The sequence below is a fragment of the Pseudomonas sp. GL-R-26 genome, assembly GCF_019947365.1.
Classification (GTDB): Bacteria; Pseudomonadota; Gammaproteobacteria; order Pseudomonadales; family Pseudomonadaceae; genus Aquipseudomonas.
The window spans coordinates 1-230,686 of the sequence record NZ_JAGYGI010000004.1 but is presented as its reverse complement, the minus strand read 5'-3'; the positions used below and the strand labels follow the sequence as shown (position 1 = coordinate 230,686).

At 60.1% G+C, this 230,686-nt stretch carries 204 protein-coding genes, 2 tRNA genes, 1 other RNA gene, 5 pseudogenes and 1 riboswitch; of the genes and pseudogenes, 112 read left to right on the top strand and 100 right to left on the bottom strand.

The window, feature by feature from the left end:
- Positions 1-37 precede the first annotated feature (37 nt).
- On the top strand, positions 38-682 hold the full coding sequence (gene can, locus KGA96_RS07055) for a carbonate dehydratase (protein ID WP_008046121.1): 645 nt from the start codon (positions 38-40) through the stop codon (positions 680-682).
- A 9-nt stretch (positions 683-691) separates the two neighbouring features.
- On the opposite strand, the gene KGA96_RS07050 is transcribed toward can, so the two are convergent.
- The 3 genes from KGA96_RS07050 to KGA96_RS07040 form a co-directional block, all read right to left on the bottom strand.
- Positions 692-1,213, bottom strand: a complete 522-nt coding sequence (locus KGA96_RS07050) for an SET domain-containing protein (protein WP_046043790.1) — start codon at positions 1,211-1,213, stop codon at positions 692-694.
- Between the two features lie 145 nt (positions 1,214-1,358).
- On the bottom strand, positions 1,359-2,531 hold the full coding sequence (locus KGA96_RS07045; RefSeq protein ID WP_223466679.1) for a hypothetical protein: 1,173 nt from the start codon (positions 2,529-2,531) through the stop codon (positions 1,359-1,361).
- A gap of 94 nt (positions 2,532-2,625) precedes the next feature.
- On the bottom strand, positions 2,626-4,044 hold the full coding sequence (locus KGA96_RS07040) for a short-chain fatty acid transporter (RefSeq protein ID WP_046043792.1): 1,419 nt from the start codon (positions 4,042-4,044) through the stop codon (positions 2,626-2,628).
- A gap of 201 nt (positions 4,045-4,245) precedes the next feature.
- On the opposite strand from KGA96_RS07040, the gene KGA96_RS07035 reads away from it, so the two are divergent.
- The 3 genes and pseudogenes from KGA96_RS07035 (at position 4,246) to KGA96_RS29850 (ending at position 6,994) form a co-directional block, all read left to right on the top strand.
- On the top strand, positions 4,246-5,559 hold the full coding sequence (locus tag KGA96_RS07035; RefSeq protein ID WP_223466680.1) for an MFS transporter: 1,314 nt from the start codon (positions 4,246-4,248) through the stop codon (positions 5,557-5,559).
- Between the two features lie 118 nt (positions 5,560-5,677).
- A pseudogene (locus KGA96_RS29855) lies at positions 5,678-6,406 on the top strand (PAS domain-containing protein); the annotation flags it as partial.
- Entirely contained in the window at positions 6,386-6,994 is a 609-nt protein-coding gene (locus KGA96_RS29850) for a methyl-accepting chemotaxis protein (protein ID WP_411741583.1), read from the top strand. The pseudogene KGA96_RS29855 and the gene KGA96_RS29850, both read left to right, overlap by 21 nt.
- A 99-nt stretch (positions 6,995-7,093) precedes the next feature.
- On the opposite strand, the gene KGA96_RS07020 is transcribed toward KGA96_RS29850, so the two are convergent.
- Complete coding sequence (locus KGA96_RS07020) at positions 7,094-7,441, bottom strand: DUF6124 family protein (RefSeq protein ID WP_046043796.1); 348 nt, start codon at positions 7,439-7,441, stop codon at positions 7,094-7,096.
- A gap of 594 nt (positions 7,442-8,035) precedes the next feature.
- On the opposite strand from KGA96_RS07020, the gene KGA96_RS07015 reads away from it, so the two are divergent.
- From KGA96_RS07015 to KGA96_RS07000, 4 genes are all read left to right on the top strand, one after another.
- Positions 8,036-10,789 (top strand): type VI secretion system Vgr family protein, encoded by a 2,754-nt coding sequence (locus tag KGA96_RS07015; protein WP_223512071.1) that lies wholly within the window; start codon positions 8,036-8,038, stop codon positions 10,787-10,789.
- Entirely contained in the window at positions 10,786-12,690 is a 1,905-nt protein-coding gene (locus tag KGA96_RS07010; protein ID WP_223512069.1) for a phospholipase D-like domain-containing protein, read from the top strand. Before KGA96_RS07015 ends, KGA96_RS07010 begins: the two co-directional genes overlap by 4 nt.
- Entirely contained in the window at positions 12,690-13,970 is a 1,281-nt protein-coding gene (locus tag KGA96_RS07005; protein ID WP_223512067.1) for a sel1 repeat family protein, read from the top strand. The genes KGA96_RS07010 and KGA96_RS07005 overlap by 1 nt, the downstream gene beginning before the upstream one ends.
- A 90-nt stretch (positions 13,971-14,060) precedes the next feature.
- Positions 14,061-14,660: a flavin reductase family protein gene (locus tag KGA96_RS07000; protein WP_046041842.1), complete on the top strand. Its 600-nt coding sequence runs from the start codon at positions 14,061-14,063 to the stop codon at positions 14,658-14,660.
- A gap of 12 nt (positions 14,661-14,672) precedes the next feature.
- Here KGA96_RS07000 and KGA96_RS06995 read toward each other — a convergent pair whose 3' ends face one another.
- Together KGA96_RS06995 and KGA96_RS06990 are read right to left on the bottom strand one after the other, a co-directional pair.
- Entirely contained in the window at positions 14,673-15,041 is a 369-nt protein-coding gene (locus tag KGA96_RS06995) for a cupin domain-containing protein (RefSeq protein WP_046041843.1), read from the bottom strand.
- 76 nt (positions 15,042-15,117) lie between these two features.
- Positions 15,118-15,927: an AraC family transcriptional regulator gene (locus tag KGA96_RS06990; RefSeq protein WP_046042015.1), complete on the bottom strand. Its 810-nt coding sequence runs from the start codon at positions 15,925-15,927 to the stop codon at positions 15,118-15,120.
- Positions 15,928-16,092: 165 nt separating this feature from the next.
- Here KGA96_RS06990 and ddlA point away from each other — a divergent pair, with 165 nt between their 5' ends.
- Entirely contained in the window at positions 16,093-17,187 is a 1,095-nt protein-coding gene (gene ddlA / locus KGA96_RS06985) for a D-alanine--D-alanine ligase (RefSeq protein ID WP_046041844.1), read from the top strand.
- A gap of 75 nt (positions 17,188-17,262) precedes the next feature.
- On the opposite strand, the gene ggt is transcribed toward ddlA, so the two are convergent.
- The gene (gene ggt, locus KGA96_RS06980; protein WP_223512065.1) at positions 17,263-19,095 is read right to left on the bottom strand and encodes a gamma-glutamyltransferase; all 1,833 of its coding nucleotides are present in this window, start codon (positions 19,093-19,095) and stop codon (positions 17,263-17,265) included.
- A 166-nt stretch (positions 19,096-19,261) separates the two neighbouring features.
- Between ggt and KGA96_RS06975 the strand changes: the two genes are divergently transcribed.
- Positions 19,262-20,371: a DUF2817 domain-containing protein gene (locus tag KGA96_RS06975; protein WP_046041846.1), complete on the top strand. Its 1,110-nt coding sequence runs from the start codon at positions 19,262-19,264 to the stop codon at positions 20,369-20,371.
- Between the two features lie 55 nt (positions 20,372-20,426).
- Here the strand turns inward: KGA96_RS06975 and KGA96_RS06970 are convergent, their stop codons facing one another.
- Positions 20,427-21,545 (bottom strand): succinylglutamate desuccinylase/aspartoacylase family protein, encoded by a 1,119-nt coding sequence (locus KGA96_RS06970; RefSeq protein ID WP_046041847.1) that lies wholly within the window; start codon positions 21,543-21,545, stop codon positions 20,427-20,429.
- Between the two features lie 276 nt (positions 21,546-21,821).
- On the opposite strand from KGA96_RS06970, the gene KGA96_RS06965 reads away from it, so the two are divergent.
- Genes KGA96_RS06965 through KGA96_RS06935 form a run of 7 tightly spaced genes read left to right on the top strand, consistent with a single transcriptional unit; the run spans position 21,822 to position 29,404 of the window.
- Positions 21,822-23,423, top strand: coding sequence for a 5-guanidino-2-oxopentanoate decarboxylase (locus tag KGA96_RS06965; RefSeq protein ID WP_046041848.1), 1,602 nt, complete (start codon positions 21,822-21,824; stop codon positions 23,421-23,423).
- Between the two features lie 19 nt (positions 23,424-23,442).
- Entirely contained in the window at positions 23,443-25,026 is a 1,584-nt protein-coding gene (locus KGA96_RS06960; RefSeq protein ID WP_046041849.1) for a peptidase M20, read from the top strand.
- Between the two features lie 50 nt (positions 25,027-25,076).
- Positions 25,077-25,892: an ABC transporter ATP-binding protein gene (locus KGA96_RS06955; protein ID WP_404942362.1), complete on the top strand. Its 816-nt coding sequence runs from the start codon at positions 25,077-25,079 to the stop codon at positions 25,890-25,892.
- A 54-nt stretch (positions 25,893-25,946) separates the two neighbouring features.
- A complete protein-coding gene (locus tag KGA96_RS06950) occupies positions 25,947-26,723 on the top strand; it encodes a transporter substrate-binding domain-containing protein (RefSeq protein WP_223465970.1) in 777 nt (258 codons plus the stop codon).
- A gap of 36 nt (positions 26,724-26,759) precedes the next feature.
- Positions 26,760-27,473: an ABC transporter permease gene (locus KGA96_RS06945; protein ID WP_046041851.1), complete on the top strand. Its 714-nt coding sequence runs from the start codon at positions 26,760-26,762 to the stop codon at positions 27,471-27,473.
- Positions 27,474-27,486: 13 nt separating this feature from the next.
- Complete coding sequence (locus KGA96_RS06940) at positions 27,487-28,176, top strand: ABC transporter permease (RefSeq protein WP_046041852.1); 690 nt, start codon at positions 27,487-27,489, stop codon at positions 28,174-28,176.
- A 49-nt stretch (positions 28,177-28,225) separates the two neighbouring features.
- Positions 28,226-29,404: a pyridoxal phosphate-dependent aminotransferase gene (locus KGA96_RS06935; protein ID WP_223465969.1), complete on the top strand. Its 1,179-nt coding sequence runs from the start codon at positions 28,226-28,228 to the stop codon at positions 29,402-29,404.
- Positions 29,405-29,573: 169 nt separating this feature from the next.
- Here KGA96_RS06935 and KGA96_RS06930 read toward each other — a convergent pair.
- From KGA96_RS06930 to KGA96_RS06905, 6 genes are all read right to left on the bottom strand, one after another.
- Positions 29,574-29,650: transfer RNA gene (locus tag KGA96_RS06930), tRNA-Met, on the bottom strand.
- An 87-nt stretch (positions 29,651-29,737) separates the two neighbouring features.
- Entirely contained in the window at positions 29,738-31,192 is a 1,455-nt protein-coding gene (locus KGA96_RS06925; RefSeq protein ID WP_046041854.1) for an amidase, read from the bottom strand.
- Positions 31,193-31,252: 60 nt separating this feature from the next.
- Positions 31,253-32,299: an extracellular solute-binding protein gene (locus tag KGA96_RS06920; protein ID WP_223465968.1), complete on the bottom strand. Its 1,047-nt coding sequence runs from the start codon at positions 32,297-32,299 to the stop codon at positions 31,253-31,255.
- 27 nt (positions 32,300-32,326) lie between these two features.
- The gene (locus KGA96_RS06915) at positions 32,327-33,133 is read right to left on the bottom strand and encodes an ABC transporter permease (RefSeq protein WP_046041856.1); all 807 of its coding nucleotides are present in this window, start codon (positions 33,131-33,133) and stop codon (positions 32,327-32,329) included.
- A complete protein-coding gene (locus tag KGA96_RS06910) occupies positions 33,133-34,053 on the bottom strand; it encodes an ABC transporter permease (protein WP_046041857.1) in 921 nt (306 codons plus the stop codon). Before KGA96_RS06910 ends, KGA96_RS06915 begins: the two co-directional genes overlap by 1 nt.
- A 15-nt stretch (positions 34,054-34,068) precedes the next feature.
- Entirely contained in the window at positions 34,069-35,187 is a 1,119-nt protein-coding gene (locus KGA96_RS06905) for an ABC transporter ATP-binding protein (RefSeq protein ID WP_223465966.1), read from the bottom strand.
- Between the two features lie 228 nt (positions 35,188-35,415).
- On the opposite strand from KGA96_RS06905, the gene KGA96_RS06900 reads away from it, so the two are divergent.
- Entirely contained in the window at positions 35,416-36,321 is a 906-nt protein-coding gene (locus tag KGA96_RS06900) for a LysR substrate-binding domain-containing protein (protein WP_223465964.1), read from the top strand.
- Positions 36,322-36,336: 15 nt separating this feature from the next.
- Here KGA96_RS06900 and KGA96_RS06895 read toward each other — a convergent pair whose 3' ends face one another.
- Positions 36,337-38,394, bottom strand: coding sequence for a methyl-accepting chemotaxis protein (locus tag KGA96_RS06895; RefSeq protein WP_046041860.1), 2,058 nt, complete (start codon positions 38,392-38,394; stop codon positions 36,337-36,339).
- A gap of 334 nt (positions 38,395-38,728) precedes the next feature.
- Here KGA96_RS06895 and KGA96_RS06890 point away from each other — a divergent pair, with 334 nt between their 5' ends.
- Entirely contained in the window at positions 38,729-39,946 is a 1,218-nt protein-coding gene (locus KGA96_RS06890) for an MFS transporter (protein WP_046041861.1), read from the top strand.
- A gap of 188 nt (positions 39,947-40,134) precedes the next feature.
- Here the strand turns inward: KGA96_RS06890 and ychF are convergent, their stop codons facing one another.
- From ychF to KGA96_RS06850, 8 genes are all read right to left on the bottom strand, one after another.
- Positions 40,135-41,235, bottom strand: coding sequence for a redox-regulated ATPase YchF (gene ychF / locus KGA96_RS06885; protein ID WP_046041862.1), 1,101 nt, complete (start codon positions 41,233-41,235; stop codon positions 40,135-40,137).
- A 22-nt stretch (positions 41,236-41,257) separates the two neighbouring features.
- On the bottom strand, positions 41,258-41,842 hold the full coding sequence (pth, locus tag KGA96_RS06880) for an aminoacyl-tRNA hydrolase (protein ID WP_046030136.1): 585 nt from the start codon (positions 41,840-41,842) through the stop codon (positions 41,258-41,260).
- 169 nt (positions 41,843-42,011) lie between these two features.
- Positions 42,012-42,611: a 50S ribosomal protein L25/general stress protein Ctc gene (locus KGA96_RS06875; protein WP_046041863.1), complete on the bottom strand. Its 600-nt coding sequence runs from the start codon at positions 42,609-42,611 to the stop codon at positions 42,012-42,014.
- A 142-nt stretch (positions 42,612-42,753) separates the two neighbouring features.
- Complete coding sequence (locus KGA96_RS06870; protein ID WP_003208392.1) at positions 42,754-43,695, bottom strand: ribose-phosphate pyrophosphokinase; 942 nt, start codon at positions 43,693-43,695, stop codon at positions 42,754-42,756.
- 46 nt (positions 43,696-43,741) lie between these two features.
- A tRNA-Gln gene (locus tag KGA96_RS06865) sits at positions 43,742-43,816 on the bottom strand.
- Between the two features lie 36 nt (positions 43,817-43,852).
- Complete coding sequence (ispE, locus tag KGA96_RS06860) at positions 43,853-44,704, bottom strand: 4-(cytidine 5'-diphospho)-2-C-methyl-D-erythritol kinase (protein ID WP_046041864.1); 852 nt, start codon at positions 44,702-44,704, stop codon at positions 43,853-43,855.
- Position 44,705: 1 nt separating this feature from the next.
- Positions 44,706-45,323 (bottom strand): lipoprotein insertase outer membrane protein LolB, encoded by a 618-nt coding sequence (gene lolB, locus KGA96_RS06855; RefSeq protein WP_223512063.1) that lies wholly within the window; start codon positions 45,321-45,323, stop codon positions 44,706-44,708.
- A 4-nt stretch (positions 45,324-45,327) separates the two neighbouring features.
- On the bottom strand, positions 45,328-47,052 hold the full coding sequence (locus tag KGA96_RS06850; protein ID WP_046041866.1) for a tetratricopeptide repeat protein: 1,725 nt from the start codon (positions 47,050-47,052) through the stop codon (positions 45,328-45,330).
- 233 nt (positions 47,053-47,285) lie between these two features.
- On the opposite strand from KGA96_RS06850, the gene hemA reads away from it, so the two are divergent.
- The 6 genes from hemA (at position 47,286) to KGA96_RS06820 (ending at position 52,660) form a co-directional block, all read left to right on the top strand.
- Positions 47,286-48,575 carry a glutamyl-tRNA reductase gene (gene hemA, locus KGA96_RS06845; protein ID WP_046041867.1) on the top strand — a complete coding sequence of 430 codons (1,290 nt, stop codon included), beginning with the start codon at positions 47,286-47,288 and terminating at the stop codon, positions 48,573-48,575.
- The gene (gene prfA, locus KGA96_RS06840; RefSeq protein WP_046041868.1) at positions 48,572-49,654 is read left to right on the top strand and encodes a peptide chain release factor 1; all 1,083 of its coding nucleotides are present in this window, start codon (positions 48,572-48,574) and stop codon (positions 49,652-49,654) included. Before hemA ends, prfA begins: the two co-directional genes overlap by 4 nt.
- Entirely contained in the window at positions 49,655-50,485 is an 831-nt protein-coding gene (prmC, locus tag KGA96_RS06835; protein ID WP_046041869.1) for a peptide chain release factor N(5)-glutamine methyltransferase, read from the top strand.
- On the top strand, positions 50,479-51,234 hold the full coding sequence (locus KGA96_RS06830; RefSeq protein WP_046041870.1) for a molybdopterin-synthase adenylyltransferase MoeB: 756 nt from the start codon (positions 50,479-50,481) through the stop codon (positions 51,232-51,234). The genes prmC and KGA96_RS06830 overlap by 7 nt, the downstream gene beginning before the upstream one ends.
- On the top strand, positions 51,227-52,018 hold the full coding sequence (murI, locus tag KGA96_RS06825) for a glutamate racemase (protein WP_046041871.1): 792 nt from the start codon (positions 51,227-51,229) through the stop codon (positions 52,016-52,018). Before KGA96_RS06830 ends, murI begins: the two co-directional genes overlap by 8 nt.
- A 123-nt stretch (positions 52,019-52,141) precedes the next feature.
- Positions 52,142-52,660 carry an acyloxyacyl hydrolase gene (locus KGA96_RS06820; RefSeq protein ID WP_046041872.1) on the top strand — a complete coding sequence of 173 codons (519 nt, stop codon included), beginning with the start codon at positions 52,142-52,144 and terminating at the stop codon, positions 52,658-52,660.
- 143 nt (positions 52,661-52,803) lie between these two features.
- Here KGA96_RS06820 and KGA96_RS06815 read toward each other — a convergent pair whose 3' ends face one another.
- The 7 genes and pseudogenes from KGA96_RS06815 to KGA96_RS06785 all read right to left on the bottom strand — a co-directional run bounded on the left by KGA96_RS06815 (position 52,804) and on the right by KGA96_RS06785 (position 58,220).
- On the bottom strand, positions 52,804-53,109 hold the full coding sequence (locus KGA96_RS06815; protein ID WP_007981864.1) for a YkgJ family cysteine cluster protein: 306 nt from the start codon (positions 53,107-53,109) through the stop codon (positions 52,804-52,806).
- Positions 53,110-53,208: 99 nt separating this feature from the next.
- Positions 53,209-53,991, bottom strand: coding sequence for an SDR family NAD(P)-dependent oxidoreductase (locus KGA96_RS06810; protein ID WP_046041873.1), 783 nt, complete (start codon positions 53,989-53,991; stop codon positions 53,209-53,211).
- Positions 53,988-54,086: pseudogene (locus KGA96_RS06805) on the bottom strand (nuclear transport factor 2 family protein); the annotation flags it as partial. The pseudogene KGA96_RS06805 and the gene KGA96_RS06810, both read right to left, overlap by 4 nt.
- Positions 54,087-54,088: 2 nt before the next feature.
- A complete protein-coding gene (gene phrB, locus KGA96_RS06800; RefSeq protein ID WP_046042017.1) occupies positions 54,089-55,531 on the bottom strand; it encodes a deoxyribodipyrimidine photo-lyase in 1,443 nt (480 codons plus the stop codon).
- A 21-nt stretch (positions 55,532-55,552) separates the two neighbouring features.
- Positions 55,553-56,494 (bottom strand): MerR family transcriptional regulator, encoded by a 942-nt coding sequence (locus KGA96_RS06795; RefSeq protein WP_046041874.1) that lies wholly within the window; start codon positions 56,492-56,494, stop codon positions 55,553-55,555.
- Positions 56,494-57,036: pseudogene (locus KGA96_RS06790) on the bottom strand (YbgA family protein); the annotation flags it as partial. The pseudogene KGA96_RS06790 and the gene KGA96_RS06795, both read right to left, overlap by 1 nt.
- A gap of 197 nt (positions 57,037-57,233) precedes the next feature.
- On the bottom strand, positions 57,234-58,220 hold the full coding sequence (locus KGA96_RS06785; RefSeq protein ID WP_223512053.1) for an NAD(P)/FAD-dependent oxidoreductase: 987 nt from the start codon (positions 58,218-58,220) through the stop codon (positions 57,234-57,236).
- 196 nt (positions 58,221-58,416) lie between these two features.
- On the opposite strand from KGA96_RS06785, the gene KGA96_RS06780 reads away from it, so the two are divergent.
- Both KGA96_RS06780 and hemH read left to right on the top strand, forming a co-directional pair.
- A complete protein-coding gene (locus tag KGA96_RS06780) occupies positions 58,417-59,319 on the top strand; it encodes a TIGR01777 family oxidoreductase (RefSeq protein ID WP_223465960.1) in 903 nt (300 codons plus the stop codon).
- A 13-nt stretch (positions 59,320-59,332) separates the two neighbouring features.
- Entirely contained in the window at positions 59,333-60,355 is a 1,023-nt protein-coding gene (gene hemH / locus KGA96_RS06775; RefSeq protein ID WP_046041877.1) for a ferrochelatase, read from the top strand.
- A gap of 103 nt (positions 60,356-60,458) precedes the next feature.
- On the opposite strand, the gene KGA96_RS06770 is transcribed toward hemH, so the two are convergent.
- Positions 60,459-61,733: a uracil-xanthine permease family protein gene (locus KGA96_RS06770; protein WP_046041878.1), complete on the bottom strand. Its 1,275-nt coding sequence runs from the start codon at positions 61,731-61,733 to the stop codon at positions 60,459-60,461.
- A 2-nt stretch (positions 61,734-61,735) separates the two neighbouring features.
- Entirely contained in the window at positions 61,736-62,374 is a 639-nt protein-coding gene (gene upp / locus KGA96_RS06765; protein WP_046041879.1) for a uracil phosphoribosyltransferase, read from the bottom strand.
- Positions 62,375-62,549: 175 nt separating this feature from the next.
- Between upp and KGA96_RS06760 the strand changes: the two genes are divergently transcribed.
- The 4 genes from KGA96_RS06760 to KGA96_RS06745 all read left to right on the top strand — a co-directional run bounded on the left by KGA96_RS06760 (position 62,550) and on the right by KGA96_RS06745 (position 64,591).
- Positions 62,550-63,107, top strand: coding sequence for a hypoxanthine-guanine phosphoribosyltransferase (locus KGA96_RS06760; RefSeq protein ID WP_046041880.1), 558 nt, complete (start codon positions 62,550-62,552; stop codon positions 63,105-63,107).
- 3 nt (positions 63,108-63,110) lie between these two features.
- Positions 63,111-63,584 carry a WbuC family cupin fold metalloprotein gene (locus KGA96_RS06755; RefSeq protein WP_046041881.1) on the top strand — a complete coding sequence of 158 codons (474 nt, stop codon included), beginning with the start codon at positions 63,111-63,113 and terminating at the stop codon, positions 63,582-63,584.
- Positions 63,585-63,754: 170 nt separating this feature from the next.
- Positions 63,755-64,240, top strand: coding sequence for a hypothetical protein (locus tag KGA96_RS06750; protein WP_046041882.1), 486 nt, complete (start codon positions 63,755-63,757; stop codon positions 64,238-64,240).
- Positions 64,241-64,303: 63 nt separating this feature from the next.
- On the top strand, positions 64,304-64,591 hold the full coding sequence (locus tag KGA96_RS06745; protein WP_046041883.1) for a PA4642 family protein: 288 nt from the start codon (positions 64,304-64,306) through the stop codon (positions 64,589-64,591).
- Positions 64,592-64,683: 92 nt separating this feature from the next.
- Here KGA96_RS06745 and mqo read toward each other — a convergent pair whose 3' ends face one another.
- On the bottom strand, positions 64,684-66,192 hold the full coding sequence (gene mqo, locus KGA96_RS06740; RefSeq protein ID WP_046041884.1) for a malate dehydrogenase (quinone): 1,509 nt from the start codon (positions 66,190-66,192) through the stop codon (positions 64,684-64,686).
- A 737-nt stretch (positions 66,193-66,929) separates the two neighbouring features.
- Positions 66,930-67,169 (bottom strand): hypothetical protein, encoded by a 240-nt coding sequence (locus tag KGA96_RS06735; RefSeq protein ID WP_046041885.1) that lies wholly within the window; start codon positions 67,167-67,169, stop codon positions 66,930-66,932.
- A gap of 205 nt (positions 67,170-67,374) precedes the next feature.
- On the opposite strand from KGA96_RS06735, the gene KGA96_RS06730 reads away from it, so the two are divergent.
- Entirely contained in the window at positions 67,375-67,959 is a 585-nt protein-coding gene (locus KGA96_RS06730) for a YajG family lipoprotein (protein ID WP_046041886.1), read from the top strand.
- A 102-nt stretch (positions 67,960-68,061) separates the two neighbouring features.
- Here the strand turns inward: KGA96_RS06730 and KGA96_RS06725 are convergent, their stop codons facing one another.
- Positions 68,062-68,268 (bottom strand): hypothetical protein, encoded by a 207-nt coding sequence (locus tag KGA96_RS06725; protein WP_033052291.1) that lies wholly within the window; start codon positions 68,266-68,268, stop codon positions 68,062-68,064.
- Between the two features lie 190 nt (positions 68,269-68,458).
- Here KGA96_RS06725 and KGA96_RS06720 point away from each other — a divergent pair, with 190 nt between their 5' ends.
- A complete protein-coding gene (locus KGA96_RS06720; RefSeq protein WP_046041887.1) occupies positions 68,459-68,737 on the top strand; it encodes a hypothetical protein in 279 nt (92 codons plus the stop codon).
- Positions 68,738-68,880: 143 nt separating this feature from the next.
- On the opposite strand, the gene KGA96_RS06715 is transcribed toward KGA96_RS06720, so the two are convergent.
- Positions 68,881-70,047, bottom strand: a complete 1,167-nt coding sequence (locus tag KGA96_RS06715) for a 1-acyl-sn-glycerol-3-phosphate acyltransferase (RefSeq protein WP_046041888.1) — start codon at positions 70,045-70,047, stop codon at positions 68,881-68,883.
- A gap of 139 nt (positions 70,048-70,186) precedes the next feature.
- Here KGA96_RS06715 and KGA96_RS06710 point away from each other — a divergent pair, with 139 nt between their 5' ends.
- Genes KGA96_RS06710 through KGA96_RS06700 form a run of 3 tightly spaced genes read left to right on the top strand, consistent with a single transcriptional unit; the run spans position 70,187 to position 71,298 of the window.
- Positions 70,187-70,369 carry a CPXCG motif-containing cysteine-rich protein gene (locus tag KGA96_RS06710; RefSeq protein WP_046041889.1) on the top strand — a complete coding sequence of 61 codons (183 nt, stop codon included), beginning with the start codon at positions 70,187-70,189 and terminating at the stop codon, positions 70,367-70,369.
- Between the two features lie 9 nt (positions 70,370-70,378).
- A complete protein-coding gene (locus KGA96_RS06705; RefSeq protein ID WP_008045983.1) occupies positions 70,379-70,639 on the top strand; it encodes a putative signal transducing protein in 261 nt (86 codons plus the stop codon).
- A gap of 35 nt (positions 70,640-70,674) precedes the next feature.
- Positions 70,675-71,298, top strand: coding sequence for an SOS response-associated peptidase (locus KGA96_RS06700; protein ID WP_046041890.1), 624 nt, complete (start codon positions 70,675-70,677; stop codon positions 71,296-71,298).
- A 58-nt stretch (positions 71,299-71,356) separates the two neighbouring features.
- Here the strand turns inward: KGA96_RS06700 and KGA96_RS29845 are convergent, their stop codons facing one another.
- A complete protein-coding gene (locus KGA96_RS29845) occupies positions 71,357-72,100 on the bottom strand; it encodes a methyl-accepting chemotaxis protein (RefSeq protein ID WP_411741538.1) in 744 nt (247 codons plus the stop codon).
- Between the two features lie 111 nt (positions 72,101-72,211).
- Positions 72,212-72,409 (bottom strand): annotated as a pseudogene (locus KGA96_RS29840) (HAMP domain-containing protein); the annotation flags it as partial.
- A 1,360-nt stretch (positions 72,410-73,769) separates the two neighbouring features.
- Here KGA96_RS29840 and KGA96_RS06690 point away from each other — a divergent pair.
- On the top strand, positions 73,770-74,588 hold the full coding sequence (locus KGA96_RS06690; RefSeq protein ID WP_046041892.1) for a M48 family metallopeptidase: 819 nt from the start codon (positions 73,770-73,772) through the stop codon (positions 74,586-74,588).
- A gap of 184 nt (positions 74,589-74,772) precedes the next feature.
- Here KGA96_RS06690 and KGA96_RS06685 read toward each other — a convergent pair whose 3' ends face one another.
- The 3 genes from KGA96_RS06685 to KGA96_RS06675 form a co-directional block, all read right to left on the bottom strand.
- Positions 74,773-75,357 (bottom strand): TMEM165/GDT1 family protein, encoded by a 585-nt coding sequence (locus tag KGA96_RS06685; protein ID WP_008016665.1) that lies wholly within the window; start codon positions 75,355-75,357, stop codon positions 74,773-74,775.
- Positions 75,358-75,447: 90 nt separating this feature from the next.
- Positions 75,448-75,570: riboswitch (yybP-ykoY riboswitch) on the bottom strand.
- 52 nt (positions 75,571-75,622) lie between these two features.
- On the bottom strand, positions 75,623-76,621 hold the full coding sequence (locus KGA96_RS06680; protein ID WP_008045980.1) for a class I SAM-dependent methyltransferase: 999 nt from the start codon (positions 76,619-76,621) through the stop codon (positions 75,623-75,625).
- 34 nt (positions 76,622-76,655) lie between these two features.
- Positions 76,656-77,621, bottom strand: coding sequence for a 2-hydroxyacid dehydrogenase (locus KGA96_RS06675; protein ID WP_046041893.1), 966 nt, complete (start codon positions 77,619-77,621; stop codon positions 76,656-76,658).
- A 91-nt stretch (positions 77,622-77,712) separates the two neighbouring features.
- Between KGA96_RS06675 and KGA96_RS06670 the strand changes: the two genes are divergently transcribed.
- The 7 genes from KGA96_RS06670 (at position 77,713) to KGA96_RS06640 (ending at position 88,298) form a co-directional block, all read left to right on the top strand.
- Positions 77,713-78,342, top strand: coding sequence for a LysE family translocator (locus KGA96_RS06670; RefSeq protein ID WP_046041894.1), 630 nt, complete (start codon positions 77,713-77,715; stop codon positions 78,340-78,342).
- 161 nt (positions 78,343-78,503) lie between these two features.
- On the top strand, positions 78,504-80,186 hold the full coding sequence (locus tag KGA96_RS06665) for a fatty acid--CoA ligase (RefSeq protein ID WP_046041895.1): 1,683 nt from the start codon (positions 78,504-78,506) through the stop codon (positions 80,184-80,186).
- Between the two features lie 338 nt (positions 80,187-80,524).
- Positions 80,525-82,420, top strand: a complete 1,896-nt coding sequence (locus KGA96_RS06660; RefSeq protein WP_223512051.1) for a DUF1302 domain-containing protein — start codon at positions 80,525-80,527, stop codon at positions 82,418-82,420.
- 28 nt (positions 82,421-82,448) lie between these two features.
- A complete protein-coding gene (locus KGA96_RS06655; RefSeq protein ID WP_046041897.1) occupies positions 82,449-83,813 on the top strand; it encodes a DUF1329 domain-containing protein in 1,365 nt (454 codons plus the stop codon).
- Between the two features lie 174 nt (positions 83,814-83,987).
- Positions 83,988-86,726 (top strand): LuxR C-terminal-related transcriptional regulator, encoded by a 2,739-nt coding sequence (locus KGA96_RS06650; protein WP_046041898.1) that lies wholly within the window; start codon positions 83,988-83,990, stop codon positions 86,724-86,726.
- An 86-nt stretch (positions 86,727-86,812) separates the two neighbouring features.
- A complete protein-coding gene (locus tag KGA96_RS06645; RefSeq protein WP_046041899.1) occupies positions 86,813-87,454 on the top strand; it encodes an MBL fold metallo-hydrolase in 642 nt (213 codons plus the stop codon).
- A 103-nt stretch (positions 87,455-87,557) separates the two neighbouring features.
- The gene (locus KGA96_RS06640) at positions 87,558-88,298 is read left to right on the top strand and encodes an OmpA family protein (RefSeq protein ID WP_046041900.1); all 741 of its coding nucleotides are present in this window, start codon (positions 87,558-87,560) and stop codon (positions 88,296-88,298) included.
- Between the two features lie 268 nt (positions 88,299-88,566).
- Here the strand turns inward: KGA96_RS06640 and KGA96_RS06635 are convergent, their stop codons facing one another.
- Positions 88,567-89,001 carry a YhcB family protein gene (locus tag KGA96_RS06635; protein WP_046041901.1) on the bottom strand — a complete coding sequence of 145 codons (435 nt, stop codon included), beginning with the start codon at positions 88,999-89,001 and terminating at the stop codon, positions 88,567-88,569.
- 144 nt (positions 89,002-89,145) lie between these two features.
- Between KGA96_RS06635 and KGA96_RS06630 the strand changes: the two genes are divergently transcribed.
- The 3 genes from KGA96_RS06630 to zapE all read left to right on the top strand — a co-directional run bounded on the left by KGA96_RS06630 (position 89,146) and on the right by zapE (position 92,340).
- A complete protein-coding gene (locus KGA96_RS06630; protein WP_046041902.1) occupies positions 89,146-89,775 on the top strand; it encodes an alpha/beta hydrolase in 630 nt (209 codons plus the stop codon).
- 24 nt (positions 89,776-89,799) lie between these two features.
- Positions 89,800-91,155 carry a tryptophan--tRNA ligase gene (locus KGA96_RS06625; RefSeq protein ID WP_046041903.1) on the top strand — a complete coding sequence of 452 codons (1,356 nt, stop codon included), beginning with the start codon at positions 89,800-89,802 and terminating at the stop codon, positions 91,153-91,155.
- 90 nt (positions 91,156-91,245) lie between these two features.
- Positions 91,246-92,340 carry a cell division protein ZapE gene (zapE, locus tag KGA96_RS06620; RefSeq protein ID WP_046041904.1) on the top strand — a complete coding sequence of 365 codons (1,095 nt, stop codon included), beginning with the start codon at positions 91,246-91,248 and terminating at the stop codon, positions 92,338-92,340.
- 90 nt (positions 92,341-92,430) lie between these two features.
- On the opposite strand, the gene KGA96_RS06615 is transcribed toward zapE, so the two are convergent.
- From KGA96_RS06615 to KGA96_RS06595, 5 genes are all read right to left on the bottom strand, one after another.
- A complete protein-coding gene (locus KGA96_RS06615; RefSeq protein WP_046041905.1) occupies positions 92,431-93,414 on the bottom strand; it encodes an asparaginase in 984 nt (327 codons plus the stop codon).
- Between the two features lie 77 nt (positions 93,415-93,491).
- Positions 93,492-94,685, bottom strand: coding sequence for a membrane protein (locus KGA96_RS06610; protein WP_046041906.1), 1,194 nt, complete (start codon positions 94,683-94,685; stop codon positions 93,492-93,494).
- 16 nt (positions 94,686-94,701) lie between these two features.
- The gene (locus tag KGA96_RS06605) at positions 94,702-95,589 is read right to left on the bottom strand and encodes a nitrilase family protein (RefSeq protein ID WP_046041907.1); all 888 of its coding nucleotides are present in this window, start codon (positions 95,587-95,589) and stop codon (positions 94,702-94,704) included.
- A 207-nt stretch (positions 95,590-95,796) separates the two neighbouring features.
- The gene (locus KGA96_RS06600; protein ID WP_046041908.1) at positions 95,797-97,743 is read right to left on the bottom strand and encodes a flavin monoamine oxidase family protein; all 1,947 of its coding nucleotides are present in this window, start codon (positions 97,741-97,743) and stop codon (positions 95,797-95,799) included.
- Between the two features lie 207 nt (positions 97,744-97,950).
- Complete coding sequence (locus KGA96_RS06595; protein ID WP_172435333.1) at positions 97,951-98,871, bottom strand: GlxA family transcriptional regulator; 921 nt, start codon at positions 98,869-98,871, stop codon at positions 97,951-97,953.
- Positions 98,872-99,092: 221 nt separating this feature from the next.
- Here KGA96_RS06595 and KGA96_RS06590 point away from each other — a divergent pair, with 221 nt between their 5' ends.
- Positions 99,093-100,229, top strand: coding sequence for an acyl-CoA dehydrogenase family protein (locus KGA96_RS06590; protein ID WP_046041911.1), 1,137 nt, complete (start codon positions 99,093-99,095; stop codon positions 100,227-100,229).
- A gap of 123 nt (positions 100,230-100,352) precedes the next feature.
- Here the strand turns inward: KGA96_RS06590 and KGA96_RS06585 are convergent, their stop codons facing one another.
- Positions 100,353-101,393: an NADP(H)-dependent aldo-keto reductase gene (locus KGA96_RS06585; RefSeq protein ID WP_046041912.1), complete on the bottom strand. Its 1,041-nt coding sequence runs from the start codon at positions 101,391-101,393 to the stop codon at positions 100,353-100,355.
- A 245-nt stretch (positions 101,394-101,638) separates the two neighbouring features.
- Here KGA96_RS06585 and rplM point away from each other — a divergent pair, with 245 nt between their 5' ends.
- The 7 genes from rplM (at position 101,639) to KGA96_RS06550 (ending at position 106,528) form a co-directional block, all read left to right on the top strand.
- On the top strand, positions 101,639-102,067 hold the full coding sequence (rplM, locus tag KGA96_RS06580; RefSeq protein WP_007917032.1) for a 50S ribosomal protein L13: 429 nt from the start codon (positions 101,639-101,641) through the stop codon (positions 102,065-102,067).
- A gap of 14 nt (positions 102,068-102,081) precedes the next feature.
- Positions 102,082-102,474 (top strand): 30S ribosomal protein S9, encoded by a 393-nt coding sequence (gene rpsI, locus KGA96_RS06575; protein ID WP_003228056.1) that lies wholly within the window; start codon positions 102,082-102,084, stop codon positions 102,472-102,474.
- A 269-nt stretch (positions 102,475-102,743) separates the two neighbouring features.
- Entirely contained in the window at positions 102,744-103,337 is a 594-nt protein-coding gene (gene petA, locus KGA96_RS06570; RefSeq protein ID WP_046041913.1) for a ubiquinol-cytochrome c reductase iron-sulfur subunit, read from the top strand.
- The gene (locus tag KGA96_RS06565; protein ID WP_008016686.1) at positions 103,337-104,548 is read left to right on the top strand and encodes a cytochrome b; all 1,212 of its coding nucleotides are present in this window, start codon (positions 103,337-103,339) and stop codon (positions 104,546-104,548) included. Before petA ends, KGA96_RS06565 begins: the two co-directional genes overlap by 1 nt.
- Entirely contained in the window at positions 104,548-105,330 is a 783-nt protein-coding gene (locus tag KGA96_RS06560; RefSeq protein ID WP_046041914.1) for a cytochrome c1, read from the top strand. Before KGA96_RS06565 ends, KGA96_RS06560 begins: the two co-directional genes overlap by 1 nt.
- 150 nt (positions 105,331-105,480) lie before the next feature.
- The gene (locus KGA96_RS06555) at positions 105,481-106,098 is read left to right on the top strand and encodes a glutathione S-transferase N-terminal domain-containing protein (protein WP_007939828.1); all 618 of its coding nucleotides are present in this window, start codon (positions 105,481-105,483) and stop codon (positions 106,096-106,098) included.
- A 16-nt stretch (positions 106,099-106,114) separates the two neighbouring features.
- A complete protein-coding gene (locus KGA96_RS06550) occupies positions 106,115-106,528 on the top strand; it encodes a ClpXP protease specificity-enhancing factor (protein WP_007998247.1) in 414 nt (137 codons plus the stop codon).
- Between the two features lie 51 nt (positions 106,529-106,579).
- Here the strand turns inward: KGA96_RS06550 and KGA96_RS06545 are convergent, their stop codons facing one another.
- The 4 genes from KGA96_RS06545 to KGA96_RS06530 all read right to left on the bottom strand — a co-directional run bounded on the left by KGA96_RS06545 (position 106,580) and on the right by KGA96_RS06530 (position 110,026).
- Positions 106,580-107,158: a BON domain-containing protein gene (locus KGA96_RS06545; RefSeq protein WP_046041915.1), complete on the bottom strand. Its 579-nt coding sequence runs from the start codon at positions 107,156-107,158 to the stop codon at positions 106,580-106,582.
- Positions 107,155-107,748 carry a phosphoheptose isomerase gene (locus KGA96_RS06540; protein ID WP_028624534.1) on the bottom strand — a complete coding sequence of 198 codons (594 nt, stop codon included), beginning with the start codon at positions 107,746-107,748 and terminating at the stop codon, positions 107,155-107,157. Before KGA96_RS06540 ends, KGA96_RS06545 begins: the two co-directional genes overlap by 4 nt.
- 104 nt (positions 107,749-107,852) lie before the next feature.
- Positions 107,853-108,215, bottom strand: a complete 363-nt coding sequence (locus KGA96_RS06535; RefSeq protein ID WP_046041917.1) for a YraN family protein — start codon at positions 108,213-108,215, stop codon at positions 107,853-107,855.
- A complete protein-coding gene (locus KGA96_RS06530) occupies positions 108,215-110,026 on the bottom strand; it encodes a penicillin-binding protein activator (protein ID WP_046041918.1) in 1,812 nt (603 codons plus the stop codon). The genes KGA96_RS06535 and KGA96_RS06530 overlap by 1 nt, the downstream gene beginning before the upstream one ends.
- A gap of 177 nt (positions 110,027-110,203) precedes the next feature.
- On the opposite strand from KGA96_RS06530, the gene rsmI reads away from it, so the two are divergent.
- The 18 genes from rsmI (at position 110,204) to lpxC (ending at position 129,820) form a co-directional block, all read left to right on the top strand.
- Positions 110,204-111,109 carry a 16S rRNA (cytidine(1402)-2'-O)-methyltransferase gene (rsmI, locus tag KGA96_RS06525; RefSeq protein WP_162130270.1) on the top strand — a complete coding sequence of 302 codons (906 nt, stop codon included), beginning with the start codon at positions 110,204-110,206 and terminating at the stop codon, positions 111,107-111,109.
- A 75-nt stretch (positions 111,110-111,184) separates the two neighbouring features.
- Positions 111,185-111,538, top strand: an RNA gene (gene rnpB, locus KGA96_RS06520) — RNase P RNA component class A.
- A 448-nt stretch (positions 111,539-111,986) separates the two neighbouring features.
- Entirely contained in the window at positions 111,987-112,442 is a 456-nt protein-coding gene (gene mraZ / locus KGA96_RS06515) for a division/cell wall cluster transcriptional repressor MraZ (RefSeq protein WP_007917012.1), read from the top strand.
- Complete coding sequence (rsmH, locus tag KGA96_RS06510) at positions 112,439-113,386, top strand: 16S rRNA (cytosine(1402)-N(4))-methyltransferase RsmH (protein WP_007972589.1); 948 nt, start codon at positions 112,439-112,441, stop codon at positions 113,384-113,386. The genes mraZ and rsmH overlap by 4 nt, the downstream gene beginning before the upstream one ends.
- Positions 113,383-113,676, top strand: coding sequence for a cell division protein FtsL (ftsL, locus tag KGA96_RS06505; protein ID WP_046041919.1), 294 nt, complete (start codon positions 113,383-113,385; stop codon positions 113,674-113,676). Before rsmH ends, ftsL begins: the two co-directional genes overlap by 4 nt.
- Positions 113,676-115,415, top strand: a complete 1,740-nt coding sequence (locus KGA96_RS06500) for a peptidoglycan D,D-transpeptidase FtsI family protein (protein WP_185754813.1) — start codon at positions 113,676-113,678, stop codon at positions 115,413-115,415. The genes ftsL and KGA96_RS06500 overlap by 1 nt, the downstream gene beginning before the upstream one ends.
- Positions 115,415-116,878, top strand: coding sequence for a UDP-N-acetylmuramoyl-L-alanyl-D-glutamate--2,6-diaminopimelate ligase (locus tag KGA96_RS06495; protein ID WP_046041922.1), 1,464 nt, complete (start codon positions 115,415-115,417; stop codon positions 116,876-116,878). The genes KGA96_RS06500 and KGA96_RS06495 overlap by 1 nt, the downstream gene beginning before the upstream one ends.
- Positions 116,871-118,238, top strand: coding sequence for a UDP-N-acetylmuramoyl-tripeptide--D-alanyl-D-alanine ligase (locus KGA96_RS06490; RefSeq protein WP_046041923.1), 1,368 nt, complete (start codon positions 116,871-116,873; stop codon positions 118,236-118,238). The genes KGA96_RS06495 and KGA96_RS06490 overlap by 8 nt, the downstream gene beginning before the upstream one ends.
- Positions 118,238-119,320, top strand: a complete 1,083-nt coding sequence (gene mraY / locus KGA96_RS06485; RefSeq protein WP_016773275.1) for a phospho-N-acetylmuramoyl-pentapeptide-transferase — start codon at positions 118,238-118,240, stop codon at positions 119,318-119,320. Before KGA96_RS06490 ends, mraY begins: the two co-directional genes overlap by 1 nt.
- Positions 119,321-119,326: 6 nt before the next feature.
- Positions 119,327-120,673, top strand: a complete 1,347-nt coding sequence (murD, locus tag KGA96_RS06480) for a UDP-N-acetylmuramoyl-L-alanine--D-glutamate ligase (protein WP_046041924.1) — start codon at positions 119,327-119,329, stop codon at positions 120,671-120,673.
- Entirely contained in the window at positions 120,670-121,887 is a 1,218-nt protein-coding gene (ftsW, locus tag KGA96_RS06475; RefSeq protein ID WP_046041925.1) for a putative lipid II flippase FtsW, read from the top strand. Before murD ends, ftsW begins: the two co-directional genes overlap by 4 nt.
- Positions 121,877-122,947, top strand: coding sequence for an undecaprenyldiphospho-muramoylpentapeptide beta-N-acetylglucosaminyltransferase (gene murG, locus KGA96_RS06470; protein ID WP_046041926.1), 1,071 nt, complete (start codon positions 121,877-121,879; stop codon positions 122,945-122,947). Before ftsW ends, murG begins: the two co-directional genes overlap by 11 nt.
- The gene (gene murC, locus KGA96_RS06465) at positions 122,940-124,400 is read left to right on the top strand and encodes a UDP-N-acetylmuramate--L-alanine ligase (RefSeq protein WP_046041927.1); all 1,461 of its coding nucleotides are present in this window, start codon (positions 122,940-122,942) and stop codon (positions 124,398-124,400) included. The genes murG and murC overlap by 8 nt, the downstream gene beginning before the upstream one ends.
- Complete coding sequence (locus KGA96_RS06460) at positions 124,397-125,380, top strand: D-alanine--D-alanine ligase (protein ID WP_046041929.1); 984 nt, start codon at positions 124,397-124,399, stop codon at positions 125,378-125,380. Before murC ends, KGA96_RS06460 begins: the two co-directional genes overlap by 4 nt.
- Positions 125,381-125,384: 4 nt before the next feature.
- Positions 125,385-126,254, top strand: a complete 870-nt coding sequence (locus KGA96_RS06455; protein WP_046041930.1) for a cell division protein FtsQ/DivIB — start codon at positions 125,385-125,387, stop codon at positions 126,252-126,254.
- 15 nt (positions 126,255-126,269) lie between these two features.
- Positions 126,270-127,529, top strand: a complete 1,260-nt coding sequence (gene ftsA, locus KGA96_RS06450; RefSeq protein ID WP_007972611.1) for a cell division protein FtsA — start codon at positions 126,270-126,272, stop codon at positions 127,527-127,529.
- 73 nt (positions 127,530-127,602) lie between these two features.
- On the top strand, positions 127,603-128,796 hold the full coding sequence (gene ftsZ / locus KGA96_RS06445) for a cell division protein FtsZ (protein WP_046041931.1): 1,194 nt from the start codon (positions 127,603-127,605) through the stop codon (positions 128,794-128,796).
- A 112-nt stretch (positions 128,797-128,908) separates the two neighbouring features.
- Entirely contained in the window at positions 128,909-129,820 is a 912-nt protein-coding gene (gene lpxC / locus KGA96_RS06440) for a UDP-3-O-acyl-N-acetylglucosamine deacetylase (RefSeq protein ID WP_007916984.1), read from the top strand.
- Positions 129,821-129,993: 173 nt separating this feature from the next.
- On the opposite strand, the gene KGA96_RS06435 is transcribed toward lpxC, so the two are convergent.
- The 7 genes from KGA96_RS06435 to KGA96_RS06405 form a co-directional block, all read right to left on the bottom strand.
- The gene (locus KGA96_RS06435) at positions 129,994-131,496 is read right to left on the bottom strand and encodes a sensor domain-containing diguanylate cyclase (RefSeq protein ID WP_046041932.1); all 1,503 of its coding nucleotides are present in this window, start codon (positions 131,494-131,496) and stop codon (positions 129,994-129,996) included.
- A gap of 247 nt (positions 131,497-131,743) precedes the next feature.
- Positions 131,744-131,968: a hypothetical protein gene (locus tag KGA96_RS06430; protein WP_046041933.1), complete on the bottom strand. Its 225-nt coding sequence runs from the start codon at positions 131,966-131,968 to the stop codon at positions 131,744-131,746.
- A 280-nt stretch (positions 131,969-132,248) separates the two neighbouring features.
- Positions 132,249-133,613, bottom strand: coding sequence for a heavy metal sensor histidine kinase (locus KGA96_RS06425; protein WP_046041934.1), 1,365 nt, complete (start codon positions 133,611-133,613; stop codon positions 132,249-132,251).
- The gene (locus KGA96_RS06420; protein ID WP_046041935.1) at positions 133,603-134,280 is read right to left on the bottom strand and encodes a heavy metal response regulator transcription factor; all 678 of its coding nucleotides are present in this window, start codon (positions 134,278-134,280) and stop codon (positions 133,603-133,605) included. Before KGA96_RS06420 ends, KGA96_RS06425 begins: the two co-directional genes overlap by 11 nt.
- Before the next feature lie 9 nt (positions 134,281-134,289).
- A complete protein-coding gene (locus KGA96_RS06415) occupies positions 134,290-137,391 on the bottom strand; it encodes a multidrug efflux RND transporter permease subunit (RefSeq protein WP_046041936.1) in 3,102 nt (1,033 codons plus the stop codon).
- Positions 137,388-138,548 (bottom strand): efflux RND transporter periplasmic adaptor subunit, encoded by a 1,161-nt coding sequence (locus KGA96_RS06410; protein WP_046041937.1) that lies wholly within the window; start codon positions 138,546-138,548, stop codon positions 137,388-137,390. Before KGA96_RS06410 ends, KGA96_RS06415 begins: the two co-directional genes overlap by 4 nt.
- A gap of 588 nt (positions 138,549-139,136) precedes the next feature.
- Complete coding sequence (locus KGA96_RS06405; protein WP_046041939.1) at positions 139,137-140,105, bottom strand: LysR family transcriptional regulator; 969 nt, start codon at positions 140,103-140,105, stop codon at positions 139,137-139,139.
- A gap of 190 nt (positions 140,106-140,295) precedes the next feature.
- Here KGA96_RS06405 and KGA96_RS06400 point away from each other — a divergent pair, with 190 nt between their 5' ends.
- The 4 genes from KGA96_RS06400 to KGA96_RS06385 all read left to right on the top strand — a co-directional run bounded on the left by KGA96_RS06400 (position 140,296) and on the right by KGA96_RS06385 (position 145,220).
- Positions 140,296-141,795 carry an efflux transporter outer membrane subunit gene (locus KGA96_RS06400; RefSeq protein WP_223512047.1) on the top strand — a complete coding sequence of 500 codons (1,500 nt, stop codon included), beginning with the start codon at positions 140,296-140,298 and terminating at the stop codon, positions 141,793-141,795.
- A gap of 139 nt (positions 141,796-141,934) precedes the next feature.
- The gene (locus tag KGA96_RS06395; RefSeq protein WP_223465445.1) at positions 141,935-144,127 is read left to right on the top strand and encodes an FUSC family protein; all 2,193 of its coding nucleotides are present in this window, start codon (positions 141,935-141,937) and stop codon (positions 144,125-144,127) included.
- On the top strand, positions 144,117-144,317 hold the full coding sequence (locus KGA96_RS06390) for a DUF1656 domain-containing protein (RefSeq protein ID WP_007896379.1): 201 nt from the start codon (positions 144,117-144,119) through the stop codon (positions 144,315-144,317). The genes KGA96_RS06395 and KGA96_RS06390 overlap by 11 nt, the downstream gene beginning before the upstream one ends.
- Positions 144,318-144,356: 39 nt before the next feature.
- Positions 144,357-145,220 (top strand): HlyD family secretion protein, encoded by an 864-nt coding sequence (locus KGA96_RS06385; protein WP_046041943.1) that lies wholly within the window; start codon positions 144,357-144,359, stop codon positions 145,218-145,220.
- A gap of 9 nt (positions 145,221-145,229) precedes the next feature.
- Here the strand turns inward: KGA96_RS06385 and KGA96_RS06380 are convergent, their stop codons facing one another.
- The 16 genes from KGA96_RS06380 to yaaA all read right to left on the bottom strand — a co-directional run bounded on the left by KGA96_RS06380 (position 145,230) and on the right by yaaA (position 165,434).
- Positions 145,230-145,628, bottom strand: a complete 399-nt coding sequence (locus tag KGA96_RS06380; RefSeq protein WP_223512045.1) for a DUF4440 domain-containing protein — start codon at positions 145,626-145,628, stop codon at positions 145,230-145,232.
- Between the two features lie 47 nt (positions 145,629-145,675).
- On the bottom strand, positions 145,676-146,500 hold the full coding sequence (locus KGA96_RS06375) for an SDR family oxidoreductase (protein ID WP_223512043.1): 825 nt from the start codon (positions 146,498-146,500) through the stop codon (positions 145,676-145,678).
- Between the two features lie 33 nt (positions 146,501-146,533).
- A complete protein-coding gene (locus KGA96_RS06370; protein WP_223465444.1) occupies positions 146,534-146,998 on the bottom strand; it encodes a multidrug transporter in 465 nt (154 codons plus the stop codon).
- Positions 146,999-147,286: 288 nt separating this feature from the next.
- Positions 147,287-148,738 carry a mannose-1-phosphate guanylyltransferase/mannose-6-phosphate isomerase gene (locus KGA96_RS06365; protein WP_046041946.1) on the bottom strand — a complete coding sequence of 484 codons (1,452 nt, stop codon included), beginning with the start codon at positions 148,736-148,738 and terminating at the stop codon, positions 147,287-147,289.
- 125 nt (positions 148,739-148,863) lie between these two features.
- Positions 148,864-149,520: an alginate O-acetyltransferase AlgF gene (locus tag KGA96_RS06360; RefSeq protein WP_046041947.1), complete on the bottom strand. Its 657-nt coding sequence runs from the start codon at positions 149,518-149,520 to the stop codon at positions 148,864-148,866.
- Positions 149,521-149,534: 14 nt separating this feature from the next.
- Positions 149,535-150,707: an alginate O-acetyltransferase gene (locus KGA96_RS06355; RefSeq protein ID WP_046041948.1), complete on the bottom strand. Its 1,173-nt coding sequence runs from the start codon at positions 150,705-150,707 to the stop codon at positions 149,535-149,537.
- Between the two features lie 11 nt (positions 150,708-150,718).
- Positions 150,719-152,284 (bottom strand): MBOAT family O-acyltransferase, encoded by a 1,566-nt coding sequence (locus tag KGA96_RS06350; RefSeq protein ID WP_046041949.1) that lies wholly within the window; start codon positions 152,282-152,284, stop codon positions 150,719-150,721.
- Positions 152,285-152,531: 247 nt separating this feature from the next.
- Positions 152,532-153,656: a mannuronate-specific alginate lyase gene (locus KGA96_RS06345; protein WP_046041950.1), complete on the bottom strand. Its 1,125-nt coding sequence runs from the start codon at positions 153,654-153,656 to the stop codon at positions 152,532-152,534.
- An 8-nt stretch (positions 153,657-153,664) separates the two neighbouring features.
- Complete coding sequence (locus KGA96_RS06340; protein WP_046041951.1) at positions 153,665-155,113, bottom strand: alginate O-acetyltransferase; 1,449 nt, start codon at positions 155,111-155,113, stop codon at positions 153,665-153,667.
- Positions 155,114-155,123: 10 nt separating this feature from the next.
- On the bottom strand, positions 155,124-156,698 hold the full coding sequence (gene algG, locus KGA96_RS06335; protein WP_046041952.1) for a mannuronan 5-epimerase AlgG: 1,575 nt from the start codon (positions 156,696-156,698) through the stop codon (positions 155,124-155,126).
- Between the two features lie 26 nt (positions 156,699-156,724).
- Positions 156,725-158,215, bottom strand: coding sequence for an alginate export family protein (locus KGA96_RS06330; RefSeq protein ID WP_046041954.1), 1,491 nt, complete (start codon positions 158,213-158,215; stop codon positions 156,725-156,727).
- Complete coding sequence (gene algK, locus KGA96_RS06325) at positions 158,212-159,714, bottom strand: alginate biosynthesis TPR repeat lipoprotein AlgK (RefSeq protein WP_080925337.1); 1,503 nt, start codon at positions 159,712-159,714, stop codon at positions 158,212-158,214. Before algK ends, KGA96_RS06330 begins: the two co-directional genes overlap by 4 nt.
- A gap of 15 nt (positions 159,715-159,729) precedes the next feature.
- Complete coding sequence (locus tag KGA96_RS06320; RefSeq protein ID WP_046041956.1) at positions 159,730-160,899, bottom strand: alginate biosynthesis protein Alg44; 1,170 nt, start codon at positions 160,897-160,899, stop codon at positions 159,730-159,732.
- 35 nt (positions 160,900-160,934) lie between these two features.
- Complete coding sequence (gene alg8 / locus KGA96_RS06315) at positions 160,935-162,416, bottom strand: mannuronan synthase (protein WP_046041957.1); 1,482 nt, start codon at positions 162,414-162,416, stop codon at positions 160,935-160,937.
- 95 nt (positions 162,417-162,511) lie between these two features.
- The gene (locus KGA96_RS06310; RefSeq protein WP_046041959.1) at positions 162,512-163,828 is read right to left on the bottom strand and encodes a nucleotide sugar dehydrogenase; all 1,317 of its coding nucleotides are present in this window, start codon (positions 163,826-163,828) and stop codon (positions 162,512-162,514) included.
- An 826-nt stretch (positions 163,829-164,654) separates the two neighbouring features.
- Positions 164,655-165,434, bottom strand: coding sequence for a peroxide stress protein YaaA (yaaA, locus tag KGA96_RS06305; RefSeq protein ID WP_046041961.1), 780 nt, complete (start codon positions 165,432-165,434; stop codon positions 164,655-164,657).
- Between the two features lie 324 nt (positions 165,435-165,758).
- Between yaaA and KGA96_RS06300 the strand changes: the two genes are divergently transcribed.
- Positions 165,759-166,883 (top strand): polysaccharide deacetylase family protein, encoded by a 1,125-nt coding sequence (locus KGA96_RS06300; RefSeq protein WP_223512041.1) that lies wholly within the window; start codon positions 165,759-165,761, stop codon positions 166,881-166,883.
- A 336-nt stretch (positions 166,884-167,219) separates the two neighbouring features.
- Positions 167,220-168,614, top strand: coding sequence for a PhoH family protein (locus tag KGA96_RS06295; protein ID WP_223512039.1), 1,395 nt, complete (start codon positions 167,220-167,222; stop codon positions 168,612-168,614).
- A 131-nt stretch (positions 168,615-168,745) separates the two neighbouring features.
- Here KGA96_RS06295 and KGA96_RS06290 read toward each other — a convergent pair whose 3' ends face one another.
- Positions 168,746-169,189, bottom strand: coding sequence for an HIT family protein (locus KGA96_RS06290; protein WP_046041966.1), 444 nt, complete (start codon positions 169,187-169,189; stop codon positions 168,746-168,748).
- A gap of 596 nt (positions 169,190-169,785) precedes the next feature.
- Here KGA96_RS06290 and moaC point away from each other — a divergent pair.
- From moaC to KGA96_RS06270, 4 genes are all read left to right on the top strand, one after another.
- Entirely contained in the window at positions 169,786-170,259 is a 474-nt protein-coding gene (gene moaC, locus KGA96_RS06285) for a cyclic pyranopterin monophosphate synthase MoaC (protein ID WP_056726185.1), read from the top strand.
- A complete protein-coding gene (moaD, locus tag KGA96_RS06280) occupies positions 170,256-170,498 on the top strand; it encodes a molybdopterin converting factor subunit 1 (RefSeq protein WP_223465437.1) in 243 nt (80 codons plus the stop codon). Before moaC ends, moaD begins: the two co-directional genes overlap by 4 nt.
- A gap of 3 nt (positions 170,499-170,501) precedes the next feature.
- Positions 170,502-170,954, top strand: coding sequence for a molybdopterin synthase catalytic subunit MoaE (moaE, locus tag KGA96_RS06275; RefSeq protein ID WP_223465436.1), 453 nt, complete (start codon positions 170,502-170,504; stop codon positions 170,952-170,954).
- A 287-nt stretch (positions 170,955-171,241) separates the two neighbouring features.
- Complete coding sequence (locus KGA96_RS06270; protein ID WP_046041969.1) at positions 171,242-172,018, top strand: ABC transporter substrate-binding protein; 777 nt, start codon at positions 171,242-171,244, stop codon at positions 172,016-172,018.
- Positions 172,019-172,131: 113 nt separating this feature from the next.
- Here KGA96_RS06270 and KGA96_RS06265 read toward each other — a convergent pair whose 3' ends face one another.
- The 5 genes from KGA96_RS06265 to KGA96_RS06245 all read right to left on the bottom strand — a co-directional run bounded on the left by KGA96_RS06265 (position 172,132) and on the right by KGA96_RS06245 (position 177,365).
- The gene (locus KGA96_RS06265) at positions 172,132-172,773 is read right to left on the bottom strand and encodes a transcriptional regulator (RefSeq protein ID WP_046041970.1); all 642 of its coding nucleotides are present in this window, start codon (positions 172,771-172,773) and stop codon (positions 172,132-172,134) included.
- A gap of 90 nt (positions 172,774-172,863) precedes the next feature.
- Positions 172,864-173,991 (bottom strand): NAD(P)/FAD-dependent oxidoreductase, encoded by a 1,128-nt coding sequence (locus tag KGA96_RS06260; RefSeq protein WP_046041971.1) that lies wholly within the window; start codon positions 173,989-173,991, stop codon positions 172,864-172,866.
- Positions 173,992-174,051: 60 nt separating this feature from the next.
- Entirely contained in the window at positions 174,052-174,996 is a 945-nt protein-coding gene (locus KGA96_RS06255) for an ornithine cyclodeaminase family protein (protein ID WP_046041972.1), read from the bottom strand.
- 123 nt (positions 174,997-175,119) lie between these two features.
- The gene (rhlB, locus tag KGA96_RS06250) at positions 175,120-176,610 is read right to left on the bottom strand and encodes an ATP-dependent RNA helicase RhlB (protein WP_223465434.1); all 1,491 of its coding nucleotides are present in this window, start codon (positions 176,608-176,610) and stop codon (positions 175,120-175,122) included.
- A 98-nt stretch (positions 176,611-176,708) separates the two neighbouring features.
- Complete coding sequence (locus KGA96_RS06245) at positions 176,709-177,365, bottom strand: alpha/beta hydrolase (protein ID WP_223512035.1); 657 nt, start codon at positions 177,363-177,365, stop codon at positions 176,709-176,711.
- Positions 177,366-177,832: 467 nt separating this feature from the next.
- Here KGA96_RS06245 and KGA96_RS06240 point away from each other — a divergent pair, with 467 nt between their 5' ends.
- The 9 genes from KGA96_RS06240 to KGA96_RS06200 all read left to right on the top strand — a co-directional run bounded on the left by KGA96_RS06240 (position 177,833) and on the right by KGA96_RS06200 (position 186,205).
- Positions 177,833-178,864 (top strand): amino acid ABC transporter substrate-binding protein, encoded by a 1,032-nt coding sequence (locus KGA96_RS06240; RefSeq protein ID WP_046041975.1) that lies wholly within the window; start codon positions 177,833-177,835, stop codon positions 178,862-178,864.
- Positions 178,865-178,929: 65 nt separating this feature from the next.
- A complete protein-coding gene (locus KGA96_RS06235; protein ID WP_046041976.1) occupies positions 178,930-180,111 on the top strand; it encodes an amino acid ABC transporter permease in 1,182 nt (393 codons plus the stop codon).
- Between the two features lie 10 nt (positions 180,112-180,121).
- A complete protein-coding gene (locus KGA96_RS06230; RefSeq protein ID WP_046041977.1) occupies positions 180,122-181,219 on the top strand; it encodes an amino acid ABC transporter permease in 1,098 nt (365 codons plus the stop codon).
- Positions 181,220-181,249: 30 nt separating this feature from the next.
- Positions 181,250-182,014, top strand: coding sequence for an amino acid ABC transporter ATP-binding protein (locus KGA96_RS06225; protein ID WP_046041978.1), 765 nt, complete (start codon positions 181,250-181,252; stop codon positions 182,012-182,014).
- Between the two features lie 279 nt (positions 182,015-182,293).
- On the top strand, positions 182,294-182,953 hold the full coding sequence (locus tag KGA96_RS06220; protein ID WP_046041979.1) for a FadR/GntR family transcriptional regulator: 660 nt from the start codon (positions 182,294-182,296) through the stop codon (positions 182,951-182,953).
- Complete coding sequence (locus tag KGA96_RS06215; protein ID WP_223512033.1) at positions 182,943-184,247, top strand: CynX/NimT family MFS transporter; 1,305 nt, start codon at positions 182,943-182,945, stop codon at positions 184,245-184,247. The genes KGA96_RS06220 and KGA96_RS06215 overlap by 11 nt, the downstream gene beginning before the upstream one ends.
- A 111-nt stretch (positions 184,248-184,358) precedes the next feature.
- Positions 184,359-184,829, top strand: a complete 471-nt coding sequence (locus tag KGA96_RS06210; RefSeq protein ID WP_056726172.1) for a nuclear transport factor 2 family protein — start codon at positions 184,359-184,361, stop codon at positions 184,827-184,829.
- Positions 184,830-184,869: 40 nt separating this feature from the next.
- Entirely contained in the window at positions 184,870-185,181 is a 312-nt protein-coding gene (locus tag KGA96_RS06205) for a GIY-YIG nuclease family protein (protein WP_223465431.1), read from the top strand.
- A gap of 88 nt (positions 185,182-185,269) precedes the next feature.
- Complete coding sequence (locus tag KGA96_RS06200) at positions 185,270-186,205, top strand: glutathione S-transferase family protein (protein WP_046041983.1); 936 nt, start codon at positions 185,270-185,272, stop codon at positions 186,203-186,205.
- Positions 186,206-186,380: 175 nt separating this feature from the next.
- Here KGA96_RS06200 and KGA96_RS06195 read toward each other — a convergent pair whose 3' ends face one another.
- Entirely contained in the window at positions 186,381-186,731 is a 351-nt protein-coding gene (locus KGA96_RS06195) for a glutaredoxin family protein (protein ID WP_046041984.1), read from the bottom strand.
- A complete protein-coding gene (gene yejK, locus KGA96_RS06190; protein ID WP_008018580.1) occupies positions 186,731-187,735 on the bottom strand; it encodes a nucleoid-associated protein YejK in 1,005 nt (334 codons plus the stop codon). The genes KGA96_RS06195 and yejK overlap by 1 nt, the downstream gene beginning before the upstream one ends.
- 396 nt (positions 187,736-188,131) lie before the next feature.
- On the opposite strand from yejK, the gene KGA96_RS06185 reads away from it, so the two are divergent.
- On the top strand, positions 188,132-188,413 hold the full coding sequence (locus KGA96_RS06185) for an HU family DNA-binding protein (RefSeq protein WP_007905514.1): 282 nt from the start codon (positions 188,132-188,134) through the stop codon (positions 188,411-188,413).
- 72 nt (positions 188,414-188,485) lie between these two features.
- Here the strand turns inward: KGA96_RS06185 and rlmF are convergent, their stop codons facing one another.
- The 5 genes from rlmF to KGA96_RS06160 all read right to left on the bottom strand — a co-directional run bounded on the left by rlmF (position 188,486) and on the right by KGA96_RS06160 (position 196,528).
- On the bottom strand, positions 188,486-189,514 hold the full coding sequence (gene rlmF, locus KGA96_RS06180) for a 23S rRNA (adenine(1618)-N(6))-methyltransferase RlmF (protein WP_046041985.1): 1,029 nt from the start codon (positions 189,512-189,514) through the stop codon (positions 188,486-188,488).
- 157 nt (positions 189,515-189,671) lie between these two features.
- On the bottom strand, positions 189,672-192,518 hold the full coding sequence (locus tag KGA96_RS06175) for a valine--tRNA ligase (protein WP_046041986.1): 2,847 nt from the start codon (positions 192,516-192,518) through the stop codon (positions 189,672-189,674).
- A 241-nt stretch (positions 192,519-192,759) separates the two neighbouring features.
- Positions 192,760-194,076 (bottom strand): MFS transporter, encoded by a 1,317-nt coding sequence (locus tag KGA96_RS06170; protein WP_046041987.1) that lies wholly within the window; start codon positions 194,074-194,076, stop codon positions 192,760-192,762.
- A 394-nt stretch (positions 194,077-194,470) separates the two neighbouring features.
- Complete coding sequence (locus KGA96_RS06165; protein ID WP_046041988.1) at positions 194,471-195,703, bottom strand: transporter associated domain-containing protein; 1,233 nt, start codon at positions 195,701-195,703, stop codon at positions 194,471-194,473.
- Between the two features lie 12 nt (positions 195,704-195,715).
- Positions 195,716-196,528: an inner membrane protein YpjD gene (locus tag KGA96_RS06160; protein WP_046041989.1), complete on the bottom strand. Its 813-nt coding sequence runs from the start codon at positions 196,526-196,528 to the stop codon at positions 195,716-195,718.
- A 210-nt stretch (positions 196,529-196,738) separates the two neighbouring features.
- On the opposite strand from KGA96_RS06160, the gene ffh reads away from it, so the two are divergent.
- From ffh to rplS, 5 genes are all read left to right on the top strand, one after another.
- Complete coding sequence (gene ffh / locus KGA96_RS06155) at positions 196,739-198,115, top strand: signal recognition particle protein (RefSeq protein WP_046041990.1); 1,377 nt, start codon at positions 196,739-196,741, stop codon at positions 198,113-198,115.
- Positions 198,116-198,523: 408 nt separating this feature from the next.
- Complete coding sequence (gene rpsP, locus KGA96_RS06150; RefSeq protein WP_007972721.1) at positions 198,524-198,775, top strand: 30S ribosomal protein S16; 252 nt, start codon at positions 198,524-198,526, stop codon at positions 198,773-198,775.
- Between the two features lie 5 nt (positions 198,776-198,780).
- Positions 198,781-199,317, top strand: coding sequence for a ribosome maturation factor RimM (gene rimM / locus KGA96_RS06145; RefSeq protein ID WP_046041991.1), 537 nt, complete (start codon positions 198,781-198,783; stop codon positions 199,315-199,317).
- A 2-nt stretch (positions 199,318-199,319) separates the two neighbouring features.
- A complete protein-coding gene (gene trmD, locus KGA96_RS06140; protein ID WP_007897583.1) occupies positions 199,320-200,072 on the top strand; it encodes a tRNA (guanosine(37)-N1)-methyltransferase TrmD in 753 nt (250 codons plus the stop codon).
- Positions 200,073-200,117: 45 nt separating this feature from the next.
- Entirely contained in the window at positions 200,118-200,468 is a 351-nt protein-coding gene (gene rplS / locus KGA96_RS06135; protein ID WP_003175895.1) for a 50S ribosomal protein L19, read from the top strand.
- A 111-nt stretch (positions 200,469-200,579) separates the two neighbouring features.
- Here the strand turns inward: rplS and KGA96_RS06130 are convergent, their stop codons facing one another.
- Positions 200,580-202,388 (bottom strand): cation:proton antiporter, encoded by a 1,809-nt coding sequence (locus tag KGA96_RS06130; protein ID WP_046041992.1) that lies wholly within the window; start codon positions 202,386-202,388, stop codon positions 200,580-200,582.
- A 107-nt stretch (positions 202,389-202,495) separates the two neighbouring features.
- Here KGA96_RS06130 and xerD point away from each other — a divergent pair, with 107 nt between their 5' ends.
- The 6 genes from xerD to KGA96_RS06100 all read left to right on the top strand — a co-directional run bounded on the left by xerD (position 202,496) and on the right by KGA96_RS06100 (position 209,255).
- Positions 202,496-203,392 (top strand): site-specific tyrosine recombinase XerD, encoded by an 897-nt coding sequence (gene xerD, locus KGA96_RS06125; RefSeq protein WP_046041993.1) that lies wholly within the window; start codon positions 202,496-202,498, stop codon positions 203,390-203,392.
- Between the two features lie 255 nt (positions 203,393-203,647).
- On the top strand, positions 203,648-204,379 hold the full coding sequence (gene dsbC, locus KGA96_RS06120) for a bifunctional protein-disulfide isomerase/oxidoreductase DsbC (RefSeq protein WP_007990033.1): 732 nt from the start codon (positions 203,648-203,650) through the stop codon (positions 204,377-204,379).
- Positions 204,380-204,512: 133 nt separating this feature from the next.
- A complete protein-coding gene (locus KGA96_RS06115; RefSeq protein WP_046041994.1) occupies positions 204,513-205,817 on the top strand; it encodes a homoserine dehydrogenase in 1,305 nt (434 codons plus the stop codon).
- Between the two features lie 104 nt (positions 205,818-205,921).
- Complete coding sequence (gene thrC, locus KGA96_RS06110; RefSeq protein ID WP_046041995.1) at positions 205,922-207,331, top strand: threonine synthase; 1,410 nt, start codon at positions 205,922-205,924, stop codon at positions 207,329-207,331.
- 119 nt (positions 207,332-207,450) lie between these two features.
- The gene (locus KGA96_RS06105; RefSeq protein ID WP_046041996.1) at positions 207,451-208,806 is read left to right on the top strand and encodes a transporter substrate-binding domain-containing protein; all 1,356 of its coding nucleotides are present in this window, start codon (positions 207,451-207,453) and stop codon (positions 208,804-208,806) included.
- 161 nt (positions 208,807-208,967) lie between these two features.
- Positions 208,968-209,255 (top strand): DUF3509 domain-containing protein, encoded by a 288-nt coding sequence (locus KGA96_RS06100; RefSeq protein WP_046041997.1) that lies wholly within the window; start codon positions 208,968-208,970, stop codon positions 209,253-209,255.
- 169 nt (positions 209,256-209,424) lie between these two features.
- Here KGA96_RS06100 and KGA96_RS06095 read toward each other — a convergent pair whose 3' ends face one another.
- The gene (locus tag KGA96_RS06095; RefSeq protein WP_046041998.1) at positions 209,425-210,393 is read right to left on the bottom strand and encodes a TIGR02285 family protein; all 969 of its coding nucleotides are present in this window, start codon (positions 210,391-210,393) and stop codon (positions 209,425-209,427) included.
- On the bottom strand, positions 210,347-211,546 hold the full coding sequence (locus KGA96_RS06090) for a CaiB/BaiF CoA transferase family protein (protein WP_046042000.1): 1,200 nt from the start codon (positions 211,544-211,546) through the stop codon (positions 210,347-210,349). Before KGA96_RS06090 ends, KGA96_RS06095 begins: the two co-directional genes overlap by 47 nt.
- Before the next feature lie 147 nt (positions 211,547-211,693).
- Here KGA96_RS06090 and KGA96_RS06085 point away from each other — a divergent pair, with 147 nt between their 5' ends.
- The 3 genes from KGA96_RS06085 (at position 211,694) to KGA96_RS06075 (ending at position 215,467) form a co-directional block, all read left to right on the top strand.
- Positions 211,694-212,236 carry a YaeQ family protein gene (locus KGA96_RS06085; RefSeq protein WP_007971297.1) on the top strand — a complete coding sequence of 181 codons (543 nt, stop codon included), beginning with the start codon at positions 211,694-211,696 and terminating at the stop codon, positions 212,234-212,236.
- Between the two features lie 66 nt (positions 212,237-212,302).
- The gene (gene recJ, locus KGA96_RS06080) at positions 212,303-214,012 is read left to right on the top strand and encodes a single-stranded-DNA-specific exonuclease RecJ (protein WP_046042001.1); all 1,710 of its coding nucleotides are present in this window, start codon (positions 212,303-212,305) and stop codon (positions 214,010-214,012) included.
- A 348-nt stretch (positions 214,013-214,360) separates the two neighbouring features.
- The gene (locus KGA96_RS06075) at positions 214,361-215,467 is read left to right on the top strand and encodes an NADH:flavin oxidoreductase/NADH oxidase (protein WP_046042003.1); all 1,107 of its coding nucleotides are present in this window, start codon (positions 214,361-214,363) and stop codon (positions 215,465-215,467) included.
- 67 nt (positions 215,468-215,534) lie between these two features.
- Here KGA96_RS06075 and glpD read toward each other — a convergent pair whose 3' ends face one another.
- The 4 genes from glpD to KGA96_RS06055 form a co-directional block, all read right to left on the bottom strand.
- Positions 215,535-217,073 carry a glycerol-3-phosphate dehydrogenase gene (glpD, locus tag KGA96_RS06070; protein ID WP_046042019.1) on the bottom strand — a complete coding sequence of 513 codons (1,539 nt, stop codon included), beginning with the start codon at positions 217,071-217,073 and terminating at the stop codon, positions 215,535-215,537.
- Positions 217,074-217,408: 335 nt separating this feature from the next.
- The gene (locus KGA96_RS06065; RefSeq protein WP_046042004.1) at positions 217,409-218,164 is read right to left on the bottom strand and encodes a DeoR/GlpR family transcriptional regulator; all 756 of its coding nucleotides are present in this window, start codon (positions 218,162-218,164) and stop codon (positions 217,409-217,411) included.
- Between the two features lie 253 nt (positions 218,165-218,417).
- Complete coding sequence (gene glpK / locus KGA96_RS06060; protein WP_046042005.1) at positions 218,418-219,923, bottom strand: glycerol kinase GlpK; 1,506 nt, start codon at positions 219,921-219,923, stop codon at positions 218,418-218,420.
- Positions 219,924-219,997: 74 nt separating this feature from the next.
- Positions 219,998-220,849, bottom strand: coding sequence for an MIP/aquaporin family protein (locus tag KGA96_RS06055; protein ID WP_046042006.1), 852 nt, complete (start codon positions 220,847-220,849; stop codon positions 219,998-220,000).
- A gap of 348 nt (positions 220,850-221,197) precedes the next feature.
- On the opposite strand from KGA96_RS06055, the gene ybaK reads away from it, so the two are divergent.
- Together ybaK and KGA96_RS06045 are read left to right on the top strand one after the other, a co-directional pair.
- Positions 221,198-221,668 (top strand): Cys-tRNA(Pro) deacylase, encoded by a 471-nt coding sequence (gene ybaK, locus KGA96_RS06050; RefSeq protein WP_008053514.1) that lies wholly within the window; start codon positions 221,198-221,200, stop codon positions 221,666-221,668.
- 106 nt (positions 221,669-221,774) lie between these two features.
- Positions 221,775-222,557, top strand: coding sequence for a PhzF family phenazine biosynthesis protein (locus tag KGA96_RS06045; RefSeq protein ID WP_046042007.1), 783 nt, complete (start codon positions 221,775-221,777; stop codon positions 222,555-222,557).
- A gap of 114 nt (positions 222,558-222,671) precedes the next feature.
- Here the strand turns inward: KGA96_RS06045 and KGA96_RS06040 are convergent, their stop codons facing one another.
- Both KGA96_RS06040 and argF read right to left on the bottom strand, forming a co-directional pair.
- Positions 222,672-223,781: an ABC transporter ATP-binding protein gene (locus KGA96_RS06040; protein WP_046042008.1), complete on the bottom strand. Its 1,110-nt coding sequence runs from the start codon at positions 223,779-223,781 to the stop codon at positions 222,672-222,674.
- Entirely contained in the window at positions 223,778-224,698 is a 921-nt protein-coding gene (gene argF / locus KGA96_RS06035; RefSeq protein WP_046042010.1) for an ornithine carbamoyltransferase, read from the bottom strand. Before argF ends, KGA96_RS06040 begins: the two co-directional genes overlap by 4 nt.
- Positions 224,699-225,272: 574 nt before the next feature.
- Here argF and KGA96_RS06030 point away from each other — a divergent pair.
- Together KGA96_RS06030 and grxD are read left to right on the top strand one after the other, a co-directional pair.
- Positions 225,273-227,381 carry a molybdopterin oxidoreductase family protein gene (locus KGA96_RS06030; protein ID WP_046042011.1) on the top strand — a complete coding sequence of 703 codons (2,109 nt, stop codon included), beginning with the start codon at positions 225,273-225,275 and terminating at the stop codon, positions 227,379-227,381.
- A 97-nt stretch (positions 227,382-227,478) separates the two neighbouring features.
- The gene (gene grxD / locus KGA96_RS06025) at positions 227,479-227,820 is read left to right on the top strand and encodes a Grx4 family monothiol glutaredoxin (RefSeq protein WP_046042012.1); all 342 of its coding nucleotides are present in this window, start codon (positions 227,479-227,481) and stop codon (positions 227,818-227,820) included.
- Positions 227,821-228,604: 784 nt separating this feature from the next.
- On the opposite strand, the gene bfr is transcribed toward grxD, so the two are convergent.
- Together bfr and KGA96_RS06015 are read right to left on the bottom strand one after the other, a co-directional pair.
- Positions 228,605-229,081, bottom strand: coding sequence for a bacterioferritin (bfr, locus tag KGA96_RS06020; RefSeq protein ID WP_008053519.1), 477 nt, complete (start codon positions 229,079-229,081; stop codon positions 228,605-228,607).
- Positions 229,082-229,279: 198 nt separating this feature from the next.
- Positions 229,280-229,498: a bacterioferritin-associated ferredoxin gene (locus KGA96_RS06015; protein ID WP_080925403.1), complete on the bottom strand. Its 219-nt coding sequence runs from the start codon at positions 229,496-229,498 to the stop codon at positions 229,280-229,282.
- A 311-nt stretch (positions 229,499-229,809) separates the two neighbouring features.
- Here KGA96_RS06015 and KGA96_RS06010 point away from each other — a divergent pair, with 311 nt between their 5' ends.
- On the top strand, positions 229,810-230,412 hold the full coding sequence (locus tag KGA96_RS06010; protein WP_007985868.1) for a peroxiredoxin: 603 nt from the start codon (positions 229,810-229,812) through the stop codon (positions 230,410-230,412).
- Positions 230,413-230,473: 61 nt separating this feature from the next.
- Here KGA96_RS06010 and KGA96_RS06005 read toward each other — a convergent pair.
- A pseudogene (locus tag KGA96_RS06005) lies at positions 230,474-230,686 on the bottom strand (IS4 family transposase); the annotation flags it as partial.

Sequence of the window (230,686 nt, the reverse complement as noted above, 5' to 3'; positions counted from 1 at the left end):
CAGTCAAAGCTGCGCATCATTCTTGAGGCTTCAAAGCATGAACGAATTACAAGATCTGATTGATAACAACGAGCGTTGGGCCGCTGCGATCAAGGAGGAAGATCCTGACTTCTTCGCCAAGCTGGCTCGCCAACAGACCCCTGAGTTCCTGTGGATCGGTTGTTCCGACGCCCGGGTGCCGGCCAACGAGATCGTCGGCATGCTGCCGGGCGATCTGTTCGTACACCGTAATGTGGCCAACGTCGTGCTGCACACCGACCTCAACTGCCTGTCGGTGATTCAGTACGCGGTCGATGTACTCAAGGTTAAGCACATTCTGGTCACCGGCCATTATGGCTGCGGCGGTGTGCGCGCTTCGATGCAGGATCGACAATTCGGCCTGATCGACGGCTGGCTGCGTTCGATTCGCGATCTCTATTATGAAAAACGCGAAGAACTGGCCAAATACGCCACCGAAGAGGAGCGCGTCGACCGCCTCTGCGAACTCAACGTGATCCAGCAGGTGGCCAACGTCGGTCACACCAGCATTGTGCAAAACGCCTGGCACCGCGGGCAGAGCCTGTCGATCCACGGCTGCATCTACGGCATCAAGGATGGCCGCTGGAAGAGCCTGAATGCGACTATCAGCGGTTTCGAGCAACTGCCTCCGCAGTACCGCCTGCGTCCGTTCGAGCCTCTGTGAAACCCTTCGTTACAGACTTCGCCGACGCCACTGCTGCAAAAACAGCTGGCCGTCGGCGTTCGGCTCTTCATCGTAGCCGGTAATCCAGCCACGGCACTCGTATGAGCCGCACTGGCAGGCGAACTGGCGTTGCAGTTTGTCTTCGCTGGCGGCGAAGTCCATGGTCAGCCAGTCACCCTTGTTGATGTCCTTCAGCGTCCATAACCACAACTCACTCAAGTCCAGAAAGACATTGGGGTCGCAGGAGTGTCGCAACAGTCCGCAGAAGCGCGGGTCGTAGACGTGCACACCCGGGGCGAGCTGGCGGGTATGCCGGCAGCGATAGGGCAGCAAGTGCCCCGACGCCCGGCAGAGACGAGTGATTCGCGGGAATTCGCGCCGCGCGGCAATAGCCGTGGCTTCGCCCTTGGCGTTTTCAATGATTTCGAAGTCGGCCAGGGAAGGAAATCCCAGGTGAACGGGCAGCTCCGAAAAGGGGTAAACACCTTGCGGCGGTTGTGGGCGTTTTCGTTGAGAGGCGTGAGCTTTCATAACGATCCCTGTCTGCTGGGTGCTGCGACTTCCTTGCGTCGACGGTCCTGTCGGCACAGCAGCACATGGGTTCAGCCCAAGCCTCTCGCAGTTACTACAGACGGTCTACTGTCATAAGTGACAGATTAGGCCGCCATTCATCGGGTTAAAACGGCGGAGCAGGTTTCGCCGTGGCTGGCGCCGGGGTCTTGAGCTGTTTGAGCTGTGACACGATCGAAGCTGTCGCGCATTTACCCACAGCCTGTTGGGGCGACAGGTTGCGGATCGAGGTATAGAACAGCTCACAGGTTTTTTCTTTCTGGGCCACTTGCCAGGTTTGCCGGCAGGTATTGAGCTCAAGGTCTGGATTGCTGTCCGGTTGGCGGCCCATGGTGGCCTGCCAGCACGCAGCACTCAAATCCTGGCCCATGACTTTCAGGCCTGCCGCATCGGCCTTGGCCTGGGCGTCACTGCCGGTGTAGCTTGCCGGATCGGCGGCATACCAAATGTAGCTCGGGTGGTTGGAGCCCAACACGGGGACCTTCACGCCGTTGTCCGGGGAGATCTGGACCAGGCTCAACACGTTCACCGTCTGCCCGTATTGCTCTTTGATCCAGTTACGCACCGGTGTACCGAAGGCGACTATGGGCAGGGCTGCGCCGCTGGCGTTCAGGCTGATTTCCTTGACCATGGTGGTCTGGTAATCCTTGAAGTAGCCGTAGACGCCTTCGAGGTCCTTGCCCGCGTTGGACGGCGCGGCAATCGGGGCGATGTCGATGATTGTCTGGTAGCCCGGCGTCTGCCCGGCCGGGATGCCGTTGGCGGTCAGCAGCGTGGCCCAGCGATCCGTGGTGGCGGACTTCAGGTAATCCTGGGCCTGGGTCAGCGAATAGTCTGGCGGGAAGTGCAGCAGTTCGACGCTTTTGCGGTTTTCCAGGGCCATGCCCAGCGGTAGGAACAGATACCAGCTGTACGCCCACTTGCCATCGGCATTCAGTTTGCTGGCGCCGTTGTAGGCCAGGTCTCCGGCGTCGAGTATCGCGGCCAAGGGCTTTTCATAGCCGTTGGGCACGCCGATTATTTCTGCGTGGAGCTGACCGTTGTCGGTCTTGACCAGAACCTTCGCCTCGCTGTAGCCATCACGCTGCACGCTTTGGGTCAGGTAATGCTCGACGGTTTGCTCAAGCGTCCAGTTGCGAAAGCAGATCACGTTACAGTTGTTGGGGTAGGCGAAGAGGCGGGTAACGCGTTCGGTCGTGCCCAGCTTCAAATTGACATCGGCGTGGGCGGTGGTGCTCAGGGTGAGGGCTGCGAGGGTGAGTGCCGCGAGTTTGAACATGCTCAGATCCTTTTCAGCGTATTAAGACCAGCAGTTACTGAAACAGACAGGGCGGAACAAAAAGGGCCGATATCAATACCGGCCCTTTTTATGGTTACGGCATGACCGGCGGCAAATACGCCAGCGTCGTCCCCAGTGCCCATAACAACACTAGCACCAGCGGCGTGTGCACCAGCAACTGCACGAACGAGAAGCCGATCAGGTCTCGCGCCTTCAACCCCAGCACGCCCAACAACGGCAGCATGTAGAACGGGTTGATCAGGTTCGGCAAGGCTTCGGCGGCGTTGTAGATCTGTACCGCCCAGCCCAGGTGATAGTTCAGGTCATTGGCCACCTGCATCACGTACGGCGCCTCGATGATCCACTTGCCGCCACCGGACGGTATGAAGAAGCCGAGGATCGCCGAGTACACGCCCATCAACAGGGCATAGGTGTCGTGGGAGGCGATGCTGACGAAAAAGGTCGAGATGTGGTGTGCCAGGGTCTGCGCATCGGCGCCCTTGACCGTGGTCATCAGCGCGGCGATCGAGCCGTACAGCGGGAACTGGATCAACACACCGGTGGTGGTCGGCACTGCGCGGGACACGGCGTCCAGAAAGCTGCGCGGACGCCAGTGCAGCAGGGCGCCGAGCATGATGAACAGGAAGTTGTAGGTGTTCAGCCCGGAAATCGCACTGATTGCCGGTTTGGTCGAGAACTCGTGGAACAGCCAGCCACCGGCCAGCAGCACCAGCAGGATCATCAGCAGCGGGCTGTATTCCAGCCATTCGCCGGGACGGGTGCGCGGTTGCAGCGGCGGCAGGTTGAAACTCGGATCGACGCCGCAGGCCTTGGCGTCACGTGCCGAGTTCGGGCCTGGCGCGGTGGCGTAGGCGATGATCAGCGAAATCACGATCAACGCCAGCAGCATGGCACCGGACTGCCAGAGGAAAATCGTCTGCGTGAACGGAATCACCCCGGTGATCGACAGAATCGATGGCGGCAGGCTGGCCGGATTGGCCTGCAATTGTGCGGCCGATGACGACAGGCCCAAGGCCCACACCGCGCCCAGCCCCAGATAGGCGGCAGCACCAGCAGCGCGGTAGTCCATCTTCAGATCGGTACGACGGGCAAGGGCGCGCACCAGCAAACCACCGAACACCAGGGACAGGCCCCAGTTCAGCAACGACGCGACCATCGAGATCAGCGCGACCCAGGCCACGGCGGAGCGGCCGTTTTTCGGCAGTTTGGCCAGACGGTCAATCAGCTTCACCGCTGGCGGCGAACTGGCGACCACATAACCGCCGATCACCACGAAGGCCATCTGCATGGTGAAGGGGATCAGGCTCCAGAAGCCATCACCAAAGGCCATCGCGGCGTCGGTGGGCTTTGCACCCATTGCGATGGTGGCCAGGGCCACGATAATCACCGCCAGGGCAGCAAACACCCAGGAGTCGGGAAACCAGCGTTCGGCAAAACTTGAGCAGCGCAGGGCAAAGCGGGCGGAGCGACTATCTTCGATATCAGCGGCCACGGGGGGTACCTCGGATTTTTATGTTTGTTGTGGTCTTCGGGGCAGTAACCGCCCGTCTGGACAGACGCCAACATTAATTCAAGCCGAGGATTTTTGCGGGGCTGTTTCGTGGCTATGGGACTTTGGTCTAACGGGTTGTCCGTCGGTGCATTTGCGTAGACCATGGGCGCCTTGGTTTTTGCCTGTGCCAGAGTTCTTTTCATGACTGCCAACACCGATTCGCGCCCGACGCCGTTCAACCGCTCGGACTACAAGACCCTGGGGCTCGCCGCTCTTGGCGGGGCGCTGGAAATCTACGATTTCATCATCTTCGTGTTTTTTGCCCTGACCCTCAGCCAGTTGTTCTTCCCGCCGGAAATGCCCGAGTGGCTGCGCCTGCTGCAAAGCTTCGGGATCTTCGTCACCGGTTACCTGGCGCGACCGTTGGGCGGCATCCTGATGGCGCATTTCGCCGACCGTCTGGGGCGCAAGAAAGTCTTCAGCCTGAGCATCCTGATGATGGCGTTGCCTTGCCTGCTGATCGGGATCATGCCGACCTACGCGCAAATCGGCTATTTCGCCCCCTTGCTGCTGTTGGCTCTGCGCATTCTCCAGGGCGCGGCGGTGGGCGGTGAGGTGCCCAGTGCCTGGGTGTTCGTCGCCGAGCACGCACCCATCGCCCATCGCGGCTATGCCCTGGGTTTCTTGCAGGCGGGGCTGACATTCGGTTATTTGATCGGCGCATTGACCGCCACCTTCCTGGCACAGGCGTTCACTGCGGCGGAAATCCTCGATTACGCCTGGCGTTACCCCTTCCTGCTGGGCGGCGTGTTTGGCGTGATTGGCGTCTGGCTGCGTCGCTGGCTCAGCGAAACCCCGGTGTTCACGGCCATGCAGGCGCAACGCGAGGCGGCCGGCGAACTGCCGCTGCGCACGGTCTTGCGCGAGCATCGCCTGGCCATTTTGCCGGCGATGATTCTTACCTGTGTGCTGACCTCGGCCGTGGTGGTGTTCGTGGTCATCACCCCGACCATGATGCAGAAAACCTTTGGCATGAGCGCCAGCCATACCTTCGCCTTGAGCGCACTGGGCATCGTGTTCTTGAACATCGGCTGCGTGCTCGCCGGGCTGCTGGTCGATCGCATCGGCGCCTGGCGCACGGTGATGCTCTATAGCCTGCTGCTGCCGCTGGGCATCGGCGTGCTGTATGCCAGCCTGATCATGGGCGGCGACTGGATCGGTTTGGCCTACGCCGTGGCAGGGTTGTCCTGCGGGGTGGTCGGCGCGGTGCCATCGGTGATGGTCAGCCTGTTTCCGGCGCGGATTCGCGTCTCGGGCATCTCGTTCACCTACAACATTGCCTACGCCGCATGGGCGAGTGTCACGCCGCTGTTGTTGATCGGCCTGATGCCGTGGAGTCCATGGATCTGCGTGATGTTCAGTGCGGTGATGGGGGTGGTGGGCGTGGGCAGCGCGGCTTATTTCGGTACACGGATGCCGAGAATCGCAGGCTGTTCCACTGCTGGCGCGCATTGATTGTGCGCATCACGACTATTTTTTGTAGGACAAGCCCGGAACACGCTTAAGTAAATGTTTCCAAGGCCGATGGTTAGGCTGCATATCGCTTTCTACCCATGTCCATCGGTGCTTTCCCATGTTCAATAAACGCTTGAAGCAGGAGCTGTCGGCTCTTCGTGAAGAACTCTCCAGCCTTCAGCAAGTGAAGGAAAGTCTGGAAAGCGAGATGCTGGTGCTGACCCTCGACAGCGATGGACGGGTTCAGTCGGTCAATCAGAACTTCCTTGGCGAAATGCATTACAAGAGCGGCGATCTGATTGGCCGACACATCGACGACCTGGTCCCGGACCACGTGAAATCCGATGAATTCCAGCAGCGTTTCAAGAGCGCGCTGACCCGTGGCGAGCACTTCGCCGGCGCAGTGCGCCTGTTGCGCGGTACCGGCCAGGAAGCGTGGTTGCGTTCGATCCTGCAACCGGTGCGCTCGGCAGATGGGCGGATCAGGCATTTTTCGATTTTCTCCAGCGACCTTACCCGCACCATCGAGGCCTCCCGCGAACACGAGAACCTGATCGGCGCGCTGGTGCGCTCTACAGCGGTGATCGAATTCGACCTCAATGGCAACGTGCTGACCGCCAACGACCGCTTCCTCAGTGGCATGGCTTACAGCCTGGCGCAGATCAAAGGCAAGCATCACCGCACCTTCTGCCTGCCGGAGGAGTACAACAGTGCCGAGTACCAGGACTTCTGGCGTCGCCTGAACGCGGGCGAGTACGTAGCCGACCGTTTCAAACGTGTCGACAGCCATGGTCGTACGGTCTGGCTGGAGGCGTCCTACAACCCGGTGGCCGATGCCAACAACAAGCTCTACAAGGTGGTGAAGTTCGCCACGGTGATTACCGATCAGGTCAATCAGGAACAAGCCGTCGCCGAGGCCGCCAACATTGCCTACAGCACCTCGCAGCAAACCGACCAAAGCGCCCAGCGCGGTAACGCCGTGGTGACCCAGGCCGTGGACGTGATGCGCGACCTGGCCAGGCATATGCAAACCGCTGGTGATGGCATCGAAGCCCTGAACGAGCAATCGCTGGTGATCGGTACCATTGTCAAAACCATCAGCGGCATTGCCGAGCAGACCAACCTGCTGGCGCTCAACGCGGCCATCGAAGCGGCCCGTGCGGGCGAGCAGGGGCGGGGCTTCGCCGTGGTGGCGGATGAGGTTCGGCAACTGGCTTCGCGCACCAGCCAGGCCACCGACGAAATCGTCCTCGTGGTGCGGCAGAACCAGGACATGGCGCGCAACGCCGTGGCCCTGATGACCGACGGCAAGCTTCAGGCCGAACAGGGCCTGGCGCTGGCGGCGGAAGCGGGCACGGTGATCGTCGAGATCCAGGACGGCGCGCAGAAAGTGGTCAATGCGGTGGGGCAGTTTGCCAATCAGTTGTCCAACTAGTGTCTAATCGTTAAGAGATCGCAGCAGCAACTCCTACAGGATGTACGTCAATCCAATGTAGGAGCTGCCGCAGACTGCGATCTTTTGATCTTTTGATTTCTATTCGGGCGGATCAATCCGATACAGCGCCCGGTTCACCGCCAGTTCCCCCAGCATGATGACTTGGGCAATCCCCAGCAGGGTATTGCGACTTGTCCCCTCCGTACGATCCGCCAGATCCATGGTCATGACATTGGCCGATGCCAGTGACTCGCAGGCATGAGTGAGTAGGGTTTCGGCATGGAGGTCCGTGTTGACGATAAACATGGTGCAGAGCTTGCGTGGGGTGGCGCGGATGTCAGCGGCTGAGGGGATACGTTCGGACGGCTCGTGAAGTGTATTTGAATCGAGGGTTTCTGAAGACGTTTCCGGATCGGTTTCCGGGGGGTTAGGTGTCGGTTTGAACATAGATGAAACTCCATATGGGATTGATGGAGTCATCACCCTCGCTACCAAACGAAAGGTGGTGACCATGCGAAGGTTGGTAGACCGGCCCATATGGCAAACCCGGCGCACCCGAGGGTGCCCTGCGCATGGTCGCCATTGATACAAGTGCCGTAGAAAAGCACCTGGAAATGGTGACGCTATACGCCATATGAGGACGGGCTACCAAACCCGATCGCTGTTTTTTTTCAGCGACCAGCAAACGATAAAACCCAGCCCCAAGGCGTACAAGCCGGCGGATTCTGGAGTATGTGTAGGCAACGACGCAAGGCGCTGTGGCTTTCACGAAGTAACCTTGAGGGCTTTTAAACACGCAGGGTTTGCGCTCTGGAGTAGCGTTCGACCCGAACGGTTTAACCCTGTCAAAAAGCAGCCGCGGCACTGGGCGCCGACAAGATAGCGAACGGTCCTACAGGTTAGTGGTGTTAACACTCGGACGCATCCTACGAGTGCGCCGGAAGCATCCTATATCAACCTTTTTTTCCTTCCTGAAAGCTGTCGAGCGCTTGAACGGGGATGGAAATGAAGCCTCCCCCAATGTCCCAGGGAGGTCCGTACTTGAACACCATTCTGCCCGTCTTCTTCGACCACAACCGCCACACACTCAAGATCGACCAGCTCGACACCCACCTCGACGTCCTCGCCTTCGAGGGCCATGAGTACCTTAGCCAACCCTACCTCTACCGCATCGAATTCACCGCCAGCGACCTCGACATCGGCGCGGAAAAATTCATCGGCCAGTTCGCTGAGTTCAGCCTGTACGACGCACCGTCCAACGTGCCCGTGTTCGACTGGGAAGTGCCCAAGCCACCCACACCGATGCGCACGCTGTACGGCCGCATCACCGGCTGCCAGCGCCTGTCCGGCTCAATCGACGAAGCCCGCTACGAAGTCACCCTGCAACCGCGCCTGGCCCTGCTCGATCGCGGCCAGCAAACGCGGATCTATCAGCACCAGTCCGTGCCAGACATCGTCAAAAGCATTCTGCGCGACCGCCACGGTCTGGACACCGGGCACTTTCGCTTCAACCTCAAGCGCGAGTACCCGCAGCGCGAGCAGGTGATGCAGTACCAGGAAAGCGACCTGGCTTTCATCAGCCGGATCCTGGCCGAGGTCGGCATCTGGTACCGCTGCATCCAGCACGAAGAGCTCGCCTTCGACGTCGTCGAGTTCTGCGACGACCAGCGCTGCTACCAGTTCGACGTCGAGCTGCCGCTGCACTCGCCCTCGGGCTTCAGCAACAGCGAGCAGGACAGCGTCTGGGCCCTGCAAACCCGCCATCGGGTGGTGGAACAGCACGTCAGCGTACGCGCCTATCACCCCGACGACAGCCGCGCCTGGCTCGACGGCGAGGTCGACCAGACCCTCGGCGAGCCCACCACTCACGGCGTGGCCACGACCCGTGGCGTCGCCGATAACACCTACGGCGACGCCTACCACTACGCCGAACCCTACCGCGTGCTCGGCAAGTCCCACCTGCGCGACGAAGACCTGCAAAGCGAAAGCGGCTTTTTCTATGCGCGCCTGCGCCACGAACGCTACCTCAACAACCAGACCCACCTGAGCGGCACCAGCAGCAGCGCCACCCTGGCCCCGGGTCAGGTCCTGACCATCAGCGGCGACGCCCCCAAGGCCTTCGCCTCCCGCGTGGTGATCACAAAGATCACCACCCGCGCCGCCCGCGACCGCAGCCTGACCTGCGATTTCGAAGCCATGCCCTACGCGTTGCGCCTGTGCTTTCGCCCAGAAGTACCGCCCAAACCACAAATCGCCGGCACCCTGCCGGCACGCATCACCCACCCCCAGAGCAACCCCCTGTACACCGAAATCGACCTGCAAGGGCGCTACCGGGTCAAGTTCCTCTTCGACCGCGACACCTGGCCCGCCGGCCGCGAAAGCAAATGGCTACGCCAGGCCCGCGCCTACGCCGGCGACACCTACGGCCTGCACCTGCCGCTGATCGCCGGCACCGAAGTGGCGATCGCCTTCGAACAGGGCGACCCTGACCGCCCCTACATCGCCCACGCCCTGCACGACGACCAGCACCCCGACCTGGTGACCCAGCGCAACGACCACCGCAACGTGCTGCGTACGCCGGCCAATAACAAGTTGCGCCTGGATGACACGCGGGGGCAGGAGCACATCAAGCTCAGTACCGAGTATGGCGGCAAGAGCCAGTTGAATCTGGGGCATCTGGTGGATGGCCAGCGGAAGAAGCGGGGGGAAGGCTTTGAGCTGCGTACGGATGATTGGGGCGCCATAAGAGGCGGCAAAGGCGTGTTCATCAGTGCCGACGCGCAGGCCAAGGCGCAGGGGCCGGTGCTGAACATGGCGGATGCCGTCGACCGCCTGCAACAGGCCGACGAACAGTTGCAACAGCTCTCCACTGACGCGCAGACCGCTAAAGCCGAACCGGCGGACGTGGCTGCGCAACTCAACCTGCTGCGTCAAGACTTGGAAGAGCTCAAATCCCAGGTCCTGCTGCTCAGCGCCCCGCAAGGCATCGCCCTCACCAGCGGAAAACACCTGCAACTGGCGGCCAAGGACAACCTGATGCTCAACGCCGGCGGCGCAGCCGACCTCAGCGTGGTCAAGCGCCTGTTCGTCGGCGTGGGCCAAGGCCTGAGCCTGTTCGTGCGCAAGCTCGGCATCAAGCTGATCGCCAATCAGGGCCCGGTGAGTGTGCAGGCGCAAAACGATCGTCTGGAGCTGATTGCACGGCACGGTCTGGACATCACCAGCACCGAGGACGAAATCCACATCACCGCGAAGAAAAAAATCGTCCTCAACGGCGGCGGTAGTTACCTCAGCCTGGATGAGTGCTGCATCGAATCGGGTACGGCGGGGGATCACAAGGTCAAGTCGGCGCATTTCGAGTACAGCGGCCCGGCGAGCATGAAAGCCACGCATCCGGATTACCCGCAAAGCCTGTCCAAACAGACGCTGCGATTCAACGTATCGCAAGCCCCCAACGCCAACCACCAAGTCTGGGCAGGCATGCCCTACACGCTGTACGCCGACGGTGCCGAGCTCAAGCAAGGTGTGCTGGACGCTTCCGGGCAACTACTGATCGATCATCAGGTGGTGACACGGGGCTACCGATTGGTCATGGCCAACGGTGTGACTTACCAGATCCCGGTGCCAACCGACTACCGCAACGCCGGACAGGCGGAACTCGCCAATCGCGGCCTGCACAACCATCCCTCGCAAGCCCACGCCGAGTTGAGTCAACCCACATCGCACACGGATCACCGAGGCCTGTATGTCACGGTGATGGAAGGAGCCAGTGATCAGGAAGGGAAAACACCATGAGCCAATACGAAATCGTGACGCCGGTCGCACTCCAGCACACCCAAGAGGTGACCTGTACCCCGCCATGGTATGTGCGCAATACCGAATACCCTCCCGCCAAGGCGACTTATCAACCATTGATCAATGGGGAAGAAACATTCCGGGCCGTGCACCTGGCCATTTCAAAGGCCAAGGCAACAGTCGACATCATCTGCTGGGGCTTTCAGCCGTCGATGTATTTCATCCGCGATGGAATATCCCCGCGTATCGGTGAATTGCTCATGGCCATGGCTCGCGAAGGTGTCAAAGTGCGGATACTGGGGTGGGAAATGCCGTTTAACAGCGCGGGTTTTGCCGACGAAGCCAATCTACCCGGTAAAGGCCCGTACCGGATATACGACCGGGCGATGCAACCCTCCACGGCTGAGCAATATGCTTATGACCGCCAGTGGTTTGCCAACTGTTCGCTAGCCGACAACATGGCCGCTGCGCATCTGGCGGCTCGCAACACGCCAGTGTTCGTCAGTCGCGGTTTCAGCGTGTTTGAAAGGGCCGAAATAGCCCATCAGGCGATGTACAAAAGTCTCGACCCGCAGGTCAGCGCCACTACGCAATTCATCCTGACTGCGACAGCGACCCATCATCAAAAAACCGTTCTTGTCGATTATGAACTGCCGGACCGTGCCATCGGTTTCGTCATGGGTCACAACATGCTCGACGAGTACTGGGACACCAACGACCATCTGGCAGTGAACCGTGACAAGGACACCAAACCCGCCCCCAACAAGGGCCCGCGTGGCGATACCCCACGTCAGGATATTTCCAGCCAGGTCAGCGGGCCGATCCTGGAACACCTGCACCACAACTTCGCCAGCGCCTGGCGCAAGGAAACCGGCGAAAACTTGCTCGACCTGCGCCAAGCCAAAGAGATCGGGCCGCAGTTGCAATGCTCTCCGGACGCCACCCGACAGATCGCGCAGATCCTGCGCACCCAAGCCCAGGAGGGCAAACGGGACATCGAACAGCTCTACCTGCAAGCCGTCAACAACGCGACCCAGTTCATCTACATCGAAAACCAGTATTTCCGCTGGCCGCCACTGGCCGAATTGATCAAGGCCGTCGCCGCCGGCCAGACCAAGGCCGGGCGCGACCCCGCCGTACATGGCCCCTTGCACCTGTTTGTGATCACCAACGCAAGCAAGGGCGGCATAGGCTCCGGCACCGTGAACACCCAGCGCATGCTGGAAAGCCTCGGGCATGGTCATACCATGCCAAAAATCACCGAGCTACGGCGCACCGAACAGGCAAAAGCGCAGGCTGCCGCACTGGAAACCAGCTTTGGCGAACGCCTGGAGCGTCAGGCGTTGCTCATGCTGACGGGCCTTACCGACGCGATGGGAGGAACCGATCTCAGCGATAAAGCCAGGGAAGCTCAACGGGACAGTGCTTCGGACAACAAGTGGCGGCAGGCGGTGCTCAGTGATGAAATCAGGGCAATTGAGCGAGATGCTTTCGTTCGTCCTCCGGAGTTACCCGGTCTGAAAGTCCACGTGTGCTCGCTGGTCGCCCCCGATTCGCCGGCGGGTAAGGAATGGATGCCGGTGTACATCCACTCCAAGCTAATGATCGTCGACGATGTGTTCACCACTCACGGCTCGGCCAACATCAACACCCGCAGCATGCAGGTGGATAGCGAACTGAATATTGCGCATGAGTGGGCGAGTGTGACGCAGGGGTTGCGGCGGCGGTTGTGGGAGATGCATACGAATGGAGTGGGCGCGCAGGATGATCCGGAGGAAGCATTCGAAGCTTGGCAGTGGATCATCGACGACAACAAAGATTTTCAGGAAGACAAGGATGTGCCTTGTGCCCCCCTCGTGGAGTTCCACTACGGCGAATCCGACCTGTCGGACCTCGACTGATGCGCCGGGTCTTGTTGCTTTCATATCTGCTGCTGGTCGCTTGCGATACCAGCAGTTCTATTTCTACTTCGACCAAGGAGACGCCCTTGAACCCGTCAACTGGAATCAAGGCCAAGCTGGCTTTCACCTGTGTCCACGAGCAGATCCCTGCGGCCTCCGCCGAGGCCGATATGCTGTTCCAATACGCGCGCTGGTTGCAAAAGAACAATCAACTCAAACAGGACAAGACTGTTGATGCAGAGATCGAGCGCTTGTACCGCATCGCCAGTGAGAACGGCCATTACAAAGCCAATATCAACCTGCAGAACGGTGCCATGCGCGGTACTTTCAAACTCCGTGGGAAAGAGCATTTGCGCATGAGTGAGCAACTAATCGACGCGGGAGTGGCAACAGGATACTACTTTGTTGGCATCTTTCTGCAGCACGGCGCAGCCGGGCTGCAGAAAGATCACGAAATAGCGTTGCGTTACTATCGCAAAGCCGCTGATGAAGGTAATGCACTGGCTCAAGCCTATATCGCAGACAAGTTGGCGCCGATCGACGTCGCCCCGGACGTTGCCCGGCAGATGCGCCGTTGCGCAGCAGAACAAGGTCATGGTAAATCAGCCCTCGCCCTAGGGGTCCACTTTAAGAACAAAGGAAAGTACCAAGAAGCGCTTGAGCTCTTCCAGATGGGCGTTGTAGCTGGTAACGACGGCGCTGCCGGCCGATTGGAAAAAGGCTTCCGTGACCCTAAGCCAGATAATCGCTTGCACTACCTCGGTCAACAGGAAGACCTCGAACGCGCCGATCGCTACGAAAAAATCTGGAAAATCCTCTCGGGCTACTCCTACGCCAATCCCAAAGTCCCCGAGATCAACGAAATCGTCCCACTGCCACCCGCGCCGTTGCCATCCTGGGACGGCAAACTCAAATGGCTCGAAGAACGCCTGGCCAATGTCCCCCCTGAAAAACCCAGCGAAGCGCTGATCAACCAACTGGCCAAAGCCAAGCTTCTGGATCCGGCCACTGGACAGGGGCTACCGGGATCGCCTGCATTTAGCCAATCTCATTTGTCGGCACCGAACTGCCATAGCGGCCAAGCCTGTCCGGTAAGTGGATACTGGAAGGTGGGCTGGCTTCCCCGCCACCACTCAGTAGACAGGAGCGTCGCTCGGTATTTCGAACAGGGCGAGATCTTGCCGACACAACTGGTCCAGCGCTACCAGATGCGCATTTGGCCCTTTTCCGACAGGATCACACGACACGAACAAGCGGTTGAATGGTACCTGCTCGGGTGATGGACCACTTTGAAGGAGCGACCGCAGGCTGCGATATTTTCATTTGGGATGTCGTTACAATCGGCTCTTTTCCCCCTGGAGCAGACTTCCATGAGCGTTTCCCACCGCCGTCCGGTTCCCTTGTCCAAGGCCTATCGTCTGCTCAATCATGGCCCGACCGTGCTGGTCAGCGCAGCCCACGGTGGTCAGCGCAATATCATGGCGGCAGCCTGGGCCATGCCGCTGGATTTCGAACCACCGAAAATTGCCGTGGTGCTGGACAAGTCCACCTGGACTCGCCAGTTGCTGGAGGCCTCGGGCACTTTTGTGCTGAACGTTCCTTGCGCCGCCCAGGTCGACATTGTGCAGACCGTCGGTTCGACCTCCGGCCTGGAATTGACCCAGGGTCAGGGGCGCGACAAGTTTGAGACCTACGACTTGCAGACGTTCACCGGCGAGTCGGTTGATGCGCCGATGCTCGAAGGCTGCGTGGCCTGGCTGGAATGTCGCCTGCTGCCCGAGCCGAACAACCACCAGCAGTACGATCTGTTCCTGGCCGAAGTGATTGCCGCCCAGGCTGACGAACGTGTGTTCAGCGAAGGGCGCTGGCACTTCGAAGGGCAAGATGCCTTGCGCACTTTGCACCACGTGGCGGGCGGGCACTTCCTGACCATTGGTGAGCCGGTGGACGGCAAGACCTTGCAGGCTTGAGCCGGTCAGCGCTCAAATCCACACATCATTCTCGGCCGTGCGCTCACCACCTTCGCTGCCGGTGTTGAGCACGCCCTTGGGTTCAATCAGCAGGAGTTTTACCTCCTGCTCGGCACAGGGTTTGTGCTCGACGCCTTTGGGCACCACGTACATTTCCCCTGCGTTCACCAGCACGTGGCCATCGCGAAAATCGATGCGCAACCGGCCTTCGAGCACGATGAAGGTTTCGTCGGTATCGAGGTGGTCGTGCCAGATAAAATCCCCCAGCAACTTCACCACCTTGAACTGGTAGTCGTTCATTTCGGCGATGACCCGGGGCGACCAGTGGGAATCGATCCGGCTGATTTTTTCAGCGAAGTTCAGGCTTTCGTAAGCGTTCATGTAACAGCTCTCATGGAGGTTGGTGAACCCACGATAGCCAGCGACTCAACGCGCTTCTTGTACGATTGTGCGTGGCTCAACGGCGCTGCATGTTCATCCAGCGGGCCGGTGACAGGCCGTAGGTCTTGCTGAATTGCCGCGTCATGTGGCTCTGGTCGGTGAAACCTGCGATCAGCGCGGCGCTGACCAGGCTCTGACCCTGGATCAGCAGCGCACGGACCATGTCCAGGCGGCGCATGGTCAGGTAGCGGTAGGGGCTGGTGCCGAACAACAAGCGGAAATCCCGGGACAGGCTCCAGCGATCCCGACCACTGTGCTGTGCCAGTTCCTCCAGGGTCACGGTGCGATCCAGGGCGCTATGGATGTATTCCCGCGCCCGCTGCGCGGCCACGTAATCGAACCCCGAGCGTTTGCCCGGTGCACCGGAAACCGCGCTCATGGCTTGTGCCAGATCGAACAGCGCGTCCTGTTCCTTCAGTGGATCGAGCGGGCAATCCAGGCTGTGCAGCAAAGCGCCCGTGGCGGCGAACAGGCGGGGATCGTTCGACAACCCGGTCTTGATGAACGGCAGCGCTTGCCCGCCGAGCATCTGCTGGATCAGCGCCGGTTCGATGTACATCATCCGGTACTGGAAACCGGACTCGGTCCCGGCCTCGCCATCGTGGGCTTCGTCCGGGTGCAGCACGATCGTTGCGCCCGGCAGGCTGTGACGCCAGCCGCCGCGATACTGAAAGCTCTGCACCCCGGCCAGGGTGTGGCCGATGGCATAGGTGTCGTGGCGGTGAAGGTCGTAGCCATGGCCGGCAAAAAACGCCTCGAAACGCTGCAGCCCGCCGACATCGGGCGCGCGAAGGAACCAGTCATTGCGAGGCGGACGCTTGGCCATGGTGATGATCGTCTTGAGCTTGATGCACAACACGGTAACCCAGCCGGCGGTTCCCTGTCTTCTGATCGGAAGGCGGCTTATCGGCTAGAAAACCAAGAGCAAATACTGCACCGTGGGGCGCATTCGCTACAGGTTGTTTTTTATTTGTCAGGATGAGGCCAGGTCATGAGCAAATTGCGTGTGGGGATCATTTTCGGGGGCCGTTCGGCCGAGCATGAGGTGTCGTTGCAGTCGGCGAAAAACATCGTCGATGCGCTGGATCGTTCACGCTTCGAGCCGGTACTGATCGGCATCGACAAACAAGGCCATTGGCACCTCAACGACCCTTCCAGCTTTTTGCTGAACCAGGAAAACCCGGCGCTGATCGCGCTCAACCAGTCCAACCGCGAACTGGCCGTGGTGCCGGGCAAAGCCACTCAGCAACTGGTGGAAACCTCCAGCCAGGAAATGCTCGGTCACGTCGATGTGATCTTCCCGATTGTCCACGGCACCCTCGGTGAAGACGGTTGCCTGCAAGGCTTGCTGCGCATGGCCGATCTGCCGTTTGTCGGCTCCGATGTGCTCGGCTCGGCCGTGTGCATGGACAAGGACATCAGCAAGCGCCTGCTGCGCGATGCCGGCCTGGCCGTGACGCCGTTCGTGACATTGACCCGCGCCACGGCGGCGCGCACCGGGTTTGCCGAGGTGCGGGGCAAGTTGGGTTTGCCGCTGTTCGTCAAACCGGCGAATCAGGGCTCTTCCGTGGGCGTGAGCAAGGTCACCGACGAGGCTGAGTACAGTGCTGCGGTGGAACTGGCCTTGAGTTTCGATACCAAGGTGTTGATCGAATCTGCCGTCAGCGGCCGCGAGATTGAATGCGCGGTGCTCGGCAATGAAGACGCCATCGCCAGTGGCTGCGGCGAGATCGTGGTACGCAGCGGGTTCTACTCCTACGACAGCAAGTACATCGACGACACGGCTGCTGAAGTGGTGGTACCGGCCAATATCAGCGTCGAGGCCAGCGAACGCATTCGCGCCCTGGCCGTCGAGGCATTTCAGGTGCTGGGCTGCTCCGGCCTGGCCCGCGTCGACGTGTTCCTGACCGACAGCGGCGAAGTGCTGATCAACGAAATCAACTCGCTGCCCGGCTTCACCCGCATCAGCATGTACCCGAAGCTGTGGCAGGCCACCGGCATGACCTACAGCGAACTGGTGACGCGACTGATCGAACTGGCGCTGGAAAAACACCAGGTTCGGCAGGGGTTGAAGATCAGTCGATAAGCGCTGCTGATTTTCGCTTGTGTACATAAAAAGGGCCTACCCACCGGTAAGCCCTTTCTCATCCACGCGTACGACTCAATCCCCCAACGCTTGCCCCTCACGCCGTGGATCGGCCCCGCCTGTCAGCGATGCTTTCCCTTGGGCGTCCTTGACCCGGACAATCGCCTGGGTCCCGCTGGTCATGTCGATCTCGCTCACGCTGTGCCCTTTGTCTTTCAGCGCCTGAATCAGCGTCGGGCTGAACTGCCCCTGTTCCAGTTCGGTCGGGCCGTTGCGGCTGCCGAAGTTGGGCAGGTTGATGGCCGCCTGGGCATCGAGGTTCCAGTCGAGCAGGCCGATGGTGGACTTGGCCACGTATTCGATGATTTGCGAGCCGCCGGGGGAACCGACGGTGGCGAGGAATTCGCCGCTCTGGCGGTCGAAGATCAGGGTCGGGGCCATGGAGGAGCGCGGGCGTTTGCCAGGCTCGACGCGGTTGGCGACTTTTTGCCCGTTTTCCTCGGGGATGAACGAGAAGTCGGTCATCTCGTTGTTGAGCATGAAACCCTGAACCATGATGTGCGAGCCGAACGCCGATTCGATGGTGGTGGTCATCGACACGGCACCGCCGGTGTCATCGACGGCCACCACTTGCGAGGTGGAAATCCGCAGCGGCGAACGATCCGGCGCATAGGCCACCCGGATGCCCGGCGGCGTGCCGGGTTTGGCCGTGCCCATGCTGCGTTCGCCAATCAGGGCGGCGCGGCTGGCGAGGTAGGTCCGGTCGACCAGGCCCTTGACCGGCACGGGTACGAAGTCTGTATCGGCGACGTACTGAGCTCGGTCGGCGTAGGCCAGGCGTTCGGCTTCAGAGATCAGGTGCACGGCTTGCGGGTCGGGTTCGATGCCGGCCGGGGCCGTGGTCTTGACCGGTTTCAGCGGCACCAGCGCCAAGCGTTTATCGCGGGTCTCCAGGGCTTGCAGCGTGCCGAGGATCTGCGCCACGGCGATCCCGCCCGACGACGGCGGCGGCATGCCGCAGACTTGCCAGCGCTTGTAGTCGGTGCACAGTGGCGCGCGCTCCTTGGCCTGGTAGTTGGCGAGATCGCTCACGGACAGGCTGCCGGGGTTCGCGTGACCCTGCACCTTGGCTGCGATTTCCTCGGCGACCGGGCCTTTGTACAGGGCATCCGGGCCTTCATGGGCGATGCGTTTGAACACGGCGGCCAGTGCCGGGTTCTTCAAGCTTGTGCCGACGGCTTTTGGGCTGCCATCGGCATTACGGAAGTAAGCCATCATTTCCGCTGAGCGCGGCATGGACGAATCTGCGGCGATCAACTGGTGCAGGCGTGGCGAAATGGCGAAGCCTTGTTCGGCGAGCCGGATGGCTGGTTCTAACAGCTGCGCCCAGGGCAGGCGTCCGTGTTTTTGATGGGCCAGTTCCAGGGCGCGCAATACACCGGGCGTGCCCACCGAGCGGCCGCCAATCTGCGCCTGGGTGAACCCCATCGGTTGTCCATTGGCTTGCAGGAAAAGCTTCTCGGTGGCGCCGGCCGGGGCGGTTTCACGCCCGTCGTAGGTGCGCACGGCCTTGCCATCCCAAAGTACGATCAATGCGCCGCCACCGATGCCCGAAGACTGTGGCTCGACCAGCGTCAGCACCGCTTGCATCGCAATCGCCGCGTCGATGGCCGAGCCGCCCCGGCGCAGCATCTCCCGCCCGGCTTCGGCCGCCAGCGGGTTGGCTGCCGCAGCCATGTATTTGTCGGCGTGTTGAGTTTTAAGGTCGGTGCGGAAACCGGAAGCGCTTTCCGGTGCGAGTGGCAGCGTCGGCACTGAAGCGTTGTTGCACGCGGTAAGGGTCAAGGCGCTGGCGAGCAGAACCAGGGCTGGCAGGCGATAGCGGCGCAAAGGGAAGGTTGAGAACACGTGGGGTACTCCGTCCGTTGGATCTACGATCAGCCGACTTTATCGGCCGACCGGTAGGGACGCAAACCGGGTCCTGCGGCACCGACGTTTTTGTCCTTCATCAATGGCGGGATTTTCTGTAGGGTCATTGCTAACAGGCAGGCCGGAAAACCAACAAGAGGCAGACATGCAAACCGAGTTCCCCACCCAGTCCAGCTATCGCACCCAGCGTGAACAGTTCCTGGCCGCAGCCACCACGGCGGGCGCAACGCTGACGGAGTATCCACACCCGCTCAAAGGACCCTTCGGCGAGCCCCTGAGTACCGATGTGGCGGTGCTGGGGGATCCGGGCGCCAAACGGCTGCTGATCGCGTTGAGCGGCACTCACGGGGTCGAAGGCTTCTATGGTTCGGGCTGCCAGATCAAATGGCTGCAGGAGTTGGGCAAGCGCTCCCTGCCAGCGGACGTCGCCGTGGTCATGATCCATGCCATCAACCCTTGGGGCATGGCGTGGTTGCGCCGGGTCAACGAAGACAACATCGACCTGAACCGCAATCACCTGGATTTCCAGCGACCGCTGCCAGACAACCAGGCCTACAACGCCCTGCATGAAATCTATGCCTGCCCGCAGTTGCACGGTCCGCAGCGTGATCGTGCCGATGCCTTGCTCGACGAGCAGATTCGCCTGCACGGCTGGCCGGCAGTCATGTCGATTGTCGAGGGCGGTCAGCATGCTCATCCCGACGGCCTGTTTTTCGGCGGGCTGGCGCCGAGCTGGTCGAACCGCACGCTGCACAAAATCGTGCAAAAGCACGTGGCCCATGCCGAGGTCGCCATGTGTTTCGACCTGCACACGGGCGCTGGCGAGTACGGTCATCCGATGTTGTTGACCATCACCGAGTCCGCCTATCCGGCACTGGCGGATGCGCAGGCGATTTATGGCCCGTGGCTCTACAGCCTGCAAACCGGTGCCGACACCGTCAGCGAAACCGGCGTGGCGGCAACGGCCACCGGCTACACCTCGCAAGCGCTGATCAATGCGTTGCCGCAGGTTCGCTTGATGCCGTTTGTCATTGAGTGCGGGACTTACCCGGGGCCGGACGTTCACCGTCATCTGCGCGATGACCACTGGCTGCATCTGCACGGCAACCCGAATGACGTAACAGGGCGCGAGATCAAGCTGAGTCTGCTCGAGCAGTTCTATCCCGCCGACAGCGATTGGCAGGCGATGGTCTGGCTGCGCACCTGGCAGATCTGGGAGCGGGCGCTGTCGGCATTACCGACGGTTCGCAACTGACACCCCTCAGTGGCTCGATGGCCGCGGTTCAGGCTTGCCTGTGACCGCGGCACCATCACGCCGAAACCATTACACCGCCTTCGAGTGCCGTAGCCCCGGCCACTTTGCACAATTCGACCCCCGCTGCCGCAAATCGAATCGCACTGCGCATGTACATCACGCCACGGGTGGAACTGCATACAACCTGCGTAGCGCCAGTGATGGGGTCTATGACGTGCACCACCGGCTCATCACGCTCGATCCACGCGCCGGGTTTGTGCAGGAACACCACGAGCCCGGCGCAGGGGGCGCGCAAGGTCAGTGAGCCATCGAAGGGTGTCGCGGGCTGGAGCAGGGCAGGCATCGGCGGAGGTGTGCCGGCGAGGATGCCCCGGTGTTGCAGGAAGGCGTAGAGCGCGGCGGCATCGACGCGGGCCAATGCATGATCGACATCCGCTTCACCGCGTAACTCGACGGTAGCGGCGACGCAGCCGGAAGGGATCGGAAAGCGTCCGGCAAACGCTTCGGCCAGGCGCCACCAGGGTTGACCGCAAGCCTCGTCAAACGAACCGGCGCCCGTACCGCTCGCCAGCAGGCTGGCCTGTGCGCCGATGTAGCGTGCCAGCGGTTCGATCTGCGACCAACAGGGCGTTTCTCCATACAAGTGAACCACGGCCTGGGCATCGCAATGCAGGTCGAGGACGAAATCGGCGTCGTGGGCCAGCAGCAATTGTGCCTGGCGCATCGAGTCGATCTCGCTGGTCGGGCGAATCTGTTTCAAGGCGCTGGCCATGGCGCGCCGAATGATCTGCCGATTTTCATCGGCATCCCCGGTCAGTTCATGGGCCAACCGATCTTTGATTGTCTCGGCCAAATCAGGATAACGGCGATTGAAATTCTCACCGCTGTTGAAATCGAAACGTCCCATCGCGTCGTGCATCAAGGTCTGTTCGAGGCCAATCGGATTGGCGATGGGGACCAGCACGATCTCCCCGAGGATCTGTCCGCGAGCCTCGGCACCGTCGAGCATTTCACGCAGATGATGCAGCGCCAGCATGCCGGGCAATTCGTCGGCGTGCAGGCTGGCTTGCAGATAAACCTTGCCGGCGCGTCCGGGCTGGCCGTAATGGAAGCTGATCAGGTGCCGCTGGGTACAGGGGTTGCGGGTCAACAGGGGCTGATGCTCGACGCGCATAAAGCGTTCCTTGAGACAGAGGGGGCAAGTGCCGAGGGTTCCATCTTTATGAAAATGAGTGGCCCCAACAATCGAATAATTTGCCCGTCACTGGTGAGCAAAATGATCCTTTGACCGGCAGTGATACGCCCAAATGCTCAACAAGATCGTTCAATAAAATTTGACAGTGAGGCAAATTTATTTCGATTGATGTAATCGTTTCGTCACCAATACTAGGGCCCTCGGTTCAGGTCTCTGTGAGCCTGGCATTCCCAATAAGAATAAAGAGGTGCTCGCATGACCAGTTGTGCCCAGGCGCTCGTCCGGTTACTTGAAGGCTACGGCGTGGAGTCGGTGTTCGGCATTCCCGGTGTGCACACGGTCGAGCTTTATCGCGGGCTGCACGGCAGTTCTTTGCGCCACATCAGCCCGCGTCACGAACAGGGTGCAGGGTTCATGGCGGACGGCTACGCCCGGGCCAGCGGCAAGCCCGGCGTGTGCTTCATCATTACCGGCCCCGGCATGACAAACATCCTCACCGCCATGGGCCAGGCCTACGCCGACTCGGTGCCGATGCTGGTGATTTCCACCACCAGCCGCCGCGAACATCAACGCCTGGGCCATGGCTACCTGCATGAAATGCCCGACCAGCGTGCAGTGGTCGCCGGGGTCTGCGCCTTTAGCCATACCTTGCAGCGCCCCGAGGAATTGCCGGAAGTGCTTGCCCGCGCCTTCGCGCTGTTCGGCTGTGCCCGCCCGCGTCCAGTGCACATCGAAATTCCGTTGGACGTGCTGGAAATGCCAGCCGACAACCTCGACCTGCGCCCACGTACCTTGCCGCAAGCCCCGGCGCCGGCGGCCGCGAATATTGCGGCGGCGGTGAAGCTGCTGGCGGCGGCGCGCAAGCCGTTGATCCTCGCCGGTGGCGGCGCCCGAGGCGCAGGCCGGCTGGTGCAGGCGCTAGCGGAAAAGTTGCAGGCGCCGGTCGCCCTGACCACCAATGCTCGTGGCCTGCTGGCGCCGGAGCACCCGCTGTTGCTCGACGGGGTGCAGTCGTCGGCGCATGGCCGTGCACTGTTTGCCGAAGCTGACGTGGTATTGGCGGTCGGTACCGAATTGGGGGAAACCGATTACGACTTCTTCGGTCTCGGCCCGCTGTCACTCAATGCGCCGCTGATTCGCCTGGACATCGATCCCTTGCAGATCCTGGGGGCGGCACGCGCCGACGTGGGCCTGCTGGGCGATGCCGGGCAAGGGCTGCAAGCGCTCCTGGCGGCAGTGCCTGAAGCTTGCGCCAGCGACTGGGCCTATCAGCGTGTGGCACAGGTCAACGCTGCCGAACGGTCCGGCTGGAGCAGCAAGCAGAACGTCATGCAGCAGATGCTCGACACCCTGCGCGACAGTCTGCCCGCGCCGATCGTGGTCGGCGATTCGACCCAGCCGGTGTATCAGGGCGCGCTGGGTTATCGCGCCCCGCAAGCCAACAGCTGGTTCAACGCCGGCACAGGCTTTGGCACCTTGGGTTACGGCTTGCCGGCGGCCATCGGCGCCAAGCTCGCCGCGCGCGATCGTCCCGTAGTAGCGGTGGTCGGCGATGGTGGCGTGCAGTTCTCCAGTGCCGAACTGATCGCTGCCCGTGAAGCGGAGTTGGGGGTGATCGTGGTGCTGTGGAACAACCACTGTTATGCCGAAATCCGCGACTACATGACCAACCGCGATATTCCCCCATTGGGCGTGGACATCCTGCCACCGGACTTTGCCGCGTTGGCCAAGTCCTGCCACGTCGCCCACATCGCCATAAGCAGCCTTGAGCAGTTGCGCGAGGTACTTGCCAGCCAGGCCCACACCCGTCAGCCGATTCTGCTGGAGCTGGACGCCGCCGCTTTCCTGTCTGCCTGAGTCGTTAGGAGTGAACCACATGGAATTACAGAAAAGATTTGCCCTGAAGTGGGTCGACCAGCATCGTCAGCAGTTATCGGATTGGCACCAGATCATCTGGCACTACGCGGAGCCTGCGTTTCGCGAGTACAAGTCCTGTGCCTGGTATGTGGATCTGTTGCGCAAGGAAGGTTTCACCGTCGAAGAAAACAGCGGCGGCATGCCTACCGCGTTTTGCGCAACCTTCAGTAATGGCCAGGGACCGGTGCTGGCGACCTACGCCGAATACGATGCGGTCCCCGGTAACTGCCAGGCCGCTACCACCCGCAAGATGCCCCGCGAAGGCCTGTCGCGATTTGCCCCGGGCCACACCGATCCGCACTCTGCGCTGGGTATCAGTGCATTGGGCGGGGTGCTCGCGGCGAAGGCGGCGATGCTTGAGTTCGGCATCGAGGGCACCATTCGTTTCTTTGGTGAGCCGGCGGAAAAGCTCCGTGCGTCCAAACCTGTACACGCGGCCAAGGGTTACTACGACAACCTGGATGCGGCCATCAGTTTTCACCCCACCTACATGTTGCCGCTGAACAACACCACCACCTGGGATACCCATTGCGGCATTGCTTACGCCTACATCTACAGCTTCACCTGCGAAGACCCGGAAAACTGGATTGCCGCCGACCGCTATAGTCCGATCCCGCAGAATCACCTGGCTGCCCGGGCACCGGGCGCCAACGATGCGCTGATGCACTTCTACAACCTCAACGAAAGCCTGCGCCGTTCGACCCTGCCGTTCACCGGTTTGTGGAGTTACAACGAGGCCATCCTGACGGCCGGGCAGGCCACCGCCGACAATCTGCCACCGCACCTGTCACAGATCCAGTACCTGCTGCGTTGTGATTCGATCGAGCAGGCCGAAACCATTTCCCAGGTGATGGATAACAACGCCGCCGCTGCGGCGATGGCCACCGGTTGCCAGTGGAAAAAGACCTGGGTCTGCAAGTCCCGTGGCGGTCTGCCCAACCATGTGCTGGCGCGGGCGACCTACAGCAACCTGGCCGCCGTCGGCGCACCGCAATGGGGGGCTGAAGCCTGCGAGATTGCCCGTGAGATCCAGAGCAATCTCGGCCTGGTACCGATGGCGGAACCCTTCCTGCCGGCCACCGAACAACTGATCGACCCGCAGGAGTGCGAGCGGCAGATGCGCCTGCAAATGCCGGCATGGCAGAAGTACCTGACTTCCGACGACTACCCCGAATACACCTGGCATTGCCCGACCGTGCGTCTGCTGGTGGCCCGCCCGATGCTCAGCGCGCCCGCCGGCCACGTGTACCCGGATTGGGTCTCCAATGCCTTGGGCGGCATACCGCAGACCATCGATCCGATGATCGAAGTGGCGGCGAAAACCATTGCCAACACCTTGCTCGACCTGTTCTGCAACGACGATTTGCTCAAGGCTGCCAAAGCCGAGTTCGACCAGCGCACCGGCGGTGGCATCGGCGGTGAGCGCTGGCAGGCGCCGCTGTTGCCGGCCGACTTTCAAGCCCCCCATCGCTTCCGCTGGCCGGAGTACATACGCACCGTGCGTGGCGAAGAGTGGTGGATCCCGGCGCGCGACGACGAATAGTCGTGGCGTTGCCCGGCCTGCCTGAACAATCAGAATTCGAGGATCCAGACGTGCAAGCACTCACCCACGTGAATATCCCCCAGCCACACACTGACACCGCGGTCGTCGCCATCGATGACCTGCACAAGAGCTATGCCGATCACCACGTGCTCAAGGGCATTTCGATGCGCGCCAAAGAGGGCGAAGTGGTCTCGCTTATCGGTTCAAGTGGTTCGGGCAAAAGTACTTTGCTGCGTTGCATCAACCTGCTGGAAATCCCCTGCAGCGGCAGCCTGAGAATCAACGGCGAAGAAGTGCGGTTGAAGACGGGGCGCGGTGGCGTCGCGCAGATCGCCGATCCGCGTCAGGTCGAGCGTCTGCGCACGCGTTTGAGCATGGTGTTCCAGAGTTTCAACCTGTGGCCCCATCGCACCGTGCTGGAAAACGTTATCGAAGCGCCGGTGTACGTACTCGGCGAGGACCGCAAGGAAGCCACGGCGCATGCCGAACACCTGCTGGAAAAAGTCGGCCTGATCGACAAGCGAAACGTGTATCCCTCGTTTCTGTCCGGTGGCCAGCAACAGCGCGTAGCGATTGCCCGCGCTCTGGCCATGCGCCCGCAAGTGATGCTGTTCGATGAGCCGACCTCGGCCTTGGACCCTGAGCTGGTGGGCGAAGTGTTGCGGGTGATTCAGGGCATCGCTGAAGAAGGGCGGACGATGATTCTGGTCACCCACGAAATGGCCTTTGCGCGGGATGTATCGAGCAAGGTCATCTATCTGCATCAAGGCCGGATCGAAGAAGAGGGCACGCCGCAGCAGGTATTGCTCGATCCACGCAGTGAGCGTTGCCGGCAATTCGTAATGGCCCAGGACAACCGCGGATAACCCGCAGTGATGTTTTCACCTCGATAACTACAAACTGAAAAGAGGCATCAAAACATGAAGAAAACTCTGTTGATCACCCTGCAAGCCTGCCTGCTGGCCGGCATCGCCAGTACCTCGTTCGCTGCTGAAAAACTGGTGTTTGGTATCGCCCTGGAACCTTACCCGCCGTTCTCCTTCAAGAGCGGCAAGGGCGAGTGGAGTGGCTTTGAACCGGAGATGATCACCGCGGTGTGCGAGCGCATGAAGGCCGATTGCAGCCTTAACGAAATGTCCTGGGACGGCCTGATTCCGGCACTGAAGTCGCAACAGGTGGACGTGGTGCTCAACTCGTTGTCGATCACTCCAGAACGTCAGCAAGTGATCGATTTCACCCAGCCGTACTTCTTCACCCGCGCACTGTGGATCGGTGATCGCAGCATGGAACTCGAACCGACCCCGGCCGGCCTCAAGGGCAAGATCATTGGTGTGCAGGGTTCGACCACCCACGCCGCGTTCGTCAAGAAGTACTACGGCGAAACCTCCACCATCCGTTATTACAACGACCAGGACGACATCCTCGCGGACCTGCGCAGTGGTCGCGTCGACATCATGCTGGCTGACCAGTTGGTGGTTGAGCCGATGCTGGACAACCCCGACAACTCGATGCTCGCCAGCAAGGGCGTAGCGCCGCTTGACCCGCTGTTTGGCGACGGTGTGGGCGCGGGTGTGCGCAAAGGCAACGATGCCCTGCGCGAGCGTTTGAATGTGGCGCTGCAATCGCTGCGTGCCGATGGCAGCTACGAAAAGATCCGTGAGCGCTACTTCAAGTCTGATATCTCGGCCCTTGAGTAATCAGCTTCTTCAGGCAAACCCAACACAGGTGTGCTCATGACACTTTCTGATATTTCCCGGCTGTTCTTCAGCGATGGCTGGCTCCAGGCCCTGGCCCAGGGGATGGTCAAGACCTTGGGGATTTCCCTGGGGGCTTTTGTCCTGGGGCTGGCCATCGGCCTGGTCGTGGCCATGGCCAAGCTCAAGGGCCCGCGCTGGTTGGTCGTTTGCGCCAATTGCTACACCACGCTCTACCGCGCGGTGCCGGAGTTGCTGCTGATCCTGCTGCTCTACTACGCTGGTGCCGATCTGATCAACCTGACGCTGGCCGCATTCGGCCAGCCGAGCGTCGAGATCAACGGGTTCATGGCTGCCGTGGTGGTGCTGGGCATTGTGCAGGGTGCCTATTCGGGGGAAATCATTCGCGGTGCGATCGAGTCCATCCCCCACGGTCAGATAGAAGCGGCGCGCGCCTACGGTATCTCCCACAGCTTGCTGGTGAGGAGGGTGATTCTGCCGTGCATGCTGCCCTTCGCGATTGCCGGGTTATCCAACCTGTGGCTGGTGCTGGTCAAGGAAAGCGCCTTGATCAGCGTGGTGGGTTACAGCGAGTTGCTGACAGCCGGCCGCCAGGCAGCGGCATCGACCAAGCATTATTTGCTGTTTTACCTCGCCGTGGCTGCGTTCTATTACCTGATCACGCTGGTTTCCAGCTCGGTCTTCCGGCGGGTCGAAGTGCGCTTCGAACGCTGGATGCCACGGCACGCATAAGGGGAGGGCGAGCATGGACTTTCATTGGCTGGGCAATTTTTATCAGGAATTGGTCAAGGGCGCCGGACTGACCCTGCAGCTGTTGCTGATCTCCGGGGTTATCGGCTTTTTCATGGCGGTGCTTGTGGCGCTGGGGCGTTTGTCGAAGAACCGCTTCCTGTCCAACGGACTGCGCTTTTACACCAGCGTGCTGCGGGGGACGCCATTGCTGGTGCAGATCTACGTGTTGTACTACGGCGTGGGCAGTGTTTTTGCGACCTTCCCGTTGATTCGCGGCAGTATGTTCTGGCCGTATTTGCGAGAAGGCTTCTGGTACGTGGCGTTCGCGTTGACCTTGAGCGTTTCCGCGTACGTCGGTGAAGTGTTGCGCGGTGGCTTGCGCGCGGTACCGCGTGGCGAACTGGAAGCCGCGCGGGCCTATGGCATGCGTCCCTGGCTGGTGTTGCGCCGGGTGTGGATGCCGCGCGCCTTGCAGATGCTGCGTCCGACATTGGCCGGGGAAAGCGTGATGCTGCTCAAGGCCACGGCGCTGGCCTCGACCGTGGCGGTCACCGACCTGCTGGGGGCGGCAAACCTGGTGCGTTCGCAAACATTACGTGTCTATGAGCCGCTGCTGGTGGTGGCGGTGATCTACATCATCCTGGCGATTGTCATTGAGCAAGGTTTTGCCCGGATAGGCAAAACGCCGCAACGTCAGGCCTGACTTCAAAGTCGATGGACACATCGGCCCAAGGGCTCAAAAGGAGTTTCATATGAAATATTCGTCCATGGTCAAACGCATCAGCGGCGAAACCGTCACCGCCTGGGACATTCACTACGCGGCCTGTGATGCACAGGCTCGCGGTGAAGATGCGATCGTGTTGAGCATCGGCGATCCGGATTTCGCCACTGCCGATGAGATATGCGCGGCGGCGGTTCAGGCAATCAATGAGGGCGACACCCACTACACCCACGTGATCGGGCGCCCGGCCCTGCGCGAAGCGATTGCCGCCAAGCAGTCGGCATTGCTCGGCCGGCCGGTGTCCGCCGACAACGTGGCACTGGTGGCCGGCGCACAGAACGGTTTGTATGCCACGGCCATGTGCCTGTTCGAACAAGGCGATGAAGTGCTGGTGCCGGAACCCATGTACCTGACGTACGCGGCGAGCATCCAGGCATCAGGTGCATGCCTGGTGCCGATTGCCCAGCCGGCCGAAGAAGACTTCCGCCTGACCCTGGCCGCGCTGGAAGCGGTGGTGACCGACAAGACCCGTGGCATTGCCCTGGCCACGCCGAACAATCCCACCGGCAATGTCTACACCCGCGAGGAGCTGGAGGCCGTTGCACTGATTGCCCAACGCCACAACCTGTGGGTCATCAGCGACGAGGTTTATGGTCAGCTGACCTATGACCGTCCGCACCAGAGCGTGGCCACCCTTGAGGGCATGGCCGAGCGCACCGTCATTTTGAACAGTCTGTCCAAATCCCACGCCATGACCGGTTGGCGAGTCGGCTGGGTGGTGGGGCCGCAAGAGCTGATCGGCCACCTCGATAACTTGTTGCTGTGCATGCTCTACGGCTTGCCGGGGTTCATTCAGGCCGCTGCGCTCAAGGCGCTGGAACTGGATGAGCAAGTGGTCGGGGAAGGGCGGGCTCTTTACCGCCGGCGCCGGGACCTGGTGGTCGAAGGTTTGCGCCATGTGCCGCTGCTCAAGTGCAAGGTGCCTGAGGCGGGCATGTTCATGCTGGTGGATGTGCGTGAGACGGGCTTGTCGAGCACGGACTTTGCCTGGCAACTGTTCCGTGAAACCGGTGTTGCCGTACTCGATGCCAGCGCTTTTGGCGCCAGCACCGCCGGCTTCGTACGCATCTCGTTCACGGTATCCGACGCAGCGCTCAGTGATGCCTGCGGTCGAATCGCAGGCTTCATCGAGCGCCTTCGCGGGCAATGACGTTTCTGCTGCCACGGGGGGTAGGGGACCTGCCCCTGACTGTCTTGGCAGCCTTCGAAATCCGATGCGATAACTTCAATACTGCGGTGCAGGAATTCCTGTCACCGCAGTGCACTTTTCTCGAGGCATAAAAAAACGGCTTACCTTGCGGTAAGCCGTTTTTAGTACTTGGTGGCTACACAGGGACTTGAACCCCGGACCCCAGCATTATGAATGCTATGCTCTAACCAACTGAGCTATGTAGCCAAGTGGCGCGCATTATTCACCGGTAACGGGGATGCGTCAAGCATAAATCTAAAATATTTCTCTGCGCTTTCAACCGTTTATCAAAATCTATCCTCTGAGCAGTGGCGAAGGGCAGCGCTGGAACCAGCGGCTGGCCTGTTCGTACGCGTGCGCCAGTTGCAGGACAGCGAAGTCGGCCTGGTGTCTGCCGATGATCTGCAGGCCCATGGGCAGGCCGCTGGCGTTGAAGCCAACCTGTACGTTGGCCACCGGGCAGCCGGACAAGGTGCCGGGAATCACCACCTCCATCCAGCGGTGATAGGTGTCCATGGTCACGCCTTCGATGACGGCGGGCCACGGTTGGGTTTTATCGAACGGGAACACCTGGGCGCTGGGCAACAGCAGGTAGTCGTATTTTTCGAATAGCCTGGAGATCGCCCGATACCAGTCGCTGCGCGTCACCGAGGCGGCAAACACATCGGTGGCCGAGAGTTTCAGGCCGTTTTCGACTTCCCAGCAGGCTTCCGGTTTCAACAGCGCACGTTTTTGCGGGTCGGCATAGGTCGCGCCCAACGAGCCGGCGACCATCCAGTGGCGCAACGTCCGCCAACTGCTCCAAAGCCTCTCTGGCGCGAATTCGGACTGAACCGGTTCAATGTGGCAACCCAGGCTTTCGAAGTCGGCAAAGGCCTTCTCGCACAGCGAGAGGATGCCTTGCTCCATTGGCAGGTAGCCGCTGAAGTCGCCGAGCCAGCCCAGACGCGTGCCTTTGAAGTCTCGATCCAGTGGTGCCGCAAAGGCGCTACCGGGCTCGGCAATGGACAGTGGCGCCCGCGCATCGGCCCCGGCCTGCACCGACAACAGCAACGCTGCATCGCGCACGCTGCGAGCCATGGGGCCTTCGTAGCCGAGTTGGTCGATAAACAGATCGGCACTGTCATCGAATGGCACGCGGCCCTGGGACGGACGGAAACCGAAGATGTTGTTGAAGGCCGCCGGGTTGCGCAGCGAGCCCATCATGTCGCTGCCGTCGGCCACCGGCACCAGGTGCATGGCCAGCGCCGCCGCCGCGCCGCCGCTGCTGCCGCCAGCGGTCTTGCTCGGGTCGTAGGCGCAACCGGTCGCGCCGAACAGCGGGTTATAGCTTTGCGAGCCGAGGCCGAATTCCGGGGTGTTGCTCTTGCCGATGATGATCGCGCCCGCGGCCTTGATCCGCTCGACCATGATGCCGTCGCGCTCGGGGATGAAGTCCTTGTACAGCGGCGAACCCAGGGTGGTGCGGATGCCGCGGGTCAGGGACAAGTCCTTGATGGCGTGGGGCAGGCCGTGCATCCAGCCACGGTATTGACCTTTCGCCAGTTCGGCGTCGCGGATATCGGCCTGGGCCAGCAGGCCTTCTGGCGCTTGCAGGCTCACCAGCGCATTGACCTGCGGGTTGAAGCGTTCGATATGGGCAAGATAAGTCTGCATCACTTCCCGGCAGGAAACCTGGCGCAGGCGGATGCGGTCGGCGAGCTCGTGGGCCTGCAACAGGACCAGTTCGCTGATGTTATTAGAGTTCATTGCAAGCGGCCTTTCAGACGGCTGGAAAAACGCCCCGCCATCGCGTCGGGGCGGTAGAGATCAACGCATCAGGTTGGTCCAGAGACGATCGGCAAGGCGGATCGCGCCTTCGCCGCAGGTCTTGCTGAACACCACGTTGGTGCCTTCGGGAATGTGCAGTTCCGGGGCGTCTTTCAGGCCCGCGTCGAGGAACGGTTCCACCCCCTTGATCGGGCTCTGGTGCTTGAGGAAGTTCTGGGTCATCGCCGCGTTTTCAGGCTGGCTGAGGAACGCGATGAAGGCCTTGGCGTTCGTCGGGTTCTTGCTGCCGGCCGGAATGACCATGTTGTCGACCCAGGCCAGCACACCTTCTTTCGGGTACAGGTATTTCAGGCTCGGTTTCATCTCCCGGGCGCGCATCGACGAGCCGCCCCAGAAGGTCGACATGTCGATTTCACCCGAGGCGAGGTTTTCGCGGATCGAGCCGGCCTTGGAGCTGTAGGTCTTGACGAAGGGTTTCTGCGCCTTGAGCAGGGTCAGAATCTGCTGCATCTGCTTCGGGTCTTCGCTGCACAGCGGAATGTTCAGGTACAGGCTGGCCATGTCCACCACGTCGCTGACCGAGTCGAACATGTTGATCCGCCCTTGCAGCTCGGCCGGTGGCTCGTAAAGCACCTTGAGGCTGTCGGTGGGGTCCTTGTAGCGCTCGGTGTTGAGCACCACGCTGGTGGTGCCCCAGATGAACGGCACGGAATAGGCGCCTTCCGGGTCCCAGGTGGGTTTTTTCAGGTTGTCGACGACGCTGGCGTAGTAGGGCTCGTTGACCGGGTCGAAACGCTCCAGCAGTTTTTCCTTGATCAGGATCGGCACGAACTGGTGCGACGGGATTGCCACGTCATAACCGGCCCCGCCCTGTTTCAATTTGGCCAGCAGGGTTTCGTTGGAATCGTAGGAGTCGACGGTGACTTCGATGCCGGTCTGCTTCTGGAACTTGGCGAGAATCTCCGGCGAAAAGTAACCGCTCCAGCTCACCACGTTGAGTTTTTCCGCGGCCTGAACGCTGCCGACCATAGTCAGCGGTAAAGTCAGGAACAACGAAGTGCCGATGCTTGCAATCAACTTGCTCATGCTATTTCCCCACGGTACGTAGAAGGTTCAGGTTTTCTTTTTGCCCAGCAGATAAGAGAGCGTGACGAACAGCACCGAGACGCCCAGGATCAGGGTCGAGACGGCGTTGACGTCCGGTGTCACGCCCATGCGTAACAGGCCGAAGATGAAGATCGGCAAGGTGGTGGTGCCGGCCTGGGAGACCATCATCGAGATCACGAAGTTATCCAGCGACACGATGAAGGCCAGCATCAGCCCGGAGAAAATCCCCGGCATCAGCAGTGGCAGGGTGACCTTGCGGAAGGTCCGCCACGGGCCGGCATACAGGTCGGCCGAGGCTTGTTCCAGGGACAGGTCCATGTCGTTCAGGCGTGCCCGAATCGGCAGAAAGGCGAACGGGATACAGAACACCGTATGGGCGATGATCAGGTTGCCGTAGCCCAAGGACAGACCGATGGTGGAGAACAACGCCAGGGTGGCGACGCCGACCACGATTTCCGGCAGCACCAGGGGCAACATGATCGCGCCCATGGACAGTTGCAGGCCCTTGAACTTCGCACCCCGTGACGTGCCGAGGGCAGCGAGGGTGGCGATGGCCGTGGCGACCATGCTGGCGCACACCGCGATCAACAGGCTGTTGCCGGCCGCCTGGCGCAGGGCCTGGTTGGCGAAGGCCGCGCGATACCAGTCGAGGCTGAAGCCGGTCCACACCGTGGCCGACTGGTTGGCGTTGAACGAGAACGCCACCAGCACCACGATCGGCGCGTAGAGGTACAGGTAGAACAGGAAACTGAAACCGCCGAAGCCCGGGAAATCCTGCACGCCCAGCGTGTTGCGTTTGAACAGGCCGATCATCACGCACCTCCTTTGGCGATGCGCTGGCGTTCTGCACGCAGGGCATAAACCGTCAGTACCAACATCACCGCCGCCATCAACACCAGCGACAGGGCCGCGCCGAATGGCCAGTTACGCGCATCGCTGAACTGGCGGAAGATCAGGTTGCCGAGCATCATCCGCGTGCCGCCGCCGAGCAGTTCCGGGGCGATCATCGCGCCCAGGCAAGGCACGAAGGTGAGGATGGCGCCGGCGAGAATTCCCGGCTTGGCGATGGGTAATACCACCCTGCGCAAGGTTCTAACGCGCCCGGCGTAGAGGTCCTGAGCGGCCTCGAGCAGGCGGATGTCCATTTTTTCCAGGGTGGCGTAGATCGGCAGCACGACGAAGGGCGCGTAGGTATAAACCAGCCCCAGCAGCACCGCACCGTCGGTGTAGAGCAGTTGCAGCGGCTGGTCGATGACCCCGAGGCCCATCAGGCTGTTGTTGATCACCCCGGTGTTGCGCAGCAGCAGAATCCACGCATAGGTGCGGATCAGCAGGTTGGCCCAGAACGGCACGGTGATCAGGAAGATCAGCAAGCCGCGACGATGGGCCGGTTGCATGGCCAGCCATACCGCCACCGGAAAACCGATCAGCAAAGTGATGAGCGTGGTCAGCCCGGCGATGCCGATCGAGCGCAAGGCAATGATCAGGTAGGAGTCGGCGAAGGCCAGGCTGTCGTCCAGTTGTCGCTCGAACAGCAGCGAGGTGTAGGCGTCACTGCTGAACACCTTGTTCACCCCGCCGTAGGGGTTGGCCTCCATCAGCGAGTAACCGATGACGATCAGGATCGGCACGATCAGGAACAGGCCGATGGCGATCAGCGCGGGGCTGACACCGAGAAAGCTCTGGAAGGCCCGCCGACGTTCCAGGGTGTTGGCAATCGGTAAAGCGTGCATGGCAATTCCTCGTGCTCAATCGTGCAGGACGCTGGCGCTGCCCTGGTCGAACAACAGACCGGTCTGGCTGCCGACGGCGAAGCGTTTGCTCTGGTCGACGCAGTTGGGGGTGCGCACGGTGAGGCGTGAACCGTCGCTCAGGCTGACCTGATATTGCAGGTCGGTACCGAGGTAGATCTGCGCTTCGATCCGGCACGGCAGAGCGTTTTCAGTGGTGGCTGGCACCAGATGCAGACGCTCGGGGCGCACGGACAACGCAACGTTGGCACCGACCCGCACATCACTGCATGGCTGTGCAGGCAGCGGATGACCAGCCGGGCCGGCGAACCAGGCCAGACCGTCTTCGACACGGGTGACCGTACCTTCGATGAAGTTGGTCTCACCGATGAAGTCCGCCACGAAGCGATTGCGCGGGCGTTCGTAGATGTCCTCCGGGCGGCCGACCTGTTGCACTTCGCCTTCGGACAACACGGCGATGCGGTCGGACATGGTCAGGGCTTCTTCCTGGTCATGGGTGACGAAGATGAAGGTGATGCCGGTGCGGGCCTGAATGGTTTTCAGCTCTTCGCGCATGGCCTGGCGCAGCTTGAGGTCCAGCGCCGAGAGCGGTTCGTCGAGCAGCAAGACCTTGGGGTGCGGCGCCAGTGCACGAGCCAGGGCGACACGCTGTTGCTGACCGCCGGACAATTGCGCCGGCTTGCGGTTGGCAAATCGCTCCATCTGCACCAGGGCGAGCATCTCGCGCACTCGTTCGGCCATTTGCGTTTTGTTCAGGACTTTGCCCATCGGGTGGGACTCAAGACCAAAGGCCAGGTTCTCGGCGATGGTCATGTGCGGGAACAGCGCGTAATGCTGGAACACCGTGTTGACCGGGCGCTGGAAGGGCGGGCGGTCGGCGATGTTTTCGCCGTAGAGCAGAATCTCGCCTTCGGTAGGAAACTCGAACCCGGCGATCATCCGCAGGAGCGTGGTTTTGCCGCAGCCCGACGGGCCGAGAAGGGTGAAGAATTCGTTGTCGCGAATGTCCAGGTCGATGCTTTTGAGCGCCACCGGGCCAGTCTTTGGATCACCGTAGACTTTGCGCACTGAGCGGATGGACACCGCCAGCGTTTGCAGCGAATGCAGGGCATTCATGCGTTACCTCCGATTCCCCCATCGCCTGCGCACCTGCTGAAAACAGCTGTGTCGTCGGGCCATGGATATTATTTTTTTGGGCAGGATCGAGATTGCGTTCGGGTGTTGTAACCAGCTGTTTTTTTGTTCTGCTGTGGATCGATTATCAGCGAGGGGTTGCGGGGGCGAAACTTCAATTTTAACATAGGGGTTGTTAAAAAATTTAACAGCAGAAGGCGCCCGGAAACCATGCCTGACCACCGTTTGCCGCCGCTCAACGCGGTGCGTGCCTTTGATGCCGCGGCCCGGTTGGGCAGCTATGTCGAAGCCTCCAAAGCCCTGCACGTGACCCAGCCGGCCATCGGCCGTCACGTGAAGTTGCTGGAAGACTGGCTGGGCATCCAACTGTTCGAGCGCACCTCTCGCGGGGTCAACCTGACGGTGGCGGGGGAGAAGTACCACCGCAAGATCACCGCCGCCTTGCAGCTGATCATCGAGGCCGGAAAAGAGGCGCAGCCAAAACACGCCGAACGCTGGCTGCGCATCATGGTGGTGCCGGGGTTTGCCAAGCGTTGGCTGATGCCGCGCATCGAGACCATGCGTCATCTGCGCCCGGGCTTGAAGTTCGCCATCGAACCCAATTCAACTTTCACTGAAGTGGATGGCAAAAGCGCTGACCTGGGCATCGTCTACGGGGTGGACGGCCAATATGCCCACTCGCGCACCAGCCTGATTTGTCCTCGGGTGTTTCCGATCTGTTCCCCCGATTATCTGGCCAGCGTCGAGCCCATCGACAGCCCCGCGGACCTGGTGAAACACAACCTGATCCACGTCGATGACGGCGAGTGGTGGAACCTGTGGTTCGCCGCCAACGACCTCGACATCCACCTCAATTCGGACATGCTCTACGTCAACAACGACCACGCGCTGTCGGTGGCCGAGAGCGGGCAGGGCATTGCGCTGGCCAACGAAGTGCTGGTGCGCGAAGAACTCCATAGCGGCAAGCTGGTGCGGGTGGTGGACGCGCAAGTGAAGCTGGAAAGCTATCGGGTGCTGACGCCGTCCGCCGAGCTCTCGGCGGACGTGGCGTGGTTTATCGACTGGCTCAAGAGCGAACTGGAGCAGGACTTCCCGGAGGCGGTGATCCGCGCCTGAGAAGTCCTGGCTGACTCAACTCAAGCGGAAGCGCCCGGTGTTGTCGCTGAGGGCCTTGCTGCCGTGGCTCAGGGTGTCCGCTGCCTGGTTCACCGCGCGGGCGCCTTCGAGCAAACGCACCGCCGCTTGATCGACTTGCTGGATGTTGCCGCTGACCTCGTCGGCGGTACTGGCCTGTTCCTCCACCGCCGTGGCGATTTGCGCCAGGGTATCGGTGACGCTCTGCACTGCACTGGCGATTTCCCCGAGCCGTTCGCCGAGGCCGGTGACCGCTTGCGCATCGGACTCTGCCTGACTGCACGCGGCTTGCATCAGGCTGACGGCCTCATTCACTGTGTTGCGCAGGCTGTCGACCGTGCCAGCAATCTGTGCGGTCGACGATTGCGTGCGTTGCGACAGGCTGCGCACTTCATCGGCCACCACCGCGAAGCCACGCCCTTGCTCGCCCGCCCGGGCCGCCTCGATGGCGGCGTTGAGGGCCAACAGGTTGGTCTGCTCGGCGACGCCGCGAATGGTGTCGACCACCAGTTGAATCTGCTGTCCCTGCTCGCTTACCCGGCCCAGCGCCGCAGCAGTGTCGTTCAGGCGTTGATTGAGTTGCTGGATGCTCGCGGTAGTGCGCTGGCTGTCACGGCTGCTGTCGGCGGCAATGCGCCGGGTGTGCTGGGCGCTGCCGGACGCCTGTTCGCAACTGTGGGCCACCCCTTTGGAGGTGGCGGCCAGTTGCGTCGCCGCTGCGGCAATCTGGCTGATCTGCAACTGCTGGGCTTCGACTTCGCCCAGGGCGTCGCTGGAATGATGGTTGAGGGTTTGTACCGCGTTGCTCAGTTGCAGGGTTTCATGATCCACCCCTTGCAGGCTGGTGCGCAGTTGCACCACGGCGACGTTCAGCGCGGTGCTGATGACTGCCAGTTCGTCTCGACCCTGAACCGGCACCTGCAGGCTCAGATTTCCATCGCGCAAGGCCTCGGCCAGTAGCGTGATGCCGCTGGCGCTGCGGCGGATCGAGGCCTGCAAACAGATGAACAGATACAGCGCGGCCAACAGCAGGCAGCCCAACACGGCGGCCACCACAATGAACTGGCGGATCGCCGAGCCGTGGTAGTAATCCAGGCGTTGATCCAGCGACACCAGCGACTGCTGGCGCAACGAGGCGAGGTCGGAGAGCAGGGCATCGAGACTGCGTTCGAAGTCCTCCGGCTTGAGGTTGATGCTGCCGCCGAACACGCCGTCATCCAGCACCTTCAGGCCCGCATCGAGGCGCTTGAGGCTGTCGTGGTATTGCCCGGCCCAGGTTTGCAGGGCGCTGGGCAAGCGCGCTTCGAGCAGGCCAGCCGTTTTCACAAGCTGCTCTCGCGCATCGCCGATGCGACTGCGCAGGTCGCGCAGTTGCAGGCGGCTTTGCAGGGTGAACTGCCCGGACACCACCGAGGCCTGGCCCACCGCCGCCAGACGACCGACCCGTTCGATCAGGTCCGGCGCATGCTGGGTGGAGATCTGCGTCAGCAAGTAGGTTTCCAACCACGGTGCCAGCGTCAGGCGATTGTCCATGGCGATCTGCTCGCGCAAGGCTTGCAGGGCGCTCAAGGCGTTGGTGAAGCGATCGTAGCCATCGGGCCACCAGCCGACATTGCTCAGGCTTTTTGAATCGAGGCCATCGAGAGCGGTTTGCAGGGCCTGATAACGCGACAGGGTTTCGCCCTCGTCGCTTTCTTTTTGCAGGGCATTGCCCAACTCGGCAGTGGCCTGGCTGACGGCGGGCTGAACCGCATCGAAGGCGGCCATCGCGGCGAGGGTGGCCGGCGTCGGCTGGCGATTGGTTTCCGTGGCGCGCCATCGGGCGGCGCGATCACGCTGGGCGGCGAGCAGGTCATCCAGCGCATCAAGCGCAAGCAGTTGCCGCACCCCGGCGCGTTCGCCGGAGATCAGGCTGAGTTTGTCGCGATAGTCCTGGCCGATCATCCACAGGCTGCCGGCCAGCGGCAGGATAAACAGCAGAAACAACAGCTGGAATTTACGTGCGAAGCCAAAGCGCCCCAGCAGCCCGATCCCCGGTGATAAAAAAGCCTGCATGCCCCAAGACTCCTCTGGACACCACGCACTATTGGCGTGCGCCGGAGGTTGTTGCACCCCCGACTCGTGCCCTCTAAAAAGGCCTCGAAAGTTCACCCTTGTCCGCTCTGTAGGCCGACTCTGTAGCGAAACTTCCCATTGTCGGTCTCCTTTGTAAGGAAGCCGCGTTCAAGCTGACAAGGAAGGCAAGATTCAGACCATGGCTTTGCGCCATCAAGGTTGTGGCGATGAAAAAACCAAGTCGTTAGCAGGCTAAGGGGATGGCGTTGCTGCACTGAAAAATGGCACATTGACGCACCTGCACGTTTGTACCTCCTGTTGTCTGGAAATTCCCATGGCTATCAGCAACGCCCAGACCGGCTCAGTGCCGGCTTCCACTACGCCCCAAAGCAGTCCCCTGGTGATGCGCATCATCGGCGCGGTGGCGCTGGCGCATTTGATCAACGACCTGATCCAGTCGGTGCTGCCGTCGATCTATCCGATGCTCAAGGCCAACTATGGCCTGACCTTCACCCAGGTCGGCCTGATCACCCTGACGTTCCAGTTGACGGCCTCGCTGCTGCAGCCGTGGGTCGGCTACTACACCGACCGCCATCCCAAGCCGTGGTTGTTGCCGGCGGGGACGGTCTGCACCCTGGTCGGGATTCTGATGATGTCGGTGGTCGCCAGTTTCCCGCTAATCCTGCTGGCGGCGGGCTTGATCGGCATCGGTTCATCGACCTTCCACCCGGAAGCGTCCCGCGTGGCGCGACTGGCCTCGGGCGGTCGCTTCGGGCTGGCGCAATCGACCTTCCAGGTCGGCGGTAACGCAGGCTCGGCGTTCGGCCCGTTGCTGGCGGCGGCAATCATCATTCCCTACGGTCAGGGACACGTGGCGTGGTTCGGCCTGTTCGCGGTGTTTGCGCTGTTCGTGCTTTACCGGATCAGCCGCTGGTACGCCAACCACTTGAACCTGTTCAAGCTCAAGCAAGGCCAGGCGGCGACTCACGGCCTGTCCAAGAGCCGAGTGACCAGCGCGCTGGTGGTACTCGGGTTGCTGGTGTTCTCCAAGTATTTCTACATGTCGAGCCTCACCAGCTACTTCACCTTCTACCTGATCGAGAAGTTCGACCTGTCGGTGGCCAGTTCGCAGTTGCACCTGTTCCTGTTTCTGGGCGCGGTCGCGGCGGGGACATTCTTCGGCGGGCCGATCGGCGACAAGATCGGGCGCAAGGCGGTGATCTGGTTCTCGATCCTCGGCGTTGCACCCTTCACATTGCTGCTGCCCCATGTCGACCTGTTCTGGACCAGCATCCTCAGCGTCATCATCGGCTTCATCCTCGCCTCGGCGTTCTCGGCCATCGTGGTGTATGCCCAGGAACTGGTGCCGGGCAATGTCGGGATGATCGCCGGGGTGTTCTTCGGCCTGATGTTCGGCTTCGGCGGGATTGGCGCAGCGTTGCTCGGGCATCTGGCGGACATTCACGGCATCGAGTACGTGTACTACCTGTGTTCGTTCTTGCCGTTGTTCGGGGTGTTGGCGATCTTCCTGCCGCGAACCAAAAAGGCCTGATCCAACACATTTCCCAATGTAGGAGTGAGCCTGCTCGCGATGACGGTGTGTCAGTTAGCGATTCTGTCGACTGACAGACCGTCATCGCGAGCAGGCTCACTCCTACAGGGAATTGGTGGTGGGGCGGGTGATTGTTTCAGGCACAAAAAAGCCGCGTATCAAACGCGGCTTTTTCTTGGGCGTGAGGCTTACACGTTGAAGCGGAAGTGCATCACGTCGCCGTCTTTGACGATGTAGTCCTTGCCTTCCAGGCGCCATTTACCGGCTTCCTTGGTACCGGCTTCGCCCTTGTACTGGATGAAGTCGTTGTAGGCGATCACTTCGGCGCGGATGAAGCCTTTTTCGAAGTCGGTGTGGATCACGCCAGCGGCTTGTGGTGCGGTGGCACCGACGCGGACGGTCCAGGCGCGGACTTCTTCGACACCGGCGGTGAAGTAGGTCTGCAGGTGCAGCATTTCGTAGCCAGCGCGGATCACGCGGTTCAGGCCAGGCTCTTCGAGGCCCAGGGCTTCGAGGAACATGTCTTTCTCTTCGCCGTCATCCAGCTCGGCAATTTCCGCTTCGATCTTGTTGCACACAGGAACAACCACGGCGCCTTCTTCTTCGGCGATGGCGCGTACTACGTCCAGGTGCGGGTTGTTTTCGAACCCGTCTTCAGCGACGTTGGCAATGTACATGACCGGCTTGGTGGTCAGCAGGTGGAAGCCCTTGATCACTGCTTTTTCGTCGGCGCCCATGTTCTTCATCAGGCTGCGTGCGGGCTTGCCTTCGGTGAAGTGGGCGATCAGTTGCTCCAGCAGGCCTTTCTGGACCACTGCGTCCTTGTCACCGCCCTTGGCGTTACGCGCGACTTTCTGCAGTTGCTTCTCGCAGCTGTCGAGGTCGGCGAAGATCAGTTCCAGCTCGATGATTTCGATGTCGCGTTTCGGATCGACGCTGTTGGAAACGTGAATCACGTTCTCGTCTTCGAAGCAGCGGACCACGTGGGCGATGGCATCGGTTTCACGGATGTTGGCCAGGAACTTGTTACCCAGGCCTTCACCTTTCGACGCACCGGCTACCAGGCCCGCGATGTCGACGAATTCCATGGTGGTCGGCAGGATGCGCTTTGGATTGACGATGACTGCCAAGGCATCCAGGCGCGGATCGGGCATCGGCACGATACCGCTGTTGGGTTCGATGGTGCAGAAGGGGAAGTTCTCGGCCGCGATCCCGGATTTGGTCAGGGCGTTGAACAGGGTGGACTTGCCGACGTTAGGCAGGCCGACGATGCCGCAATTGAATCCCATGGTGTTTCCCCTCGGATAAGAGTCAGGCCTTCTGGCTGTGCAGGTTTTTCATCGCGCGGTTCCATTCCCCGGCGAGGATATCCGGCAGCACGCCGAGGGCAAAGTCGATGCTGGCATCGAGTTTTTCCTGTTCGGCGCGTGGCGCACGACCCAGGACGAAATTTGAAACCATACTGGCAACGCCCGGGTGGCCAATGCCAAGCCGCAAGCGATGAAAGGTATTCTGATTGCCCAGTTGCGCAATGATGTCGCGTAACCCGTTGTGACCGCCATGGCCGCCGCCCTGCTTGAGCTTGGCAACACCGGGTGGCAGGTCGAGTTCGTCGTGCGCCACGAGGATTTCTTCAGGCTTGATGCGGAAGAAACCGGCGAGTGCCGCTACGGCCTGGCCGCTGCGGTTCATGTACGTGGTGGGAATCAGCAGACGAACATCCTGACCCTGATGCGAATAGCGCCCGGTCAGGCCGAAATACTTGCGGTCCGCCACAAGGTTCACGCCTTGTGCGTTCGCGATGCGCTCAACAAAAAGGGCCCCTGCGTTATGCCGGGTCTGCTCGTATTCAGCGCCTGGATTTCCCAGGCCAACGATCAGTTTGATGGCAGTCACGATAGGGGCCCTTCCTTGGAGTGGTGGATAACATCGCCGCAATCAGGGAGAGCGGCGAAAGTGGACGAAAATTGCTCATTTACCATGATGTAAACTCCGCGTTCTCGCCCGCTTTCTCGCTATGCTCTAGTCCGCGATGTTTCCGGTCACTCCGGCGTACAGAGTAAAATTACTCTGCAGCGCCTTCTGCAGCTTCTGGAGCAACACGTGGAGCGTGGACGTTGGCAACAGCCTTGTCATCGCCGTGTGCCAGGGCCACGAACTCAACGCCTTTAGGAGCTTTGAGGTTCGACAGGTGAATGATCGAACCGACTTCGGCGTTAGCCAGGTCGACTTCGATGAACTCAGGCAGATCTTTCGGCAGGCAGGAAACTTCGATCTCGGCAACAACGTGCGAGATTTCGCCGCCTTTCTTGGTCGGTGCTTCTTCGTTGATGAAGTGCACTGGAACGATAGCGGTCAGTTTCTGGCCAGCTACTACGCGTACGAAGTCAGCGTGCATCACGTGGCCTTTGGCCGGGTGACGCTGCAGGGCTTTGATCACGACGTTCTGCTTGGTGCCACCAACGTTCAGCTCGATGATGTGGCTGTAAGCCGCTTCGTTTTCGAGCAGTTTGGCAACTTCTTTGGCCAGCATGCTGATGGATTCAGGGGCTTTTTCGCCACCGTAAACTACAGCTGGAACCAGGCTCGCGAGACGACGCAGGCGGCGGCTCGCACCTTTCCCCAGGTCGGAACGCACTTCAGCATTCAGGGTAAATTCGTTCATGTTGTATCTCCAAAATAACCACATTCGCCCCAGCGTTTGCGACCAGCGCTAAAGGCGATATGGGCAAAAAAGCCCCGCCCCGACAGGAATGCCGGGGCGGGGCGCTTTTCGTCAACGAGACATTTCGAGAAGGGCAGGGCCCTTAGCGGAACATCGCGCTGATCGATTCTTCATTGCTGATGCGGCGAACCGCCTCGGCAACTACCGGCGCGATATCCAGTTGACGGATACGCGAGCAGGCTTGTGCAGCAGCGGACAACGGGATGGTGTTAGTCACCACCAGTTCGTCCAGCATGGAATTTTCGATGTTTTCGATCGCCCGACCGGACAGCACAGGGTGTGTGCAGTAGGCGAAAACCTTGGCAGCGCCATGCTCTTTCAAGGCCTTGGCCGCGTGGCACAGGGTGCCGGCGGTATCGACCATGTCATCGACCAGAATACAGGTACGCCCTTCGACATCACCGATGATATGCATCACTTCAGAGTGATTGGCTTTCTCACGGCGTTTGTCGATGATCCCGAGATCCACGCCCAGGGATTTGGCAACGGCACGTGCACGCACGACGCCGCCAATGTCCGGGGACACGATCATCAGGTTTTCGAAGCGCTGATCTTCGATGTCATCCACCAGAACGGGGGAGCCGTAGATGTTATCTACCGGAATATCGAAGAAACCCTGGATTTGGTCAGCATGCAGATCAACCGTGAGAACACGGTCGATGCCGACTACGGTAAGCATGTCAGCCACGACTTTCGCGCTGATAGCCACACGTGCGGAACGCGGACGGCGATCCTGACGGGCATAACCAAAGTAAGGAATAACAGCAGTGATACGAGTAGCCGAGGAGCGGCGGAAGGCGTCAGCCATCACTACCAGTTCCATCAGGTTATCGTTGGTCGGAGCGCAAGTCGGCTGAATAATGAAGACGTCTTTACCGCGAACGTTTTCATTGATCTCGGCTGTAATTTCGCCGTCGGAGAATTTACCGACAGAGATGTCACCGAGAGGGATATGCAGCTGACGTACAACACGCCGAGCCAGATCGGGGTTAGCGTTCCCCGTAAAGACCATCATCTTGGACACGCGCAGTACCTGAAGGCTGAGGGTAACCTGGATGAGTATAGGAAAATGGCAGGGGCGGCTGGATTCGAACCAACGCATGGCAGGATCAAAACCTGCTGCCTTACCGCTTGGCGACGCCCCTGTATCTGTTGCAACGATTACCCAGTAATCGGTTCCTTTAGAGCAGACTTTGCAGCTTGCGATGCAACATCGAAATGTTGCTTCCTTTTGCTACAAACCCTGTAAGGGTCTCTGTAAGAAGGGCCGAGACTTTATCAGCTTCAGCTTTGCTTGGGAAGCCCCCAAACACACAACTTCCAGTTCCGGTGAGTTTTGCTTCGGTAAATTTACCTAACAAATTCAAAGCGTTACGTACCTCTGGATAACGCCTTGTTACCACCGGCAAGCAGTCATTACGACTGTTTCCCTTGGGAACGGGGCGCACTTTAATGGGAGGAGTGTTACGTGTCAACAACGGATCTGAAAAAATTTCTGCCGTACTAACAGAGACTTGCGGCACCAGCACCAGATACCACGGTTCTTCCGGGTCGACAGGGGTCAGTTTCTCCCCCACGCCCTCGGCGAAAGCCGCGTGGCCACGTACGAAAACCGGGACGTCGGCGCCCAGCGTCAACCCCAGCCCGGCCAGGCGATCTTCATCCCAGCCCAATTGCCACAGATGATTCAAACCAAGCAATGTTGTTGCTGCATTCGAACTTCCGCCACCGATGCCGCCGCCCATGGGCAGGATTTTTTCGATCCAGATGTCGACACCCAGCGAGCAAGCGGATTGCTCCTGAAGTTTTCTGGCGGCCTTGACGATCAGGTTGCTGTCGTGGGGAACGCCCGGGAACTCAGTGTGCAGTCGGATGACACCGTCATCGCGCAGGGCATAGGTGATTTCGTCGCCGTAATCGAGAAATTGAAACATCGTCTGCAGTTCGTGGTAGCCGTCTTCACGGCGCCCCAGGATGTGCAGCATCAAATTGAGTTTGGCTGGCGAAGGCAGCGTCAGGCGATTGTCCGGCATGTCATTGCCCCAGTTTGCGCGGTTGCCAGACCTTGATCACCAGCGTGACATCAAGGTCGGTGCCGCTGAGCTTGATGCGCTCGGGCAACCAGTAACCGTTTTGCTGGGTGTAGGCGGTGTAGTCGACCTTCCAGCCATCCTGTTCCAGGCTGGCCAGGCGGCTGTCGCCGTCCAGGGTCAGGCGACTTTTGCTGCCGGGAGCCGGGAGGCCGCGCACCCACCAGGCCAGGTTGGACACCGGCAATTTCCAGCCCAGCTGTTCTTCGAGCAGCACTTCCGGGTTCGGCGCGTCGTAGCGTCCCTGGTTGGCGACTTCCAGCGACACCTTGCCCGGGCGTCCGGTCAGGCGAGCCGCGCCGCGGCCCAGTGGTCCGGACAGGCGAATATCGTAGTAATCCTGGCGCTGCAACCAGAACAGCGTGCCGCTGCCCGAGTCTTTCGGTGCGCGAATGCCGATCTTGCCGTCGATCTGCCAGCCATCGAGGCTGGTCAGTTGTTCTTTGTGCTCGCGCCATTGGGCAGGGTCGCCGTGCCCCTCGACCGATTCGCGGGGACCCAGGCCAGTACAACCGGCGAGCAGGGTGATGAAACTGAAAACGATGAAATGGCGCAAAAACATAATCTTAAAGAGTCTCTGATCCGGTCAGGCGTTTGATGGTGCCGCGCAGGGTCGGGCTGTCGGGTTGTTCCTTGAGGAACTTGCCCCAGACTTGTTTCGCTTCGCGCTGTTTGCCGTTGGCCCACAGGACTTCGCCCAAGTGAGCGGCGACTTCCTGGTCTGGGAAGCGTTCCAGGGCCTGGCGCAGCAGGCGCTCGGCTTCGTCGAGATTGCCCATGCGGTAATTCACCCAGCCAAGGCTGTCGAGTACCGCCGGGTCTTCCGGACTGATCCGGTGCGCCTGTTCGATCAGGGCCTTGGCTTCGGCGTAGCGCGTAGTGCGGTCGGACAGGGTGTAGCCGAGGGCGTTCAACGCCATGGCATTGTCCGGGTCACGCTTGATGATCGTGCGCAGGTCTTTTTCCATCTGCGCCAGGTCATTGCGTTTTTCCGCCTGCATGGCGCGGGTGTAGAGCAGGTTCAAATCGTCCGGATATTGCTGCAAGGCTTGTTGCAGAACGTTCCAGGCCTTGTCGCCCTGATTGTTGGCGGACAGGGTTTCGGCTTCGATCAGGTACAACTGGATCGCGTAATCCGGCTGCTCGTCGCGCTCTGCCGCCAGTTTGCGTTGGGCTTCGGCGGTCTTGCCGTTGTCGATCAGGATGTCGGCCTGACGCAGTTGCGCCGGCAGGTAGTCGCTGCCCGGGCCAACCTTGGCGTATTCGATCAGCGCGCCTTGCGGGTCGTTTTGTTCTTCGGCGATGCGGCCGAGGTTCAGGTGTGCCGAGTCGACATGGCTTTCCCGGGCGATCAGGTCTTCAAGATAACCCTTGGCCTCGTTCCAGGCCTTGGCTTCCAGGCAGACCAGTGCCAGGGAGTAACGCAGTTCGTCGTCTTCCGGGTATTGCTGGACCAGGCTCGAGAACTCGGCCTTGGCGTCGTCCATGCGGTCCTGTTCAACCAGCATGCGCGCGTAAGTCAGGCGCAGGCGCTTGTCATCCGGGTATTTCTTGATGCTTTTTTGCAGCAGCGGCAAGGCCTCGTCACCGCGATGGAGGGTTTGCAGCAGGCGTGCGCGCAGCAGGATCGGTGCGATTTCGCCGTCGTCCGGCGGATTGTCTTCCAGCAGCTTCAACGCGCCTTTGGCGTCGCCGTCCTGCTGCATCAGCAAAGCCTTGCCGAAAATCAGCTGGCTGTTGTCCGGATGACGCTGCAACAAACGGTCGAAGCTTTTCATCAAACCGTTGCGGGTGTCCTGGTCGGTGTCGGCCGCGGACAGCGCAAGGAAGTCGAAATGGGTGTCGCCCTTGCCTTGCAGGACTTTCTCCATATAGACCATGGAATCGTCATAACGCCCGGCACGTGCCAGTTGCACGGCGGCGGCGCGTTGCGCTTCGAGGTCGTCGGGGGCGTTCCTGGCCCAGATCAGCGCGGTATCCAGGGCTGCCTGGTCGGCGCCCAGATATTCGGCGATGCGAAATGCCCGCTCGGAGATGCCCGGATCCTGGGTGTTGATGGCCTGGGTCACATAGTTGTCCAGGGCAATGTCGAAACGATTGCGCTGGCCAGCCAGTTCGGCGCTCAACAGGCTGAAGATGGTTTCCTCGCTGAATGAGCTGTAGACCTTGGGCTTTTCAGGGGCCGGGGTGCTGTCTTCAGCCGGCGGCGTACCGTCCGACGATACGGGTGCCAAGGCTTGGCAGCCGCTGAGGAAGACAAGAGCGAGAAGCAACGCGGAAGATCTATTCATATAGGAGGAGGACGACTAACCTGCGGTCGGATCATCATGACACAAGCTTTCGGCCAAACATAACCGGCCCGGCAATTTACCTGCCAACCCGATAGAAGACTCTGGGCGATCCTTTAAACGAGAACCGCTCGCAACGTCGGCGTCGTCTACCGGCGCGATAGATATCGAGTAGTTGTTCTGATTCCGTCGAAGTAGGACAATTGTCGGCTTCACGTCACAATCAGCGACTTTGAATGGCCTTCCTTGCACTCGGTATTAACCACAAGACTGCTTCAGTAGACGTCCGCGAGCGCGTGGCTTTTACCCCTGAACAGCTGGTTGAGGCCTTGCAGCAGCTCTGCCGACTCACCGACAGCCGCGAAGCTGCGATCCTCTCCACCTGCAATCGCAGTGAACTCTATATAGAACAGGATCATCTGTCGGCGGACGTCGTGCTGCGCTGGCTGGCCGAATATCATCATTTGAGCTACGACGAGCTGCGCGAAAGCGCCTATGTGCATGAAGATGATGCGGCAGTTCGTCACATGATGCGGGTCGCTTCCGGGCTCGACTCGCTGGTGTTGGGCGAGCCGCAGATTCTCGGCCAGATGAAATCGGCCTATGCCGTGGCCCGCGAGGCCGGCACCATCGGGCCGTTGCTCGGGCGGCTGTTCCAGGCCACGTTCAATGCGGCCAAGCAGGTGCGCACCGACACGGCCATCGGCGAAAACCCTGTGTCGGTGGCGTTTGCCGCGGTGAGCCTGGCCAAGCAGATTTTCAGCGACCTGCAACGCAGCCAGGCCTTGTTGATCGGCGCCGGCGAGACCATCACCCTGGTCGCCCGCCATCTGCATGACCTGGGTGTAAAACGCATTGTGGTCGCCAACCGCACCCTGGAGCGCGCGAGCATTCTGGCCGAGCAGTTCGGCGCCCATGCGGTGTTGCTGTCGGATATTCCGGCAGAGCTGGTGCGCAGCGATATCGTCATCAGTTCCACCGCCAGCCAGTTGCCGATCCTGGGCAAGGGTGCGGTGGAAAGCGCCTTGAAACTGCGCAAGCACAAACCGATCTTCATGGTGGATATCGCTGTTCCCCGCGACATCGAGCCAGAAGTCGGTGAACTGGACGACGTTTACCTCTATAGCGTCGACGATCTCCACGAAGTGGTCGCCGAGAACCTCAAGAGCCGTCAGGGCGCAGCCCAGGCCGCCGAAGAGATGGTCTCGATCGGCGCCGAAGACTTTATGGTCCGCCTGCGCGAGTTGGCAGCGGTGGACGTGCTCAAGGCCTATCGTCAACAGAGCGAACGCCTGCGCGACGAAGAATTGCAAAAGGCCCAGCGCATGCTGGCCAACGGCACCAGTGCCGAAGAGGTGCTGGTGCAACTGGCCCGCGGGCTGACCAACAAACTGTTGCACGCACCGAGCGTGCAGTTGAAAAAGCTCTCTGCCGAAGGTCGCCTGGATGCGCTGGCGATGGCCCAGGAACTCTTTGCCCTCGGTGAGGGCTCATCGGATAGCTTTTCGGATAAAAAACCGCAATGAAAGCGTCACTGCTCAATAAGCTGGATATTCTCCAGGACCGTTTCGAGGAATTGACTGCCCTGCTGGGCGACGGCGAGGTCATTTCCGATCAGAACAAGTTCCGCACCTATTCCAAGGAGTACGCGGAAGTTGAGCCGATCGTGGGCGCCTATAAAGCACTGCTGAAAGTGCAGGACGACCTCGAAGGCGCCCAGGCACTGCTCAAGGACAGCGACCCGGACATGCGTGAAATGGCCGTGGAAGAAGTCCGCGAGGCCAAGGAGCGCCTGATCACGCTCGAAGCCGACCTGCAGCGCATGCTGCTGCCCAAGGACCCGAACGACGGGCGCAACGTGTTCCTCGAAATCCGTGCCGGTACCGGCGGCGACGAGGCGGCGATTTTCTCCGGCGACCTGTTCCGCATGTATTCGCGTTACGCCGAGCGTCGTGGCTGGCGGGTGGAAATCCTCTCGGAAAACGAGGGTGAGCACGGCGGCTATAAAGAGGTGATTGCCCGGGTCGAAGGCGACAACGTCTACGGCAAGCTGAAATTCGAATCCGGTGCGCACCGCGTGCAACGGGTTCCGGCGACCGAATCCCAGGGCCGCATCCACACGTCGGCCTGCACCGTGGCGGTATTGCCCGAGCCGGACGAACAGGAAGTCATCGAGATCAACCCGGCCGACCTGCGCGTCGATACCTATCGCTCCTCCGGCGCCGGTGGCCAGCACGTCAACAAGACCGACTCGGCAATCCGTATCACGCACTTGCCGTCCGGCATTGTCGTCGAGTGCCAGGAAGAACGTTCGCAGCACAAGAACCGCGCCCGAGCGATGTCCTGGTTGTCGGCCAAGCTGAACGATCAGCAGACCTCCGCCGCAGCCAACGCCATCGCCAGCGAACGCAAGTTGCTGGTCGGCTCCGGCGACCGTTCCGAGCGCATCCGCACCTATAATTTTGCCCAGGGCCGGGTCACCGACCACCGGGTCAACCTGACCTTGTATTCCCTCGACGAGATCCTCGCCGGTGGTGTCGAGGCGGTGATCGAGCCGTTGCTGGCCGAGTACCAGGCCGATCAACTGGCAGCGATAGGTGAGTAAATGACGATCATTGCCAGTTTGTTGCGCGCCGCCGATTTGCCCGACTCGCCGACGGCGCGTCTGGATGCCGAATTGCTGCTGGCGGCTGCGTTGGGCAAGTCCCGCAGTTTCCTGCACACCTGGCCGGAGCGCATAGTGCCGAGCGAAGCGGTGCTGACGTTCGCCGAATATTTGCAGCGCCGCCGCAGTGGTGAGCCGGTGGCCTATATTCTCGGCCAGCAGGGTTTCTGGAAGCTGGACCTGGAAGTGGCACCGCACACGCTGATACCGCGCCCCGACACCGAGTTGCTGGTGGAAGCCGCGCTGGAGCTGTTGCCGGCCACACCGGCCAAGGTACTCGACCTCGGCACCGGCAGCGGCGCGATTGCCCTGGCCCTCGCCAGCGAACGTCCGGCGTGGAATGTCACCGCTGTGGATCGTGTCCTGGAAGCCGTGGCCCTGGCCGAACGCAATCGCCAGCGCCTGCACCTGGGCAACGCCACCGTGCTGAGCAGCCATTGGTTCAGCGCCCTGGAAGGTCAGCGTTTTCAACTGATCATCAGCAATCCGCCCTACATCGCAGCGGCCGATCCGCATCTGGTCGAGGGTGATGTGCGCTTCGAACCGGCCAGCGCCCTGGTGGCGGGTGTCGACGGGCTCGACGATCTGCGCCTGATCGTCGCCCAGGCACCGGACCATCTGGATGCCGGTGGCTGGCTGATGCTCGAACACGGCTATGATCAGGCCGAGGCGGTCCGCGATTTGCTGCTGACCCGGGGTTTTGAAGAAGTCCACAGCCGCACCGATCTGGGCGGTCACCAACGCATCAGTCTGGGGCGCCTGCCGTGCTGAATGATCAGGAATTGCTGCGCTACAGTCGGCAGATTCTGCTGCAACACATCGATATCGACGGCCAGTTGCGGCTCAAGGAAAGCCGCGTATTGATCGTCGGTCTTGGTGGCCTTGGCGCGCCAGTGGCGCTGTATCTGGCAGCCGCCGGTGTTGGCGAGTTGCACCTGGCGGATTTCGATACGGTCGACTTGACCAACCTGCAGCGCCAGATCATTCACGACACCGACAGTGTCGGCATGACCAAGGTCGATTCGGCAATCAAGCGCCTGAGCGCGATCAATCCCGAGATCCAGTTGATCGCTCATCGTGCGGCGCTGGATGAAGATTCGCTGGCCGCCGTGGTGGCCGGGGTGGATCTGGTCCTCGATTGTTCTGACAATTTTTCCACCCGTGAAGCGGTCAACGCCGCTTGCGTAACCGCCGGCAAACCGCTGGTCAGCGGTGCGGCGATTCGCCTCGAAGGGCAACTGTCGGTGTTCGATCCGCGTCGGCCGGAGAGTCCGTGCTACCACTGTTTATACGGGCACGGCAGTGAAGCCGAATTGACCTGCAGCGAGGCCGGCGTGGTCGGACCGCTGGTGGGGCTGGTCGGCAGTCTGCAAGCGCTTGAAGCGTTGAAGTTGCTGGCCGGATTTGGCGAGCCGCTGGTGGGGCGCCTGCTGTTGATCGATGCCTTGGGTACACGCTTCCGTGAATTGCGGGTCAAGCGCGATCCGGGTTGCAGTGTCTGTGGGTCGAAACATGCGTGAAGCGCCGATTGGCGTGTTCGACTCCGGTGTCGGCGGGCTCTCGGTACTGGCCGAGATCCAGCGTTTGTTGCCCAATGAGTCTCTGCTGTACGTCGCCGACTGCGGGAATGTTCCCTATGGTGAGAAAACCCCGCAGTTTATCCAACAGCGTTGCAGCGTGATGGCTGAATTCTTTCGGCAGCAGGGCGCCAAGGCTTTGGTGCTGGCGTGCAACACGGCGACGGTGGCCGGCGTCGCCGACTTGCGTCGCGACTATCCCGAATGGCCCATCGTCGGCATGGAGCCGGCAGTCAAACCGGCCGCCGCCGCAACCCGTTCCGGCGTGGTGGGGGTGCTGGCCACTACCGGCACCTTGCAGAGCGCCAAGTTCGCCGCATTGCTCGACCGCTTCGCCACGGACGTGAAAGTCATTACCCAGCCCTGTCCAGGGCTTGTGGAGCTGATTGAAAACGGCGACCTGCGCAGCCCCGAGCTGCGTCAGCTGTTGGCCGGGTATGTCGAGCCATTGCTGGCTGCCGGCGCCGACACCCTGATTCTCGGCTGCACCCATTACCCCTTTCTCAAGCCGATGCTGCGGCAGATGATCCCCGAGGACATCAGCCTGATCGACACCGGCGCCGCCGTCGCGCGGCAACTTCAGCGTCTGCTGGCCGAAGGCGAGCTGCTCGCCGAGGGACCGGCCCGTGAGGCGCAGTTCTGGACCAGCGCCGATCCGCTTCATTTCAGAAATATCTTGCCGATACTGTGGAATACCTCTGGCGTTGTGCGAAGCTTCAACAGGTAGAAGGCTGTCCGGGGGGAATACGAAGAGTCGGGTGAACTTCTGATAAATCGCTGACTTCTATAGTTTTTGCAGGGCTTTGCAACAAAAAAACCATACGAAATCGTTCGCAAAAGGATGTTTCTAGTGAAGCGACTATTCTGCTTGGCCGCGATTGCGGCCGCACTAATGGGGCACACTTTTACCGCGCAGGCGGCAGGTGTGGAGTTCGCGGTTGGTCAGACCAGCGATTCGACCATGACGTATCGACTGGGCATGCAATTCGATTGGGACCAGAGCTGGTGGCAGAGTGACGTTGGCCGTGTGACCGGTTACTGGAGCGGTGCCTACACCTATTGGGAGGGCGACAAGACCTCGAGCAATAACAGCCTGTCGTTCTCTCCGGTGTTCGTTTACGAATTTGCCGGTCAGAACGTCAAACCGTACGTTGAAGCAGGCATTGGCGTGGCGGTGTTTTCCAATACCCGACTCGAAGACAACAACATCGGCAGTGCCTTCCAGTTTGAAGACCGGTTCGGTTTTGGCCTGCGCTTCAATGGTGGCCACGAAGTCGGGGTCCGCGCGACGCACTATTCCAACGCCGGGCTCGCCAGTTCCAACGACGGTGTAGAAAGCTACTCGCTGCATTACACCTTGCCGTTGTAAGCACCACGGTTTCAGCGGGTTGCAAATCCCCTGTGGGAGCGAGCTTGCTCGCGATGACGATATTTCATTCAACATCAATGTTGAATCTGAAATCGCTATCGCGAGCAAGCTCGCTCCCACAGGGGGACACGTTGTTTTCCAGTTCAGCGATACGCCGTCGAAATCCCCTGGCGTTCGTCGATGCACTCCGGTGCGCCCATCTCGAACTCCCGGCAGATCAACGGGCGTTTTTCGTAGATGGTGCACATCATCGTGTTGCGATCCAGCGCGGCACACCAGCCGTCGTCCAGGCGCAGCATCACTTCCCCGCCCCAGTCATCGGTATCGATGAACCGTTCAGGCACGCCCGTATCGGTGATCAGCATGACTTCGAGCTGGCAGCAGCAGGCTGCGCAGGTCGAGCAGGTGACCGCGGGTTCCGCGATTTGCGTATGGGGGATGGTTTTCATGGTGCGCAGTGTAAGGCAGTCACCGGGTGCTGTGTGAAAGGTCTGACGGACGCTCAAGTATCGAAACGTCCGGGATACCGCCGCCGATGATGACGACTTTCAGGGTTGATCCTTGATCGGCGGCTGGCTGCGCACCATGCGTTTGCCTATCTCCAGTTTCACTTGGTCCGGCCGTTTGGAGAGCGGCCAGAGGGCGGCCATGAACGCTGCCGGGAAAGCGATTTCCAGCGGTCGGTCCTTGAGTTTTTCGAAGATGTGCCGCGCGGCTTTCTCCACCGGCCAACTCAAGGCCATGGGGGAGTCGTTTTTCGTCGTCAGCGGAGTCTCGACAAACCCGGGGCTGATCACCGTGAGTTCTATACCTTCATGCGCCAGGTCGATGCGCAGGGATTCGAACAGGTAACGCAGCCCGGCCTTCGAGGTGCCGTAGGCTTCTGCCTTGGGCAGCGGCAGGTAAGTCACCGTACTGGCCATGGCTACCATATGCGGTGCGGTGCCGGCCCGCAGCAAAGGCAGTGCGGCGTCGATGCAAAAGCTGCTGGCCAACAGGTTAGTGCGCACCACATGTTCGACAATCGACGCATCGAACTGCTTGGCATCCACGTACTCGCAGGTGCCGGCGTTGAGTATCACGGTGTCCAGCGAGCCCCAGTCCTCGGCAATCTGCTCGCCGATCTCGCGTACGGTCTGGCTGTTGGTCAGGTCTCCGGCGACCACCAGCACCTGCCCCGGGTAACGTAGCGACAAGTTTTTCAGTGGTGCCACGGTGCGTGAACTGACGGCCAGGTGCGCACCGGTTTTCAGGATTTCTTCGGCCAGGGCGGCGCCGATGCCACTGCTTGCGCCTGTCAGCCAGTATCGTCGTGCGAGTGTACGACTCATCCCAATCTCCTTTTCAGCCGGGCAATTGCCCGGCCCAATACGGGTAAATGTTCATAATGCAAAGACCCGGCATCGAAGTCATCCCGGTGGCGGTAACTCATGACCCAACCGCGGCGTATTGCCGCGAGGGCAGGTTTTTGAATGCCGTCAACGCACGTGTACGGGAAGTACTCAGGTCGACGATCGGTGAGGGGTAATCCACAACACCGAAAAGACCGCCGAGATTGGCGGGGTTGTGCACGTTTTTTTTATTCAACCCGGCCAGTTCCGGAAGCCATTGCTTGATGAACACGCCTTCGGGGTCGAATTTTTCCGACTGGCTCAACGGGTTGAAAATCCGGAAGTAAGGCGCCGAGTCGGTGCCGGTGGAGGAACTCCACTGCCAGCCACCATTGTTCGCTGCCAAGTCGCCATCGATCAGGTGACGCATGAAAAAACGTTCGCCTTCGCGCCAGTCGATCAGCAAGTTTTTGCTCAGGAACATCGCCACCACCATGCGCAGGCGGTTGTGCATCCAGCCAGTTGCCAGTAGTTGGCGCATGGCGGCGTCGATGATTGGCAAGCCGGTACGAGCCTGTTGCCAGGCGGCCAGTTCTTCGGGGGCGTTGCGCCAGGCCAGAGCTTCGGTTTCCGGACGAAATGCGCGGTGCCAGGAAACCCGTGGGTAGCCCACCAGGATGTGTTTATAGAACTCTCGCCACAGCAGTTCGTTGATCCAGGTAACGGCGCCGCTCTTGCCGCTTTCGAATTCGCCTTGATTGCTGTTCAAGGCCGCGTGCAGGCATTGGCGCACAGAAATCACCCCGGCGGCCAGATAGGCCGAGAGCTGGCTGGTGCCGGGCTTCGCCGGGAAATCCCGTTCGCTTTGATAGTGCTCGATCTGCGCAACGCTAAAGCTGTCGAGGCGATGCCGGGCTTCCGCTTCGCCCGCCGGCCACAGGTTGCGCAGGTTGTCAGCAGGTGTTGCGAAGCCGTCGACGCTCAAGGGGATCGGATCGCTGGCAATGTTCAGCGGCGCTTGTTTGTGCGGCGCGCGGACCAGGCTGGGCAGCGAGTGGTGCAGTCGTTCGTAGCAGACTTTGCGGAATTGGCTGAAGACCTGAAAGTAAGTGCCGGTGCGGGTCAGTACGCTCCCTGGCTTGAACAACAATTGATCGAGGTAGCGGCGAACTTCGATGCCTTCGGCCTGTAGCGTCCGGGCGACCGCTGCATCGCGACGGGATTCGTGGATGCCGTACTCTTCGTTGAGATACAGCGCGTCGACCTGCCACTGTCGGCACAGGTTCAGCAATACGCTGGGTGCGTCATCCCAGCGCGATGCCTGGCGGATCAGCAGGGGAATGTTCAGTTGACCCAGTTCGCGGCTCAACTCGCGCAGGTTACGCAACCAGAAGTCCACTTTGCAGGGCGCATCGTCGTGTTCCAGCCATTGTTCCGGACTCAGCAGATACACCGCCACGCAGGGGCCGCGAGCCGCTGCGGCCGAGAGGGCGGTGTTGTCATGTAGGCGCAAGTCACTGCGCAGCCAGATCAATTGCATTTTGGTATCCGCGCTATTCATTTAAATCAGCCCGTGCTGAACGAGTGCCTGATGTGCCGACAACGGATCTTCGGCCAGGTACAGATCAGCGATCTCGGCAGTACTTGCGGACAACTCGGTGTGGTGGATGCATACCGTTGGTCCGGCAATCATTTTTGGGCAACTGACGCCTTTGAAAAGTTTCGGCAGCTGCGCCGGATTCAGGGCTTTGCTTGAGTACAGCAGAACCCCACGGGGCTGCAGAAATTCGACCGCCAATGCCAGTTCTCCGACAGGCAGCGGCCAGTCGAAGACCTCCACCGGGCAATCCGCGCTGCTGATCAGCCAGGCCGTTAGCCAAAGGTGCGGCTCCATGGGCAGGTCCGAGTGGTTGACCAGCAGCAGCGGCGCGGTGCGCAACTGACGATTATTATGGTAGATGCGCGCACCGAACTTGCTGCGTAGCCAGGCACAAAAAAAGCCCCGCTCCATCTGCGCCCCGAACTGGCCTTGCCAGCGTTGCTCCAGAGTAGCCAGCAAGGGCATCAGCAATTGCTCGCACAGGGTTCGCGGCGGATACAGCGCCATCGCCTGATTGACGCTGTCATCCAGGGCACGTTCCTGCAATCCGCTGACCGCCTGCAACAACGTTTGCAGCAAGACGTGCCAATCGTTGTCGACGGACTCGCTGAAGGCTTGCGGCGTGTCGAGCAATGGCTTGACCTGGCTGACGGCAACGCCACGGTTGAGCCAAGTGAGGATGGTCTGGATGCGTTGTACGTGGTCGGCCGAGAACAACCGATGGCCCTTGGGTGTGCGTTGCGGCACGATCAGGCCGTAGCGCCGCTCCCAGGCGCGCAAGGTCACGGCATTGACGCCGGTTTGCCGCGCCACTTCACGGATCGGCAGCCAGCCTTCGTCCAGCGCCTTTTTAAGGTCATCGCCGAGGTCTTCGCGGGCACTGGTGTCGAGTGCTTTTTTCATCAGATGGCGTTTCGCAGGCTGAGGTTTTCCGGGTGCGGTTGCAGGTAAACCTGCTGTGCGATGTACGGATCGGGGTGTTGGCGAAAGTGATGTTTGAGCAGCGTCAGCGGCACCACCAGCGGCACGATGCCCAGGCGGTACTGGCTGATCACGTGCTGCACTTCCTGCTTGTCTTCGTGGCTGATGGCCTGTTTCAGGTAGCCACTGAGGTGTTGCAGGACGTTGGTATGGGTGCGGCGGGTGGCGCACTTTTTCAGGGCCACCATCAGTTCACTGAAGTAGCGCGGGCCAAGTTCCTTCGGATCGGTATGACCCATGATCCCCAGCAGATTGCCGAGCACTTTGTACTGCTCCGGGTTGTGGGCCATCAGCAGGTATTTGTAGCGCGAGTGAAAGTCCGTGAGACCGCGCCGGGTCAGGCCTTCCTGGCGTAGCTGCTGCCAGGCGCTGTAGGCGAACACGCGGGTGAGGAAGTTTTCCCGCAGCACCGGATCATTGAGCCGGCTGTCTTCTTCCACTGGCAAGTCCGGGTGCAGCAGGCAGGCGTTGATGGCGATTTTCTGTTTGGCGGGGGCATGGGACATCGGAGCACCTCGAATCTGAACCTGTGCAGACGGTCGAGTCTGTACAAGATAACTTCATCATAGATTCGAAGTTGTACAAGTCAAACATTGTGTATAAGTTTTGTGGCGGGCTGCTGTCCAGGACGACAGCAGCGATTTGTTCGGATTGATGCTCTTTACTGCAGGTGCTCATGCAAGCGGCGGGCGGCTTCCTGACCGCTGAGCCAGGCTCCTTCGACGCGTCCGGACAGGCACCAGTCGCCACAGGCGTACAGCCCCAGGTCGGCATCGGCCAGGGTGCCCCATTCGTGACTGCTGGCGGGGCGGGCGTAAAGCCAGCGGTGGGCGAGGCTGAAGCTCGGCGCGGGCATGGAATCGTGCAGCAGTTCGGCAAAGGCGCCGTGCAACTGTTCGATCACCGCTTCCTTGGACAAGTCGATGTGCTGGCGACTCCAGGCGCTGGTGGCGTGCAGCACCCAAGTGTCGAGGGTGTTGTCACGTCCGGGTTTGCTGCGGTTGCGGGCCAGCCAGTCGAGGGGGCTGTCCTGCACGAAGCAGCCTTCCATGGGCGTTTCCAGCGGCGTTTCGAAGGCCAGGGCTATGGTCCAGGTCGGGTCCATTTTCACCCCGGCGGCGGCTCCGGCGAGTTTCGGCGCTGATGCCAGCAGAGCCGTGGCCTGGGGGGCCGGCGTGGCGATGACCACGTGGCTGAACGGTCCGTGGGTGAAGCCCTCGGCGTCCTGCAGGTGCCAGTGTTCTTCACCGCGATAAACTTCGGTGATCCGGCAGGCGAAATGCACTTCGAGGTCGCCGAGCAGCGCGCGGGTGATGGCACTCATGCGGGGCGTGCCGACCCAGCGGGTCTGTTCGTCCGGCGACAGGTTGAGTTGGCCGCCATGGTAGGTGTACAGCTGCGGCGTCCACTCGGCGACCCAGCCTTTGGCCTGCCAGCGCTGAACTTCGTTGACAAAACGCCGGTCGCGGGCAGTGAAATACTGCGTGCCCATGTCCAGAGCCCCCGCATCGCTGCGCTTGCTCGACATGCGCCCGCCGCTGCCACGACTTTTATCGAACAGTTGAACCACATGCCCGAGGTCAGTCAGGGCTTGGGCGGCGGAGAGTCCGGCAATGCCGGTGCCGATGATTGCGATAGGTACAGTCATAGGGGCCTCGTTTACCTTTCTGTACAGACTACGCCGGGGTTCAAACCTGTACAATATTGTTTTTTGGTATAACTTTTAGCGCTCTCGATCTGACAGCTTGGCCTATTGTTAAACATAGCGCCTGTTCGATACCAAAGATCCCTGCTTATAAAAATAGACTAATGGACAAGGTAAAACGCCACGCGAGGGAGAAGTCATGCACATATTGCTGACCGGCGGTACTGGTTTGATAGGACGTCAGCTCTGTCGGCACTGGTTGGGCCAGGGACATCGCCTGACAGTCTGGAGTCGCAAGCCTGAAAAAGTCGCGAAAATATGTGGTGCCCAAGTGCGTGGAGTTGCCCGGCTGGAGGATCTGGGGCAGGAGCAGATCGATGCGATCGTCAATCTGGCCGGAGCGCCGATTGCCGACCGGCCTTGGACGCACAAGCGTAAAGCCTTGTTGTGGAGCAGCCGCATCACCCTCACCGAAACCTTGCTGGCGTGGCTCGAAAATCGCGAGCAGAAACCACGGGTATTGATTTCCGGTTCGGCTGTCGGCTGGTATGGCGACGGTGGCGAGCGCGAACTGACCGAGGACTCGGGGCCGGTCAGCGAAGATTTCGCCAGCCAGTTGTGCATTGCCTGGGAAGAGACTGCACTGCGGGCTGAAACGCTGGGCATTCGCGTCATCCTCATTCGAACCGGGTTGGTGCTGTCGGCGGAGGGCGGCTTTTTGTCGCGGCTGTTACTGCCGTTCAAACTGGGCCTGGGTGGGCCGATCGGCAACGGCCGGCAGTGGATGCCATGGATTCATATCGACGATCAAATCGCCCTGATTGATTTTCTTCTGCATCGCAACGAGGCCGGCGGTCCCTATAATGCGTGCGCGCCCAAACCGGTGCGCAATCGCGAGTTTGCCAAGGCGTTGGGCGGCGTGTTGAATCGCCCGGCGTTCATGCCGATGCCGGCCTTCGCATTGAAGGTGGGGCTGGGCGAGTTGTCGCTGTTGCTGCTGGGCGGCCAGCGCGCCACTCCCGTGCGTTTGTTACAGGCTGGTTTCACTTTTAAGTTCATGGATTTGCGCGCGGCTCTGGACGATCTGTCCGGTCGCCTTTGAAATAGGACGTTGCATGACCGATCACGCGTTGCTTCTGGTCAACCTGGGCTCACCTGCTTCCACCTCGGTGGCGGATGTGCGCAGCTACCTCAATCAATTTCTGATGGACCCGTACGTGATCGACCTGCCATGGCCGGTTCGGCGTCTGCTGGTGTCGCTGATCCTGATCAAGCGTCCCGAGCAGTCGGCCCATGCTTATGCCTCGATCTGGTGGAACGAGGGCTCGCCGCTGGTGGTGCTCAGTCGTCGCCTGCAACAAGCGATGACCCGTCAATGGCAGCACGGCCCGGTCGAATTGGCGATGCGTTACGGCGAGCCGTCGATTGAATCGACTCTGGTTCGGATGGTTGCGGCGGGGCACAAGCGAATCACCCTGGCGCCGCTGTATCCACAGTTCGCCGACAGCACCACGACTACGGTCATCGAAGAGGCCAAGCGCGTGGTGCGCGAGAAAAACCTCGATGTACAGTTGTCGGTGCTCCAGCCTTTCTACGACCAGCCGGAATACCTCGATGCGCTGGTGGTCACGACCCGGCCGCATTTGCAGCAGGACTTCGATCACTTGCTGATGAGTTTTCATGGGTTGCCGGAACGGCATCTGAAGAAGCTCAACCCCGGTCACAGCTTCGAGGGTGGCGGTGATTGCTGCGCCGGGGCGCCACCGGAGGTGGTCGCCACCTGTTATCGCGGCCAGTGCCTGCGTACGGCGGCAGAGTTTGCCAAACGCATGGGGTTGCCGGAGGGCAAGTGGTCGGTGTCGTTCCAGTCGCGTCTGGGGCGCGCCAAATGGATCGAACCCTACACCGAGGCGCGCCTGGATGAATTGGCCAAAAGCGGGGTGAAAAAGGTTCTGGTGATGTGCCCGGCGTTCGTTGCCGATTGCATCGAGACCCTGGAAGAGATCGGTGATCGCGGCAAGGAGCAATTCCGCGCAGCGGGGGGCGAGGACCTGGTGCTGGTGCCGTGCCTCAACGATGATCCGCATTGGGCGCGGGCGTTGAGTGCGTTGTGCGAGCGCGCGCCGTTGGCGCTTTAAAAGCTTCGCGAGCAGGCTCGCTCCCACAGGGAAATGCATTCCAATTTGTGGGAGCGAGCTTGCTCGCGATAGCTATCTGGCAGACTACAAACATCTCAAGCTGTTAGATCAGCGGCTCATCCGCCTTCTTGTGCTTCCAGCTGTCATTGCCCGGCAGAATCAGGTTCAAGCCAATCGCCACCACCGCGCACAGCGCGATGCCCTTGAGGCCGAAATCGTCCGGCCCGGTACCGGTACCGATCAGCACGCCGCCGATCCCGAACACCAGGGTCACCGAAACAATCACCAGATTGCGCGCCTCGCCCAGATCGATCTTGTGGCGGATCAGCGTGTTCATCCCCACCGCCGCGATCGAACCGAACAACAGGCACAGAATCCCGCCCATCACCGGCACCGGAATGCTTTGCAACAGTGCGCCGAACTTGCCGATGAACGCCAGGCTGATGGCGAAGATCGCCGCCCAGGTCATGATTTTCGGGTTGTAGTTCTTGGTCAGCATGACTGCGCCGGTCACCTCGGCGTAGGTGGTGTTGGGCGGACCGCCGAACAGACCGGCCGCCGTGGTGGCGATGCCGTCGCCGAGCAGGGTGCGGTGCAGGCCGGGCTTCTTCAGGTAATCGCGACCGGTCACGCTACCTACGGCAATCACGCCGCCGATGTGTTCGATGGCCGGGGCCAGGGCTACCGGAACGATGAACAGAATCGCCTGCCAGTTGAATTCCGGTGCGGTGAAGTGCGGGATGGCGAACCACGGTGCCGCCGCAATCTTCGCGGTATCGACCACGCCGAAGTAGAACGCCATGCCGAAGCCCACCAGCACGCCGGAGATGATCGGCACCAGGCGGAAGATGCCCTTGCCGAATACCGCGACGATCAGCGTGGTCAGCAACGCGGGCATCGAGATCATCATCGCCGTCTGGTAATGAATCAATTCGCTGCCGTCGCCGGCCTTGCCCATGGCCATGTTGGCGGCAATCGGTGCCATGGCCAGGCCGATCGAAATGATCACCGGCCCGATCACCACCGGCGGCAGCAGGCGGTCGATGAAGCCTGTGCCTTTGATCTTCACGGCCAGGCCGAGGAAGGTGTAGACGAAACCTGCCGCCATCACGCCGCCCATGGTCGCAGCCAGGCCGAACTGACCCTTGGCGAGAATGATCGGGGTGATGAAGGCAAAGCTCGATGCCAGGAACACCGGCACCTGACGCCCGGTGACGATCTGGAACAGGATCGTCCCCAGGCCGGCCGTGAACAGCGCCACGTTCGGGTCGAGGCCGGTAATCAGCGGCATCAACACCAGGGCGCCGAAGGCCACGAACAGCATCTGTGCACCCGACAGCACCGTGCGCCAGAGCGGATCGTTGAACTCTTGCTGCATGGTCACGCGTCCTTCTGCTTGGTGCCGAAGATCTTGTCACCGGCATCGCCCAGCCCTGGGATGATGTAACCGTGTTCGTTCAGTTTTTGATCAATGGAAGCGGTGTAGATGATCACGTCCGGGTGAGCTTTCTCTACGGCGGCGATGCCTTCCGGCGCGGCAACCAGCACCATGGCTCGGATGTCGCGGCAGCCGGCCTTTTTCAGCAGGTCGATGGTGGCAACCATCGAGCCGCCGGTGGCGAGCATCGGGTCGATGATCATGGCCAGGCGTTCGTCGATTTCCGGCACCAGCTTCTCGAGGTAGGTGTGGGCTTCGAGAGTTTCTTCGTTACGGGCCACGCCCACGGCGCTGACTTTGGCGCCCGGGATCAGGCTTAGCACGCCTTCGAGCATGCCGATGCCGGCACGCAGGATTGGCACGACAGTAATCTTCTTGCCAGCGATTTTCTCGACCGACACAGTGCCGCACCAGCCTTCGATATCGTAGGATTCCAGCGGCAGGTCTTTGGTGGCTTCATAGGTCAGCAAGGCGCCGACTTCCTGAGCGAGCTCACGGAAATTCTTGGTGCTGATGTCTGCGCGGCGCATCAGGCCAAGTTTATGACGGATCAGCGGGTGGCGGATCTCATGGATGGGCATGGGGAAAGGCTCCGGCGGCGGGCAAAAAAACCGGCCTAGATTAATCTATCCGAGGGTGTTGTCCTATAGACATACAGTACGTTAGTCCACAAACGCTTGATCTGGCCGTGCGGGATGCGTACCTTTGCCCGCTTTTCCGAATCCGTCCCTCCCCCTCAAACCCCTGGAGAGCGCCATGTCCGCTGATCTCGAGCATATCCGTCAAATCATGCGAGAGGCTGACTGCCTGTACACCGAAGCTGAAGTCGAGGCGGCCATCGCCCGCGTCGGTGCACAAATCAACGAACAAATGGCCGACAGCAACCCGGTGGTGTTCTGCGTGATGAACGGCGGGCTGATTTTCTCCGGCAAGCTGCTGACCTATCTGAACTTCCCGCTGGAAGCGTCCTACCTGCACGCCACCCGCTATCGCAACGAAACCAGCGGGGGCGACCTGTTCTGGAAAGCCAAGCCGGAAGTTTCCTTCATCGACCGTGACGTGCTGATCATCGACGACATCCTCGATGAAGGTCACACCCTGGGCGCGATCATCGATTTCTGTAAACACGCCGGTGCCCGTAAAGTGCACACTGCCGTGCTGATCGACAAAGACCACGACCGCAAGGCCCGTCCGGACCTGAAGGCCGATTTCGTCGGTCTGCCGTGCATCGACCGCTACATCTTCGGTTACGGTATGGACTACAAAGGCTACTGGCGTAATGCCAACGGGATTTTCGCCGTTAAAGGAATGTAAGACATGGATACGCCTCGCTTTCTGGATCAGACCTTGTTCGCCGAACTGGCCGGGAAAGCCGCGACTAATCCTCGTGGGCGCCAGCATTACAACTTCCATCAGATGGAAGACGCTTGCCATCGCATGGCGGTGGGGTTGCAGCCGTCCACGTATATCCCGCCTCACCGGCATCTGGGCGACAACAAGGCCGAAACCCTGTTGGTCCTCAAGGGGCGGCTGGGCGTGTTGATCTTTGACGAGGTCGGTACGGTGCTGAGCAAGACCGTGCTGCAGGCCGGTGGCGACTGTGTTGGCGTGGACCTGCCAAGCGGTGTGTTCCACGGTTTGGTGGTGCTGGAGGCCGACAGCCTGATGTTCGAATGCAAGGCCGGTCCTTACCGTCCGGTCGGTGAGGGTGAGCTGGCGCATTGGGCACCGCGCGAAGGCGAGCCCGGCGTTGCCGAGTATCAGGCCTGGATGCGCGCGCAGTTCGACTGATCCTTAACCTGTGGGAGCGAGCTTGCTCGCAATGGCTATGTCACTGACACATTGATGCTGGATGTGCCGACGTCATCGCGAACAAGCTCGCTCCCACAGTGGTTTCTGTGCACTTGAACCACTTCCTTCAGCCCATGGTAAAGTGCCCGGCCCCGACTCCGGAGCCTGCCATGAGCCCTTTTATCCGCAGCTGCGCCGCCCTGTTGCTGGTCCTCAGCCTGCCATTGGCCGCCGCGCCGGCGCCCATGCACAGTCAATTTCTGCCGCCGGACGATCTAACGCTGCGCGATGCTGACCCCGAACAGCAGCAACTGATGCAGGTCACCGATTATTCGGTGGTGGTCGGCGCTCAGCGTCAGTCCAATCAACAGCCGATTCCGGTCACTTCGCCGCTGATGATTCGGCTCAAGGGCAAATCCCTGAACAAGGGCGCCACCATCAGTCAGGTGCTGGTCAACTTCGATGGTGAAAGCAAAAGCCTGAAAAAACCGGTTTACGACGAGTCGAGCAAGACCCTGACCCTCTATTACCCGCTGGCGCAATACCGGGTGGTGATCGACTTGTTGCGCAACGACACGGTGTATTGCCAGTTTCTCAGCTACGCCAATGGCCATGTCTGGGCCGATCTGCACACCGGCAGCACTCGTCCGCGTTGAGCCTTGAGCCCGCGCAGGGGTAAACTGCCCGCCCCGTGAAATGTCTGCGAGCTGGAGTCGGCAATGCGTAAAGATAAAAAACAAGTGATTGGTGACGAGATCGGCGATGAGCAGATCAAGTTGTTCCTCGATTTCGAACCGGTCGACGCGACTTCTCCGTCCCTGCACAAGCTGGTCAAGGCCTACCGTGGCCTGCGCATCGACGATTTCGCGCGTTTCCTGACGTTCTTCGTCGAAGCGGGTTACGACGTGAATGGCAAGGATGAGCACGGCAACGACTTCGTTGCCCTGATCAAGGATCAGCGCAACGCGCCGGACTACATCGAGTTGATCGAAAAAGCTCGCGGCTGATTCCTCAGGCACATCGCCACGAATCAGGTTTGCCCGGACATAAAAAAACGCCCCGCTCTCAGTGAGAACGGGGCGTTTTTCATAAGGCCGAATCAAGCGTAGCTTTCGGTCTCGCTGCTGGCTTCAACCAGTTCCAGGGCAACGTTGTTCTGCGTGTTGATCTTGCGATACAGCGCAGCGTCGGTTTCCAGGACCTTTTCACGGGCCGGGAAAATTTCGGCCAGTTTGGTAGCCCATTCGCCCTTGGTTTTGCCCGGGAAGCATTTTTCGATCAGCTCAAGCATGATCGAAACAGTCACCGAGGCACCTGGCGAAGCGCCGAGCAGTGCTGCCAGGGAACCGTCCTTGGCTGCGACCAGTTCGGTGCCGAATTGCAGGATGCCGCCTTTTTTCGGGTCTTTCTTGATGATCTGCACCCGTTGGCCGGCCACTTCCAGGCGCCAGTCTTCAGCTTTCGCCTCAGGGTAGAAGCGACGCAGGGACTCCAGGCGCTGCTCCATCGACTGCATCACTTCGCTGACCAGGTACTTGGTCAGGTCCATGTTGTTTTTTGCCACGGACAGCATCGGCCCGATGTTGCCGGCGCGAACCGACATCGGCAGGTCCATGAAGGAGCCGTGCTTGAGGAACTTGGTGGTGAAGCCGGCATAAGGTCCGAACAGCAGGGACTTCTTGCCTTCGACTACACGGGTGTCCAGGTGCGGCACGGACATTGGCGGCGAGCCTACGGCAGCCTGGCTGTAGACCTTGGCCTGGTGGTGCTTGACCACTTCCGGGTTATCGCAACGCAGCCATTGGCCGCTGATCGGGAAACCGCCGAAGCCTTTGCTCTCTTCGATGCCCGAAGCCTGCAGCAACGGCAGTGCCGCACCGCCAGCGCCGAGGAAGACGAACTTGGCGTCGACTTCACGGGTGTTGCCGCTGTTGACGTCCTTGATGCTGACAGTCCAGCCGCCGTTGCTGCGCTTGAGGCCGGTCACGCGCTTGCAGTACTTGACCTGGGCATCGGGTGCGCTGGTCAGGTGCTTGAGCAACTGGTTGGTCAGGGCGCCGAAGTTTACGTCGGTGCCATTGATCACGCGGGTCGCGGCGAGGTTTTCGCCAGGATCGCGGCCAGGCATCATCAGCGGCATCCACTCGGCCATTTTGGCCTTGTCTTCGGTGTATTCCATGTCCGAGAAGGCGTGGTGCTTGCTCAGCACCTTGAAGCGTTCCTTGAGGAAGGACACGCCGCTGTCGCCCTGCACGAAGCTCAGGTGTGGCACCGGGCTGATAAACGATTTGCACGAGCCGAACGTGCCTTTTTTGGTCAGGTACGACCAGAATTGCTTCGACACCTCGAACTGGGTGTTGATGTGCACGGCTTTCTTGATGTCGACGGCGCCATCGGCGGCCTGCGGCGTGTAGTTGAGCTCACACAGCCCGGCGTGACCGGTACCGGCGTTGTTCCACGGGTTGGAACTCTCCGCGGCACCGGAATCCATCAGCTCGACGACTTCCAGCTTGATCGCGGGGTCGAGCTCTTTGAGCAGTACTGCAAGGGTGGCACTCATGATGCCGGCCCCAACCAGTACTACGTCGACTGCTTCGTTATGCGCCATTTAACGCGTCTCCAAAATCTGCAGCACCAAATTGTCGGCATGGCTGCCAGGAGTGACGGGGCGTGTCAGTGTTGCCCCAGGTACCCATGGCAGGATCGCCATGTCCGAATCTTCGCAATTTATCGCAACTTCGACGGACGCTACCTGCCGGGCCTATGAGCCATATGAACTCATTTCAGCGCGCGGGAGGCAATTCGACTTATGGTCGATACATCCGTTTGTGCAACCAAATCCGTAGCGGACAGGCTTCAGGCTCCGGTGTTCGAGGAATACTCGGTCCTGTGTCGTTGGGCTGTTGTAGACGCTAATGGTGCATGTTCAGACGCAAAACTATTCATTTGCTCGCCACACTCTTGTGAAGTTGTGAAAACCCGTTTTTTTCACGCTCTTTTGAAGACGTGAACCTCAAAAAGGGCTGTCCCAGCCTGGCACCGTGCCCGGATGGATTGCCGCCATGGGATACAGGGCAGGCAAAACGGGCAAACAGCTCAGTGACCGAGCGTAATGACAGCTCTGCAGATTCGCGAAAAGTGGAGGTTTTGCTCAACAAAACAGCAAGCGCGCCAGCTTCACTCGATCTGTGTGGGCGGCTCTCTGTGGGCAGTGCGGGGTGTCAATACAAGCGCATTGACGATGCTGCGAGGCCCGATCAGGAGACGTCCTTATAATCGGGGGGAGATTGTATCTAAGAAACGCAGGGAAATGGTCGTGTTTAATGACTTTTATTAGGTGTTTGGTCAGGTCGTCATCAGTTGCTGTGCACGCGAGCGTGGCTGTTGCTGCTGCGAAACGACGCGGGTGCCGGCAGGCAGCGGCTGATTCAGCCAGTTCAGGCGGATCTCTTCGATTTCAACCCAGCCATCGCCCATGGGCTGGAGACTGCACTGCTTGAAGGCCTGGCAGTGGCCGTTGCGGTCGAGCAGGGCGAAGCAGCGATGCAGTGGGCGTGGCGCGAACAGCGAAATCAAATGGCGCATGATGATTACCGTATTAGGTGACTAACGCCAACATAGCGCACGGGTGATGACGCGCAAGTGTCTGAGTAGTGACATCTTGGTGACAGGAAACCGCTCTCAAATAGGATGGTCAGACATTTCAGTTATCACTGTCAGGTGCTGGTTCCCGGCAGTGGCGCACCGCTATACTGCCGGCCTGTTTGTGCCTGATTCTGGAGAGAAGAGCATGTTGCAACGCCTGTTGTTCGGTTTGATCACTGTGACCAGTTTGACTCTGGTTGGCTGCGCCAACAGCCCGCAACAACTGAGCCCGGAACCCAAGCTGACCACTCAACTGGCCCCGGTCGGCCATGGTCAGCCCGTCGTGGTGCGTGTAGTGGACGGTCGCCCGTCGCCGACGCTGGGCACCCGTGGTGGCCTGTATCCGGAAACCAGCGCAATCACCGTGCAGAGCGCGCAGATCCTGCCGAAGCTGCAGGCCCAGGCTGAAGCCGCCGTGCGTCTGCTGGGCTTTACCCCGACGAACAACGCCATGAATGCACCGCAACTGACCGTGACCCTGACGGAGTTGAAGTACCAGTCGCCCAAGGAAGGCATGTACGTGACCGAAGCCACCATCGGTGCGACCTTCCGCTCGGATGTGCAGAACGCCAACCGTCGCTACAGCGGCCGTTATGGTTCGTCCCTGGACCAGCGCTTCGGTATGGCGCCGAACCAGGAAACCAACACCAAGCTGGTCAGCGATGTGCTCAGTGATGCGTTGACCCGCCTGTTCAAGGACCCGACCGTGGGTCAGATTCTCGGCGAGTAACCTTCGCTGGATGTGAAAAAGCCCGGTGCCAGTGATGGTCCCGGGCTTTTTCATGGCTGCGTTTTTTATGGATGTACACCGGCCCACAGGGGATCAGGGGTGTCAGGCAGCTTGCGAGTAAAAGTCCAGCACGCTCACGCCCGTCAGTAAATCCGCCTCCGGCAAATCCGCATGCTGGTGGCCACCGAGTGCGCAATACACCAGCCAATGGCGATCCTGAACGTTGAAGGCGAGGCTGCCGACGAGGGCTTGTTGTTCTTCGCTGGGGGTGATGAGGTAAAGACGATCCTGGTTTTCGGCGTGGAGCATGACGAGGTCCCTGTCGGTTTCGAGGCGCGAATGATCGCCGATACAGATGACGAAGCCGTGACTCAGGACAGCCATTGATCAACTGCTTCGTTATTTGTCGGAAACAGAGGGCAGGCGCGCAGGCTTTCGGTAGAATCCGCGCCGCGGTCGCCGGTCTGGCACCTGCCACCTGTTTTACTTGAGGTTTGTGATGTCGCTGCACTTGATGACGCTGTTTTTCGCCCATCCCGCCAGATTGATCAATTTGCTGGCCTTGCTCTTTGCCTTCCCGGGCGGCTGGTTGCTGCACGCCACCCGTCGTCGCGAACTGCGCGCGATGGCCAGTTTGCAGGCGCAGCGCCAGAGCAGCCCCAACGTAGAGCCCACGCTGGACTGGGCGACCTTGCGCATGAACCGGTTTTTCTACATCTTCGGTTTTGCCTGCATGGGGATGGCGTTGCTGGTGTCGTGGATCAGCACTCAGGTTTGAATCTGAAGTAAACCCTGTGGCGAGGGGGCATGCCCCCGTTGGGCTGCGAAGCGGCCCCAAGAAGCTTGCGACTGCTACGCAGCCGAACGGGGGCAAGCCCCCTCGCCACAAAAAGCGCCGTTTTCACATCTGGCCGAAACCGCTTACAGCGGCAACCCTGCCTTCACCCGGTACTGATTGCGCACCGGCGTCGCATATTGCAGCACCAGGAATGGACGATGCTCTTCAGGGCAGGCATCCAGGCGGCGTTGCCATTCTTCCCGGGCCTTGGCCAGCTCCGCGGCCGGGAACACTTCGGCCGCTTTCGGCACCTGCAACTGCGAATCGGCGTCTTTCCACTGCGCGTAAGCCAGGTAGTGCACCGGGAACAGGCGGTATCCGCTGAGGATTTGCCTGTCCATCTCGACCGCCAATTGCTTGGTGTCTTCGAACAGTTCGGTGATCGGCGCGGCAAAGTTCACGTGCACCCGGCCCTTGTAGCCGGTGATGCCCTTGGCGATGCTCACGTCATCCTCGCCCGGCACCTTGGTGTAGCTGCCGGTGGTGGCGCGGATGTAAAGCTCGCGGGCCTTGGCCTGATCGCATGGGTCGTACTCGTAGCTGATCGACACCGGGGTCAGGTTCAGCGACTGAATGACTTCGCCGAACGGCTCGTCCTTGCGGCTCATGTGGAACATCTTGAGGATCGCCGATTCGGTACGATCGTCACCGTCCTTGGCGCGGCCTTCGGCCTGGGCGATCCAGATCGAGGCGCAATCGTTGCGGATCGAATGGTTGATGTACGCCGACAACAGTTGATAAGTCGCCATTTTCTCCCGGCGTCCGCTGATCGAGCGGTGCACGATGAAGCTCTTGTTCAGGCGCATCAGGTCGCTGACGAAAGGCTTTTGCAGCAGGTTGTCGCCAATGGCGATACGCGGGGTCGGCAGGCCTGCGTGGTACACGGCATAGTTGACGAAGGCCGGGTCCATCACAATGTCGCGGTGGTTGGCGATGAACAGGTAGGCGCTGCCGGACTTGAATTGCTCCACCCCGGTATAGGTAACACCGTCGGTGGCGCGCTCGATGGTATGGTCGACGTAATGCTCGACTTTGTCCTGTAACGTGGCCACGGAGGTAATGCCGGCAAACTCACGGCGCAGCCGATGGGCTATAAGAGGTTTGAGTGCCCAGCCTAAAGCGCCGGCGAAACGCGGGAAGCGAAAGTGGGTGAGGATATCTAGAAACGCCTTGTCGCCGAGCAGTCGTGCCAGCACTGCCGGGACTTCACTGTCGTCGTAAGGTCGGATGGCATCGAATTCGCCCATCATGCTCTCTTGTTAGAAACGGCTAGGGTAAGTAAAGGTTTTGATCGAAAACCGGCGGGGCACGGTCTGAAAAAGTAGCCAGACAAAAATAGCCCTGCAAATAGACCGGCGATTATACGCACAAGTCACCTGGGAGACCGCGATGCTGGAAACTACGCAATATGAATGTCCGTATTGTGGTGAGGAAGTCGAGACGACGCTGGATTTGTCCGGTGGCGATCAGACCTATATTGAAGACTGCCAGGTGTGCTGCCGGCCGATAACCTTCGTGTTGCAGGTTCATGATGAGGAATGGCATCTCGAAGTGTTCAGCGAAAACGAGTGAGGAGCGTGTATGCAGCGCATCTACGATCCGGAAAACCTGATGGAAGGCGAGTTGCTGCAAGGCATGCTCGCCAGCGAGGGTATCGAGGCGCATCTGGTGGGCCGTGATTTGCTCGGAGGCAGCGGCGAGTTGCCGATCTATGGCCTGCTCGGGCTGTCGGTCGAGAACGATCAGGCTGCTTACGCCCGCGAGCTGATCACCGCGTACAATGCCGCGCTGCCGCTGTCCGGCGATGAACCGGACAGCTTTCCCGGCACGCTGGTCTGTTAGGCTGGCGTTCGTTTGATCAAGAGCCGTGTTGCCCCATGTGTGGACGTTATGCCCTGTTTCGCTGGAACCCCGCCTTCGCGGCGCTGCCTGGTTTTCCCGCCGACCAGCAGGCGCAGTGGAACATTTCCCCCAATGATTCGGTGTTGATGCTGCGGGCCGAGCCTGACGGCCAGCGCACGCTGGCTCGTGCCCGCTGGGGCCTGACGCCCCCCTGGCTGACCGATCTGTCTCGCACCCCGGCCCACGCCCGCGCCGAAACCGTTGCCGAACAGCCAATGTTTCGCCAGGCCTTGCGCGAGCGCCGCTGCCTGTTGCCGGCCAATGGTTTCTACGAATGGCGCGGTACGACGCGCAAGCGCCCGTACTGGCTGACGCCGGGGGAGGGCTCGTCATTATTTTTTGCGGCGATCTGGGAGGCGTATCCGGTGCAGGAGCAGGTGTGGCTGAGTACCGCCGTGATTACCCAGCCGGCGGCGAGCCAGCGGCGGCCGTTGATTCTTGATGAGGCGGGGCAGGCCGCGTGGCTGGATCCCGAGACGCCGTTGCATGCTTTGCAAGCCTTGCTGGCCAGCGAGCCTGCCGCATTGCGCGAACGGGTCCTGGCCAACATGGTGAATGATCCGAAGCTCAATGGGCCGGAGTGCCTCACTCCGGGTTGAGTTATTGGGTGGCTGAACCGGCCCCATCGCGAGCAAGCTCGCGAAGAGGGCCTGAAGGTCAAACCCTGAACTGATTGATCAAGCGTCGCTGCTGCTCGGCCAGCTTGGTCAAGTCCGCACTGGCCGCACTCGACTCATCCGCACCACCGGCCACTTCGTTGGCCACTTGGCCGATGTTGATCACGTTGCGGTTGATGTCGTCCGCCACTGCACTTTGCTCTTCAGCCGCGCTGGCAATCTGGGTGTTCATGTCGTTGATCACCGACACCGCTTGAGTAATGGTTTCCAGCGCTTCGGCAGCCTTGGCCGCGTGCTGCACGCTTTCGTCCGTGCGGTTCTGGCTGTCTTCCATGACCCGCACCACGTCCCGCGTGCCTTGTTGCAGCTGCTGAATCATGGCCTGGATTTCTTCGGTGGCCTTTTGCGTCTTCTGCGCCAGGTTACGCACCTCGTCGGCCACCACGGCAAAACCTCGGCCCTGTTCACCAGCGCGGGCGGCTTCGATGGCCGCGTTCAGGGCCAGCAGGTTGGTCTGCTCGGCGATCCCGCGAATGGCAGTGAGGATGGCGTTGATGTTTTCGCTGTCCTTGGCCAGGGTTTGCACCACGCCGACAGCCCGGCCGATTTCCACGGCGAGGGCGCCAATCGAGTTCGAGGTGTCGCGCACGATCTGCATGCCCTGGCTCGCGGCTTGGTCGGCATGGCTGGCGGCTTGTGCGGCCTGGGTCGCATTGCGCGCCACGTCCTGGGCGGTGGCGGTCATTTCCTGCACGGCGGTGGCCACCTGATCGATCTCGGCCATCTGCTTGTGCACACCGGTGTTGGTGCGGATGGCGATGTCGGCGGTGTGTTCCGACGAATCGCTGACGCTCTGCACCGACGTCACCACCTGGGTGATCATCGCCTGCAACTTGGCCAGGAAAGTATTGAAACCCTTGGCGATCGAGCCCAGTTCATCGGCACGGTCGCTGCTCAGGCGTCGGGTCAGGTCACCTTCGCCCTGGGCGATATCGTCGAGCATGGCCACCATCTGCTTGAGCGGGCGGGCGATGCCGTGGCCCACCAGCCAGATCACCAGCAAGCCGATACCGGCAATCACCAGGCCGACCATCGCCATGCCGAAGGTGTCGGATTTGCGCTGTGCGTCCAGGTCGGCCTGGAGTTTTTGCAGGTCGGCCATGACCGCATTCAGCGGCAATTGCAGCATCAGGGTCCAGCGGGCATCGGTCTGGCCGATGCCGAACGGCAGGTACAACTCGATCCGGCCCTGGGCCTTGTCGACGGTGTAGGTAACTTCGCCGCGCTTGAGATTGGCCATGTTGGCGATCTGTTTGCTGTCGAGGATGTCGCTGACCTTCTCGCCGAATTTGCCCGGATCCTTGGTGTAGGCAACGATCCGGCCATTGCCGCCGATCAGGGCCATTTCCCCGGCGCCGCTGTAGAGTTTCTGGTTGGCGCCCAGGAGCATTTCCTGGATGAAGTTCACCGACAGGTCGGCGCCGACGATGCCCTGGAAAGCGCCGTTGAGCATGATCGGTTCAATGAAGGAGGCGAGCATGACGATTTTATCGCCGACCTTATAAGGCGCCGGATCGATCACGCAGGATTTTTTGGTTTCTTTCGAGCACAGGTAGTACTCGCTGGCGCGCACGCCGGTGGACAGGGTCTTCTGGTCGTCGACGTCCACCAGTTTGTCCAGGCCCAGGGTGCCGTCGTCGTTGCGGAACCACCAGGGCAGGAAACGCCCGTTGGCGGCGTCGATGCCGACTACCTGGGTGCCGACGTAGGCCGCGTCGTTGTGATCCAGTGCGTCTTTTTCCCAGCCGATGTAAGTGCCGAGGATCTTCGGGTTCTTGACCACGTTTTCCTTGATCAGGCCGATAAGTTGCTCGCGGCTGAGGCTCAGTGCCGGCTGGCCGTCGGCCCTCGGTGTGCCGATCAGGGCGTTCACTCGCACCAGTCCGCCGGCAATCAGCAGCGGTGCTTCGAGTTCGCGCTGGATCTGGCTGACCTGGGTTTGCGCCAGGGACGTCAGGCGCTGTTCGATGACTTGCTCGAATTGGGCCTGGGTCCGCTCCTGGACCATGTCTTGGGTCCGGGCGCCGGAGAACAGCGCGTACACCACCAGCGCTGCCACGACACTAAGGACAATGGCGCCGGCAAGGGCCGCCACGGAAAACTGGATCGACTTGAATTTCATGGGGGCTCCGCACGGGAAAGGACGTCTGCGGAGCTGTATCGGCAGGGTGTCGGGCGGGCATGAGCGTGGGCAGTTGAAATGACTGTTTTTGCATGCCGGATGTCGTAATTGAATCAATGCGCGTGTGATGAATTGCGGGTTGTCGCTGTATGTGAATTTTTTTCTACGGCGATGAGAGATTTGTCCGAATTGTGCGTCTTACATCCATTGTATCTGGCGTCGATACATTTCCACGCCTAGGATACGCGGCATGTTTTCTGGGAGTTTTTTGATGAACAAGATTTTGGTTGTCAGCGCACTGAGCACAGCGCTGCTGCTCACCGGTTGTCAGTCGGTCAATACCACCAGCGGCGGTGCCGTGGGCATTGAACGCAAGCAGTACATGTTCAGCATGTTGTCCTCGCAAGAGGTCGACCAGATGTACGCTCAGTCCTATCAGAAGACCGTGGGCGAAGCGTCCAGCAAAGGTGTGCTGGACAAAACCAGCGCTGAAGCCAGACGGGTTCAGGCGATTGCCGACCGGCTGATTGCCCAGGCGCCGACGTTTCGTCCGGACGCGGCCCAGTGGAAGTGGGAAGTCAACCTGATCAAGAGCGATGAGCTCAACGCCAACTGCGGCCCTGGCGGCAAGATCATCTTTTACACCGGGTTGATCGACACCCTGAAGCTGACCGACGATGAAATCGCCGCGATCATGGGCCATGAAATCGCCCACGCCCTGCGCGAGCACGGTCGTGAAGCGATGTCCAAGGCTTACGGCATCGAAATGGCCAAGCAGGGCGCCGGTGCCTTGTTAGGATTGGGGCAGGACACCATGGCCCTGGCCGATACCGTGGCCAACTACGGCATGACCTTGCCCAACAGCCGCGCCAATGAAAACGAGGCGGACCTGATTGGCCTGGAACTGGCCGCCCGCGCCGGTTACAACCCGAATGCCGCGATCACCCTGTGGAACAAGATGAGCAAGGTCTCGGATGGTGCGCCACCGGAGTTCATGAGTACTCACCCGGCGTCGTCGAGCCGTATTGCGGCGTTGCAGGCGGCGATTCCGAAAGTCATGCCGCTTTACGAGCAAGCCAAGAAGTCCTGATTGAGTTCAACAAAAGATGAGACTCCTCGGCTTTTGTGGCGAGGGAGCTTGCTCCCGCTCGGCTGCGGAGCAGTCGTAGATCCTGATTACGCGTCGAATCTGACAAAACGCGATCATCTGGTTTGGGGCTGCTATGCAGCCCAGCGGGAGCAAGCTCCCTCGCCACAATGACTGCCTTACCCCGTCAAACCCACCCGCTGCTCTGCATCGCCTTGTACACCGCGACAATCGCCAGGATGAAGAACGCCGACGCCGCCAGTCGACGGATCAGGGTCAATGGCAATTTGTCCGCGGCAAAGTTACCGGCCAATACCACGGGCACGTTGGCAATCAGCATGCCGAGGGTGGTACCGATGATCACCAGCCAAAGCTCTGGATACTGGGCTGCGAGCATTACTGTCGCGATCTGCGTCTTGTCGCCGATTTCCGCCAGGAAGAACGCGATAAGCGTGGTCAGGAACGGCCCGAACTTGCGGGCGGTGCTGGCCTCGTCGTCATCCATCTTGTCCGGGACCAGGGTCCACAGCGCCGTGGCGGCGAAGCTCGCGGCGAGGATCCAGTGCAGCATCGTATCCGAGAAGAAACTCCCGACCCAGGCACCGACTGCACCGGCGGCCGCGTGGTTGGCCAGGGTCGCGGCGACGATACCGGCGATGATCGGCCAGGGCTTGCGGAAACGGGCAGCGAGAATGAGCGCGAGCAGTTGCGTCTTGTCGCCGATTTCGGCCAAGGCAACGATTGCGGTAGGTACGAGTAGTGAATCCAGCATCAGGGGTTTTCCTAAGGGGCGGGTCGACACGGCTATGACACGTACAGCCTTCCCGCCCCGGGTAAGGTGTTCGTGTCATAGGTCTTGTCAAACCCTGCGATCCATCTGATATGGATGCTTGGGTCGCATGCGCCATGGTCTGAGGACCAAGTATGTTGACGCATGCCGGACGAGCGTGGCGCTCGTGGGAGACTACTCCCCTAGGACGGAGCGGATTCTGCCTTTGCAAAACCCATTCGGCAAGCCTTCTTTTTCAAAAAAAGTTTCAGCCGCGCTTTGCCCGGTAGATTCTGAAACCCTGTCCTTCGGCCTTGATTGCACACACGCCCAGGTGCTCTTCGATCAGCGGTTGATACTTCAGGAAACTGTTCGCTACCAAGCGCAGTTCGCCACCGTTTTTCAGATGTTTGGCTGCTTTTCGCAGCAAGTTCTCCGTTGCGAAATAGTCGGTGTGTACGCCGACATGGAACGGCGGATTGCTCAGGATCGCACTCAAACCCATCGGCGCGGCATCGATTCCGTCACCGGTAATCACCTCGGCTTCCAGACCATTGGCAGCCAGGGTCAGGCGACTGCTGGCAGCGGCAAAGGCATCCACATCCAGCAACGTGACCTGGTTGTGTGGGTAACGACGTTTCACTGCCGCCCCCAGAACCCCTGCGCCGCAACCGAAATCGAGCAAGTGACCGCTGGGCAGTTTGTCCAGATGCTCCAGCAGCAGCGCGCTGCCACGATCCAGGCGACCATGGCTGAACACCCCTGGCAGGCTGATGACCTTCAACGGGCCTTCGGCCAGCGGCAGTTCGTAGGTCTGCGCCAGGCTTTCCAGCGGTTTGGCTTCAGGTGCGTTGGCCACGGTGACGAGCCAGAGCTGGCAGTGGCGCGCGCTGTCGAGTTTACGCGGCTTGCCGAACGGGTTGAGCTGTTTGGCGGCACCTTCGATGCCGCTTTTTTTCTCGCCGACCAGGTACAGCTCACGGCCGGCCAGCCGTGAGGCGAGGGCGTTGAGGATGTAGTCGGTCAGGTCCTTGGCCTTGGGCAGAAAGACCACCGCTGTATCGAACTCACGCTCTGGCGCATTCACGCCAAAATGGCTGCGCTCGGCGAAGCGGGCGTCCAGCGCGGCCTGATCGCCGGCGTGCCAGCACCAGCCATGAGCTTCGGGCAAACGGCCCAGCAAGTCGTCGGCGGGCAAACCGGCCAACAACACCGAACCCTGGAATAACTCGGCCTGACGAAGCAGTACTTCACTGCGCGGATCCATAACTGCTCCCGTGGAAAAAAAGTGCCGCAGTTTATCAACTGACGACCCGCAGCGCCTTACCGCTGAAGTATCCCAGTGCGTTTTCGCTCACTTGGCCAACGATTCTCTGGCGCGCTTCGCGGCTGCCCCATGCGTTGTGCGGGGTGACGATCAGGCGTGGGATGTCGTGGGCCAGCAGCGGATTGCCGTTGACGGGAGGCTCGACGCTCAGCACGTCAGTGGCGGCGCCCCCCAGATGCCCGTTGCGCAAGGCGTCGGCCAGCGCCTGTTCATCAATCAACCCACCGCGAGCGGTGTTGACCACGAACGCGCCGGGTTTCATCGAGGCCAGTTCACGGGCGCCGATGAAGTGGCGAGTGTGCTCGTTGAGCGGGCAGTGCAGAGTCAGCGCATCGACCTGTGGCAACAGTTCATTCAGTGGCAGGCGGTCCGGGCGGGCAGGGCGTCCGGGAATTTGCCCCAGCACAACGCGCATACCGAAGGCTTCAGCCAACCGTGCGACCGCGCCGCCCAATTCGCCATGTCCCAGCAGGCCAAGGGTTTTGCCTTCGAGTTCGACGATCGGGTAATCCAGCAAACAGAACTGTTTGGCCTGCTGCCAGCGGCCTTCGCCGACGGCTTTTTGATAATCGGCCAGGCGCGTGGCCAGGTTGAGCAGCAGCATGATCGTGTGCTGCGCCACCGACGGTGTGCCGTAACCCTGGCAGTTGCACACGGTAATCCCGTGGGTGCGGGCGGCGGCGAGATCGACGTTGTTGGTGCCGGTGGCGGTGATCAGGATCAGCTTGAGATCAGGGCTGGCGGCCATGGCGGCGGCATCGATGACAATTTTGTTGCTGATTGCGACGGTGGCACCCTTGAGGTGTTCGATGACTTGATCGGGCAAGGTCTGGGCGAACAGCTGCAAATCGCTGAAACAACTGCGCAGCGGGTCGAGGTCAAGATCGCCGAGGTCCAGGGACGGGTGGTCGAGGAATACGGCGCGGCGAGTGTTCGTCATCAACTGTACCTTTTGTGCAATGAACTGAAGGCGTAATCTGCCGAGCCTACCAGATGAAATAAATAGTTACGCTTGGCCTGAAGGAGCCCCCATGTATTGGACAGAGTTCTTGACCGTTGCCCTGATTCACCTGCTGGCCGTGGCCAGTCCCGGCCCGGACTTTGCCGTGGTGGTGCGCGAGAGTGTTACCCACGGTCGCCGCGCTGGCACCTGGACCGCGCTGGGTGTGGGTACGGCGATTTTCCTGCACGTGGGTTACTCGCTGTTGGGTATCGGCCTGATCGTGTCCCAGTCGATCGTGCTGTTCAATGCCTTGAAATGGGCCGCTGCCGCTTACCTGCTGTACATCGGTTACAAGGCGCTGCGCGCGCAACCGGCCAAGCCTGTGGCGGACGATCTGCACAAGGAAGCCGGCGAGCGCACCGCCCGTGGTGCTTTCACTTCGGGTTTCGTCACCAACGGCCTCAACCCGAAAGCCACGCTGTTCTTCCTCTCGCTATTCACTGTGGTGATCAACCCGCACACGCCGCTGGCCGTGCAGGCCGGTTACGGGGTTTACCTGGCGGCAGCGACAGCGGGCTGGTTCTGCCTGGTGGCGATGTTGTTCAGCCAGCAGCGCGTACGCGCCGGTTTCGCCCGCATGGGCCACTGGTTCGACCGGACCATGGGCGCGGTGCTGATTGCGATTGGCGTGAAGCTGGCTTTTACCGAGATGCATTGATTCCGTAGTTACAACAGATCGAGAATCCTTGCGGGTGGTGGCGCAACGCTATCATTTGCAGGGTTCTGCAAATCATTCCTTTGGCTGATTTGGCTGGCGTTCAAGGGCACTACAGTGCGTACTTTCAGTCACGACCGTGCAGTCAGATTAAAGGGATTATTATGTTGCAGACTCGCGTTATCCCCCCGGCCGAAGGCGCTTATCAGTACCCGCTGTTGATCAAGCGGCTGCTGATGTCCGGTGCCCGTTATGAGAAAACCCGCGAGATCATCTACCGCGACAAGTTGCGCTATAGCTACCCGACCCTGATCGAACGGGTGGCCCGCCTGGCCAACGTATTGACAGCTGCCGGGGTCAAGCCCGGGGATGCCGTGGGTGTGATGGACTGGGACAGCCATCGTTACCTGGAATGCATGTTCGCCATCCCGATGATCGGCGCGGTGATCCATACCATCAACGTGCGCCTGTCGCCGGAACAGATCCTCTACACCATGAATCACGCCGAGGACCGCTTTGTGCTGGTCAACAGCGAGTTCGTCGGTCTCTACAAGGCCATCGAAGGGCATCTGACCACGGTCGACAAAACCCTGCTGCTGACTGACCTGCCGGAAAAAACCGCGGACCTGCCGAACCTCGTCGGTGAATACGAACAACTGCTGGCCGCAGCGAGCCCGCAGTACGACTTCCAGGATTTCGACGAAAACTCGGTCGCGACCACGTTCTATACCACCGGTACCACCGGCAACCCCAAGGGCGTGTACTTCACCCATCGGCAACTGGTGCTGCACACCATGGGCGTATCGACCATCATGGGCGCGATCGATAGCGTGCGCCTGCTGGGCACCAACGACGTGTACATGCCGATCACCCCGATGTTCCACGTGCACGCCTGGGGCTTGCCGTATGTGGCGACCATGCTCGGGCTCAAACAGGTGTATCCCGGCCGCTATGACCCGGAGTACCTGGTGGAGTTGTGGCGCAAGGAGAAGGTCACGTTCTCCCATTGCGTACCGACCATTTTGCAGATGGTCCTCAATGCCAAGGCCGCGCAGAACGTCGACTTCGGCGGCTGGAAAATCGTCATCGGCGGCAGCGCCCTGAACCGCACGTTGTACGAGGCGGCCAAGGCCAAAGGCATTCAGTTGACCGCCGCCTACGGCATGTCGGAAACCGGGCCACTGGTTTCGTGCGCACACTTGAACGATGAGCTGATGGCCGGTACCGAAGACGAACGCACCACTTACCGGATCAAGGCCGGCGTGCCGGGGCCACTGGTGGAGGCGGCGATCGTCGACACCGAGGGCAACTTCCTGCCCGCCGACGGCGAGACCCAGGGCGAGCTGGTGTTACGCGCACCGTGGCTGACCGAGGGTTATTTCAACGAGCCGCAGAAGGGGGCCGAGCTCTGGGCTGGAGGCTGGCTGCACACCGGTGACGTGGCGACCCTGGACAGCATGGGCGTGATCGACATTCGTGACCGGATCAAAGACGTGATCAAGACCGGTGGCGAGTGGATCTCCTCCCTGGACCTGGAAGACCTGATCAGCCGTCATGCGGCGGTACGTGAAGTAGCAGTGGTGGGGATCCCCGATCCGCAGTGGGGCGAGCGGCCGTTTGCCCTGCTGGTGCTGCGTGAGGGTCACGCAATCGGGGCGCGGGAACTCAAGGAACACCTCAAGCCGTTTGTGGAGCTGGGACACTTGAGCAAGTGGGCGATTCCGAGCCAGATTGCCCTTGTTACTGAAATTCCCAAGACCAGCGTCGGCAAGCTCGACAAGAAGCGCATTCGTGTTGACATCAGCGAATGGCAAGCCACCAACAGCACCTTCCTCTCGACGCTTTAAGCGTCTCCCGGCGTGCCCGAAAGGGCACGCCAGCCCCACCAAGCAAGCGCTTGGCTTGTCAAATCGAATTTTTCAGCCATCCTTGCCGTGCCGACGGGTGTCGGACTGGCGAAAGGACTGTTCCAGAGTGGCTGGCAACTGCAAATCACACTTTAGAGGGATCAAGCGCTACTACCTGCTGGCTATAGTCCGCTCAAGGATTTTTAAGAACGGGGCAACCGCACGAACCGGGGCGATGCAACTTTGGAATGACTTTGGGATGCCATGGCTCCCGGTTATCCACAGCGTTTTTAGAAGTGCTCTTGCCATAAAAATAAAATGCACATGGAGTAGCGTCGATGACATCAGTAAACCAGTTCTGGCGCCGGGCGAAACTGCCCCTGGCTGTCAGTCTTGCCTCTACGCTCGCCGGGCCAGCATTCGGCGTCAGTTTCAACGTCGGTGAAATCGAAGGTCAGTTCGACTCATCCCTGTCGGTTGGTGCCAGCTGGTCTACCGAGCAGCCGAACAAGAACCTCATTGGTGTCAACAACGGCGGCAAGGGTCTGTCCCAGACTTCTGATGACGGTCACCTGAACTTCAAGAGCGGAGAAACCTTCTCGAAGATCTTCAAGGGCATCCATGACCTTGAACTGAAATACGGCGATACCGGTGTTTTCGTCCGTGGCAAATACTGGTACGACTTTGAACTGAAGGACGAAAGCCGTCCGTTCAAGGACATCAGCGACGAGGGCCGCAAGGAAGGCGCCAAGTCCGCCGGCGGCCAGATCCTCGACGCCTTCGTCTACCACAACTACTCCATTGCCGATCAACCAGGCTCCGTGCGTCTGGGCAAGCAGGTCGTGAGCTGGGGTGAAAGTACCTTCATCGGTGGTGGCATCAACTCGATCAACCCGATCGACGTGTCCGCGTTCCGTCGTCCGGGTGCCGAGATCAAGGAAGGCCTGATCCCGGTCAACATGTTCTATGTGTCCCAGAGCCTGACCGAAAACCTCTCGGCCGAAGCGTTCTATCAAATTGAATGGGACCAGACTGTCGTTGACAACTGCGGCACGTTCTTCTCCCAGCCGGACATCGTTGCCGACGGTTGCAACGACAACCTGCGCGTGCTGGCCAAGCGCTCGCAGATTCCGGCCGCTGCCCTGGGGCCTTTGGCCGCCAACGGCGTCGACGTCAACGAAGAGGGGGTTCTGGTGCGCCGTGGCGGCGATCGTGATGCCCGAGACGGCGGCCAGTGGGGCGCGTCCTTCAAGTATATGTTCGATCCGCTGGACACCGAGTTCGGCGCCTACTTCATGAACTACCACAGCCGTGCGCCGATCTTCAGCGCCACCGGTGCACCGCAGTCGGTTTACAACACGGCATTGGGACTCCAGCAACTGGGTGGCCAGATTGCTCGACTGGCGCCATTGCTGGTGGCGGGTAATTCGCAATACTTCATCGAATACCCGGAAGACATTCGCCTGTATGGTTTGAGCTTCTCCACCACTCTGCCTACTGGTACGGCGTGGAGCGGTGAGATCAGCTACCGTCCGAACGCTCCGGTGCAGCTGAACTCCACTGACATCCTGTTCGCCGGTGTCCGTCCATTAGGCGGCGCTCTGAGCAACGCTTCACTGCTCAACGGTGTGCCTGGCCAGGACTTGCACGGGTATAACCGCAAGGAAATCACCCAGTTCCAGACCACCCTGACGCACTTCTTCGATCAGGTCATGGGCGCCAGCCGCCTGACCCTGGTGGGAGAAGTGGGCGTGACCCACGTCGGCGGGCTGGAAAGCTCCTCCGATGTCCGTTATGGCCGTGACCCGGTCTACGGTCCAGGTGAGTTGCCTGCCACCGGCGGCCAGAATACCTGCGTGGCGCTCAACAACAGCACTATCGGCGGGGCCGGCCCAGGCACTCCGACCAACAACCTCAGCCGCAACTGCACCGACGAAGGCTTCACCACCCCCACTTCGTGGGGCTACCGCGGTCGTGCCATCTGGGAATACAACGACGTGTTTGCTGGTGTGAACCTCAAGCCGAACGTTGCCTGGTCCCATGACGTGAGCGGTTACTCCCCTGGCCCTGGCGGCAACTTCGAGGAAGGCCGCAAAGCGGTGAGCCTGGGTGTCGACGCCGAGTACCAGAACACCTATACCGCGAGCCTGGCTTACACCAACTTCTTCGACGGCAAGTACACCACCGTGGATGATCGCGACTTCGTTGCGCTCAGCCTCGGCGTGAACTTCTAAGCACAGTATTTTCAGGACGAACACATAAATGAAAATAACAAAGAGTCTGTTCCAAGCCGGTGTTCTGGGCCTTTCGCTGCTGGCGACCAGCGTCATCGCAGCGGTTCCCCAGGCCGAGGCCGACAAACTGGGCAAGAGCCTGACCCCGATGGGCGCCGAAATGGCGGGTAACGCCGACGGTTCGATCCCCGCCTGGAAGCCGATGGCGAAGAACGCCGGTACGGTCGACAGCAAAGGTTTCCTGTCCAATCCGTTCGCCAGCGAAAAACCGCTGTTCACCATCACGGCGCAGAACGTCGACCAGTACAAGGAAAAGCTCGCCCCGGGCCAGTACGCGATGTTCAAGCGCTACCCGGAAACCTACAAGATGCCGGTCTATCCGTCCCATCGCGGTGCCACCGTGCCGGATGACGTGTTCGCCGCCATCAAGCGCAACGCCACCAACACCAACCTGGTGTCCGGCGGCAACGGCCTGGAAAACTTCGAAACAGCCGTGCCGTTCCCGATTCCGAAAAGCGGCGTGGAAGTCATCTGGAACCACATCACCCGCTATCGCGGGGGCAGCGTGACCCGCCTGGTGACCCAGGCCACGCCGCAGCCGAACGGCTCGTTCAGCCTGGTGTACTTCCAGGACCAGTTCGTGTTCCGCGACAAGATGAAGGACTACGACCCGAAAAACCCGGGCAACATCCTGTTCTACTTCAAGCAGAAAGTGACCGCTCCGGCTCGTCTGGCCGGTGGTGTGCTGCTGGTTCACGAAACCCTCGACCAGGTCAAGGAACCGCGCTCGGCGTGGGTCTACAACGCCGGTCAGCGTCGTGTGCGTCGTGCGCCACAAGTGTCCTATGACGGCCCGGGTACCGCGGCCGATGGTCTGCGTACCTCCGATAACCTGGACATGTTCAACGGTGCACCGGATCGTTACGACTGGAAGCTCGAAGGCAAGAAAGAGATGTACATCGCCTCCGACGCCTACAAGCTCGACGACCCGAGCCTCAAGTACACCGACATCATCAAGGCCGGTCACATCAACCAGGATCTGGCGCGTTACGAGCTGCGCCGGGTGTGGCATGTGGTAGCCACCTTGAAGGAGGGGCAGCGTCACATCTACGCCAAGCGTGACTTCTACATCGACGAAGATACCTGGCAAGCAGCGGTCATCGACCATTACGACGGTCGTGGCCAACTGTGGCGTGTAGGTGAGGCCCATGCCGAGAACTACTACGACAAGCAAGTGCCGTGGTATGCCCTCGAAGCCCTGTATGACCTGCAATCGGGTCGTTACCTGGCGCTGGGCATGAAGAACGAAGAGAAGTCGGCCTATGACTTCGGCTTCCAGGCCACCACCAGCGACTTCACTCCGGCCGCCCTGCGTCAGGACGGTGTTCGCTAAGGTGAACTGAGTAGAAGCCGCACCCTCTGAAAACGCCCCGACTGGTTCGGGGCTTTTTTTTGCTTGTAGACTTTTTGTAGCCATTTGTAGCAATTACCTTCATTCCCTATCCGTTTACGGCTAGTCTGCGGACATCTGCAACGCCGCCACCCGCAATTCAAACAAGAGCCGGCTATGACTGATTTGTCTACACCCCCAGGTTCTGCAAACGTTGCTGTCGCGACACTCGACGGGCGCTTCTTCCGCCCGCCGTTGCCCGACGGCCATGTGCTGCGTCCACGTTTGTGCGAGCGCCTGAGTGCCGGGCTCGGTGGCAGGTTGCTGCTGGTCAGCGCACCGGCAGGGTTCGGCAAGAGTTCGTTGGCGGTAGAGTTTTGTCAGGGGTTGCCGGCGCACTGGCAAAGCCTCTGGCTGGGCTTGAGCCCGCGAGACAGTGACCCGGGGCGTTTTCTCGAGCGCCTGCTGGAAGGCCTCCAGGACTACTTCCCGCACTTGGGCAGACAATCCCTCGGGCTGTTGAAAATGCGCCAGCGCCATCAGCCTTTCGCATTCGAAGAATGGCTGGACGGCCTGCTCGACGAGTTGGCCGAACACCTGTCCACCGCGACGCCATTGCTGCTGGTGCTGGATGATTACCATCTGGCCCAGGGGCCAGTGCTGGATCGTTGCCTGCAATTTTTCCTCAACCATCTTCCCGATGGCTTGCTGGTGATGGTCACCAGTCGCCAGCGTCCCGATTGGCATCTGGCGCGGCTACGGCTGTCGCGGCAATTGCTTGAGTTACATGAACAGGATCTGCGCCTGACCCACGACGAAGCGTTGAGCCTACTCGACCGACACAGCAGTTCCCTGCGCGGAGAGGCACTGGAAAACCTGATCCAGCGCAGCGAAGGTTGGGTCGCAGGGTTACGTTTCTGGCTGCTGGCCGCCTCGGAGGCGGGCACCGATGGCGCACTGCCGCAATCGTTGCACGGCGGGGAAGGGCTGATCCGCGATTACCTGCTCGAAGAAGTCATCGATTGCCTGCCCGCCGAGGTCCAGTCGTTCCTCTATGACACGGCGCCCCAGGAACGTTTTTGCAGCGAACTGTGCGACGCCGTTCGCGACGCCCATGACAGCGGGGAAATCCTGCGCTTCCTGCTCGCCCACCAAGTGTTCCTGGTGCCACTGGATGAACATGGCCACTGGTATCGTTACCACCACCTGTTTTCCGATCTGTTGCGCACGCGCCCGACTTCCCAGTCGATGGTGCCGGCCGCCAGCCTGCACCTGCGTGCCTGCCGCTGGTTCAATGCCCAGGGCCTGCTCGATGAGGCCGTGGAGCAGGCCTTGCGTGCCGGTCACCTGGATGTCGCGGCCAACCTGGTGCAGAACCTCTCCGAAGAGCAACTGCTGGCCGAGCAGAACGTCGGCATGTTGCTGCGCTGGAAAATGGACTTGCCTGACAGCTTGCTGATCAGCACACCGCGACTGATCGTGCTGTATAGCTGGGCGCTGGGGATGGCATGCCAACTGGATGCCGCGGAAGAACTGGCCAGCCATTTGAGCCGTTTCCTGCCCGCTCCGTCGGCCACCGCCCAGAAGTCGATGCTGGCCCAATGGCTGGCGTTGAGCGGCATCATTGCCCGTGGGCGCGGCAACCGCGAACTGACGCTGCGGTACTGCGGCGAAGCGTTGGAAAGTCTTCCGTCCAAGCGTTACGGACAACGCCTGATGTGCCTCTCGACCCTGTCTAACCTGGCCATTGCCGACGGTGATTTGTGGCGGGCGCGGGGATTGAACCGCGAATCGCTGGAGCTGGCGCAACGGGTCGGCAACCCCTTGTTCGAAGCACTGGCACATTACGACCGCGCCCGGGTGCTGCAAGCGCGCGGGGAAATCTGTCGGGCGCTGGAAGAGGTCCGTCAGGGAATGCAGCGCCTGCAGAGCTTGCCTGCGCAACGGCTGTATGCGGTTCGAGCCCGGCTGACCTTGTACGAAGGCTTTTTGCTGGCCCTGCGCATGCAGCCACAAGCGGCGCGGGTGCGATTGCAGGCCGGTTTGAGCGAGGCGCGTGCCTGCCGTGACATCAGCGTGCTGATCGGCCACTGCGTGATTGCCAGGCTGGAAGGCAGTAGCGGCGAATTCGCCAAAGCCTTTGCCGAACTTGCCGAAGCCGAACGGCTAATGCACATCTGGGATGTGCCACCGATCTACTACCTGGCCATGATCACCCTGGTCAAATGTGAACTCTGGCTAGCCCAGGGGCGCACCGATCTGGCCGAAGCCTGGCTGGCGCGCCTGGGGCAGACCTATAACGGCGAAAACGGGGCGGCACCACCGGAATTCCACCCGCAATTGCCGCTGCATATCGAATTGCAACAAGCACTGCTCGACGTCATCCAGGGCCAACCGATGCTGGCCGAAGGGCGTTTGAATGCGCTGCTCGAACATGGTCAGCAAAGCGGTCGGCAGATGCTCAGTGCCATGGCGCTGACCCAGAAAGTGGCGTTGTTGCTGGGCAGCGGACGGGAGCCGGAAGCACGCAAGGCGCTGGCCCAGGCGCTGGACGCCGCCGGCGGAGGGGTACTGCAACCCTTTGAGGGCTTGCTTGCCGAGCACCCGGACTGGCTGCGTGGGCAGCTTCAAAACTGTCCGCCAACCCCCGTCTCCCTGAGCCTCAGTGAAAAACTGCCGGCACTGGCTGCCCGTCCCGGGCTGGAGTCCTGCGCGGTCGCGGAACAGCTCAGCACCCGGGAAATGGCAGTCCTGCGATTGATCGCCCAGGGCTGTTCGAACCAGGAAATCAGCGATCAGCTGTTTATTTCCCTGCACACGGTCAAGACCCACGCCAGCCACATCAATAGCAAGCTTGGAGTCGAGAGGCGTACGCAGGCGGTGGCGCGAGCCAAGGAATTGGGGGTGCTGGGTTAAGGATTTTTCACGTTACACATCGCGGCCATTGGCTGGATACTCAATTGTGCGAAAATCGTTCGTCCCCGTTTATCGAGCAGGCTCCGATGTCCCAGCACCCCGCCCTCATCCGCGAAACCTTCCCCGTCGGTCCTTTGCAGTGCAACTGCACGATCATCGGCGATCCGGTAACGAAAAAGGCCATCGTCGTCGATCCGGGTGGCAATCATGAGTTGATCCTGGCGCGTCTCGACGCCCTTGGGCTGAAAGTGGTCAGCATCATTCACACCCACGCGCACCTCGATCATTTCCTGGCTTCCGGCCAACTCAAGGAGAAAACCGGCGCGACCCTGCATTTGCACAAGGAAGACCAGTTCCTGTGGGACAACCTGGAAATGCAGTGCCAGATGTTCGGTGTTCCCTATACCCCGGTGCCGTCCCCGGATCGCTGGCTGGCCGATGATGAAGAGCTGGCCTGCGGCTGTGGCGTGGCGCTGCACACGCCAGGTCATACGCCGGGCTCCATGAGCTTCTGGTTTTCCGAGGCCAAGCTGCTGATTGCCGGTGATACGCTGTTTCGTCGTGGCGTCGGACGCACGGATTTGTGGGGCGGCGACCAGGCGACCATCGTGCGCTCGATCAAGCAGCGGCTGTATACCCTCGACGAAGACGCGACCGTGGTGACCGGGCATGGTCCGGATACCCGCCTGGGCGACGAAATGCGCGAGAACCCCTTTGTTCGGGGCTGATTTGTAACATTCGGAATTTTTACCCGTTAACGTGATCCAACGCCCGCAAAGGCTGATGCCTTGGTCCGTTGCACCACAGAATGCAAAAAAGTAGGAGCTTTACATGTTCACCACGCGTCGTTTGATTATTCTCGCTACGGCTGTGGCCGTTTTGTCCGGTTGTGCTTCGCCTAACCCATACGGCGGTCAGGGCCAGGCTCAGGGCCAGACGGATAGCGGCTCCGAAGGCATGAGCAAGACCGCTAAATACGGTGGCTTGGGCGCTCTGGCCGGTGCGCTGGCTGGTGCTGCGATCAACCACGATAACCGTGGCAAGGGCGCATTGATCGGTGCAGCAGTGGTTGGTGCTTCCGCCGCCGGCTACGGCTACTACGCCGATCAGCAAGAGAAAAAGCTGCGCGCCAGCATGGCCAACACCGGTGTTGAAGTGCAGCGCCAGGGCGACCAGATCAAGCTGATCATGCCGGGCAACATCACATTCGCTACCGATTCGGCGAACATTGCCCCAGGTTTCTACCAGCCGCTGAACAACCTGGCGGGCTCGCTGAAAGAGTTCAACCAGAACCAGATCGAGATTGTCGGCTATACCGACAGCACTGGCAGCCGCCAGCACAACATGGACCTGTCCCAGCGTCGTGCCCAGAGCGTGGCAACCTACCTGACCTCGCAAGGTGTCAGCGGTGCCAACCTGAGCGCTCGCGGTGCCGGCCCGGATGGCCCGGTTGCCAGTAACGCTGACGTCAATGGCCGTGCGCAGAACCGCCGTGTAGAGGTCAACCTCAAGGCGATTCCTGGCCAGCAGTATGGTGGTCAGCAGCAAGGTCAGGTTCAGCAGTACCCTTGATCGTCTGATTGAACCCCAGGTGTAAAAAGTCCGCTCGATCCTAACCAGATCAGGCGGGCTTTTTTGTACCGTCAGTTCTGGCCCCATCGCGAGCAGGCTCGCTCCCACAGGGGATCTTCTTTGGTCGTAGAGGTTGTGTCCGCTGAAGATCAATTGTGGGAGCGAGCCTGCTCGCGAATAGGCCAGTACAGTCAACGAAGAACGCAGAAACAAAAAAGCCCCCGGACAAGTGAATGTCCGGGGGCTTTTTGCTACGCGCGAAAGCTGATTACTTCTTCAGGCCGTAGTGCTCATCGAGCATGCCAGGCGAGTTCGGGGATTTGGGAGCGTAGTCGCGTGGCGGCTCCTGATCGCGCGGTGGCGTCAGGCGCTCACGAGGTGCCTGCGCCGCGTCGGCGTGCAGGGAGGCCAGCAGGCGTTGGCGAGTCTGTTCGTCCAGGGCCAGGCGGTTGGCGCCCTCGGCGAGATGGTCCTGCACTTCCTGATAGCTCTGAGTCAGTTTCTTGACCAGTGTCGCGGTGCTGTTGAAGTGGGTCACCACCTCGTTCTGATAACTGTCGAAACGTTCCTGAATATCGTCCAGCTGACGCTGCGTGCGGCTGGGCGCGGCGTTCGGAGCAACGCGAGCGATCAGGAACCCAATGGCGACACCCACAACCAGGGCAAGAGTCGGTAACAACCAAACTAAGAGCGAGTGTTCCACGAGTCCTTCCTCTATAAACGGCTTTGCTTTACGTTAACGGCTCGAACCTGCGCTGTATACCGCGATTCACTCGCAATAGACAGCCACAGACAATTTGCTAGACGAGTCGACCCGATTCGAGGTCACGGAGTTCCTTCCTTGCTTATGCGTGAAACCCCTGTAGTGATTGATGGCCCGGTGGGTCAACTGGAAGCACTGTACCTGGACAATGAGCAGCTGCGTGGCCTGGCGCTCATCTGCCATCCGAACCCGGTGCAGGGCGGCACCATGCTCAACAAAGTGGTCTCGACCCTGCAGCGCACCGCGCGTGATGCCGGTTTGATTACTTTGCGCTTCAACTACCGTGGAGTCGGCGCCAGCGAAGGCACCCACGACATGGGTACCGGTGAAGTCGATGATGCCCAGGCTGTGGCCGAGTGGTTCCGGGCCAAACACCCGGAATTGCCGCTGACCCTGTTCGGTTTCTCCTTCGGTGGATTTGTTGCAGCAAGTCTCGGTGGACGTCTGGAAGCGAAGGGCGAACAGCTCAAGCACCTGTTCATGGTCGCGCCGGCGGTCATGCGCCTGGGCGATCAGGATCAGCTGCCGCAACAGGGCGAACTGACCCTGATCCAGCCGGAAACCGACGAAGTGATCGATCCGCAGCTGGTTTACGAATGGTCCGACAAGCTTGAACGTCCCCATGAGCTGCTGAAAGTGGCAGAATGCGGGCACTTTTTTCATGGCAAGCTGACCGATCTCAAGGATCTGATCCTGCCGCGTCTCTCGAATTGATTGCAGTCTGACAAGCGATTACCCATGACGACTCGTACCCGTATCCTCACCGGCATCACCACCACCGGCACGCCGCACCTGGGCAACTACGCTGGCGCCATCCGCCCGGCGATCGTCGCCAGCCGCGACAGCAATGCCGATTCGTTCTACTTCCTGGCCGACTACCATGCCCTGATCAAGTGCGATGACCCGCTGCGCATCCAGCGCTCGCGTCTGGAAATCGCCGCGACCTGGCTGGCCGGTGGCCTGGATGTCGACCGCGTGACCTTCTACCGCCAGTCCGACATCCCGGAAATCCCTGAGCTGACCTGGCTGCTGACCTGCGTTGCCGCCAAGGGCCTGCTCAATCGCGCCCATGCCTACAAGGCTTCGGTGGATAAGAACGTCGAGACCGGTGAAGACCCGGACGCCGGCATCACCATGGGCCTGTACAGCTACCCGGTACTGATGGCCGCGGACATCCTGATGTTCAATGCGCACAAGGTGCCGGTCGGTCGTGACCAGATCCAGCACGTGGAAATGGCGCGGGACATCGGTCAACGCTTCAACCATCTGTTTGGCCAGGGCAAAGAGTTCTTCACCATGCCCGAGGCGTTGATCGAAGAGAGCGTCGCCACGTTGCCGGGCCTGGATGGCCGCAAGATGTCGAAGAGCTACGACAACACCATCCCACTGTTCAGCAGCGCCAAAGAGATGAAGGACGCGATTTCGCGGATCGTCACCGACTCCCGCGCGCCGGGCGAAGCCAAGGATCCGGATAACTCGCACCTGTTCACCCTGTTCCAGGCGTTCGCCACCCCGGCGCAAGCCGACGAGTTCCGCAGCGAACTCTTGCAGGGCCTGGGTTGGGGCGAGGCGAAGAATCGTCTGTTCCAGCTGCTGGACAGCGAACTGGGCGAATCCCGCGAGCGTTATAACCAGCTGATCGAGCGTCCGGCGGATCTGGAAGACATCCTGCAGCACGGCGCGAAAAAGGCCCGTTCGGTAGCGACGCCGTTCCTCAACGAACTGCGTGAGGCGGTGGGCCTGCGCTCCTTCGTTGCCCAGACCCAAGTGGCGGCGACCACCAAGAAGAAAGCCGTGAAGGCTGCGCGTTTTGTCAGCTTCCGTGAAGACGACGGCAGTTTCCGCTTCCGTCTGCTGGCGGCCGATGGCGAACAACTGCTGCTGTCGCGCAACTTCGCCGACGGTAAAACCGCGGGGCAGGTGACCAAGCAACTGCAAGCGGGCCAGGATCTGGACGTGCGCAGTGAAGGCCTGGGCTTCAGCGTCTGGCTGGAAGGCGATTGCGTTGCCGACAGCCCGGCCTTTGCCGACAGCGCCGTGCGTGACGCTGCCATCGAAGCCTTGCGCATCGCCCTGACGCCGGTTCAGGAATAAACAACGGTTCGGCCCGACCAAGGGCCGATTGCCATTCCTCGGGGCCGTCGCTACAGTGTCGGCCCGTTTTTGTTGCCTTGCTAACGAATTATGACGCCCCTAGAACGATATCAAGCTGATCTGAAACGCCCGGAATTCTTCCATGACGCCGCACAGGAAACTGCCGTGCGTCATTTGCAGCGCCTTTACGACGACCTGGTCGCGGCCGAGCAAAACAAGCCGGGCCTGCTGGGCAAGTTGTTTGGCAAGAAGGATCAGACCCCGGTCAAGGGCCTGTATTTCTGGGGCGGCGTAGGTCGCGGCAAGACTTACCTGGTGGACACCTTCTTCGAAGCGCTGCCCTTCAAGGAAAAGTCCCGTACGCACTTCCACCGCTTCATGAAGCGCGTGCACGAAGAGATGAAGACCCTGAGCGGCGAGAAAAACCCGCTGACCATCATCGCCAAGCGTTTCGCCACCGAAGCCCGGGTCATCTGCTTCGATGAATTCTTCGTTTCCGACATCACCGACGCCATGATCCTTGGCACCCTGATGGAAGAACTGTTCAAGAACGGCGTGACCCTGGTCGCGACGTCGAACATCGTGCCGGACGGCCTGTACAAGGACGGCCTGCAACGCGCGCGCTTCCTGCCGGCCATTGCGCTGATCAAGCAGAATACCGAGATCGTCAACGTCGACAGCGGCGTGGACTATCGTCTGCGTCACCTCGAACAAGCCGAGCTGTTCCACTATCCGCTCGACGAGGCCGCCAACGAAAGCCTGCGCAAGAGCTTCCGGGCGCTGACGCCGGAATGCACGGCGGCGGTCGAAAATGACGTGCTGATGATCGAAAACCGTGAAATTCGTGCCGTGCGCACCTGCGATGACGTGGCCTGGTTCAACTTCCGCGAACTGTGTGACGGTCCACGCAGCCAGAACGATTACATCGAGCTGGGCAAGATCTTCCACGCCGTGCTGCTCAGCGATGTCGAGCAGATGAGCGTCACCACCGACGACATCGCTCGACGCTTCATCAACATGGTCGACGAGTTCTACGACCGTAACGTGAAGCTGATCATTTCTGCTGAAGTCGAGCTTAAAGACCTGTACACAGGTGGCCGCCTGAACTTCGAGTTCCAGCGAACCCTCAGCCGACTGCTGGAAATGCAATCCCACGAATTCCTGGCCCGGGCGCACAAGCCGTAGGACGATTCGGAAAATAAAAAAGGCCTGCACCTGCAGGCCTTTTTTGTCAGCGCAAATCCTCCGCCCACAGGTTTGTACATTGTTTTGAAGTCAAATGTCCTCGTTGAGATACTGCGCAAGCTCGTGCTGCCGTTGGCAACCAAGCAGCAGCCAAAGCAGAATTCTGGCTTTTCGCGGACATAGAAAACCCGCCATCGATGCGCCCTTGCGGATCAAGTCCATTTCACCACCGCCAAAACCGTAAGAGGCTCGTGCAGTGGAGCCGGAACCGGTTCGGGTCGCAATGATCACGGGGATTCGTTTGGCAATATGCTCAATCATTGTCGCCCAGCGCTGCGAGATGTGGCCGGCGCCGAAACCGCCGATCACCAGCCCGTCGTAATCGAGTGCGAGAATATTTTCCAGTAACAGGGTGTCGGCCGAAAGTGAGGCCTCAAGCAGCGCAACTTTCTGTGTGGTCTGTTGCGGCAACGGTAACACCGTGCGCGGTCCCGGCGGGCGCAGGTAGCGAACACGGTCTTCCAACAGTAGGCCCGCGGGCCCCACGACCGGAGAGGAAAACGCCTGCAATGCCAGCGAATCGGTTTTGCGTACGCTGCACGCTTGATGAATCTGTCCGTTCATCACGACCTGGACACCGCGCTGTCGGCTGTTCTGCACCAAGGCAACGCGACATGCATCCAGCAGATTGGCCGGTCCATCGGCACCTGGCTGCGCTGCGGAACGCATGGCACCGGTCAGCACCAAGGGGGTGTCGTAGGGCCACAGGTAATCCAAAAACACCGCGGCTTCTTCGAGAGTGTCGGTGCCCTGGGTTATCACGACCCCGACAGCGCCCTGTTTGACCTGAAACTCAGCCCAGGACAATACGTTCAGCAAATACTCGAAATCCAGGGACGCACTGGGCAGCAGGCCGAGGGTTTCGACGGTGACTCCGGCCAGTGTCGTCAGTTCCGGTATGGAAGTCAGCAGGGCTTCGCCGCTAACGGTCGGGATGACGCCTTCACCGGCATTGCTCGCTTGCATGCTTACCGTACCGCCAAGTGCCGCGATGGACAGTTTGGGCAGGTCCATGGGAAACCTCGCTTGTTTGTAATGAAAAGTGGCTGTATCCGCTTTTGAGGCCGCGATACAGCCGAATGGCTGGGGCATTAATCAGCGATCAGAAAGCCGATCAGCGGCACGATCAGCAGTGTGCTGATGGCCATCGACAGTACGTTGGCGATGTAGGCGTGCATGTCGACCGGTAATTTCCTGGCAATCACACAGGCCAGCGGTGGTGCGAGCAATGCCCCCAGCAGTGCACTTGAGACGATAATCTGCCAGCTGCCGCCATAGGCCAGGATCGCCGCGGGCACCACTGAAACCAGCGGGATGTAAGTGGGATACCAGCCGCGCAACATCCATTGTTGACGCCAGATCAGCACGCCGATGGCCGAGGCCAATGCCTGCGCGCCGATGATGTGCAGCAACAGGCCCGATCCGTACGCGGGGCTTGAAGGGTTCAAGCTGTACGCCAGCAATGCACCCAGTATCAGTCCAAGGCTGGCCAGCTCATTGCCGAAGAACGGTGCTTCGGAAAAGTCCGCCAGAATCCGGCGCAGGCTCCAGATGACGCCATAGTCGGGCGCGTTGGCGGGGGCGATCGAGGCGGGTGGCGCTTCCGACGAGCTGGATTTCACCAGGTTCGGCCAATAGCGGCAGAACAGAAACGCCAGGATGCTGGCAACCGCCATGCCCAGCACATTGCCAATCACTGAAGGCAAGGCCAGCGGTTGGCACACGTAGTTGACGATCAGCAGGCACATCGGTGTGACGAGTACGGCGCCCATGAGTGCGCCGTTGATCGTGACCCTCCAGCCTCCGCCAAACATCAGCACCATCGCCGCTGGCAGCGAGACGAATGCTACGAATGTGGGTTGCCAGGTTGTGCCTGTCACCGTCCAGCCCCACAGCAGATTGCTCAGCAGCAGCCCGAGCAACGAACTGGTGACCAGCCAGGGCCAAAGTCCCGTTCCATAGGAGATGGCAAACCCTTGCCAGGATTTCCCCGTTCGATTCGCCCAGTAAGCCAGATAAGCGCCCGCCAGCAGGCCGATCGAGGCGAACTCGTGCTTGTAGAAAGCCACCTCGCTGATGTCACCTAACACCCAACGCAACCAGGCACTCGGTTCGGGTAGCAGCGATACCATGTCGCCGTACCCGGGCCAATGCGCTCCCCAGAAAGTCCGGTTGCTGAAAGAAAGCCAGACGATCAGCAGTGTCGCGCCGATCATTAGCAGGACGACGGCTGTATCAATCGGTGATTTGCGCGATGGTTGGTTTTTGTCGGTTGTAACTTCCATGCGATAGGCCTCCTGATCAACGTGGGAGGCAAGGGTGTTGGGTGTAGCCGAGCATCTGATCGTAAAGATCGGCTCGGCGATCGCGATGCAGATCGTTCAGGTTGTTCCAGATGGGCGCACTGCGGGAGCTGGTCAGGTCGACATCGGCAAACAGGATTTCCTGCCTGTCTGCCGAAGCCACGGCGCCAATCGGCCAGCCGTTGGTTCCGGCAATCAACGAGCAACCCAGGTAGCGCGCGCCGCGCTCCTCGCCGATCCGGCTGGCGGCAGCGATAAACACGTTGTTGACGTGGGCGGCGGTCATCGTCAGATACGACGCCATGCACTTACCGGCATCGTCGAACAGCGGCGGCGGTGTCCAGACCCAGTTGTTCAGGCTGCAAATGATGTCTGCGCCTTGCTGGGCGAGGATCCGTGGCACCTCCGGGAACCAGATGTCCCAGCAGATCAACAGCCCGATGCGGCCGATCGGTGTGTCGAAAACCGGGAAACCCAGGTCGCCGGGGGTGAACCAGAGCTTCTCCAGATTCCACAAATGGGCTTTGCGGTACTTGCCGATAAAACCGTCTGGTCCCACCAGAACGCCGGTGTTGAAGAGTCGCATGCCGTCGCGTTCGGCCAGACCGGCCACGAGGTAAACGTTGTGTTCTCGGGCGAAGTCGATCCAGCACTGCACGCTTGGCCCGTCGGGAACCGCTTCGGCATGGGCGAAGGCATCCTGTCGATTGCTGAAGAAATAGCCGGTATTGGAGAGCTCGGGCAGAACGATGAGATTCGCACCGCCGTTTACCGCTTCAAGCGCCAATTCCAGGCTGCGACGCAGATTACCTACACATTTCTCGATGCCGACTTGTGGATCGAATTGCACGACTGCTACACGAGCAGGGCTTGTTGGCTCAGTCATTCCGTCGTTCCTCTTTTTATTGTTTTTCAAGCTGTTAAATGGCGTGTGTATAAGAGGGGAATCAGGAATGGGGTGTAAGTCAGCTACTTCCGTTTAGGTCGTAGTCCTTGTCCTAAAGTGGATCAGAGTGATGTTTGATGGCAGTGGGTAGCCGGTGCGAGAGGTAGAGCCATGTATTGCGTGCATGGCTCTGGAACGGGGATGTGATCAGATTTTGAGTTGGTAGTGCGGGTAGTCGCTCAAGGAAAATCCGCCATTGAAGATCGCGGCGGTTTTGTTGCAGATATGAATCACTGCATCGACAGCACCGCGAAAACATGGCTCCGTCCAACCGGCATCGACTGAAAATGACTCGCCGGACAAATATAAGCCTGATAAATGAGCAAGGTCCCGGTTGTACTTCATCAGGCCGACGGCATCGTAGTAGGTGCCCGGTCGGTAAAGCTTGGCACAGCCCAGAGCATTTTTATCAGTGATCCAACGCTGAACCACCGCCTGATCAATGCCGATGTAGGGAGAGATTTTTTCCTGGACGTTGGCAGAGTTCATGAGTATGCGATCCAGCTCTTCGGCGCATTTTGATACCAACTCCTTATCGCTGAATGAGGCGAGCTTGGTTGCGTCATCTTCCCAGGTATAACTCAGCAGGATGCAGTCGTAGCTGTAATTGTCGTTGTAGCGGTAGGTATAGACATCATGGATAAAACTGTCGGTTACGATGGCTTGCGGGATGTTTTTGTTTTTCGAGAGAAATGATTTTTTCAGCGGTGCAAACACTTTGCAGCTTGTTTCCCAGTGTGCGGTTTTGTAGGCGTTAATCGTCTCGAAAGGCAGCATCTCCCGGGTGAAATTTTCGAGCTTGATTCGAGTTTCAATCAGCCAGGAGGGTAGTGTCATGATGACCGAGTCAAAGTCATCAAATTGCTCCTGGATTTGCTCGGGTTGACTGTGTTTCCAGTTGTAATAGACGCGTATTTTTTGATTGGTCAGCTTTTCCAGTTTTGTGACGGATGAGTCGGTGAGAAGCCCATTGCTTCTTTCGAGGCAATGTTCGTAGATGGATTTTCCGGTTTCGTCGGTTTTCACAAACAGCAGGCATTCGTCCAAAGCGGCGAGGCCGATGTAGCGGGGCCTGTCGAAACTCTGCCCCATTGAGTCAAAAACGGTTTCGCTATTCAGGTAGGGCGAATCCAGTGGATCGCCGTTTGAGTCCACTCGACCATGGATCAGTTGCAATTGGCTGCTGAAACCGAAAATCGCGGTACGCAGAGGGTAGAGGCAGCAGACGTCGTAAAAAGCTCCCCAGCTACCGTCACCTATACCTATCGCGTAAAAAATTGCGGACTCTTGCGCAGACATTCCCATTCCGCCGAAATCCCCGGGTGAGCGGCCATCCCAAGCTTCCAGTGCTGGCATACTGACCAGGTCGCGGAACGAGACACTCTCGTATTTTTCAACGATAGAAGCCCATATGGCTTCCCATTCCTGGCTCGCATAAAGCTCAGCAACGTGGCGGGTCATACGATCGGCAAAGGCTTTCCACTTGGAATAAACCTTTTGCAATTCATCGCCGGGAGGCGGGGTGACGCCGTCTGCGTTTTTCCATATCAACATTTGCGGCGCCGATCCGCCGCCCATGCTGCCCTCCCGGAGATAGATGCCTGTCGAGTTAACCCATTGGCTACCGGGGTTGGCGAAGTCTGAAAAAGCCAATTCAAATTGATTGGCGTAGTAAGCCATCAGCGACCGACCTTCTGTCGGTGGCTCATCCGCCCGGTTGAAGAAGGGCATGCGCATGGCGCCCATTTCAAATGGTGTATGGCTTGCTGCCGAGTTTTGGCTACCGGGAACGGTCAGATGCCTGCCGCCGATGCGTCTGGATTGTTCGATGAGAGTGATATGGGTAAAGCCGCAGCGATAGAGTTCTCTGGCGGCGGTCAGGCCTGTGACGCCGGCGCCGATGATGCAGATTTTATGTTGCGGGTCAGTAGCCCTGGCGATGCCGTTTTCCTGTTCTACCAGTGCACGATAGTCAAAGCACAAGTCCGGTGGATTGGGAAAGCGAGCTGCCCATTTGTTTTCAGCCGAGCGCTTTGTTCGGGCGGCCTCCTTGGCGATGTATGAAGGGTAGTTGTAGCTTGATCCGATAGTCATGGTTGATCTTCCCTGATGGTGTTTGCAGGGAAGATTTTGAAGTTTTTTGAGGGGCTGCGTCTGTGGGCGGGGTTGGGTTCTCCGGCGCTCTGTATTCTGCTTTTTGTGTCGGAAAATTCACCGCGAAAGAACTGCGTGGCCGGCGCAAGATTCTATGTGGAAGCGAGCAGGCTCGCTTCCACATGGGATTTGTTCGAGGCCTGAGGCCTACGCCGCCTGCTGAAACTGCTGCCGATACTGGTTCGGTGACAACTCCGTGTGCTGGCGGAACAGTCGTGCGAAGAAGCTCGCATCGTCATAGCCAACTTCATAGCTGATGGTCTTGATGCTCTTGCGGCTGCCGGACAGCAAGCCCTTGGCAGTTTCGATGCGCAGGCGTTGCAGGTAATGCAATGGCTTGTCGCCGGTGGCGGTCTGGAAGCGGCGCATGAAGTTGCGGATGCTCATGCCGTGCTCGCGGGCGACGTCCTCGAAACGAAACTTGTCGGCGAAGTGTTCTTCGAGCCAGTGCTGGATCTGCAGGATGATCACGTCCTGGTGCAGCTTCTGCCCGCCGAATCCAATCCGTCCCGGTGAATAGCTGCGCTGCACTTCATAGAGGATGTCCCGGGCCACGGCCTGGGACACGTTGGCGCCGCAGAAGCGCTCGATCAGGTAAATGTACAGGTCGCATGCCGAGGTGGTGCCGCCGGCGCAGTACAGGTTATCGGCGTCGGTCAGGTGCTTGTCCTGATTGAGCTGGACCTGGGGGAAGCGTTCGGCGAAGGCATTGAAGAAGCGCCAGTAGGTGGTCGCTTCCTTGCCATTGAGCAGCCCGGCTTCGGCCAGCCAGAAAACACCGGTGGCCTCGCCGCACAGTACGGCGCCGCGGGCATGTTGCTGGCGCAGCCAGGGCAGGACTTGCGGATAACGTTTGCAGAGGCTGTCGAAATCGTCCCAGAACGCGGGAAGAATGATGATGTCGGCGTTTTCCAGCCCGCCATCCACCGGGATCATCACATCGCTGAAGGTGTTGACCGGTTTGCCGTCGGGGCTGACCAGGCGGGTTTCGAACGCCGGTGTCAGGCCCTGGCCCAGCTGTTTGCCGTAGCGCAGGCTGGCGAGGTGGAAGAAATCCTTGGCTTGCATGAGGGTGGAAGCGAAAACCCGGTCGATGGCCAGGATGCTGACGCGCCGCAGGGGCGTGGAGGCTTGGTTAGACATAATTCAACTTTATTTTTATAGGGGGAAGTGGTCACCAGACGGCTGGATCGTCTTATTTTTTGTCGGATGTGTCCAGTGTCCTGTATCGGAAGCGAGGCATAGTCTCTGAAGGTCAACTCCTTCTAAAAACAAAGAAAAGGTGCCGCATGATCCCCAGAACCCTGTTCAGTTCCGAGCACGAGCTTTTCCGTGACAGCGTGCGGACGTTCCTCGAAAAAGAGGCGGTGCCGTTCCATGGGCAATGGGAAAAACAGGGCTATATCGACCGCAAGCTGTGGAACAAGGCGGGGGAGGCGGGGATGCTGTGTTCGCACCTGCCGGAAGAGTACGGCGGCCTGGGGGCGGACTTTCTCTACAGTGCGGTGGTGATCGAAGAAGTGGGGCGACTGGGCCTGACCGGCATCGGTTTTTCCCTGCACTCGGACATCGTGGCGCCGTACATCCTGCATTACGGCAGTGAAGCGCTGAAGCATAAATACCTGCCGAAACTGGTGTCCGGCGAGATGGTTACCGCAATCGCCATGACTGAGCCGGGCGCCGGTTCCGATCTGCAAGGGGTGAAAACCACGGCCGTGCTCGATGGCGATGAGTACGTGATCAACGGCTCCAAGACATTCATCACCAACGGCTACCTGGCCGATCTGGTGATCGTCGTCGCCAAGACCGATCCGAAGGCCGGCGCGAAGGGCACCAGTCTGTTTCTGGTGGAAGCCAATACGCCGGGCTTCGACAAGGGCAAGCGCCTGGAGAAAGTCGGGATGAAAGCCCAGGACACCTCGGAGCTGTTCTTCCAGGACGTGCGTGTGCCCAAGGAAAACCTGCTGGGGCAGGCTGGGATGGGCTTTGCCTACCTGATGCAGGAGTTGCCCCAGGAGCGCCTCACGGTGGCCATTGGCGGGCTGGCTTCAGCGGAAGCGGCGCTGCAATGGACGCTGGACTACACCCGCGAGCGCAAGGCGTTCGGCAAGTCGATCGCGGATTTCCAGAACACCCGGTTCAAACTGGCGGAGATGGCCACGGAAATCCAGATCGGCCGCGTCTTCGTCGACCGCTGCCTGGAACTGCACCTGCAAGGCAAGCTCGATGTGCCGACGGCGGCGATGGCCAAGTACTGGGGCACCGACCTGCAATGCAAGGTGCTCGACGAGTGCGTGCAGTTGCACGGTGGCTACGGGTTTATGTGGGAGTACCCGATCGCGCGGGCGTGGGCGGATGCGCGGGTGCAGCGGATCTATGCCGGCACCAATGAAATCATGAAGGAGATCATTGCGCGGTCGCTTTGAATTTGCGGTGACTGGGCGGACGCTTTCGCGAGCAAGCCCGCTCTTACATTTAATCGAGCTCTCCCAGGGGAATGCGGTCGAATGTGGGAGCGGGCTTGCTCGCGAATGCTGTTTATCTATCGATCAAGGCGCCGGATTCGGGTGATCCTTGTGAATCGCCTCGATCCCTTCCAGCACTTCCTCCGACAGCTTCAAGTCGAAACTGGCGATGTTGCTCTCCAGTTGCTCCATCGTCGTCGCACCAATGATGTTGCTGGTCACGAATGGCTGCTGCGTCACGAACGCCAAGGCCATTTGTGCTGGGTCCAGGCCGTGCTCGCGAGCAAGGGCCACATAACGGCTGCAGGCCGCTTCCGACTGCGGGTTGAAATAGCGGCTGAAGCGGCTGTAGAGGCTCAGGCGACCTTTTGGCGGGCGGGCGCCACCTTCGTACTTGCCCGACAGGAAACCGAACGCCAGCGGCGAATAGGCGAGCAGGCCGCACTGTTCGCGGATGGCGATTTCTGCAAGGCCGACTTCGAAGCTGCGGTTGAGCAGGTTGTACGGGTTCTGGATCGACACGGCGCGTGGCCAGCCTCGGGCTTCGGCCAGGGCCAGGAAGCGCATGGTGCCCCATGGCGTCTCGTTGGACAGGCCGATGTGGCGGATCTTGCCGGCGCGAACCTGCTCGTCCAGCGCTTCGAGGGTGTCTTCGAGCGGGGTCAGGTTGGCTTCGATCTTGTGCTTGTAGCCCAGTTGTCCGAAAAAGTTGGTGCTGCGCTCCGGCCAGTGCAATTGGTACAGGTCGATGTAATCGGTCTGCAGGCGCTGGAGGCTGGCGTCCACCGCTTCGCTGATGTGCTGGCGGTTGTGGCGCAGGTTTTTATCGCGGATGTAGTCGATGGTGTTGCCGGGGCCGGCGATCTTGCTGGCCAGGATCCAGTCGGCGCGGTCACCGCGGCTTTTGAAGTAATTGCCTATATAGCGTTCGGTGGTGGCGTAGGTTTCGGCCTTGGGTGGCACCGGGTACATCTCGGCGGTGTCGATGAAGTTGATCCCTGCGCTCTTGGCCCGTTCAATCTGGGCGAAGGCGTCTGCCTCGCTGTTTTGCTCGCCCCAGGTCATGGTTCCGAGGCAGAGGGCACTCACGTTCAGATTGGTCCGGCCTAGCTGGCGATAGTCCATCGGGTGCTCCTTGGGCAAAACAATCATAAAAGCAGGTTGAATTATTTTTCGCAATCTGCATAATTGCGCACCTCTTTCTGCAGTGGAAGTGATGCGCCGCCGCCGAAGAATCTTGCCGTTGAACGGACGCGCCGACCCGAGCCCCCGAAAGCGTCTGTATCCGGCTGCCTTTGACTTGTCAAAGTACGCACTATTCAGTAAGATCCGCCGTCTAATTTACAGGGCGGCCCCTGAGGCTATAAAGAATGAAGACTTTTACTGCTAAACCGGAAACAGTAAAGCGCGACTGGTTTGTCGTCGACGCTGCTGGTCAGACCCTGGGTCGTCTGGCCACCGAAATCGCGAGCCGTCTGCGTGGCAAGCACAAGCCTGAGTACACTCCTCACGTTGACACCGGCGACTACATCGTCGTAATCAATGCTGAGCAGATCCGTGTTACCGGTGCTAAAACCACTGACAAAATGTACTACTCCCACTCCGGTTTCCCGGGCGGCATCAAGTCGATCAACTTTGAAAAGCTGATCGCCAAGGCCCCTGAGCGCGTGATCGAGACCGCGGTCAAAGGCATGCTGCCTAAGAACCCGCTGGGTCGCGACATGTACCGTAAGCTGAAAGTCTATGCGGGCGCTGCACACCCACATACTGCTCAGCAGCCCCAAGAACTGAAGTTTTAACGGAATAGTACATTATGTCGGCGACTCAAAATTACGGCACTGGCCGTCGCAAGACCGCAACCGCACGCGTTTTCCTGCGTCCGGGTACTGGTAACATCTCCATCAACAACCGTTCGCTGGATAATTTCTTCGGCCGCGAAACTGCCCGCATGGTAGTTCGTCAGCCGCTGGAATTGACTGAGACTGTCGAGAAGTTCGACATCTACGTCACCGTGATCGGCGGTGGTGTGAGTGGTCAGGCTGGCGCAATCCGCCACGGCATCACTCGTGCTCTGATGGACTACGACGAGACTCTGCGCAGCGCCCTGCGTAAAGCCGGCTTCGTAACCCGCGATGCTCGTGAAGTTGAACGTAAGAAAGTCGGTCTGCGTAAAGCGCGTAAGCGTCCGCAGTACTCGAAGCGTTAATTCGCTTTCACGTTCAAAAAAAGAACGCCCAGTTTCCTCACGGAGCTGGGCGTTTTTTTATGTCTGCGATTTATCAAAGAATTGCGCTGTGACAACTTGCCACATCCGCAGACGCCCTATACTACAAGGCTTGGGGGTGATGGGCTCCGGTAATTACCTTGTCAGAATTGGGGCTTTTCATTACCATTCGGCAAAATTTTTATAAGTACATAGTTTTACTTAGTAGATGCCTGATTTAACAGGCCACAAAGCTGATGGGAGAGGACTGAATGAGCAATGACGGCGTGAATGCAGGCCGGCGTCGCTTCTTGGTAGCAGCCACATCCGTGGTGGGTGCTGCAGGAGCGGTGGGGGCTGCGGTCCCGTTCGTGGGGTCATGGTTTCCCAGTGCCAAGGCGAAAGCCGCAGGTGCACCGGTGAAAGTGAATGTCAGCAAAATCGAGCCAGGCCAGCAGATGATTGCTGAGTGGCGCGGCCAGCCGGTGTTCATCGTCCGCCGTACACAGGAAATCCTGGGGAATCTGAAGAAGATCGAGGGCCAGCTCGCTGACCCGACCTCCAAGAACTCGACACAACCGACTTACGTTGATCCGGAAACCCGTTCGATCAAACCCGAGGTCCTGCTGCTGATCGGTATCTGCACGCACCTGGGTTGCTCGCCGACCTTCCGTCCCGAAGTGGCACCTGCGGATCTGGGTAAAGACTGGGTAGGCGGCTATTTCTGCCCTTGTCACGGTTCCCACTACGATCTGGCCGGTCGCGTCTACAAGTCGCAGCCTGCGCCTTTGAACCTGCCAGTTCCCCCGCATTCCTATGAGACCGATGAAATCATTATCATTGGCGTCGATACGGAGAAAGCGTGATGAGCAAGTTCATGGATTGGGTTGATGCACGCTTTCCCGCCACCAAGATGTGGGAAGACCATCTCAGCAAGTATTACGCTCCGAAGAACTTCAACTTCTTCTACTTCTTTGGCTCCCTGGCGCTGCTCGTTCTGGTCAACCAGATCGTCACCGGTGTCTGGCTGACCATGAGCTACAACCCGTCGGCGGAAGAGGCTTTCGCTTCCGTCGAATACATCATGCGTGACGTCGAGTACGGCTCGATCCTGCGTCTGCTGCACTCCACCGGCGCTTCGGCGTTCTTCATCGTGGTCTATCTGCACATGTTCCGTGGCCTGCTCTACGGTTCGTACCAGAAGCCGCGTGAGCTGGTGTGGGTCTTCGGCATGCTGATCTACCTTGCGCTGATGGCCGAAGCCTTCATGGGCTACCTGCTGCCATGGGGCCAGATGTCCTACTGGGGTGCCCAGGTGATCATCTCGCTGTTCGGTGCGATCCCTGTCATCGGCAACGACCTGACCCAGTGGATCCGTGGTGACTACCTGATTTCCGGTATTACCCTGAACCGCTTCTTTGCCCTGCACGTGGTTGCCCTGCCGATCGTTATCCTGGGTCTGGTGGTGCTGCACATCCTGGCCTTGCACGAAGTCGGTTCGAACAACCCGGACGGCGTGGACATCAAGAAGCACAAGGACGAAAACGGCATACCGCTGGACGGCATTGCCTTCCACCCGTACTACACCGTGAAAGATATCGTCGGCGTGGTGGTGTTCCTGTTCATCTTCTGCTCGATCGTGTTCTTCTTCCCGGAAATGGGCGGCTACTTCCTCGAAAAGCCGAACTTTGAAGTGGCGAACGCCTTCAAGACCCCAGAGCACATCGCTCCGGTCTGGTACTTCACCCCGTTCTACGCCATCTTGCGTGCGATTCCGGACAAGCTCCTGGGCGTAATCGCCATGGGCGCGGCCATCGCTGTGCTGTTCGTCCTGCCGTGGCTGGACCGTAGTCCGGTCAAGTCGATGCGCTACAAGGGCTGGCTGAGCAAGATCTGGCTCTGGGTGTTCTGCATCGCATTCGTGATCCTGGGCGTGCTGGGCGTATTGGCCCCAACCCCTGAGCGTACGTTGCTGTCGCAGGTATGTACCTTCCTGTACTTCGCCTACTTCATTCTGATGCCGTTCTACACCAGGCTCGAGAAGACCAAACCGGTTCCGGAAAGGGTGACTGGCTGATGAAAAAACTATTTGCTGTATTGATGCTTGCTGCGCTGCCAGTGTTTGCTTTCGCAGCTGAACACGGTGGCCCCGAGCTGGAAAAAGTCGATATTGACGTTTCCGATAAAGCAGCCATGCAGGACGGCGCACGTACGTTCGCCAACTACTGCATGGGTTGCCACAGTGCCAAGTTCCAACGCTATGAGCGTGTTGCCGACGACCTGGGCATTCCCCATGAGTTGATGCTCGAGAAGCTGATGTTCACGGGTGCCAAGATCGGCGACCACATGAGCATCGGCATGCAGCCGGCGGACGCCAAGGCTTGGTTTGGAGCGGCGCCACCGGACCTGACCCTGGTTGCCCGTGTTCGCGGCACCGACTGGCTCTACGGTTACCTGAGGTCGTTCTACGAAGATCCTGCGCGCCCATGGGGCGTGAACAACAAGGTTTTCCCGAACGTGGGTATGCCTAACGTCCTGGCCGGCCTGCAAGGTCGCCAGGTGGTTGGTTGCAAACAGGTTCAGATCGTCGAAGACGGCAAGAAGCAATATGATCCTCTGACTGGTACGGCGCTGACTCATGAAGCGTGCGATCAGTTGACCATCGTGCCGAAAAGCGGTGCCCTGACTGCAGAGCAGTTCGATGAGAAGGTCAAGAATCTGGTAACCTTCCTGGCTTACTCGGCTAACCCGGTTAAGCTGCAACATCAGCGCATCGGTACATACGTATTGTTGTACCTGGCGTTCTTCTTCGTCTTCGCTTACCTGCTCAAGCGCGAATACTGGAAAGACGTGCACTGATAAAGCTTCAAGCTATTGCTGTTAATCGCGCGCGCCCAAGGGCGCCTCTGAAGATGTAGCGAAACTGGTGATCCAGTCGTTACGAGAGGCGCCCTCTGGGCGCGCTCGTTTTTGAGCTTTCGATAATTTCTACAAGCGAGGAGGATCGCCATGGGCGTGACCAATCGGTTGGCCTGTTACTCCGACCCCGCCGACCACTATTCCCACCGAGTGCGCATAGTACTGGCAGAGAAGGGTGTCAGCGCCGAGATCATTTACGTGGAGGCTGGTCGCCAGCCACCTAAACTGATTGAAGTGAACCCTTATGGCAGTCTGCCCACACTGGTCGATCGCGACCTGGCGTTGTGGGAGTCGACTGTGGTGATGGAATATCTGGATGAGCGTTACCCGCATCCGCCGCTACTGCCGGTTTATCCCGTGGCGCGTGCCAACAGCCGCCTGCTGATACACCGCATTCAGCGCGACTGGTGTGGTCTGGTGGATCTGATTCTGGACTCGCGGACCAAGGAAGCGGCCCGTGTCGTGGCTCGAAAAGAGTTGCGCGAAAGCCTGACGGGTGTGTCGCCACTGTTTGCCGACAAACCGTTTTTCCTCAGTGAGGAACAAAGTCTGGTGGATTGCTGCCTATTGCCAATACTCTGGCGATTGCCGATTCTGGGTATAGAACTGCCGCGGCCGGCCAAGCCGCTGCTTGATTATATGGAGCGCCAGTTTGCGCGTGAGGCTTTCCAGGCAAGTCTGTCTGGTGTCGAACGCGACATGCGCTAAGGCTTAAGGAGCCGTTATGAACTCCAGTCGACCTTATCTGGTCCGTGCGCTCTATGAGTGGATTGTGGACAACGATTGCACCCCGCACATGCTGGTCAATTCCGAGTACCCGTCGGTGCAGGTGCCTCAGGGGTTTGCCAGTGACGGACAGATTGTCCTGAACGTATCGCCACAAGCCGTGCGTCATTTGCACATGGATAACGAGGCGGTCAGTTTCGAAGGGCGTTTTGGTGGCGTACCGCACACCTTGTACGTGCCAATTGCTTCGATCCTGGGTATCTACGCCCGGGAGAATGGCCAGGGCATGGTGTTCGATCTGGAATCGCCGATGGGCGAGGACGACGAGATCGAACCGGATGACGATCTTCCGCCACCTGACAGTGAGCCACCGCGTCCAAGCGGTCGCCCCAGTCTGAAAGTGGTGAAGTAATAAAAAAGGCGATCCAGATGGATCGCCTTTTTTATTGCGCGGGATTGCAGGTCAGTCGATGTACTCGAACAACTTCACAATCTTCTGTACGCCGGAAACGCCCTGAACCAGGTTGGTCGCCTGCGCCGCTTCCTGCTTGGTCAGCAGGCCCAGCATGTAGACGATGCCGTTTTCAGTGACAACCTTGATGCGCGAGCCAGGGATGTTCGCATCGGTGAGCATCTGGGCCTTGATCTTGGTGGTCAGCCAGGTGTCGTTCTGGCGTGCCAGCAACGAGGAGGGTGGCAGGACTTGCAGTTCGTTGTGTACCTGTTTCACGCGCTGGACAGCGGCGGCGGCCTGTTCGGCCTTGGCCTTGAGGTCAGCGCGTGGCGTTTGCCCGGCGAGCAGCACGACACCGTTGAAGCTGGTGACGACGATGTGTGAATCCTTATCCAGGGCCGGGTCGGCCTTGGCGACGTTCACACCAACCTTGGTGTCGATCAGGGAATCGTCGATCTTGCTGCCCAGTGTGCGAGTGCCACGGTCATCTTCAATCGGTGCTTCACGGCTGGCGGTCACTACCGAGGTGCAGCCGCTGATGCCGAGGCACAGGGTCAAGGCCAGTAGGCCAAGGCGATTAGGGGTCATTCTTCACTCCCGAACAATTGGCTGTCGATCAAGTCGCAAAGGCAGTGGATCGCCAGCAGGTGGACTTCTTGAATACGAGCGGTGACGTTGGCCGGTACGCGAATCTCGACGTCCTCGGGCAACAGCAGCGACGCCATGCCGCCGCCATCACGTCCCGTCATAGCTACGACAATCATTTCGCGATCATGTGCGGCCTGGATCGCTTGAATTATGTTGGCCGAGTTGCCGCTGGTGGAGATAGCCAGCAGCACATCTCCCGGTTGGCCGAGTGCACGGATCTGCTTGGAGAAGATTTCGTTGTAGCTGTAGTCGTTGGCGATCGAGGTGATCGTCGAGCTGTCGGTCGTCAGGGCGATGGCCGGCAGGCTCGGGCGCTCGCGCTCAAAGCGATTGAGCAGCTCGGACGAGAAGTGCTGGGCGTCGCCAGCCGAACCGCCGTTGCCGCAGGAAAGCATTTTGCCTTCGTTGAGCAGGGCGTTGACCATAACCTGGCTGGCTTGCTCGATGTGCGGTGCAAGTACTTCCATCGCCTGTTGCTTGGTGTCGATACTGGCCTGAAAAAGCTGGCGAATTCGGGATTGCATGTCCATCTGTGTGACCTTAAGTAGCGCGGCTGTTCGGCACGTGAATGTGCAGCCCGCAAAGCAAAGAGCAAAAGTGTTGGGTGATAGTGTCCGGTTCGCAATGCCGGCGATCAGCCGTCGAAGGCATTCTGTAGCCAGTTCAATTGATCGAGGTTGCTGTCGATGGCAATCACGTCGAAGCGGCAAGGGGAATTGGCCCAGCGCGGCTCGCGCTGAAGAAAGTATTGCGCGGCGAAAACCAGTTTTTGCCGTTTGCGCTCATCGATGCTATCGAGCGCGCCACCCCATTGAGTGTTTTTTCTGTAGCGGACTTCAACGAATACTACTGTATCGCCATCTAGCATGACCAGATCAAGCTCGCCGCGTTTACACAACCAGTTCTGCGCCAGCAGGCGCAGACCCTGTTGTTGAAGATGCTCGAGCGCATGGCGCTCGGCATCCTTGCCGCTTTGCTGGCGTGACCTGTCGGGCATCAGCGAGCGGTGTCCGGCAGGCGCTGAACCTGACCATTGGCGAACTCGGCCCATGGCAGCTGGCGCACGACCCGCTGGCTCTGAGACATGCCAAGGCTGCCCGACTCACCGTCGATGCGGCTGTCCGGCAGTGACTTGAGCTGGCCCAGGCGTGGCGCCAGGCGATAAGCGTCAACGCCCATGGCATAGAGGCGCCCCAGGCTGCCGGCGGCTTGTGGCCACTGAGCAGTGACCTGGCGGCGCAGTGGATCATTGGCGTCCAGCAACCATGGCGTCTCGCAGAAGCGAATGCCATTCATGTCGTTGTACTGGTTGACGTCACCGCTGGCGCTGAACACGTGGGAGGTGGCGTAGACTGGAACATCGCCAGCGTACTGGAAGTTCAGGGTCGGTTTGATCTGCTGGGCCTGTTGCGGTGTTGCGGCGAGGAAAATGAACTCGATGTCCTGGCGGCGCGATGGCTGGGCAGCCACTTGCGAGCCAACGGTGCTTTGCAGGCTCTTGGCGCGGCCTTCGCTCTGACGCAGCTGGAACATGTCGGCAATCTGCTGGGCCAACTGGACCGGCTGATCGACGCGTTCGGTGACGACGATGGTGCCGCCATTGGCTTGCCAATCCTGGCTGAACGCCTTGAGTACGCGGTCGCCCCATTCACCTTTCGGCACCATGATGGCTGCGCGATGCAGGCCGTCGGCGCGAGCGCGGCGCGACACTTCGCGGGCTTCGTCTTCGGCGGCAAGGCCGAACTGGAACAGCTGCGCCGGGCCTTGATCGCCCTCGCTGTAATTGAGTGCCAGGGTGGTGATCGGCAATTGCGGGCGAGTGCTCAGCTGTTTGACCAGCGGCTTCTCCAGCGGGCCGACGACCAGTTGCACGCCATCGGCCTGGGCCTTGCGGTAGAACTCATCCATGGACGTCAGGCGCGAGCTGTCATAAAACTCGATGGCAGGTGGTTTCTGCCCGGCCTGTTGGGCCTGGTAGTGAGCGGCCATGAAGCCGTCGCGCAGTGCCTTGCCGACCGAGGCCAGTTGGCCGTCCTGAGGCAGCAGCAGGGCGATCTTACTCAGGGGCTGGCTGGCCAGCTCCTTGAGTTGGGTTAGTGACTGCGGCAATTGTTTGGCTGCCGGGTGCTTCGGATTCTGCGCGCGCCAGTTATCGATGGCGGCCTGTTGCTGCTCCAGGGTGCCGGCGGATTTCACGGCCAGTGCCAGGGCCATCCAGCCGCCGAGGTCGTCGGTGGTGTTTGGCTGCAACTGATCGGTCGGCAGCGAAGCGATCAGGGTCCAGATGGCTTCATGGTTTTTGCTCGCGGCTTCGCCTTTGAGCATCGGGGCGATGAAAATGCGCTCGCGGGCTGCGGCGAGGGTCTGGCCATCGGCTTCAAGTGCGCGGGCATGAACGGTGCCGGTGCGGACCTGTTGTTCGACGGGCAGTTCACTCAAGCGTTGCATGCTTGGGTGGCTCAAGGCGGCCAGTGCGGCCTTGGGCTGATTGCGGGTCATGGCCAGTTCGGCCGCCAGGGTGTTGGCGAAAACCTGTGGGCCAGGCTTGAGCTGTTCGATCGGAACCTGTTGCAGGATTTGCGCGGACTGGCCGGCATTGCCCTGGTGATAGGCCAGGTCGGCAGCGCTCAAGCGCAGCAGGGCGGCATCTTCCGGTGATTTGCTTTGGGAGGCCTTCTCAAGCAGTTGCTCGATACTGGCGTCCGGTGTCCGTGGAAGTTCGCCAAGGCTGGACGAGGGCGAGCTGGCGCAAGCCGCCAGCAAGGCAGCGAGGCAGAGGGCAGATAACAGCCGCAGGCAAGCGATCATGTAAGCGTTCCTGATACTCGATCAAATTAGCGTGGAATTGTACCCAAGCACTGGCCGGGGCGCGATGTTACTGGCGTGAATCGATCAATTTAGCTGGTGTAAATGTTGCGCCAGCGCACAAACGGTCACCGATACCTCGTTTGCTTGCGGGTATCGTGAGTCTCGCTACGCGCTACAATGGCGACTTTTACCGATCATGAGGTGTGCGCTTTGACTGCTCCAGGTGCTTTGAATTCCGCTGCTGGCTCGCTTTATGTGGTGGCGACGCCCATCGGCAACCTGGATGACATCAGTGCGCGGGCGCTGAAGATCCTGCGTGAAGTGGCCTTGATCGCCGCGGAAGACACCCGTCATTCCCAGCGCTTGATGCAACACTTCGGCATCTCGACGCCATTGGCGGCCTGCCATGAGCACAACGAGCGTGATGAAGGTAGTCGCTTTATCACTCGCCTGCTTGCCGGTGACAACGTGGCGTTGATCTCGGATGCCGGGACGCCGCTGATTTCCGATCCGGGTTATCACCTGGTGCGGCAGGCCCGGGCGGCGGGCATCAATGTGGTGCCGGTTCCGGGTGCCTGCGCATTGATTGCAGCGTTGTCGGCGGCGGGGCTGCCTTCCGACCGTTTCATTTTCGAAGGCTTTCTGCCGGCCAAGGCGGTGGGGCGGCGTGCGCGTCTCGAGCAGGTAAAAGAAGAACCTCGCACATTGATCTTCTATGAGGCCCCGCATCGCATCCTTGAATGCCTGCAAGACATGGAGCTGGTGTTCGGTCCCGAGCGCCCGGCGCTGCTTGCCCGTGAGCTGACCAAGACGTTTGAAACCCTCAAGGGGTTGCCGCTGGCGGAGCTACGCGAGTTCGTCGAGTCGGACAGCAATCAGCAGCGCGGCGAGTGCGTGGTGCTGGTGGCGGGCTGGTCCGCGCCCGAGGAGGAAGGTGCTGTCAGCAGCGAAGCGATGCGCATCCTCAACCTGTTGCTCGAAGAAATGCCGCTCAAGCGTGCGGCGGCGTTGGCGGCGCAAATCACCGGCGAGCGAAAGAATGTGCTGTACCAGATCGCGCTGGATCAGCAGAAGGGCGAGTAAAACCCGACGCATAGGCGTGCTCAATGGCGCTTGGCGCTTGTTCTTCGGGCGCTGTGCCGGTAACCTTCGCGGCGGAGAGTCGATCGGACAGTCGCTGCCCTCTATGAAAATTAGGGGGGGGAGGAAAGTCCGGGCTCCATAGGGCGAAGTGCCAGGTAATGCCTGGGAGGCGTGAGCCTACGGAAAGTGCCACAGAAAATAACCGCCTAAGCGCTTCGGCGCCGGTAAGGGTGAAAAGGTGCGGTAAGAGCGCACCGCACGTCTGGCAACAGTTCGTGGCTAGGTAAACCCCACTTGGAGCAAGACCAAATAGGGTCCCAAGGCGTGGCCCGCGCTGGGACCGGGTAGGTTGCTAAAGATGTCCAGTGATGGCCATCGTAGACGAATGACTGTTCAAGACAGAACCCGGCTTACAGATCGACTCTCCACCTTTTTCTCCTCTCTGCTTAATTTATTGGGCAGAGTGTGTCGGTGGTAGCAATTTCCCTCCTGCACCATCGTCAGCAGAAGCGGTTTTGTGATATCGATTAGCCCGCGCTTGTAGTGATCGCATAAACTCCACGCAGCACCGGTTTCCCTCCTTACACAATCATCCGCAGAACCTCTTTTGTAATACCAAAAAAATCTTACTCTTAATAAATTACTTTAACTTCCGAACGCAGCCTCCCGTGCTGATTCAAGTTATCGGTCAGTTTCATCTGCCGGATTCTCGTTACCTCTCCGTTAATGCTCCTAAATCTCAGTTCTGTAAGGGTTTTCCTTTGCTCCGTGCCTTGACGGTGTGGTGGGCGCATTCCTATAGTGTGCGCAAGTGGCGGAAAGTGGCATGAAGTGGGTTTTTTGAACTCAAAACGCTAGAATTTGGAGAAACGCTGACGTGTTTCGCGGAGCCAACGCTATCAGTCTCGATGCAAAGGGCCGTCTCGCAATGCCGAGCCGGTACCGTGACGAGCTCGATTCGCGCAGCTCCGGTCAGTTAATCGTGACAATTGATGCCGTTGATCCTTGTTTGTGTGTTTACCCCCTCGATGAGTGGGAAATTATTGAAACCAAACTGCGCGCACTGCCTTCGCTTCGCGAAGAGAACCGTCGCCTGCAACGTTTACTGATTGGTAATGCCGTCGACCTCGAGCTCGATGGCAGTGGTCGTTTTCTGGTTCCGCCGCGTCTTCGTGAATATGCCAAGTTGGATAAGCGCGCGATGTTGGTAGGCCAACTGAACAAGTTCCAATTGTGGGACGAGGATGCCTGGAACGCGGTTTCTGCCGCTGACCTGGCTGCCATTCAACAACCGGGCGCGATGCCTGATGAACTGCGTGATTTGATCCTGTGACTATTGATAGCGGCTTTAACCACATCACCGTACTGCTTGACGAAGCCGTCGAGGCTCTCGCCGTACGTCCTGATGGCTGCTATCTGGACGGCACGTTTGGGCGCGGCGGACACAGCCGGTTGATCCTCAGCCAGCTCGGTCCCGATGGTCGGTTGCTCGGATTCGATAAAGATCCACAAGCGATTGCCACTGGGCAGACGCTAGCGGCCGAAGACGGCCGCTTTGTCGTTGTGCAGCGCAGCTTTGCCGAGCTCGGTTCGGAAGTCGCCGAACGCGGTCTGGCCGGCAAGGTCAGCGGCGTTCTGCTGGATCTGGGCGTGTCTTCGCCACAGCTCGACGACCCTGAGCGCGGCTTCAGCTTCCTCAACGACGGTCCCCTGGATATGCGCATGGATCCGTCCCGTGGCATCAGCGCCGCCGAATTCGTCAACACCGCTCCGGTGGAAGAAATCGCCCGGGTGTTCAAGGAATACGGCGAAGAGCGTTTCTCCGGCCGCATGGCCCGTGCCGTGGCCGAGCGCCGCGACATCAAGCCATTCGAGCGCACCGGTGACCTGGCTGAAGTCCTGAAGGTCGCCAACCCGGCGTGGGAAAAGGGCAAGAACCCTGCAACCCGCGCTTTCCAGGGATTGCGTATTCACGTCAACAACGAACTGGGTGATCTGGAAACCGGTCTCGAAGCCGCGCTGGAGTGCCTGGAAGTGGGCGGTCGCCTGGTGGTGATCAGCTTCCATTCGTTGGAAGACCGTATCGTCAAACTGTTCATGCGCAAGCTGGTCAAAGGCGAAGCCGACAACCTGCCGCGCAACCTGCCGGTTCGGCATGTCGCCTTCGAACCGAAAATCAAAGTCCATGGCAAAGCGCAGACGGCCTCCGACGCCGAACTCAAAGCCAACCCACGTTCCCGTAGCGCTGTCATGCGCGTGGCGGAGAAGCTGCGGTGAGCAAGCTTTTCGCCAAGCCATTGCCCGGCGGAAGCTTCTTCATGCTGCTGCTGTTTATCGGCGTGCTCGTGTCGGCCATCGGCGTGTCCTACAGCGCGCACTGGAACCGTCAGCTATTGAATTCGCTGTACAACGAACTGAGCGTGCGCGACAAGGCGCAGGCGGAGTGGGGCCGGTTGATTCTGGAGCAGAGCACCTGGACCGCCCACAGTCGTATCGAAGTGCTGGCTACCGAACAATTGAAAATGCATATCCCTGGTGCCGCTGACGTGAAGATGGTGGCGCCATGATGAAACTCGAAGGTGCACTCTTTCCTTGGCGGTTCCGCGTGGTGCTGGGTTTGCTCGGTATCATGGTGGCCGCGATTGCCTGGCGCATCATCGATTTGCAAGTGGTCGACCGTGCCTTCCTTAAAGGTCAGGGCGATGCCCGCAGTGTTCGTCATATTCCCATTCCGGCTCACCGTGGTCTGATCACCGACCGTAACGGCGAGCCTTTGGCCGTGAGTACTCCGGTCACCACCCTTTGGGCCAATGCCAAGGAAATGCAAACAGCCAAAGAGAAGTGGCCGGCACTGGCGGTTGCCTTGGGGCAGGACCCGAAAGCCCTGGCCGAACGTCTCGAAGCCCAGGCCAACAAAGAATTCATTTATCTGGTGCGCGGACTGACCCCGGAGCAGGGCCAGGCTGTGCTCGATCTGAAGGTGCCGGGTGTTTATGGCATCGAAGAGTTCCGGCGTTTCTACCCGGCCGGCGAAGTCACTGCTCATATGGTCGGGTTTACCGACATCGATGATCACGGTCGTGAAGGCGTCGAACTGGCCTACGACGAATGGCTGGCCGGGGTCCCTGGCAAGCGTCAAGTGATCAAGGACCGGCGCGGCCGGCTGATCAAGGATGTGCAGGTCACCAAAAACGCCAAGGCCGGTAAGCCCTTGGCGTTGTCCATTGACCTGCGCCTGCAATACCTGGCCAACCGCGAATTGCGCAATGCGATCATCGAGAACGGTGCCAAGGCCGGCAGCCTGGTGATCATGGACGTGAAGACCGGCGAGATTCTCGCAATGGTCAACCAGCCGACCTACAACCCGAACAACCGCCGCAACCTGCAGCCGGCGATGATGCGTAACCGCGCGATGATCGACGTGTTCGAGCCAGGCTCGACGATGAAAGCGATCTCGATGAGCGCCGCGATCGAAACCGGCCGCTGGAAACCGAGCGACACCGTCGAGGTGTATCCGGGCTCCTTGCAGATTGGCAAGTACACCATCAAGGACGTTTCCAAGACCGAAGGTCCGGTGCTCGACCTGACCGGCATCCTGATCAACTCCAGTAACGTCGGCATGAGCAAGGTCGCGTTCGATATCGGTGGCGAAACCATTTTCCGTCTGGCGCAGAAAGTCGGCCTCGGCCAGGACACCGGCCTGGGCTTTCCGGGCGAGCGCGTCGGCAACCTGCCGAACTACCGCGAATGGCGCAAGGCAGAAACCGCCACGCTGTCCTACGGCTACGGTATCTCCGTGACCGCGATCCAGCTGGTCCACGCCTTCTCGGCCTTGGCCAACAATGGTCGCCTCGCACCGCTGACCCTGATCAAGACTGACAAAGCGCCGCAAACCACCCAGGTGCTGCCGGAGGCGGTCGCGAAAACCATGCAGGGCATGCTGCAGCAAGTGATCGAGGCCCCGCGCGGTGTATTCCGTGCGCAGGTGCCGGCGTATCACGTGGGCGGCAAGTCGGGTACTGCGCGTAAAACCTCGGTCGGCACCAAGGGTTACGCCGAGAACTCCTACCGTTCGCTGTTCGCCGGCTTCGGCCCGATGAGCGACCCGCGTTACGCCATCGTGGTGGTAATCGACGAGCCGACCAAGGCCGGTTACTTCGGCGGCCTGGTTTCCGCACCGGTGTTCAGCCGCGTGATGTCGGGCACCCTGCGCCTGATGAACATTACCCCGGACAACCTGCCACCTACTCAACAAGCGAACGCAACACCGGTCGTTCCGCTGAAAGCCAATGGAGGGCGCGGCTGATGTCTCTGAGCCTGAACAAGATTTTCCCTCACGCCGGCCACGATCTGCTGATTCGCGAACTCGCCCTGGACAGCCGCAATGTGCGCGCGGGCGATCTGTTCCTCGCCGTGCCGGGTGGGAAATTCGATGGGCGCGCGCATATTGCCGACGCCTTGCAACGCGGTGCTGCCGCAGTGGCCTATGAAGTAGAAGGCGCCACAGTCCTGCCGATCACTGAAGTGCCGCTGATTCCGGTCAAAGGCCTGGCGGCTCAGCTGTCGGACATCGCCGGGCGCTTTTATGGCGAGCCGAGCCATCACCTGAACCTGGTGGGCGTGACCGGCACCAATGGCAAGACCAGCGTGACTCAATTGGTTGCCCAGGCACTGGACCTGCTCGGCCAGCACTGCGGCCTGGTCGGCACGCTCGGTTCCGGTTTCTACGGCGCGCTGGAAAGCGGCCTGCACACCACGCCGAATCCGATTGCCGTGCAAGCGACCCTGGCGGACCTGAAAAAGGCCGGGGCCAAAGCCGTGGCGATGGAGGTTTCTTCCCATGGCCTGGACCAGGGCCGCGTGACGGCATTGGCCTTCGATGTGGCGGTGATGACCAACCTGTCCCGCGATCACCTGGATTACCACGGCACCATGCAGGCTTACGGCGAAGCCAAGTCCAGGCTGTTTGCCTGGAATGATTTGAAATGCCGCGTGGTCAACCTCGACGACAAGTTTGGTCGGCAACTGGCCGCCGACAAGTGCGAATCGCGGCTGATCACCTATAGCCTGGAAGATTCCAGCGCTTACCTGTATTGCCGCCAGGCGCAATTCGACGACGAAGGCGTGCGCGCCACGCTGGTCACGCCACAAGGCGAGCACCACTTGCGCAGCACCTTGCTCGGTCGCTTCAACCTGAGCAATGTCCTGGCGGCGGTCGGCGCGTTGCTCGGTCTGGATTACGCCCTGGACGAAATCCTCAAGGTGCTGCCTCAGCTTGAAGGCCCTGCCGGTCGCATGCAGCGTCTGGGCGGTGGTTCGCAGCCGCTGGTGGTGGTCGATTACGCCCACACCCCGGATGCCCTGGAAAAAGTATTGCTGGCCCTGCGTCCGCACGCCAAGGGCCGGTTGTTGTGCCTGTTCGGCTGTGGCGGCGACCGCGATCGCGGCAAGCGCCCGTTGATGGCTGAAGTGGTCGAGCGCCTGGCCGATGGCGTGCTGGTGACCGATGACAATCCGCGCACTGAAGACCCATCGGTGATTTTCGATGACATCCGCGCCGGTTTCACGGCAGTGGATAAAGTGGAATTCGTTGCCGGTCGTGGTCAGGCAATTGCCCGGCTGATCGCCAGTGCCTCAGCGGATGACGTGATTGTCCTGGCCGGTAAAGGTCACGAGGACTATCAGGAAATCAACGGCGAGCGTCATGCCTTTTCCGATCTGGTCGAGGCCGATCGCGCCTTGACTGCGTGGGAGGTGACCCATGCTTAAGGCCTTGAAACTGAGTGAACTGACTGCTGCGCTGAATGCTCGCCTTGTGTCCGTCGATGCCAGCTTCGACGGTGTCAGCATCGACAGCCGTGCAATCAAGCCGGGGCAGTTGTTCATTGCCCTGACCGGTCCGCGTTTTGACGGTCATGACTATCTGAACGAAGTCGCCGCCAAGGGCGCCGTGGCTGCGCTGGTCGAGCGTGAAGTCGCTGGCAGCACGCTGCCGCAGTTACTGGTCAGCGACACCCGCCAGGCCCTGGGCCAGTTGGGCGCGCTGAATCGCGTCGCCTACGTCCATCCGGTCGCGGCCGTCACCGGTTCCAGCGGCAAGACCACGGTCAAGGAGATGCTTGCGAGCATCCTGCGCACGCGCGGCGCAGTGCTGGCCACTCGTGGCAATTTAAACAACGACCTCGGCGTGCCGCTGACCTTGCTCGAACTGGCGCCGGAACACACCGCTGCCGTGATCGAACTGGGTGCTTCGCGTCTGGGCGAAATTGCCTACACCGTCGGCCTGAGCAGGCCGCACGTGGCCATTCTCAATAACGCCGGGACCGCCCACGTCGGTGAGTTCGGCGGTCCGGACAAAATCGTCGAAGCCAAGGGTGAGATCATTGAAGGGCTGGATGCCGATGGCGTCGCCGTTCTCAATCTCGACGACAAGGCATTCGGTATCTGGAAGGCGCGCGCCGGTGACCGCAAAGTGCTGACGTTTGCGTTGAGCAACACCAGTGCCGATTTCTACGCCAGTGACCTGGCCACCGATGCTCGCGGCTGCCCGGCGTTCAACCTGCACAGCCCTGAAGGCTCGGAGCGCGTTCAACTGAACCTGCTCGGCACCCACAACGTCGCCAATGCCATGGCCGCCGCTGCCGCCGCCCATGCCCTGGGTGTGTCGCTGTTCGGTATCGCCGCCGGCCTTGGCGCGGTGCAACCGGTCAAGGGTCGCACCGTTGCGCAATTGGCCAGCAATGGCATGCGCGTGATCGATGACACTTACAACGCCAACCCCACCTCAATGTGCGCTGCCGTTGATATACTGGCCGGCTTTTCCGGTCGCACCGTCCTGGTGCTCGGGGATATCGGCGAGTTGGGCGAATGGGCGGAGCAGGGGCACCGCGACGTGGGCGAGTACGCCCGTGGCAAGGTTTCTGCGCTGTACGCCGTCGGGCCAATGATGGCTCACGCCGTGAACGCATTCGGTCCGCAGGCTTTTCACTTCAGCACACAGGCTGAACTGATCAAGGCCCTGGGTGCCGAGCAAGACACAAATACCACCATTTTGATCAAGGGGTCGCGCAGCGCTGCGATGGAAAACGTCGTCGCCGCCTTGTGCGGGTCCAGTCTGGAGAAACATTAATGCTGCTGCTGCTAGCGGAGTATCTGCAACAGTTCTACAAAGGCTTCGCGGTCTTCCAGTACCTGACCCTGCGCGGGATTCTCGGTGTACTGACCGCGCTGGTCCTGTCGCTGTGCTATGGCCCATGGATGATCCGCACGTTGCAGAACCGTCAGATCGGTCAATCCGTTCGCAACGACGGCCCGCAGTCGCACCTGTCCAAGTCGGGTACACCGACCATGGGTGGCGCGCTGATTCTGTCGTCCATCGGTGTCAGCACTCTGCTGTGGGCTGACCTGAGCAACCGTTACGTCTGGGTCGTGTTGCTGGTGACCCTGCTGTTCGGCGCCATCGGCTGGGTCGACGACTACCGCAAGGTCATCGAGAAGAACTCCCGTGGCTTGCCGAGCCGCTGGAAGTATTTCTGGCAGTCGGTGTTCGGCCTGGGCGCGGCGATCTTCCTTTATATGACTGCCGCTACGCCGGTGGAAACCACCCTGATCCTGCCGATGCTCAAGGACTACAGCATTCCGCTGGGCGCAGGCTTCATCGTGCTGACCTATTTCGTGATCGTCGGTTCGAGTAACGCGGTCAACCTGACCGACGGCCTCGATGGCCTGGCGATCATGCCGACCGTGATGGTCGGTGGTGGCCTGGGCATTTTCTGCTACCTGTCGGGTAACGTGAAATTCGCCGAATACCTGCTGATTCCTTACGTACCGGGCGCCGGTGAGTTGATCGTGTTCTGTGGTGCACTGATCGGAGCAGGCCTGGGCTTCCTCTGGTTCAACACCTATCCGGCACAAGTCTTCATGGGTGACGTCGGCGCACTGGCGCTGGGCGCTGCCCTGGGCACCATCGCGGTGATCGTCCGTCAGGAAATCGTCCTGTTCATCATGGGCGGCGTGTTCGTGATGGAAACCCTGTCAGTCGTCATTCAGGTTGCCTCTTTTAAACTGACCGGTCGCCGTGTATTCCGCATGGCGCCCATTCACCACCACTTTGAACTCAAGGGCTGGCCCGAGCCGCGCGTGATCGTCCGTTTCTGGATCATCACCGTGATTCTCGTGCTGGTTGGCCTTGCCACCCTGAAGCTGAGGTAGAAATACGTGTCTCTGATCGCTTCTGACCACTTCCGCATCGTTGTCGGCCTCGGCAAGAGCGGCATGTCCCTGGTTCGCTTCCTGGCGAACCGGGGCGTGGCGTTTGCCGTGGCCGATACGCGGGAAAATCCACCGGAACTGGCCACGCTCAAGCGTGACTATCCGCACGTGGAAGTGCGTTGTGGCGAGCTGGACGTCGAATTCCTGTGCCGTGCCGACGAGCTCTACGTGAGCCCGGGCCTGGCGCTGGCGACCCCGGCCCTGCAGGCCGCCGCCGCCCGTGGCGTGAAATTGTCCGGTGACATCGAGTTGTTCGCGCGTAACGCGAAGGCACCGATCGTGGCCATCAGCGGTTCCAACGCGAAAAGTACCGTGACCACGCTGGTCGGCGAGATGGCGGCTGCGGCAGGCAAGCGTGTTGCCGTCGGTGGCAACCTCGGTACGCCGGCGCTGGACTTGCTCAGCGACGACATCGAGTTGTACGTGATGGAGTTGTCGAGTTTCCAGCTGGAAACCACCGATCAGCTCAACGCCGAAGTGGCGACTGTGCTCAACGTCAGCGAAGACCACATGGACCGTTACAGCGGTCTGCCGGCCTATCACCTGGCCAAGCACAGGATCTTCCGTGGCGCCAGGCAGTTTGTGGTCAATCGTCAGGACGCCCTGAGTCGTCCGTTGATAGGCGAAGGGCAGCCATGCTGGACCTTCGGCCTGAGCAAGCCCGATTTCAAAGCTTTCGGTATTCGTGAAGAAGACGGCGAGAAATACCTGGCCTTCGAATTCCAGAATCTGATGCCAGTGCGCGAATTGAAGATTCGCGGCGCCCACAACCAGTCCAACGCCCTGGCAGCCCTGGCCCTGGGCCATGCAGTCGGCCTGCCATTCGATGCCATGCTGTCGAGCCTGCGCACCTTCGCCGGTCTCGAACACCGCTGCCAGTGGGTCCGTGACCTTGACGGCGTGGGCTATTACAACGATTCCAAGGCCACCAACGTTGGCGCTGCACTGGCTGCCATCGAAGGCCTGGGCGCGGACATCGACGGCAAGGTCGTGCTGATCGCCGGTGGCGATGGCAAGGGCGCCGAGTTCAAGGACCTGCGCGATCCGGTGGCGGCCAACTGCCGCGCCGTGGTCCTGATGGGCCGCGATTCCGACAAGATCGGCGAGGCCATCGGCGATGCCGTACCGCTGATCCGCGCCGGCTCCCTGATCGAAGCCGTCGAGCAATGCCGCGCCGCAGCCCAGCCGGGCGACGTGGTGCTGCTGTCGCCAGCCTGTGCCAGTTTCGACATGTTCAAGAACTACGAAGACCGTGGTCACCAGTTCGTCCAAGCCGTGGAGGATCTGGCATGAGCCTAAAAGGCATCATCAAGCCGTATCCATCGCCGCTCATCACCGGGCGCGGTATCGACCTCGACTTCCCGATGCTTGCCGGTTGCCTGACGCTGCTCGGCCTGGGGCTGATCATGATCGCCTCGGCATCGACCGAAGTGGCGGCCGTGCAGTCGGGCAGCGCCCTGTATTACATGATTCGCCACCTTATTTACGTGGTGCTGGGCCTGGGTGCCTGCATCGTCACCATGATGATCCCGATCGCTACCTGGCAACGTCTGGGCTGGCTGATGCTGCTGGGTGCGTTCGGCTTGCTGGTGATGGTGATCGTTCCGGGGATCGGCCGTGAAGTTAACGGCTCGATGCGCTGGATCGGCTTCAGTTTCTTCAACGTCCAGCCTTCCGAGATCGCCAAGGTGTTCGTGGTGATCTACCTCGCCGGTTATCTGGTGCGTCGCCAGAAAGAAGTGCGCGAAAGCTGGATGGGCTTCTTCAAGCCGTTCATCGTGCTGCTGCCGATGGCGGGCCTGCTGCTGATGGAGCCGGACTTCGGTGCCACCGTCGTGATGATGGGCGCTGCGGCGGCGATGCTGTTCCTGGGGGGCGTCGGGCTGTTCCGTTTTTCCCTGATGGTGGTGCTGGCTGTCGGCGCGGTGGTGCTGTTGATTCAAATGCAGCCGTATCGAATGGCGCGCCTGACCAACTTTGCCGACCCGTGGGCCGACCAGTTCGGTGCCGGCTATCAGCTGTCCCAAGCCTTGATCGCCTTCGGTCGCGGCGAATGGCTGGGCGTCGGCCTGGGCAACAGCGTGCAGAAACAGTTCTACCTGCCGGAAGCCCACACCGACTTCGTGTTCTCGGTCCTGGCCGAAGAACTGGGTGCCGTGGGTTCGTTGTGTACCGTGGCACTGTTCGTCTTCGTGTGTATTCGCGGCATGTACATCGGATTGTGGGCGGAAAAGGCCAAGCAGTTTTTCGCCGCTTATGTTGCCTACGGTTTGTCGTTCCTGTGGATCGGCCAGTTCCTGATCAACATCGGCGTGAACGTCGGCCTGCTGCCGACCAAGGGTCTGACCCTGCCGTTCCTCAGTTATGGTGGCAGTTCGTTGGTGATCTGCTGTGCCTGTCTCGGCTTGTTGCTGCGCATCGAGTGGGAAAGTCGAACCCACCTGGGCAGTGAAGAGATGGAGTTCCATGAGAGCGACTTCGCTGAGGAGCCGAACCATGGGCGCTAACGTCATGATCATGGCAGGCGGTACCGGTGGCCACGTGTTCCCGGCGCTGGCCTGTGCCCGCGAATTCCAGGCGCGCGGCTATACCGTGCACTGGCTCGGCACCCCGCGTGGCATCGAGAACGATCTGGTACCGGCAGCCGGTATCGAGCTGCACCGGATCAACGCCAGCGGTCTGCGCGGCAAGGGCAAATTGTCCCTGCTCAAGGCGCCGTTCATGTTGTTCAAGTCGGTCTGGCAGGCGCGGGCGATCATTCGCCGTCTGCAACCGGTCTGCGTCGTGGGTTTTGGTGGCTTTGTGACCGGTCCTGGCGGCGTCGCAGCAAAACTGGCCGGCGTGCCGGTGATCGTTCACGAACAGAACGCCGTGGCCGGTACCGCCAATCGGTTGCTGGTGCCGTTGGCCGCCCGAGTCTGTGAAGCGTTCCCCGACACCTTTACCCTGTCGGACAGCCGCCGGACCACTGGTAATCCGGTGCGCACCGAGCTGTTCCTCGAGACATCGCGACCTGCCCTGGCCGGTCGCAAGGCGCGTTTGCTGATTCTGGGCGGAAGCCTGGGCGCAGAACCGTTGAACAAGTTGCTGCCTGAAGCCCTGTCGCAAGTCGCTGCCGACTTGCGTCCGGAAGTGTTCCATCAGGCCGGCAAAAACCACGATGAAGTGACTGCAGAGCGCTATCGCGCGGCTGGCGTCGAGGCGCAGGTGCAGCCCTTCATCAAAGACATGGCTCAAGCCTACAGCTGGGCCGACCTGGTGGTATGTCGCGCAGGCGCGCTGACCATCAGTGAACTGGCCGCCGCCGGTCTGCCCTCGATGCTGGTGCCTTTGCCTCACGCCATCGACGATCACCAGACCCGCAACGCCGAATATTTGGCCCGTGAAGGCGCAGCCTTCCTGATGCCGCAAAGAACGACTGGTGCAGCGGATCTTGCCGCTCGCCTGACAGAGGTCCTGATGCAACCACAACGACTCAACGAAATGGCTACCGCGGCACGCCGCCTGGCCAAACCCGATGCCACCCGTAACGTGGTCGATAGCTGCCTGGAGGTGGCCCATGGTTGAGAGTCAGAAAGCCATGCCGCAACCGGAAATGCGCCGCATCCGTCGTATCCACTTCGTCGGTATCGGCGGTGTGGGCATGTGCGGGATTGCCGAAGTGCTGCTGAACCTGGGTTATGCCGTGTCCGGCTCTGACCTGAAGGCTTCGCCGGTGACCGAGCGTCTGGAGTCTTTCGGGGCGCAGATCTTCATCGGCCACCGCGCCGAGAACGCCGCGGCCGCTGACGTGCTGGTGGTGTCGAGCGCTGTGAACACCTCCAACCCGGAAGTCGCTACCGCGCTGGAACGCCGTATCCCGGTGGTGCCGCGTGCAGAAATGCTGGCTGAGCTGATGCGTTATCGCCACGGCATCGCCGTTGCCGGTACCCATGGCAAAACCACCACCACCAGTCTGATCGCTTCGGTATTCGCCGCTGGTGGCCTGGACCCGACATTCGTGATCGGTGGACGCCTGAATGCCGCGGGCACCAATGCCCAGCTCGGCACCAGTCGCTACCTGATCGCCGAAGCCGACGAAAGCGACGCCAGCTTCCTGCACTTGCAGCCGCTGGTGGCCGTGGTCACCAACATCGACGCTGACCACATGGCGACCTATGACGGTGACTTCAACAAGCTGAAGAAAACCTTCGTCGAATTCCTGCACAACCTGCCGTTCTACGGCCTGGCGGTGGTGTGCCTGGACGATCCGGTGGTGCGTGAAATCCTCCCGCAGGTCAAACGCCCGACGGTCACCTATGGCTTCGGCGAAGACTGCGACGTGCGCGCCATCAACGTGCGCCAGCAAGGCATGCAGACCTTCTTCACCGTGCTGCGCCCTGACCGCGAGCCGCTGGATGTTTCGGTGAACATGCCGGGCAACCACAACGTATTGAATGCACTGGCGACCATCTGCATCGCCACTGACGAAGGCGTCAGCGATGAAGCCATCGTCCAGGGCCTGTCCGGGTTCCAGGGTGTCGGCCGACGCTTCCAGGTCTACGGCGAACTGCCGGTGGACGGCGGCAATGTGATGCTGGTCGATGACTACGGTCACCACCCGACGGAAGTCGCGGCCGTGATCAAGGCCGTACGCGGTGGCTGGCCGGAGCGCCGCCTGGTGATGGTCTACCAGCCGCACCGTTACAGCCGCACCCGTGATCTGTACGACGATTTCGTCAATGTACTGGCCGACGCCAACGTACTGCTGCTGATGGAAGTCTATCCGGCCGGCGAAGAGCCGATTCCGGGCGCCGACAGCCGCAAGCTGTGCAACAGCATCCGTCAGCGTGGCCAGCTTGATCCGATCTATATCGAGCGTGGTGTTGACCTGGCGCCAGTGGTCAAGCCGCTGCTGCGCGCCGGCGACATCCTGCTGTGCCAGGGCGCCGGCGATATCGGCGGTCTCGCACCAAAACTGTTGAAAAGTGAGTTGTTCGCCGGTGCCGTTGCCGCGCCGGAGAAGGGGACGTTGAAATGACTGCTGCCTACGCCAACCTGGTCTCCACGATCGCGCCGAAAGATTTCGGCCGCGTCGCCGTGCTGTTCGGCGGCAAGAGTGCCGAGCGAGAAGTGTCCCTGAAGTCGGGTAACGCTGTTCTGGACGCACTGCAAAGCGCCGGTGTGGACGCGTTCGGCCTCGACGTGGGCGATGACCTGCTGCAGCGTCTGCTCAACGAAAAGATCGACCGCGCCTTCATCATCCTCCACGGTCGTGGCGGTGAAGACGGCAGCATGCAGGGCCTGCTCGAATGCCTGGGCATTCCGTACACCGGCAGCGGCATTCTGGCGTCGGCCCTGGCGATGGACAAACTGCGCACCAAGCAGGTCTGGCACAGCCTGGGCATTCCGACCCCACGTCACGCGGTACTGAGCAGCGAGGCCGATTGTATTTCGGCGACGACGGAACTGGGCTTCCCTTTGATCGTCAAACCGGCCCATGAAGGTTCAAGTATCGGTATGGCCAAAGTGAGTTCCGCGTCCGAATTGATCGACGCATGGAAAGCGGCCAGTACCTACGATTCGCAAGTGTTGGTCGAGCAATGGATTCACGGTCCGGAGTTCACCATCGCCACCCTGCGTGACCAGGTGTTGCCACCGATTGCCCTGGGCACGACGCACAGCTTCTACGACTACGACGCCAAGTACATCGCCAACGATACCCAGTACCGCATTCCGTGCGGTCTGGACAGCGCCAAGGAAAAGGAACTCATGGACCTCACGGCGAAAGCCTGTGAAGCGCTGGGTATCGCCGGTTGGGGCAGGGCAGACGTGATGCAGGACGCCGACGGGCAGTTCTGGTTCCTGGAAGTCAACACCGCACCGGGCATGACCGATCACAGCCTGGTGCCGATGGCGGCCCGTGCCGCCGGTCTGGATTTCCAGCAACTGGTCCTGGCCATTTTGGCCGAGAGCGTTGCCAGCAACACTGCCGGTAACCAAGAGTCGACGAGAGGTTAAGGCCATGCAAGGCGCTCAGCTCAGACATCAGCCCACCGCACCGACCGGCCGCAAGCCGGTGCCGCGGGGTGCCAGCCGAATGGTGGCCAAAGAGCCGATGTCCGCGCGCCTGCCGAAAGCCAATTTCGGCTTTCTGAAAAGCCTGTTCTGGCCGGTACTGCTGGTGGCCTTGGGGTTCGGTACTTACGAAGGTGCGACACGGTTGTTGCCGTATGCCGACCGGCCGATCACCAAGATCAACGTGCAGGGCGACCTGAGCTACATCAGCCAGCAAGCAGTGCAGCAGCGGATCGCCCCTTACGTGGCGTCGAGCTTCTTCACCATCGACCTGGCGAGCATGCGCACCGAGCTGGAAACGATGCCATGGATTGCCCACGCCGAAGTGCGCAGGGTGTGGCCGGATCAGGTGGTGATCCGCCTGGAAGAACAACTGCCGGTGGCCCGTTGGGGCGACGAGTCGCTATTGAACAACCAGGGCCAGGCCTTCACCCCGCGCGAGCTGGCGAACTATGAACACCTGCCACAGCTGTTCGGCCCACAACGGGCCCAGCAGCAAGTGATGCAGCAATACCAGGTGCTGAGCCAGATGCTCAGGCCGCTGGGCTTCTCGATTGCACGCCTGGAACTGCGTGATCGCGGCAGCTGGTTCCTGACCACCGGCCCCGGCAGTGCGGGTCCCGGGATCGAACTGCTGCTGGGACGCGGCAACCAGGTGGAAAAGATGCGCCGTTTCATCGCCATCTATGACAAGACGCTCAAAGAACAGATTACGAACATTGCGCGCATCGATCTGCGCTACGCCAACGGCCTCGCTGTTGGCTGGCGGGAACCTGTAGCGCCCACGGCAGCCCAACCCGCTGTCGCGAAGAATTAAGAAGAGGCAGGACCCATGGCAAACGTGCAAAGCGGCAAAATGATCGTCGGTCTCGATATCGGCACCTCCAAGGTGGTGGCGCTGGTGGGCGAGGTCGCGGACGACGGCACGCTGGAAATCGTCGGGATCGGTACTCATCCGTCCCGTGGCCTGAAAAAAGGCGTGGTGGTGAACATCGAATCCACCGTGCAATCGATCCAGCGCGCTATCGAAGAAGCGCAGTTGATGGCCGGTTGCCGCATTCACTCGGCGTTCGTCGGCGTGGCCGGCAATCACATCCGCAGCCTGAACTCCCACGGCATCGTGGCGATTCGGGATCGCGAAGTCAGCTCGGCAGACCTTGAACGCGTGCTCGACGCCGCCCAGGCCGTGGCGATCCCGGCTGACCAGCGCGTGTTGCACACCCTGCCGCAGGATTACGTGATCGATAACCAGGAAGGCGTCCGCGAGCCGCTGGGCATGTCCGGCGTGCGTCTGGAAGCCAAGGTCCACGTGGTCACCTGCGCCGTCAACGCTGCACAGAACATTGAAAAATGCGTGCGCCGCTGCGGTCTGGAAATCGACGACATCATTCTCGAGCAACTGGCTTCCGCGTACTCGGTACTGACCGATGACGAGAAAGAGCTGGGCGTGTGCCTGGTGGACATCGGTGGCGGTACTACCGACATCGCGATCTTCACCGAAGGCGCGATCCGTCACACCGCTGTGATCCCGATTGCCGGTGACCAGGTGACCAACGACATCGCCATGGCGTTGCGCACTCCGACCCAGTACGCCGAAGAAATCAAGATCCGTTACGCCTGCGCCCTGGCCAAACTGGCTGGTGCCGGCGAAACCATCAAGGTGCCAAGCGTCGGCGACCGTCCGCCGCGCGAACTGTCCCGCCAGGCCCTGGCCGAAGTGGTCGAGCCGCGCTACGACGAACTGTTCACGCTGATCCAGGCCGAACTGCGCCGCAGCGGCTACGAAGACCTGATCCCGGCCGGCATCGTGCTGACCGGCGGTACCGCGAAAATGGAAGGCGCCACTGAACTGGCCGAGGAAATCTTCCACATGCCGGTGCGCCTGGGCGTGCCTCACGGCGTGAAAGGTCTGGATGACGTGGTGCGCAACCCGATCTATTCCACCGGCGTCGGCCTGTTGATGTACGGCCTGCAGAAGCAGTCCGACGGCATCTCGTTCTCGGGCATCGGCAGCCGCGACAGCTACAGCAACGAAGAGCCACAGGCTCCGCTGCTGGACCGCCTGAAGAAGTGGGTCCAGGGCAATTTCTGAAGATTTACCGTAATACCGTTACACCGAAGCACGCAGTAGGCGAAAAAACTAGAGAATTGAAAGGAGAGGGAAAATGTTCGAACTCGTAGACAACATCCCCGCAAGCCCGGTAATCAAAGTTATCGGTGTCGGCGGTGGCGGCGGCAACGCTGTCAACCACATGGTCAAGAGCAACATCGAAGGCGTCGAGTTCATCTGCGCCAACACTGATGCCCAGGCGCTGAAATCCATCGGCGCGCGGACCATCCTGCAACTGGGTACCGGTGTGACCAAGGGCCTGGGCGCTGGCGCCAACCCTGAAGTAGGTCGTCAGGCTGCTCTGGAAGACCGTGAGCGCATTGCCGAAGTCCTGCAGGGCACCAACATGGTGTTCATCACCACTGGCATGGGCGGAGGTACCGGTACCGGTGCTGCGCCGATCATCGCCGAAGTGGCCAAGGAAATGGGCATCCTGACCGTTGCGGTCGTGACTCGTCCGTTCCCGTTCGAAGGCCGCAAGCGTATGCAGATCGCCGACGAAGGCATCCGTCTGCTGTCTGAAAGCGTCGACTCGTTGATCACCATTCCCAACGAGAAGCTGCTGACCATCCTCGGTAAAGACGCAAGCCTGCTGTCGGCTTTCGCCAAGGCTGACGATGTACTGGCCGGTGCCGTTCGCGGTATCTCCGACATCATCAAGCGTCCGGGCATGATCAACGTCGACTTCGCCGACGTGCGTACCGTGATGAGCGAAATGGGCATGGCGATGATGGGCACTGGCTGCGCCAGCGGTCCGAACCGTGCACGCGAAGCAACCGAAGCGGCCATCCGCAACCCGCTGCTCGAAGACGTGAACCTGCAAGGCGCACGCGGCATCCTGGTGAACATCACCGCCGGTCCTGACCTGTCCCTGGGTGAGTACTCCGACGTGGGTAGCATCATCGAAGCCTTCGCTTCCGAGCACGCGATGGTCAAGGTCGGTACCGTTATCGATCCGGACATGCGCGACGAGCTGCACGTGACTGTCGTTGCCACAGGTCTTGGCGCTAAAATCGAGAAGCCTGTGAAGGTCATCGACAACACCGTTCACACTTCGATGGCTGCACAGCCACAACAACAGGCCCCTGTTCGTCAGGAAGCTCCAGCGGTTAACTACCGTGACCTGGACCGTCCGACCGTCATGCGCAACCAGGCCCAGGCCGGTGCTGCGACTGCCGCGAAGATGAATCCGCAAGATGACCTGGACTACCTGGACATCCCGGCTTTCCTGCGTCGTCAGGCCGATTGATGGAATGTATCAGGGCTATGAAGGTGATTGGTGTTCAGCAAAGGCTCGGTCTGCTATCATCGCCAGCCTTTGTTGATACCAGTTCGCAATTTGCGCTGAAGCGGCCCAAGCCATGATTAAACAACGCACACTGAAAAATATTATCCGTGCCACAGGTGTAGGCCTGCACTCCGGGGAGAAGGTCTACCTGACCCTCAAGCCTGCGCCTGTCGACACTGGCATTGTGTTTTGTCGCGCTGACCTCGACCCTGTGGTGCAGATTCCTGCCCGCGCGGAAAACGTCGGCGAAACCACTATGTCGACCACGCTGATCAATGGCGACGTCAAAGTGGACACGGTAGAGCACTTGCTCTCGGCCATGGCTGGCCTGGGCATCGATAACGCCTACGTCGAGCTCTCCGCGTCCGAAGTCCCGATCATGGATGGCAGCGCTGGACCCTTCGTATTCCTGATTCAATCGGCAGGCCTGGAAGAACAGGACGCCGCCAAGAAATTCATCCGCATCCTGCGTGAAGTGACAGTGGAAGACGGCGACAAGCGCGCCACTTTCGTCCCTTTCGAAGGGTTCAAGGTGAGCTTCGAGATCGATTTCGATCACCCGGTTTTCCGGGACCGCACCCAAAGTGCAAGCGTGGATTTTTCCAGCACTTCGTTCGTAAAAGAAGTCAGCCGCGCCCGTACTTTCGGTTTCATGAGTGACATCGAGTACCTGCGCAAGCACAACCTCGCACTCGGCGGCAGCGTTGAAAACGCAATCGTGGTCGACGCCGATGGCGTACTGAACGAAGACGGCCTTCGCTATGAAGACGAATTCGTGAAGCACAAGATTCTCGATGCAATTGGTGACCTCTACCTGCTGGGCAATAGCCTGATTGGTGAGTTCAAGGGCTTCAAGTCCGGCCACGCACTGAACAACCAGCTGCTGCGCAAGTTGATTGAGCAGACAGATGCCTGGGAAGTCGTGACGTTCGAAGACGCCAGCACCGCACCAATCTCTTACATGCGCCCGGTTGCGGCGGTGTAAGCAAAAAACCTCTCTAGTTTTTAAAGGCTGCCTTCGGGTGGCCTTTTTTTATGTCCCGAATTTTGTGTTGCCTCGGCTGGCCTCATCGCGAGCAAGCTCGCTCCCACAGTGGATTGTATTCCCTTGTAGGAGCGAGCCTGCTCGCGATGACGTCCGTCCACTCAACAAAAAAATCAGCCGGCGCACACCACCCGGTTCCGCCCCCCTTCCTTGGCCTGATACAACGCCTTGTCCGCGCTGAACAGCAATTGCTCCAGGTTGATATCGCTGGCCGCCGTCCAGGTGGCAATGCCGATGCTCACGCTCATCGGCGGCTCACCGGGGTCCACCAGTGGCAGTTTCTGCACCGCCTCGCGGATGTGCTCGGCGATCTGCTTCGCGCCTTCACTGTCAGTTTCGGCCAGGATCACCGAAAACTCCTCGCCACCATAGCGAGCCACCAGGTCCGCCGGGCGATGGACATTGGCGCGGATGACCTCGGCCAACGCCCGCAAGGCTTCGTCGCCGGCCTGATGCCCGTGTCGGTCATTGAAGGCCTTGAAGTGATCGGCATCGATCATCAGCAATGACAACGGCTTGCCGCTGCGCTGCGCGCGAAACCATTCATGGCGCAGGGTCTGATCAAGGGATCGACGGTTGGCCACGCCGGTCAAGGCATCGGTGGCCGCCAGTTGCGCCAATTCCTGCTCGGCACTTTGGCGCCGTCGCAGCTCCCGACAGAGCAGCCAGGTCAGCCACAACAGGCCGATGCACAAAACCCCTGTTGCACCGCTGATCGCATAGGCTGTGCGGTTCCAGGTAGCGAACACTTCGTCGATGGAAAGGGCCACGATGACGGTCAACGGCAGATTGCCGACCCGGGTAAAGGTGTACAGGCGCCGTTGATGATCGACACTCGACACGCTTTCAAAGGTGCCACTGCGCTCGCGCAGCATGCGTACGACGTTAGGGCGGCTGGAGATGCTTTTGCCGATGGCGTTTTGTTCACGGTACGGTTTCTGCGCCAGGAGAATCCCGTCGTCGTTGATGATGCCAAGCGTACTGCCATTGCCGATGTCGAGGCTGCTGAACAGCTGATCGAAATAGCTCATGCGCATCGACGCTACCGCGACCCCCAGAAACTCACCCGTGGGCGATGAAATGCGCCGGCTGAAACTGATGCGCCATTCGTCGCTGTCATCGCAGTCGCAGCGTGGCTTGAACGGCCGGCTGATAAACATGCCGGTGTCGCGATTGAAGACATGGGCCAGGAAATAATCGCGGTCAGCGAAGTTCCCCGGTTTCGGCTCGATCAATGATGAGTCGGCCAGTACGTCGCCGTGCTTGTCCAGCAGCAGGATGTCGCCCTTGTAGCGCGCAGTGGTGGAGCGGTCGAACAGCACCAGATGACGGATCTGCGGTGCAACCTGTTTAAGGTCGTCCCGCTGGGCGGCAGCGATCAGGCCCTGCAGGGTCAAGTCATAGAGCTCGACCGTACGCAAGACATCGGCGTCGATCAGTTGCGCGATGGTGGTCGCGCTACGTGTGGCGGTCTGCTGGGCGTTGGCGTGTTCGCGGATCAGCAGGAAGGTGACGATGCACAGGATCGAGATGACTGTCAGGGTGCTGCCGAAGATCACCAAGATCTCGGGTCGCCCGGTCGGGCCTTGAAAATGTGCGGTGCGGCTTGCGGTCATAGGGCTGACGTCTGCTAAAGGGACGCTCTAAGCGTAGTTGCATAAACGTAGCAGCCGAGTGAATCCTTCCTGTTGCTCGAACGATTGATCAATGGCGTGGGCGTCAGTGACTTTCGTTACAGAAATTGCAAAGAAGGCCGAGTCGCCACTATAAAAAAAGCCGCTGACAGCAGCGGCTTTGGAGACAACTTTTCAAAGGGAAGAGCCGATGAAAAGTGTCGATGAAAACGGGGGTGATCGGTGCCGGTCAGCTGTCTTTCTCGACCCGTGGCTGGGCCTGGATGCTGGACGCTTGCGGGGCTTGGGTATCTTGGGCAGCCTTGGCTGTCATCTCGACCTGATGCTCTTCGAACGTCGCAGCGCGTGCGGCGTTATGCGCGACGAAAGTCTGCGATTCTTCCGCCATCGCCAATGGCGACAGGAACAAAGAGGACAAAACGAAAGCGCTGGCAATACCCATACTGTTGGACATCTTTAAAACCTTCTTGCTTGGCAAGTGCTGTTTGGTGCGGGCAAAGATAAGGATATGAGGCGAGGGGAAAAAGAGCGGATTCATGAAAGGACTGTTGCGACTTGAGCAACAGTTGGTGGTGTCGAGCGCTTTTGTGGCGAGGGAGCTTGCTCCCGCTCGGCTGCGCAGCAGTCGCAGGTCCGAGGAATATGGACTGTCTGAAAGAACGCGCACACAGGTTTTTAGGGCCGCTTCGCAGCCCAGCGCGAGCAAGCTCGCTCGCCACAGTAGTTTGTGTGTTTCAGACGGGAAGGTGTATGCCGAACGTATTCATCCCATGATCACTGCGCACGAACACATCCCCGCCATGCATCAGCGCAATCGCCTTGACGATGGCCAGCCCCAGGCCGTGATTGTGGCCGCTGTTGCTACGCGACGCATCGACCCGATAGAAGCGTTCGAACAGGCGCGGCAGATGCTCACTGGCAATCGGCAAACCTGGGTTGGCGACGCCGATGCTGACTTGATGCTCCTGGGCTTCGATCCGCACTTGAATCACCTGCCCGGGCGCGGTGTGCTGCACCGCGTTATTCAACAAGTTGATCAACGCCCGGCGCAGATGGGCGATCTCGATCCGCACTTGCGCGTCACCACTGACCTCGACCTGGACTTGAGCGTCCTCGAGAATGAAGTCCAGATATTCCAGGGTCGTGGCCACCTCATCGGCCAGCGAGGTCGAGGTGAGTTTGGTCGCCTTGCTGCCCTGATCAGCGCTGGCGAGGAACAGCATGTCGTTGATGATCGAACGCAGTCGCTCAAGCTCTTCGAGGTTTGATTGCAGCACTTCGAAGTAATGCTCGGCGGAGCGTCCGCGGGTCAATGCGACTTGGGTCTGGCCGATCAGGTTGGTCAGTGGCGAGCGCAGTTCGTGGGCAACATCGGCGTTGAATGACTCAAGGCGCGAGTAGGCCTGCTCGACCCGTTCCAGGGTTGAGTTGAACGAGCTGACGAATTGATCGAGTTCCGGCGGCAACGGTGACAATCGCAAGCGCCCCGAGCGCAACGGCGGGGCCAGGCGCCGGGCTTCCTGGGACAGTTTGATCAGCGGCTTGAGGCCGATCCGCGCCACCCAATAACCCAGTGCCGAGGCCAGCAGCACACCGACAATCGCCAGGCTGATCAGCGCGACCAGCAGGTGATGCTGGGTGTGGAAAAACGTTTCGGTGTCGATGGCGATCATGAAGCGCAGCGGCGGGCGCTGGTCCTTGGCCGGGAACTCACTGACCAGCACTTTCAGCGGATACGGGTGCTCCGGCAGATGCATGTCGCGCGTGCCCAGTGGCCCTTGGGCAAAGGCGCGGATCTGCGGTGTCAGGTTGCCGTATTCGTAGTGTGGATCGCCGCTGATGATCCAGAAACTGATGCGCTTGTCTTCTTCGCTCAACAGATTGAGCTTGTTGTTGATCTTCACCCAATGCTCGGGCGTGCCGTAACGGCCGACCGTGGATTCGAGCACGCTGTAGCGCGCATCGAGTTCGGCTTCTGGCAGCAGGCCCAGGCCTTTGTCGACCTGCTGGTACAGCGCCCAACCGATCAACAGGAACACCAGCAGCGCTACCAGCGTAAACATCCCGCTTAGACGCAGCGCGATGGAATTACTGGACACCACGGCTCTCCAGCACATAACCCATGCCACGAATGGTGTGCAGCAGTTTCTCTTCGAACGGCCCGTCGAGCTTGGCCCGCAGGCGTTTGATCGCGACTTCGACGACGTTGGCGTCGCTGTCGAAATTGATGTCCCAGACCATCTCGGCAATGGCGGTTTTTGACAGGATTTCGCCTTGGCGCCGGGCCAGCACGCTGAGCAGCGAGAACTCCTTGGCGGTCAGGTCCAGACGTGTACCGGCGCGGGTGGCCTTGCGGCTGATCAAATCTATCCACAGGTCGGCGATGCTCACCTGCACCGGTTCATGGCCGCCGCTACGGCGAGTCAGCGCTTGCAGGCGTGCCACCAGTTCAAGGAAGGAAAACGGTTTACCCAGATAGTCATCGGCGCCTTCACGCAGGCCCTTGATGCGATCTTCCACACGCTCGCGGGCGGTGAGCATGATCACCGGGGTTTGCTTGCGCGCACGCAGGGCGCGCAACACACCGAAGCCGTCGAGGCCCGGCAGCATCACGTCGAGGACGATTACCGCGTAGTCGCTCTCCAGCGCCAGGTGCAGACCGTCCACACCATCGCGGGCCAGATCCACGGTGAAACCCTGTTCCGTCAGGCCGCGGTGCAGATAGTCCGCGGTTTTTTCTTCGTCTTCGATAATCAGAACGCGCATGACCCCGCCTCAGTCTGTGGTCGCCAGCACCGGTTCTGGCGCAGGTTTAGGTCGATGGAATAGCCGCTCAAGCCACAAGTATATGACCGGCGTGGTGAACAGCGTCAGCGCCTGGCTGACCAGCAAGCCACCGACGACGGCGATCCCCAAGGGCTGGCGCAGTTCGGCACCGGTGCCATAGCCGAGCATCAACGGCAGGGCGCCGAGCAGGGCGGCGAGGGTGGTCATGATGATCGGCCGGAACCGCGTGATACAGGCCTTGAAGATCGCCTCTTCAGGCGACAGTCCGCCATTGCGCTGCGCTTCGAGGGCGAAGTCGATCATCAGGATGCCGTTTTTCTTGACGATACCGATCAGCAACACCAGCCCGATCAAGGCCATGATCGAAAAGTCCTGGCCGCAAATCCACAGCATGATCACCGCACCGAGGCCCGCCGAAGGCAAGGTGGAAATGATCGTCAGCGGGTGCACGAAGCTCTCGTAGAGCACGCCGAGAATGATGTACACCGCCACCAGTGCCGCCAGAATCAGCCACGGCTGGCTGGCCAGTGAACTCTGGAACGCCTGGGCCGCGCCCTGGAAGTTGCCGCTGATGGCGGTCGGCATGCCGATGTCGGCCTTGGCCTGGTTGAGCATGATCACCGCATCGCCCAACGCCACGCCGGGGGCCAGGTTGAACGACAGGTTGGCGGCGGGGAACATCCCGTCATGGGCGATGGACAGCGGGCCGATGGTCGGCGCATCGAACCTGGCCAGGGCCGACAGCGGCACCATTTCCCCGCTCAGGGGCGAGCGCAGGTAGAAATAGTTGAGGCTTTCGGCCTTGCCGCGTTGCTTGGTGTCCAGCTCCAGGATCACGTTGTACTGGTTGACCTGGGTCTGGAATTCGTTGATCTGGCGCTGGCCGAAGGCATCGTACAGGGCTTCGTCGACGTCGCTGGCGGTGAGGCCGAAACGTGCGGCGGCGCTGCGGTCGATGCTGATGTGGGTGATGCTGCCGCCCAGTTGCAGGTCGTTGGAAATGTCGCGGAAGGCCGGGTTGGCGCGCAGTTTTTCCGTCAGGCGTTGGGTCCAGGTGCTGAGGGTCGCACCGTCGTTGCTCTTGAGCACGTATTGGTACTGGGCGCGGCTCGGGCCTGAGCTGAGGTTGATGTCTTGCCCTGCACGCAGGTACAGGACGATGCCCGGGACTTTCATCAGTTGTGGGCGAATCCGGTCGATGAACTGGCTGGCCGAGACGTCGCGATCCCCGCGTTTTTTCAGGGTGATCCAGAAGCGGCCGTTGGCAATGGTCTGGTTGCTGCCCGAGACGCCGACTGAGTGCGAGAAGGTTTCGACAGCGGGGTCGGCGGCAACGATTTCGGCCATCGCCAGGTGTTTTTTCACCATGTCGCCGTAGGAAATATCCGCAGCTGCTTCGGTGGTACCGAGGACGAAGCCAGTGTCCTGGATCGGGAAGAAACCTTTAGGGATAAAGATGTAACCGGCGACCGCCAACCCCAGCGACAGGCCGAACACGCCGATCATCATTTTCTGGTGGGCGAGGGCGCGGCGCAGGCCTTTTTCGTACCACGCCAGCAGACGTTCACCAAAGCCCGGTTTGCTATGAACGTGATGCACCGGTGCCCGCATGAACAGCGCTGCCAGCGTTGGCGCCAATGTCAGCGAGACCACCACCGAAATCATGATGGTCGAGGTGGCGGTCAGGGCGAATTCCTTGAACAGCCGACCGACCACACCACCCATGAACAGCAGTGGAATGAACGCCGCCACCAGTGAAAAACTGATCGAAACCACGGTGAAGCCGATCTCGCCGGCGCCCTTGATCGCCGCCTCGCGCATGCCGTCACCGGCCTCCAGATGCCGGTGGATGTTCTCCACCACCACGATCGCATCGTCCACCACAAAGCCCACGGCGACCACGATCGCCACAAGGGTCAGGTTGTTCAGGCTGAAGCCCATCACATACATCAGCGCGAAACTGGCGATCAGTGACACGCCGAGCACTGCCGACACGATCAGCGTGGCCGACAGTTGGCGCAGGAACAGCGCCATCACCGCCACCACCAACATGATTGCAATCAGCAGGGTGATTTCCACTTCATGCAGCGAGGCACGGATGGTCTGGGTGCGGTCGATCAGCGTCTTGACCTGCACCGAGGCGGGGAGCATCGCTTCCAGTGCCGGCAAGGCGGCCTGGATGCGGTCCACGGTCTCGACGATGTTGGCGCCTGGCTGGCGGAAGATCACAAGGTTTACGCCCGGTTGCGAACCCGCCCACGCCTGAACGTAGGCATCTTCCGAACCGTTGACGACTTTCGCGACATCCTTGAGGTGAACCGGTGCACCGTCCTTGTAGGAAACGATCAACTGGCTGTATTCGTCGGGGTGGAACAACTGGTCGTTGGTGGACAGGGTCGAGATGCTCGACTCCCCGTACAGCGCACCCTTGGCCAGGTTGAGGCTGGTCTGCTGGATCGCCAGGCGGATGTCGGCGAGGGTCAGGCCAATGGCGGCGAGTTTGTCGGCGGATACCTGGACGCGAATCGCCGGACGCTGCTGACCGGTGATGACGACCTGGCCTACACCGTCGACCTGACTGAGCTGACGGGACAACAGGGTTTCCGTCAGGTCGCTGAGCTCAGGGCCTGGCATCAGCGACGAGTTGACGCTGAGGATCAGCACCGGGCTGTCCGCCGGGTTGACCTTGCGCCAGGTCGGCAGGTTCGGCATGTCCTTGGGCAGTTTGCCCGCGGCAGTATTGATCGCTGCCTGCACTTCCTGGGCGGCGGTGTCGATGCTCTTGTCGAGGGTGAATTGCAGGGTCAGGTTGGTCGAGCCCAGTGCACTGCTCGAGGTCATCTGGGTTACGCCGGGAATGGCACTGAATTGCACTTCAAGGGGCGTGGCCACCGAGGAAGCCATGGTTTCCGGGCTGGCGCCGGGAAGTTGCGCGGCCACCTGGATGGTCGGGAATTCTGCCTCCGGCAACGGCGCTACCGGCAGGCGCGGAAACGCGATGACACCCAGCAGCACCAGGGCGAACGTCAACAGGACCGTGGCCACCGGGTGGTCGATGCACCAGGCTGAAATCGAACCATGGCCCTTCATTGCGCCGCCTCCGATCGCACCACTTGAGGCGGCTCGGTCAGCACTTGCACAGTAGCGCCGGGCTTGAGCCGCGACTGACCATCGCTGACCAGTACATCACCCGGCTTCACACCCTTGATGATGTCCTGGCCGCTGCCTTGATAGACCATCTGCACCTGCACGGCTTCGACCTTGTCGCCATTGACCCGGTACACGAAGTGCTGGTCGAGGCCGCGTTGTACGACTGTCGGCGGCACCACCAGCGCATCTTTATCCAGGGCTGTCTGAATCTTTACCGTCACCAGCAGGCCCGGCCAGAGCTTCTGCCCCGGATTGTCGAATTCGGCCTTGGCGCGGATGGTGCCGGTGTTGGCGTTGATTTGGTTGTCGATCAGGGTCAGGTGACCTTCGCCGAGCAGGTTGCCGGTTTCGCCGTCGGTGTCGGCACCGATGTAGGCCTTTACCTGAGCGTGTTGCGGGTCGTTGATCAGGCCTTGGAGGGTCGGCAGCATTTGCTGTGGCAGGGAGAACTCCACAGCGATCGGGTCGATCTGGGTCACCGTGAACAGGCCCTGGGTGTCGGTCATGCGCAGGAAGTTGCCTTCGTCCACAGTACGAATACCGACGCGCCCGCTGACCGGGGAGCGAATTTGCGTGTAGGAAAGCTGTACCTCAGCGGAGTCAATCGAGGCCTGGTTGCCTTGGGCGGTAGCCTTGAGTTGGTTGACCAGGGCTTGTTGCTGGTCGTAGGTCTGCTTGGACACGCCGTCGTCGACACTCAACAGCTTGTAGCGCTTGAGGTTGACCAGCGCCACTTGCAGTTGCGCCTGGCTTTCGCCCAGTTGTGCCTTGGCCTGGTCGAGGCTGGCGCGGATCGAGCGGTCGTCGATGGTGGCCAGCAGGTCACCTTTTTTCACCAGCTGGCCTTCCTTGACCATGATTTTGGTGAGAATGCCGTCGATTTGCGGGCGGACCACGACGCTGTGCAGGGACAGCACCGAACCTATGCCGCTGACGTAGCGCGGCACGTCTTTTTCGGCGACGGCGACCACGCGCACCGGGATGGCGGTGGGGGTGGCGAGTTTGGCCTTGGCCGGTTTGTTGGCGTACCACAGGCCCAGCGCTGCCAGGACGATCAGAAGGGCGACGAGCAGGGCGGGTTTTTTCTGGATTCGCATGCGAGTGGGGCGCCGGGGCTGGGTGGTCGGTCGGTGGGTAAGGTAGTTTCCTTTATAAACCTGTTTGCTGGTCAGGAGGGTGACGGCTAACTGACGGCGCTGTCAGTTTGCGGTTTGGTTTGGTCTTGGCGGCCTCTGGGCCGACCATGTTCTTGGTTGACCGTGTACATATCCGTTTCTTCTGTAACGGCCACCTATGGTTTCGCCCTTACGGCGACTCACTTTTTTTAACAAGCGCCTCAAAAAAAGTAAGCAAAAAAAGCGCTCGCCCCGAACGTCCGGCCCCTCGCTGGGGCTCGGCGTGCCTTCGCTCCGGCATTCATCCGGGGGCATTGCCCTCCGGTCGGCTTCGCTTCGACCTACATGCAATGAGTTCGACTGCGTCGAACGGCGCTACGCGCCAATCCCCGGATAAACGCCTCCACTCAGCCTTCCGAGGGGGCGGGTGGATCAAGATCAAGAGCTGCAGGCGAGCTAACGCTCGGCCTGATGAGTGGTGAGAAGCGTGGGGGGCGCCGATCTGTTTTTGCTCTTCTGTGGGAGTGAGCCTGCTCGCTCCCGCAAGGAATCAATCTTTGACCCGATGGATCAATTCGCCACCCGAACCCCACCCAAACTCCCGCTCAGTTCATATGCCGCCAATTCCGCCTGATGCGCCGCCAGCAATTCCGGCAACGATCCGCGCAAATACTCGACCCAGGTCTTGATCTTCGCATCCAGGTACTGGCGCGACGGGTAGATCGCATACAGGTTCAGTTCCTGCGAGCGGTAGTTGGGCATCACGCGCACCAGTGTGCCGTTGCGCAGGCCTTCTATTGCGGCGTACAGCGGCAGGACGCCAACACCCATGCCGCTGATGATCGCGGATTTCATCGCGTCGGCGGAGTTCACCAGGAACGGTGAGCTGTTGATGGTGACCATTTCCTGGCCGTCAGGACCGTCGAAGGCCCATTTCTCCAGCGGAATCACCGGGCTGACCAGGCGCAGACAGGCGTGGTTGAGCAGGTCGCTGGGTTTTTGTGCGCAGCCGTTGGCTTTGACGTAGGCCGGAGAGGCGCAAACGATGCTGTAGGTGATGCCCAGGCGCTGGGAGACGAAACCCGAGTCCGGCAGTTCGCGGGCGAGCACGATGGACACGTCGTAGCCTTCGTCGAGCAGGTCCGGCACGCGGTTGGCCATGGTCAGGTCGAAGGTCACGTCCGGGTGGGTCTTGCGGTAGCGGGCGATGGCGTCGATCACGAAGTGCTGGCCGATGCCGGTCATGGTGTGCACTTTCAGTTGCCCGGCCGGGCGCGCGTGGGCGTCGCTGGCCTCGGCTTCGGCTTCTTCGACGTAGGCCAGGATCTGTTCGCAGCGCAACAGGTAACGCTTGCCGGCTTCGGTCAGGGCGATGCGGCGGGTCGTTCGGTTGAGCAGGCGGGTTTGCAGGTGGGCTTCCAGGTTGGAGACCGCGCGCGAGACGTTGGCCGTGGTGGTGTCCAGTTGCACGGCGGCGGCGGTGAAGCTGCCGGCTTCGGCCACGTAACTGAAGGCGCGCATGTTTTGCAAAGTGTCCATGGGGTGCTCTCTCGTCGAATGACAAATTGTGACACGAAGTTTCTGTTTATTTACAGGCGACTAAAGATCGACTTACGGATTATCTCGTTAACGGTAACAAAGATTCACAGGAATCCCAGCTTATCGCCATTCAGGCCGCCCCATAGAATTGCGCAACTCGCAAAACTCCCCACCTCAGGAAATCGCAGCAGTGCCGCGTCGCATCAGCAGAGCGCTTCAGCCGCTCAGTGTTTTGGCTTTAACCCTGGCAATCAGCGGCTGCATCGGAACCGGAGGTATTGCCCCGCAGGGCAAGGTGCTGGAGGCCAATTCACTGGCCACCGACGAGGCGATCCAGAGCGCCGCGCAGGATGCGCACTGGCCCACCGCACAATGGTGGCAAGCCTATGGCGACCCGCAGCTGAATCGCTGGATCGACCTCGCCCTGCAAGGCAGCCCGACCCTGGCCATGGCCGCCGCCCGGGTGCGTCAGGCCCGGTCCATGGCCGGTGTGGCCGAAGCGGCCGAGTCGCTGCAGATCAATGGCGAGTCCACCCTCAAGCGTCACAACTGGCCTACCGACCAGTTCTATGGCCCCGGCGAGCTGGCCAACAGCACCACCTGGGACAATAACGCAGCGCTGGGTTTCAGCTATGCCCTCGACCTCTGGGGCCGCGAAAGCAATGCCACCGAGCGCGCCGTAGACATGGCGCACATGAGCGTCGCCGAAGCTCGCCAGGCTCAGCTTGAATTGCAGGACAACATCGTACGGGTCTACATCGAGTTGTCGTTGCATTACGCCCAGCGGGACATCGTCGAAGCGACCCTGAAGCAGCAACAGCAGATCCTTGAACTGGCGCAAAAGCGTCTGAGCGGTGGCATCGGCACCCATTTCGAGGTCAGCCAGGCCGAGACGCCGCTGCCGGAAACCCATCGCCAGATCGACGCCCTCGACGAAGAAATCGCCTTGAGCCGCAACCAGCTCGCCGCCCTCGCCGGCAAGGGGCCGGGGGAGGGCGCGCAGTTGCAGCGGCCAACGCTGTCACTGGGTGCGCCGCTGAAACTGCCGTCGTCGCTGCCGGCGCAATTGCTCGGCCAACGCCCGGACGTGGTCGCCAGCCGCTGGCAAGTGGCGGCGCAGGCGCGGGGCATCGATGTTGCCCATGCCGGGTTCTATCCGAACGTCGATCTGGTCGGCAGCCTCGGCTACATGGCCACCGGCGGCGGGGCCCTGGAGTTCTTGACTGGCAAGAAGCTCAACTACAGCGTGGGGCCGGCGATTTCCTTGCCGATCTTCGATGGCGGGCGTTTGCGCTCGGAGTTGGGTGAAGCCTCGGCCGGCTATGACATCGCCGTGGCCAAGTACAACCAGACCCTGGTCAATGCCCTGAAAAACATCTCCGACCAGTTGATCCGCCGCGAGTCCATGGACAAGCAGCAGGCTTTCGCCGCCGAGTCGGTGGCCACTGCGCAGAAGACCTACGACATCGCGATGATCGCCTACCAGCGTGGGCTGACCGATTACCTCAACGTGCTCAATGCCCAGACCCTGCTGTTCAAGCAGCAGCAAGTGCAGCAGCAGGTTCAGGCGGCGCGTTTGAGTGCTCATGCCGAGTTGGTGACGGCGCTCGGTGGTGGCCTCGGTGCCGGCAACGACGTGCCGAAAGACAGCCAGACTCAGGCGCCGAAAATCCCGAGCCTTTTGCGTTGAACACAAAACCTGTGGGAGCGAGCTTGCTCGCGATGAGGGCGGCACATCCAGTATTGATGCCGGCTGATACTCCGCTATCGCGAGCAGGCTCACTCCTACAAGGTGCCGGTTTTTATCGAACTTCACTGAGCAGGATTTGATGACTCCCTTGCCCGCACCCTTGCGTTGGCTGTACTCCCTTGAATGGCGTCGGGGTTTCTTCGACTGGGCACGCAGCGACGGCGTGACCTGGGTCTACATCTTCAAGGTGCTGTTCGCGGCATTCCTGACGCTGTGGCTGGCCATGCGCCTGGAGCTGCCGCAACCGCGCACGGCGATGATCACTGTGTTCATCGTCATGCAGCCGCAAAGCGGCCAGGTGTTCGCCAAGAGTTTCTATCGTTTTCTCGGCACCCTGGCCGGGTCGGCGGTGATGGTTGCGCTGATCGCCCTGTTTGCGCAGAACACCGAGCTGTTCCTCGGTTCGTTGGCGATCTGGGTAGGTATCTGCACGGCCGGCGCCACCCGCTGCCGCAACTTCCGCGCCTACGGTTTCGTACTCGCCGGATACACCGCGGCGATGGTCGGCTTGCCCGCGCTGGCTCACCCGGACGGCGCGTTCATGGCGGCGGTCTGGCGGGTGCTGGAAATCTCGTTGGGCATTCTCTGTTCGACACTGATCAGTGCCGCCATCCTGCCGCAAACCGCCAGCGCCGCCATGCGCAATGCCCTGTATCAGCGCTTTGGCGTGTTCGCCCTGTTCGTCACCGACGGCTTGCGTGGCCGCAGTCAGCGCGAGGCGTTCGAGGCCGGCAACGTGCGTTTCATCGCTGAAGCCGTGGGCCTGGAAGGCTTGCGCAGCGTCACTGTGTTCGAAGACCCGCACATGCGTCGGCGCAATGGCCGGCTCAGCCGCCTGAACAGTGAGTTCATGGGCATCACCACGCGCTTCAATGCCCTGCATCAGTTGCTCGAACGCTTGCGCAGCAACAATACGGATCATGCCGTGGCGGCGATAAAACCGGGCTTGCAAGACCTCGCCGAATTACTCGACGGCTTCAGTGGCCGTGCGCTGACCAGCGCCGATGCGGCGCGTCTGGTTACGGCGCTGAGCACATACAAGGCAGGGTTGCCGGCGCGGGTGCGCAGCCTGCGGGCGATCTTTCAGGAGAGCGAACCGAGCGACGACGAATTGCTGGACTTCCACACCGCCTACGAACTGCTCTATCGCTTCGTCGACGACCTGCACAGTTATGCACAGACCCACGCCTCCCTGGCCGATCACAGTCACGAACGGGAGCGCTGGGACGAGCCGTTCACTCCGCAAACCAACTGGATGGCAGCGGCAGCATCGGGGATACGCGCAGCGTTCATCCTGGTGGTATTGGGCAGTTATTGGGTGGCAACCGCCTGGCCGAGCGGCGCGACCATGACCCTGATTGCGGCCGCGACCGTGGGCCTGTCCGCCGCCACCCCGAACCCGAAACGCATGGCCTTTCAGATGGCGTGCGGGACGTTGCTCGGGGCGCTGATCGGCTTCGTCGAGATGTTTTTCATTTTTCCGTGGATCGACGGATTTCCGTTGCTGTGCGTGATGCTCGCGCCGGTGATCGTACTCGGCTCGTTCCTGACTTCGCGGCCGCAATATGTCGGCGTCGGCCTGGGCTTGCTGATTTTCTTCAGCACCGGATCGGTGCCGGACAACCTCACGGTCTACAACCCCTACACCTTCATCAACGACTACATCGCCATGGTGCTGGGCATGCTGGTGTGCGCAGCGGCCGGGGCGATCATTCTGCCGCCCAACAGCCGCTGGCTGTGGCGTCGGCTGGAGCAGGATTTGCGCGGTCAGGTGGTGTACGCCATCAGCGGCAAGCTCAAGGGGTTGGCGTCGAGTTTCGAAAGCCGCACCCGCGATCTGGTGCATCAGGCCTACGGCTTCGCGGCGGGTCAACCGCAAGTGCAGCGGGACTTGCTGCGCTGGATGTTCGTGGTGCTGGAAGTCGGTCACTCGATCATCGAGTTGCGCAAGGAACAGGCGATTCTGCCGGTGCATCCGGCCTATGCCGAATCCCAGCCGTGGCGCCAGGCGATCCGGGTGATGGGTCGTGCGCTGGTGCGGCTGTTCCTGCAACCGAACAGCAGCAACCTCGAACGCGCGCTGATCGCCGTCGATCACGCGATCAGCCATGTGCAGTCCACCGACGAACCCTTCGCCCCGCACTTCGATACCTCAGCGTTGCGCCGGGTGAAGAGCTACCTGCACTTCATCCGCACCTCGCTGCTCGATCCGCAATCTCCGCTCGCCGCCTTCGCAAGCAGCCAGCCCCAAGGACTTGAACATGCCTCGTGAAATCGCCTTCCACGGCGTGTACATGCCGACCATGACCCTGATGTTTTTCATCGCGGCGGCGCTTGCCTGGGCGTTGGACCGGTTTCTGTCCGGGTTCGACCTGTACCGTTTTTTCTGGCATCCGGCGTTGCTGCGCCTGAGCCTGTTTACCTGTCTGTTCGGCGCGTTGGCGCTGACTGTCTACCGTTGACTCTCTATCACTGACTCTCTATCTCTGAAGAATGCCCCGATGAAAAAGTTTTTCAGCCTGCTCGCGACCTTGCTGGTGCTGGCCCTCGCGCTGTGGATCGGCCGCTCCTTGTGGGAGCACTACATGAACACGCCATGGACCCGCGACGGCCGCGTGCGCGCCGACATCATCAACGTCGCCGCCGACGTCACCGGCGAAGTGGTGGAGGTGCCGGTGCGCGACAACCAGCTGGTGAAGAAGGGCGATTTGCTGATGCAGATCGACCCCGAGCACTACCGTCTAGCGGTGAAACAGGCGCAAAGCCTGGTGGCATCGCGCAAGGCGACCTGGGAGATGCGCAAGGTCAACGCCCATCGTCGCGCCGATATGGACAACCTGGTGATTTCCCGGGAAAACCGCGATGACGCCAGTAACCTCGCCGACTCGGCCCTGGCCGATTACCAGCAGGCCCAGGCGCAACTGGAAGCCGCCGAACTCAACCTCAAGCGCACTGAAGTGCGCGCGGCGGTGGACGGCTACGTCACCAACCTCAACGTGCACCGCGGCGACTATGCGCGCATCGGCGAGGCGAAAATGGCCGTGGTCGACATGAACTCGTTCTGGGTCTACGGCTTCTTCGAAGAAACCAAGCTGCCCCATGTGCGCGTCGGTGATAAGGCCGACATGCAACTGATGAGCGGCGAAGTGCTCAAGGGCCATGTGGAAAGCATCTCGCGCGGCATCTACGACCGCGACAACCCGGAGAGCCGCGAACTGATTGCTGATGTGAACCCGACGTTCAACTGGGTGCGCCTGGCGCAGCGGGTGCCGGTGCGGATTCACATCGATGAAGTGCCGGAGGGTGTGCTGTTGGCGGCGGGGATTACTTGTACGGTGGTGGTCAAGCAAGGTGATGGGGCATAAGACAGAGGTTCACTCCTTGCAAAACGTCTCATGCAAATGCCGCCAGATCACCCGGCCATCCGCCTGCTTCTCGAACACGACCGTGGAGCGACGATCCGAGTGCAGCCCGGTCGCATCGGTCTGTTGCTCGCGGTAGCTCACGGTCGCGCCGCCGTCGTAGAGCGCAATGCCGCGTAACTCGCTGAGCTCGATGCGGAAGCCGAGCTTCTTGCCGCCCGCCAGGGTGAACAATTCGTTCAGCGCGTCAAAATCCAGCACCCGGCCGAGTGGAGAGACCATGGAGAACTGCGGCGAAAAACGTGTCAGCAGTTTTTCGAGTTCGGATGCGTCGCGTTCTTCGGCCAGCCATTGTTCGATGGCCACGTGGGCCTGGATCACTTCTTTGAAGTATTCGGTGTAGTCGGTCATTTTGTTTCCTGAGATTCTGTGGTGTCTGTTCTGACGCCTTCGCGGTGTCAGAGCTGCCCACGCAACCCGAACCGCTTCATCAACCCCGATTCCAGCAGCCCCTTGGGCAACAACCCGGCCAGCAGCGGCAACGCGCGGCTGCCATTACCCAGGCGCACCAGTCGCGGTGGCTTGTCCTGCTGCACAGCCTTGAGCAAACCGGCGGCAAACTCATTGGCCGGGGTCGGGTTGTCCTGAGAGGCCTTCGCTCGGGCGCGTATGCCTTCGCGCAGCGGAAACCATGGAGACTGTTCGCTGATCAGTTGCTCGGCTTCGTGCCCGGCATTCCTTGCGAAGCTGGAAGCGATGGCCCCCGGCTGGACTTCCATGACCCGCACACCGAACGGCGCCAGTTCCATGCGCAAGGCATCGCTCAAGGCATGCACGGCGGCTTTCGAGGCGCAGTAGGCTCCGGCGAATGGCGTGACCAAAACACCCGAAACGCTGCCGATATTCACGACCAATCCTTTGCTCCGGCGCAGCACGGGAAACATCGCGCGAGTGACGCCAACGACAGCGAACACATTGGTTTCGAACTGGCGTTGCATGGCCGGTACGCCACCATCGAGCAGCGGCCCCATGGCGCCATAACCCGCGTTGTTGATCAGTACGTCGAGGCCGCCGGTCTGTTGGTTGATTCGCTCGCTCAAGGCTTCGAGTGCCGGGCCGTCGTTGACATCCAGTTGTACGGCCGTGAAACCCGCGGCGGTGAGTGCAGCGACATCTTCAGCCCTGCGCGCACTGGCCCAGACTTCATAGCCGGCGACCTTGAACGCATCGGCAAGGGCGCGGCCAATGCCGCTGGAGCAACCGGTAATCAACGCAACGGGCATGGCGCATTCCTTGTGCAAAAAATGGGGGAAGGATCAGTCGGAAAAACTACCCTGCAATCGCTCGGCGCGAAACTCCAGGGTTTCCGGACGGTAGCCAGGACGCAGTGGCGGCAGCGGCAAACAGTCTTCCCATTTGCCACCGGCCTGCAATTCACCAGGGCCACGATAACGCGGGGCGGTGTATTGATTGTCGGCCAGGTTCACCGTATCGCCCGGTGCATAAGCCGCAACCCGCCACCGCAACTCAGTCAGCGGCACGTCATTGCCGTTGTTCAGGGTCAATTGCAATGGGCGGTCGGCGGGACATTGTTGTGGCGCGTAACTGATGCGCAACTCCAGGCGTTGCAGTTGCTTGAGTTCGCGGTGGTCCATCCAGATGACCCAGGTGGCGACGATGCCCAGCCCCACGGCAGCCGCCAGGGATACGGGCAAGGCCTTGGCCGGATAGCGCAGCAACAGGATCAGCCAGGTGATGACCAGCAGGACGCCGATGAACATGACGTGAAATCTCGGGAGTAGAGAGAGTCATCCTACCTAAGCGCGGGTGGGGTTGGCGATGGGCGATTCGGTGGCGTGCTGACTGGCCCCATCGCGAGCAGGCTCGCTCCCACATTAGACCGAGCCGAGCACAAAATCTGTGATCAACCTAATACCCTGTAGGAGCGAGCCTGCTCGCGATGAGGCCAGGTAAAGCAATAAAAAACCCAGTGCAAAAAAAAACCCGCCCAGCCTGCTGCGGATAGGGAACGCAGCAGGCTGGACGAGGGCTTCTTGTTTTACTGAACGTTATTGCGCGATGGTTTTCACCGCCACGCCACGCTCAACCGGTGTCGAACGCCCGTAGATATCTTCAAACCGCTCGATATCGTCTTCGCCCAGGTAGCTACCCGATTGAACTTCGATGATCTCCAACGGGATCTTCCCCGGGTTACGCAGCCGATGCACCGAAGCGATCGGAATGTAGGTCGACTGGTTCTCGGTCAGCAGGAACACGTTTTCATCACAGGTCACCTCAGCGGTGCCGCTGACCACGATCCAGTGCTCGGCGCGGTGGTGGTGCATCTGCAGCGACAGGCACGCGCCCGGCTTGACCGAGATGTGCTTGACCTGGAAGCGGCCGCCCATGTCCACCGAGTCGTAGGAGCCCCACGGACGGTAGACCTCGCAGTGGTTCTGGGTTTCGCTGCGACCCTGTTCGTTGAGGGTGTTGACCATCTGCTTCACGCCTTGGACCTTGTCCTTGTGGGCGATCATCATGGCGTCCTTGGTTTCGACCACGACGATGTTTTCCAGGCCGATCACCGACACCAGTTTGCCGTTGCCGTGGATCATGCAGTTTTTGCTGTCCTGGATCACCACGTCGCCTTTGGTGACGTTGCCGTTGGCGTCTTTTGCATTGACCTCCCACAGCGACGACCAGCAGCCGACATCGCTCCAGCCTGCGGTCAGCGGCACGACGCAGGCGCGTTGGGTTTTTTCCATCACCGAGTAGTCGATGGAGTTGTCCGGGCAGCAGGCGAAGGTGGCTTCGTCGAAGGTGATGGTGTCGGCATCTTGCTTGCTGCGCTCCAGGGTCAGCAGGCAGGTGTCGTAGATGTCCGGATCGTGCTTCTTCAGCTCTTCGAGGAAGCGGCTGGCGCGGAACAGGAACATGCCGCTGTTCCAGAAGTAGCCACCGGACTGGACGAACTCGGTGGCGCGCTTCACGTCAGGTTTTTCGACGAAGTGCGAGACGCGGCTGACACCTTCAGGCAGCAGCGAGTCGTTGGTCGACTTGATGTAGCCATAACCGGTTTCCGGCTTGGTGGCCGGCACGCCGAACAGCACCATTTCACCGTTTTCAGCGGCGACAGTGGCCAGGGCCAGGGCGCGTTGCAGGGCTTTCTGGTCTTCCAGCACGTGGTCGGCCGGCAGTACCAGCATCAGTTCGTCGCGACCTTCATTGACCAGCATCATCGCGGTCAGGGCCACGGCCGGCGCGGTGTTGCGACCGAACGGCTCCATCAGGATGCGCTGGGACTCCAGCTTGCGCGCCGCCAATTGCTCGTTGACGATGAAGCGGTGGTCTTTGTTGCAGACCACGATTGGCGTGTCCATGCCTTCGAACACCAGGCGTTCCAGGGTTTGCTGGAACAGGGTGTGTTCGCCGGTCAGGGCCAGGAACTGCTTAGGGAATTGTTTACGGGAAAGCGGCCAAAGACGTGAGCCACTACCACCTGACAAGATCACCGGAATCATGTTGTTACTCCTTGAATATCGATTGGTTAGAGCTACTGCGTTCTGTCGTTTCACTCTTGTTTTTGTTCCGTGTCCGGGCTGACGCTGCGATTCAGTGTGGGAGCGGCGTCAGCCAGGCAAATCGTTTAGCGCGTCGACACCGGGCGTTTCACCCAGACCGGCGACAGGCTGCTGCCGCTGCCGGTGACGTACAGCACCGCGGCTTCACCGCGTTCCAGGGCGACCGGTTTCACGTCGCCGACTTTGGTGGTGCCGTCGTACAAGGCCAGGCTGACCTTCACCGGGTTGATTTCACGCTCGCCGCGACCCTTGGGTGCAACGTTCGGGACTACGTCGGTCTTGCCATCGGCGGTCTTCAGGGTCAGCGCCTTGTCGCTCAGGTTTTGCACGCGTACCAGGGACTTCTGCTTGTTCTTGAACGGCGGCTCTTCGATCAGTTGCGGTGCGCCGCTGGCGTTGTTGACCAGGGTGTAATAGTGGTCGCCGGCCAGTTTCACCGGCAGGCTCTGGCTACCGACCTTGGCGCTGTAGTCGCCGCCCGGCATGAAGCTGAAGTCACTGCTCGACAGTGGCGCGACATCGCTCAGGTTGGTGCTGCCGACGGTGGCGCTGACTTCGGAGTTGCTCGCGTTGTAGATACGCACGAAGGTCGAGCCTTTCGGTGCGGTCGGGCCGTACAGGGCGGCGTCGCCACCGGCGAAAGCCTGTACCGACAGCACGCTGAGGCCGGCAACCAGGGCAATGCGTTTGGCGAGACGACGAGGAGTTGTAGTGAAAGTCATGGTGTACCTCTCTTTCAGTTTTGCGCCCGGTCGGGCGTCTCGGATTTGTTGATGGCTACGTTTTGTTGGCGGGCGCCGGCTTGTTTAAGCTCTGCGACCCACTGCGGGTCGGCGTCGCCGATTTCGTTGTTCACAGGCAGATATCGTTCAGGGAACTCCCAGATCAGCACCTGTGGCGGGCTGTTCTTGAAGGCATCGCTCTTGAGGTAGCTGAGCATCGGCAGAATCGGGCCGTGGCCGTCTTCGGCGTAATTGACCACGTCGCTGTGCAGCGCTTGCTTGAGCGCACCGACGAAGTTCCAGTTGGGGTTGGCGCTGTAGCTGGTGCCGATCAGGGCCACCGGCACTTCGGTGTTGGCGAACAGGGCATCGTCACCGGCCGGCTGGTCATCCGCTGCCACGGTGTTGCGCTTTTGCAGTGGCTCTTGCGCCGGCATCAGGTTTTCGAACAGCGGGTCGAGCGGCAGGAACAACTGCAGGTCGCCCTTGTGCGTGATGGTCTCCGCAGGTTCGGTGACGAAGCGCTGCGGCTCGCCGCTCAGCGGGTACTGGTCGGCAATGGTTTTGGCCAGACGGTTGGCGGCGATCTCGGCGCCTTGCGGCGTCCAGTGGGTGTCGGTGCGCAGGAACACTTGCTGGCCATTCTGCTTGGCCTGTTGCAGCGGGCCGAGCAGGTCAGGGGCCGGAATCCGGTCGGCGGCCAGGCGCTGGTGGAAGTCCTTGTAGAGGTTGGCGTGGATGCTCGCCGGTTTCACTTCACCGAGGTGTTCCGGGTACAGGCGCACCTTGGCCGGCACTACCGCCATCACCAGTTGTACGCCTTTCTCTTTCAGGGTCTGGCGTACGCCTTCGACCAGCGCGTAGTTGCCTTGCAGGTTCAGCTCTTCGTTGACCACCGGGTGGAATTCTTCATCGCTGTACAACCACTGGTCGCGACCGAGCACCACACCCGGACGACCTTCGTTGAACAGTTTGAAATCCAGCGCGGCCCAGAGGTTGGTGCCCAGGCGCTTGATCGGGAACTCGTCGTCGTAGTGCGTTTCCACGGCCTTGGTCCAGCGACCGTTGAGCACCGTCGCATCGGCGTTGGTGCTGAAGCCGAAGAAGCTGCGCACCGACCACAGACCGAGCACCAGCAGGGTCACCAGGAACAGCGCGATGTAGAAGATGCGTAATGAGCGGGTCATGGTCAGATCCCTCAGAACTGGAAGTAAAGGAACGGCGAGAAGCTTTGCGCCGAGAGTTTGAGAATCGAGGCAATGAACAGCAGCAGCACCAGCGCACGCATCACGTAGCGCGACCAGTCAGCGGTCCAGTAGGCCGGTTGCACCTGGGCTTCGACGCCGACGGTGTAGCCAGGCTGGTGGATGCTCGCGGGGTTATCCCCAGGCACGGCCTTGATCGTTCCCGGTGTCGCAGCGGCCGGGCCGTCGGCGTCGACGTTCACCGCAGGCTTGGTCTTGGCCGGAGGCTGATTGGTGTAGAAATCCCGCAGGCCGAAGAACGCCAGGGTTACGTAAGCCACGATCAGGGTCGCCACTTGCAGACCGGTGAGGCTGGCCTGGTTGAGTTCCGACAGCGACCAGTCGCCGAAGCTGAACATCGCGCCGTACATGCGACCGGCGACGTGCAGGTTTTCTGCGCGGAAGATCACCCAGCCCATCACCACCAGCAGGAAGGTCAGTGCCCAGCGGATCGGGTTGAAGCTGCGTGGAGAAGTGTTCAGGCCGATGGCTTTCTCGATCGCCAGCCACATGCCGTGCCACGCACCCCAGACGATGTAGGTGATGTTCGCGCCGTGCCACAGACCACCGAGCAACATGGTCAGGAACAGGTTGCGATAGGTCATCAGCGTGCCTTTGCGGTTACCGCCGAGGGTGATGTACAGATAGTCACGCAGCCAGGTCGACAGGCTGATGTGCCAGCGCCGCCAGAACTCGGTGATCGACTGGCTGACATACGGCTGCTTGAAGTTTTCCATGAAGCGGAAACCCATCATCAGGCCCAGGCCGATGGCCATGTCGCTGTAACCGGAGAAGTCGAAATACAACTGCGCGGTGTACGCCAGCGCGCCGAGCCAGGCATCGCCCGTGGTCGGGTTTTGCAGGGCGAAGCAGTGGTCGGCCACCACCGCCAGAGTGTCGGCGATGAAGACTTTCTTGATGAAACCCTGCATGAACCGCGTGCAGCCCTCGGAGAACTTGTCGAGGGTGTGGGTGCGGTTGTTGAACTGGTCGGCCAGGTCGCGGAAACGCAACACGGGGCCGGCGATCAAGTGCGGGAAGATCGCCACGAACGCCGCGAAGTCGATCAGGTTGCGGGTCGCCGGGGTGTCGCCACGGTAGACGTCGATGATGTAGCTGATGGACTCGAAGACGTAGAACGAGATCCCGATCGGCAGCAGCACGTGGGTCAGGATGAATGGCGAAAGGCCCACCGACGTCATCATTGCGTTGATGCTGTCGACGCCGAAGTTGGCGTACTTGAAGTAGCCGAGGATGCACAGGTCGACGGCCACGCCGAGCAGCAGCCAGCGCTGCGCCGGTTTGGTCCTGACCCCGGCGGCACCGACTTTCAGGCCGATCCAGTAGTTCCACAGCGTGACGCCGGCGAACAGCGCGAGGAAGTCCACACGCCACCAGGCGTAGAACACGTAGCTGGCAATCAGCAGCAGCAAATTGCGATAGCGTTGCCCGCTCAGGTAGTACAAGCCGAGGAAGATCGGCAAGAACAAAAACAGGAACACGTTGGACGAAAAAACCATCCCGATCTCTCCTTGTTTGAACCAACAGTCAAGGGCCAACGGCCCCCCCAAACCCCCCACAGAAATCCGGGGGATGTATTGCATGCTGCGCACTTACCTGTGGCGAGGGAGCTTGCTCCCGCTGGGGTGCGAAGCACCCCTAAAACCTGATGACGCGGTGTATCAGTCAATCCGCGTTCACTGGGTTACGACTGCTTCGCAGCCGAGCGGGAGCAAGCTCCCTCGCCACAAGGGAATACAGCCAGCCTTAAGAACCCTTGTTGCCCTTTTCATTGGCCGGGTCGTAGACCTTGGTCAGGTCACCGCCGAGGCGGAAGGTCTTGAACGGTTGCATCTTGTGCTTCTTCGCCAGCACCTCGGGCGAGCAGGTGTAGAGCGAGCAGAACGGTTCGAGCCAGGCGAATTTCATGTCCTCTTTCAGGTCGGTCATGTCCTGTTCCTTGCCGTTCTTTTCCTCGAACTCATCCGGGTCTTTCACCCCGGACAACACCCGGTCACCCAGGCGTTTGAGTGCGCCATTGTTTTCCTGACGCAGATCCACACCGTTGACCTGGGCGAAACTGGCGATCATCGCCAGCGGCGGCAGGGCGTAGTTGTGGTAGGCCAAGGCCCGTTGCTGACGCTTGAGTTCGTTGGGCAGGTAGCCGTCGGCGTCGATCTGGTTGGCGCCGACCTTGTATTCCTTCACCGCCCAGTCGAACAGGTCGCGGCGGTTGGTGGCGACGGAGGTGGCCATCACCGACCAGGCGGCCCAGTACGAGTGGTTGTTGGTCATGTCGAGCGGCAGGTTGTCCCAGTCGCTGACCACCTGGTCGGCCATCTTGCTGAACCAGGCTTCGATCACTTGCGCTTCCTGTTGATGGGTGGCCAGCGGGTGAGAGTCGGAAAATTTCAGGCGGATGTACGCCGAAGCCATACTGCCCAGCGCCCATTTGCGCATCGACTTGCCGGTGTGGTTGAAGTCCTTGGACATCAGCGCGTCAGCCTGGGCCCAGGCCGTCAGCCAGCTCAACGTGCATTCCAGTTGTTCCGGGCGACCGTCACGCATGAACTGCATCACGCGCTTGCTGGTGCCGCGCTCGATCTTGGTGATGTCGGCGGTGCTCTCGCGAAAGGCTTTTTCCGATTGCACGTTCAGGGTCGCGCGGGCCTTGTCCGAACCTTCGTACTTGCTGCGAAATTGCAACGAGCCGGTGTACGGCGTCGGCATCGCATCGCAGCCTTCGCTGTTGTCGCCCGTCTTGAATTTATCCACAGGCGCAAAATAGCCCTGGGGTGGACGTAGTGGCGCAGCCGCTTGCGTGGCCCCGGTGAACATCGCCAGGCTCAAGAGCGTCGGTGCCAACAGTGTTGAAAATTTCGGATAGCGCATAGCAGACCTCATTGCCCGACCGAAGCAGTACGCTGTTCGGCGCCCGGGAATACGTTGCGTTTGCAAATTTTCGCTTCGACTTTCTGTGGTGCGGCACCGGCTTCGGGGCCCTGGACTTCAACGGCCAGCAGGTTCTGCGAGGCCCAGTCTTCATCCGTGCGCAACTCGAAAGCGAAACGCCCGTCAGTCTCGGAGGTTTCCGGTTTGTCGATCTTGATGTCCTCGTGGCGACCGTTCATGTACCAGAGGGTGGCTTGCAGGGTTTTCACCGAGGTGTCGGCGAAGCGGACGTCGACCTGATGACTACCGTTGCGCAGGTCCATGTTCTTGCTGTTGACCATCAACTCGTTTTTGCCCGGCTTGAGCGTGGCGCTGCCGGACATCTGTGCATCCTTGCCTTCGCAACCGTTGTCCAGCAACGCCATCATCTGGCGGTAGATGGTTTCCTGGTCGAGGCGGTACAGCGGCGAGAATTCCCAGATGAGAATCTTCGGCGGGTTCTTCTGGAACTCGTCGCTGCCCAGGTACTGCAGCATCGAACCTTCCAGGCCGCCGCCGGGGAACGCCACGTTGAGGATGTCGGCGCCGATGGCCTCTTCGAGGAAGCCGGCGAAGTTGTAGTTCTTGCCACTGTGGGAGGTACCCACGAGGGTGATTTGCGGGTTGCCGGAGTCGCCGAACAAATCGCCATCGCCCGCTTCGCCCTTCGGCTCGGTGGTGAACTGATCCATGTACTGGATCGCGTAGCTGGTGCCACAGAGTTGACCGGCCATGTTGTGCAAGGTTCCGGTCTTGCCCATGCGACCCGACTTTTTGGTCTCGAATTCGCGCTTGGGAATGTCGGCGAATTCAGGCAATTGCTTGACCTTCTCGGCGACGATTTTCGCCGTGCGCTGGGCGCCGTACGGGGTCCAGTGCTGGTCGCCACGGAAGTAGAAATCGTGGGCAGGCAGGGTGTCGGGCAACGACTCGTTGGTCAGCGGCGACAGGTCCGGAACCACGTAGCCCATCTGCGCGAAACGACCGAGCATGGACTGGTAGTTCTTCAGCGCCTTGTCGAAGTCGAAACTGGCTTTCTCCGCCGGGTTGAGCTTGTTGCGGTTCACCAGACCACGGGTCGGCTGGTACACGACAACCAGTTCCACGCCTTTGCTCTTGAACGCATCGTGCAGTTGTTTCATGCGTTTGTAGCCGGCGGGCGTGGTGTCGAATTCGGTGCGCAAGTCTTCTTGCGTACGGAACAGCCAGTCACCCTGGGCCTGCACCAGCGTGGTGAAGTTCTGCTGATAACGGGTGGTGTAGTTCTTCGGATCGTGAGCAGCCGGGCACAGGCTGCAGCACGGTTCTGCGGTGAAGCTCGGCGCTTTGATTTCGTCGGCGCGAACACCGCCGCTGGCCGCGAGAATGCCGGCGGTCAGGGCCGACAGGCTGAGTAATTTGATCAAGTGTGGGTGCATAAGATTATCCTCAGTCCCGCATTTCGGTCTGGCGTTCGACAGGGTCGATCAGCACGGCTTTCTGCTGGCGCACCAGCAGGTCGAGAATTTCATCCTGGCGCTCGCCGAGGATGCCGGTGAAGCTGATGCCGCTGGCCTTGGCTGGCGCGAGCATGGACACGCGATACAGCTCGACACTCAGCGGCGAGTCGATGGACAGCGGGCCGCTGCCGTTGGCCGCCAGCTCACCGCCGACCACGATCAGCGATACCTGGGCGTCGAACGGGTCGAGTTTGATGTCACGGTCGGTGTTGCTCAAGTCCTTGATGTGCCCGTAGACACCGGTCAGGCCGTTGGCCATGGCGACGTTTTCGTACAGGCGAATGTTCACGCTGTTACGAATGCGGATGCCGTGGCGCTTGTTGCTCAACACGCGGTTGCCCCACAGCAGGTTGTCGGCACTCTCGTAGAGGGTGATGCCGTCGGTGTGGTTCTGGTAGATCTCGTTGTGGGCAATCAGGTTGTTGACGCTGTTACGGTCGATCACCAGCCCCGAGAGGTGGTTGTCGTAGCTGCGGTTGTTGAAGATGAAGCTGTCGTTGACCTCACGGGAAATAATGATCCCGTGCTTCTTCTTCGTTCCGTAAACGGTGTTGTCGGCGATGATCAGGCCGTGGGACCGGTCATGCGGGTCGATGCCGTAGACGATGTTGTCTTTGTAGGTGTTGCCCTTGACCACGAAGTCGCGGGTTTCATAGCAGTAGAAGCCGTACCACATGTCCGAGAATTCGGAACCGACGATCCAGCCGGTCGGCTCAGGGCGCTTGAGCACCTTGGCCATGTTCGGCGTGTACTGGGAAATACTCACGCCGTAGGACTTACTGTTGGCGTAGCCGAAACTGGCGATCTTGCTGTTGGCGATGTAGGTCTCGGTGCCGCCCCAGGACAGCAGGAACGGACGGAATTCCTTGGGCGAGGTAAACGTCGCCGGGCCGTTGTCCTTCTCGCGCCAGCCAGTGATCTTGGTATCGCGCACGAACAGCTGGCCGTCGTTGACCAGGAACGCACCGGCCTCCTGGGACAGGCGCAGTTCCTGGGTCTGCTTGTCGATTTCCAGAATGCCGCGACGACCGACCACGATCGGCAACCGGGAGAGGAACACTCCCGGCGAGGTTTCGCTGAAGTACTGCTTGGGGACTTTTTTCGCCAGGTCCTTGAGGTTCATGTAGCCGTCGTCGACGAAGATTGCCTGGGGGATGCCGTGCTGACGCACCACCCATTCGGCCATCTTGTTGTCGCCACCGATGAAGTCCTTCAGGGCGTCTTCCTGCATCATCCGGCGCAGGCTGATCTTGCCCGGTTTGCTGCGCACGACCTTCGCGGCGATGGCCTCGGCGGTGTAGCCGGAAACGTCCGGCAGTTTCGGCGTGGCCAGTTCCAACGGCGCGGTCGGCGCGCTGCTGACGGTGTAGGTCTTGGCCTGTTGCAGTTCCTTGGCCGTGGTTACCGGCTTCGCCGGTTCCACATTGGCGAAGGCAGTCGCGCTGGCCAGCAGCATCGCGCCGGCCAACAGGCTGATCGAGCCTTTTCGGGCTGGATGATTCATCTGGGAGACTCCCTTCGCAATGTGCATCAGAAGCGCCAGATCACGTCGATGAACGCGCGGTGCATGTACGAATCGACTTCCTTGCCGTACGCATCGCCTGGCTTGAACACGCCACCACGGAAGCGCACCAGGGCCGAAGGCTCGTCGATCGACTGGCTCAATGCCGCCGGCAACAGGCCTTGCTTGAAGTACTTGGTGACTACCAGATCCATCTCCTGACCGAGGTCTTTCTCGCCATCGTTCAGCGGCAGGGACGTGGTGGAAAGAATTGCGCCGGTGGCATCGTCGGTGTTGTTTTCGACGGCGTTGATGCCATTGCTGCCGATCGGCTTGTTGCCGTCGACGCGCCAGAACTTGTGGTAGATCAGGCTGGCGTCGTATTCGTCGTTGAGCATCCACGAGCCGAACAAAGTCGCGGTCTGCATGTTTTGCATTTCGCCACGGAAGGCTTCGCCGAAACGGTGAACCCGCGAGCGCGTACCGGTGTAGTTCGAGCGGTTGCTTTCCAGACCGTTCTGTTCGTACTCGGCACTGGCGCGGGCATAGGCAGCACCGACTTGCCATTGCGGATCGAGGCGCAGGCGCACGCCGACATCGGTGGCCCAGCCGTTGAGGCTTTCACCGCGCTTGGCTTCAGCTGGCGACGTGCCATCGGCGTTCAGCGGGTTGACCTTGTCGATGTCGCCGCTCATGCCGGTGATGCTGCCCCAGTAATTGACCGTGTTGGTATTGCGCCAGTTATAGGCGTCGCTGTCGGCGGTCAGGCCGATCCAGCTGATGTCACCGTTCTGTTTCTTGTCCAGCGAATCGGCCGGCACGCCCGGTTCCGGGTAGTCGAGCTTGCCGTTGTCGTGGGTATGATGACCGCGAATACCGACCCAGTTGCCCGGTGTCCACTGATACGAAGCATCGGCGTAGGCGTGCAGGCGATCCTTGTCTTTCGGGGCGAGTTCCGTGAGGTCGGTGCGGTACTCGCTGAAACGTTCGGCGACCCCGACGTTGGCGCGCAAGAGGGTTGTGTCGAACGTCCAGTTCAGGGCTTCGATGTTGGTGTCGCGCCATTGGCCGTCGGCGTTGTGCAGACGTTGGCGACCGAGCTTCAACTGCTCGCCCGGATACGGCGTAAGTCCGCTGTAGCCGACCCAGAATTCGCGCATGGCCAGGTAGTTTTTCTTGGTCTTGCGATCACCGTTGTCGGTGGGCGTGGTGCCATCACTGGCGGTCCCTTGCAAGGTGTCCGTCTCGATGATGTCGGTGGCCGTCACGGCTTGCCCCATGGCATAGGCGCTCCACGCGCCGCTTTCGCCATAGATCCATGGACGCAAGTCGAGGCCGACGCCGTTGACGTCGCCACCGCTCTGGGTACCGAGGTCACTGTCGTCTTCGGATTGGCCGGTAACCTTCACTTCCAGGCCAAAGTTCTTGGTTTCTTCAGTCATCGCAGCAAGCGTCGGGCAAGACCAGATCAGCGCGAATGTCAGGCCAATGCCGGCCTTCATGAATGGATTCAACTTCATTGGGATTCCTCGCCATCTTCTTCTTGCAGGGCATGCAGTTCCGGCGTGTTCGGGCTCAGGGCACCGCGCACGGCCTGTTCTTGTTTCAACAGGCGTTGGGCTTCGGCCAACCGGTCGGGCGGCAATTGCGTTTGGATTGTTTGCGCAAGCTCGGTGGCTTGCGGAGTGTTCTGGGCCAGGGCCAGTTGGCTGAAGACGTAGGCGTTCAGCGGATCAGGCTTGGTGCCCTTGCCTTGGGAAAACAGTTGGGCAATGGCGAAGTCGGCGCTGTTCTGGCCGTTGCGCGCAGCAGTCAACAGATGGTCGAGGGCCTTCTGCGGATAGACCTTGCCCAGGTAGCCACGGCGATAGATCTGGCCGAGGTAGTAATCGGCAGCGACTTCGCGGCCGACGGCTTTCTGGAAATGCGCTTCGGCGACCTTGGCGTCGGCAGGCACCAGTTTGCCTTCGAAGTAGAGCTTGCCCAGCAACAACTCGGCGCGGGGCTGGTCGGCGGCGCGGCCGTTGTCCAGGTACTTCATCATCTGGTCGACGTCACCCAGTTCGGGGAAGTCGTAGAGCAGTTGTGCGAGGGTGACCCACGACGCCGGGTAGCCCGGTGCGATCGGTTCGAGCAGCGACTGCGCGGTTTTCTCGTCGGTCTTGCCCAGGGACGCATCGGCGAGCACACGGGCGACGCTGTCGACGCGCTGTGCCGAAACGGTGCCGCGGGCATGCGCGGCTTGCATCTGCTTGATCAGCTCGGCCTGTTGCTCTGGCTTGGCCTGTTTCTGATAGACCGTGGCCAGTTCGACGTAGCAGATATCGCTGGTGTTGAGCGCGGCCTTGCAGATCTTTTCCACGTCATCCAGGTGCTGGTCGTAGGTGCCCTGGGTGCGGTAGAGCAGCACTTGCGCCAGGCCGGCTTCCGGTTTGTTCTCGGCGCGCCATTGGCTGATCTGCTGCTGCGCATTCACGTTGGGGAAGCTGTGCGGGTATTGCAGGTACAGCATCGCCAGCGGAATCAGCGTATTGCCTTCGCCATTGGCTGCCGCTTTTTTCAGCAGGGTTTCGGCTTCGTGTTGCTCGGCTTCGGTGGAGCCGGGCTTGGCCACCAGCAAGCGTCCAAGGCGTGCCTGGGCGCGCGGCGAAACATCGGCCGCTGCGCGATAGGTCGCCTCGGCCTGTTTCATCTGCGCCGGGTCACGGCTGTCGACCTGGATATCGGCCAGGCCGACCTGCGCTTCGCTGTAGCCCAGGTCTGCCAGTTGCCGGTAATTCTGCGCGGCGGTGGCGGTATCGCCACGCTTGAGCGCTTCGTTGGCCAGGCGCTGGTCGGGCAGGCCGGCGCAACCGGCCAGGCTGATTGCCAAGGCCAGCGAGCACACCATCAATCCAGTGTGGGAGCGAGCCTGCTCGCGCAGCAGGCGACTCGGTGCATCAGACAGACCGCGTCGATCCCATCGCGAGCTGGCTCGCTCCCACAGGGTCGGCGGCGTGTTGAGGGTTGGAGTAGTCACAGGCATGTCCTCGACTTAAAGACCGACAGCCATGGCTTTGTCGATCAGCCAGTTCAGGTTCGGGCCACGGTCGCTGTTCACTTCCACCGGGCGGCCGGCGAGGGAGCTGTCCAGGGTTTCGTCCGGCTGGATCAGCACGCGGATGTCCGAAGACAGGTCGGCGCTTTTCAGGCTGGTGCTGCTGACGATCTTGCCGGTGCGGCTCTTGTCCTCGCCGGCGATCTGGAAGCGCACCGAAGTACCGGGGCGCACGTCGCCGAACTGGCGATAGGAGAAGCGCGCTTCAACATTGGCTTCGCTGTTGCGCGGCACCAGTTGGAAGATCACGTCGCCCTTGCTGGCGTACTGACCGTTGGCGACCATTTGCTGGGCCACGGTGCAGTCGCAAGGCGAGGTCAGGGTGCCGGTCATCTGCTTGCCGAACAGTTCTTCAACCTTGGCCGGTTGCAGTTGGTCTTCGTCCAGATGGCCCTTGAGCACGTCGAGCATGCTGGTGCTGAAGGTCGCCAGCGGTGCGCCCTTGGCGGCTACGCCGTCGGCTTTCACCAGGCTCTGCACGGTGCCGTCGCGGGGCATGGTGATGTTCACGCCCGGCACGCTGACCAGACCGGCCTGGGCGTGGCTGACGAAGTACATGCCGTACACCGATTTGAAAACAAAGCCGAATGCAGCCAGGCCAACAACGAAGATCCCCAGGCTGAAGGTCACGGCTTTCATGCGGCCGAACGCGGTCATGCCGTGACCGCCGTCCTTCATCTTGCGCGCCTTGGTGAAGTTGTCGCGCTGCAGGGTCGCCAGCATTTCACCCACGCTGACGATGTCGCCGGCCAGGTGCGAAGTGATCAGGTGGCGCAGGGTCGAGATGTCCCGTGGTTCCAGGTTCTGGAACTGGCAGCCGGTGCGTCCGGTCTCGCGATCGAAGGAGCGGACCTGCAACTCGACGTCCATGGCCAGGCCGAGGTTGTCGATGACGAATTGCAGGCGGGCCTTGTACACGTCACCGATCTTCAGCGGCAATTGACCGGCGTTGAACGCCAGGCCACCGGCGGACAGGTCGATCACCCGGGCTTCGACCGGCGTCCGGTCTGGGCCGAAGAAACGCAACTTGGCCGGGATTTTCACTCGGGCGTGTTGGCGCTGGGCTTCGGATTCGTGCACTACGTTGGCGTTGACGGCGGTATTCATAGGGGCGTTTTCCTAGTTAATTCAGGCGAGTTCGGTCAGACCATCAACAGCAGCACGGCGACAAAAATGCTGCCGGCAGAGAAGGTCATGGTCCGAGACGACCAGGTGTTGAACCAACGTTGAAAGCTGGCGAGATCACGGGTCAGAGAAGTGGGTTGGCGAGTCCAGGACTGTTTGTCGAGGCGGAAGAACACGTAGATCTTCACCAGCGCGCCGACGATCTGGTTGTAATAGAGAATCGCCGGGTAGGCCGGGCCGATCCGGTGTCCGGAGCACGACAGCAACAAGGTCAGGATGAACCGGGTGATGCCGATCCACAGCAGGTACACCAGGATGAACGCGGTGCCGTACTTGAAGCTGGCGATCAACGCCACGGTCAGGCCCAGCAGCGAGGTCCACATCGACACGCGCTGGTCGAACAGCACCACCGAAGTGAACACGCCGAGGCGTTTGATCCCCAGGCCCAGGGCACGGGAGTTCTGCCGCAGGTTGTTGCCGTACCAGCGGAACATCAGTTTGCGGCTGGCCTTGATGAAGCTCTTTTCCGGCGGGTGTTCAACGGTGTTGATCGCCGCGTCGGGCACGTAGAACGTGTCATAGCCAAGGCGCATCAAGCTGAACCAACTCGACTTGTCATCGCCGGTAAGGAACTTGAAGCGACCCAGGCGCCAGTGTTGCAGCGAGTCGCTTTCCACGTCGGCGATGAAGTCCGGGTTGGTGACCACGGTGGCGCGGAACACCGACATGCGGCCGGTCATGGTCAGCACGCGCTTGGACAAGGCCATCGAGCACATGTTGATGTGGCGCTGGGCGAAACGCAGTTTGTGCCATTCGCTCATGATGTAGCCGCCGCGCACTTCGCAGAATTCGTTGGTGGTCAGGCCACCGACGTTGCCGAACAGCTGGAACCACGGCACGGTCTTGAGCACCACGCCTTCGGCCAGCACGGTGTCGCCATCGATCACCGCGACCACGGCACGATCATCCGGCAGGTGCCGGGAGATGGCGCGGAAGCCATAGGCCAGGCCATCGCGCTTGCCAGTGCCGGGAATGCGCACGAAGTCGAGCTTGACCCGGGACGGTGGGTTCATCCGGTTCCACAGGCTTTTGACCAGCAGCTCATCGGACATTTCCACGATGGAGCAGACCACTGTGGTCGGCAGGCCGCAGTCGATGGCTTCGCGGATCACCGAGCTGTAGACCTGTGCGGTGGTCAGGGCATCGATGCGGAAACTGGTGACCATCAGGAACACGTGGGACGGGTCAGCCGCTTTGCCCAGCTTGCGCACTTTGCGCCGCAGGTACGGGTAGACGATGTACAGAAAAATCATGCCGCGCACAAAGTGAGTGGCACCCATCGAGTAGCGCCAGATACCTACGGCGCCAATCAGGAAAATGAAGTCCTTCGACTCGGAGTCGAACGTGGACACGGGCAACGCCATGGCGAGGCCCATCAGTAAACTCAGGTAGAACAGCCAACCGGCGGCCTGAAGTAGGCCGTGCTTTAGCCTGTGCATAATCGGAATCCTAAAGTCAGTTGCAAGCCCCAAGCTTCAAGCCCCAAGCGAGGAGCTTTGAACTTGCGGCTTGGAGCTTGAAGCTTGCGGCTGCTTTACCAGCAGATACCTTCGGCCCGGCTATTCGTGCTGGTGGCCTTGGACATGAAACCAACCAGGTCGATCACCTGCTTGCCGTGTGGAACGTCCTGCACCAGGGCGCGGAATTTCTCGTCACGGTTGCCGAGGATGATCACGTCGGAGTTGTTGATCACCGCGTCGAAGTCGGAGTTGAGCAAGGACGAGACGTGAGGGATCTTCGACTCGATGTAGTCCTTGTTCGCACCGTGAACGCGGGCGTACTCGACGTTGCTGTCGTAGATGCTCAGGTCATAGCCCTTGCCGATCAGCATTTCCGCCAGGTCGACCAGCGGGCTTTCGCGCAGGTCGTCGGTGCCGGCCTTGAAGCTCAAGCCCAGCAGGGCGACTTTGCGTTTGTCGTGGCTGGAAACGATGTCGAAAGCGTTCTGCACCTGGGATTCGTTGCTGCGCATCAGCGAGTTGAGCAACGGGGCTTCCACGTCCAGGGAACCGGCGCGGTAGGTCAGGGCACGCACGTCTTTTGGCAGGCACGAGCCACCGAAGGCGAAGCCTGGGCGCATATAGTACTGGGACAGGTTGAGGGTCTTGTCCTGGCAGACCACGTCCATCACTTCGCGACCGTCGACGCCGACCGCCTTGGCGATGTTGCCGATTTCGTTGGCGAAGGTGACCTTGGTGGCGTGCCACACGTTGCAGGTGTACTTGATCATCTCGGCAACCGCGATGTCCTTGCGGATGATCGGTGCGTCGAGCTCTTCGTACAGCGATTGCAGAACGTCGCCGGACGCCTTGTCGAATTCACCGATGACGGTCATTGGCGGCTGGTCATAGTCGGCGATGGCGGTGCTTTCGCGCAGGAACTCAGGGTTCACGGCCACGCCGAAATCAACACCGGCCTTCTTGCCAGAGCAGTCTTCGAGAATCGGGATGACCACGTTGGCCACAGTGCCCGGCAGTACGGTGCTGCGTACGACGATGGTGTGGCGGGTGGTCTTGTCACGCAGGACAAAACCGATTTCGCGGCACACTGCCTCGATGTAGTTCAGCTCCAGGTCGCCGTTCTTCTTGCTCGGCGTGCCCACGCAGATCATCGACAGGTCGGTGTCGCGAATCGCCTCGGCGAAGTTGGTGGTGCCACGCAGACGACCTGTCTGGATGCCCTGGGCCAGAAGTTCACCCAGGCCCGGTTCAACGATCGGCGATTTGCCGGCATTGATCATATCGATCTTGTCTTTGGCCACATCGACGCCAACGACGTCATGGCCCCGTGCAGACAGGCAACCGGCACATACTGCGCCGACGTAACCCAAACCAAAAATGCTGATGCGCATCGCAATTACCTCTCTGTTATCAAGCCTGTATACATCAAGCCATTAGATGGCCGGAGTTAATGGTGTTCAGCGTGTTTAGTGCACTCGCAAGTGTGCCTTGCAGGCACGACAATGCCCTGTGCTGGCATATAAGTTACGAGTGTCTAAATAAATGCACTCAAGGTGTGCGCAACTAGGCCTTGTTGTTATGATTTGCCCTGTTATGCAGCCGATCCTCCTTTCAGAAGGATGCAGGTGCAACGGCCTTGCACGCTTGATGTCGGGCCGAAAGCCCGTGGATCAAGCGGTTGGGTGCTCGGGTGAGCACGTTTATAGGGGCGCTGCCGTGGCCTTGTAGGGGATAGCCATACTGCGTTATCTCCTCTCCGATTGCCGTTGTCCAAATCAGTGATTAGTGAGGGCAAGTTAATATTACAACTTGGCTACATGAATCGCTTATCTGCGTAAGTTATCTCGTACACGCTCGGCGAGAATCGTTACCGGTGGTATGAACGGCGCGTTTGGACATAGTTCCAGTCCGCTCATCGTCAAATCTGAAATTTCTTGAAATATTGAGAAAGATGGCACTGCTCTCAAACTGATAGCACTTACCGTTTCGCCCTTTATATATAGGCGGATCATTGGGCAGGATATTTTTTTGCCACTACTGTTAAAAAAAGTCAGTGCCACTACGCAAAAAAATGATTGAAGTCGAGTGAAACTAAAGTTAGAAAACTGGTCGGTATTTTTCTGGCGCCATAAAAATGGCGAAAAGGCGGGGAAGGCTGAAGTGAGTCAAGGGTCGGCGCACCAGGGGGGTGAGGAGGTCGTGCGCCGACCGGATGCATCACTCTGGTGCGTGGTCTCGCAGAAACACCAGATTGTCCGGCTTGGACTGTTCGGCGCTGTAGCGATAGCCCTGAACGTCGAACTGCTTGAGGGTGGCCGGGTCGTTGATGCGTTCTTCGATGACGAAGCGGCTCATCAAGCCGCGGGCCTTTTTCGCGTAGAAGCTGATGATCTTGTACTGGCCGTTCTTCAGGTCCTTGAATTCGGTATTGATGATGCGCGCGTTCAAGGCGTTGCGTTTGACCGCCGAGAAGTACTCGTTGGACGCCAGGTTGAGCAGCACGTCATCGCCCTGGTCGACCAGGGCTTCGTTCAGCCATTCGCTGATGCGCGTGCCCCAGAAGGCATACAGATCCTTGCCCCGGGCGTTGGCCAGCCTGGTGCCCATTTCCAGGCGATAGGGTTGCATCAGGTCTAGCGGGCGCAGCAGGCCATAGAGGCCCGAGAGCATGCGCAGGTGTTTTTGGGCGTAGTCGAAATCGTCTTCGCTGAGGGTTTGCGCATTCATGCCGGTGTACACATCGCCCTTGAAGGCCAGCAGCGCCTGCTTGGCGTTTTCCGGGGTGAACGCAGGCGTCCAGCTGCCGAAACGCGCGGCGTTGAGCCCGCCGATCTTGTCGGAGACGTGCATCAACTCACTGATTTGCGCGGGCGTCAGCTCACGCAATTGCAGGATCAACTCCTGGGAGTGGTCGAGGTACTGCGGCTGGGTGAAGCGCTGGGTCGCCGGCGGTGTTTCATAGTCGAGGGTCTTGGCGGGTGAAATCACCATCAGCATGAAGTCGTCTCCTTTAATCGTGGCGGCGATTCTAGGGGGTTGTCCTCGTTGACTCCAGCTATGGCGTCCATAGGTGATGGCCGGTGGAGCACGGATTTTGTCTGGATGGGCTTCTGTGGCGAGGGAGCTTGCTCCCGCTCGAGCGCGAAGCGGTCGCAAAACCGGTAGTCGGGGTCTGGCTGAAGGAATGTGATGACAGGTTTAGGTCTGCTTCGCAGCCCAGCGGGAGCAAGCTCCCTCGCCACAGAAAGCATTCATGCCTCAGGAGGAGTGGGTGCCTTATCAGCTATAGTGCCGCGCGGGTTTTGTTATGGAGACATCCCATTGCGTATCGCTTTTCTCATCTCGATCTGGCTACTCAGCTTCGGCGCCATCGCGGCACCAAGCGATGTGGCGACGCTCGATCGCAGCACCTGGCCGGAAAAACTCGCTAACCCGACGCTGTTCGACGTGGCGTCGAGGGCCGAGATCCTCATGTTTTCCAGCGTCCTGTTGGCCAGCGAGGCACTGGATGAACCCGCCCTGGCCCAGCGCCTGGGCTTGCGCACGATCAATCTGGAATCGGTCAACCGGGTTCGCCAGCGTATGTGGCAACGGCTGCTGACCAACTACAACTTCGCCCAACAGAGCTGCGACCAGGATGCCTCCTTCTGTTTTCTGGTCGAAGACATGCCCACCCTGCGCGAGCAGGCTGCCAAATTCCAGGTCGGCGCAGACAGCTACTACATCAAGTGGGCTGAGCCGAGCCGTGTGTTCCACACCCAGTACCTGGACGAACAGTTGCGCAAGGCCGCTTTGTTTCCACAAACCAGCAGCGAAGTCGATCATTTTGGCGACTATGAACGCAGTGGCGACGGGATGCATGACCGGCTGTTTCTGCTGACCTTCGACAGCGCCGCCAACGCCGCGCCGGATAACACCGCCTGGGTCACCGAGTACCTGCGCAAGTCGAACCTGAGCGGGACGTTCTTCGTCCTTGGCAAGGACATCCAGGCGCGTTTGGCCGAGCATTCGGTGAGTAACCTGCAAGCGACCTACTCGAGCCAGTGCATCGGCGTACAAGGCTGGGAGTTCCGTTCCCACAGCCACTGGCAGGACTGGCAGGATTCGGTGCACCGCAGCGCCGAACTGGTCAAAAGCAAGCTGCCGGAGAACTACGTGCCCCTGTTCCGTCCGCCCGACGGTCAGCGCCGTTCAGATGCCGAAGGCTTCTTCAAGACTCAGGGTCTGCAGGTAGCGTTGTGGGACATCGACGCCCAGGACGGCGCCGGCAAACTCAAGGGCAACCCGAGTGCGCAACGGGTGCTGACCCTGATGCTGCTGTGGCGGCACGGAGTGATCAATTTCAATGTGAAACAGGATGCAGTGAAAACGACGTTGCCGTGGCTGGTCACGCAAACGGCGCCTGTCGGAATCGGCTGGGAGGATTGCCAGGATGCGTTTCGCTGAAAATGACAAAACCCCGTAAACATTGGGTTTTTGGCAATTTTGGAAGGGGATTCGTTGCGGGTGGACTTCCGACTTTAAACGGGTGATGGCAGTCCGCCAAGTGCTATTGGTCAATCTGCAAAATAAACTTCAAAAAAGCGTCAAAGTACTTTTTTCTGTCACACGTTTTGGAGTATTACGAAGACAGACCGCCGAAACCTGCAACACAGGTGGCGTCTTCCAAGACCCCGCATGTATGCAGAACACTTGAGTCCCCGCAGGTGTATTCGGCAGTCACTTCGAGGCGCAGCACTGTCAAGGTATTGCGTCGAATGGCTCCCACAAAGGTGACCGAGTATGGATGATCACGGACGTAGCTCTTCTTCCAACCAGCCAATCCTTTATGTACTCGATACCAACGTATTGATTCACGATCCAAACGCGCTGCTTAACTTCGAAGAACACCACGTCGCGATCCCGATGACCGTGCTGGAAGAGCTCGACAAGCTCAAGAGCGGACATCACAGCGTAGCCGCCGAATGCCGCCAGGCCATCCGCCTGATCGACAAGACCCTGGGCGATGCCTCACCCGAGGACGTCGAGCAGGGTGTGCCGATCCAGCGTGGCAAAAGCGGACCCAAGGGTTTGCTGTCAATTTTGATGAGCAGACATGCCGAGCCGAACCTGATTCTGCCCGAGCACCTGAACGACAACAAAATCATCAATCAACTGATCGATCTGCACGCTCGCGACCCTAAGAAGCCTGTGGTGCTGGTCACCAAAGACATCAACATGCGCCTCAAGGCGCGCGCCTGCGGGATCGCGGCGGAGGACTACAGCACCGACCAACTGGTCGATGACGTGTCCTTGCTGCCCAATGGCTACCACAACATGACCGGCTCTTTCTGGGACCGCGTGAGCAAGGTCGAAACCCGTCAGGACCACGGCCGCACCTGGCATCAGGTGCAGTTGATCGACAACCTGCCGGCGGTGCACATCAACGAATTCATCATTGATGAGCAGGGCTTTGTCGGCTGGATCAAGGAGATTGAAGTAGACCGCTTGCTGATCCTCGACCTGCACCAGGAACCGCTGCTGCACCAGGAAGCCTGGGGCCTGAAGCCGCGTGATATCTATCAGAGCCTGGCGTTGTACGCCTTGCTCGATCCGGACATCCACCTGGTCAACCTGTCGGGTGCCGCGGGTTCGGGTAAAACCATCCTGGCGCTGGCCGCTGCGATCGAGCAGACCATGGTCAGCAAACGTTATCGCCGCATCATCGCCACCCGCAGCGTGCAGGGCCTGGACCAGGAAATCGGCTTCCTGCCCGGCACCGAGGCGGAAAAAATGGAGCCGTGGCTGGGCGCCATCACCGACAACCTCGAAGCCTTGCACATGGATGACGAAAGCACCCATGGCAGCGTCGACTACATCCTCAGCAAAGTGCCATTGCAGTTCAAATCCCTCAACTACATCCGGGGCCGCAGCTTCCAGCAGAGCCTGATTTTGATCGACGAATGCCAGAACCTCACACCGCACCAGATGAAAACCATCATCACCCGTGCCGGCGCCGGTTCCAAAGTGGTGTGCCTGGGCAACCTGGCACAGATCGATACCCCTTACCTGTCCGCGACCAGCTCCGGGCTGACCTACCTCACTGAACGCTTCAAGGACTTCCCGAACGGGGTGCACATCACCCTGCAAGGGGTACCACGCTCGATCCTGGCCGAATACGCCGAAACGCATTTGTAATCGCTTCATCGAAACCGGGCGGCCGCAAGGTCGCCCGGTTTTTTTGTACGCGGCGTAAAGGCCCGTGCCTCAGGCCAGACCCAATACCGATGAATGTGTTTCTGCAAAGCTTGGCGCGAAAGCAGTCTTATTTACAGAGATTGCGAAAAATAGCTATTGAGGGTTTCCGTAAGAATTGATTGAGCGTTCAATACCTCTTGGGTCGGCTCAGGCTGTGAGCTACTGAACTTTTTTCGCGTCCAGCTGAAAAAGAAGGGGCCATCAATAATACGTTCATTGTGTTCTGCCAAATATAACTTGGTCACGGAGGCATACCTGGGGAAAACATGAAAGTGCAGTTCATGATTGAGTTCGGAAATACGCATTATGTATATTTTTTCAGGAGAAAATAGAGTGTTTAAGGCTCGCTCCGTAAATGCCAAGCCTTTCATCAGTTCAGCACTTTCCGTCGAACTTAACTCTTCCAGTTTAAATATCTTCCGCTTGAGAGAAATAATCATGTAGCCCGGGATGTCACAGTCCCGGCAGTGAGAGATTACGATGTGTTTTCCTGAGTAAATTGTCCGCGCTGACATGACTAGCCTCCCGTGTGCCACCATGGTTGACGTGTAGGACCTGCCCCGTTGAGCTGCTGCCGGAGGTCAGTAGAAAAAACCTTATGCGATACCTCAGTACTGAAATTTTAGAATCGTTAGCTTTCTTGGTCAGTTTTTCTCGAATTAACAAATCGGTCTAACATTCAGTTGTAGGAAGTTTCATGGCGGGCCATTAGTGCGTACTTACGGAAAATTCTTACGTCAGAATTTGTTATAAAATAATCAGTAACTTATCGGCTGGTGCACCAATTAAAGCTGATCGCTGATGTCAGAAAAAGCGAATGTTCAGTAGACTTTTGTTACATTTCTTTCTGTTGTTTGGCATGACTTTAATTTGTGTTTTTTAAACTTAATAAGGAATCGCATCTGAAACTGTCCACCGAGTCCGGGCGTATGAGGAACCTGTGGGAGCGAGCTTGCTCGCGATGACGGTGTGTCAGTCGACATCTCGGGTTAATGACAGGCCGCTATCGCGAGCAAGCTCGCACACATTGGTTTGTGGTGGGCCGACAATCGTGCGTGCGGAAATCTGACCCGCAGGTTTACAATCGACGCTCCTGATCAGGAGTAATCCCGTGCTGACTCATCTCGATTCCCAAGGTCGCGCCAACATGGTCGACGTCACTGAAAAAGCCGTGACGTTCCGTGAGGCGACCGCTCAAGCGCTGGTGCGCATGCTGCCCGAAACCCTGCAGATGATCGTCAGCGGCGGCCACCCCAAGGGTGATGTGTTTGCCGTGGCGCGCATTGCCGGCATTCAGGCGGCGAAGAAAACCAGCGATCTGATTCCCCTGTGCCACCCGTTGATGCTGACCGGCGTCAAGGTCGAGCTCAGTGCCGAAGGCGACGATTCGGTGCGCATCGTGGCGCGCTGCAAGCTGTCCGGGCAGACCGGCGTCGAGATGGAGGCCCTGACCGCCGCCAGTGTCGCCGCGCTGACGATCTACGACATGTGCAAGGCCGTTGACCGCGGCATGACCATCGAAAGCGTGCGTCTGCTGGAGAAGGTCGGCGGCAAGAGCGGACATTTCCAAGCGGAGCAGTCATGAACGTTACCGTGAAGTTTTTCGCCCGTTATCGTGAAGCGCTGGGGCTGGACTCGGTGAAAGTGGAAGGCAACTTCTCCACAGTCGACGACGTCCGCGCACTGTTGGCCCAACGTGACGGTGCCGAGGTGTTGAGCGAACAGAACCTGATGTGCGCCCGCAACGAAGACCTGTGCCAGCTCGACGAGCCGGTCAGCGAGGGCGATGAAGTGGCGTTCTTTCCGACTGTGACCGGAGGCTGAGCCATGGCGATTCGCGTGCAGTCCACCGCGTTTGACCCGGGGGCCGAAGTCAACGCCATGCACGATGCCAATGTCGGCGTGGGTGCGGTGGTGAGTTTTGTCGGCTACGTGCGCGATTTCAATGACGGCCTCGACGTTGCCGGAATGTTCCTCGAACACTATCCGGGCATGACCGAAAAGGCCTTGGGCAAGATCGCCGTCGAGGCCGAGCAGCGCTGGCCGTTGCTCAAGCTGGAAGTGCTGCACCGCATCGGCGCCTTGGAGCCGGGCGAGCCGATTGTCTTCGTCGGCGCGGCCAGCGCCCATCGTCAGGCGGCCTTCGACGCCTGCGCCTTTGTCATGGATTACCTGAAAACCCGTGCACCGTTCTGGAAGAAAGAAATCACCAGTGACGGGCCGCGTTGGGTCGAGGGGCGTGACAGTGATCATGCGGCGGCGGATCGCTGGAAGCAGTAATTTCTGCGGCGTCTCTGATTAAGCCATCGCGAGCAGGCTCGCTCCTACAGTAGATATGTGTTCGCAGGACCACTGTGGGAGCGAGCCTGCTCGCGATGGCGTCATCTGCACCACTAAAAATCTTGCTGATCCACCACCCGACCATCGGCCGGCACGGGCTGCATTTGCCTCATTGACGATTAATACATAAAAGTCCAGTATGGAATTATAAGTACAAAAAAGGTTTCCACCCGTTTCAGCTTTTTCTTCTGTCTTGCCAAACCAACAACAACCGCGAGAAAACGAACATGAAGAAGTTCCCCCTCATCACCGGTCTGGCCCTGAGCCTGTTGGCGTGCAGCGCTGTGTTCGCCGCCGAGAAAACCTTGCGCATCGGTATCGAAGCGGCGTATCCACCGTTCGCCTCGAAAACCGACAAAGGCGAAATCGTCGGTTTCGACTATGACATCGGCAACGCCCTGTGCGCGCAGATGAAGGCCAAGTGTGTGTGGGTCGAAGGCGAGTTCGACGGTCTGATTCCTTCCCTGAAAGTGAAGAAAATCGACATGGCGCTGTCGTCCATGACCATCAACGAAGACCGCAAGAAGTCGGTGGACTTCACCCACAAGTACTATTTCACTTCGTCGCGTCTGGTGATGAAGGATGGTGCGGTGGTGGATGATCAGTACGCCAGCCTCAAGGGCAAGACTGTCGGCGTGCAGCGCGCCACCACCACCGACCGTTACGCCACCGAGGTGTTCGAGCCCAAGGGCATCAACGTCAAGCGCTACAGCAACAACGAAGAAATCTACATGGACCTGGCAGCCGGCCGCCTCGACGCGATTTTTGCCGACACCATTCCACTGAATGACTTCCTGTCGATGCCGCGTGGCAAGGGTTACGCCTTTGCCGGGCCGGAGCTGAAAGATCCGAAGTATGTGGGCGAGGGTGCGGGGATTGCGGTGCGCAAGGGCAACACCGAACTGGTCAGCGAGCTGAACACGGCCATTGATGGCATTCGTGCCAGTGGGGAGTACCAGAAGATTTCGGACAAGTACTTCAAGTCCGATATCTACGGCGACTGATCAACCGCTTTCGCGAGCAGGCTCGCTCCTACAGGGTACGGTGTACACCGATCCATTGTAGGAGCGAGCCTGCTCGCGATGAGGTCAGATCAAACACTACAAAATCTCCGGGCCTAGCCCTTCAATTCCTTCAAATGCTTGTACACCGTCGCCCGGCCCATGTTCAGCACATTGGCCACGTAGTTCGAGGCGCTTTTGCCCTTGAACGCGCCTTCGGCGTGCAGCGCCAGCACCAGTTCCCGCTTGTGGTCGCGAGTCAGCAGATTCAGGCTCAACTGGCGCTCGCGCAGCCAGGCGTGGAGGAAGGTGTTGATCCGCTCCTGCCAGTCATCGCGAAACAGTGAATCCGGTTGCGGGATCAGCTTGGTCGGCGACAGGAACAGGTCCAGGGCGGCCTTGGCATTTTCGAACAACGAAATGTTCAGGTTGATGCACAGCACCGCCAGTGGACGACCTTCGCTGTCCCGTAGCACCGTGCTGAGGCTGCGAATCTTCTGACCATCCCAGTTGAGCTTTTCGTACGGCCCGATGTTTCGTTCGCTGACATCGTCGCTGAGCATGTCTTCCAGCGCCGAGTCGTCGCCGATTTCCCGCTTGGACAGGTTGTTGGCGATGTAGTCGACCTTTTGCGTGCGCAGGTCGTGCAGCACCACTTCGGCGTGGGGGAAAAACAACGTGGCGATGGCGTCGGCGATCGCGTGGAAGTTATCCAGGGACGTGTCGTCCAGGGCCGAGTCTTTTTCGGGGGCGTTCATTCAGTGGAACTCCAGGCAGCGTCAGCGCCCCATCAAAGGGGCGCTGAAAGTGTGCCGTAAACGTGTGGGCACGTCACCTGAGGATCAGGATCAGCCGAGGCGGGCAGGGGAGAGCATTTCGGCATTCAGACCGAAATGGCTGAGCGACTCGGGCAACGCGGCACCGCGCACCAGTGCCGCACTGGCCTGGCCCATGGCCGGCGAGGTCTGGATGCCATAACCGCCCTGTGCCGCGACCCAGAACAGCCCCGGTACCTTCGGATCGAAGCCGGACAGCAAGTCGCCGTCGCTGACGAAGCTGCGCAGGCCGGCCCAGGTGCGGGTCGGGCGGCGAATGGTCAGGGTCGTGGCTTCTTCGATCTGGTAGATGCCCATGGCGATGTCCAGTTCTTCGGGCTGCACATCGTGGGGTTCCACCGGGTCGGCGTTGGCCGGCGAACCGAGGAACATCCCGGCGTCGGGTTTCATGTAGAAGGATTCGTCGAGGCTGACCAGCATCGGCCAATGATGGATGTCCACGCCTTCGGGGCCGGCGAAGATGAAAGCGGCACGGCGTTTGGGTTGCAGGCCCAGGGGCTTGGCGCCAGCCAGTTCGCCGATCTTGTCGGCCCAGGCGCCGGCGGCGTTGATGATGATCGGCGCGCTGAAGGTCTGGCTGCCGGTCTGGACGTGCCATGTTCCTTGGTCGTCGCGGCTCAGGCTGACGACTTCGCTGTCGGTATGCACTTCGCCCTGGTTGCGGCGGATACCGCGCAAATAGCCCTGGTGCAGGGCATCGGTGTCGATGTCGCTGGCGGTCGGGTCGTAGATGGCGCCGTGGACCTTTTCCCGGCGCAGGACCGGCACCAACGCGCAAGCCTCGTCGACGCCGAGCAATTGCATCTCCGGCACCGTGGTTTTTGCGCTCTGGTATTGCCTGTTCAGTTCGTCCGGGTCACCGGTCAGGTCCACGGTCATTTCACCGCGCGGGGTCAGCAGCGGGTGCTCGCAGAAACCGCTGGGCGGGTTGTCGAAAAAGTCCCGGCTGGCCAGGGTCAACGCCCGCACTTGCGGGGTGCCGTAGGCGGCGGTGTATAGCGCCGCCGAACGGCCGGTGGAGTGATAGGCCGGATGGGATTCGCGTTCGAGCACGATCACGCGGCCGTGCTGCGACAGCCAGAAACCCGTGGAAGCACCGGCAATCCCGCCGCCGATGATGATGAAATCTGCCTGGCTCATGAACGTCTCCTGTAAAGCACAATGCCGGAATTATGGTGATCCCCTGTAGGGGCCGAGATGTCAGCGGGACAGGCGATAGATCGCATTGGCCAGCGCAATGTCTTCCAGGCCCAGGCCGATGGAGCGGAAAAACACATGGCGATCGTAATCAGGGCGCAGGACTTTTTCGCTGAGCAGGTCGGCCAGGTCGCCGACAATCGCGCCCTTGTCCCAGCCGTGCTGTTCGGCGGCGATCAGCATTTCACCGGCCGAGCCTGGGGTGGTCAGGCGATAGTCGCAGAACACCTGCATGTCGTTCAGGCACTGCGGCGGCACTTCGTGGGCGCGCGGTGCGTTGGTGCTGATGGAGGTGATCAGCGCCGGTTTGCGCAAGCTCGATGGATCGATCACCGGACCGGCGGACGAGGTGCAGAGCATGATCACGTCGGCGTCCTGAACGGCTGCTTCACGACTGTCGACGATGTTCAGGCGTGGCTCGATGTTTTTCAGCAGGCTCACGGTTTCGGCATCTTCGCTCAAGCTCGGCGAGTACAGGCTGATGCTCTGCCAGTCACGCAGGCCTTTCACGTAATGCAGGTGCGCCTGGGCCACTTTGCCGCTGCCGATGATGGCCAGGCGACTGGCTGTGAGTGGCGCGAGGGCATCGACCGCCACGGCGGTGGTGGCCGCAGTGCGCGCGGTGGTCAGTTCGCCGGCATCGCACAGCAACAGCGGCTGGCCGGTTTGCATCGACATCAGCAGCGTCCACGCCGTCACCAGCGGCCCCTGTTCACGGACGATGTATGGCGACGTCTTGATCCCGTACACGCCATCCTCGGCCAGCACGCCCAGGTAGTTGATGAAATCGCCGGCGCCCTGTGGAAACTCCACCAGTTGCTGCGCCGGTTGTACGGCTTGCCCGGCGGCCAGGTCGCGGAACAGTTTGCGCAGGATCTGCGGTACATCGACCTGCGCCAGTAGCTCGCGAGCCTGGGCTTGGGTGATCACTTGGGGCGTACTGGACATGGTCGGCTCCGGAGTTGAAAGTAAACTAATTTGTCCATTATGGACTTTTAGATATCTCAGGCAATATCCGGGCGAAAAAAAAGCGCAGTCCGTTGCCGGCTGCGCTTGTCTTTTCAGCGTCGCTTAATGAGGACGCTTGCGTTCAACGGCCCGCAACAGGTGGGTCGGCGGCGTTTCACAGCTGATCTTGCGTCCCAGCTTTTCCTCGATGGACGGTAGCTGGTAGGAGTCGTCTTCACCGGCAAAGCTGATGGACACACCGTCGGCGCCAGCACGACCGGTACGACCGATGCGGTGCACGTAGTCGTCCGGCACTTCCGGCAGGGTAAAGTTGATCACGTGACTGATGCCGTCGATATGGATGCCGCGACCGGCCACATCGGTGGCGACCAGTACGCGGATCTTGCCTTCGCGGAAGCCTTCGAGGGTCTTGATGCGCTTGTGCTGCGGCACGTCGCCGGACAGTTGCGCGGCGTTGATGCCGTCACGCACCAGGCGTTCTTCGATGCGCCGTACTTCATCCTTGCGGTTGGCGAAGACGATCACCCGCTCCCAACCGTTGTCGTTGACCAGGTTGTAGAGCAGTTTGTACTTGTCGGCACCGGCCACCGCGTAGATGTGCTGCTCGACGTTTTCGTTGGCCACGTTCTGCGACTCGATCTCGACGATCGACGGGTCGGTGGTCCATTGCTTGGCCAGGTTCATCACGTCTTCGGTGAAGGTCGCGGAGAACAGCAGCGTCTGGCGCTCGGACTTCGGCGGCGTCTGGCGAATGATCTGGCGCACTTGCGGGATGAAGCCCATGTCGAGCATGCGGTCGGCTTCGTCGAGCACCATCACTTCGACCATGTCCAGGTGCACGTCGCCGCGCTGGTTGAAGTCCAGCAAGCGGCCCGGCGTGGCCACGAGGATGTCGCAGTGACGGGCTTCGAGGTGCTTGAGCTGTTTGTCGAAGTCCATGCCACCGACGAACGTCATGACGTTGAGGCCGGTGTACTTGGTCAGGTCGGCGGCGTCCTTGGCGATCTGCACCACCAGTTCGCGGGTCGGCGCGATGATCAGTGCCCGTGGCTCACCCATGTAGCGCTCTTTTGGCGGCGGGGTTTGCAGCAACTGGGTGATGATCGAGACCAGGAACGCAGCGGTCTTGCCCGTACCGGTCTGGGCGCGGCCGATGGCGTCTTTGCCCGCGAGGGTGAAACCCAGCACCTGGGCCTGGATCGGCGTGCAATACGGGAAGCCCAGGTCCTGGATGGCGTGCATCAGTTCCGGGGCGAGTTTGAAATCGTGGAAGCGGGTCTTGCCTTCCTGGGGCTCGACGACGAAGTCTTCGAGTTTCCATGGGATGACCGGTGCCTTGGGCTTGGGTTCGCGGCGAGGTTTGGCGGGTTTCGGCGTTTCGCTGAGCGGCTGCTCCGGGGCTGTTATCGCCGCAGGCTGGTCAGCTGTTGCGGTCTTCGGCTCATGCTTGGGTGCCGCCGTGGCGGTGGCTCGTTCAGACTGAATACCGTCGGTGCGGTGGCCGGGAGCGTGAGACGCAGGGCTGGGAACTGGCGCGAGTTGCTCAGTCTCGCTTTTACCGAACATTTTCTTGAGTGCTTTGAGCACGGTCATCTCATCAATTGATTAAGGAATGTACGCCGGCCAGTGTAATGCAAGAATCGGGCGCGGCGTAGTGGGATGGATCAAAGGGCGCTTTTAAACAGAAATGCTTAACGCAAGCGCTCGGCGAGCCAGACGCCGATGTCGCGAATTTCTTCGGGTAACACTTCGTGACCCATTGGGTATTCCTGCCATGTCACGGTGACACCACGCAGCTTCAAATGCTCGTAGGCGCTGCGCCCCATCGAGTTTTGCACCACATCGTCGTACTGGCCGTGCATCGACAGCACCGGAATCCGCTGCTGGCTGGCGGACAGTTGCAGTTCGTCGCTGAAGGTCGGTGCATAAGTAGAAAGGGCAACGACGCCACCCAATGGGCCCTGCCATTTCAGAAACGCGGCGTGGAAAACCACGGCCCCGCCCTGGGAAAAACCGGCCAGGAAAATCCGCGAGGCGTCTATTCCGGTGGCTCGCTGCACTTCGATCAATTCAATGACGCGGTCTGCCGACACTTCCAGTTGCTCACGGTTGATCGCGCGCGCCGGGCTCATGGCCAGGATGTCGTACCAGCTCGGCATCTCGTAGCCGCCGTTGATAGTGACAGGGCGATGCGGTGCCTGCGGGAGAACGAAGCGGGTACTCAGCAAGGTTTCCTGCAGCGCTTCGGCCACCGGCAGGAAGTCGTAGCGATCGGCGCCCAGGCCGTGCAGCCATATAACGCAGGCGTCTGCGGTCTTTACGGGCTGAAGAATCAAGGGCTCGGTCATGTCTGCTCCAATGTTGTGCGTGCGCTCTCATTGAGTGCGAGGTCTGAGTGCGCGTCTGGTTGATCAGTTACGAAGATGTCGCAAGGTTACAAGTTTTGCTATTGACCTGTCCCGGAACCGCTTTGGCAAGCAGTGTGGTACGGGCTTTGCTATGGGGAAACGGTGCAACCCATCTCGCGCCCGGCGGTAACACTATCAGTGTAATGCCGACTGCGGGATAGCAATGAATCCGGTGATGGATGTTCGCCAATGGCCGCTACGGGGCTTCGCGAACGTGAAAGGGCTACAGCCCGTTCGGCCGACTGGTGAGAGCGAGTTTTCCATGACGTGGATTTTCTCCTACTAGACTCATAGCTAACGTCTTACGTCGGTTGACCCCAAAACAAGCCAACACGGGTCGACTACGCCTCAAAAGGGTGCGACAGGACTCACGCTCCGACACAACAAGAGCAAAACTGGAGGTTTGAATGAAGATGTTGAAATCCACCCTGGCTATCGTGACTGCAGCCGCAGTACTCGGTGTCAGCGGGTTTGCCCAGGCGGGCGCAACCCTGGATGCAGTGATGAAGAAAGGTTTCGTGCAGTGTGGCGTCAGCGATGGCTTGCCAGGCTTCTCGGTTCCGGATTCCACCGGCAAGATCGTGGGTATCGATGCTGACTACTGCCGTGCAGTAGCAGCGGCTGTCTTCGGCGACGCGACCAAGGTCAAGTTCAGCCAGTTGAACGCCAAGGAGCGCTTCACCGCGCTGCAATCCGGCGAAATCGACATTCTGTCGCGCAACACCACCATGACCAGCTCCCGTGACGCGGGCATGGGCCTGAAGTTTCCAGGCTTCATTACCTACTACGACGGCATCGGCTTCCTGGTAAACAACAAGCTGGGCGTCAAGAGCGCCAAGGAACTGGACGGTGCAACCATCTGCATCCAGGCCGGTACCACCACCGAACTGAACGTTTCCGACTACTTCCGCGGCAACGGCCTGAAATACACCCCGATCACCTTCGACACCTCCGACGAAAGCGCCAAGTCGCTGGAATCCGGTCGTTGCGACGTACTGACCTCCGACAAATCCCAGCTGTTCGCCCAGCGCAGCAAGCTGGCTTCGCCGAAGGACTACGTGGTTCTGCCGGAAACCATTTCCAAGGAGCCTCTGGGCCCGGTCGTGCGTAATGGCGACGACGAGTGGCTGGCCATCGTGCGCTGGACTGGCTACGCCATGCTCAACGCTGAAGAAGCCGGCATCACTTCGAAGAACGTCGAAGCCGAAGCCAAGGGCACCAAGAACCCTGACGTTGCCCGTCTGCTGGGTACCGATGGCGAGTACGGCAAAGACCTGAAAGTGAAGAAAGACTGGGTCGTGCAGATCATCAAGCAAGTCGGCAACTACGGCGAAGTGTTTGAGAAAAACCTCGGCAAGGGCACTCCGCTGGAAATCGACCGCGGGCTGAACGCCCTGTGGAACGCTGGCGGCATTCAATACGCACCACCAGTGCGCTGATGGTTCTATCACCCGGTGGGCCAACCACCGGGTGATGTTCTGTTCCATTATTTCCGGGGCACTTCATGCAAAATTCAATCGGCGCACCAAAGCAGAGGCTCAGCCTCAGCGATCCACGTGTGCGTGCTTGGCTATTCCAGATCATCACCATTGTCGCGGTGGTCTCGATGGGCTGGTATCTGTTCGATAACACGCAGACCAACCTTCAGCACCGGGGCATTACCTCGGGCTTCAGTTTTCTGGAGCGCAGTGCCGGTTTCGGCATCGCTCAACACCTGATCGACTACACCGAATCGGACACTTACGCCCGGGTGTTTGTCATCGGCCTGCTCAACACCTTGCTGGTGACTTTCATCGGCGTGATCCTGGCGACGATCCTGGGTTTCATCGTCGGTGTGGCGCGGCTGTCGAAGAACTGGATCATCGCCAAGCTGGCGACGGTGTACGTGGAAGTCTTCCGCAACATTCCGCCACTGCTGCAGATCCTGTTCTGGTACTTCGCGGTGTTCCTGACCATGCCGGGGCCGCGCAACAGCCATAACTTCGGCGACACCTTCTTTGTCAGCAGCCGTGGCCTGAACATGCCCGCCGCTCTGATGGCGGATGGTTTCTGGCCGTTTGTGGTCAGCGTCGTAGTCGCCATCGTCGCCATCGTGCTGATGAGTCGCTGGGCCACCAAGCGTTTCGAAGCCACCGGTGTGCCGTTCCACAAGTTCTGGGTCGGGCTGGCGTTGTTCGTGGTGATCCCGACACTGGGCGCACTGATCTTCGGCGCACCGCTGCACTGGGAAATGCCGAAGCTGCAAGGCTTCAACTTCGTCGGTGGCTGGGTGCTGATCCCGGAACTGCTGGCGCTGACCCTGGCCCTCACCGTGTACACCGCGGCATTCATCGCCGAAATCGTGCGCTCGGGCATCAAGTCGGTCAGCCATGGCCAGACCGAGGCGGCGCATTCCCTCGGCCTGCGCAACGGTCCGACTCTGCGCAAGGTGATCATTCCGCAAGCCCTGCGCGTGATCATTCCACCGCTGACCAGCCAATACCTGAACCTGGCGAAGAACTCCTCGCTGGCGGCCGGTATTGGTTATCCGGAAATGGTCTCGCTGTTTGCCGGTACGGTGCTGAACCAGACCGGCCAGGCGATCGAGGTGATTGCCATCACCATGAGCGTGTACCTGGCGATCAGTATCAGCATTTCCCTGCTGATGAACTGGTACAACAAGCGCATTGCGCTGATCGAGCGGTAAGGAAAAGCGCATGAGTACTCATACTTTCAAACCTGACATGCCTCCACCGGGCCGCAGCATCGGCGTGGTGGCGTGGATGCGCGCGAACATGTTCTCCAGCTGGCTCAACACCCTGCTGACCCTGTTTGCGTTCTACCTGATCTACCTGGTGGTGCCGCCGATCCTGCACTGGGCGATCCTCGACGCCAACTGGGTGGGCACCACCCGCGCCGACTGCACGAAGGAGGGCGCCTGCTGGGTGTTCATCCAGCAGCGCTTCGGTCAGTTCATGTATGGCTACTACCCGCCGGAACTGCGCTGGCGCGTGGACCTGACGGTGTGGCTGGCGATCGTCGGCGTGGCGCCGTTGTTCATCTCGCGCTTTCACCATAAAGCGGTGTACGGGCTGAGCTTCCTGGTGCTGTACCCGATCTTTGCCTACTTCCTGTTGCACGGCGGCATCTTCGGCCTGACCAACGTGGCGACCAGCCAATGGGGCGGCTTGATGCTGACCCTGGTGATCGCCACTGTCGGCATCGCCGGCGCGCTGCCACTGGGGATCGTCCTGGCCCTGGGCCGTCGTTCGAACATGCCGGCGATTCGCGTGGTCTGCGTGACCTTCATCGAGTTCTGGCGCGGCGTGCCGTTGATCACGGTGCTGTTCATGTCCTCGGTGATGCTGCCGTTGTTCCTGCCCGAAGGCATGAACTTCGACAAACTGCTGCGGGCCCTGATCGGCGTGATCCTGTTCCAGTCGGCGTACGTGGCCGAGGTGGTGCGCGGCGGTCTGCAAGCGATTCCCAAGGGTCAGTACGAAGCGGCTGCGGCGATGGGCCTGGGCTACTGGCGCAGCATGGGTCTGGTGATTCTGCCGCAAGCCCTGAAGCTTGTGATCCCCGGCATCGTCAACACCTTCATCGCACTGTTCAAGGACACTAGCCTGGTGATCATCATCGGCCTGTTCGACCTGCTCAACAGCGTCAAGCAAGCCGCCGCCGATCCGAAATGGCTGGGCATGGCCACCGAAGGCTATGTGTTCGCCGCCCTGGTGTTCTGGATTTTCTGTTTTGGTATGTCGCGCTATTCCATGCATCTGGAACGCAAGCTCGACACTGGCCACAAGCGCTGAAGCGCCGTACCTAATTTAGGAAGTTCTCTTATGAGCGAAGCAATCAAACAGCCTGTGAGCCCTGAAGGCATTATTCAGATGCAGGGCGTGAACAAGTGGTACGGCCAGTTCCACGTGTTGAAAGATATCAACCTCAACGTCAAGCAAGGCGAGCGTATCGTCCTGTGCGGGCCGTCGGGTTCCGGCAAGTCCACCACTATCCGCTGCCTCAACCGCCTGGAAGAACACCAGCAGGGCCGCATCGTGGTCGATGGCGTGGAACTGACCAACGACCTCAAGCAGATCGAGGCGATCCGCCGTGAAGTCGGCATGGTGTTCCAGCACTTCAACCTGTTCCCGCACCTGACCATTTTGCAGAACTGCACGCTGGCGCCGATGTGGGTGCGCAAGATGCCCAAGCGCAAGGCCGAGGAAATTGCCATGCACTACCTGGAACGCGTACGCATTCCGGAGCAGGCGCATAAATTCCCGGGGCAACTGTCCGGCGGTCAGCAACAGCGTGTGGCGATCGCCCGCGCGCTGTGCATGAAGCCGAAAATCATGCTGTTCGACGAGCCAACCTCGGCACTCGACCCGGAGATGGTGAAAGAGGTACTGGACACCATGATCGGCCTGGCTGAAGACGGCATGACCATGCTCTGCGTAACCCACGAAATGGGCTTCGCCCGCACAGTGGCCAACCGCGTGATCTTCATGGACAAGGGCGAAATCGTCGAACAGGCTGCGCCGAACGACTTCTTCGACCATCCGCAGAACGAACGCACCAAGCTGTTCCTGAGCCAGATCCTGCATTGATCGAACCCAGGCACTGAAATAAACCCGGACCGAGTTCCGGGTTTATTTTTGCCTGAAATTCAAGCTTTTCTGTGGCGAGGGAGCTTGCTCCCGTTGGGCTGCATAGCGGCCCTAAAGTCTTCAAAATCATGGACGATTGTGAGTGCTGCGCACTCAAGCTGGAGCAAACTCCCTCGCCACAATTGCCTGCTTCATTGCATCTTTGTGGTTGCCCGGCGGGAAAATGCTGACTAACATGTCAGAAAATTCATCCTATGATTGGATGAAAGGGCGAATTCCATGTCAGAAATTTCTCCATTGGTGAAACGATCCCTGGTCGATCAGGCTCTGGATCAGTTGCGCCTGCGCATCAACCAGGGCACTTGGGTCGTGGGCCAGCGTTTGCCCACCGAGCCTGAGTTGTCCGCCGAGCTGGGCATCAGCCGCAACACCGTGCGTGAAGCCATGCGGGTGTTGGCGTTTTCCGGGTTGATCGAGATCCGTCAGGGCGACGGCAGCTACCTGCGGGCGGTGGTCGATCCGCTCGATACCTTGAAGGCGCTGTCCCGTTGTTCACTTGAACAGGCCAGGGAAACCCGGCACATCCTCGAAGTCGAGGCCATTGGCCTGGCGGCAATGCGCCGTACCGACGAAGACCTGGTGGCATTGCGCGAGGCCCTGGGCGTCAGCGGCAGCCACTATCACGGCGATCTCGACACCTACATCGCCTGCGACCTGGTGTTCCACCGCCGTCTGGTGGACGCCGCGCATAACCCGACCCTCAGCGAGTTGTATCGCTATTTCTCCAGCATCGTCGGCGCGCAATTGCGCCAGACCCTGAGCATCGTCCCGCGCCGTCAGGAAGTGTTCGACCTGCACATCGAGCTGCTCGATGCCGTCGAGCAACGCGACCCGGAACGGGCCAAAGCCCTGTCGAGGCAGTTGATCAATGAACCTTGAAGCCGAGAAGTCCATGCACCGCAGTGAGTTATCCACAGCCTCCAAACGTTCGACCGAACTGGAAGAGCTGCTGATCGATGCCGAGGCCGATGACGAACAGGTCCAGCAAACCCGCCCGATTCTGCGCCGCCCCTGGCTGTTGCTGCTGGGCCTGATTCTGGTGGCGCTGAACCTGCGCCCGGCGCTGTCGAGCATGGCGCCGATGCTCAGCGAGGTCTCGAAGTCCCTTGGCTTGTCGGCGTCCGCGGCGGGATTGCTGACCACGTTGCCGGTGCTTTGCCTTGGCCTGTTTGCACCGTTGGCACCCGTGCTGGCGCGGCGATTTGGTGCGGAGCGGGTGGTGCTGGGCATTCTCCTGACCCTGGCGGGCGGGATCATCCTGCGCAGCTCGTTCGGTGAGATCGGCCTGTTTGCCGGCAGTGTGCTGGCCGGTGCCAGCATCGGCGTTATCGGCGTGTTGCTGCCGGGCATCGTCAAGCGCGATTTCCCGAAACAGGCCGGGACCATGACCGGCGTCTACACCATGGCCCTGTGTCTGGGTGCGGCGATGGCGGCGGGTGCGACCGTGCCGTTGAGTGAACACTTCGACAAGAACTGGGCGATGGGCCTAGGTTTCTGGGTCATTCCGGCATTGGCGGCTGCGCTGTTCTGGTTGCCGCAAGTCGGCCAGAAACACGGCGCGCACAACGTGGCCTACCGCGTTCGGGGATTGCTGCGCGATCCGCTGGCCTGGCAGGTGACCCTGTACATGGGCTTGCAATCGTCCCTGGCCTACATCGTGTTCGGCTGGTTGCCGTCGATCCTGATCGGGCGCGGCCTGACCCCGACCCAGGCCGGACTGGTGCTGTCGGGTTCGGTGATCGTGCAACTGGTCAGCTCCCTCGCCGCACCATGGCTGGCGACGCGCGGCAAAGATCAGCGCCTGGCGATTGTGATCGTGATGGCCCTGACCCTCGGCGGTCTGTTCGGCTGCCTTTACGCCCCGATTGAAGGTCTGTGGGGCTGGGCGATCGTGCTGGGGTTGGGGCAGGGCGCCACGTTCAGCCTGGCATTGACCCTGATCGTGCTGCGCTCGCGGGACTCCCATGTCGCGGCGAACCTGTCGAGCATGGCCCAGGGCTTCGGTTACACCCTGGCGTCCATGGGGCCGTTCGCGGTCGGCATCGTGCATGACTGGACCGGCGGCTGGACGGCCGTGGGCTGGATCTTCGGTGTCATCGGCCTTGGTGCGATCCTTGCCGGTCTGGGGGCCGGACGTGCGTTGTACGTGCAGGTCGAAAGCGAAAAGGTCTGATCCCCACACTCTGTCGGTATTCGTCTTGCGAATGCCGATAGTGTTCGACCCATTTGCAGACTATCGTGCAGGCAATCTTTCGATACCCATTGCACAACAGGGAGTCTGCCCATGAGTGAAGTCCACAGCGCTTTGATCACCCGCTTCTACCAGGCCTTCCAGCGTCTCGATGGCGAAGCGATGGCTGCCTGCTACACCGATGACGTGGTGTTCAGTGACCCGGCGTTCGGCGAGCTTCGTGGTCGTGATGCTGGCGATATGTGGTGCATGCTCACCACTCGCGCCAAGGATTTCTCCCTGACCTTCGATCATGTCCGTGCCGATGATCGTACCGGTAGCGCCCATTGGGTCGCGACCTATCTGTTCAGCCAGACCGGCAATACTGTGGTCAATGACATCCAGGCACGCTTTGTCTTTCGCGATGGCAAGATCTGCGAACATCACGACAGTTTCGACCTGTGGACATGGTCGCGTCAGGCGTTGGGTTTCAAAGGCCTGCTGCTGGGTTGGACGCCACTTGTGCGCAACGCCGTTCGCTCACAGGCCCTGAAGGGGCTGAAGGCATTCCAGGCCAGTCGCTGATAAGATCGCGGCTTGTTTCCTTTCAAGCCCTGATCGTTACGTGACCACCCTCAGCGAAAGCCCCGTCGACGCCGATACCCCCGCGAGCAAAACCTGGTTCGTCTACCTCGTTCGAGCGGCCAACGGTTCGCTCTATTGTGGGATCAGCGATGATCCCGTGCGTCGCTTCGCCAAGCATCAAAGCGGCAAGGGCGCGCGATTCTTTCTTTCCAGCCCCGCCATGGCCCTGGTCTACACCGAACGCTGCCGTGACAAAAGCGATGCGTTGCGTCAGGAACGGCTGATCAAGAAACTCAAGAAGAGCGCCAAGGAATGCCTGGTGGCGAGCGCAGCCCCTGGCTTATCAATTTGACTGATCGGTTCCCATCAGGCAGATCTGTAGGCTGCCAGGTGATTGCGCGCTAAGCTGCGGACTCCTGATTCTTGCGGCGGAGCCGAGCATGTCCGAGTTGATTCTGCATCATTACCCGACGTCCCCCTTTGCCGAGAAGGCCCGCTTGCTGCTGGGCTTCAAGGGCTTGTCCTGGCGTTCGGTGAAGATCTCGCCAGTGATGCCCAAACCGGATCTCACGGCGTTGACCGGTGGCTACCGCAAGACCCCGGTGTTGCAGGTCGGTGCCGATATCTATTGCGACACGGCATTGATTGCCCGGCGACTCGATCAGGAAAAGGCCTTGCCGGCGTTCTTCCCGGAAGGTCAGGAAATGATCACTGCGTCGTTTGCCGCCTGGGCTGATTCGGTGGTGTTCCAGCATGCGGTCAGCCTGGTGTTCCAGCCGGAATCGATAGCGGTGCGCTTTGGCAATTTATCGCCGGAAGCGATCAAGGCGTTTCTGGCCGACCGTGCCGGTTTGTTCAGTGGTGGCAGCGCGACAAAATTGTCTACCGAACAGGCGAAGCATCAGTGGCCAACGATCATGTCGCGACTGGAGCAACAGCTGCAGCGCGAGGAGGGTGACTACCTGTTTGGCGAGCCATCGATTGCCGACTTCGCTCTGGCCCATTGCCTCTGGTTCCTCAAGGCCACGCCGGTGACGGCTCCGCTGGTCGAAGCTTATCCGGCAGTCAATGCATGGCATGCGCGGGTGTTGGGCTTCGGTCATGGTGCGTCCAGCGAGATGACGTCCGAGGAGGCACTGGAGGTTGCGCGCACGTCCACGCCAGCGGCATTGCCGGATGAGCAATTCGTCGATCCCAATGGATTCAAGGCAGGGCCGCGGGTAGTGATCGCAGCCACGGACTACGGTGTGGATCCGGTGGCCGGGGAGTTGTTGTTTGCCGGCCGCGAAGAGCTGATTGTGCGACGAGAGGACGAGCGTGGCGGTGTGGTGCACGTGCACTTCCCGCGGTTTGGTTTCCGGATTGAAGTGCAGTAACCGTCGTAACAGATATGGGTTTTGACTCGAACCTGTGGCGAGGGGGCTTGCCCCCGTTGGGCAGCGAAGCGGCCCCAGTATTTCAATGGGCCAAATCGCATTTGTAGGATTGCGACTGCTGCGCAGCCGAACGGGAGCAAGCCCCCTCGCCACAGGGTTGGGTGAATCTGATGGGTTACTTCAACGCCGCCAGAATCGCATCCGGGTCATACCCGCGAATCAGTGTCCCGTTCACATCGATGATCGGAATGCCGCCACCGCCCAGCGCCTGATAGTCCCCGCGCGCGACGGCATCCTTCTCGATATCGAATTCCTTGTACGCAATGCCTTTCTGATCGAGGAAGCGCCGGGTCAGCTTGCAGTAACCACACCATTCGGTGGCGTAGAGCACGACATTGGCCTTGGCCTGGGTCTGCTCCGGCACCACTTGCGATGGGTTGAACACCCGCTCGATCTTGCCCCAGTTCTGATAGGCCACGACCACCAGCAGGATCAGCAGGAATTTCTTCAGTACGCCGCCGAGCATCAGTTGCGACGCTTCAGCTGATCGGTGAGCGAAGTGGGCAGGCCCTTGATGATCAACGTGCCGGCTTCTTCGTCGTACTCGATCTTCGAGCCCAGCAGGTGCGCTTCGAAACTGATCGACAGGCCTTCGGCGCGGCCGGTGAATCGGCGGAACTGGTTCAAGGTGCGTTTATCGGCCGGGATTTCCGGCGAGAGGCCGTAATCCTTGTTGCGGATGTGGTCGTAGAAGGCCTTCGGGCGTTCTTCGTCGATCAGCCCCGACAACTCCTCCAGGCCCATTGGCTCACCGAGCTTGGCCTGGCTGCTGGCGTAATCCACCAGGGTCTTGGTCTTCTCGCGAGCGTCGTCTTCCGGCAGGTCTTCGCTTTCAACGAAATCGCTGAAGGCCTTGAGCAGGGTGCGGGTTTCACCCGGACCGTCGACGCCTTCCTGGCAGCCAATGAAGTCGCGGAAATACTCAGAAACCTTTTTGCCGTTCTTGCCTTTGATGAACGAAATGTACTGCTTGGATTGTTTGTTGTTCTGCCACTCGGAAACGTTGATCCGCGCTGCGAGGTGCAACTGGCCAAGGTCGAGGTGGCGGGACGGGGTCACGTCCAGTTCGTCGGTCACGGCCACGCCTTCGCTGTGGTGCAGCAGGGCGATAGCCAGGTAGTCGGTCATGCCTTGCTGATAGTGTGCGAACAGCACGTGGCCGCCGACCGACAGGTTCGATTCTTCCATCAGCTTTTGCAGATGCTCGACCGCCACGCGGCTGAACGCAGTGAAATCCTGGCCGCCCTCGAGGTACTCCTTCAGCCAGCCGCTGAACGGGAACGCGCCGGATTCCGGATGGAACAGGCCCCAGGCTTTACCCTGTTTGGCGTTATAGCTTTCGTTGAGGTCGGCGAGCATGTTCTCGATGGCCGCGGACTCAGCCAGTTCAGAGTCACGGGCGTGGAGAACTGCGGGTGTGCCGTCGGGTTTTTTGTCGATCAGGTGGACGATGCAATGACGGATCGGCATGGGCTTCTCGGCTGAATGAGGAGAGGAGGGCGTGCTCCCCCGAAAAAGCGCCCAGTGTACCGCAACCACTGGTTTTGGCGCGGTGCGAAGGGCAATTGAAGGGCGACCGACGGCGCTTATGCAGTTTTTTCCTGTTTTAGCGCAATAAAGCTGACCAAATGGGTAGCTAGAGGCGGATATTTCCACGCCTGTGTGCTAGCTTTGCCCGGTCTTGCGCGAAGTCACTGCGTTAAGCGTGCAGTCAGCATTTGTCAGGTCGAACCAAACCCTGATTTCGGTATCTATAACCCCGATCCCGAGGTTATTTGGCCGAGGGTGCCAGATCCAAAAGATCGGGCTCGATGGCTGACATTGCACTCTGCAATCCATATGAATTTGATAGGGAAGGAACACTAAATGGCTCTTACTAAAGACCAACTGATCGCCGACATCGCTGAAGCTATCGACGCGCCGAAAACCACCGCGCGTAACGCTCTGGACCAACTGGGCCAAATCGTTGCCGATCAGCTGGAAAACGGCGGCGAAATCACTCTGCCAGGTATCGGCAAACTGAAAGTGACTGAGCGTCCTGCCCGTACTGGCCGCAACCCTTCGACTGGCGCCGCCATCGAAATCGCTGCCAAGAAAGTGATCAAGCTGGTTGTGGCCAAAGGCCTGACCGACGCTGTTAACAAGTAAGACTTGTTAAGAAAAAACCGTGCACCGGAGCGATCCGGGCACGGTTTTTTTGTGGGCGCGATAAAGCGCTCACTACGCTGAAGCGTTGCTCCATCGTGCCTGGCGCCAGGCCTCTTGCTGCGCTTTGGTCTGGAAGGTCCAGGCGACGAAGCGGCTCTGCTTCTGCCCTTGGGACATTTCCACTACCTGGCTTTCCAGGGCACCGGCCTTTTTCAGGGCGGTCTGGATCGCCGGCAGGTTGGACGCCTTTGACACCAATGTACTGAACCACAGCACTTGCTGAGCGACCTGCACGCTTTCGCTGACCAGTTGGGTCACGAAGCGTACTTCACCGCCTTCACACCACAACTCGGCCGACTGGCCGCCAAAGTTCAACACCGGCAGCTTGCGTTTCGGATCGGCTTTGCCCAGGGCGCGCCATTTGCGCGTGCTGCCCCGCGTGGCCTCGTCCAGCGAGGCGTGGAATGGCGGGTTGCACATGGTCAGGTCAAAGCGCTCTGCGCTCTCCAGCAGGCCTGTGAGGATCTGCTTGGGATTGCTCTGCTGGCGTACCTGGATCGCTTTGTTCAGGCCATTGGATTGAACGATGGCCTTCGCCGCGGCGATGGCGGTCGCATCGATATCGGAGCCGAGGAACTGCCAGCGATAGTCGCTGTAACCGATCAGCGGATACACGCAGTTGGCGCCCATGCCGATGTCCAGCACCTTCACGGCGGCGCCACGGGGGATCACGCCGTCATTGCCACTGGCCAGCAGGTCGGCGAGGAAGTGCACGTAATCGGCGCGGCCTGGCACCGGCGGGCACAGGTAGTCGGCCGGGATGTCCCAGTGAGCGATGCCATAGAACGACTTGAGCAGCGCCCGGTTGAACACCCGCACGGCTTCCGGGCTGGCGAAGTCGATGCTTTCCTTGCCGTAAGGATTGATGATCACGAACTTCTTCAGTTCCGGCGCGCTTTTGATCAGCGTCGGAAAGTCGTAGCGACCCTGATGGCGATTGCGCGGGTGCAGGCTGGCCTTTTCCTTCGGGGCGACGGCCGTGGCCGGGGTCTTGGGGGCAGGCTTTTTGCGCGCAGGCTTGGGGGAGCGGGGGGCGGTCATGGCGGTGGTCGATTCGGGTATGGCTAAAAGTGGCGGGCATTGTCCCACATCTGTGGGGCAACACTGATCAAATGTGGGATCTGCATTGGATGCAGGAAAGTGACAGGCATAAAAAAGGGAGGCCGCATGGGCCTCCCTCATTTATTGCGATTTACCGTTACAGGCTGGCAATCCGCGCATGCTGCTCGGCCAGCTTGCCCAGGGCCTGTTCGGCCTCGGCCAGTTTGGCGCGTTCTTTCTCGATGACTTCGGCTGGGGCCTTGTCAACGAAGCCGGCGTTGGACAGCTTGCCGCCGACACGTTGCACTTCACCTTGCAGACGCTGGATTTCCTTGTCCAGACGCGCCAGTTCCGCACCTTTGTCGATCAGGCCGGCCATTGGTACCAGTACTTCCATCTCGCCGACCAGTGCGGTAGCGGACAGCGGTGCTTCTTCGCCAGCAACCAGCACGGTGATCGATTCGAGGCGCGCCAGCTTCTTCAGCAGGGCTTCGTTCTCGGTCAGGCGACGCTGATCCTCGGCGCTGGCGTTCTTCAGGAACAGCGGCAGCGGTTTGCCCGGGCCGATGTTCATTTCGCCACGGATGTTGCGAGTGCCGAGCATCAGGCCCTTGAGCCATTCGATGTCATCTTCGGCGGCCTGATCGATGCGTGTTTCGTTGGCCACTGGCCAAGGTTGCAGCATGATCGTCTTGCCATCGATGCCGGCCAGCGGCGCGATGCGCTGCCAGATTTCTTCGGTGATGAACGGCATGAACGGATGCGCCAGGCGCAGGGCGACTTCCAGCACGCGCACCAGGGTGCGACGGGTGCCGCGCTGGCGTTCGACCGGTGCGTTTTCGTCCCACAGCACAGGCTTGGACAGTTCCAGGTACCAGTCGCAATACTGGTTCCAGATGAACTCGTACAAGGCTTGTGCGGCCAGGTCGAAACGGAACTGGTCGAGTTGGCGGGTCACTTCGGCTTCGGTGCGTTGCAGCTGCGAAATGATCCAGCGATCGGCCAGGGACAGTTCATAGGCTTCGCCGTTCTGGCCGCAGTCTTCGCCCTTGTCCAGCACGTAGCGCGCCGCGTTCCAGATCTTGTTGCAGAAGTTGCGATAGCCTTCGACGCGGCCCATGTCGAACTTGATGTCGCGACCGGTGGACGCCAGCGAGCAGAAGGTGAAGCGCAGGGCGTCAGTGCCGTAGCTGGCGATGCCTTCGGCGAACTCGTCGCGGGTCTGCTTCTCGATCTTCTTCGCCAGTTTCGGCTGCATCATGCCGGAGGTGCGTTTCTGCACCAGGGCTTCGAGTTCGATGCCGTCGATGATGTCCAGCGGGTCCAGGACGTTGCCCTTGGACTTGGACATCTTCTGGCCCTGGCCGTCACGCACCAGGCCGTGCACGTACACGGTCTTGAACGGAACCTGCGGCGTGCCGTCTTCGTTTTTCACCAAATGCATGGTGAGCATGATCATCCGGGCAACCCAGAAGAAAATGATGTCGAAGCCAGTCACCAGGACGTCGGTGGAGTGGAATTTCTTCAGGAACTCGGTTTTTTCCGGCCAGCCGAGGGTGGAGAAGGTCCATAGGCCCGAGCTGAACCAGGTGTCGAGAACGTCGTTGTCCTGTTGCAGCGCAACGTCCGGGCCGAGGTTGTGCTTGGCCCGCACTTCGGCTTCGTCGCGACCGACGTAGACCTTGCCCGACTCGTCGTACCAGGCCGGAATCCGGTGGCCCCACCACAGCTGACGGCTGATGCACCAGTCCTGGATGTCGCGCATCCACGAGAAGTACATGTTTTCGTACTGTTTCGGCACGAACTGGATACGGCCGTCTTCAACGGCGGCAATCGCAGGTTCGGCCAAAGGCTTGGTGGACACGTACCACTGGTCGGTCAGCCAAGGCTCGATGACGGTGCCGGAGCGGTCGCCTTTCGGCACTTTCAGGGCGTGATCGTCAACGCTGACCAGCAGGCCGGCAGCGTCGAACGCGGCTACGATCTGCTTGCGCGCTTCGAAGCGGTCGAGACCGGCGTATTCGGCCGGGATCTTGCCGTCGATGGTTTCGTTCAGTGTGCCGTCGAGGTTGAACACCTGGCACGCTGGAAGAACGGCAGCGTTCTTGTCGAAGATGTTCAGCAGCGGCAGGTTGTGACGCTTGCCGACTTCATAGTCGTTGAAGTCGTGGGCCGGGGTGATTTTCACGCAACCGGTGCCGAATTCTGGGTCGCAGTAATCGTCGGCGATGATCGGGATGCGGCGGCCAACCAGTGGCAGCTCGACAAATTTGCCGATCAGGGCTTTGTAGCGTTCATCGTTCGGGTTAACGGCCACGGCGGAGTCGCCGAGCATGGTTTCCGGGCGAGTGGTCGCGACGATCAGGAAATCGTTGCCTTCAGCAGTCTTGGCGCCGTCGGCCAGCGGGTATTTCAGGTTCCACAGGAAACCTTTCTCGTCGTGGTTCTCCACTTCGAGGTCGGAAATCGCCGTGTGCAGCTTGGTGTCCCAGTTGACCAGGCGCTTGCCGCGATAGATCAGGCCGTCTTCGTGCAAACGGACGAACGCTTCCTTTACGGCTTCCGAGAGGCCGTCGTCCATGGTGAAGCGCTCGCGGCTCCAATCTACGGATGAACCGAGGCGACGGATCTGACGGCTGATGTTGCCACCGGACTCATCCTTCCACTCCCAGACTTTCTCGAGGAATTTCTCGCGGCCCAGGTCATGGCGGCTCTGGCCCTTGGCTTCGAGCTGACGCTCTACCAGCATCTGCGTGGCGATACCAGCGTGGTCGGTACCCGGCTGCCACAGGGTGTTGCGACCCTGCATGCGGCGGAAACGGATCAGGGCGTCCATGATCGCGTTGTTGAAGCCGTGACCCATGTGCAGGCTGCCGGTGACGTTCGGCGGCGGGATCATGATGGTGTAGGACTCGCCCGCGCCTTGCGGGGCGAAGTAATTCTCTGACTCCCAGGTGTTGTACCAGGAAGTTTCAATGGCGTGCGGCTGGTAGGTCTTATCCATGCGCGGCGGGACCCTATTGGCATTTATTCAGGAAAAGCCGGGAAGTATAGCGGGGATGAGCCGATGCGCGTAGAGCGAGGTGACAATGGGTGGGGGAAAGTTGTGGTTTTTCAGGGGGGGGTGTTTTGTCTGCAATGACGCCATTGCGGGCAAGCCACGCTCCCACAGGATCAATGTCGATCACAAAATAGTGGTTCGACAAAAGACCTGTGGGAGCGAGCCTGCTCGCGATGACTATCTGTCAGACAACCTGATTCAGGTCGTTATGCCGCGTTTCCTTCAGGCACAGCACCGCAATCAAACTCAGCACCGCCGCTCCGGACACGTAACCGCCGACATAGCTCAACCCGCCCATCGCCACCAGTTTCTGGGCGAAGAACGGCGCCGCGGAAGCACCCACGATACCGCCCAGGTTGTAGGCCGCCGAGGCGCCGGTGTAGCGCACGTGGGTGGGGAACAGCTCCGGCAGCAGCGCACCCATCGGCGCAAACGTCACGCCCATCAGAAACAGTTCGATGCACAGGAACAACGCCACACCCCAGGTCGAGCCTTGGGTCAACAGCGGCTCCATGAGGAAGCCGGACAGGATCGCCAGTACACCGCCGATGATCAGCACCGGTTTGCGTCCGTAACGGTCGCTGGCCCAGGCCGACAGCGGGGTGGCGGCAGCCATGAACAGCACCGCGAAGCACAGCAGGGCGAGGAAGGTTTCGCGGCTGTAGCCGAGTGTTGCCACACCGTAACTCAGGGAAAACACGGTGGAGATGTAAAACAGCGCGTAGCACACGACCATCGCCCCGGCGCCCAGCAATACGGGCGCCCAGTATTGGCCAAACAGCTCGAACAGGGGGATCTTCACTCGTTCCTGACGCGCCATGGCGTTGGCGAATACCGGGGTCTCATGCAGCTTGAGGCGCACGTAAAGGCCGACCATCACCAGTGCGGCGCTGAGCAGAAACGGAATACGCCAGCCCCATGAGCGGAACTGTTCATCGTCCAGCACCACGGCCAGGGTCAGGAACAGGCCGTTGGCCGCCAGAAAGCCGATGGATGGACCCAGCTGCGGGAACATGCCGAACCACGCGCGTTTGCCTTTCGGCGCGTTCTCCGTGGCCAGCAATGCCGCGCCACCCCATTCACCGCCCAAACCAAGGCCTTGGCCGAAGCGCAGGACGCAAAGCAGGATCGGTGCCCAGGCGCCAATGCTGTCGTATCCCGGCAGCACGCCGATCAGCGTGGTGCACACACCCATCAGCAGCAGCGAGGCGACCAGGGTCGACTTGCGGCCGATACGGTCGCCGAAGTGACCGAAAAGGGCCGAACCCAAGGGGCGCGCAAGGAAGGCGATGCCGAACGTGAGAAACGCCGAAAGCATCTGGGCGGTACCGGATGTCTGCGGAAAGAACACCGGGCCGATCACCAGCGCGGCGGCGGTGGCATAGACGTAGAAGTCGTAGAACTCGATGGCGGTCCCGATGAAGCTCGCGGTGGCCACGCGGGTGGCGGAGTTCGTTGGTTGCGTGGGTGTGGAGTCGCTGTAAGTCGTGCTGGTCGTCATGCGGTTATCCCTGACAGTCATGTGCTCCAGTGGAGCGAATTATTATGGTCGAGAACCCAGGGATGTGGGTGGAGGAACGGTCGCTGTTCAAGGTAGGAACAGTCGTCGGTTTGTTGCGGACTTTGCTGGTGGACAGGCCGGAAGCTGCGAAGTGCGGGGTAAGCACGGGGCCGGCAAGGCTTGGGTAAGCGCTTCGATTATAGGAAGGTGGCTAACGATCGAGCAAGAGTGCTTGCGAGGACATTGTGGCGAGGGGGCTTGCCCCCGTTCGGCTGCGAAGCAGTCGTAAAGTCGGCAGCCACGGTGTACCAGATGAAAAGTAGTTGTATGGTTTAGCACTGCTTCGCAGCGCAACGGGGGCAAGCCCCCTCGCCACAGGGATTTGCGCCAGGCGTTAGATAACCACAGGCATCGAGCTGGTCTGCCAGATCAGCACCCGCGTGACACGGTTGTCCTCGGTCTCGAGAATTTCCAGGCGATACCGGCCGATCTTCAGGCACACCGCGCTTTCAGGAATGGTTTCCAGCGCCTCGGTGACCAGGCCGTTCAGGGTTTTCGGGCCATCGCTGGGCAGGTGCCAGCCGAGGCTCTTGTTCAGCTCGCGAATGGACGCGGCACCGTCGATCACCAGGCGCCCGTCGGCTTGCGGATGAATGTGCGGATTGTCCAGGCTCTGCTGGCTTTCGAACTCGCCGACGATTTCTTCGAGAATGTCTTCCAGGGTGACGATGCCCAGCACTTCACCGTATTCGTCGACCACCATGCCCAGGCGCCGCTGCTGCTTGTGGAAGTTGAGCAGTTGCAGCTGCAACGGCGTACTTTCCGGCACGAAGTACGGCTCGTGGCTGGCCGCCAGCAAGGCTTCCCTGGTCAGGCTCGCATCGGGCAGCAAGTGAAGGATGTGCCGGGTGTTGAGGACAGCTTCGACCTGGTTGATATCACTGTGGAACACCGGCAGGCGAGTACGTCTGTTGTGGCGCAATTGTTCGATGATTTCTTCGATGGAGTCATCGAGATTGATGCCATCCACGTCGCTGCGCGGTACCAGGATGTCATTGACGGTGATGTTGTCCAGCGCATGGATGCCTGGCAGCGGGTGAGGGCGGCTTACGGTTTCGGAGGGCGCATGCCGCTCCGTCAGCGTTTCGTCCTCACTCTGTTGCACCACTTTGGCTTTACGGGCGAATGGCCGCGTCAGCAACTGACTGATGCTGCTGAGCAGCCATGCCGCGGGATAGATGATTTTCAGCGGCACCCGCAGCAGGTTGTTGCCCTGGGCCAGGATCGCATCCGGATAGCGAGCGGCGAGGGTGCGTGGCAAATAGTCGGAAAACACCAGCAAAATGGCGCCCGCCCCGAGGCAGGCGACCCACGGGCCGTTCTCGGCCCAGGTGAACATGGCCAGCAAGGTGCTGATGACCACCACCAGTGCACGGCACAGGGTGTTGCAAAAAATCAGGCTGGCCAGGGGAAAGCTGAGTTTCGCCACCGGTTTGTCGCTGGAACGCGTTGCGGTGCGCTGGGCCAGCAAATGCTGGTGCGCCGCTTCGATGGCGGTAAACAGCCCCGACCATAAAACCAGCAGGGTCACTACCGCGAGCATCGGCCCTATGGGCAAGTCGTCCATTAATGCCGCCCGTCAGATATGCAGGATGTATTCACGAACCAGCTTGCTGCCGAAATACGCCAGCATCAACAGGCAAAAACCGGCCAGGGTCCAGCGAATGGCTTTGTGCCCGCGCCAGCCGAGGCGATTGCGTCCCCACAGCAGCACGCTGAAAACGACCCAGGCCAGGCAGGCCAGCAGGGTTTTGTGCACCAGATGCTGGGCGAACAGGTTCTCGACGAACAGCCAGCCGGAAATCAGCGATAGCGACAACAGCGTCCAGCCGGCCCAGAGGAAACCGAACAGCAGGCTTTCCATGGTTTGCAGCGGCGGGAAGTTCTTGATCAGCCCGGACGGGTGCTTGTGCTTGAGCTGGTGGTCTTGAATCAGCAGCAGCAAGGACTGGAACACCGCGATGGTGAACATGCCGTAGGCCAGAATCGAAAGCAGGATGTGGGCGAGGATGCCCGGCTCCTCATCGATGACCTGTACCGTGCCGGCGGGGGCAAAGTGCGCCAGCAACACGGTCAGGGCCCCAAGCGGGAAAAGCAGGACCAGCAGGTTCTCCACCGGAATCCGCGAGCAGGCCAGCAGGGTCAGCGCGATGACCGCCACGGCAATCAGGCTGGCGGCACTGAAGAAGTCCAGGGCCAGGCCGGTCGGGGTCAGCAGGTGGGTGAGCAGGCTGACGCTGTGGGCCAATACGGCGAGCACGCCGAGCATGACCAGCAGGCGTTTGTTGACCTTGGCGCCGGACGCCAGGCGAGTGCCCTGGTAAATGGTCGCAGCGGCATACAAGCAGGCGGCGGCGAGGGTAGTTAGCAAGCTGGGTGACAAGGGGAGCATAAATCCTGTTAGGCAAGCCCGAAAGTCGCTGAGTTTGGCATAGAACCCCCGCCACACGAAAGACCGCGCAACCTGACAGCGAGGTGTCCGCCGGCCACAGTCTTCGCTATAATCCGCGACCTGCCCACGCCGCAGGCTCGCCGAGCACACGTTTAGTCCGGTCCGGGCCGCCATTATCCCGGTCTACACAGGGCCTGAAAGGATCGCGCAATGTTTGAAAACTTAACCGACCGTCTCTCGCAGACGCTGCGCCATGTCACCGGCAAGGCAAAGCTGACTGAAGACAACATCAAAGACACCCTGCGTGAAGTGCGTATGGCGTTGCTTGAAGCCGACGTCGCCCTGCCGGTGGTCAAGGACTTCGTCAATTCGGTCAAGGAACGCGCCGTAGGCACCGAGGTGTCGCGCAGCCTGACGCCGGGCCAGGCCTTCGTGAAAATCGTCCAGGCCGAACTCGAAAGCCTGATGGGCGCGGCCAACGAAGATTTGAACCTGAGCGCCGTGCCGCCAGCGGTCATTTTGATGGCCGGTTTGCAGGGCGCGGGTAAAACCACCACCGCCGGCAAACTCGCGCGCTTCCTTAAAGAGCGCAAGAAGAAGTCCGTCATGGTCGTGTCCGCCGACGTTTATCGTCCAGCGGCGATCAAACAGCTGGAAATGCTTGCCGGTGAAGTCGGCGTTACCTTCTTCCCGTCCGACCTGAGCCAGAAGCCGGTTGAGATCGCGCAAGCGGCTATTAAAGAGGCAAAACTCAAATTCATCGACGTGGTCATCGTCGATACCGCCGGTCGCCTGCACATCGATGAAGAGATGATGGGCGAGATCAAGGCACTGCATGCCGCGATCAACCCGGTAGAAACCCTGTTCGTGGTCGACGCCATGACCGGCCAGGACGCCGCCAACACGGCCAAGGCCTTCGGCGATGCATTGCCGCTGACCGGTGTGATCCTGACCAAGGTCGACGGCGACGCCCGTGGCGGTGCCGCGCTGTCGGTGCGAGCCATTACCGGCAAGCCGATCAAGTTCATCGGTATGGGCGAGAAGAGCGAAGCGCTCGATCCGTTCCACCCTGAGCGTATCGCCTCGCGCATCCTCGGCATGGGCGACGTGCTCAGCCTGATCGAGCAGGCGGAAGCGACCCTCGACAAGGACAAGGCCGACAAACTGGCCAAGAAGCTGAAGAAGGGCAAGGGCTTCGACCTCGAAGACTTCCGCGACCAGCTGCAACAGATGAAAAACATGGGCGGCCTCGGCGGGCTCATGGACAAGCTGCCGAACATGGGTGGCGTGAACCTGGCGCAAATGGGCAATGCCCAAGGCGCGGCAGAGAAGCAATTCAAACAGATGGAAGCCATCATCAACTCCATGACCCCGGCCGAGCGCCGCGACCCTGAGATGATCAGCGGTTCGCGCAAGCGCCGGATCGCCATGGGCTCCGGCACCCAGGTGCAGGACATCGGCCGCTTGATCAAGCAGCACAAGCAGATGCAGAAGATGATGAAGAAGTTCTCCGCGAAAGGCGGAATGGCCAAGATGATGCGCGGCATGGGTGGAATGCTACCCGGCGGCGGCATGCCGAAAATATAGTGTCCTTTCACGCCAATACTGCTCAATTTTGGCGGCGTCTGGTGCCCTCATGCGGCGTTGCCGCTCCTCGCCATAGCGGGCTATGACTCGTCGCGGCGCCTTGCCTGAGGGCACCAGTCACTCGCCAAAATGTGAGCGTATTGGCGAGAAAGGACACACGAATCTGCGCCGGTCGTCGCACCGGCGCTAACCCACACGGACGTGGGATACACAGCAAACCCGCACTTGGCGGGAGCTGACCGGCCGTTTTCAACGACGGCTCTATAGCAAATCTGCATGGCGGCCGATAGACCGCCGGAAAAAGTCATTTGCAAAAGTCCGGATATTCCTTAGAATATGCGGCCTTTCGGGCACCCATGCCCGCTGTGCCTTTAGATTTGCAGCACCGACTACAGGAACGATGTTCACATGCTAACAATCCGTCTTGCCCTTGGCGGCTCCAAAAAGCGCCCGTTTTACCACTTGACCGTAACCGACAGCCGCAACCCGCGCGACGGTTCGCACAAGGAACAGGTTGGCTACTTCAACCCTGTTGCCCGTGGTCAGGAAGTTCGTCTGTCCGTGAACCAAGAGCGCGTAGCCTACTGGCTGAGCGTTGGTGCACAACCTTCTGAGCGCGTTGCTCAGTTGTTGAAGGAATCTGCTAAGGCTGCGGCCTGAGCAATATGAACGCGACGCCTGCCATTGCTGATGATTTGATCGTTATCGGCAAGATTTATTCTGTTCACGGCGTTCGCGGCGAAGTGAAGGTGTACTCCTTTACTGATCCGATTAAAAACCTGCTGGACTACAAAACCTGGACGCTCAAGCGTGACGGTAATGTAAAGCAGGTAGAGCTGGTCAGCGGACGCGGGAACGACAAGTTCCTGGTCGCAAAGCTCAAGGATCTCGATGATCGCGAAGAAGCTCGTCTTCTGGCCGGTTATGAGATCTGCGTGCCGCGCAACCTGTTCCCTGAACTCACCGACGGCGAGTACTACTGGTACCAGCTGGAAGGTCTCAAGGTCATCGACACCCTCGGACAACTGTTCGGGAAAATCGATCACCTGCTGGAGACCGGCTCGAACGATGTCATGGTGGTCAAGCCTTGCGCTGGCAGCCTGGATGATCGCGAACGCCTGTTGCCCTATACGGAGCAATGCGTGTTGGCCATCGACCTGGCCGCGGGCGAGATGAAGGTGGATTGGGACGCGGATTTCTAAGCGTGGCTAACTTGCGCGTAGAAGTGATCAGTCTGTTTCCCGAGATGTTTTCCGCCATCAGCGAGTACGGCATCACCAGTCGGGCGGTGAAACAGGGGCTCTTGCAGCTCACCTGTTGGAATCCGCGAGACTACACGACGGATCGACATCACACTGTGGACGATCGCCCGTTTGGCGGTGGTCCGGGCATGGTGATGAAGATCAAGCCCCTGGAAGATGCTCTGGTTCAGGCCAAGGCAGCAGCCGGGGAGGCGGCGAAGGTAATTTACCTGTCCCCCCAAGGCCGTCAACTGACTCAGTCGGCGGTACGTGAGTTGGCGAATCTGGATGCATTGATCCTGATTGCCGGCCGCTATGAAGGCATTGACGAGCGTTTTATTGATGCTCATGTCGATGAAGAGTGGTCGATTGGCGACTATGTACTGTCTGGCGGCGAGCTGCCGGCGATGGTCCTGATCGATGCGGTTACACGACTGCTGCCTGGAGCTTTAGGGCATGCGGACTCCGCCGAGGAAGATTCCTTTACGGATGGTTTGCTGGATTGCCCGCACTACACCCGACCGGAGGTGTATGCGGATCAGCGTGTTCCCGACGTATTGCTAAGTGGCAATCACGCGCACATCCGGCGTTGGCGTTTACAGCAGTCCCTTGGTCGGACCTTTGAACGACGCGCCGATCTTCTGGAAAGCCGCTCGCTTTCTGGAGAAGAGAAGAAGCTGCTCGAGGAATACATCCGCGAGCGGGACGATAGTTAACAACGTATCGATGGTAGATCCGACGATTTACCTTAGGAGCACAGCATGACTAACAAAATCATCCTTGCACTCGAAGCAGAGCAGATGACCAAAGAGATCCCTACCTTTGCCCCGGGCGACACCATTGTCGTTCAGGTGAAAGTGAAGGAAGGCGACCGTTCGCGTCTGCAAGCGTTCGAAGGTGTTGTTATCGCCAAGCGTAACCGCGGCGTAAACAGTGCATTCACCGTTCGTAAAATCTCCAACGGTGTTGGCGTAGAGCGTACTTTCCAGACCTACTCCCCGCAAATCGACAGCATGGCTGTCAAGCGTCGCGGTGACGTACGTAAAGCCAAGCTGTACTACCTGCGTGACCTGTCGGGTAAAGCAGCTCGCATCAAGGAAAAACTGGCTTAAGTCCAGCTTCCGATGCAAAAAAAGCAGCCTGCGGGCTGCTTTTTTGTTGCCTGCGATTTACCCCACCCTGTAGGAGCTGGTAAGCCAGCTCCTACAGGGCGGATCGTTCTGTCAGGCGCTGCTCGTCTCCGGCTGAATCAACGCCAACAACGTCCACCCCGCCGCGGGCTTGATCGTGCTTGCCGGCGTTACCACGTGCACCCAACCGCTGTCGTCGCGCACGAACAGCAGGGTCGCACGCTCGCCATGCAGCGCGCGGTAATCGTCCCAACTGAAACCGTCCGTCAACGTTGTGCTGTACAGCTCTGAGCCCTGGCTCAATTGGCTGGCGAGCTTGGCGTAGGTCAGCGCTTCGCTGCCCAGTTGATTGCCGCGATGTTCCAGGCTGGTACGGTGCTTGTCGGTGCGGCGGCTTTCCTGGCCGCTGGCCAGGCCGAACATGCGTTGATGGCCCAGTTCATGACGAAACCGCATCAGCGCCAGGGTGTTCATCTCGCCGGAGGGTGACAGCGCCAGCAAATGCCCGAGGCCGACCAGGTCCAGATGCGCATCGGCATGTTGCGACGCTGGGTTGCCAAAATAGGTCGGCAAGCCTTCCATCCGCGCTGCACGAATGTTTTCCCAGCTCGAATCCGTCAACAGTACGCGACTGCCCAGCTGTTGCAGTGCCTTACCCAGCGTGCGCGCAGGTCCGTTGGCGCCGATGATCAGGAAACCGCTCGGTGCCGGTTCCGCCACCTTCAGCAGGCGTGCCAGCGGTCGTGCCGTCGCGCTTTGCAACACCACCGTGCCGATGATCACCGCAAAGGTGAGCGGCACCAGCAGCAACGCTCCCTGATGACCGGCGTCATGCAGGCGAATGGCGAAGATGGCCGACACCGCCGCTGCCACGATGCCCCTTGGGGCAATCCATGCCAGCAACGCTCGCTCGCGCCAACCCAGGCTGGAGCCCGCCGTGCTCAGCAGCACATTCAAAGGGCGGGCGATGAACTGAATTACCAGCAGCAAAATCAGCACCAGAGGCCCAAGGCCGATCATGGCGTTCAGGTCCAGCCGGGCCGCCAGCAGAATGAACAGGCCGGAGATCAGCAGCACGCTGAGGTTCTCCTTGAAGTGCAGGATGTGCCGCACGTCCACGCCTTTCATGTTGGCCAGCCACATGCCCATCAAGGTCACGGCCAGCAACCCGGATTCGTTGGTGACTTCGTTGGAGCCAATGAAAATACTCAGGACTGCCGCGAGCGCTGCCAGGTTGTGCAGGTATTCCGGCAGCCACTGACGGCGAATCAGGGTACCGAGCAACCAGCCACCAAAAACACCGAACAGGCTGCCGCACAGAATCACGCCACCGAAGGTCAGCAGGCTTTCCTCGAGGCCGTTACCTTTGGAGCTGGCGATGATGAAGCTATAGACGACCACCGCCAGCAGGGCACCGATGGGGTCGATGGCAATGCCTTCCCAGCGCAGGATGTTGGCAATCGACGCTTTCGGGCGCACGACGCGCAGCATCGGCACGATCACGGTCGGCCCGGTCACCAGGGTCAGGCTGCCGAACAGGATGGCCAGCATCCAGTCGAAATCCAGCAGCCAGTGAGTGGCGACAGCAATGACCACCCAGGTGGAGAGGGCGCCAATGGTGACCAAGCGATGGACGACGCTGCCGATTTCGCGCCATTCGGACAGATGCAGAGTCAGGCTGCCTTCGAACAGGATCAGCGCCACTGCCAGGGACACCAGCGGCATCAACAGTGGTCCGAACATCTCCTGAGGGTCGAGCAAATGCAGCACGGGGCCGGCCAGGATGCCGGTCAGCAGCAGGAATAGAATCGCCGGCAATTTCAAACGCCAGGCCAGCCATTGGCAAAGCAGCGCCGCCGCGCCTATCCCGCCAAATGCCAATAAAATCTGCTGCTCGCTCATTGCTGCTCCCTGTTCCTTGAAATCGCGGCCTATGAAAGACTAGCGGCCGTTTCCATGTCCAATTTTAATTTTGTGCGCAGTCCCAAGGCTGCGTGATTCGAGTGCCCATGCCTGCCATCGATCACCCGCTGATAGACCAATTCCTCGATGCCTTGTGGCTGGAGAAAGGCCTTTCCGATAACACCCGCGATGCCTATCGCAGTGACCTGACGCTGTTCAACGGCTGGTTACAGGACAAAGGACTGGAGCTGGTCAATGCCGGTCGCGAGTTGATACTCGACCACTTGGCCTGGCGCCTGGAGCAAAACTACAAGCCACGTTCCACTGCGCGATTTCTCTCGGGTGTGCGTGGCTTTTATCGTTACCTGCTGCGGGAAAAGATGATCTCGGTCGATCCGACATTACGCGTTGATATGCCGCAACTCGGCAGGCCGTTGCCAAAGTCCTTGTCTGAGGCGGATGTGGAAGCCTTGCTGAAGGCGCCTGACTTGAGCGAGGCCATCGGTCAGCGCGACCGGGCCATGCTTGAAGTGCTGTATGCCTGTGGCTTGCGGGTGACTGAGCTGATCAGCCTCACCCTGGAACAAGTCAATTTGCGTCAAGGCGTGTTGCGGGTAATGGGCAAGGGTAGCAAGGAGCGGCTGGTGCCGATGGGCGAGGAGGCGATTGTCTGGGTCGAGCGCTACATGCGTGATGCCCGCGGCGAGCTGCTGGGCGGACGTCCCAGCGACGTGTTGTTCCCAAGTCTGCGTGGCGAGCAGATGACCCGCCAGACCTTCTGGCACCGGATCAAGCACCAGGCCAAGGTGGCCGGGATCGGCAAGTCGCTGTCGCCGCACACCTTGCGCCATGCCTTCGCCACGCACCTGCTCAACCACGGCGCAGACCTGAGGGTGGTGCAGATGCTGCTGGGGCACAGCGATTTGTCGACGACGCAGATCTACACCCATGTTGCCCGGGCGCGGTTGCAGGATTTGCATGCCAAACATCATCCGCGGGGATAACCGAAAAACCTGTGGGAGCGAGCTTGCTCGCGATAGCGGCCTGACAGTCGATACATGTTCTGGATGTGATGCCGTCATCGCGAGCAGGCTCGCTCCCACAGGGGATTGTGTCGCCACAAATGTCTTGCATCAGGTGCATTCGGCCATGTGGACCTTATGTGATAGGCTGGGCCGGTTTGCACGATGGGCGGTTATGACCCGGTGTTTCGGCACGGGCGTTCTGATCGTCCCATATGTTCGCCTTCAGGAGTTCTCATGCGTCTGACCCAGATTTTCGCCGCCGCAGCCATTGCGTTGGTCAGCACCTTTGCCGTCGCCGATGACGCGGCCGACAAAGCCATTCGTAAAAGCCTGGAAAACCTCCAGCTCGAAGTGCCGGTAGAGAGCATCACCGCCAGCCCGTTGCCAGGCCTGTATGAAGTCAAGCTCAAGGGCAGCCGCGTGCTGTACGCCAGCGCCGATGGCCAGTACGTGGTCCAGGGCTACCTGTTCGATCTCAAGGACGGCAAGCCGGTCAACCTGACCGAGAAGACCGAGCGCCTGGGCATCTCCAAGCTGATCAACGACATCCCGGTTGCCGAAACCGTTGTCTACCCGGCCATTGGCGAAACCAAGTCGCACATCACCGTATTCACCGACACCACCTGCCCGTACTGCCACAAGCTGCACGCCGAAGTGCCTGAGCTGAACAAGCGCGGCATCGAAGTGCGCTACGTCGCGTTCCCGCGCCAGGGCCTGGGCTCGCCGGGTGACGAGCAACTGCAAGCGGTGTGGTGCTCGAAAGACAAGAAAGCGGCCATGGACAAAATGGTCGACGGCAAGGAAATCAAGGCCGCCAAGTGCGATAACCCGGTTTCCAAACAGTTCGCACTCGGCCAGTCGATCGGCGTGAACGGCACACCGGCCATCGTTTTGGCCGACGGTCAGGTCATTCCGGGCTACCAGCCTGCGCCACAAGTCGCCAAACTGGCGCTGGGCGCGAAGTAAATTCGCATCGTCACGGCAAGCCTTGACGATCATGGTCCGGCAGCGACATTCGCCGGGCCATCAATAGAGAGCCGCGAGTAAGCGGTTGTTTTCACGGCCGGCCTCGAGTCGGCCGTTTTATGGGGAGTTCACAGTGAAACCGGTCAAAGTAGGCATCTGTGGGTTAGGAACCGTCGGTGGCGGTACCTTCAACGTACTTCAGCGCAACGCCGAGGAAATTGCTCGTCGTGCCGGGCGTGGGATCGAAGTGGCACAAATTGCCATGCGCACGCCAAAGCCTCAGTTCCAAACGACCGGTATTGCGATTACCAACGATGTCTTCGAAGTGGCCACGAACCCTGAGATCGACATCGTTATAGAGCTGATGGGCGGCTACACCGTTGCCCGCGAGCTGGTACTCAAGGCCATCGAGAATGGCAAGCATGTGGTCACCGCGAACAAGGCGCTTATCGCCGTTCACGGTAATGAAATTTTCGCCAAGGCCCGCGAGAAGGGCGTGATCGTTGCGTTCGAAGCGGCGGTGGCCGGTGGCATCCCGGTGATCAAGGCGATCCGCGAAGGCCTGTCCGCCAACCGCATCAACTGGGTAGCCGGCATCATCAACGGCACCGGTAACTTCATCCTGACGGAAATGCGCGAGAAGGGTCGCACCTTCGAAGACGTATTGGCCGAAGCCCAGGCCCTGGGTTACGCCGAAGCCGATCCGACCTTCGACGTCGAGGGTATCGACGCGGCTCACAAGCTGACGATCCTGGCGTCCATCGCGTTCGGTATTCCGTTGCAGTTCGACAAGGCTTACACCGAAGGCATCACCAAGCTGACCACCGCCGACGTCAACTACGCCGAAGCGCTGGGCTACCGCATCAAGCACCTGGGCGTGGCGCGCAGCACCGCGGCCGGTATCGAACTGCGCGTGCACCCGACGCTGATCCCGGCCGATCGCCTGATCGCCAACGTCAACGGCGTGATGAACGCGGTGATGGTCAACGGTGATGCTGCCGGTTCGACCCTGTTCTACGGTGCTGGTGCCGGCATGGAGCCGACCGCTTCGTCGGTGATCGCCGACCTGGTGGACGTGGTCCGCGCCATGACTTCCGACCCGGAAAACCGCGTGCCGCACCTCGCATTCCAACCGGATTCACTGTCGGATCACCCGATCCTGCCGATCGAAGCCTGCGAAAGTGCCTACTACCTGCGCATTCAGGCCAAGGACCATCCGGGCGTATTGGCTCAGGTCGCGAGCATCCTCTCGGAGCGCGGCATCAACATCGAGTCGATCATGCAGAAGGAAGCCGAGGAGCACGACGGCCTGGTGCCGATGATCCTGCTGACCCACCGCGTGCTGGAACAGCACATCAACGATGCCATCGCTGCTTTGGAAGCCTTGGCGGGTGTGGTCGGTCCGGTCGTACGGATCCGTGTCGAGCACCTTAACTAAAACAGCTGCAAGCTATCAGCTCCAAGCTGCAAGCCAGAAGCCAGTGATGCTCAGCTTGAAGCTTGAAGCTTGAAGCTTGAAGCTCAAACCGAAGGTTTGAAAACATGCGCTACATCAGTACCCGCGGCCAGGCACCGGCCCTGAATTTCGAAGACGTCCTGCTGGCAGGCCTTGCCACCGACGGCGGTCTGTACGTCCCGGAAAACCTGCCACGTTTCACCCAGGAAGAAATCGCTTCGTGGGCCGGCCTGCCGTATCACGAGCTGGCTTTCCGCGTCATGCGCCCGTTCGTCACCGGCAGCATTCCGGACGCCGATTTCAAAAAGATTCTTGAAGAAACCTATGGTGTATTCGCCCATAGCGCCGTTGCGCCGCTGCGTCAGCTGAACGGCAACGAATGGGTGCTGGAGCTGTTCCACGGCCCGACCCTGGCGTTCAAGGACTTCGCCCTGCAATTGCTCGGTCGCCTGCTCGACTACGTGCTGGAAAAGCGCGGCGAGCGCGTGGTGATTGTCGGCGCCACCTCCGGTGATACCGGCTCGGCCGCCATCGAAGGCTGCAAGCACTGCGAAAACGTCGACATCTTCATCCTGCATCCGCACAACCGGGTGTCCGAAGTGCAGCGTCGGCAGATGACCACCATCTTCGGTGAGAACATCCACAACATCGCCATCGAAGGCAACTTCGATGACTGCCAGGAAATGGTCAAGGCGAGCTTCGCCGACCAGGGCTTCCTCAAGGGCACTCGCCTGGTCGCCGTGAACTCGATCAACTGGGCGCGGATCATGGCCCAGATCGTTTACTACTTCCACGCAGCCCTGCAACTGGGCGGCCCGGCGCGTTCGGTGTCGTTCTCGGTGCCGACCGGCAACTTCGGCGACATCTTCGCCGGTTACCTGGCGCGCAACATGGGCCTGCCGATCAACCAGTTGATCGTCGCCACCAACCGCAACGACATCCTGCACCGCTTCATGAGCGGCAACCAGTACGTCAAGGAAACCCTGCACGCCACGCTGTCGCCGTCCATGGACATCATGGTGTCGTCGAACTTCGAACGCCTGCTGTTCGACCTGCATGGTCGCAACGGCGCGGCCATCGCCGGGCTGATGGATTCGTTCAAGCAGGGTGGCGGTTTCAGCGTCGAGCAAGAGCGCTGGACCGAAGCCCGCAAGTTGTTCGACTCGCTGGCCGTGGATGACGCACAAACCTGCGAAACCATCGCCGAAGTCTACGAGCAGACTGGTGAAGTGCTGGATCCACACACGGCCATCGGCGTGAAAGCTGCGCGGGAATGCCGTCGTAGCCTGGACATTCCAATGGTGATCCTGGGCACCGCCCACCCGGTCAAATTCCCGGACGCCGTGGAAAAAGCCGGTGTAGGAAAAACGCTCGAACTGCCGGTACATCTTTCTGATTTGTTTGAGCGAGACGAACGTTGCACCATATTGCCAAATGACCTGAAGGCCGTGCAGGCCTTTGTCAGTCAGCATGGCAACCGCGGCAAGCCGCTGTAACCGGTCAGCGCTGTAACATTTTGAAGCCCGTCTCCTGACGGGCTTTTTCATTTCTGCATGCACACTTGTCGTGTTATCGCCGCGAAGGGACAGGCGAATGGATCACCAAGGACGTGGGAATGCTGTTTACAAGTGTGTTCAAGCCAGTCGCGCGCTGGCTGTTTTTATTCGGCATGCTGGGAATCGCCGAATGGGGAGGGGCGAGCCCTGCATCGATTCAGGAGCGTGGAAAGTCTGTCGCACGTTCCATGATCGTGCTGGATGACCAGGAGTTGCAGTGGATGGCCAGCCATCCACGGGTCGTGGTCACGGCACTGGAATACCCGTTGTACCTGTTCAAGGATGAACATGGCCGATGGACGGGCTTGAACAGTGACCTGCTCAAGCGCATCAGTGACATGACGGGGTTGCAGTTCGTTTACCAGGAGTCTTTTTCCACCGATCAGATGCTGGCCCATCTGGAAAGCGGCGCTGCGGATTTGAGTACGACCCTGGCGATGAATGACGAACGCAAGGCGTTTCTCGATTTCAGTCATGCGTACGGCGGTGCAGGATGGGTCTTTGTCGGGCAGGCCGGGGCACCGCCGGTGCAGTCGCTGGAGGACATGACGAAGCGGGTACTGGTGCTACCGACCCGGCATGCACTGGAAGCGATGATCCGTCGCAATTACCCGTCCATCGAGTTGCGTTCGGTTAAAACCTACGCCGAGGCCCGTGCCTGGGTGGAAAGCGGTGAAGCCTACGCCACCATCGAAAGCGAAATCGGTGCCCAGCTTATTCCGTCGGGCCGGCTACAGATCGGCGCCGTGGTACCGGGCAAATGGGATGCGGATTATCTGGCGGTGCGTAAAGGCCAGCCGCAGCTGCTGAGTATCCTCAACAAGGCGCTGGAGGCGTTTCCTGAACAGGAGTTGCGCGACCTTCGCCGGAAGTGGTTCGGCGGCGCTACCGTGCCACAGGCGCCTGGCCTCTGGCAGCGGATTGACCGGTGGGTTTGCTGGGGCGTGTTGGTGGTCAGCCTGTTCGGTCTGCTTTCCCTGCTCTGGAATCGGCGGTTGGCGGTGGTCGTCAGGCAACGGGTCGAGGCCCAAAGCAGTCTGCGTGATCAGCTCGCCTTCCAGCATGCCCTGATGGATGCCATGCCTGACCCGATGTTTGTCCGTGATCTGCAAGGGCGCTTGATCATGTGCAACAAAAGTTATGAGGACGCCTTGTCGACGCGTTTTGACCGGATGCAGGGGCGGCAGTTGTTCGAGGTCGATGCCATGCCCAGGCAAACCGCGGAACTGCTGCATGCCGAGTACATGACGCAATTGAGTACACGAAGGACGCGCTTTTTTGAGCGTCAATTGATGTTCAAGGACGGTGTCAGGGATATCTACCAGTGGACAGTGCCGTTTTACACGGCCGATGGCCAGCTGCGAGGATTGTTGGGAGGCTGGGCCGACATCGCCCGGCGCACCCGACAAACGTGATGGTGGCGTTTTTTCTCTGTCATGTTCGCCGTGCATGCTCACTTGACTGGGTTGCAGGTTCGCCTGCGGTCGGTATCCAGAACTTTCTTCTCGGGCCAGCGGTCATTTGTTGTAGGCATGCCCCAGGCACGTTGTTTTCGGACTATTGAGTGGTGATCGGGATGGAAAGTATCAGTCTGTTGCTCGGTGAGGCGCTGAGCCCGTATCAGGTTACGTTGACCCCGTCAGGCATTCGTGGCGAATGCCGGGTGACCCTGAAGAATGCTATCGGCGCGACCGTGGTCGAGCGCGAGTTCAATCAGGCCCAGTTGAATGACAAACGCCTGTTGACGGATGTGGTCGACGGCTTGCATCGCGACGTGCTGATCGCTGAGGGACGCCTTGAGCCTTGTGTCATCGCGGCATTGCGCAATGCGGCGCAGGACAAGCTGCTGGCCAGTCGCAATTGAACGGATTTTTACGGGAACCTTCCCGCGCCCAGGTCAGTCAGACTTTGTAACAGCAGGATCAAGCATTGTGCTCCGGTGCTTGTAGCTTGCTGCTACTGGTCTCCAAACGGACCATGTTTAACCCCGGGTCGTCTCCCCACTTCTCGGGGTTTCTTTTGCCCGGGATTTGTCAGGGTTGCACCAGATTGTCGAAAAACGCCTTGGTGTCTTTCAGGTAATCGCTGCGACTCTCCGGATCCAGCCAGGCGGCGTAGGCCTCGTCAAGTCGTTCACGGGGAAGGGTACGCAGCACCTGGTTGATCTCGACAATGGCCTGCCGGCCCTTGGGGGTGTCGGTGCAACCGATGTAGCCGGACAGGTATTTGCCCGTGCCACGGATCGGATAGAACTGCAATTCATCCTCGGCAATGCCTTGCAGCGAGGCCTGGTAGCGAATTTCCGGGCGATAACCCAACAGCAGACGCAAGCGTCCCAGGCGCTGCATCTGCAGCAGGCTGCCCAAGGCGTCGTTGCCGTAATGAGCGGTCAGCGCGTCGGCTGGCGCTTGCTTGAGCAGCCCGTCGAGGTATTCGCCGTAATTGCGCTCGGCAATGATCCCCAGCTTTTCGCTGCCGCTGGCGAGCAGCGCCGCCAGGTCCACTTCGCCGTCCTTGATAAAGGGTGCCAGCACTTTCTGGTCGACGCGCCGCACGGCCAGGCCATTGCTCATGGCGCGAAAGACCGGAATGGAAAAGGCGATCCACTGTTCCCGTTCCTTGCTCCAGTTCAGCGCCGCGTCGCAGACGAGGGACGGCTCGTGGAGCATTTGCAACCCACGCGCGCGATTGACCCTCATCACGTTGTGCTGGTATTGCGGCATGCCGGCAATCAACAGTGGAAGCAGTTGATCGATAACGCCCTGGCCCTTTTTCGGACCGTCGAAGATTGTCAGCGGCGGCAGGTCGCGCTTGAGCCAGATCAGGGTTTCCCTGGTTTGCGCCAGGGCTGAGGGGACCGGTTCAAGGAGCAGGAGCGACATCGCCAGCACGCACAGCAGCCACCCGCCGAGTGACGGGCAGTGTCCAATGGCCCATGCAGGCAGGCGCCTCAGTTCAGATGGCTCCGTCTTTGCGCAACTGTGCGATCTGCGTCGCGTCATAGCCAAGTTCCTGGAGTACCTGTGCGTTGTGCTCACCCAGTTGTGGCCCGACCCATTCACATTCCCCGGGTGTCTCTGAGAGTTTCGGCACAATGCCCGGCATCTTGAAGTCTTTGCCGTCCGGCAGCTTGGCTTGCAGGAACATTTCCCGCGCCAGGTACTGAGGGTCATTGAACATGTCTTCGGCGCTGAAGATCCGGCTGGCCGGCACCTCGGCCTGATTGAGCTGCGCCAGCACCCTGTCCAGCGGCAACGAGTTGACCCAGCGATCGATGACGCCATAAATCTCGTCGCGTCGGGCATCGCGGCCATCGTTGCTGGCAAGCAGGGGGTCGTTGGCCAGGTCTTCCCGGCCAATGATCAGCATGAAGCGTTTAAAAATCGCGTCGCCATTGGCGCCGATCTGCACGTGCTTGCCATCGGCGCTGGTGTGGATCGAGGACGGGGTGATGCCCGGCATGATATTGCCCGTGCGTTCACGGATGAAGCCGAACACGTCGAACTCCGGGACCATGCTTTCCATCATCGCGAAGATGGCTTCGTACAGCGCCACGTCCACCACTTGCCCCTGGCCGCCGTTGACTTCGCGATGACGCAGGGCCATCAACGCGCCAATCACGCCCCAGAGCGCGGCAATCGAGTCGCCGATGGAAATGCCGGTGCGCACCGGTGGCCGGTCTTCGAAGCCGGTGATGTAGCGCAGGCCCCCCATGGACTCACCGACCGCGCCAAAGCCGGGCTGATCCTTCATCGGGCCGGTCTGTCCGAAACCTGATAGCCGCACCATGACCAGTTTCGGGTTCAAGGCGTGCAGGACGTCCCAGCCCAGGCCGAGTTTTTCCAGGACCCCGGGACGAAAGTTTTCGATCAGGATGTCTGCCTCACCCAGCAGCTGTTTCAGGATCGCCTGACCGTCGGAGTGTTTGAGATTGAGGGTCAGGGACTTTTTGTTGCGGGCCTGGACGAACCACCACAACGAAGTGCCTTCATACAACTTGCGCCATTTGCGTAATGGATCACCGCCGTCCGGGGATTCGATCTTGATCACGTCGGCACCGAATTCCGCGCAAATGCGCGAGGCAAACGGGCCGGCAATCAAGGTGCCCAATTCGATGACTTTCAGACCGGAAAGCGGTTTGGCGGTGAACGGCATGCTGGATCCTGTGGGGCAAAAGTTGGGCGAATAGAGCGTTTTAGCATAGCCGACTGTCCGACGCTCCAGCTTGATTGTGTTCAATTCGTGGATTGCCCGTCGCATCGGTTAGACTTGCCGCCTTTCCTCGTATCAAGAAGCCCGTTCATGGCCCAGCCGTCCACGACCTACAAGTTTGAACTGAACCTCACCGACCTCGACCGCAGCGTCTATGAGAGCGTAAAGCAGACCATCGCCCGTCATCCTTCGGAAACCGAAGAGCGTATGACCGTGCGCCTGCTGGCCTACGCCCTCTGGTACAACGAGCAGCTGTCTTTTGGCCGTGGTCTGTCGGAAGTGGATGAACCGGCCTTGTGGGAAAAAAGCCTGGATGACCGCGTCCTGCACTGGATAGAAGTCGGCCAGCCGGATGCCGAGCGCCTGACCTGGTGCTCGCGCCGCACTGAACGCACCAGCCTGCTGGCCTACGGCAGCCTGCGCGTGTGGGAAGGCAAAGTGGTGCCGGCGGTGAAAAACCTGAAGAACGTCAACATCGCTGCCGTGCCTCAGGAGGTCCTGGAAACCCTGGCCAAAGACATGCCCCGCGTTATCAAGTGGGACGTGATGATCAGCGAAGGGACGATTTTCGTCACCGACGACCGTGGTCAGCACGAAGTTCAGTTGCAGTGGCTGGCCGGTGAGCGCGGCTGATTTTTCGCTGCTGCCCCGCGTCACCCGGTTTTATCCTACGTATTGAAGAGAAGCATCTTTCACCCCATGCGCATCGAACCTCGCCTGCTGCCCGACACCCTGCCATTCCTCGGTGATATTCCGCCGCTGTTGACCCGCCTGTACGCGGCTCGGGGCGTGCTGTCCGAGGCGGAACTGGACAAGAGCCTGGCGCGGTTGATTCCGTTCCAGCAACTCAAGGGCATCGATGCAGCGGTGGATTTGCTGGTGACTGCGCTCGAACAGCGCCAGCGCATCCTGATCGTCGGCGACTTTGATGCCGACGGCGCGACGGCCAGCACCGTGGGCACGCTGGGCCTGCGTTTGCTGGGTGCGGCACATGTCGATTATCTGGTGCCCAACCGATTCGATTACGGCTACGGTCTGACACCTGAAATCGTCGCGGTGGCGCTCGAGCGTCAGCCGCATTTGTTGATCACCGTCGACAACGGCATCTCCAGCGTCGAAGGCGTGGCAGCGGCGAAAAAGGCCGGGCTCAAGGTGCTCGTCACCGACCACCACTTGCCCGGCGACGAGCTGCCGCTGGCCGATGCCATCGTCAATCCGAACCAGCCAGGTTGCGAGTTTCCGAGCAAGGCGCTGGCCGGTGTCGGGGTGATTTTCTATGTGTTGATGGCCCTGCGCGCGCGATTGCGCGAACTCGGCTGGTACACAAGCAAGCCGCAGCCGAATATCGGCGAACTGCTTGATCTGGTGGCTCTGGGCAGTGTGGCCGACGTGGTGCCGTTGGATGCCAACAACCGGATTCTGGTGCATCAGGGCCTGGAACGGATTCGCGCCGGACGTGCCCGGCCGGGGATCAAGGCGATCCTCGAAGTGGCCAAGCGCGATCATGCGCGCATCACGTCCACCGATCTGGGTTTCATTGTCGGCCCACGCCTGAACGCCGCAGGGCGCCTGGATGACATGAGCCTGGGTATCGAATGCCTGCTGACCGAAGACGCAGGTCTGGCCCGTGAGATGGCGGCGCAACTGGACGGCATGAACCAGGATCGCAAATCCATCGAGCAAGGCATGCAGCGTGAAGCGCTGGCGCAGCTCAAGGATCTGCCGGTGGAGTCGATGCCGTTCGGCTTGTGCCTGTTCGATCCCGAGTGGCACCAGGGTGTCATCGGTATCCTCGCGTCACGGATGAAAGAGCGCTATTTCCGCCCGACCATCGCCTTTGCCGATGCCGGGGATGGCCTGCTCAAGGGCTCGGGGCGTTCGGTCCAGGGCTTTCACATCCGCGACGCCTTGAGCGTGGTGGCGGCGCAGCATCCGAATCTGATTACCAAATACGGTGGCCACGCGATGGCGGCCGGCCTGACGCTGCCGGAAGCGAATTTCCCCTTGTTCGCCGAAGCCTTCGACGCTGAAGTGCGCCGGCAACTGCGCGAGGAAGACCTGACGGGCCGCCTGTTGTCGGACGGCACCCTGGCGGTGGAAGAGTTCCACCTGGAACTGGCCCGTGCCCTGCGGCATGCCGGCCCTTGGGGCCAGCACTTCCCGGAGCCGTTGTTTCATGGGGTGTTCCAGTTGGTCGAGCAGCGTGTCGTTGGCGAGCGGCACCTTAAAGTCGTGCTCAAAAGTGAATGTGGTTCGGTGAAGCTCGACGGCATTGCCTTCGGGATCGACCGCGACATCTGGCCGAATCCGACCATCAAGTGGGTGGAACTGGCCTACAAGCTCGACCTCAACGAGTTTCGTGGCAACGAGACGGTTCAACTGATGATTGCCCACATCGAACCGCGGTAGCTTTTGTGGCGAGGGAGCTTGCTCCCGCTGGTGCGCGCAGCACACCCAAATGGTCAGACGTGGTTATTTTGATAGTCCGCAGTGACAGGTTTTGGGGTGGCTACGCCACCCAGCGGGAGCAAGCTCCCTCGCCACAGAGGTCGCATTGAACGCTGATTGAAGTGTTTCAATTCTTGAGCCCTCCCTGATCCGTCGATGTCGACTAGGCTCTAAGCACTGCTTGATTTTGGCCTTGTGACGTCTTGTCGAATTTTTTGCCCGCGGGGGCGGGTGTTGTACCTTTTTCCTGTCACTCGTCGACTATTCAAACAGAACCTGGAGCCTGCCCACTGATTCGAGAGGTGCCCCATGAGTCTGCTGCTTGAACCCTTTACCCTTCGCCAATTGACCCTGCCCAACCGCATCGCGGTATCGCCGATGTGCCAGTACTCCAGTGCCGATGGCCTGGCCAATGACTGGCACCTGGTCCACCTCGGCAGCCGCGCTGTCGGCGGGGCCGGGCTGGTGTTTACCGAAGCCACGGCGGTCACCGCCGACGGGCGTATCACGGCCGAGGACCTCGGTCTGTGGAATGACGAACAGATTGAACCCCTGCAACGCATCACCCGCTTCATCAACGCCCAGGGCGCCGTTGCCGGCATTCAGCTGGCCCATGCCGGGCGCAAGGCCAGCACCTACCGGCCGTGGCTCGGCAAGCATGGCAGCGTCAAGCCCGATGAGGGTGGCTGGGTGCCGGTCGGCCCTTCACCGATTGCATTCGATCCACAGCACACCCAACCCAGGCAACTCGATGACGGCGAGATCGCCAAGGTCATCCAGGCCTTTGTCGATGCGGCAAAGCGGTCACTGACGGCCGGTTTCAAGGTGGTCGAAGTGCACGCGGCCCATGGTTACCTGCTGCATCAATTCCTGTCGCCGTTGAGCAATCAACGTCGCGATCAATATGGCGGTTCGTTCGAAAATCGTATTCGGCTGGTGCTGCAGGTCACCGAAGCGGTGCGCGCGGTGTGGCCTGAAGAGTTGCCGGTGTTTGTCCGGGTCTCGGCCACCGACTGGGTGGAAGACGGCTGGAACCCCGATGAAACCGTGGAGCTGGCACGCCGCCTCAAAGCCCAGGGGGTCGACCTGATCGACGTCTCGTCGGGCGGGACGGCGGCGAATGCGGAGATTCCCACTGGACCGGGTTACCAGACCCGCTTCGCCGAGCGTGTGCGCAAGGAATCGGGCATGGCCACCGGCACAGTCGGCATGATTACCGAGCCGGCCCAGGCCGAGCACATCCTGCGTACCTGTCAGGCGGACATCATCTTCCTGGCCCGTGAGTTGTTGCGCGATCCGTACTGGGCGCTGCACGCGGATGACGACCTGGGCGGGCACAAGGCCGTATGGCCGGCGCAGTATCAGCGGGCGACTCATCGTGAGCAGCCGATTCATGAATCGGATCTGCGCGACTGAAATCCATCGATACGAAAAAGCCCCTGAATCGCGAGATTCAGGGGCTTTTGTTTATGCCGATGACTGATCAGGCCGCTTCGATCTTGCTGCGGTTCTGTTCGACCTGGCTCAGGTAGCCCTTGAGCTTTTCCTGTTCGGCCACCGTCGTGAACAAGCCGAGCTTACTGCGACGCCAGAGGATGTCGTGGGCACTGGTTGCCCATTCTTCACTGCACAGATAGTCAACTTCGCGAGTGTAGAGACCGCCGCCGATGTGCTCGCCCATATCGCTGAGGTCCTGTACGCCTTCGAGCATGCGCCAGGTGCGGCTGCCGTAGGTAGTGGCCCAGCGGCGAGCGATCTCGCTCGGTACCCAGTCGAATTTGTCGCGGATACGCGAGCTCAAGGCTTGCGGGGTGGTCATGTCTTCACCGCCCGGCAGCGTGGCGCTGGCGGTCCAGCTTGGCTTTATGTGCTTGAAGTAGGGTGCCAGTTGCGCCAGCGCCGACTCGGCCAGTTTGCGATAGGTGGTGAGCTTGCCGCCGAACACCGACAGCAATGGAGCCTCTTCGCCTGTGCCAGACAGCGCCAGGGTGTAATCGCGGGTCACGGCCGACGGGTTGTCGGATTCGTCGTTGCACAGCGGGCGCACACCTGAATAGCTGTGCAGGATGTCGTCGCGGCTGATTTGCTTTTTGAAATGAGCGTTGACCACGTTCAACAGGTAATCGGTTTCGCCGTCGGTAATCGCCACTTTTGCCGGATCGCCGGTGTACTCGCGGTCGGTGGTGCCGATCAGGGTGAAGTGATTCAGGTACGGAATGGTGAACACGATGCGCTGATCTTCGTTTTGCAGAATGTGCGCGTGTTCGCCTTCGTACAGTTTCGGCACGATCAGGTGGCTGCCCTGAATCAGGCGGATGCCATATGGCGATTCCATCTTCAAGTCATCACGAATGAACTTGGCGACCCATGGCCCGGCTGCGTTCACCAATGCCTTGGCGCGAATCGAAAACAGGCTGCCATCGGCGCGTTCCAGGTGCAGGTGCCACAAGCCCTTGGCGCGGCGTGCGCTGACGCAGCGGGTCTGGGTATGAACGTGGGCGCCTTTTTCCCGGGCGGCCATAGCGTTCAAAACTACCAGGCGCGCATCGTCGACCCAGCAATCGGAGTATTCAAAGCCCTTTGTGATCTCGCTTTTGAGCGCGCTGTCGGTGCCGAACTTCAGGCTTTTCGAACCTTGCAGTTGCTCGCGCTTGCCCAGGTTGTCATAGAGGAACAGACCGGCGCGAATCATCCACGCCGGGCGCAGGTGCGGGCGGTGCGGCAACACGAAACGCATTTGCTTGACGATGTGTGGAGCCTTGGCCAACAGCACTTCACGTTCGGCCAGGGCTTCACGCACCAGGCGGAATTCGTAATGTTCGAGATAGCGCAGGCCACCGTGGATCAGCTTGCTGCTGGCCGACGAGGTATGGCTGGCCAGGTCATCCTTTTCACAAAGGAACACCGAGAGACCGCGACCGGCGGCATCCGCTGCGATCCCCACGCCATTGATCCCGCCACCGATGACGGCGATATCGTAGACCTCGGCGAGAGGGGGCGTAGGCAAGGTGGAATTGGGCATCGGCACGGCCTCGGAATTCTTTGATGTTCTGTATTTGAATTCGAACATTAATGTTCATTTGCGAAAATACTAGCCCATAAAGACGCGCACAGCCAGTCAGCTTCGATTGAAAATACTCATCGAAGGGCCGTTAAAGGAAAATTTACGAACATTGAAAGGTAGCAGGCTGCTTTTGTGGCGAGGGGGCTTGCCCCCGTTCGGCGGCGAAGCCGTCGCAGGTTGGGGCTATGGATGTGCCTGCCTGAACTCGGCTGAATGGTTTTAGGGCCGCTTCGCGACCCAACGGGGCGGTGCGGCGATCCGACAAGCCCCCTCGCCACAGGGGGGCGGTGTGCTTAAACGACCTCCAGCCGAACCTTGTGCTGGTTCAACAACTGCGCCAGTGCCGGGGAAGGCTGCTGATCGGTGACCAGGCAATCGACCAGGCTGATCGGCCCCAAGCGAATCATGGCGTTGCGCCCGAACTTGCTGGAGTCGGCAGCGAGGATCACTTGTCGGGCATTGGCGATGATCGCCTGGGATACCCGCACTTCCTGATAGTCGAAGTCCAGCAGGCTGCCGTCTTCATCGATGCCGCTGATGCCGACCAGGGCGAAGTCGACCTTGAACTGGTTGATGAAGTCGACACTGGCCTGACCCACCACGCCACCATCGCGCCGCACGTTGCCGCCGGTCAGCAGGACATCGAAATCGTCCTTGGCGCTGAGCATGGAGGCGACGTGCAGGTTGTTGGTGATGATCTTCAGGTGATTGTGATTGAGCAGTGCCCGGGCAATGGATTCGGTGGTCGTGCCGATGTTGATGAACAACGAGGCATGGTCGGGAATCTGCGCGGCAATGGCTTCGCCGATACGCTGTTTCTCATCGCGCATCTGATCGGCGCGCATGGCGTAGGCGGTGTTTTCAACGCTGGAGTCGTAAGCCGCGCCGCCGTGGTAGCGACGCAGTAAATTGGCTTCCGCGAGCTGGTTGATGTCGCGGCGAATGGTTTGCGGGGTAACTACGAACAGCGTGGCCATTTCCTCGATGCTGACATAGCCGCGTTCGCGAACCAGTTCGAGGATTTGCTGCTGACGGGGAGGCAGATTCATGGGGCGTCCTTTGGGCTGCCGTGCAAAATTTGCCCATGATGACGCAGGAATCTGCTCCCGACCAGTTTCCAAACAACGTGAAAACTACTGCGCTCGGAAATCCTGCGTTAAAAACAGGCTCGGACTGCTCATTTACAACCTCGTAAAGTCGGGTGCGACCCCAGCCGGTCCTCGCCTGTTTTTGCCTTGTCTTTCCTTCGCTCGCTACGTTTTCACGCTGTTTGGACATACAGATACGGGGACTGGAGTTCGCTTATTCAGCTTCGTCTTCAGCCGCCCAATTACGGGTGCGGCTGACCGCTTTTTTCCAGCCTGCGTAGAGTTTTTCCTTCGCCGTTTCATCCAGCGTCGGCTCGAACTTGCGCTCAATCACGGCCTTGCCGCGCAACTCCTCCAGGCTGCCCCAGAAGCCACAGGCCAGGCCTGCCAGGTAAGCTGCACCCAGTGCCGTGGTTTCGCGCATTTGCGGGCGCTCGACCTGTGTGCCGAGGATGTCGGCCTGGAACTGCATGAGGAAATTGTTCGCCACCGCGCCGCCATCCACGCGCAGGGCCTTGAGGCGTTCGCCGGAGTCCTGCTGCATGGCGTCGAGCACGTCGCGGGTCTGGTAGGCAATCGACTCCAGCGCGGCACGAATGATGTGATCCACGCGTACGCCGCGGGTCAGGCCGAACAATGCGCCACGGGCGTACGGATCCCAGTAGGGAGCGCCAAGACCGGTGAAGGCCGGCACCAGGTACACGCCGTTGCTGTCCTTGACCTTGTTGGCGAAGTATTCGGTGTCGTGGGCGTCGTTGATGATTTTCAGCTCGTCACGCAGCCACTGTACGGTGGAGCCGCCGTTGAACACCGCACCTTCCAGCGCATAGGCCACTTCGCCACGTGGGCCGCAAGCGATGGTGGTGAGCATGCCGTGTTGGGATTTCACGGCTTTGTCGCCGGTGTTCATCAACAGGAAGCAGCCAGTGCCGTAGGTGTTTTTCGCCTGGCCTGGCTCGACGCACATCTGGCCGAACAGGGCGGCTTGCTGGTCGCCAGCGATGCCGCCGATGGCGATGCCGCTTTTGGTACGGCCATAAATTTCCGAGGACGATTTAACTTCCGGCAGCATTTCGCGCGGAATATCCAGCACCTCCAGCATCTTCGCGTCCCACTCCAGGGTGTGGATGTTGAAGAGCATGGTGCGCGAAGCGTTGGTGTAGTCGGTGACATGCACCTTGCCGCCGGTAAATTTCCAGATCAGCCAGCTGTCGACGGTGCCGAACAGCAGTTCACCGTTGCGTGCGCGTTCGCGGCTGCCTTCGACATTGTCGAGGATCCACTTGAGCTTGGTGCCGGAGAAATACGGGTCGGTGACCAGGCCGGTAGTGTCGCTGATGTATTGCTCGTGGCCATCGCGTTTGAGCTGCTGACAGATCTCGGTGCTGCGTCGGCACTGCCAGACGATGGCGTTGTAGATCGGCCGGCCGGTGTTCTTGTCCCAGACCACTGTGGTTTCGCGCTGGTTGGTGATGCCTATCGCGGCCACCTGGTCGTGGTGCAGGCCGGCTTGCGCCAGGGCCTCGACCATCACGGCGCTTTGGGTGGCGAAGATTTCCATCGGATCGTGTTCGACCCAGCCGGCTTGCGGGTAGTGCTGTGCGAACTCCCGTTGGGCGGTGCAGACCACGTTCGCGTCGCGGTCGAAAATGATCGCGCGGGAGCTGGTCGTACCCTGATCGAGGGCAATGATGTAGTTCTTATTCTGTGTGTCGGTCATGTCGATTGCCTTGGACGAAATAAGGGAGTGAGGTCTGGCGCGCGATCAAAGGGCAGGGGCACGCGCCAACGGTATCAAGAAGTTCTGGGTTTGCCGTCAATGGCAGCTGTTGCATCCTTTGTAGCAGGTACGGCGCTGGGCAGATGGCGGGCAATCAGCCCGCGATAGGCGGCAGCACCGAGGCAAGCACCAACAATCGGTGCAAAAACAGGAATCAGGAAATACGGAATATCGCGTCCGCCGGTGAAGGAAATTTCACCCCAGCCAGCGAAGAAAGTCATCAGTTTAGGGCCGAAGTCTCGCGCAGGGTTCATGGCAAAACCGGTCAGCGGCCCCATCGAACTGCCGATCACCGCAATCAGCAGGCCAATCAGCAGCGGTGCCAGCGGGCCTTTGGGCAGGCCATTGTTGTCATCGGTCAGGGACATGATCACGCCCATCAGGATGGCCGTAATGATCACCTCGACCAGAAATGCCTGGGCGGTGGTCAACACTTGATTCGGGAAGGTGGAGAACACGGAGGCCAACTCGAGGCTGGCTTGAGTGCCGCGAACCATGTGGTGAGTTTGTTCGAATTCGAAGAATAGATTGCTGTAGAGGGTGTAGACCAACAGCGCTCCGCAGAAGGCGCCCGCCACTTGGGCGAGTATGTAGAAAGGCAATTTACGCTTTTCGAAGTCCGCGAAAATGCTCAGGGCAATGCTGACGGCAGGGTTCAGATGAGCACCGGAAACACCGGCGGTGAGGTAGATCGCCATGCTGACGCCGACGCCCCAGATAATGCTGATTTCCCACAAACCAAAACTGGCACCCGCGACCTTGAGCGCGGCAACACATCCTGTACCAAAAAAGATCAGCAGCGCCGTACCCAGAAACTCGGCCATGCATTGGCTCGAGAGCGACGGTTGTTGTAAAGCAGTTGTCATTGAAACCTCATTTTTTTTGTTGTCTGGCGCTTTTTTCCATCATGGTCGAAGCGCGTTTTTCGCCGAGGCAGGATCCCCATCCTGGTCGCGGTTTACTGCTGGGTGCAGCGGTAGGACGTTTCGTACAGTTTCAGAAACGAAAAAATATAGACAAGAAACGCTGCTGTCAAAGGTCGAAAGTGAACCGTCGGTCACAAAAAAACTATTCGTTGCATGAATGAGTGAGTCATTGGGGGATGGGATGGCCAGGCAATGGCGTCATGGATGCGCCGCCGTAGAGCCTTTTATTGATCAATGCCCTAGAATCGGGCGCAGTATTTTTCTTCTGCCGCCCAGTCTGGAGCTGTCATGACCCCCGCATTGGATTTGTTGAAAAAGGTTCGGGCCGAACATCGCGTACACAGTTACGAACATGATCCCAAGGCTGCCTCCTACGGGCTGGAAGCGGCGGAAAAACTCGGGCTCGATCCGGCGCAGGTGTTCAAGACCTTGCTGGCGGCCAGCGAGAAGGGCGAGTTGCTGGTGGCTGTGGTGCCGGTTGTCGGCAGTCTGGACTTGAAGGGACTGGCCCACGCCGCGGGCGTTAAAAAGGTCGAAATGGCCGACCCGGCGGCAGCACAGCGCTCTACCGGCTATCTGTTGGGCGGGATCAGTCCGTTGGGGCAGAAGAAGCGTTTGCGTACCTTCATTGATAGTTCGGCCCAGCCCTTCGCCAGCATTTTTGTCAGTGCGGGCCGACGTGGATTGGAAGTCGAACTGGCACCGGCGGTGCTGGCCGAACACACCCAGGCGAAGTTTGCCGATATCGGCCGTGCGTGAGCCTCGAAGCGGGTGCAGTGCTGTATGGTGAAAATCAGCCTGCTCTGTCACTGGTGCCGGCCGGGCCAGCGCGGCATGCTCGGCGGTCTGACAAAGGGAGAAAGTTATGCAACTGGAGTTCCATCAGGTCGACGCGTTCAGCAGTCAGCCATTCAGCGGCAATCCGGCGATGGTCTATCGGCTAGATACCTGGCTCGCCGATGAGTTGATGCAAAAGATTGCCGCCGAACACAACCTCGCCGAAACGGCGTTTGTCGTGCGTGAAGGGCAGGGCTGGCACATCCGCTGGTTTACGCCGACCACCGAGGTGCCATTGTGCGGTCACGCGACGCTGGCTAGCGCCTATGTGCTGTTTGAGATCTATAAAGAGCCTGTCGAGCGACTGGACTTCACCTGCAAATCCGGCCCGTTGAGTGTGACGCGGGAGGGCGGAGGCCTGTGGCTGGACTTCCCGGCGATCACTGCGTTGCCGGTGAACGTGATCTCGGACATCGAGCGTGCACTGGGCGTGAAGGCTGTCGAGGTACTGGCCTCGAATGAGCTGTTCGTGGTGCTGGAGTCGGAGCAAGCCGTGCTCGACTGCAAGCCGGACATGGTGGCCCTGGCGAAACTGCCATGGTTGGGCGCCATCGTGACGGCACGGGGCGAGCAACACGATTTCGTTTCCCGTTACTTCGCCCCGGCAATCGGCATCAATGAGGACCCGGTGACCGGATCGACCCATTGCCTTCTGATTCCGTACTGGTCAAAGCGTTTGGGCAAGTCGAGCCTGACGGCTTTTCAGCGTTCGGCGCGGGGTGGGGAATTGTTCTGTCGCCTGGAAGGCGATCGGGTGAAGATCGGCGGCAATGCGACGCTCGTAGCAAGCGGAACGCTGATGTTGGGCTGATCCAAAACCACTGTAGGAGCGAGCCTGCTCGCGATAGCGGTATCACATTCAACAGAGGTGTTGACTGATCCATCGCAATCGCGAGCAAGCGCGCTCCCACAGGGATTGTGTTGTTCAGTTAGCGGTGTTGTAGCGGCGGACACCGGATTCAACCGTCGGAATCTGCGCCGCCGTGCTACCGGACGCCTGGAACAGCACCAGGTGTTCAGCCGCGACACGAATACCCACCTCCGCCCCAACCTGACGGTCGACATGGCTCGGGAAGATCGATTCCAGCTGTGCACCTGTCGGCAGTTGCAAGCGATACAGGGTCGATGCACCCAGGAACGTCTTGCCGGCAATTCGCGCCTTCAGTGCGCTGTCCGGCGCATAGACGATATCGTCCGGGCGCAGCAGTACATCCACGGCGCCGCCTACCGGCCAGGTGTAGGCCCGATTGCCGCGCAACTCACCCAGTTCGGTTTGCACCGATTCGGGGCTGCTCAACTGACCGCGAATGAAATAGCCCTGGCCGATGAAACTCGCCACGAAGGGTGTCAGCGGTTCGTGATACAGGTTGTAGGGCGTGTCCCACTGTTCCAGGCGACCTTCCTTGAACACCCCAACGTGGTCGCTGACCGCGAAGGCTTCTTCCTGGTCGTGAGTCACCAGAATCGCGCTGGTGCCACGGGCCTTGAGGATGTCGCGTACTTCATGGCTGAGCTTGCGGCGCAATTCGCCATCGAGGTTGGAGAACGGTTCGTCGAGCAACAGCAGTTGCGGCTCCGGCGCCAGGGCACGGGCCAGGGCGACACGTTGCTGCTGACCACCGGAAAGCTCGTGGGGGAAGCGTTTGCCGAGGTTCTTCAGGTTAACCAGTTCCAGTAGCTCTTCGGTCACGCGATCCTTTTGCGGATGCTTGCGAATGCCGAAGGCGATGTTGTCGGCCACGCTCAAATGCGGAAACAGCGCGTAGTCCTGGAACACCATGCCGATGCGACGCTTCTCCGGAGCAAGGGTGAAGCCGGCGCTGGAGATGGTCTCGCCAGCCAGCTGGATTTCGCCTTCGTGAACCGGTTCGAAACCGGCAATCGCCCGCAGGGTAGTGGTCTTGCCGCAGCCCGACGAGCCCAGCAGGCAACCGATGTCGCCTGCGTTCAGGTGCAGGTTGAGGTTCTGCACCACGCGCTGGTCTTGATAGCCGCAGGCGAGTTTGCGCAGGTTAAGCAGTAATGGCTGGCTCATGCGTGGTGATACGCCGGTTCGACGAGGAACTCGAGCAGGGCTTTTTGCGCATGAAGACGGTTTTCGGCTTGATCCCAGGCCACCGAGCGCTTGTCATCGAGCAGGTCGACGCTGATTTCCTCGCCACGGTGCGCCGGCAGGCAGTGCATGAACAGCACGTCGTCAACGGCCAGGTCGAGCAGGGCGCGGTTGACCTGATACGGTGCGAACAGCTGCAGACGCTTGGCGGTTTCTTCTTCCTGGCCCATGGAGGTCCAGACGTCGGTGCTCACCAGGTGTGCACCACGCACGGCTTCCTTCGGGTCGCGAACGATGGTGACCCGATCGCCGGCCTTGGCCAGGAACACCGGGTTGGGCTCGTAGCCTTCCGGGCAGGCAACGCGTAACTGGAAGTCGAACTGGATCGCCGCTTCTATATAGCTGTTGCACATGTTGTTGCCGTCGCCGATCCAGGCCACGGTCTTGCCCTGGATGGAGCCGCGGTGTTCGAGGAAGGTCTGCATGTCGGCCAGCAACTGGCACGGGTGCAGGTCATCGGACAGGCCGTTGATCACTGGCACGCGGGAGTTGGCGGCGAACTCGGTCAGGTTGCTGTGGGCAAAGGTACGGATCATCACCGCGTCGAGCATGCTCGACATGACGATGGCGCAGTCGCCGATCGGCTCGCCACGGCCCAGTTGGGTGTCACGGGGCGACAGGAAGATCGCCTGCCCGCCGAGCTGGATCATGCCGGCCTCGAAGGAGATCCGGGTACGGGTCGAGGATTTCTCGAAAATCATCCCCAAGACGCGGTTTTTCAGAGGCTCGAACAGTACGCCGCGGTTACGCAGGTCCTTGAGCTCAACGCCTCGACGGATCACGCTGACCAGCTCTTCGGGCGTGCAATCCATCAGGGAGAGAAAGTGCCTTGCGCTCATCATTGACTACCTTTTGCTACAAACCGCAGATACTCAAAGCCTTGTTTAACGGAACAACGGGCGAGACCTGCGGCGTAAGCCGCACGGGGCGACGAAATAGGGGAAGGCGCGATCTTATAATTAAATGTCGCGTCTTACCAATAGGGCTACAGTTTTTAGGGAGTTTCAGAGGTGCTACGGGTTCACCGAGGTAGCGCTTTTGAAGCCTGTTTCCTGATAGCAGCGGTTCATTTGTACACCGGCCCCTCGGGGCTTGGCAATCAGGCTGGGCGGCAATGGTGCGCTGACAGTCGGTTTCTGACCTGTCATTCATCAGCGCCGGGCTCGACGAACACTGGCGCCTGATCGGCGAGCTGACCGGCGTGCATGGCCCCCACGGGCCGATTGAAACCCTTCAGGAAATCCAGTTGCAGGCGCCGCCCAGGCTGCCTTCGAACTGAATTCGGGCGGCCATCGGCTGGCCTGATAACCCTCGATTCACAAGACGAACGTCGCTGGCGTGGCGGCGGCTCCGGCGCCATAGTTTTGTTTCCGCGGCCAACGTTGCCCGCCCAAAACAAGACAGAAACTGGCCATGACCAAGACTCTCCATCACCGTGCGTGCCATTTGTGCGAAGCCATCTGTGGCCTGACCATCGAAACCACCAGGGGCGAAGGCGGTAACGTCCAGATCACTTCGATCAAGGGCGACCCCCAGGATACGTTCAGCCGTGGGCACATCTGCCCCAAGGCCGTGGCCCTGCAAGACATTCAGAACGATCCGGATCGCCTGCATCAGCCGATGCAGCGGGTGGGCAATGAGTGGCATCCCATCGAGTGGCAAGCGGCATTCAATCTGGTCGCCGAACGCCTCGCCGCCATTCAGGAGCGTCACGGGCAAAACGCCGTGGCGGTCTATCAGGGCAATCCGAGCGTGCACAATTACGGGCTGATGACCCACAGCAATTACTTCCTCGGACTGCTGAAAACCCGCAATCGGTTTTCCGCAACGTCGGTCGATCAATTGCCCCATCACCTGACCAGTCATTTGATGTACGGCCACGGTTTGCTGCTGCCGATCCCGGACATCGATCACACTGATTTCATGCTGATCCTGGGGGGCAATCCACTGGCTTCGAACGGCAGCATCATGACCGTGCCGGATGTGGAAAAACGCTTGAAGGCGATACAGGCCCGGGGTGGCAAAGTGGTGGTGGTCGATCCGCGCCGTAGTGAGACAGCGGCGATTGCCGATCAGCATCTGTTCGTTCGCCCGGGCGGTGATGCCGCGCTGTTGTTCGGCCTGCTCAATACCTTGTTCGCTGAAGGTCTGACTCGCGACAGCCATCTGCCGGTGGATGGCCTGGAGGACGTACGGAAGGCCGTCGCGCCGTTCACCGCCGAGGCCATGAGTCCGTTGTGCGCCGTGCCGGCCGAACAGATCCGCCAATTGGCGCGGGACTTCGCCGCGGCGCCGAGTGCCGTCTGCTATGGCCGCATGGGCGTTTCGACCCAGGCCTTCGGTACGCTGTGTCACTGGGTGGTGCAGTTGATCAATCTGGTCACCGGCAATCTCGATCGCGTGGGTGGTGCCTTGTGCACCGAGCCAGCAGTGGACCTGGTGGCGTCGACCTCGGGCGGGCATTTCAATCTGTGGCAGAGCCGGGTTTCCGGGCGGCCGGAATACGCCGGAGAACTACCTGTTTCGGCGCTGGCCGAAGAGATGCTCACCGAAGGGGAAGGGCAAGTCCGCGCGTTGATCACCGTGGCGGGCAATCCGGTGCTGTCCACACCCAATGGCCGACAACTCGAACAGGCGCTGGACGGGCTGGAGTTCATGGTCAGCATCGATCTGTACATCAATGAAACCACGCGTTACGCCGACCTGATCCTGCCGTCCACGTCGGCGCTGGAAAACGACCATTACGACACCACCTTCAACCTGTTCGCGGTGCGCAATGTCAGTCGTTTCAACCGTGCCATCCTCGCCAAGCCCGAAGGTGCCTTGCACGACTGGGAGATCTTCGTCGGGCTGGCCAAGGCATTTGCCGCCATGACCGGCAAAGAGTTGAAACCCACTATCGCCCCCGCACAAATGATCGATCGCGGCCTGCGCATCGGGATGTACGGTGACAATTCAGAGCACAAGCTGTCGCTGGCGACGTTGTTCGATCATCCCCATGGCGTCGATCTGGGCGCGCTCAAGCCTAACCTGACGCCCCGCCTGAAGACTGCCAATCAACGCATCCAGGCAGCACCGATCGAGATTCTCGCTGACCTGGCGCGCTTCGCAGCCTTGCAGGCACCGGCCGCCGACGAGTTGTTGATGATTGGCCGCCGACATGTACGCAGCAACAACTCATGGATGCATAACTATCATCGGTTGGTGAAAGGCAAGCCGCGTCACCAGTTGCTGATGCATCCGGACGATCTGGCGAGTCGCGGGCTCAGTGACGGGCAGCGTGTTCGGGTCAGCTCGCGGGTGGGTGTGATCGAAGTCGAAGTGCTTGGCAGTCTGGACATGATGAAAGGCGTGGTCAGCCTGCCTCACGGCTGGGGCCATGCGCGGCCTGGCGTGCAAATGTCGATTGCCAGCAGCCAGCCAGGCTCCAGCGCCAACGACCTGACCGACGAACGCCAGATTGACGAACTGTCGGGAAATGCCGCGCTCAATGGCGTGCCGGTGACCGTGGCGGCGGCTTGAATCAGTCTGACGGAGAGACCGAGCAGGGCGCTCGGCTTTCCGTTACAATGCGCCACCGTGCCGACCCATGAGTCGGAAAGTTCAGCCGAGGTGCTCCATGGATATCATCGAAACGATTAAAGAGCAGATTGCCAACAACACCATTCTGCTTTACATGAAAGGTTCGCCGAATGCCCCGCAGTGCGGCTTCTCCGCGAAAGCCGCGCAGGCCGTGATGGCGTGTGGCGAAAAGTTTGCGTACGTGGACATCCTGCAGAACCCGGAAATCCGCGCCAACCTGCCAAAATACGCCAACTGGCCAACCTTCCCGCAGCTGTGGGTCGGCGGTGAGCTGGTCGGCGGTAGCGACATCATGACTGAAATGGCTGCTGACGGTTCGCTGCAGAGCCTGATCAAGGACGCCGCCGCCAAGGCCGCTGCTCCAAAGACCGAAGCCTGATTCGCTTCTGCCCGGGTTTCGGCCAAACCTGAAACCCGGGTAACAAAAAGCCCCGCCACTCGAAAGAGGGCGGGGCTTTTTATTGGTGCGCCAGGCATGGCGCGTTGCGCGTAAGCGCAACCAGCTTGGCTGTGGTGGCCACGCTGGTGACTTGGAGGTGAAAGTCCTCTACACACCCGGCAAGGGGAAGTGTTAGCCAGAGGCAAGGGTGTCGCGGGTGACTGCGAATCTGAAGGAAGCCCGAGGCAAAATGCTGGCCTGACGAACAGGAAGCGGATAGAGGCGGCGCAGCGGGGTAAGAAGGCCAATATCTTCAAAGCCCGATACTTGCACGGAACGCTGCGACGTAGATCCGACAGGCATAAGCAGGAAGGTCGCGCGAATTACCCTGGGAGATCTGTTTAGCCTGCCATGTGCTACCGGCGTCGCGAGATGACGGGATGGGCGACAGAAGTCAGCAGAGGCCGTAGTAGTTGCTCGAAACCGGAGTAATGAAGGGCTGAACCTGCCATGAGTGGATAGTCGGGTGTGATCTCTGTTGGAGCGTAAAGCAGAAACTCCGCGTAGCGGAGGTCAAGACCATTAGGAGGTAGGAGCCGGAAGCTCCGAGGGCCGGTCTGGGCGCTTAGATACCGCAGGCGACACATCAACGGAACCAAGCTCGCTGACGTTGTTTGTCAGTAGGCAGGAACCGCCGTATACGGAACCGTACGTACGGTGGTGTGAGAGGACGGCGGGGGCAACCCCGCCTCCTACTCGATCATCGAAATTAATGGCGTAGAACTTACTCGTCTTCGCCCATCTGCGATTGCAGGTAGTTCTCAAGGCCCACTTTATCGATCAGGCCCAACTGGGTTTCCAGCCAGTCGATATGTTCTTCTTCGGACTCGAGGATATCTTCAAGCAGCTCACGGCTGCCGAAGTCGCCAACTGTTTCGCAATGCGCGATGGCAACTTTCAGGTCTGCATGGCCGGTTTTCTCGATACGCAGGTCGCACTCCAGCATTTCCTTGGTGTGCTCGCCGATGTGCAGCTTGCCCAGGTCCTGGACGTTCGGCAGGCCTTCAAGGAACAGGATGCGCTTGATCAGCTTGTCCGCGTGCTTCATCTCGTCGATGGATTCGTGGTACTCGTGCTTGCCGAGCTTGTTCAGGCCCCAATCTTCATACATGCGTGCATGCAGGAAATATTGATTGATCGCGACCAGCTCATTGGCAAGGATCTTGTTGAGATGCTGGATGACTGTAACGTCGCCTTTCATGATGGGGTCCTGCCCTGTATTAGCTGTCAATAGAGCAGAGTTTGAGCCGCGTATTTAAGAGTGTCAAACCTAAGTTATTGAAACTTAAATGAAAATTAATCGGAATAAGAATGTTTGTGTTCCGCGTCTAGAGCATAACTAGTTGATTTTGAGGCATAAAAAAACCGGACATATGTCCGGTTCTTTGAAATTCGATATTTAAGCTGCTGTAAATTCTGTTGGAAAAGGAATTGCAGCCTGGGCCGTTTGCAGTTTGGTCAGAGTCTCGCGGACCACTTCCTTGGCAAGGCAGGCACATTTGCCGCACTGACTGGCAACGCCGGTAGCCACACGGACTTCCTTGTAGCTGCAGCATCCTTCATAGATCGCATCGCGGATTTGACCGTCGGTGACGCCAGTGCAGAGGCAAACATACATAAGGAAGGTCCGTCGCTGATTGTGACTCAATTGCGATGGATCTTAATGTTAACGAGAATGATTGTCAAAGTGGTTTCAGGGCACTTTCTGCCATAAGCGGGTATGGCTGACGAACGGTCGGTCTGGCAAATCGGTGATACAAAACCGTCGGGGATTTCATCGCACGGGGAAAAAACAGCTAAGCCAGCTCAAACACGCGGTGTATGATGGCCGGTCTTTTGCGACCGGGGATCGTGTCACAGGGCTGTCGCCTCAGGGTGGCAGGCTGATGCGAACCCCGTTTCTCACGCTATTACACCAGGAGATATCCAATGAGCGTACTCGTAGGCAAGCAAGCCCCTGACTTCACCGTACCGGCCGTACTCGGCAATGGCGAGATCGTTGACAGCTTCACCCTGTCCTCGGCGATCAAAGGCAAATATGGCCTGGTGTTCTTCTACCCACTGGACTTCACCTTCGTTTGCCCGTCCGAGTTGATCGCTCTGGACAACCGCATGTCCGAGTTCAAGGCACGCAACGTTGAAGTGATCGCTGTTTCGATCGACTCGCACTTCACCCACAACGCATGGCGCAACACTCCAGTGAACAATGGCGGTATCGGCCAGGTTCGCTACACCATGGCTGCCGACATCAAGCAGGACATCATGAAGGCCTACGACGTTCAGTCCGCTGACGGCGTGGCTTTCCGTGGCGCGTTCCTGATCGACGACAAAGGCGTTGTCCGCTCGCAGATCATCAACGACCTGCCGCTGGGTCGTAACATGGAAGAGCTGATCCGTCTGGTCGACGCTCTGCAATTCCACGAAGCGCACGGCGAAGTCTGCCCTGCCAACTGGAAAAAAGGCGACAAAGGCATGAACGCTTCGCCAGAAGGCGTTGCGGCTTACCTGACCGAGCACGCTGCCGCTCTGTAAGGCGCACGCTCCAGCTATAAAAAGCAGGTACAAAAAAACCGGCCATCAAGGCTAATGCCAGTCAGTTAAGCTGACTGGCATTTTTATTTCTGATCGGATACTTCGGTGATTTGAGCCGGATGGCGCGAGGATAAATACGCTCCTCTCGCCGATGAGGCAGGACATAGTGCGGGGCTGAGGCATGAAGCTCGGCCAGGTACTTGGGGATGTTCCCGGAGCGGTCTGCCGAGACACTGTTGATAAACCCTAAAATCGCCCAGGTACACGCGCTAAA

Coding starts and splice junctions, on each gene's coding strand:
- KGA96_RS07035 (WP_223466680.1), top strand. CDS start 4,246: ATGACTGCCAACACCGATTCGCGCCCGACGCCGTTCAACCGCTCGGAC.
- KGA96_RS06905 (WP_223465966.1), bottom strand. CDS start 35,187: ATGAATGCCCTGCATTCGCTGCAAACGCTGGCGGTGTCCATCCGCTCA.
- KGA96_RS06975 (WP_046041846.1), top strand. CDS start 19,262: ATGCAAACCGAGTTCCCCACCCAGTCCAGCTATCGCACCCAGCGTGAA.
- KGA96_RS06590 (WP_046041911.1), top strand. CDS start 99,093: ATGATCCCCAGAACCCTGTTCAGTTCCGAGCACGAGCTTTTCCGTGAC.
- KGA96_RS06990 (WP_046042015.1), bottom strand. CDS start 15,927: ATGGCCAAGCGTCCGCCTCGCAATGACTGGTTCCTTCGCGCGCCCGAT.
- KGA96_RS06945 (WP_046041851.1), top strand. CDS start 26,760: ATGACACTTTCTGATATTTCCCGGCTGTTCTTCAGCGATGGCTGGCTC.
- KGA96_RS06665 (WP_046041895.1), top strand. CDS start 78,504: ATGTTGCAGACTCGCGTTATCCCCCCGGCCGAAGGCGCTTATCAGTAC.
- prfA (WP_046041868.1), top strand. CDS start 48,572: ATGAAAGCGTCACTGCTCAATAAGCTGGATATTCTCCAGGACCGTTTC.
- KGA96_RS06735 (WP_046041885.1), bottom strand. CDS start 67,169: ATGCGCCATTTGATTTCGCTGTTCGCGCCACGCCCACTGCATCGCTGC.
- ddlA (WP_046041844.1), top strand. CDS start 16,093: ATGAGCAAATTGCGTGTGGGGATCATTTTCGGGGGCCGTTCGGCCGAG.
- murI (WP_046041871.1), top strand. CDS start 51,227: ATGCGTGAAGCGCCGATTGGCGTGTTCGACTCCGGTGTCGGCGGGCTC.
- yejK (WP_008018580.1), bottom strand. CDS start 187,735: ATGCCGATCCGTCATTGCATCGTCCACCTGATCGACAAAAAACCCGAC.
- KGA96_RS06265 (WP_046041970.1), bottom strand. CDS start 172,773: ATGAACGCCCCCGAAAAAGACTCGGCCCTGGACGACACGTCCCTGGAT.
- rlmF (WP_046041985.1), bottom strand. CDS start 189,514: ATGACCGCCCCCCGCTCCCCCAAGCCTGCGCGCAAAAAGCCTGCCCCC.
- KGA96_RS06390 (WP_007896379.1), top strand. CDS start 144,117: ATGCCTCGTGAAATCGCCTTCCACGGCGTGTACATGCCGACCATGACC.
- dsbC (WP_007990033.1), top strand. CDS start 203,648: ATGCGTCTGACCCAGATTTTCGCCGCCGCAGCCATTGCGTTGGTCAGC.
- KGA96_RS06355 (WP_046041948.1), bottom strand. CDS start 150,707: ATGACCCGCTCATTACGCATCTTCTACATCGCGCTGTTCCTGGTGACC.
- KGA96_RS06185 (WP_007905514.1), top strand. CDS start 188,132: ATGGCTCTTACTAAAGACCAACTGATCGCCGACATCGCTGAAGCTATC.
- KGA96_RS06215 (WP_223512033.1), top strand. CDS start 182,943: ATGAACCTTGAAGCCGAGAAGTCCATGCACCGCAGTGAGTTATCCACA.
- hemA (WP_046041867.1), top strand. CDS start 47,286: ATGGCCTTCCTTGCACTCGGTATTAACCACAAGACTGCTTCAGTAGAC.
- KGA96_RS06455 (WP_046041930.1), top strand. CDS start 125,385: ATGCAAGGCGCTCAGCTCAGACATCAGCCCACCGCACCGACCGGCCGC.
- ychF (WP_046041862.1), bottom strand. CDS start 41,235: ATGGGATTCAATTGCGGCATCGTCGGCCTGCCTAACGTCGGCAAGTCC.
- lolB (WP_223512063.1), bottom strand. CDS start 45,323: ATGTTTTTGCGCCATTTCATCGTTTTCAGTTTCATCACCCTGCTCGCC.
- rplS (WP_003175895.1), top strand. CDS start 200,118: ATGACTAACAAAATCATCCTTGCACTCGAAGCAGAGCAGATGACCAAA.
- can (WP_008046121.1), top strand. CDS start 38: ATGAACGAATTACAAGATCTGATTGATAACAACGAGCGTTGGGCCGCT.
- moaE (WP_223465436.1), top strand. CDS start 170,502: ATGGCGATTCGCGTGCAGTCCACCGCGTTTGACCCGGGGGCCGAAGTC.
- KGA96_RS06130 (WP_046041992.1), bottom strand. CDS start 202,388: ATGAGCGAGCAGCAGATTTTATTGGCATTTGGCGGGATAGGCGCGGCG.
- KGA96_RS06105 (WP_046041996.1), top strand. CDS start 207,451: ATGCTGTTTACAAGTGTGTTCAAGCCAGTCGCGCGCTGGCTGTTTTTA.
- KGA96_RS06500 (WP_185754813.1), top strand. CDS start 113,676: ATGAAACTCGAAGGTGCACTCTTTCCTTGGCGGTTCCGCGTGGTGCTG.
- KGA96_RS06875 (WP_046041863.1), bottom strand. CDS start 42,611: ATGAACGAATTTACCCTGAATGCTGAAGTGCGTTCCGACCTGGGGAAA.
- KGA96_RS06675 (WP_046041893.1), bottom strand. CDS start 77,621: ATGACGAACACTCGCCGCGCCGTATTCCTCGACCACCCGTCCCTGGAC.
- KGA96_RS06755 (WP_046041881.1), top strand. CDS start 63,111: ATGGATACGCCTCGCTTTCTGGATCAGACCTTGTTCGCCGAACTGGCC.
- KGA96_RS06690 (WP_046041892.1), top strand. CDS start 73,770: ATGAACAAGATTTTGGTTGTCAGCGCACTGAGCACAGCGCTGCTGCTC.
- murG (WP_046041926.1), top strand. CDS start 121,877: ATGGGCGCTAACGTCATGATCATGGCAGGCGGTACCGGTGGCCACGTG.
- KGA96_RS06785 (WP_223512053.1), bottom strand. CDS start 58,220: ATGACTGTACCTATCGCAATCATCGGCACCGGCATTGCCGGACTCTCC.
- ftsZ (WP_046041931.1), top strand. CDS start 127,603: ATGTTCGAACTCGTAGACAACATCCCCGCAAGCCCGGTAATCAAAGTT.
- KGA96_RS06015 (WP_080925403.1), bottom strand. CDS start 229,498: ATGTATGTTTGCCTCTGCACTGGCGTCACCGACGGTCAAATCCGCGAT.
- KGA96_RS06605 (WP_046041907.1), bottom strand. CDS start 95,589: ATGACTGAGCCAACAAGCCCTGCTCGTGTAGCAGTCGTGCAATTCGAT.
- KGA96_RS06685 (WP_008016665.1), bottom strand. CDS start 75,357: ATGCTGGATTCACTACTCGTACCTACCGCAATCGTTGCCTTGGCCGAA.
- KGA96_RS06490 (WP_046041923.1), top strand. CDS start 116,871: ATGCTTAAGGCCTTGAAACTGAGTGAACTGACTGCTGCGCTGAATGCT.
- KGA96_RS06535 (WP_046041917.1), bottom strand. CDS start 108,215: ATGCCCGACAGGTCACGCCAGCAAAGCGGCAAGGATGCCGAGCGCCAT.
- KGA96_RS07050 (WP_046043790.1), bottom strand. CDS start 1,213: ATGAAAGCTCACGCCTCTCAACGAAAACGCCCACAACCGCCGCAAGGT.
- KGA96_RS06360 (WP_046041947.1), bottom strand. CDS start 149,520: ATGACTTTCACTACAACTCCTCGTCGTCTCGCCAAACGCATTGCCCTG.
- KGA96_RS07010 (WP_223512069.1), top strand. CDS start 10,786: ATGAGCCAATACGAAATCGTGACGCCGGTCGCACTCCAGCACACCCAA.
- KGA96_RS06680 (WP_008045980.1), bottom strand. CDS start 76,621: ATGGATCCGCGCAGTGAAGTACTGCTTCGTCAGGCCGAGTTATTCCAG.
- KGA96_RS06935 (WP_223465969.1), top strand. CDS start 28,226: ATGAAATATTCGTCCATGGTCAAACGCATCAGCGGCGAAACCGTCACC.
- KGA96_RS06995 (WP_046041843.1), bottom strand. CDS start 15,041: ATGAACGCTTACGAAAGCCTGAACTTCGCTGAAAAAATCAGCCGGATC.
- KGA96_RS06240 (WP_046041975.1), top strand. CDS start 177,833: ATGAAGATGTTGAAATCCACCCTGGCTATCGTGACTGCAGCCGCAGTA.
- KGA96_RS06260 (WP_046041971.1), bottom strand. CDS start 173,991: ATGAGCCAGGCAGATTTCATCATCATCGGCGGCGGGATTGCCGGTGCT.
- KGA96_RS07045 (WP_223466679.1), bottom strand. CDS start 2,531: ATGTTCAAACTCGCGGCACTCACCCTCGCAGCCCTCACCCTGAGCACC.
- KGA96_RS06610 (WP_046041906.1), bottom strand. CDS start 94,685: ATGGAAGTTACAACCGACAAAAACCAACCATCGCGCAAATCACCGATT.
- KGA96_RS06220 (WP_046041979.1), top strand. CDS start 182,294: ATGTCAGAAATTTCTCCATTGGTGAAACGATCCCTGGTCGATCAGGCT.
- KGA96_RS06320 (WP_046041956.1), bottom strand. CDS start 160,899: ATGAATACCGCCGTCAACGCCAACGTAGTGCACGAATCCGAAGCCCAG.
- rsmI (WP_162130270.1), top strand. CDS start 110,204: ATGGCGACTTTTACCGATCATGAGGTGTGCGCTTTGACTGCTCCAGGT.
- glpK (WP_046042005.1), bottom strand. CDS start 219,923: ATGACCGACACACAGAATAAGAACTACATCATTGCCCTCGATCAGGGT.
- KGA96_RS06900 (WP_223465964.1), top strand. CDS start 35,416: ATGCCTGACCACCGTTTGCCGCCGCTCAACGCGGTGCGTGCCTTTGAT.
- KGA96_RS06200 (WP_046041983.1), top strand. CDS start 185,270: ATGTCCGAGTTGATTCTGCATCATTACCCGACGTCCCCCTTTGCCGAG.
- KGA96_RS06100 (WP_046041997.1), top strand. CDS start 208,968: ATGGAAAGTATCAGTCTGTTGCTCGGTGAGGCGCTGAGCCCGTATCAG.
- KGA96_RS06410 (WP_046041937.1), bottom strand. CDS start 138,548: ATGCGAATCCAGAAAAAACCCGCCCTGCTCGTCGCCCTTCTGATCGTC.
- KGA96_RS06225 (WP_046041978.1), top strand. CDS start 181,250: ATGAGCGAAGCAATCAAACAGCCTGTGAGCCCTGAAGGCATTATTCAG.
- KGA96_RS06795 (WP_046041874.1), bottom strand. CDS start 56,494: ATGAAAAAAGCACTCGACACCAGTGCCCGCGAAGACCTCGGCGATGAC.
- ispE (WP_046041864.1), bottom strand. CDS start 44,704: ATGCCGGACAATCGCCTGACGCTGCCTTCGCCAGCCAAACTCAATTTG.
- KGA96_RS29845 (WP_411741538.1), bottom strand. CDS start 72,100: ATGGCCGAGATCGATCAGGTGGCCACCGCCGTGCAGGAAATGACCGCC.
- mqo (WP_046041884.1), bottom strand. CDS start 66,192: ATGGCGCATAACGAAGCAGTCGACGTAGTACTGGTTGGGGCCGGCATC.
- KGA96_RS06085 (WP_007971297.1), top strand. CDS start 211,694: ATGGCCCAGCCGTCCACGACCTACAAGTTTGAACTGAACCTCACCGAC.
- KGA96_RS06810 (WP_046041873.1), bottom strand. CDS start 53,991: ATGAGTCGTACACTCGCACGACGATACTGGCTGACAGGCGCAAGCAGT.
- KGA96_RS06255 (WP_046041972.1), bottom strand. CDS start 174,996: ATGTCCAGTACGCCCCAAGTGATCACCCAAGCCCAGGCTCGCGAGCTA.
- KGA96_RS06350 (WP_046041949.1), bottom strand. CDS start 152,284: ATGGTTTTTTCGTCCAACGTGTTCCTGTTTTTGTTCTTGCCGATCTTC.
- KGA96_RS06555 (WP_007939828.1), top strand. CDS start 105,481: ATGGGCGTGACCAATCGGTTGGCCTGTTACTCCGACCCCGCCGACCAC.
- KGA96_RS06045 (WP_046042007.1), top strand. CDS start 221,775: ATGCAACTGGAGTTCCATCAGGTCGACGCGTTCAGCAGTCAGCCATTC.
- KGA96_RS06415 (WP_046041936.1), bottom strand. CDS start 137,391: ATGAAGGGCCATGGTTCGATTTCAGCCTGGTGCATCGACCACCCGGTG.
- KGA96_RS06365 (WP_046041946.1), bottom strand. CDS start 148,738: ATGATTCCGGTGATCTTGTCAGGTGGTAGTGGCTCACGTCTTTGGCCG.
- KGA96_RS06295 (WP_223512039.1), top strand. CDS start 167,220: ATGGATGATCACGGACGTAGCTCTTCTTCCAACCAGCCAATCCTTTAT.
- ffh (WP_046041990.1), top strand. CDS start 196,739: ATGTTTGAAAACTTAACCGACCGTCTCTCGCAGACGCTGCGCCATGTC.
- KGA96_RS06210 (WP_056726172.1), top strand. CDS start 184,359: ATGAGTGAAGTCCACAGCGCTTTGATCACCCGCTTCTACCAGGCCTTC.
- KGA96_RS06950 (WP_223465970.1), top strand. CDS start 25,947: ATGAAGAAAACTCTGTTGATCACCCTGCAAGCCTGCCTGCTGGCCGGC.
- KGA96_RS06420 (WP_046041935.1), bottom strand. CDS start 134,280: ATGCGCGTTCTGATTATCGAAGACGAAGAAAAAACCGCGGACTATCTG.
- moaD (WP_223465437.1), top strand. CDS start 170,256: ATGAACGTTACCGTGAAGTTTTTCGCCCGTTATCGTGAAGCGCTGGGG.
- KGA96_RS06730 (WP_046041886.1), top strand. CDS start 67,375: ATGTTGCAACGCCTGTTGTTCGGTTTGATCACTGTGACCAGTTTGACT.
- rplM (WP_007917032.1), top strand. CDS start 101,639: ATGAAGACTTTTACTGCTAAACCGGAAACAGTAAAGCGCGACTGGTTT.
- KGA96_RS06435 (WP_046041932.1), bottom strand. CDS start 131,496: ATGACCGCAAGCCGCACCGCACATTTTCAAGGCCCGACCGGGCGACCC.
- KGA96_RS06920 (WP_223465968.1), bottom strand. CDS start 32,299: ATGAGCAAGTTGATTGCAAGCATCGGCACTTCGTTGTTCCTGACTTTA.
- hemH (WP_046041877.1), top strand. CDS start 59,333: ATGACCGATCACGCGTTGCTTCTGGTCAACCTGGGCTCACCTGCTTCC.
- KGA96_RS06270 (WP_046041969.1), top strand. CDS start 171,242: ATGAAGAAGTTCCCCCTCATCACCGGTCTGGCCCTGAGCCTGTTGGCG.
- prmC (WP_046041869.1), top strand. CDS start 49,655: ATGACGATCATTGCCAGTTTGTTGCGCGCCGCCGATTTGCCCGACTCG.
- KGA96_RS06640 (WP_046041900.1), top strand. CDS start 87,558: ATGTTCACCACGCGTCGTTTGATTATTCTCGCTACGGCTGTGGCCGTT.
- KGA96_RS06545 (WP_046041915.1), bottom strand. CDS start 107,158: ATGACCCCTAATCGCCTTGGCCTACTGGCCTTGACCCTGTGCCTCGGC.
- upp (WP_046041879.1), bottom strand. CDS start 62,374: ATGCCCATCCATGAGATCCGCCACCCGCTGATCCGTCATAAACTTGGC.
- KGA96_RS06770 (WP_046041878.1), bottom strand. CDS start 61,733: ATGCAGCAAGAGTTCAACGATCCGCTCTGGCGCACGGTGCTGTCGGGT.
- alg8 (WP_046041957.1), bottom strand. CDS start 162,416: ATGCACAGGCTAAAGCACGGCCTACTTCAGGCCGCCGGTTGGCTGTTC.
- KGA96_RS06650 (WP_046041898.1), top strand. CDS start 83,988: ATGACTGATTTGTCTACACCCCCAGGTTCTGCAAACGTTGCTGTCGCG.
- ybaK (WP_008053514.1), top strand. CDS start 221,198: ATGACCCCCGCATTGGATTTGTTGAAAAAGGTTCGGGCCGAACATCGC.
- rhlB (WP_223465434.1), bottom strand. CDS start 176,610: ATGACCGTGCTCAAAGCACTCAAGAAAATGTTCGGTAAAAGCGAGACT.
- KGA96_RS06560 (WP_046041914.1), top strand. CDS start 104,548: ATGAAAAAACTATTTGCTGTATTGATGCTTGCTGCGCTGCCAGTGTTT.
- KGA96_RS06230 (WP_046041977.1), top strand. CDS start 180,122: ATGAGTACTCATACTTTCAAACCTGACATGCCTCCACCGGGCCGCAGC.
- zapE (WP_046041904.1), top strand. CDS start 91,246: ATGACGCCCCTAGAACGATATCAAGCTGATCTGAAACGCCCGGAATTC.
- KGA96_RS06235 (WP_046041976.1), top strand. CDS start 178,930: ATGCAAAATTCAATCGGCGCACCAAAGCAGAGGCTCAGCCTCAGCGAT.
- KGA96_RS06090 (WP_046042000.1), bottom strand. CDS start 211,546: ATGCCGTTCACCGCCAAACCGCTTTCCGGTCTGAAAGTCATCGAATTG.
- KGA96_RS06760 (WP_046041880.1), top strand. CDS start 62,550: ATGTCCGCTGATCTCGAGCATATCCGTCAAATCATGCGAGAGGCTGAC.
- argF (WP_046042010.1), bottom strand. CDS start 224,698: ATGAGCGCAAGGCACTTTCTCTCCCTGATGGATTGCACGCCCGAAGAG.
- KGA96_RS06370 (WP_223465444.1), bottom strand. CDS start 146,998: ATGTTCATCGGCGTCCTGCTGGTCATCACCTGGCTGATCCTGTTGCTG.
- grxD (WP_046042012.1), top strand. CDS start 227,479: ATGGATATCATCGAAACGATTAAAGAGCAGATTGCCAACAACACCATT.
- petA (WP_046041913.1), top strand. CDS start 102,744: ATGAGCAATGACGGCGTGAATGCAGGCCGGCGTCGCTTCTTGGTAGCA.
- KGA96_RS06395 (WP_223465445.1), top strand. CDS start 141,935: ATGACTCCCTTGCCCGCACCCTTGCGTTGGCTGTACTCCCTTGAATGG.
- phrB (WP_046042017.1), bottom strand. CDS start 55,531: ATGCAATTGATCTGGCTGCGCAGTGACTTGCGCCTACATGACAACACC.
- KGA96_RS06890 (WP_046041861.1), top strand. CDS start 38,729: ATGGCTATCAGCAACGCCCAGACCGGCTCAGTGCCGGCTTCCACTACG.
- KGA96_RS06055 (WP_046042006.1), bottom strand. CDS start 220,849: ATGACAACTGCTTTACAACAACCGTCGCTCTCGAGCCAATGCATGGCC.
- KGA96_RS06745 (WP_046041883.1), top strand. CDS start 64,304: ATGCGTAAAGATAAAAAACAAGTGATTGGTGACGAGATCGGCGATGAG.
- KGA96_RS06290 (WP_046041966.1), bottom strand. CDS start 169,189: ATGTCAGCGCGGACAATTTACTCAGGAAAACACATCGTAATCTCTCAC.
- KGA96_RS06815 (WP_007981864.1), bottom strand. CDS start 53,109: ATGAAAACCATCCCCCATACGCAAATCGCGGAACCCGCGGTCACCTGC.
- KGA96_RS06460 (WP_046041929.1), top strand. CDS start 124,397: ATGACTGCTGCCTACGCCAACCTGGTCTCCACGATCGCGCCGAAAGAT.
- KGA96_RS06615 (WP_046041905.1), bottom strand. CDS start 93,414: ATGGACCTGCCCAAACTGTCCATCGCGGCACTTGGCGGTACGGTAAGC.
- KGA96_RS06430 (WP_046041933.1), bottom strand. CDS start 131,968: ATGTCCAACAGTATGGGTATTGCCAGCGCTTTCGTTTTGTCCTCTTTG.
- KGA96_RS06940 (WP_046041852.1), top strand. CDS start 27,487: ATGGACTTTCATTGGCTGGGCAATTTTTATCAGGAATTGGTCAAGGGC.
- KGA96_RS06710 (WP_046041889.1), top strand. CDS start 70,187: ATGCTGGAAACTACGCAATATGAATGTCCGTATTGTGGTGAGGAAGTC.
- KGA96_RS06850 (WP_046041866.1), bottom strand. CDS start 47,052: ATGAATAGATCTTCCGCGTTGCTTCTCGCTCTTGTCTTCCTCAGCGGC.
- KGA96_RS06705 (WP_008045983.1), top strand. CDS start 70,379: ATGCAGCGCATCTACGATCCGGAAAACCTGATGGAAGGCGAGTTGCTG.
- KGA96_RS06960 (WP_046041849.1), top strand. CDS start 23,443: ATGGAATTACAGAAAAGATTTGCCCTGAAGTGGGTCGACCAGCATCGT.
- mraY (WP_016773275.1), top strand. CDS start 118,238: ATGCTGCTGCTGCTAGCGGAGTATCTGCAACAGTTCTACAAAGGCTTC.
- ftsW (WP_046041925.1), top strand. CDS start 120,670: ATGAGCCTAAAAGGCATCATCAAGCCGTATCCATCGCCGCTCATCACC.
- KGA96_RS06700 (WP_046041890.1), top strand. CDS start 70,675: ATGTGTGGACGTTATGCCCTGTTTCGCTGGAACCCCGCCTTCGCGGCG.
- KGA96_RS06565 (WP_008016686.1), top strand. CDS start 103,337: ATGAGCAAGTTCATGGATTGGGTTGATGCACGCTTTCCCGCCACCAAG.
- rpsP (WP_007972721.1), top strand. CDS start 198,524: ATGCTAACAATCCGTCTTGCCCTTGGCGGCTCCAAAAAGCGCCCGTTT.
- KGA96_RS06965 (WP_046041848.1), top strand. CDS start 21,822: ATGACCAGTTGTGCCCAGGCGCTCGTCCGGTTACTTGAAGGCTACGGC.
- xerD (WP_046041993.1), top strand. CDS start 202,496: ATGCCTGCCATCGATCACCCGCTGATAGACCAATTCCTCGATGCCTTG.
- KGA96_RS06670 (WP_046041894.1), top strand. CDS start 77,713: ATGTATTGGACAGAGTTCTTGACCGTTGCCCTGATTCACCTGCTGGCC.
- KGA96_RS06380 (WP_223512045.1), bottom strand. CDS start 145,628: ATGACCGACTACACCGAATACTTCAAAGAAGTGATCCAGGCCCACGTG.
- KGA96_RS06780 (WP_223465960.1), top strand. CDS start 58,417: ATGCACATATTGCTGACCGGCGGTACTGGTTTGATAGGACGTCAGCTC.
- murC (WP_046041927.1), top strand. CDS start 122,940: ATGGTTGAGAGTCAGAAAGCCATGCCGCAACCGGAAATGCGCCGCATC.
- KGA96_RS06310 (WP_046041959.1), bottom strand. CDS start 163,828: ATGCGCATCAGCATTTTTGGTTTGGGTTACGTCGGCGCAGTATGTGCC.
- KGA96_RS06075 (WP_046042003.1), top strand. CDS start 214,361: ATGAGTCTGCTGCTTGAACCCTTTACCCTTCGCCAATTGACCCTGCCC.
- KGA96_RS06625 (WP_046041903.1), top strand. CDS start 89,800: ATGACGACTCGTACCCGTATCCTCACCGGCATCACCACCACCGGCACG.
- KGA96_RS06340 (WP_046041951.1), bottom strand. CDS start 155,113: ATGCACCCACACTTGATCAAATTACTCAGCCTGTCGGCCCTGACCGCC.
- KGA96_RS06970 (WP_046041847.1), bottom strand. CDS start 21,545: ATGCGCGTCGAGCATCAGCCCCTGTTGACCCGCAACCCCTGTACCCAG.
- KGA96_RS06160 (WP_046041989.1), bottom strand. CDS start 196,528: ATGCTCCCCTTGTCACCCAGCTTGCTAACTACCCTCGCCGCCGCCTGC.
- KGA96_RS06750 (WP_046041882.1), top strand. CDS start 63,755: ATGAGCCCTTTTATCCGCAGCTGCGCCGCCCTGTTGCTGGTCCTCAGC.
- KGA96_RS06245 (WP_223512035.1), bottom strand. CDS start 177,365: ATGACCGAGCCCTTGATTCTTCAGCCCGTAAAGACCGCAGACGCCTGC.
- KGA96_RS06655 (WP_046041897.1), top strand. CDS start 82,449: ATGAAAATAACAAAGAGTCTGTTCCAAGCCGGTGTTCTGGGCCTTTCG.
- KGA96_RS06530 (WP_046041918.1), bottom strand. CDS start 110,026: ATGATCGCTTGCCTGCGGCTGTTATCTGCCCTCTGCCTCGCTGCCTTG.
- KGA96_RS06330 (WP_046041954.1), bottom strand. CDS start 158,215: ATGAAGTTGAATCCATTCATGAAGGCCGGCATTGGCCTGACATTCGCG.
- yaaA (WP_046041961.1), bottom strand. CDS start 165,434: ATGCTGATGGTGATTTCACCCGCCAAGACCCTCGACTATGAAACACCG.
- glpD (WP_046042019.1), bottom strand. CDS start 217,073: ATGCCCAATTCCACCTTGCCTACGCCCCCTCTCGCCGAGGTCTACGAT.
- KGA96_RS06895 (WP_046041860.1), bottom strand. CDS start 38,394: ATGCAGGCTTTTTTATCACCGGGGATCGGGCTGCTGGGGCGCTTTGGC.
- KGA96_RS06385 (WP_046041943.1), top strand. CDS start 144,357: ATGAAAAAGTTTTTCAGCCTGCTCGCGACCTTGCTGGTGCTGGCCCTC.
- recJ (WP_046042001.1), top strand. CDS start 212,303: ATGCGCATCGAACCTCGCCTGCTGCCCGACACCCTGCCATTCCTCGGT.
- KGA96_RS06010 (WP_007985868.1), top strand. CDS start 229,810: ATGAGCGTACTCGTAGGCAAGCAAGCCCCTGACTTCACCGTACCGGCC.
- KGA96_RS06585 (WP_046041912.1), bottom strand. CDS start 101,393: ATGGACTATCGCCAGCTAGGCCGGACCAATCTGAACGTGAGTGCCCTC.
- KGA96_RS06065 (WP_046042004.1), bottom strand. CDS start 218,164: ATGAATCTGCCTCCCCGTCAGCAGCAAATCCTCGAACTGGTTCGCGAA.
- KGA96_RS06165 (WP_046041988.1), bottom strand. CDS start 195,703: ATGGACGACTTGCCCATAGGGCCGATGCTCGCGGTAGTGACCCTGCTG.
- KGA96_RS06550 (WP_007998247.1), top strand. CDS start 106,115: ATGAACTCCAGTCGACCTTATCTGGTCCGTGCGCTCTATGAGTGGATT.
- KGA96_RS07005 (WP_223512067.1), top strand. CDS start 12,690: ATGCGCCGGGTCTTGTTGCTTTCATATCTGCTGCTGGTCGCTTGCGAT.
- KGA96_RS06630 (WP_046041902.1), top strand. CDS start 89,146: ATGCGTGAAACCCCTGTAGTGATTGATGGCCCGGTGGGTCAACTGGAA.
- KGA96_RS06540 (WP_028624534.1), bottom strand. CDS start 107,748: ATGGACATGCAATCCCGAATTCGCCAGCTTTTTCAGGCCAGTATCGAC.
- KGA96_RS06345 (WP_046041950.1), bottom strand. CDS start 153,656: ATGCGCTATCCGAAATTTTCAACACTGTTGGCACCGACGCTCTTGAGC.
- bfr (WP_008053519.1), bottom strand. CDS start 229,081: ATGAAAGGCGACGTTACAGTCATCCAGCATCTCAACAAGATCCTTGCC.
- ftsA (WP_007972611.1), top strand. CDS start 126,270: ATGGCAAACGTGCAAAGCGGCAAAATGATCGTCGGTCTCGATATCGGC.
- KGA96_RS06600 (WP_046041908.1), bottom strand. CDS start 97,743: ATGACTATCGGATCAAGCTACAACTACCCTTCATACATCGCCAAGGAG.
- KGA96_RS06910 (WP_046041857.1), bottom strand. CDS start 34,053: ATGCACGCTTTACCGATTGCCAACACCCTGGAACGTCGGCGGGCCTTC.
- KGA96_RS06595 (WP_172435333.1), bottom strand. CDS start 98,871: ATGCAAGCCAAGGATTTCTTCCACCTCGCCAGCCTGCGCTACGGCAAA.
- KGA96_RS06925 (WP_046041854.1), bottom strand. CDS start 31,192: ATGAACTCTAATAACATCAGCGAACTGGTCCTGTTGCAGGCCCACGAG.
- KGA96_RS06095 (WP_046041998.1), bottom strand. CDS start 210,393: ATGACGCGACGCAGATCGCACAGTTGCGCAAAGACGGAGCCATCTGAA.
- KGA96_RS06645 (WP_046041899.1), top strand. CDS start 86,813: ATGTCCCAGCACCCCGCCCTCATCCGCGAAACCTTCCCCGTCGGTCCT.
- KGA96_RS07020 (WP_046043796.1), bottom strand. CDS start 7,441: ATGTTCAAACCGACACCTAACCCCCCGGAAACCGATCCGGAAACGTCT.
- KGA96_RS07000 (WP_046041842.1), top strand. CDS start 14,061: ATGAGCGTTTCCCACCGCCGTCCGGTTCCCTTGTCCAAGGCCTATCGT.
- lpxC (WP_007916984.1), top strand. CDS start 128,909: ATGATTAAACAACGCACACTGAAAAATATTATCCGTGCCACAGGTGTA.
- KGA96_RS06915 (WP_046041856.1), bottom strand. CDS start 33,133: ATGATCGGCCTGTTCAAACGCAACACGCTGGGCGTGCAGGATTTCCCG.
- KGA96_RS06720 (WP_046041887.1), top strand. CDS start 68,459: ATGTCGCTGCACTTGATGACGCTGTTTTTCGCCCATCCCGCCAGATTG.
- rimM (WP_046041991.1), top strand. CDS start 198,781: ATGAACGCGACGCCTGCCATTGCTGATGATTTGATCGTTATCGGCAAG.
- rpsI (WP_003228056.1), top strand. CDS start 102,082: ATGTCGGCGACTCAAAATTACGGCACTGGCCGTCGCAAGACCGCAACC.
- KGA96_RS06170 (WP_046041987.1), bottom strand. CDS start 194,076: ATGACGACCAGCACGACTTACAGCGACTCCACACCCACGCAACCAACG.
- KGA96_RS06715 (WP_046041888.1), bottom strand. CDS start 70,047: ATGATGGGCGAATTCGATGCCATCCGACCTTACGACGACAGTGAAGTC.
- KGA96_RS06030 (WP_046042011.1), top strand. CDS start 225,273: ATGACCAAGACTCTCCATCACCGTGCGTGCCATTTGTGCGAAGCCATC.
- KGA96_RS06660 (WP_223512051.1), top strand. CDS start 80,525: ATGACATCAGTAAACCAGTTCTGGCGCCGGGCGAAACTGCCCCTGGCT.
- KGA96_RS06495 (WP_046041922.1), top strand. CDS start 115,415: ATGTCTCTGAGCCTGAACAAGATTTTCCCTCACGCCGGCCACGATCTG.
- thrC (WP_046041995.1), top strand. CDS start 205,922: ATGCGCTACATCAGTACCCGCGGCCAGGCACCGGCCCTGAATTTCGAA.
- KGA96_RS06040 (WP_046042008.1), bottom strand. CDS start 223,781: ATGAGCCAGCCATTACTGCTTAACCTGCGCAAACTCGCCTGCGGCTAT.
- KGA96_RS06175 (WP_046041986.1), bottom strand. CDS start 192,518: ATGGATAAGACCTACCAGCCGCACGCCATTGAAACTTCCTGGTACAAC.
- algG (WP_046041952.1), bottom strand. CDS start 156,698: ATGAATCATCCAGCCCGAAAAGGCTCGATCAGCCTGTTGGCCGGCGCG.
- KGA96_RS06195 (WP_046041984.1), bottom strand. CDS start 186,731: ATGCTCGGCGGCGTACTGAAGAAATTCCTGCTGATCCTGCTGGTGGTC.
- KGA96_RS06725 (WP_033052291.1), bottom strand. CDS start 68,268: ATGCTCCACGCCGAAAACCAGGATCGTCTTTACCTCATCACCCCCAGC.
- KGA96_RS06375 (WP_223512043.1), bottom strand. CDS start 146,500: ATGCCCGTTGCGTTGATTACCGGTTGCTCCAGCGGCATTGGCCGCGCC.
- KGA96_RS06405 (WP_046041939.1), bottom strand. CDS start 140,105: ATGGACACTTTGCAAAACATGCGCGCCTTCAGTTACGTGGCCGAAGCC.